This window comes from Exiguobacterium sp. SH0S1, from assembly GCF_004337165.1.
In the GTDB taxonomy this organism is placed as follows: domain Bacteria; phylum Bacillota; class Bacilli; order Exiguobacteriales; family Exiguobacteriaceae; genus Exiguobacterium; species Exiguobacterium aurantiacum_A.
The window spans coordinates 230,129-460,814 of the sequence record NZ_SJVC01000001.1; the positions used below are offsets into that span (position 1 = coordinate 230,129).

236 protein-coding genes, 1 pseudogene, 1 riboswitch and 2 other annotated features (2 of these 240 cut by a window edge) are annotated in these 230,686 nt (G+C 51.8%); of the genes and pseudogenes, 210 read left to right on the forward strand and 27 right to left on the reverse strand.

Features of this window, described 5'->3' with window-relative positions; translation table 11 throughout:
- From fabF to EVJ20_RS01140, 3 genes are all read left to right on the forward strand, one after another.
- On the forward strand, positions 1-504 hold the end of the coding sequence (gene fabF, locus EVJ20_RS01130) for a beta-ketoacyl-ACP synthase II (protein ID WP_071399481.1). Its footprint begins 729 nt before the window's first position; only the last 504 of its 1,233 coding nucleotides appear in the window; its start codon lies off the left edge, out of view; it ends in the stop codon at positions 502-504.
- A 66-nt stretch (positions 505-570) separates the two neighbouring features.
- Complete coding sequence (locus EVJ20_RS01135) at positions 571-2,103, forward strand: peptide ABC transporter substrate-binding protein (RefSeq protein WP_131506872.1); 1,533 nt, start codon at positions 571-573, stop codon at positions 2,101-2,103.
- A gap of 203 nt (positions 2,104-2,306) precedes the next feature.
- Positions 2,307-3,971, forward strand: a complete 1,665-nt coding sequence (locus EVJ20_RS01140) for a peptide ABC transporter substrate-binding protein (protein ID WP_070327641.1) — start codon at positions 2,307-2,309, stop codon at positions 3,969-3,971.
- Positions 3,972-4,069: 98 nt separating this feature from the next.
- Here the strand turns inward: EVJ20_RS01140 and trpS are convergent, their stop codons facing one another.
- Positions 4,070-5,071, reverse strand: coding sequence for a tryptophan--tRNA ligase (trpS, locus tag EVJ20_RS01145; RefSeq protein WP_131489878.1), 1,002 nt, complete (start codon positions 5,069-5,071; stop codon positions 4,070-4,072).
- Between the two features lie 47 nt (positions 5,072-5,118).
- Positions 5,119-5,326: a binding site (T-box leader), on the reverse strand.
- Between the two features lie 45 nt (positions 5,327-5,371).
- Positions 5,372-5,749 carry a DUF3899 domain-containing protein gene (locus EVJ20_RS01150; RefSeq protein ID WP_131440855.1) on the reverse strand — a complete coding sequence of 126 codons (378 nt, stop codon included), beginning with the start codon at positions 5,747-5,749 and terminating at the stop codon, positions 5,372-5,374.
- Between the two features lie 273 nt (positions 5,750-6,022).
- Between EVJ20_RS01150 and EVJ20_RS01155 the strand changes: the two genes are divergently transcribed.
- The 5 genes from EVJ20_RS01155 to EVJ20_RS01175 all read left to right on the forward strand — a co-directional run bounded on the left by EVJ20_RS01155 (position 6,023) and on the right by EVJ20_RS01175 (position 11,940).
- On the forward strand, positions 6,023-7,639 hold the full coding sequence (locus EVJ20_RS01155; protein ID WP_131465413.1) for a peptide ABC transporter substrate-binding protein: 1,617 nt from the start codon (positions 6,023-6,025) through the stop codon (positions 7,637-7,639).
- 302 nt (positions 7,640-7,941) lie between these two features.
- Entirely contained in the window at positions 7,942-8,868 is a 927-nt protein-coding gene (gene opp3b / locus EVJ20_RS01160; protein WP_131440851.1) for an oligopeptide ABC transporter permease, read from the forward strand.
- The gene (gene opp3C, locus EVJ20_RS01165) at positions 8,868-9,893 is read left to right on the forward strand and encodes an oligopeptide ABC transporter permease (RefSeq protein WP_070327636.1); all 1,026 of its coding nucleotides are present in this window, start codon (positions 8,868-8,870) and stop codon (positions 9,891-9,893) included. Before opp3b ends, opp3C begins: the two co-directional genes overlap by 1 nt.
- A 23-nt stretch (positions 9,894-9,916) precedes the next feature.
- Positions 9,917-10,990: an ABC transporter ATP-binding protein gene (locus EVJ20_RS01170; RefSeq protein ID WP_131440849.1), complete on the forward strand. Its 1,074-nt coding sequence runs from the start codon at positions 9,917-9,919 to the stop codon at positions 10,988-10,990.
- Entirely contained in the window at positions 10,990-11,940 is a 951-nt protein-coding gene (locus EVJ20_RS01175; protein WP_131465411.1) for an ABC transporter ATP-binding protein, read from the forward strand. The genes EVJ20_RS01170 and EVJ20_RS01175 overlap by 1 nt, the downstream gene beginning before the upstream one ends.
- A gap of 78 nt (positions 11,941-12,018) precedes the next feature.
- On the opposite strand, the gene EVJ20_RS01180 is transcribed toward EVJ20_RS01175, so the two are convergent.
- On the reverse strand, positions 12,019-12,549 hold the full coding sequence (locus tag EVJ20_RS01180) for an HD domain-containing protein (RefSeq protein ID WP_070327633.1): 531 nt from the start codon (positions 12,547-12,549) through the stop codon (positions 12,019-12,021).
- Between the two features lie 223 nt (positions 12,550-12,772).
- Between EVJ20_RS01180 and EVJ20_RS15190 the strand changes: the two genes are divergently transcribed.
- The 4 genes from EVJ20_RS15190 (at position 12,773) to EVJ20_RS01195 (ending at position 15,622) form a co-directional block, all read left to right on the forward strand.
- Positions 12,773-12,910 (forward strand): hypothetical protein, encoded by a 138-nt coding sequence (locus EVJ20_RS15190; protein WP_167331259.1) that lies wholly within the window; start codon positions 12,773-12,775, stop codon positions 12,908-12,910.
- A 176-nt stretch (positions 12,911-13,086) separates the two neighbouring features.
- The gene (gene spxA, locus EVJ20_RS01185; RefSeq protein ID WP_015881217.1) at positions 13,087-13,485 is read left to right on the forward strand and encodes a transcriptional regulator SpxA; all 399 of its coding nucleotides are present in this window, start codon (positions 13,087-13,089) and stop codon (positions 13,483-13,485) included.
- A 175-nt stretch (positions 13,486-13,660) separates the two neighbouring features.
- A complete protein-coding gene (gene mecA, locus EVJ20_RS01190) occupies positions 13,661-14,317 on the forward strand; it encodes an adaptor protein MecA (protein ID WP_071399493.1) in 657 nt (218 codons plus the stop codon).
- Between the two features lie 69 nt (positions 14,318-14,386).
- Positions 14,387-15,622, forward strand: coding sequence for a DUF2254 domain-containing protein (locus EVJ20_RS01195; protein ID WP_070327631.1), 1,236 nt, complete (start codon positions 14,387-14,389; stop codon positions 15,620-15,622).
- Positions 15,623-15,687: 65 nt separating this feature from the next.
- On the opposite strand, the gene EVJ20_RS01200 is transcribed toward EVJ20_RS01195, so the two are convergent.
- The gene (locus EVJ20_RS01200) at positions 15,688-16,413 is read right to left on the reverse strand and encodes an SDR family NAD(P)-dependent oxidoreductase (protein ID WP_070327630.1); all 726 of its coding nucleotides are present in this window, start codon (positions 16,411-16,413) and stop codon (positions 15,688-15,690) included.
- A gap of 83 nt (positions 16,414-16,496) precedes the next feature.
- Here EVJ20_RS01200 and cls point away from each other — a divergent pair, with 83 nt between their 5' ends.
- Genes cls through pepF form a run of 3 tightly spaced genes read left to right on the forward strand, consistent with a single transcriptional unit; the run spans position 16,497 to position 20,902 of the window.
- Positions 16,497-18,008, forward strand: coding sequence for a cardiolipin synthase (gene cls, locus EVJ20_RS01205; RefSeq protein ID WP_131506874.1), 1,512 nt, complete (start codon positions 16,497-16,499; stop codon positions 18,006-18,008).
- Positions 18,009-18,020: 12 nt separating this feature from the next.
- Positions 18,021-19,082 (forward strand): competence protein CoiA, encoded by a 1,062-nt coding sequence (locus EVJ20_RS01210; protein ID WP_131506876.1) that lies wholly within the window; start codon positions 18,021-18,023, stop codon positions 19,080-19,082.
- Between the two features lie 17 nt (positions 19,083-19,099).
- Positions 19,100-20,902, forward strand: coding sequence for an oligoendopeptidase F (gene pepF, locus EVJ20_RS01215; RefSeq protein WP_131506878.1), 1,803 nt, complete (start codon positions 19,100-19,102; stop codon positions 20,900-20,902).
- A gap of 226 nt (positions 20,903-21,128) precedes the next feature.
- Here the strand turns inward: pepF and EVJ20_RS01220 are convergent, their stop codons facing one another.
- Both EVJ20_RS01220 and EVJ20_RS01225 read right to left on the reverse strand, forming a co-directional pair.
- Entirely contained in the window at positions 21,129-21,653 is a 525-nt protein-coding gene (locus EVJ20_RS01220; RefSeq protein ID WP_236633408.1) for a DsbA family protein, read from the reverse strand.
- Between the two features lie 333 nt (positions 21,654-21,986).
- Positions 21,987-22,568, reverse strand: coding sequence for a CYTH domain-containing protein (locus tag EVJ20_RS01225; protein WP_201738984.1), 582 nt, complete (start codon positions 22,566-22,568; stop codon positions 21,987-21,989).
- 107 nt (positions 22,569-22,675) lie between these two features.
- Here EVJ20_RS01225 and EVJ20_RS01230 point away from each other — a divergent pair, with 107 nt between their 5' ends.
- Genes EVJ20_RS01230 through EVJ20_RS01240 form a run of 3 tightly spaced genes read left to right on the forward strand, consistent with a single transcriptional unit; the run spans position 22,676 to position 25,003 of the window.
- On the forward strand, positions 22,676-23,320 hold the full coding sequence (locus tag EVJ20_RS01230; RefSeq protein WP_070327625.1) for a GTP pyrophosphokinase: 645 nt from the start codon (positions 22,676-22,678) through the stop codon (positions 23,318-23,320).
- 12 nt (positions 23,321-23,332) lie between these two features.
- A complete protein-coding gene (locus tag EVJ20_RS01235; protein ID WP_070327624.1) occupies positions 23,333-24,130 on the forward strand; it encodes an NAD kinase in 798 nt (265 codons plus the stop codon).
- Positions 24,131-24,133: 3 nt separating this feature from the next.
- Positions 24,134-25,003 carry an RluA family pseudouridine synthase gene (locus EVJ20_RS01240; protein ID WP_131465403.1) on the forward strand — a complete coding sequence of 290 codons (870 nt, stop codon included), beginning with the start codon at positions 24,134-24,136 and terminating at the stop codon, positions 25,001-25,003.
- A gap of 41 nt (positions 25,004-25,044) precedes the next feature.
- On the opposite strand, the gene EVJ20_RS01245 is transcribed toward EVJ20_RS01240, so the two are convergent.
- Complete coding sequence (locus tag EVJ20_RS01245) at positions 25,045-26,211, reverse strand: FtsW/RodA/SpoVE family cell cycle protein (protein WP_071399502.1); 1,167 nt, start codon at positions 26,209-26,211, stop codon at positions 25,045-25,047.
- A 149-nt stretch (positions 26,212-26,360) separates the two neighbouring features.
- Between EVJ20_RS01245 and fabI the strand changes: the two genes are divergently transcribed.
- Both fabI and EVJ20_RS01255 read left to right on the forward strand, forming a co-directional pair.
- Positions 26,361-27,134 (forward strand): enoyl-ACP reductase FabI, encoded by a 774-nt coding sequence (fabI, locus tag EVJ20_RS01250; RefSeq protein ID WP_071399503.1) that lies wholly within the window; start codon positions 26,361-26,363, stop codon positions 27,132-27,134.
- Between the two features lie 83 nt (positions 27,135-27,217).
- Positions 27,218-27,406 (forward strand): hypothetical protein, encoded by a 189-nt coding sequence (locus tag EVJ20_RS01255; protein ID WP_016510315.1) that lies wholly within the window; start codon positions 27,218-27,220, stop codon positions 27,404-27,406.
- Between the two features lie 2 nt (positions 27,407-27,408).
- Here the strand turns inward: EVJ20_RS01255 and EVJ20_RS01260 are convergent, their stop codons facing one another.
- Entirely contained in the window at positions 27,409-27,918 is a 510-nt protein-coding gene (locus tag EVJ20_RS01260) for a YjcG family protein (protein WP_070327620.1), read from the reverse strand.
- Positions 27,919-28,092: 174 nt separating this feature from the next.
- Between EVJ20_RS01260 and EVJ20_RS01265 the strand changes: the two genes are divergently transcribed.
- Genes EVJ20_RS01265 through EVJ20_RS01280 form a run of 4 tightly spaced genes read left to right on the forward strand, consistent with a single transcriptional unit; the run spans position 28,093 to position 29,940 of the window.
- Positions 28,093-28,638 carry a phosphatidylglycerophosphatase A family protein gene (locus EVJ20_RS01265; protein ID WP_070327619.1) on the forward strand — a complete coding sequence of 182 codons (546 nt, stop codon included), beginning with the start codon at positions 28,093-28,095 and terminating at the stop codon, positions 28,636-28,638.
- Positions 28,638-29,222, forward strand: a complete 585-nt coding sequence (locus tag EVJ20_RS01270; protein ID WP_070327618.1) for a phosphatase PAP2 family protein — start codon at positions 28,638-28,640, stop codon at positions 29,220-29,222. The genes EVJ20_RS01265 and EVJ20_RS01270 overlap by 1 nt, the downstream gene beginning before the upstream one ends.
- On the forward strand, positions 29,219-29,752 hold the full coding sequence (locus EVJ20_RS01275; RefSeq protein WP_131470811.1) for a hypothetical protein: 534 nt from the start codon (positions 29,219-29,221) through the stop codon (positions 29,750-29,752). The genes EVJ20_RS01270 and EVJ20_RS01275 overlap by 4 nt, the downstream gene beginning before the upstream one ends.
- A complete protein-coding gene (locus EVJ20_RS01280) occupies positions 29,749-29,940 on the forward strand; it encodes a hypothetical protein (RefSeq protein ID WP_131465395.1) in 192 nt (63 codons plus the stop codon). The genes EVJ20_RS01275 and EVJ20_RS01280 overlap by 4 nt, the downstream gene beginning before the upstream one ends.
- 13 nt (positions 29,941-29,953) lie before the next feature.
- Here EVJ20_RS01280 and EVJ20_RS01285 read toward each other — a convergent pair whose 3' ends face one another.
- Together EVJ20_RS01285 and EVJ20_RS01290 are read right to left on the reverse strand one after the other, a co-directional pair.
- The gene (locus tag EVJ20_RS01285; RefSeq protein WP_070327615.1) at positions 29,954-30,241 is read right to left on the reverse strand and encodes a hypothetical protein; all 288 of its coding nucleotides are present in this window, start codon (positions 30,239-30,241) and stop codon (positions 29,954-29,956) included.
- A gap of 272 nt (positions 30,242-30,513) precedes the next feature.
- Positions 30,514-31,245: a hypothetical protein gene (locus EVJ20_RS01290; protein ID WP_131440409.1), complete on the reverse strand. Its 732-nt coding sequence runs from the start codon at positions 31,243-31,245 to the stop codon at positions 30,514-30,516.
- 151 nt (positions 31,246-31,396) lie between these two features.
- On the opposite strand from EVJ20_RS01290, the gene EVJ20_RS01295 reads away from it, so the two are divergent.
- The 7 genes from EVJ20_RS01295 (at position 31,397) to nadE (ending at position 36,995) form a co-directional block, all read left to right on the forward strand.
- On the forward strand, positions 31,397-31,963 hold the full coding sequence (locus tag EVJ20_RS01295) for a GNAT family N-acetyltransferase (protein WP_070327613.1): 567 nt from the start codon (positions 31,397-31,399) through the stop codon (positions 31,961-31,963).
- 2 nt (positions 31,964-31,965) lie between these two features.
- Positions 31,966-33,237 carry an alpha/beta fold hydrolase gene (locus tag EVJ20_RS01300; RefSeq protein WP_161567020.1) on the forward strand — a complete coding sequence of 424 codons (1,272 nt, stop codon included), beginning with the start codon at positions 31,966-31,968 and terminating at the stop codon, positions 33,235-33,237.
- Between the two features lie 67 nt (positions 33,238-33,304).
- Positions 33,305-33,544 carry a hypothetical protein gene (locus tag EVJ20_RS01305; RefSeq protein WP_070327611.1) on the forward strand — a complete coding sequence of 80 codons (240 nt, stop codon included), beginning with the start codon at positions 33,305-33,307 and terminating at the stop codon, positions 33,542-33,544.
- A 70-nt stretch (positions 33,545-33,614) separates the two neighbouring features.
- Entirely contained in the window at positions 33,615-34,706 is a 1,092-nt protein-coding gene (locus tag EVJ20_RS01310; RefSeq protein ID WP_201738982.1) for a virulence factor, read from the forward strand.
- A gap of 240 nt (positions 34,707-34,946) precedes the next feature.
- Positions 34,947-35,141, forward strand: coding sequence for a hypothetical protein (locus EVJ20_RS01315; protein ID WP_070327609.1), 195 nt, complete (start codon positions 34,947-34,949; stop codon positions 35,139-35,141).
- A gap of 100 nt (positions 35,142-35,241) precedes the next feature.
- Positions 35,242-36,063 carry a BsuPI-related putative proteinase inhibitor gene (locus EVJ20_RS01320; protein WP_236633407.1) on the forward strand — a complete coding sequence of 274 codons (822 nt, stop codon included), beginning with the start codon at positions 35,242-35,244 and terminating at the stop codon, positions 36,061-36,063.
- Between the two features lie 116 nt (positions 36,064-36,179).
- Positions 36,180-36,995, forward strand: coding sequence for an ammonia-dependent NAD(+) synthetase (gene nadE, locus EVJ20_RS01325; RefSeq protein WP_070327608.1), 816 nt, complete (start codon positions 36,180-36,182; stop codon positions 36,993-36,995).
- Positions 36,996-37,046: 51 nt separating this feature from the next.
- On the opposite strand, the gene EVJ20_RS01330 is transcribed toward nadE, so the two are convergent.
- Complete coding sequence (locus EVJ20_RS01330) at positions 37,047-37,436, reverse strand: disulfide bond formation protein B (protein ID WP_070327607.1); 390 nt, start codon at positions 37,434-37,436, stop codon at positions 37,047-37,049.
- Between the two features lie 110 nt (positions 37,437-37,546).
- Between EVJ20_RS01330 and EVJ20_RS01335 the strand changes: the two genes are divergently transcribed.
- From EVJ20_RS01335 to EVJ20_RS01355, 5 genes are all read left to right on the forward strand, one after another.
- Entirely contained in the window at positions 37,547-38,425 is an 879-nt protein-coding gene (locus EVJ20_RS01335; protein WP_070327606.1) for a LysR family transcriptional regulator, read from the forward strand.
- Entirely contained in the window at positions 38,422-39,543 is a 1,122-nt protein-coding gene (locus EVJ20_RS01340; protein ID WP_070327605.1) for an N-acetyldiaminopimelate deacetylase, read from the forward strand. Before EVJ20_RS01335 ends, EVJ20_RS01340 begins: the two co-directional genes overlap by 4 nt.
- Before the next feature lie 267 nt (positions 39,544-39,810).
- The gene (locus EVJ20_RS01345) at positions 39,811-41,199 is read left to right on the forward strand and encodes a cytochrome ubiquinol oxidase subunit I (RefSeq protein WP_131465385.1); all 1,389 of its coding nucleotides are present in this window, start codon (positions 39,811-39,813) and stop codon (positions 41,197-41,199) included.
- A gap of 14 nt (positions 41,200-41,213) precedes the next feature.
- Complete coding sequence (locus tag EVJ20_RS01350) at positions 41,214-42,245, forward strand: cytochrome d ubiquinol oxidase subunit II (protein WP_070327603.1); 1,032 nt, start codon at positions 41,214-41,216, stop codon at positions 42,243-42,245.
- Between the two features lie 107 nt (positions 42,246-42,352).
- Complete coding sequence (locus tag EVJ20_RS01355) at positions 42,353-43,015, forward strand: potassium channel family protein (RefSeq protein WP_071399517.1); 663 nt, start codon at positions 42,353-42,355, stop codon at positions 43,013-43,015.
- Positions 43,016-43,044: 29 nt separating this feature from the next.
- Here EVJ20_RS01355 and EVJ20_RS01360 read toward each other — a convergent pair whose 3' ends face one another.
- Positions 43,045-43,833, reverse strand: a complete 789-nt coding sequence (locus tag EVJ20_RS01360) for a Cof-type HAD-IIB family hydrolase (protein WP_201738981.1) — start codon at positions 43,831-43,833, stop codon at positions 43,045-43,047.
- 208 nt (positions 43,834-44,041) lie between these two features.
- Here EVJ20_RS01360 and rnjA point away from each other — a divergent pair, with 208 nt between their 5' ends.
- Together rnjA and EVJ20_RS01370 are read left to right on the forward strand one after the other, a co-directional pair.
- Positions 44,042-45,709 carry a ribonuclease J1 gene (gene rnjA / locus EVJ20_RS01365; RefSeq protein WP_070327600.1) on the forward strand — a complete coding sequence of 556 codons (1,668 nt, stop codon included), beginning with the start codon at positions 44,042-44,044 and terminating at the stop codon, positions 45,707-45,709.
- 61 nt (positions 45,710-45,770) lie between these two features.
- Entirely contained in the window at positions 45,771-47,228 is a 1,458-nt protein-coding gene (locus tag EVJ20_RS01370) for a phospholipase D family protein (protein WP_131506881.1), read from the forward strand.
- Between the two features lie 403 nt (positions 47,229-47,631).
- Here EVJ20_RS01370 and EVJ20_RS01375 read toward each other — a convergent pair whose 3' ends face one another.
- Positions 47,632-49,257 (reverse strand): alpha/beta hydrolase, encoded by a 1,626-nt coding sequence (locus EVJ20_RS01375; RefSeq protein WP_131465608.1) that lies wholly within the window; start codon positions 49,255-49,257, stop codon positions 47,632-47,634.
- 1 nt (position 49,258) lies between these two features.
- A complete protein-coding gene (gene def / locus EVJ20_RS01380; RefSeq protein WP_131440389.1) occupies positions 49,259-49,798 on the reverse strand; it encodes a peptide deformylase in 540 nt (179 codons plus the stop codon).
- A gap of 332 nt (positions 49,799-50,130) precedes the next feature.
- Here def (EVJ20_RS01380) and pdhA point away from each other — a divergent pair, with 332 nt between their 5' ends.
- The 4 genes from pdhA to lpdA all read left to right on the forward strand — a co-directional run bounded on the left by pdhA (position 50,131) and on the right by lpdA (position 54,983).
- Positions 50,131-51,216: a pyruvate dehydrogenase (acetyl-transferring) E1 component subunit alpha gene (gene pdhA / locus EVJ20_RS01385; protein ID WP_070327597.1), complete on the forward strand. Its 1,086-nt coding sequence runs from the start codon at positions 50,131-50,133 to the stop codon at positions 51,214-51,216.
- Between the two features lie 3 nt (positions 51,217-51,219).
- Positions 51,220-52,197, forward strand: a complete 978-nt coding sequence (locus EVJ20_RS01390; protein ID WP_070327596.1) for an alpha-ketoacid dehydrogenase subunit beta — start codon at positions 51,220-51,222, stop codon at positions 52,195-52,197.
- 76 nt (positions 52,198-52,273) lie between these two features.
- Positions 52,274-53,566 carry a dihydrolipoamide acetyltransferase family protein gene (locus EVJ20_RS01395; RefSeq protein WP_131506883.1) on the forward strand — a complete coding sequence of 431 codons (1,293 nt, stop codon included), beginning with the start codon at positions 52,274-52,276 and terminating at the stop codon, positions 53,564-53,566.
- Between the two features lie 4 nt (positions 53,567-53,570).
- Positions 53,571-54,983, forward strand: a complete 1,413-nt coding sequence (lpdA, locus tag EVJ20_RS01400; protein ID WP_070327594.1) for a dihydrolipoyl dehydrogenase — start codon at positions 53,571-53,573, stop codon at positions 54,981-54,983.
- 16 nt (positions 54,984-54,999) lie between these two features.
- Here lpdA and aac(6') read toward each other — a convergent pair whose 3' ends face one another.
- On the reverse strand, positions 55,000-55,443 hold the full coding sequence (gene aac(6'), locus EVJ20_RS01405; RefSeq protein ID WP_070327593.1) for an aminoglycoside 6'-N-acetyltransferase: 444 nt from the start codon (positions 55,441-55,443) through the stop codon (positions 55,000-55,002).
- Between the two features lie 75 nt (positions 55,444-55,518).
- Here aac(6') and EVJ20_RS01410 point away from each other — a divergent pair, with 75 nt between their 5' ends.
- Complete coding sequence (locus EVJ20_RS01410) at positions 55,519-55,839, forward strand: DUF3055 domain-containing protein (protein ID WP_070327592.1); 321 nt, start codon at positions 55,519-55,521, stop codon at positions 55,837-55,839.
- Positions 55,840-55,944: 105 nt separating this feature from the next.
- Here the strand turns inward: EVJ20_RS01410 and EVJ20_RS01415 are convergent, their stop codons facing one another.
- A complete protein-coding gene (locus EVJ20_RS01415) occupies positions 55,945-57,426 on the reverse strand; it encodes an aminotransferase class I/II-fold pyridoxal phosphate-dependent enzyme (protein ID WP_070327591.1) in 1,482 nt (493 codons plus the stop codon).
- A 184-nt stretch (positions 57,427-57,610) separates the two neighbouring features.
- On the opposite strand from EVJ20_RS01415, the gene EVJ20_RS01420 reads away from it, so the two are divergent.
- From EVJ20_RS01420 to EVJ20_RS01430, 3 genes are all read left to right on the forward strand, one after another.
- Entirely contained in the window at positions 57,611-57,877 is a 267-nt protein-coding gene (locus tag EVJ20_RS01420) for a UPF0223 family protein (protein ID WP_070327590.1), read from the forward strand.
- A 247-nt stretch (positions 57,878-58,124) separates the two neighbouring features.
- Positions 58,125-58,313, forward strand: a complete 189-nt coding sequence (locus tag EVJ20_RS01425) for a hypothetical protein (protein ID WP_015881266.1) — start codon at positions 58,125-58,127, stop codon at positions 58,311-58,313.
- Positions 58,314-58,391: 78 nt separating this feature from the next.
- Entirely contained in the window at positions 58,392-59,645 is a 1,254-nt protein-coding gene (locus tag EVJ20_RS01430) for an inositol monophosphatase family protein (protein ID WP_070327589.1), read from the forward strand.
- 35 nt (positions 59,646-59,680) lie between these two features.
- Here the strand turns inward: EVJ20_RS01430 and EVJ20_RS15195 are convergent, their stop codons facing one another.
- Entirely contained in the window at positions 59,681-59,857 is a 177-nt protein-coding gene (locus tag EVJ20_RS15195) for a DUF5325 family protein (protein ID WP_167615659.1), read from the reverse strand.
- Between the two features lie 164 nt (positions 59,858-60,021).
- Between EVJ20_RS15195 and typA the strand changes: the two genes are divergently transcribed.
- Together typA and EVJ20_RS01440 are read left to right on the forward strand one after the other, a co-directional pair.
- A complete protein-coding gene (gene typA, locus EVJ20_RS01435; protein ID WP_070327588.1) occupies positions 60,022-61,866 on the forward strand; it encodes a translational GTPase TypA in 1,845 nt (614 codons plus the stop codon).
- An 84-nt stretch (positions 61,867-61,950) separates the two neighbouring features.
- Positions 61,951-62,301 (forward strand): YlaH-like family protein, encoded by a 351-nt coding sequence (locus EVJ20_RS01440; protein WP_236633741.1) that lies wholly within the window; start codon positions 61,951-61,953, stop codon positions 62,299-62,301.
- Between the two features lie 36 nt (positions 62,302-62,337).
- Here the strand turns inward: EVJ20_RS01440 and EVJ20_RS01445 are convergent, their stop codons facing one another.
- Positions 62,338-62,538: a YlaI family protein gene (locus tag EVJ20_RS01445; RefSeq protein WP_083273976.1), complete on the reverse strand. Its 201-nt coding sequence runs from the start codon at positions 62,536-62,538 to the stop codon at positions 62,338-62,340.
- Between the two features lie 113 nt (positions 62,539-62,651).
- Here EVJ20_RS01445 and EVJ20_RS01450 point away from each other — a divergent pair, with 113 nt between their 5' ends.
- Together EVJ20_RS01450 and EVJ20_RS01455 are read left to right on the forward strand one after the other, a co-directional pair.
- Positions 62,652-63,101, forward strand: coding sequence for a hypothetical protein (locus EVJ20_RS01450; RefSeq protein ID WP_070327586.1), 450 nt, complete (start codon positions 62,652-62,654; stop codon positions 63,099-63,101).
- Positions 63,102-63,133: 32 nt separating this feature from the next.
- Positions 63,134-64,450 carry a PhoH family protein gene (locus tag EVJ20_RS01455; RefSeq protein WP_016509526.1) on the forward strand — a complete coding sequence of 439 codons (1,317 nt, stop codon included), beginning with the start codon at positions 63,134-63,136 and terminating at the stop codon, positions 64,448-64,450.
- 361 nt (positions 64,451-64,811) lie between these two features.
- On the opposite strand, the gene EVJ20_RS01460 is transcribed toward EVJ20_RS01455, so the two are convergent.
- Positions 64,812-66,011 (reverse strand): multidrug efflux MFS transporter, encoded by a 1,200-nt coding sequence (locus tag EVJ20_RS01460; RefSeq protein WP_070327957.1) that lies wholly within the window; start codon positions 66,009-66,011, stop codon positions 64,812-64,814.
- 148 nt (positions 66,012-66,159) lie between these two features.
- Positions 66,160-66,627 carry a hypothetical protein gene (locus EVJ20_RS01465; protein ID WP_070327585.1) on the reverse strand — a complete coding sequence of 156 codons (468 nt, stop codon included), beginning with the start codon at positions 66,625-66,627 and terminating at the stop codon, positions 66,160-66,162.
- Between the two features lie 172 nt (positions 66,628-66,799).
- On the opposite strand from EVJ20_RS01465, the gene EVJ20_RS01470 reads away from it, so the two are divergent.
- From EVJ20_RS01470 to EVJ20_RS01485, 4 genes are all read left to right on the forward strand, one after another.
- Complete coding sequence (locus EVJ20_RS01470) at positions 66,800-67,078, forward strand: YlaN family protein (RefSeq protein WP_070327584.1); 279 nt, start codon at positions 66,800-66,802, stop codon at positions 67,076-67,078.
- Positions 67,079-67,164: 86 nt separating this feature from the next.
- On the forward strand, positions 67,165-68,400 hold the full coding sequence (locus tag EVJ20_RS01475; RefSeq protein WP_131504778.1) for an FtsW/RodA/SpoVE family cell cycle protein: 1,236 nt from the start codon (positions 67,165-67,167) through the stop codon (positions 68,398-68,400).
- A gap of 26 nt (positions 68,401-68,426) precedes the next feature.
- Positions 68,427-71,876 carry a pyruvate carboxylase gene (locus EVJ20_RS01480; RefSeq protein WP_131465354.1) on the forward strand — a complete coding sequence of 1,150 codons (3,450 nt, stop codon included), beginning with the start codon at positions 68,427-68,429 and terminating at the stop codon, positions 71,874-71,876.
- A gap of 53 nt (positions 71,877-71,929) precedes the next feature.
- A complete protein-coding gene (locus EVJ20_RS01485) occupies positions 71,930-73,285 on the forward strand; it encodes a cryptochrome/photolyase family protein (RefSeq protein ID WP_131506885.1) in 1,356 nt (451 codons plus the stop codon).
- 66 nt (positions 73,286-73,351) lie between these two features.
- Here the strand turns inward: EVJ20_RS01485 and EVJ20_RS01490 are convergent, their stop codons facing one another.
- Positions 73,352-74,254 carry a COX15/CtaA family protein gene (locus EVJ20_RS01490; RefSeq protein WP_071399536.1) on the reverse strand — a complete coding sequence of 301 codons (903 nt, stop codon included), beginning with the start codon at positions 74,252-74,254 and terminating at the stop codon, positions 73,352-73,354.
- 333 nt (positions 74,255-74,587) lie between these two features.
- On the opposite strand from EVJ20_RS01490, the gene cyoE reads away from it, so the two are divergent.
- From cyoE to EVJ20_RS01540, 10 genes are all read left to right on the forward strand, one after another.
- Positions 74,588-75,520 (forward strand): heme o synthase, encoded by a 933-nt coding sequence (cyoE, locus tag EVJ20_RS01495; RefSeq protein WP_070327579.1) that lies wholly within the window; start codon positions 74,588-74,590, stop codon positions 75,518-75,520.
- A 110-nt stretch (positions 75,521-75,630) separates the two neighbouring features.
- Positions 75,631-76,608 carry a cytochrome c oxidase subunit II gene (gene coxB, locus EVJ20_RS01500; RefSeq protein ID WP_070327956.1) on the forward strand — a complete coding sequence of 326 codons (978 nt, stop codon included), beginning with the start codon at positions 75,631-75,633 and terminating at the stop codon, positions 76,606-76,608.
- Positions 76,609-76,646: 38 nt separating this feature from the next.
- A complete protein-coding gene (gene ctaD, locus EVJ20_RS01505; protein WP_070327578.1) occupies positions 76,647-78,515 on the forward strand; it encodes a cytochrome c oxidase subunit I in 1,869 nt (622 codons plus the stop codon).
- Positions 78,516-79,142: a cytochrome (ubi)quinol oxidase subunit III gene (locus EVJ20_RS01510; protein ID WP_070327577.1), complete on the forward strand. Its 627-nt coding sequence runs from the start codon at positions 78,516-78,518 to the stop codon at positions 79,140-79,142.
- 1 nt (position 79,143) lies between these two features.
- On the forward strand, positions 79,144-79,473 hold the full coding sequence (locus tag EVJ20_RS01515; RefSeq protein ID WP_083273975.1) for a cytochrome C oxidase subunit IV family protein: 330 nt from the start codon (positions 79,144-79,146) through the stop codon (positions 79,471-79,473).
- A gap of 136 nt (positions 79,474-79,609) precedes the next feature.
- Positions 79,610-80,533, forward strand: coding sequence for a cytochrome c oxidase assembly protein (locus EVJ20_RS01520; protein WP_070327576.1), 924 nt, complete (start codon positions 79,610-79,612; stop codon positions 80,531-80,533).
- 23 nt (positions 80,534-80,556) lie between these two features.
- On the forward strand, positions 80,557-81,018 hold the full coding sequence (locus EVJ20_RS01525) for a DUF420 domain-containing protein (protein ID WP_016509532.1): 462 nt from the start codon (positions 80,557-80,559) through the stop codon (positions 81,016-81,018).
- A gap of 20 nt (positions 81,019-81,038) precedes the next feature.
- Entirely contained in the window at positions 81,039-81,653 is a 615-nt protein-coding gene (locus tag EVJ20_RS01530) for an SCO family protein (protein ID WP_131440363.1), read from the forward strand.
- Positions 81,654-81,658: 5 nt separating this feature from the next.
- Complete coding sequence (locus tag EVJ20_RS01535; RefSeq protein WP_035386138.1) at positions 81,659-81,931, forward strand: hypothetical protein; 273 nt, start codon at positions 81,659-81,661, stop codon at positions 81,929-81,931.
- A gap of 145 nt (positions 81,932-82,076) precedes the next feature.
- Positions 82,077-82,568: a cysteine hydrolase family protein gene (locus EVJ20_RS01540; RefSeq protein WP_131465350.1), complete on the forward strand. Its 492-nt coding sequence runs from the start codon at positions 82,077-82,079 to the stop codon at positions 82,566-82,568.
- A 76-nt stretch (positions 82,569-82,644) separates the two neighbouring features.
- Here the strand turns inward: EVJ20_RS01540 and EVJ20_RS01545 are convergent, their stop codons facing one another.
- Positions 82,645-83,004 carry a YugN family protein gene (locus EVJ20_RS01545; RefSeq protein WP_070327573.1) on the reverse strand — a complete coding sequence of 120 codons (360 nt, stop codon included), beginning with the start codon at positions 83,002-83,004 and terminating at the stop codon, positions 82,645-82,647.
- A 102-nt stretch (positions 83,005-83,106) separates the two neighbouring features.
- Positions 83,107-83,862 (reverse strand): ATP-grasp domain-containing protein, encoded by a 756-nt coding sequence (locus EVJ20_RS01550; RefSeq protein WP_201738980.1) that lies wholly within the window; start codon positions 83,860-83,862, stop codon positions 83,107-83,109.
- 121 nt (positions 83,863-83,983) lie between these two features.
- Between EVJ20_RS01550 and EVJ20_RS01555 the strand changes: the two genes are divergently transcribed.
- The 5 genes from EVJ20_RS01555 to EVJ20_RS01575 are packed head-to-tail and all read left to right on the forward strand — an operon-like array spanning position 83,984 to position 86,791.
- Positions 83,984-84,436, forward strand: coding sequence for a YlbF family regulator (locus tag EVJ20_RS01555; protein WP_070327571.1), 453 nt, complete (start codon positions 83,984-83,986; stop codon positions 84,434-84,436).
- Complete coding sequence (locus EVJ20_RS01560) at positions 84,420-84,683, forward strand: YlbG family protein (protein ID WP_016508973.1); 264 nt, start codon at positions 84,420-84,422, stop codon at positions 84,681-84,683. Before EVJ20_RS01555 ends, EVJ20_RS01560 begins: the two co-directional genes overlap by 17 nt.
- Positions 84,684-84,736: 53 nt before the next feature.
- Positions 84,737-85,303, forward strand: coding sequence for a 16S rRNA (guanine(966)-N(2))-methyltransferase RsmD (gene rsmD / locus EVJ20_RS01565; protein WP_131506887.1), 567 nt, complete (start codon positions 84,737-84,739; stop codon positions 85,301-85,303).
- 4 nt (positions 85,304-85,307) lie between these two features.
- Positions 85,308-85,802, forward strand: a complete 495-nt coding sequence (coaD, locus tag EVJ20_RS01570; protein ID WP_016509015.1) for a pantetheine-phosphate adenylyltransferase — start codon at positions 85,308-85,310, stop codon at positions 85,800-85,802.
- On the forward strand, positions 85,799-86,791 hold the full coding sequence (locus EVJ20_RS01575) for a SepM family pheromone-processing serine protease (RefSeq protein ID WP_131465346.1): 993 nt from the start codon (positions 85,799-85,801) through the stop codon (positions 86,789-86,791). The genes coaD and EVJ20_RS01575 overlap by 4 nt, the downstream gene beginning before the upstream one ends.
- On the opposite strand, the gene EVJ20_RS01580 is transcribed toward EVJ20_RS01575, so the two are convergent.
- Positions 86,770-87,900 carry a tRNA(Met) cytidine acetate ligase gene (locus EVJ20_RS01580; RefSeq protein ID WP_236636145.1) on the reverse strand — a complete coding sequence of 377 codons (1,131 nt, stop codon included), beginning with the start codon at positions 87,898-87,900 and terminating at the stop codon, positions 86,770-86,772. The two genes, EVJ20_RS01575 and EVJ20_RS01580, sit on opposite strands and share 22 nt — an antisense overlap.
- A gap of 157 nt (positions 87,901-88,057) precedes the next feature.
- Here EVJ20_RS01580 and EVJ20_RS01585 point away from each other — a divergent pair, with 157 nt between their 5' ends.
- From EVJ20_RS01585 to EVJ20_RS01760, 36 genes are all read left to right on the forward strand, one after another.
- Entirely contained in the window at positions 88,058-88,585 is a 528-nt protein-coding gene (locus tag EVJ20_RS01585) for a YceD family protein (protein ID WP_070327567.1), read from the forward strand.
- Between the two features lie 22 nt (positions 88,586-88,607).
- Positions 88,608-88,781: a 50S ribosomal protein L32 gene (rpmF, locus tag EVJ20_RS01590; RefSeq protein ID WP_081338944.1), complete on the forward strand. Its 174-nt coding sequence runs from the start codon at positions 88,608-88,610 to the stop codon at positions 88,779-88,781.
- A 109-nt stretch (positions 88,782-88,890) separates the two neighbouring features.
- Positions 88,891-89,730 (forward strand): ketopantoate reductase family protein, encoded by an 840-nt coding sequence (locus tag EVJ20_RS01595; protein WP_131465342.1) that lies wholly within the window; start codon positions 88,891-88,893, stop codon positions 89,728-89,730.
- Positions 89,730-90,083 (forward strand): DUF3397 domain-containing protein, encoded by a 354-nt coding sequence (locus EVJ20_RS01600; protein ID WP_268887652.1) that lies wholly within the window; start codon positions 89,730-89,732, stop codon positions 90,081-90,083. Before EVJ20_RS01595 ends, EVJ20_RS01600 begins: the two co-directional genes overlap by 1 nt.
- A gap of 24 nt (positions 90,084-90,107) precedes the next feature.
- Complete coding sequence (bshC, locus tag EVJ20_RS01605) at positions 90,108-91,664, forward strand: bacillithiol biosynthesis cysteine-adding enzyme BshC (protein WP_236636146.1); 1,557 nt, start codon at positions 90,108-90,110, stop codon at positions 91,662-91,664.
- Between the two features lie 168 nt (positions 91,665-91,832).
- Positions 91,833-92,765 carry a 16S rRNA (cytosine(1402)-N(4))-methyltransferase RsmH gene (rsmH, locus tag EVJ20_RS01610; RefSeq protein ID WP_131465336.1) on the forward strand — a complete coding sequence of 311 codons (933 nt, stop codon included), beginning with the start codon at positions 91,833-91,835 and terminating at the stop codon, positions 92,763-92,765.
- Positions 92,766-92,788: 23 nt separating this feature from the next.
- Positions 92,789-93,151: a cell division protein FtsL gene (ftsL, locus tag EVJ20_RS01615; RefSeq protein ID WP_084813098.1), complete on the forward strand. Its 363-nt coding sequence runs from the start codon at positions 92,789-92,791 to the stop codon at positions 93,149-93,151.
- Positions 93,152-93,189: 38 nt separating this feature from the next.
- Entirely contained in the window at positions 93,190-95,298 is a 2,109-nt protein-coding gene (locus tag EVJ20_RS01620; protein ID WP_236636147.1) for a penicillin-binding transpeptidase domain-containing protein, read from the forward strand.
- Positions 95,299-95,356: 58 nt separating this feature from the next.
- Positions 95,357-96,661, forward strand: a complete 1,305-nt coding sequence (locus tag EVJ20_RS01625) for a UDP-N-acetylmuramoyl-tripeptide--D-alanyl-D-alanine ligase (protein ID WP_201740004.1) — start codon at positions 95,357-95,359, stop codon at positions 96,659-96,661.
- Positions 96,662-96,682: 21 nt separating this feature from the next.
- Positions 96,683-97,642 carry a phospho-N-acetylmuramoyl-pentapeptide-transferase gene (gene mraY, locus EVJ20_RS01630; RefSeq protein ID WP_070327561.1) on the forward strand — a complete coding sequence of 320 codons (960 nt, stop codon included), beginning with the start codon at positions 96,683-96,685 and terminating at the stop codon, positions 97,640-97,642.
- Positions 97,643-97,657: 15 nt separating this feature from the next.
- Positions 97,658-98,995 carry a UDP-N-acetylmuramoyl-L-alanine--D-glutamate ligase gene (murD, locus tag EVJ20_RS01635; RefSeq protein WP_236633992.1) on the forward strand — a complete coding sequence of 446 codons (1,338 nt, stop codon included), beginning with the start codon at positions 97,658-97,660 and terminating at the stop codon, positions 98,993-98,995.
- Entirely contained in the window at positions 98,992-100,068 is a 1,077-nt protein-coding gene (gene murG / locus EVJ20_RS01640; protein WP_070327559.1) for an undecaprenyldiphospho-muramoylpentapeptide beta-N-acetylglucosaminyltransferase, read from the forward strand. Before murD ends, murG begins: the two co-directional genes overlap by 4 nt.
- 13 nt (positions 100,069-100,081) lie before the next feature.
- Entirely contained in the window at positions 100,082-100,852 is a 771-nt protein-coding gene (locus EVJ20_RS01645; protein ID WP_131506896.1) for a cell division protein FtsQ/DivIB, read from the forward strand.
- A gap of 228 nt (positions 100,853-101,080) precedes the next feature.
- Positions 101,081-102,370 carry a cell division protein FtsA gene (gene ftsA / locus EVJ20_RS01650; protein ID WP_070327557.1) on the forward strand — a complete coding sequence of 430 codons (1,290 nt, stop codon included), beginning with the start codon at positions 101,081-101,083 and terminating at the stop codon, positions 102,368-102,370.
- A gap of 47 nt (positions 102,371-102,417) precedes the next feature.
- Positions 102,418-103,563 (forward strand): cell division protein FtsZ, encoded by a 1,146-nt coding sequence (ftsZ, locus tag EVJ20_RS01655; RefSeq protein WP_070327556.1) that lies wholly within the window; start codon positions 102,418-102,420, stop codon positions 103,561-103,563.
- 54 nt (positions 103,564-103,617) lie between these two features.
- Complete coding sequence (pgeF, locus tag EVJ20_RS01660) at positions 103,618-104,379, forward strand: peptidoglycan editing factor PgeF (RefSeq protein ID WP_131489856.1); 762 nt, start codon at positions 103,618-103,620, stop codon at positions 104,377-104,379.
- Positions 104,376-105,029 (forward strand): YggS family pyridoxal phosphate-dependent enzyme, encoded by a 654-nt coding sequence (locus tag EVJ20_RS01665; RefSeq protein ID WP_070327554.1) that lies wholly within the window; start codon positions 104,376-104,378, stop codon positions 105,027-105,029. Before pgeF ends, EVJ20_RS01665 begins: the two co-directional genes overlap by 4 nt.
- Positions 105,030-105,052: 23 nt before the next feature.
- Positions 105,053-105,520, forward strand: a complete 468-nt coding sequence (locus EVJ20_RS01670) for a cell division protein SepF (protein WP_070327553.1) — start codon at positions 105,053-105,055, stop codon at positions 105,518-105,520.
- Between the two features lie 4 nt (positions 105,521-105,524).
- On the forward strand, positions 105,525-105,797 hold the full coding sequence (locus EVJ20_RS01675) for a YggT family protein (RefSeq protein WP_070327552.1): 273 nt from the start codon (positions 105,525-105,527) through the stop codon (positions 105,795-105,797).
- Positions 105,798-106,568, forward strand: a complete 771-nt coding sequence (locus EVJ20_RS01680) for a YlmH family RNA-binding protein (protein ID WP_070327551.1) — start codon at positions 105,798-105,800, stop codon at positions 106,566-106,568.
- A gap of 18 nt (positions 106,569-106,586) precedes the next feature.
- Positions 106,587-107,132, forward strand: coding sequence for a DivIVA domain-containing protein (locus tag EVJ20_RS01685; RefSeq protein WP_016509011.1), 546 nt, complete (start codon positions 106,587-106,589; stop codon positions 107,130-107,132).
- 2 nt (positions 107,133-107,134) lie between these two features.
- Positions 107,135-107,355 (forward strand) — a binding site (T-box leader).
- Between the two features lie 49 nt (positions 107,356-107,404).
- Positions 107,405-110,131 (forward strand): isoleucine--tRNA ligase, encoded by a 2,727-nt coding sequence (gene ileS / locus EVJ20_RS01690; protein WP_131443391.1) that lies wholly within the window; start codon positions 107,405-107,407, stop codon positions 110,129-110,131.
- Between the two features lie 59 nt (positions 110,132-110,190).
- Positions 110,191-110,664 carry a signal peptidase II gene (lspA, locus tag EVJ20_RS01695; protein ID WP_131506898.1) on the forward strand — a complete coding sequence of 158 codons (474 nt, stop codon included), beginning with the start codon at positions 110,191-110,193 and terminating at the stop codon, positions 110,662-110,664.
- On the forward strand, positions 110,664-111,575 hold the full coding sequence (locus EVJ20_RS01700; RefSeq protein ID WP_070327548.1) for an RluA family pseudouridine synthase: 912 nt from the start codon (positions 110,664-110,666) through the stop codon (positions 111,573-111,575). The genes lspA and EVJ20_RS01700 overlap by 1 nt, the downstream gene beginning before the upstream one ends.
- 192 nt (positions 111,576-111,767) lie before the next feature.
- Positions 111,768-112,301, forward strand: a complete 534-nt coding sequence (gene pyrR / locus EVJ20_RS01705; protein WP_070327547.1) for a bifunctional pyr operon transcriptional regulator/uracil phosphoribosyltransferase PyrR — start codon at positions 111,768-111,770, stop codon at positions 112,299-112,301.
- A gap of 49 nt (positions 112,302-112,350) precedes the next feature.
- Positions 112,351-113,652 (forward strand): uracil-xanthine permease family protein, encoded by a 1,302-nt coding sequence (locus EVJ20_RS01710; RefSeq protein ID WP_131506900.1) that lies wholly within the window; start codon positions 112,351-112,353, stop codon positions 113,650-113,652.
- Positions 113,653-113,782: 130 nt separating this feature from the next.
- Positions 113,783-114,688 (forward strand): aspartate carbamoyltransferase catalytic subunit, encoded by a 906-nt coding sequence (locus tag EVJ20_RS01715; protein WP_131506902.1) that lies wholly within the window; start codon positions 113,783-113,785, stop codon positions 114,686-114,688.
- Positions 114,685-115,965, forward strand: coding sequence for a dihydroorotase (locus EVJ20_RS01720; RefSeq protein ID WP_131506904.1), 1,281 nt, complete (start codon positions 114,685-114,687; stop codon positions 115,963-115,965). The genes EVJ20_RS01715 and EVJ20_RS01720 overlap by 4 nt, the downstream gene beginning before the upstream one ends.
- On the forward strand, positions 115,943-117,025 hold the full coding sequence (locus tag EVJ20_RS01725; protein ID WP_071399567.1) for a carbamoyl phosphate synthase small subunit: 1,083 nt from the start codon (positions 115,943-115,945) through the stop codon (positions 117,023-117,025). Before EVJ20_RS01720 ends, EVJ20_RS01725 begins: the two co-directional genes overlap by 23 nt.
- 1 nt (position 117,026) lies before the next feature.
- Positions 117,027-120,230 (forward strand): carbamoyl-phosphate synthase large subunit, encoded by a 3,204-nt coding sequence (gene carB, locus EVJ20_RS01730; protein ID WP_131506906.1) that lies wholly within the window; start codon positions 117,027-117,029, stop codon positions 120,228-120,230.
- Complete coding sequence (locus tag EVJ20_RS01735; RefSeq protein WP_131506908.1) at positions 120,227-120,946, forward strand: dihydroorotate dehydrogenase electron transfer subunit; 720 nt, start codon at positions 120,227-120,229, stop codon at positions 120,944-120,946. Before carB ends, EVJ20_RS01735 begins: the two co-directional genes overlap by 4 nt.
- Positions 120,943-121,869 (forward strand): dihydroorotate dehydrogenase, encoded by a 927-nt coding sequence (locus EVJ20_RS01740; protein WP_131506910.1) that lies wholly within the window; start codon positions 120,943-120,945, stop codon positions 121,867-121,869. The genes EVJ20_RS01735 and EVJ20_RS01740 overlap by 4 nt, the downstream gene beginning before the upstream one ends.
- On the forward strand, positions 121,844-122,548 hold the full coding sequence (pyrF, locus tag EVJ20_RS01745; protein ID WP_070327539.1) for an orotidine-5'-phosphate decarboxylase: 705 nt from the start codon (positions 121,844-121,846) through the stop codon (positions 122,546-122,548). The genes EVJ20_RS01740 and pyrF overlap by 26 nt, the downstream gene beginning before the upstream one ends.
- The gene (pyrE, locus tag EVJ20_RS01750) at positions 122,532-123,158 is read left to right on the forward strand and encodes an orotate phosphoribosyltransferase (protein ID WP_131506912.1); all 627 of its coding nucleotides are present in this window, start codon (positions 122,532-122,534) and stop codon (positions 123,156-123,158) included. Before pyrF ends, pyrE begins: the two co-directional genes overlap by 17 nt.
- Positions 123,159-123,250: 92 nt before the next feature.
- On the forward strand, positions 123,251-124,081 hold the full coding sequence (locus EVJ20_RS01755) for a DUF4097 family beta strand repeat-containing protein (protein WP_131489847.1): 831 nt from the start codon (positions 123,251-123,253) through the stop codon (positions 124,079-124,081).
- Positions 124,078-125,013 carry an FUSC family protein gene (locus EVJ20_RS01760; protein ID WP_070327536.1) on the forward strand — a complete coding sequence of 312 codons (936 nt, stop codon included), beginning with the start codon at positions 124,078-124,080 and terminating at the stop codon, positions 125,011-125,013. The genes EVJ20_RS01755 and EVJ20_RS01760 overlap by 4 nt, the downstream gene beginning before the upstream one ends.
- Before the next feature lie 32 nt (positions 125,014-125,045).
- Here EVJ20_RS01760 and EVJ20_RS01765 read toward each other — a convergent pair whose 3' ends face one another.
- Complete coding sequence (locus EVJ20_RS01765) at positions 125,046-126,734, reverse strand: Rqc2 family fibronectin-binding protein (RefSeq protein ID WP_071399573.1); 1,689 nt, start codon at positions 126,732-126,734, stop codon at positions 125,046-125,048.
- A gap of 131 nt (positions 126,735-126,865) precedes the next feature.
- On the opposite strand from EVJ20_RS01765, the gene gmk reads away from it, so the two are divergent.
- From gmk to EVJ20_RS01830, 14 genes and pseudogenes are all read left to right on the forward strand, one after another.
- The gene (gene gmk / locus EVJ20_RS01770) at positions 126,866-127,513 is read left to right on the forward strand and encodes a guanylate kinase (protein WP_070327534.1); all 648 of its coding nucleotides are present in this window, start codon (positions 126,866-126,868) and stop codon (positions 127,511-127,513) included.
- The gene (gene rpoZ / locus EVJ20_RS01775) at positions 127,513-127,722 is read left to right on the forward strand and encodes a DNA-directed RNA polymerase subunit omega (protein WP_070327533.1); all 210 of its coding nucleotides are present in this window, start codon (positions 127,513-127,515) and stop codon (positions 127,720-127,722) included. The genes gmk and rpoZ overlap by 1 nt, the downstream gene beginning before the upstream one ends.
- Before the next feature lie 59 nt (positions 127,723-127,781).
- The gene (gene coaBC, locus EVJ20_RS01780) at positions 127,782-128,972 is read left to right on the forward strand and encodes a bifunctional phosphopantothenoylcysteine decarboxylase/phosphopantothenate--cysteine ligase CoaBC (protein ID WP_131506914.1); all 1,191 of its coding nucleotides are present in this window, start codon (positions 127,782-127,784) and stop codon (positions 128,970-128,972) included.
- Positions 128,969-131,293: a primosomal protein N' gene (gene priA / locus EVJ20_RS01785; RefSeq protein WP_131489846.1), complete on the forward strand. Its 2,325-nt coding sequence runs from the start codon at positions 128,969-128,971 to the stop codon at positions 131,291-131,293. Before coaBC ends, priA begins: the two co-directional genes overlap by 4 nt.
- An 11-nt stretch (positions 131,294-131,304) precedes the next feature.
- Positions 131,305-131,733 (forward strand): annotated as a pseudogene (gene def / locus EVJ20_RS15270) (peptide deformylase); the annotation flags it as partial.
- Complete coding sequence (gene fmt, locus EVJ20_RS01790; RefSeq protein ID WP_255417542.1) at positions 131,719-132,690, forward strand: methionyl-tRNA formyltransferase; 972 nt, start codon at positions 131,719-131,721, stop codon at positions 132,688-132,690. The pseudogene def (EVJ20_RS15270) and the gene fmt, both read left to right, overlap by 15 nt.
- Before the next feature lies 1 nt (position 132,691).
- Entirely contained in the window at positions 132,692-134,020 is a 1,329-nt protein-coding gene (rsmB, locus tag EVJ20_RS01795) for a 16S rRNA (cytosine(967)-C(5))-methyltransferase RsmB (protein ID WP_131506916.1), read from the forward strand.
- A 2-nt stretch (positions 134,021-134,022) separates the two neighbouring features.
- Positions 134,023-135,108, forward strand: coding sequence for a 23S rRNA (adenine(2503)-C(2))-methyltransferase RlmN (gene rlmN, locus EVJ20_RS01800; RefSeq protein WP_070327529.1), 1,086 nt, complete (start codon positions 134,023-134,025; stop codon positions 135,106-135,108).
- 8 nt (positions 135,109-135,116) lie between these two features.
- Positions 135,117-135,851, forward strand: coding sequence for a Stp1/IreP family PP2C-type Ser/Thr phosphatase (locus EVJ20_RS01805; protein WP_070327528.1), 735 nt, complete (start codon positions 135,117-135,119; stop codon positions 135,849-135,851).
- A 5-nt stretch (positions 135,852-135,856) separates the two neighbouring features.
- Complete coding sequence (gene pknB, locus EVJ20_RS01810) at positions 135,857-137,794, forward strand: Stk1 family PASTA domain-containing Ser/Thr kinase (protein WP_131506919.1); 1,938 nt, start codon at positions 135,857-135,859, stop codon at positions 137,792-137,794.
- 43 nt (positions 137,795-137,837) lie between these two features.
- The gene (rsgA, locus tag EVJ20_RS01815) at positions 137,838-138,722 is read left to right on the forward strand and encodes a ribosome small subunit-dependent GTPase A (protein ID WP_070327526.1); all 885 of its coding nucleotides are present in this window, start codon (positions 137,838-137,840) and stop codon (positions 138,720-138,722) included.
- A 1-nt stretch (position 138,723) separates the two neighbouring features.
- Positions 138,724-139,380 (forward strand): ribulose-phosphate 3-epimerase, encoded by a 657-nt coding sequence (rpe, locus tag EVJ20_RS01820; protein ID WP_070327525.1) that lies wholly within the window; start codon positions 138,724-138,726, stop codon positions 139,378-139,380.
- A gap of 19 nt (positions 139,381-139,399) precedes the next feature.
- Positions 139,400-139,499: riboswitch (TPP riboswitch) on the forward strand.
- A gap of 74 nt (positions 139,500-139,573) precedes the next feature.
- Positions 139,574-140,146: an energy-coupled thiamine transporter ThiT gene (gene thiT / locus EVJ20_RS01825; RefSeq protein ID WP_070327524.1), complete on the forward strand. Its 573-nt coding sequence runs from the start codon at positions 139,574-139,576 to the stop codon at positions 140,144-140,146.
- A complete protein-coding gene (locus EVJ20_RS01830) occupies positions 140,146-140,733 on the forward strand; it encodes a thiamine diphosphokinase (protein ID WP_070327523.1) in 588 nt (195 codons plus the stop codon). The genes thiT and EVJ20_RS01830 overlap by 1 nt, the downstream gene beginning before the upstream one ends.
- Before the next feature lie 57 nt (positions 140,734-140,790).
- Here the strand turns inward: EVJ20_RS01830 and rpmB are convergent, their stop codons facing one another.
- Positions 140,791-140,979: a 50S ribosomal protein L28 gene (gene rpmB / locus EVJ20_RS01835; protein ID WP_015881349.1), complete on the reverse strand. Its 189-nt coding sequence runs from the start codon at positions 140,977-140,979 to the stop codon at positions 140,791-140,793.
- Positions 140,980-141,231: 252 nt separating this feature from the next.
- Between rpmB and EVJ20_RS01840 the strand changes: the two genes are divergently transcribed.
- The 11 genes from EVJ20_RS01840 to rnc all read left to right on the forward strand — a co-directional run bounded on the left by EVJ20_RS01840 (position 141,232) and on the right by rnc (position 151,383).
- Positions 141,232-141,594 (forward strand): Asp23/Gls24 family envelope stress response protein, encoded by a 363-nt coding sequence (locus EVJ20_RS01840; protein ID WP_016509701.1) that lies wholly within the window; start codon positions 141,232-141,234, stop codon positions 141,592-141,594.
- A gap of 22 nt (positions 141,595-141,616) precedes the next feature.
- Positions 141,617-143,293, forward strand: a complete 1,677-nt coding sequence (locus tag EVJ20_RS01845) for a DAK2 domain-containing protein (RefSeq protein ID WP_199749308.1) — start codon at positions 141,617-141,619, stop codon at positions 143,291-143,293.
- Positions 143,294-143,356: 63 nt separating this feature from the next.
- A complete protein-coding gene (gene sdaAB, locus EVJ20_RS01850) occupies positions 143,357-144,019 on the forward strand; it encodes an L-serine ammonia-lyase, iron-sulfur-dependent subunit beta (protein ID WP_035386362.1) in 663 nt (220 codons plus the stop codon).
- 12 nt (positions 144,020-144,031) lie between these two features.
- Complete coding sequence (gene sdaAA, locus EVJ20_RS01855; RefSeq protein WP_070327520.1) at positions 144,032-144,919, forward strand: L-serine ammonia-lyase, iron-sulfur-dependent, subunit alpha; 888 nt, start codon at positions 144,032-144,034, stop codon at positions 144,917-144,919.
- Positions 144,906-146,936, forward strand: a complete 2,031-nt coding sequence (gene recG, locus EVJ20_RS01860) for an ATP-dependent DNA helicase RecG (protein ID WP_131489843.1) — start codon at positions 144,906-144,908, stop codon at positions 146,934-146,936. Before sdaAA ends, recG begins: the two co-directional genes overlap by 14 nt.
- An 85-nt stretch (positions 146,937-147,021) precedes the next feature.
- Positions 147,022-147,591: a transcription factor FapR gene (fapR, locus tag EVJ20_RS01865; RefSeq protein WP_016509712.1), complete on the forward strand. Its 570-nt coding sequence runs from the start codon at positions 147,022-147,024 to the stop codon at positions 147,589-147,591.
- A complete protein-coding gene (gene plsX, locus EVJ20_RS01870) occupies positions 147,588-148,577 on the forward strand; it encodes a phosphate acyltransferase PlsX (protein ID WP_070327518.1) in 990 nt (329 codons plus the stop codon). The genes fapR and plsX overlap by 4 nt, the downstream gene beginning before the upstream one ends.
- 18 nt (positions 148,578-148,595) lie before the next feature.
- Positions 148,596-149,513 carry an ACP S-malonyltransferase gene (gene fabD / locus EVJ20_RS01875; RefSeq protein ID WP_070327517.1) on the forward strand — a complete coding sequence of 306 codons (918 nt, stop codon included), beginning with the start codon at positions 148,596-148,598 and terminating at the stop codon, positions 149,511-149,513.
- Positions 149,506-150,246, forward strand: coding sequence for a 3-oxoacyl-[acyl-carrier-protein] reductase (gene fabG, locus EVJ20_RS01880; protein WP_070327516.1), 741 nt, complete (start codon positions 149,506-149,508; stop codon positions 150,244-150,246). Before fabD ends, fabG begins: the two co-directional genes overlap by 8 nt.
- Before the next feature lie 59 nt (positions 150,247-150,305).
- Positions 150,306-150,545: an acyl carrier protein gene (gene acpP / locus EVJ20_RS01885; protein WP_016509693.1), complete on the forward strand. Its 240-nt coding sequence runs from the start codon at positions 150,306-150,308 to the stop codon at positions 150,543-150,545.
- Positions 150,546-150,666: 121 nt separating this feature from the next.
- A complete protein-coding gene (gene rnc / locus EVJ20_RS01890) occupies positions 150,667-151,383 on the forward strand; it encodes a ribonuclease III (RefSeq protein ID WP_070327951.1) in 717 nt (238 codons plus the stop codon).
- A 37-nt stretch (positions 151,384-151,420) separates the two neighbouring features.
- Here rnc and EVJ20_RS01895 read toward each other — a convergent pair whose 3' ends face one another.
- Entirely contained in the window at positions 151,421-151,615 is a 195-nt protein-coding gene (locus EVJ20_RS01895) for a DUF1128 family protein (protein ID WP_016509709.1), read from the reverse strand.
- Positions 151,616-151,730: 115 nt separating this feature from the next.
- Here EVJ20_RS01895 and smc point away from each other — a divergent pair, with 115 nt between their 5' ends.
- From smc to EVJ20_RS02295, 80 genes are all read left to right on the forward strand, one after another.
- Positions 151,731-155,288 carry a chromosome segregation protein SMC gene (gene smc / locus EVJ20_RS01900; RefSeq protein WP_236636148.1) on the forward strand — a complete coding sequence of 1,186 codons (3,558 nt, stop codon included), beginning with the start codon at positions 151,731-151,733 and terminating at the stop codon, positions 155,286-155,288.
- Entirely contained in the window at positions 155,285-156,286 is a 1,002-nt protein-coding gene (gene ftsY / locus EVJ20_RS01905; RefSeq protein ID WP_131465298.1) for a signal recognition particle-docking protein FtsY, read from the forward strand. The genes smc and ftsY overlap by 4 nt, the downstream gene beginning before the upstream one ends.
- A 96-nt stretch (positions 156,287-156,382) precedes the next feature.
- Positions 156,383-156,706 carry a putative DNA-binding protein gene (locus tag EVJ20_RS01910; protein ID WP_070327513.1) on the forward strand — a complete coding sequence of 108 codons (324 nt, stop codon included), beginning with the start codon at positions 156,383-156,385 and terminating at the stop codon, positions 156,704-156,706.
- Positions 156,707-156,717: 11 nt separating this feature from the next.
- The gene (gene ffh, locus EVJ20_RS01915; protein WP_070327512.1) at positions 156,718-158,058 is read left to right on the forward strand and encodes a signal recognition particle protein; all 1,341 of its coding nucleotides are present in this window, start codon (positions 156,718-156,720) and stop codon (positions 158,056-158,058) included.
- A gap of 81 nt (positions 158,059-158,139) precedes the next feature.
- On the forward strand, positions 158,140-158,415 hold the full coding sequence (gene rpsP, locus EVJ20_RS01920) for a 30S ribosomal protein S16 (protein WP_021067098.1): 276 nt from the start codon (positions 158,140-158,142) through the stop codon (positions 158,413-158,415).
- A 53-nt stretch (positions 158,416-158,468) separates the two neighbouring features.
- Positions 158,469-158,987: a ribosome maturation factor RimM gene (gene rimM, locus EVJ20_RS01925; RefSeq protein ID WP_070327511.1), complete on the forward strand. Its 519-nt coding sequence runs from the start codon at positions 158,469-158,471 to the stop codon at positions 158,985-158,987.
- A complete protein-coding gene (gene trmD, locus EVJ20_RS01930; RefSeq protein WP_131506923.1) occupies positions 158,977-159,696 on the forward strand; it encodes a tRNA (guanosine(37)-N1)-methyltransferase TrmD in 720 nt (239 codons plus the stop codon). The genes rimM and trmD overlap by 11 nt, the downstream gene beginning before the upstream one ends.
- 110 nt (positions 159,697-159,806) lie before the next feature.
- Positions 159,807-160,160: a 50S ribosomal protein L19 gene (gene rplS, locus EVJ20_RS01935; RefSeq protein WP_070327950.1), complete on the forward strand. Its 354-nt coding sequence runs from the start codon at positions 159,807-159,809 to the stop codon at positions 160,158-160,160.
- Between the two features lie 80 nt (positions 160,161-160,240).
- The gene (gene lepB, locus EVJ20_RS01940; protein WP_016508241.1) at positions 160,241-160,783 is read left to right on the forward strand and encodes a signal peptidase I; all 543 of its coding nucleotides are present in this window, start codon (positions 160,241-160,243) and stop codon (positions 160,781-160,783) included.
- 12 nt (positions 160,784-160,795) lie between these two features.
- Positions 160,796-161,656: a ribosome biogenesis GTPase YlqF gene (gene ylqF / locus EVJ20_RS01945; protein WP_070327509.1), complete on the forward strand. Its 861-nt coding sequence runs from the start codon at positions 160,796-160,798 to the stop codon at positions 161,654-161,656.
- 41 nt (positions 161,657-161,697) lie between these two features.
- Positions 161,698-162,453: a ribonuclease HII gene (locus tag EVJ20_RS01950; RefSeq protein WP_302050620.1), complete on the forward strand. Its 756-nt coding sequence runs from the start codon at positions 161,698-161,700 to the stop codon at positions 162,451-162,453.
- Between the two features lie 13 nt (positions 162,454-162,466).
- A complete protein-coding gene (locus tag EVJ20_RS01955; RefSeq protein WP_131506925.1) occupies positions 162,467-163,312 on the forward strand; it encodes a hypothetical protein in 846 nt (281 codons plus the stop codon).
- Positions 163,312-163,578, forward strand: a complete 267-nt coding sequence (locus EVJ20_RS01960) for an EscU/YscU/HrcU family type III secretion system export apparatus switch protein (RefSeq protein ID WP_016508266.1) — start codon at positions 163,312-163,314, stop codon at positions 163,576-163,578. The genes EVJ20_RS01955 and EVJ20_RS01960 overlap by 1 nt, the downstream gene beginning before the upstream one ends.
- Positions 163,579-163,689: 111 nt before the next feature.
- On the forward strand, positions 163,690-164,850 hold the full coding sequence (gene sucC, locus EVJ20_RS01965; RefSeq protein ID WP_070327507.1) for an ADP-forming succinate--CoA ligase subunit beta: 1,161 nt from the start codon (positions 163,690-163,692) through the stop codon (positions 164,848-164,850).
- Positions 164,851-164,862: 12 nt separating this feature from the next.
- Positions 164,863-165,780: a succinate--CoA ligase subunit alpha gene (gene sucD, locus EVJ20_RS01970; RefSeq protein ID WP_070327506.1), complete on the forward strand. Its 918-nt coding sequence runs from the start codon at positions 164,863-164,865 to the stop codon at positions 165,778-165,780.
- 54 nt (positions 165,781-165,834) lie between these two features.
- On the forward strand, positions 165,835-166,629 hold the full coding sequence (gene dprA, locus EVJ20_RS01975) for a DNA-processing protein DprA (RefSeq protein WP_236633395.1): 795 nt from the start codon (positions 165,835-165,837) through the stop codon (positions 166,627-166,629).
- 65 nt (positions 166,630-166,694) lie between these two features.
- Entirely contained in the window at positions 166,695-168,791 is a 2,097-nt protein-coding gene (gene topA / locus EVJ20_RS01980) for a type I DNA topoisomerase (RefSeq protein ID WP_131506928.1), read from the forward strand.
- A complete protein-coding gene (gene trmFO / locus EVJ20_RS01985; protein ID WP_131440277.1) occupies positions 168,743-170,101 on the forward strand; it encodes an FADH(2)-oxidizing methylenetetrahydrofolate--tRNA-(uracil(54)-C(5))-methyltransferase TrmFO in 1,359 nt (452 codons plus the stop codon). The genes topA and trmFO overlap by 49 nt, the downstream gene beginning before the upstream one ends.
- Positions 170,102-170,288: 187 nt before the next feature.
- Positions 170,289-171,170 carry a tyrosine-type recombinase/integrase gene (locus EVJ20_RS01990; protein ID WP_131440275.1) on the forward strand — a complete coding sequence of 294 codons (882 nt, stop codon included), beginning with the start codon at positions 170,289-170,291 and terminating at the stop codon, positions 171,168-171,170.
- Between the two features lie 11 nt (positions 171,171-171,181).
- Positions 171,182-171,730: an ATP-dependent protease subunit HslV gene (hslV, locus tag EVJ20_RS01995; protein WP_131506930.1), complete on the forward strand. Its 549-nt coding sequence runs from the start codon at positions 171,182-171,184 to the stop codon at positions 171,728-171,730.
- Entirely contained in the window at positions 171,727-173,097 is a 1,371-nt protein-coding gene (gene hslU / locus EVJ20_RS02000; protein ID WP_070327500.1) for an ATP-dependent protease ATPase subunit HslU, read from the forward strand. The genes hslV and hslU overlap by 4 nt, the downstream gene beginning before the upstream one ends.
- Positions 173,098-173,135: 38 nt before the next feature.
- Positions 173,136-173,915, forward strand: a complete 780-nt coding sequence (codY, locus tag EVJ20_RS02005) for a GTP-sensing pleiotropic transcriptional regulator CodY (RefSeq protein ID WP_016508279.1) — start codon at positions 173,136-173,138, stop codon at positions 173,913-173,915.
- A gap of 275 nt (positions 173,916-174,190) precedes the next feature.
- Positions 174,191-174,562: a flagellar basal body rod protein FlgB gene (gene flgB / locus EVJ20_RS02010; RefSeq protein WP_131465289.1), complete on the forward strand. Its 372-nt coding sequence runs from the start codon at positions 174,191-174,193 to the stop codon at positions 174,560-174,562.
- A 2-nt stretch (positions 174,563-174,564) separates the two neighbouring features.
- Positions 174,565-174,993, forward strand: a complete 429-nt coding sequence (gene flgC, locus EVJ20_RS02015) for a flagellar basal body rod protein FlgC (protein ID WP_070327498.1) — start codon at positions 174,565-174,567, stop codon at positions 174,991-174,993.
- 13 nt (positions 174,994-175,006) lie between these two features.
- The gene (gene fliE, locus EVJ20_RS02020) at positions 175,007-175,291 is read left to right on the forward strand and encodes a flagellar hook-basal body complex protein FliE (RefSeq protein ID WP_016508240.1); all 285 of its coding nucleotides are present in this window, start codon (positions 175,007-175,009) and stop codon (positions 175,289-175,291) included.
- A 21-nt stretch (positions 175,292-175,312) separates the two neighbouring features.
- On the forward strand, positions 175,313-176,881 hold the full coding sequence (fliF, locus tag EVJ20_RS02025; RefSeq protein WP_131506931.1) for a flagellar basal-body MS-ring/collar protein FliF: 1,569 nt from the start codon (positions 175,313-175,315) through the stop codon (positions 176,879-176,881).
- 5 nt (positions 176,882-176,886) lie between these two features.
- The gene (fliG, locus tag EVJ20_RS02030; RefSeq protein WP_083273965.1) at positions 176,887-177,894 is read left to right on the forward strand and encodes a flagellar motor switch protein FliG; all 1,008 of its coding nucleotides are present in this window, start codon (positions 176,887-176,889) and stop codon (positions 177,892-177,894) included.
- A complete protein-coding gene (locus tag EVJ20_RS02035) occupies positions 177,878-178,603 on the forward strand; it encodes a FliH/SctL family protein (RefSeq protein WP_236636149.1) in 726 nt (241 codons plus the stop codon). The genes fliG and EVJ20_RS02035 overlap by 17 nt, the downstream gene beginning before the upstream one ends.
- A complete protein-coding gene (fliI, locus tag EVJ20_RS02040; protein WP_131506933.1) occupies positions 178,590-179,909 on the forward strand; it encodes a flagellar protein export ATPase FliI in 1,320 nt (439 codons plus the stop codon). Before EVJ20_RS02035 ends, fliI begins: the two co-directional genes overlap by 14 nt.
- Positions 179,906-180,340: a flagellar FliJ family protein gene (locus EVJ20_RS02045; protein WP_016508248.1), complete on the forward strand. Its 435-nt coding sequence runs from the start codon at positions 179,906-179,908 to the stop codon at positions 180,338-180,340. Before fliI ends, EVJ20_RS02045 begins: the two co-directional genes overlap by 4 nt.
- 4 nt (positions 180,341-180,344) lie before the next feature.
- Complete coding sequence (locus EVJ20_RS02050; protein ID WP_131506935.1) at positions 180,345-180,911, forward strand: MotE family protein; 567 nt, start codon at positions 180,345-180,347, stop codon at positions 180,909-180,911.
- Positions 180,912-180,933: 22 nt separating this feature from the next.
- Positions 180,934-182,040, forward strand: coding sequence for a flagellar hook-length control protein FliK (locus EVJ20_RS02055; RefSeq protein WP_236636150.1), 1,107 nt, complete (start codon positions 180,934-180,936; stop codon positions 182,038-182,040).
- Positions 182,012-182,446 (forward strand): flagellar hook capping FlgD N-terminal domain-containing protein, encoded by a 435-nt coding sequence (locus EVJ20_RS02060; RefSeq protein WP_071399604.1) that lies wholly within the window; start codon positions 182,012-182,014, stop codon positions 182,444-182,446. Before EVJ20_RS02055 ends, EVJ20_RS02060 begins: the two co-directional genes overlap by 29 nt.
- A 12-nt stretch (positions 182,447-182,458) precedes the next feature.
- Entirely contained in the window at positions 182,459-183,370 is a 912-nt protein-coding gene (flgG, locus tag EVJ20_RS02065; RefSeq protein WP_131506939.1) for a flagellar basal body rod protein FlgG, read from the forward strand.
- Positions 183,370-183,588: a flagellar FlbD family protein gene (locus EVJ20_RS02070; RefSeq protein ID WP_131506941.1), complete on the forward strand. Its 219-nt coding sequence runs from the start codon at positions 183,370-183,372 to the stop codon at positions 183,586-183,588. The genes flgG and EVJ20_RS02070 overlap by 1 nt, the downstream gene beginning before the upstream one ends.
- Entirely contained in the window at positions 183,581-184,030 is a 450-nt protein-coding gene (locus EVJ20_RS02075) for a flagellar basal body-associated FliL family protein (protein WP_071399607.1), read from the forward strand. Before EVJ20_RS02070 ends, EVJ20_RS02075 begins: the two co-directional genes overlap by 8 nt.
- A gap of 9 nt (positions 184,031-184,039) precedes the next feature.
- Positions 184,040-185,029 (forward strand): flagellar motor switch protein FliM, encoded by a 990-nt coding sequence (fliM, locus tag EVJ20_RS02080; protein ID WP_070327489.1) that lies wholly within the window; start codon positions 184,040-184,042, stop codon positions 185,027-185,029.
- Entirely contained in the window at positions 185,026-186,135 is a 1,110-nt protein-coding gene (gene fliY, locus EVJ20_RS02085) for a flagellar motor switch phosphatase FliY (RefSeq protein WP_131506943.1), read from the forward strand. Before fliM ends, fliY begins: the two co-directional genes overlap by 4 nt.
- A 12-nt stretch (positions 186,136-186,147) precedes the next feature.
- Positions 186,148-186,513 carry a response regulator gene (locus tag EVJ20_RS02090; RefSeq protein ID WP_035385909.1) on the forward strand — a complete coding sequence of 122 codons (366 nt, stop codon included), beginning with the start codon at positions 186,148-186,150 and terminating at the stop codon, positions 186,511-186,513.
- A complete protein-coding gene (locus EVJ20_RS02095) occupies positions 186,510-187,004 on the forward strand; it encodes a flagellar biosynthetic protein FliO (protein WP_070327487.1) in 495 nt (164 codons plus the stop codon). The genes EVJ20_RS02090 and EVJ20_RS02095 overlap by 4 nt, the downstream gene beginning before the upstream one ends.
- On the forward strand, positions 187,001-187,666 hold the full coding sequence (fliP, locus tag EVJ20_RS02100) for a flagellar type III secretion system pore protein FliP (RefSeq protein WP_016508219.1): 666 nt from the start codon (positions 187,001-187,003) through the stop codon (positions 187,664-187,666). The genes EVJ20_RS02095 and fliP overlap by 4 nt, the downstream gene beginning before the upstream one ends.
- An 11-nt stretch (positions 187,667-187,677) precedes the next feature.
- Positions 187,678-187,950 (forward strand): flagellar biosynthesis protein FliQ, encoded by a 273-nt coding sequence (gene fliQ / locus EVJ20_RS02105; protein WP_070327486.1) that lies wholly within the window; start codon positions 187,678-187,680, stop codon positions 187,948-187,950.
- Positions 187,947-188,717, forward strand: coding sequence for a flagellar biosynthetic protein FliR (gene fliR, locus EVJ20_RS02110; RefSeq protein ID WP_071399610.1), 771 nt, complete (start codon positions 187,947-187,949; stop codon positions 188,715-188,717). The genes fliQ and fliR overlap by 4 nt, the downstream gene beginning before the upstream one ends.
- Entirely contained in the window at positions 188,714-189,805 is a 1,092-nt protein-coding gene (gene flhB / locus EVJ20_RS02115) for a flagellar biosynthesis protein FlhB (RefSeq protein WP_131465277.1), read from the forward strand. The genes fliR and flhB overlap by 4 nt, the downstream gene beginning before the upstream one ends.
- Before the next feature lie 13 nt (positions 189,806-189,818).
- Positions 189,819-191,837, forward strand: coding sequence for a flagellar biosynthesis protein FlhA (gene flhA, locus EVJ20_RS02120; protein ID WP_070327483.1), 2,019 nt, complete (start codon positions 189,819-189,821; stop codon positions 191,835-191,837).
- Position 191,838: 1 nt separating this feature from the next.
- The gene (locus tag EVJ20_RS02125) at positions 191,839-192,915 is read left to right on the forward strand and encodes a GTP-binding protein (RefSeq protein WP_131506945.1); all 1,077 of its coding nucleotides are present in this window, start codon (positions 191,839-191,841) and stop codon (positions 192,913-192,915) included.
- Complete coding sequence (locus EVJ20_RS02130; protein ID WP_070327481.1) at positions 192,894-193,733, forward strand: MinD/ParA family protein; 840 nt, start codon at positions 192,894-192,896, stop codon at positions 193,731-193,733. Before EVJ20_RS02125 ends, EVJ20_RS02130 begins: the two co-directional genes overlap by 22 nt.
- Positions 193,734-193,752: 19 nt before the next feature.
- Positions 193,753-195,729, forward strand: a complete 1,977-nt coding sequence (locus EVJ20_RS02135) for a chemotaxis protein CheA (protein WP_131506947.1) — start codon at positions 193,753-193,755, stop codon at positions 195,727-195,729.
- Between the two features lie 12 nt (positions 195,730-195,741).
- Positions 195,742-196,173, forward strand: a complete 432-nt coding sequence (locus tag EVJ20_RS02140; protein WP_016508282.1) for a chemotaxis protein CheW — start codon at positions 195,742-195,744, stop codon at positions 196,171-196,173.
- Positions 196,163-196,762, forward strand: coding sequence for a chemotaxis protein CheC (locus EVJ20_RS02145; protein ID WP_131465271.1), 600 nt, complete (start codon positions 196,163-196,165; stop codon positions 196,760-196,762). Before EVJ20_RS02140 ends, EVJ20_RS02145 begins: the two co-directional genes overlap by 11 nt.
- Positions 196,755-197,240, forward strand: coding sequence for a chemotaxis protein CheD (locus tag EVJ20_RS02150; RefSeq protein ID WP_131440252.1), 486 nt, complete (start codon positions 196,755-196,757; stop codon positions 197,238-197,240). The genes EVJ20_RS02145 and EVJ20_RS02150 overlap by 8 nt, the downstream gene beginning before the upstream one ends.
- 12 nt (positions 197,241-197,252) lie before the next feature.
- Positions 197,253-198,023 carry a FliA/WhiG family RNA polymerase sigma factor gene (locus EVJ20_RS02155; RefSeq protein ID WP_035385905.1) on the forward strand — a complete coding sequence of 257 codons (771 nt, stop codon included), beginning with the start codon at positions 197,253-197,255 and terminating at the stop codon, positions 198,021-198,023.
- Positions 198,024-198,035: 12 nt separating this feature from the next.
- On the forward strand, positions 198,036-198,395 hold the full coding sequence (locus tag EVJ20_RS02160) for a hypothetical protein (protein ID WP_070327476.1): 360 nt from the start codon (positions 198,036-198,038) through the stop codon (positions 198,393-198,395).
- Between the two features lie 152 nt (positions 198,396-198,547).
- Entirely contained in the window at positions 198,548-199,288 is a 741-nt protein-coding gene (gene rpsB, locus EVJ20_RS02165; protein WP_021067146.1) for a 30S ribosomal protein S2, read from the forward strand.
- Between the two features lie 120 nt (positions 199,289-199,408).
- Positions 199,409-200,290 carry a translation elongation factor Ts gene (gene tsf / locus EVJ20_RS02170; RefSeq protein WP_070327475.1) on the forward strand — a complete coding sequence of 294 codons (882 nt, stop codon included), beginning with the start codon at positions 199,409-199,411 and terminating at the stop codon, positions 200,288-200,290.
- A gap of 109 nt (positions 200,291-200,399) precedes the next feature.
- A complete protein-coding gene (gene pyrH / locus EVJ20_RS02175) occupies positions 200,400-201,125 on the forward strand; it encodes a UMP kinase (RefSeq protein ID WP_071399619.1) in 726 nt (241 codons plus the stop codon).
- Entirely contained in the window at positions 201,122-201,682 is a 561-nt protein-coding gene (gene frr, locus EVJ20_RS02180) for a ribosome recycling factor (protein ID WP_035385902.1), read from the forward strand. Before pyrH ends, frr begins: the two co-directional genes overlap by 4 nt.
- A gap of 83 nt (positions 201,683-201,765) precedes the next feature.
- Positions 201,766-202,503, forward strand: coding sequence for an isoprenyl transferase (locus EVJ20_RS02185; protein ID WP_131489836.1), 738 nt, complete (start codon positions 201,766-201,768; stop codon positions 202,501-202,503).
- Between the two features lies 1 nt (position 202,504).
- Positions 202,505-203,302 carry a phosphatidate cytidylyltransferase gene (locus EVJ20_RS02190; RefSeq protein WP_070327472.1) on the forward strand — a complete coding sequence of 266 codons (798 nt, stop codon included), beginning with the start codon at positions 202,505-202,507 and terminating at the stop codon, positions 203,300-203,302.
- Positions 203,303-203,315: 13 nt separating this feature from the next.
- Entirely contained in the window at positions 203,316-204,461 is a 1,146-nt protein-coding gene (locus tag EVJ20_RS02195; protein ID WP_131440242.1) for a 1-deoxy-D-xylulose-5-phosphate reductoisomerase, read from the forward strand.
- Between the two features lie 16 nt (positions 204,462-204,477).
- Complete coding sequence (rseP, locus tag EVJ20_RS02200; RefSeq protein ID WP_131440240.1) at positions 204,478-205,728, forward strand: RIP metalloprotease RseP; 1,251 nt, start codon at positions 204,478-204,480, stop codon at positions 205,726-205,728.
- Positions 205,729-205,759: 31 nt separating this feature from the next.
- Complete coding sequence (locus EVJ20_RS02205; protein WP_131465269.1) at positions 205,760-207,460, forward strand: proline--tRNA ligase; 1,701 nt, start codon at positions 205,760-205,762, stop codon at positions 207,458-207,460.
- A 76-nt stretch (positions 207,461-207,536) separates the two neighbouring features.
- A complete protein-coding gene (locus tag EVJ20_RS02210) occupies positions 207,537-211,829 on the forward strand; it encodes a PolC-type DNA polymerase III (RefSeq protein WP_131506949.1) in 4,293 nt (1,430 codons plus the stop codon).
- A 119-nt stretch (positions 211,830-211,948) separates the two neighbouring features.
- Positions 211,949-212,419 (forward strand): ribosome maturation factor RimP, encoded by a 471-nt coding sequence (gene rimP / locus EVJ20_RS02215; protein ID WP_070327467.1) that lies wholly within the window; start codon positions 211,949-211,951, stop codon positions 212,417-212,419.
- A 12-nt stretch (positions 212,420-212,431) separates the two neighbouring features.
- On the forward strand, positions 212,432-213,598 hold the full coding sequence (gene nusA, locus EVJ20_RS02220; RefSeq protein ID WP_070327466.1) for a transcription termination factor NusA: 1,167 nt from the start codon (positions 212,432-212,434) through the stop codon (positions 213,596-213,598).
- Positions 213,595-213,873 (forward strand): RNase P modulator RnpM, encoded by a 279-nt coding sequence (gene rnpM / locus EVJ20_RS02225; RefSeq protein WP_233589595.1) that lies wholly within the window; start codon positions 213,595-213,597, stop codon positions 213,871-213,873. Before nusA ends, rnpM begins: the two co-directional genes overlap by 4 nt.
- On the forward strand, positions 213,870-214,166 hold the full coding sequence (locus EVJ20_RS02230) for a YlxQ family RNA-binding protein (RefSeq protein WP_070327464.1): 297 nt from the start codon (positions 213,870-213,872) through the stop codon (positions 214,164-214,166). Before rnpM ends, EVJ20_RS02230 begins: the two co-directional genes overlap by 4 nt.
- Before the next feature lie 21 nt (positions 214,167-214,187).
- Positions 214,188-216,407, forward strand: a complete 2,220-nt coding sequence (gene infB, locus EVJ20_RS02235; protein WP_070327463.1) for a translation initiation factor IF-2 — start codon at positions 214,188-214,190, stop codon at positions 216,405-216,407.
- Between the two features lie 18 nt (positions 216,408-216,425).
- On the forward strand, positions 216,426-216,770 hold the full coding sequence (gene rbfA, locus EVJ20_RS02240; RefSeq protein ID WP_016508272.1) for a 30S ribosome-binding factor RbfA: 345 nt from the start codon (positions 216,426-216,428) through the stop codon (positions 216,768-216,770).
- A 46-nt stretch (positions 216,771-216,816) separates the two neighbouring features.
- Entirely contained in the window at positions 216,817-217,731 is a 915-nt protein-coding gene (gene truB, locus EVJ20_RS02245) for a tRNA pseudouridine(55) synthase TruB (protein WP_201740006.1), read from the forward strand.
- A gap of 15 nt (positions 217,732-217,746) precedes the next feature.
- On the forward strand, positions 217,747-218,673 hold the full coding sequence (locus EVJ20_RS02250; protein WP_131506953.1) for a bifunctional riboflavin kinase/FAD synthetase: 927 nt from the start codon (positions 217,747-217,749) through the stop codon (positions 218,671-218,673).
- 124 nt (positions 218,674-218,797) lie between these two features.
- Entirely contained in the window at positions 218,798-219,067 is a 270-nt protein-coding gene (gene rpsO / locus EVJ20_RS02255; RefSeq protein ID WP_015881433.1) for a 30S ribosomal protein S15, read from the forward strand.
- Between the two features lie 132 nt (positions 219,068-219,199).
- Positions 219,200-221,416 (forward strand): polyribonucleotide nucleotidyltransferase, encoded by a 2,217-nt coding sequence (gene pnp, locus EVJ20_RS02260; RefSeq protein WP_131506955.1) that lies wholly within the window; start codon positions 219,200-219,202, stop codon positions 221,414-221,416.
- Between the two features lie 50 nt (positions 221,417-221,466).
- A complete protein-coding gene (locus EVJ20_RS02265; protein WP_131504759.1) occupies positions 221,467-222,684 on the forward strand; it encodes a M16 family metallopeptidase in 1,218 nt (405 codons plus the stop codon).
- Between the two features lie 66 nt (positions 222,685-222,750).
- The gene (locus EVJ20_RS02270; RefSeq protein WP_131440226.1) at positions 222,751-224,229 is read left to right on the forward strand and encodes a UDP-N-acetylmuramoyl-L-alanyl-D-glutamate--2,6-diaminopimelate ligase; all 1,479 of its coding nucleotides are present in this window, start codon (positions 222,751-222,753) and stop codon (positions 224,227-224,229) included.
- 3 nt (positions 224,230-224,232) lie between these two features.
- Complete coding sequence (locus EVJ20_RS02275; protein WP_070327458.1) at positions 224,233-225,486, forward strand: lipid II:glycine glycyltransferase FemX; 1,254 nt, start codon at positions 224,233-224,235, stop codon at positions 225,484-225,486.
- Positions 225,483-226,136 (forward strand): M15 family metallopeptidase, encoded by a 654-nt coding sequence (locus tag EVJ20_RS02280; protein ID WP_070327457.1) that lies wholly within the window; start codon positions 225,483-225,485, stop codon positions 226,134-226,136. The genes EVJ20_RS02275 and EVJ20_RS02280 overlap by 4 nt, the downstream gene beginning before the upstream one ends.
- A gap of 96 nt (positions 226,137-226,232) precedes the next feature.
- Positions 226,233-227,900, forward strand: coding sequence for a ribonuclease J (locus EVJ20_RS02285; protein ID WP_131440220.1), 1,668 nt, complete (start codon positions 226,233-226,235; stop codon positions 227,898-227,900).
- A gap of 61 nt (positions 227,901-227,961) precedes the next feature.
- On the forward strand, positions 227,962-230,151 hold the full coding sequence (locus EVJ20_RS02290) for a DNA translocase FtsK (protein ID WP_131506957.1): 2,190 nt from the start codon (positions 227,962-227,964) through the stop codon (positions 230,149-230,151).
- A gap of 404 nt (positions 230,152-230,555) precedes the next feature.
- A protein-coding gene (locus EVJ20_RS02295; protein WP_016510124.1) for a GntR family transcriptional regulator crosses the window boundary here: on the forward strand, positions 230,556-230,686 show its start. Its footprint extends 589 nt past the window's final position; only the first 131 of its 720 coding nucleotides appear in the window; the start codon lies at positions 230,556-230,558; the stop codon falls past the right edge of the window.

Genomic DNA, 230,686 nt, shown 5'->3' on the forward strand with positions numbered 1-230,686 from the left:
AAAGCGCGCGGTGCCAAAATGTATGCCGAAGTCGTCGGATACGGGATGAGCTCGGACGCCTACCATATCACGGCACCGTCACCGGAAGCGGAAGGCGGGTCGAAAGCGATGAGTGAAGCGATGCGTGACGCCGGAATCGCGCCGGAAGACGTCCAGTACATTAACGCCCACGGGACGAGCACACCACTAAACGATATGTTAGAAACGAAAGCGATCCGCAACGTGTTCGGGGAACATGCTGATCAGCTCGCCGTCAACTCGTCGAAATCGATGATCGGGCATTTGCTAGGTGCTGCGGGCGGCGTCGAAGCGGTCATCACGGCGTTGTCGATTCATGAGGGTCAGATTCATCCGACGATCAACTGTGACGAACCGGCAGAAAACTGTGACCTTGATTATGTTCGAGAAGGAAAGCGGGAACTTGATATTCAGTACGCACTGAGCAATTCACTCGGCTTCGGAGGCCATAATGCGACACTCGCATTCGCAAAAGTGACAGACTGATTGTAGAAAAATAGGTTAAAAACGGGTAGGGTATAAGGGTTGGTCTAACAGAAGGGAGAATGCCGAATGAAACGTTTTATCATCGGTGCCGCCTTGTTGGGTTCAGTCCTTATACTTTTTTTGATCATTTGGAACGGACAACGCGAGCAGGCACGTGAACTAGTACCGCAAGAAGAACAAGTCGTGACGATCCACGGGGAGACGTTACCGGAGCAACCGAACACGTTACTCGCCATCGACCCGAGTTCCCAGACGATATTGTCTCATGTCTATGAGGGATTGTATCGCTTCGGGGCGGACGGTGAAATTGAACCGGGTCTCGTCGAGAAATTGACCCGGTCAGAGGACGGTGCGACGTACACGTTCTCGCTAAAGCCGAGTCAGACGGTGGGCGGTAAGGCGGTGACCGCCGAGACGTTCGTCGACCATTTCAGAAAACTCGCGGATGACGATACGAACTCACCGTTTAGTTTCTTACTTGAAGATGTTAAAAATGGAAAAGAAATCAGTCTCGGAACAGCCGAGCCGGAGACGCTTGGTATCAAAGCGGTCGATGCGCAGACACTCGAATTGACGCTCGAACGACCGATGGAAGGGTTCGAGGAGATTTTGGCAATGCCGGCGTTTCTTCCGCAAACAGCCATCGGGGCTTGGCCAGAACTCGATGCGAACGGACCGTTTCAAATCGAATCGATCGATGCGGCCCAAGTGACGCTGACGAAAAACGAATCTTATCACGACGCTGATAATGTCACGCTCGAGCGCATCATCATGTGGGCGGACGAAGCGCTCGGGACGGAAGCAACGGGCATTCACCCGCTTCCTTATGGGACGGAAGAAAGCGTGATCGATTCACTTGAAAGTGAAATCATCGATGTACCTCGGAGCGGTGTCTTCTATTTGAAATCGAACGTCGATGAATATCCGTTCGATGACCCTGACTTCCGCCGGTCGCTCGCGATTGCGCTCGATCGCGAGTCGTTCACCGACACACTCGCCCGCGCCGAACAAACGACGGACCGGTTGCTCGTCACAGACGGCAGTGCGCAAGACGTCTCGTTTGAAGAAGATGCGTCTTCGTTGTTCGAGTCGGTCAAAGAGCGCTACGAAGAAGAAACGATTGACATCGAATTACTCAGCTTTGTCGATGAAGAAGCGAGACAAATCGCCGAGACGATTGAAACCGAACTTGAAAAACTTCCGGGGCTGTCTGTTTCTATCACGGAACTGCCGCTCGGTGACAAAGTTAGGAAAGAAGTCGCAGGTGACTATGCGCTGTCGCTGTCTGGTTGGCAACCGGATTATCCGGCGTTCAGTGCTTATTTGACTCAATTTGAAACAGGAAATTATTTGAATTCGAGTGGTTATAAAGACGAGACGTTCGATCGGCTGATGGAGGAGGCACGCTCGACTGAGGTACTCGAGGCGCGGAACGAAGCGTATCGTCAAGCCGAAAAACGCTTGTTGGAAGAGGCAGTCGTTATTCCAATCTACCAAGCTGGAAGAACTTACGCGGTCGATTCCACCTATGCGGAAATTGGATTTCCGGTCATCGGTCCTTCGTACGTCCTAACTTTTTCAAAAGTTTATAAAAAATGAGCTAAAAGCCCGTCTCCCTAGGCGGGCTTTTAGCCTATGGTAAAAATTTTTTAGAAAAATCAAAATAAATACTTTGCAAAATTATCAGAATATTGTATTATTGCATCAACGGGATTGTGGTAACAAATTTTGTAAAGTTAACTTTCAGAATTTTCTACCATCGTTCATTTCGTTAAAACGAAAATAATCAGGGGGTCATCGTAATGAATAAGAAAAAAGGTTTTGCATTAGCAACGTCGGTAACGCTTCTATCTAGCGCGTTCCTAGCAGCTTGCTCGGGTGGGGAAGAAGAAACAACGACAACAAACGGAGACGGAGGTTCAGAAGGTAGTGCAGATGAAGCGCAAGTCCTCAACTTGCTCGACAGTGCAGACATTCCTTCACTTAACCCAACTCTCGCGACTGACGCAGTATCGTTCAACGTCTTGAACAACGTTAACGAAGGTCTCTACCGTATGGACGAAGAAGACAACCCAACACCAGGGATGGCTGAGTCACACGAAGTTTCTGAAGACGGTAAAACGTACACGTTCAAAATCCGTGAAGGCGCAACTTGGTCTAACGGTGAGCCTGTAACGGCAAACGACTTCGAATACGCTTGGAAAGAAGTACTTAATCCGGACAACGGATCACAATATGCTTACGTCATGTCTGTCATCGAAGGCGCTGAAGCTTACAACACTGGCGAAGGCGAGCGTGACGCGGTCGGCGTTACAGCAACTGACGATCAGACACTTGAAGTTAAATTGACAGCACCAGCTGAATACTTCCTTGGTCTCACAAGCTTCGGCGTATTTATGCCTAAACTTGAAGCGTTCGACGCAGAACAAGGCGAGAACTTCGGTACGTCTGCAGAGACGACGCTCTACAACGGACCGTTCAAACTCGAAAGCTGGGAGCGCGAGCAAGGCTGGAAAATGGTCAAAAACGACGACTACTGGGATGCTGAAGCCGTCAAACTCGACGAAATCGACGTTAAAGTCGTTAAAGAAGTTTCAACGGGCGTCAACTTGTACGAAAACGGCGACGTTGACCGCACTGGTTTGACTTCTGAACTCGTTGCTCAATACCAAGACAGCGAAGAATTCTCGACTGTCGTTGAACCGACACTCTTCTACCTCCAGTTCAACACTGAAGTTGAAGCGTTCGACAACCAAAATATCCGTAACGCGATCGACCGTGCTTACGATAAAGCAGCAATCTCTGAAACGCTTCTCGCGAACGGTTCAGTACCTGCGAACTACCTCGTGCCGAAAGACTTCGTAACAGGCCCAGACGGTGCAGATTTCCGTGACGCTAACGGCGACATCGGTGGTTACAACGTTGAAGAAGCACAAAAACTTTGGGAAGCAGGACTTGAAGAGCTCGGGACAGATTCTGTCGAAATCGAACTCCTCAACTACGACTCAGAGTCTGCGAAGCAAATCGGTGAGTTCATCAAAGGTGAACTTGAGAAGAACCTTCCAGGCATGACGCTTACGATCAAGCAACAACCGTTCAACAACAAACTCGACCTCGAGAACAAAGGTGACTTTGAGCTTACATTCGCAGGCTGGGGACCTGACTACCAGGATCCAATGACATTTGTTGACCTCTTCGTAACTGACGGACCATACAACCGTGGTAAGTGGTCGAACGAAGAATTCGATGCACTCATCGAATCTGCGAAAGCGAACACAGATGCTGAAGCACGTTGGAAAGAGCTTCAAGATGCAGAGAAAATCGTTCTTGAAGAGAACGCGATCTCGCCAGTTTACCAACGCGGATCAGCTCGTCTCACGAAGCCGTACGTTAAAGGAATCGTTGAACACGGATTCGGCGCTGACTACTCGTACAAGTGGGCATTCATCGAAGGCAAAGAGCAATAAGCAACATTCACCAGAAAGAGACAGGGACGCCTGTTTCTTTCTTTTTTTGTGTTCTTCCATAAAGAAGCCGCCCAACGCATGCGTTGGGCGGCTCTGGCTTATTTTTTCACTTTGGCACGTTTTCGGCTTAAGCCCATCGCTTTCTCGATCTTGGCGAGGTTCTTGTTCGCGACCGCTTCGGCTTTCTCACGGCCGGCATCAAGGATCGCATCAAGCTCTGACGAGTCGACGAGTTCGTGATAGCGCGCTTGAATCGGTTCGAGCATGGCGACGACCGCTTCGGCGACGTCTTGCTTGAACGTTCCGTAGTTCGAGTCTGCGTATTGAGTCACGAGATCTGTTATCGAAGTACCCGTCGACAACGAGTAAATCTCGAGCAAGTTCGAGATGCCCGGCTTATTCTCCCGGTCGAAGCTGATGACGCCGCTCGAGTCCGTGACGGCGCTCTTGATTTTTTTACGGATGACGTTCGGTTCGTCAAGCATCGAGATGAAGCCTTTAATGTTCGCGTCCGATTTCGACATCTTCTTCTCGGGGTTCGTCAAACTCATGATCCGAGCCCCTTCTTTTTGAATGAGCGGCTCAGGAATCTTGAACGTCTCATAATAGCGTTTGTTGAACCGTTCGGCCAAGTCGCGCGTCAGTTCGATATGTTGTTTTTGATCGTCACCGACCGGCACGAGCTCTGTCCCATAAAGTAGAATATCCGCCGCCATGAGTGTCGGATAGATGAACAGCCCGGCCCCGACGTTATCGCTACCTTGCGATTTATCTTTGTACTGCGTCATCCGACCGAGTTCGCCCATCCCAGCGATACACGTCAACATCCATCCGAGTTGGGCGTGCGCTTTTACTTCTGACTGGACGAAGATCGTTGCCTTCTCAGGGTCAAGTCCGCAGGCGAGATAGAGCGCCGCCAGCTTGCGGGTGTTGTCCATCAGCTCGACGCGGTCAAGTTGGACCGTGATCGAGTGAAGATCGACGATACAATAGTACGCGTCATGTTCTTCTTGAAGATCGACGAATTGTTTCATCGCCCCTAAGTAGTTACCGAGCGTCACAACGCCGGTCGGTTTAATGCCTGAAAATATCGTTGCCATGCCTACACCTCCATAAAATATAAAAAACCGCAGTTCTCCGCCCGAAAAATCGGGACGAATAACCGCGGTGCCACCCAAATTTGCATGAAATCATGCCACTTGATCGCGTTAACGGGCGTAACCGTCTCACCGTACTACCATTCAGGTGAGCCACTCTGAAGTCCATTCGCTTGAACGCTCTCCGTCTACTCGCAGCAACGTAGACTCTCTGGGGGAGAGGGAGTTCGAGGTACTTGTCTTCTTCCTTGTGTTTCCTATGTTCTGCATTTAGTTTAGCATATTGGTGGAAAAACAAAAAGGTCAAACGAGGGTGATGACGTATGACAGGATGACACTGCCAATCCCGACGTATACCCAACGCCAAGCCGACTGTTTACGGGCGGAACGTTCTTCTTTCATCTCGTCGTCGTCTTTTTCGTCTTCTTCATAATCGGAATCGATTTCCTTTAGTTTGGCGCGGCGATTTCGTTTAAACCCGTACATGATCCCGTCGAACAATCCTGAAGCGCTCATCTGTGAGAACATCCCGTACGCGAAGACGATCATGCCGGCGACGAACAAGCCGCCACTCAAATGAAACGCGAACGATTCCGCGCGGTAATACGACACATACGACCAAACCGTATAGGCAATTGTGACAATTCCCCAAACGATTAATATACTTCTAAAATTTTTCAATGTGACAAACTCCTTTCAACGTGATGACGCCAATTTATCACGTTTGCTTATGGTTCTATGATACGCGTAGTCCCGCTATTATGGCGAGAAGGAAGTTTTTTTAAATGACAGCGGTTTATTCCATAGTTGACAGTTTGATTAAAAATTTTTTACAATAGCCCTAACGTTCTTTCGTCGGATACTTTATGTAATATTCAGAAAATTAAAGAAAAAGAGTAAGATGTTAGTCCGACGGAATGCTAAGCTTCACGAGATTAGAAAGGGGACATCGCAATGAAGAAAAAATCGATTTTGCTAATGATGACACTCATCTTAGCGCTCGGTTCAGTGCTCGCCGCTTGCTCGACTGGCGGAGACTCTGACGGCGGTTCGTCTTCGAACGGAGACAAAGTACTTCGTTTGACGGACACGTCTGACATTACTACAGCCGACCCGGCGCTCGCAACGGACGCAGTCGCGTTCAACTTGATCGCCAACACAATGGAAGGTCTTTACCGTCTTGATCAAGAAGGGCAAGCCGTTCCAGCCATCGCTGAAGGAGAGCCGGAATTGAACGAAGACGAAACCGTCTACACGTTCACGCTTCGTGACGCCGAATGGTCGAACGGTGAGCCGGTCACAGCGAATGACTTCGTTTACGCTTGGCAACGTGCCGTGGACCCAGAAACTGGTTCGCAATATGCGTATATCATGAACACTGTAAAAAATGCCGAAGCGATCAACACGGGTGACCTTCCTAAAGAAGAACTCGGTGTGAAAGCAATCGATGAGAAAACGCTAGAAGTTACACTCGAGCGTCCGGACCCATCGTTCGTCTCACTCACATCGTTCGGTACGTTCACACCGATCAATGAAGCGTTCGCAACTGAGCAAGGAGCGGACTTCGCAAAAAACACAGAGAACCTTCTCTACAACGGTCCGTTCACATGGTCAGAGTGGGATCGTGAACAAGGCTATGTCTTGACGAAAAACGATACGTACTGGGATGCCGACAACGTCGCTCTCAACAAAGTAGACGTTCGTGTTGTCAAAGATACGTCAACGGTCGTCAACTTGTATGAAGCAGGCGATGTTGATTACGCAGGCCTCGCGTCTGAGCAAGTCGCTGCTTTCCAAGAAGACGAAGACTACAACACAGGACTTCGTTCAGCGATCGGTTACTTCAAGTTCAACCATGAAGATGAAGTATTCGCTGATGTGAACGCACGTAAAGCAATCGCTCGAGCCGTTGACCCGGCCGGTATCATCGACCAACTGTTGAACAACGGTTCAATCGCAACGACTTCGTTCATCCCGAAAGAATTCATCAAGTATGAAGACGGAACGGATTACACAGAAGGCGTCCAACACTTCGAGACAAACACTGACGAAGCAGCAACGCTTTGGGAAGAAGCAACTGGTGGCGAAGCGACCACAATCGAATTGCTTTCATTCGACAGTGAAGTTTCAAAACAAATCTCAGAGTACATGAAAGGCCAAATCGAGTCGAACTTGCCGAACGTAACGGTCAACATCTCGCAACAACCGTTCAACAACAAGCTCGAACGCGAAGCGAACGGGGACTACCAGATGTCATTCGCCCTTTGGGGACCTGACTATCAAGACCCGCTCACTAACCTTGGCATCTTCACGTCAGACAACGGTCAAAACGACATCAAGTACAAGTCGGCAGCATACGACAAGTTGATCGATGAAGCTTCGGCTGAAACAGCGATCGATGCTCGTTATGACAAATTCAAAGAAGCAGAAACGCTCTTGATCGAACAAGACCAAGCAATCATGCCGATCTATCAGGCCGGTGTCGCTTACTTGATTCGTCCGAACATCGAGAACTTCAACCGTCAACTTTTCGGTGCTGATTACCAGTACAAATACGTTGATATCAACTAAATAGGAGAGGGGACATGCGCAAGCATGTCCCCACTTTTCTAAAAAAAATATCGAATTGAGAGAAAATACTATTCAAATGTTTTGTTGGTAAAGTATAATGGAGTAACAGTGAAAATTCAGAATACTTCAGAAACTGAGGGTTTTTTGATTTTCATATGCTGTGCTAAGAGCCTTGAGATGACGTTTGACCTATTCTTTCAGAAAATTCCTTTCATTTTGTGAATTCAAGAAATGGGAAATATGTCATAGTGACGCTGTTGGTGCAAGCATAGACACAATTAGAAAAACAGGGGGTTTTTATTATGGGACGTTATATTCTTCAGCGGCTGGTTTACGGCCTCATCACGTTCTTCTTGATTGCGACGTTCACATTTTTCCTGATGGACCTGCTTCCAGGTTCACCGTATCAGAACCAGGAAAAATTGACGGAAACGCAAATTCAGATCTTGAACGATCGTTACGGACTCAATGATCCGCTTCCAGTTCGTTATGCGACTTACTTAGGGAACCTTGTCCAAGGCGACCTCGGCGTATCGTTCCGTACGGCCAACCGGCCAGTGACGGAGTTGATCATGGAACGAATCGGACCATCGGCCCAGTTAGGTATTCAGGCACTAGTGCTTGGTACGCTGACAGGACTATTGCTCGGGATCGTTGCAGCGATTCGCCATAACACGTACATCGATTATGGTTCAATGTTTGTGTCGGTAATCGGGATCTCTGTCCCGTCGTTCGTCTTTGCGGCCCTCCTTCAATACTACGTTGGGGTAAAATGGGGCGTATTGCCTGTCGCGTTCTGGGACTCGCCGGCGCATACGATCCTTCCGACCATCTCGTTGTCGCTCGGGGTCACCGCGTCGATCGCCCGTTTCGTACGGACCGAGATGCTAGAAGTGACCGGACAAGACTATGTCACGCTCGCGAAAGCAAAAGGATTAACCGGGAATGCAATCGTGTGGAAACATATGGTGCGTAACGCCATGATTCCAGCGATCACAATCCTTGGACCGATGACGGCTGCGCTACTCACAGGTACGTTCGTTATCGAGAAAATCTTTGCCGTTCCGGGACTTGGTGAATTGTTTGTAACGTCGATCACGTTGAATGACTATTCGGTCATCATGGGCACGACGCTCTTCTTCTCGGCTCTGTTCATTGTAATTATTTTACTTGTTGACTTGCTCTACGGAGTCGTTGACCCACGTATTCGTCTTGGGGGGGATAACTGATGATTGAAAATAAAAAAGATTTCGAGCAGTTCGACCAAGACATGTTCCAACGTGTCGAGATGAACGAACAGCTCGGTGAACGAATTGCCGGGAAAAGTTTGAACTTCTGGCAAGATGCATGGCTTCGTCTTAAGAAAAACAAAGCGGCCATCTTCTCGCTGTCGATCATTTTAATTTTAGTGTTGCTCGCGTTGTTCGGTCCGATGCTTTCAGCCCGTGACGCCTATGAACAAAATATCTCACAAGCGAAACTACCGCCTAAAGTCACAGGACTTGAGTGGGCCGGATTTGACGGCATGGCCAACCTCGGTGGGCGTGACATCAACTTCTATGAACAGAAAAACGTCGAAGAGAACTTCTGGTTCGGTACCGATTACCTCGGGCGTGATCTTTGGTCGCGTGTTTGGGAAGGGACTCGTATCTCGCTCTTCATCGGTTTGATGGCCGCAATCATCGATACGGTCATCGGTGTCGCTTACGGCGGCGTCTCGGCTTACTTTGGTGGCCGCATTGACAACATCATGCAACGGATCGTCGAGATTTTGACTGGTGTTCCTAACTTGATCTTGATCATCTTGTTCATCTTGATCTTTGACCCAGGTGTCTTCACCATTATCTTGGCGATGGCCATCACCGGCTGGATCGGGATGAGTCGACTCGTCCGCGGTCAGATTTTGAAACTGAAAAACCAAGAGTTTGTGTTGGCTGCCCGTACGCTCGGTGCTTCAAGTAACCGTTTGATTTTCAAACACTTGATCCCGAACACGCTCGGTGCGATCATCATCACACTCATGTTCACGATTCCATCTGCCATCTTCTTCGAGGCGTTCCTCAGCTTCATCGGGATCGGACTTCAACCGCCACAAGCGTCACTTGGTACGTTGATCAACGACGGATACAAAGAGCTACGGACGTTCCCGTACTTGCTCGTCATTCCGTCAATCATCATCGTCTTGCTCATGGTCAGCTTCAACTTGCTCGCCGATGGCTTGCGTGATGCGTTCGACCCGAAAATGCGTAAATAATTTAAACAGAGGGGGACTCGTGCATGGAAACGATTTTATCTGTCCGAGACTTAGCGGTCTCGTTCCATACGTATGCCGGAACGGTACAAGCCGTCCGCAACGTATCGTTTGATTTGAAAAAAGGCGAGACGCTCGCAATCGTTGGTGAATCGGGTTCTGGTAAATCCGTCACATCGAAAGCGATCATGCGTCTCATTCCGAACCCGCCAGGTGAGATCACGAACGGAGAAATTTTGTTCGAAGGAAAAGACTTGGCGAAGTTGTCAGAAAAAGAAATGTTGAAAATCCGCGGGCGCGACATCGCGATGATCTTCCAAGATCCAATGACGTCACTCAACCCGACGATGACAATCTTCAAACAGATTGCCGAAGGATTGAAGCAACACCAAGGATTGACGGGGGAAGATGCGAAGAAGCGTACGCTCGAATTGCTCACACTCGTCGGGATTCCGAACCCAGAGGCACGTCTTAAGCAATATCCGCACCAACTTTCAGGCGGTATGCGTCAACGGATCGTCATCGCGATCGCGCTCGCATGTAACCCGAAAGTGTTGATTGCCGATGAGCCGACGACGGCACTCGACGTGACGATCCAAGCCCAAATTTTAGAATTGTTGAAAGACATTCAGCAAAAAACGGGTACGGCTATCATCTTCATCACGCACGACCTCGGTGTCGTCGCGAACATGGCTGACCGTGTCGCCGTCATGTACGCCGGTAAAATCGTCGAAAGAGGAACGGTCGATGAGATCTTCTATGAGCCGCGTCACCCGTACGCTTGGGGACTGCTCGGATCGATGCCGCGTCCGACCGATGATCCGAACGAAGCGCTCCCGGCCATCCCGGGCACGCCGCCTAACTTGCTTGACCCGCCGAAAGGTGACGCGTTCGCACCGCGTAATCCGTATGCGATGAAAATTGATTTCGAGAAAGAACCGCCGATGTTCCAAATTAGCGATACACACTATGCAGCGAGCTGGCTCTTGCACCCACAAGCACCGCAAGTGACGCCGCCGCGAGCGATCCGCGATCTCGCGCTCAAATATCGTCCTGACAGCGCGTTCGCGAAATCGATTTTGAAAGGTGGTGCTGAATAATGGAACGTGAGAAATTATTAGAAGTACGAGACCTGAAGCAGCACTTTAAAATTGGCCGAGGCCGCGTCGTCAAAGCGGTCGACGGCATCTCGTTCGATATTTACAAAGGTGAAGTGCTCGGTCTCGTTGGAGAGTCGGGTTGCGGTAAATCGACGACAGGTCGTACGATCATCGGCCTTTACGATGCAACCGACGGCGATGTTCTTTTCAAAGGTGAGAACGTCCACGGGAAAAAGAATAAGGCTGAGAAGTTAAAATTCAACCGGGCTATGCAGATGATCTTCCAAGATCCGTATGCGTCGCTCAACCCGCGGATGACGGTCGCTGATATCATCGCTGAAGGCATCGATATCCACGGCCTTGCCAAGACGAAAGAAGACCGGATGAACCGTGTGTACGACCTTCTCGAGACGGTCGGCCTCACGAAAGAGCATGCGAGCCGTTACCCGCACGAATTCTCAGGCGGACAGCGTCAGCGGATCGGGATTGCCCGTGCGCTCGCTGTTGAACCGGACTTCATCATCGCCGATGAGCCGATCTCAGCACTCGACGTGTCGATCCAAGCTCAAGTCGTCAACTTGATGAAAGAGTTGCAACGTGACCGTGATCTCACGTACTTGTTCATCGCCCACGATTTGTCGATGGTCAAGTATATCTCGGACCGGATCGGCGTTATGTACCAAGGTCACCTCGTCGAGCTTGCACCGGCAGAGCGCCTGTACGAGAACCCGATTCACGCTTATACGAAATCGCTCTTGTCTGCAATCCCGCTTCCGGATCCAGAACATGAACGGACACGTAAGCGGATCGTCTACGAATCTGGCTCACTTGGTGCTGTCGGACGGTCGGATGAAGATTCGAGCATCCCTGCGCTTCGCGAAGTCGAACCAGGTCACTATGTTTCGCTCACAGACGCAGAATATGAGGCGTATAAAGCCCAGCTCGTCTAATACGAAAAGCCCTAAAATCCAATTGGATTTTAGGGCTTTTTTGCTCAAACGAAAACACCGTGGGAGACCCGGACGGTGTTAGGCGTTTGAGATGCGCGGCAAGTTCGAGAGACGCTCGACGACGGCATCGATTAAACGGACGCGAGCGAGCGCGTCTTCAATCTCCATCGTCTCGTAGTGGTGGAGGCCGCCCGGCTGTTCGACGAACGTATCGGCGTCATGGACGAGCTGTTGGAGCGGGGTCCGTTGGATGCGGTTAGGCGGAAGGTAAGAATCCGTATGAAGCAGGATCATGACGGAAATTTCCTTGGCCCGAGCCGGATCTTCTCCGAGCCGGATCAACAGTTTATGTGCTCGTTCCGCGCCTTTGATGGCGTGGATATCGTTTTGGCGATACAAGTCGTAGTTCCACTTGCCTTCGGTGTACCATTCGTAATGACCGATGTCGTGGAGCAGTGCAGCCTTCGTTGCTAGATCGGTGTCGAGCCCTCGTCGTGTCGCCAATTCGAGAGCGCGTTCACAGACGTCAACGGCATGTTTTAATCCAGATCGTGTCAAGTATTTCTGGGTGACGTGATGCTGCATGATCGTTTCTAACGTGATTCTCATTCGTGCTCTCCTCCTTGGTGATTTCAAAGATTATTTCTATTAACTATACGGGAATGGATAAGCAAATGCAAATTTGGAACATGTGAAATCATGATTTTTTACGAGATTGTTCAACATTTTTCAATAGAATGTGCTATAATTTAACTATAGATTAGTGCAACTTTAAGATTTTCAGATACAGTAATGGTTGGTTTTTTCCTTTCGTCCATGGGGGTGAGAGACCATGAAAGAGCGTGACAAAGTACTGCAACAGAAAAAGAAACTGTTAAAAGAAGTGCTCAAGAAGAAATTGAAAGACTTGCAAGTGAAGCCAGGGAAAGAAACGGTGTCACAACCGGTTTCTCGGATTCCAGCTTCGTAGAACGGTCGATCAAGGTCGCATTCTTCTGAATGCGTCCTCTTTTCTTACCCCGATGAGAAAGAATATCATTGAAGTTTCAATAAATAAGAATTATTATAATTACGTGAACGAGATTTTGGGTATACAAGAAGAGTCACTAAAAAAATGGACGAACATTTGATCAGGGAGGAACGAAAATGGTCACACTTTATACGTCTCCGAGCTGTACATCGTGCCGAAAAGCACGGGCTTGGCTCGAAGAGCATGATATCCCATTTACAGAACGAAACATATTCTCAGAACCACTCTCACTCAATGAGATTAAACAGATTTTACGCATGACAGAAGACGGCACAGATGAGATCATCTCGACCCGCTCAAAAGTTTTCTCGAAAATCGATGTATCGGTCGACGCACTTTCGCTTCAGCAGTTGTACGATTTGATTCAAGAATATCCGGGCCTCCTTCGCCGTCCGATTTTGATTGATGAAAAACGCCTTCAAGTCGGATATAACGAAGATGAGATTCGTCGATTCTTGCCTCGCAAAGTTCGTACGTTCCAACTTCAAGAAGCGCAACGACTCGTCAACGAGTGAGGAAGCATACTGTCTAAGCAGTGTGCTTTTTATTATCTCGTTTTTCCGATAAAATAGTGGTACATACCCCATCATCAATAGATTGACAGGTCAAAAAAAGGGTACTATGATAACAAGACAATTTCCCCTCTCCTCCTTAAGAAGTAGGAGTGAGGTCAGAAGGGAGTGGACAATCGTGAAAATTGAGCGCATCAATGACAATACCGTCAAGTTTTTCATCACTTATGTCGATATCGAGAAACGCGGATTCGCCCGGGATGAAATTTGGTACAACCGAGAACGTGGTGAGCAGCTGTTCTGGCAGATGATGGACGAAGCGCACGAACGGGAAGATATCTCGTTCGATGGTCCACTATGGATACAAGTACAAGCGTTTGAAAAAGGACTTGAAGTGACCGTCACGATCGCGAAAAATGTGATCGACACAGAAGACGACGCAGAACTCGGGTCGCTCTTGCGCAACGCAATCGACGAAGCGCGTGATCAACAGTCTGTCCTCGACCAGTTGAGTGAACTCGATGAAGTCGAAGCTGAACCGGAGGCGTGGGCTCCGTTAGCTATGGATACGGATGACTTTGAGGCGATTATCGCTCTGAGCAAACGGGCCGGTGATACGCTGAGTAACGTCACCCTCAAGTTATTCCATTATGAAAACCGTTACTACTTGTGGATCGACTTCCCGGACGAGATGGAGCCGGAAGAAGAAGAGAACGTCCTCAGTCTTTTAGCCGAATACTTGTCGTTCAGTACGCAAACCCTCGCTATGCTCGAGGAGTACGGTAAACCGATTCTCGACGGCGACGTGTTCTCGAAAGTACGTCACTATTTCTAAACTCGAATCGCCTGTTCAAGCGGACAGGCGATTTTTTTACTAATCTATACATATTGAAGAGGTGACTTGATGCTCAAACGTTTACAATTGACGTTGTCAGACAGTACGTGGTTCGTCCCGTTTTTGTATGGGACAGGTGGTATCGTATTAACGTTTCTGACGCAGTATTTCGGTAGCTTTTTCCGCGAACTGTTGCCAGAAATCATTTATTTGGATCAGGATTCAGCGGCTTCCGTCCTTTCGTCGTCGTTCACGAGTCTCATGACGATGATGACGTTCAGTTTTTCGACGATTTTAGTCGTGCTGACGACGTATTCATCTCAATTCTCGCCCCGTACGATCAACAACTTTTTAACAAACTCGGCTTCGAAACATACGCTCGGTATTTTCATCATGACTACCGTGTACGGGATCACGAATTTATTTCTCATTCGGACTTCGGAAGAGGACGCCGTCCTCGCCTCAGGTGTCAGCGTCGTATTGGTCGTCAGTTCGATCTGGGCGTTCGTCAAGTTCATTCAGACGATCAGCGTCTCGATTCAAGCTGAACGCCTGTTATCGTCCTTACATCGAGAGGCATTATCCGTCATCGAAAAACAGAAGCAAGCGGTCGAAGATGGGAAGGTGAGCATCGTGCTGAAGCGATCGGTCCATACGTTCGAAGCAGGGCAGGCGGTGTACGCCTCACGGACCGGCTATGTTCAACTGTTCTCGAGCGAGAAACAAGAAGATCACGACATCAGTTTCGAATCGGTCGTCGCGGTCGGCGACTTTGTGGCGGAAGGAGATATTCTCGGATATTGGCTAGGGGATGACGCTCTCGACAAAGACGTGTTTCAAATCGGCGAGATCCGTTCATCGATTCAAGACCCGGCGTTCGTCATCGAAAAATTGAGTGAGATCGCCCTTAAAGGAGTGTCACCGGGAATTAATGACCCGAATACGGCGATTCATGCGATTCACTATATCGGGGACATTTTACGGGAATTAAGTGAACTTCCGGAAGGGGATTTCGTCTTCTCAAACGGCAAGAGTGATTGGCACATCAAACGGAAAGCGATGGAAGCGACGTTGTTCGAGGCGCTGGCGCCGATCAAGACGTACGCGAGCCATGACATTTTCGTGATGGCGTCGATTTTCGAGGCGATCCGAATCGGACGCCTGCGCGCTCATCCAACGCATCACGACACGTTTGAAGAGTTCGTCGATTACATTGAAGACGTGATCAACTGGGACGACTTACATCCGCGCGAAAAGGCGTTCTTGACGACCCAGATGATGCAAGCGAGGAAGATCAAGGCATAATATACAGCTGTTCGCACAAAAGTGAAAAGGGGGCCGTCTAATTCGTAGACGACCCCTTTTTGCGTTCAAGACAGGCTGTAGCCACCGTCGATGGTGATGGCTTGGCCGTTAATATAGCTCGACGCATCACTCAATAAGAACGTGACGACCGGTGCGACTTCTTCCGGTGAAGCGGCATTCCCACGGAAATGATGGCTCATCGCGTCTTTGAATTTTGCCTCGCCGCCGTACAGCTTATGGCTGAGCGGCGTATCGACCGGTCCGAAACAGACGGCGTTGAAACGAATCTTTCCTTTCATCCGATGGGCGAACGTCTTCGTCAACGCGATGACGGCCGCTTTCGAAGCGGCGTATGGACCAAGCATCGGCGGAAACTTGACGTGTCCGACGATCGCTGCGTTGTTGACCACGCTTGAACCGGTCGCGAGGAGCGGAATCGCGCGTTGAATGAGGCGGTTTGTCGCCAACACGTTCAGTTCGAACACTTCGTCAAAAGCAGAGGCCGGCAACCGTTCAGGCGTACCGGGACGACCGAACGTCGCGGCGTTATTGAATACTCCGTGCAGGACGACTTGATCGGCCACGAGGCGATCCATGAGCGCCTCGACCTCATCAGCTTGAGATAAATCACATTTCAGGAACGTGATCGTGTTATCCGATTCGAGTTCGAGTGCCGCACCTCTCGTCTCATCACGTCCGACGCCTAAGACGTCGTGTCCTTCTTCCGTTAACCGTAAGGCGACCGCACGACCGATGCCACTCGTCGCCCCCGTCACTAGAAAAGTCCCCATATTTTCTCCACTCCCCTCAAAAAGATATCGTTCCGATGTATAATTAATGATAATACATGACAGAAACGGGGTCAGCTTATAATATGTTGCGACGCATACAAGTACTATTATCCCTTCTTTTGCTCGCAGGGCTCATTGCCGTATTATCTTATTACTGGAGCTCGCAAGTGATTGGGCTGTTCACGATCCTCGTCTTTCTGACGACGTTTAGCATCCTGCTCGTCATCTTGCTCGAGAACCGTAATCCGCAACGAACGCTCATCTGGGCAATCGTCATGCTCGGATTTCCGGTCGTCGGTTTATTCGCATACTTCGTCTTCGGTCAAAACTATCGGCGGAGACGCATGTTCAATGAGAAGGCGATGTTGGATGAAGAAACGTATCTCGCTTATCGGCAAAAAGCGATGACACTCTCGCCATCGCTCATGTTTCCGCACGATGATTATGAGAAGTTGCTCCACTTAACGTCTTCATTGAATCAATTACCCGTCTCGTCGAACACGTATACACAAATCCTCACGAACGGAAAAGAAAAGTTTTCGAAACTATTGCCAGCCTTGAACGGGGCGACGCGTCACATTCACCTCGAGTATTACATTTTCCGGGAAGATCGTATTTCTCGGGAAATTCAACGTATTTTGATTGAAAAAGCGCGGTCAGGGGTCGAGGTCCGGTTTTTGTACGATGCAGTCGGATCGATCCATACGAGCAGTTCTTTTTTCGAAGAGATGCGACAAGCTGGTGTTCACGTCCAGGCGTTCTTTCCCGTCGTCTTACCGCTCGTCTCGAGCAAAACGAATTATCGGAACCACCGTAAGATTGTCGTCATCGACGGGACCGAAGCGTTCACGGGCGGTTTGAACGTCGGGGACGAGTATTTAGGAGAGCATACGAAGTTTGGATTTTGGCGTGACACGCATCTATACGTCAGAGGGGAAGGGGTATCGGAACTGCAGCTGATTTTCCTGCAAGACTGGTACTATATGACGGGTGAGCGCTTGTTCACACCGTTCTACCTAGAGCCGCTCGAGACGGTGCGGAGCGCGAGCGGCGGTGTTCAAATCGTCGCCAGCGGACCGGACGAGCCGTACGAGACGATGAAGTCGATTTATTTCGCGCTCATCAACGCCGCAAAAAAATCGGTATACATCTCGTCACCGTACTTAATTCCTGACGAGGATATTATGAGTGCGTTGAAGACAGCTTCTTTGTCGGGGATCGATGTCCGCATCGTCTTACCGAGCTTCCCGGACCATAAAATCGTCTTCTATGCGAGCCGATCTTATTTTGAGGATTTGCTCAGCGCTGGCGTCAAGATTTATTTGTACGAGGAAGGATTCATGCACTCGAAAGTCATCGTCATCGATGACGGCCTGGCGACGATCGGGACGGCGAACATGGACTTCCGCAGTTTTCATCTCAATTTTGAAGTGAACGCACTGCTGTACAACACGAACTCGGTTCATCAGCTCAAGCAAGACATCTACAAAGATTTTGAAGGGTCTCACGAGTTGGAGTTGAGCGCGTTCGCAGAACGATCTTATTTCATCAAACTCGTTGAATCTTTGGCACGAATGTTTTCACCATTATTATGAGGGGGAAGCGGGATGCGGTTCGCAATCGATCAGACAGGGGAGTACGTCGATGCCCATACGTTGAGTCGGAGGCAAATCGAACCGGCTGCCCCTTTTTCATGTCCGCAGTGCGGAGAACGGGTCATTGTAAAACGAGGAGCGAAACGGCGGCTCCATTTTTCTCACGTTCAAACGTGTGGGAGCGGAGAGTCGGTTGGTCACCGAACCGATAAATGGGGCGTCAGACAATGGCTGCAGGCGGGCGGATATGATGTCGAGCAAGAAGTGGATCTTAACGGGAGACGGGCTGACTTGGTCGCGTCAAAAGCGGAGGCGTCGTTCGTCGTCGAAATACAGGCCTCACCGTTAGCAGTCGATTCTTACGTAGAACGGACGAGGCACTATGAGCGAAACGGTCTTACCGTCATCTGGATCGCGAGCGGATTACGTCTTGAACCGGTGCCGTCCTTCTCACCGTGGATGAGGTGTGAGATCGCGCGGCGGCGTACGCTGATCGTTCCGGTCAAGAATGCGTTGTACAGGTTCGTCGGGTGTCCGATCTCGCTCAGACGGGCACAAGGCACATGGGTGCCGGCGACATCTTTTGACGTCTCGCCGTTTGAACCTTTTTATCGATTTGATGCGCACCGATGGATTCAACTCGTGCGGCGTAAGCGTATGACGCCGCCTTATCCGACGCCGCTCTTCAGACGGCTGATCTTGAATCGTCTCTATCCGCTCGGCATGTTACCGTCGCTATTGCCGACCGTCTGTTATTTGCCGCTCCCGGCGCTCTGGGGTGTTCATGTTCATCCGTTCGAATTTCAAACAGTCTTGTATTTAAATCGACGGGAAGCGCCTCAGGATTCGCTCGCTTTTAGCATCGAGAAGACATGCCGCCAGTTCAACGCGACCCCGACAAGCGACTTTGTTTCTTCGTTTCAGTTACAATGGAGACAACTCTTGAACGTATTCGGCTTGTCAGAGTATGTCATCGACTGGCAAGTCCCGGTCACGCTCGAAGCAGCACTTCGTGACGATATTCGTTTGTTTCAAGGGTTTCAGCGATTCATGGCGAAATCGTATATAAACTGAGAAAAGGAAGTGGACATATGTCAGAAGTACTAACACGACAACAAGTACCCGTCGAGGAGACGTGGAACTTAGAAACCATCTATGCCGACGACAAAGCGTGGGAGCAAGACTTTGAGACACTCAAAGCCCGAATCCCTGAACTCGTTGAATTTAAAGGGAAACTCGGGGAATCGGCCGAGACACTTTACGCGGCGCTGCAGCTCCGTGACGAGATCTCGCGTCAACTGCATAAGCTGTATACATACGCCCATATGCGCTATGACGAAGATACGGCCAACAGCCATTATCAGGCGCTGAACGACCGTGCCGGGTCACTCGCCGCTCAAATTTCGGCTCAACTCGCCTTCATGACACCAGAACTGCTCGCCATCGACGAAAGTGAGATCACAGCGTTCATGGGCGGCCACGAAGGGTTGACCGTTTACCGTCATGCGTTCGATGAGTTGGCGCAAGAGCGGCCCCACGTCTTGACGGAAGCGGAAGAAGCGATTCTCGCCCAAGCCGGCGACGTGCTCGGGCAATCGAGCTCGACGTTCGGCATGCTCAACAACGCCGATTTGAAATTCCCTAAAGTAAAGAATGAGCAAGGAGAAGAAGTCGAACTGACGCACGGACGTTACATTACGTTTTTAGAGTCGGCAGACCGCAGCGTGCGTGAGACGGCTTTTAAAGCGATGTATGGGACGTACAAACAATACTTGAACACGTTCGCGTCAACTCTGTCTGGGAGCGTGAAGAAGGACAACTTTTATGCGACGGTGCGCAAGTTTGAGAGTGCGCGTCAATCGGCACTCCACAACAACTCGATTCCTGAATCGGTATACGATGGACTCGTTGAAGCGGTGAATGAACGGCTCGATCTGTTGCACCGTTATGTCGCGCTTCGTAAACGAGCGCTCGGTGTAGACGAGGTGCACATGTATGACCTGTACACGCCACTCGTCAAAGACGTCGAGATGAAAGTGCCTTATGAAGAAGCGAAAGAGCTCATGGTCCAAGGTCTGGCTCCACTCGGAGACGAGTACGTCCAAATCGTCAAAGACGGTCTCGACTCACGTTGGGTCGACGTCCGGGAGACTCGCGGCAAACGTAGCGGTGCCTATTCGTCTGGCGCGTACGACACGCAACCGTTCATCTTGATGAACTGGCAAGACAACGTGAACAACTTGTTCACACTCGCCCACGAGTTCGGTCATTCGGTACACAGTCACTACACGCGTGCCACGCAACCGTACCCGTATGGGGACTATTCGATTTTCGTGGCAGAAGTCGCCTCGACGACGAATGAGGCGCTCTTGAACGACTATTTGTTGAAGACACGGACGGACAAAGCCGAGCGTCTTTACTTGCTCAACAATCAACTCGAGACGTTCCGGGGGACGCTGTTCCGTCAGACGATGTTCGCCGAGTTCGAACATAAGATCCATCAAGCGGCCCAAGACGGCATCTCGCTCACACCAGAATACTTGAACGAGACGTATCTTGAGTTGAACAAGCGTTACTTCGGCGACGACATCATCATCGACGAAGAGATCGCGTTCGAGTGGGCCCGTATCCCGCACTTCTACTACAACTACTATGTATATCAGTATGCGACAGGAATTTCGGCGTCAGCGGCGTTGTCGCAACAAATCATGGACGAAGGCGCGCCTGCCGTTAAACGTTATATCGATAAGTTCTTAAAAGCCGGGTCGAGCGATTACCCGATCGAGGTGTTGAAGGCGGCCGGCGTTGACATGACGACGAAAGCACCTGTGTTAGCGGCGCTCGATCAGTTTGAATCCGTCCTCGATGAGATGGAATCACTCCTGTTTTCGTAAGCGTGCATGCGCGTGAACATTATGTGACAATATGAACAAAGTGCTTGTCAACAGGCGAGCCTATGGTTATATTATAAGTGTGAAATCAATCACAAACCCCTTTATTGACCGTAAACTTTCTCCCGTCTTGACACCTTCCCCGGGTGTTAAGATCGGCGTCTCTTGTCCCCGCTTGAGACGTCAAAAACCCACGGCTCCCCGGCCGTGGGTTTCTTTTTGTATCCGTTTATTTTTGTGTGGCCCATGCTTGACCGCTGCAGCCGGGAACAGGGCGGCAACGTTGCTGGAGCGACAGTTTTTTCAGTTCCCGCTCGATGATCGGCTTGTCGAGCTCTAAGATGAACGCGAGCTCAGTGATTGTCGAGGCGTCGTAGTGACGTAACACTTTTTCAACGTTCCAACCGGTTTGCCGATTCGGTACGTATCCGAGCAGTTCACTCATAACGGCTTGGTACACGTCGTAAGGATAGACGCCTTCGATTTTGAGCGCCTCGTCACGGGTGACGAACGTCATGGCGGGAAGTGATTCGATTTCCCAGTCTTTTAATATTTGATGGTCGACAGCGAGGGCGCTCAAGAGTTGATTCGACTGCATATCTGCCGCCAACTCATCGATATCGAGTCCGTATCCAGCGTAAGAGCGCGCGATCTCCCACAGGTCGGCATCGTTAGAAGCATCCTTCGTAAAGGCGTCGTTAATATGAAGGTGACGCAAAAAACGCATCGCATGGCGTTTCCCTTGTAATTCCATAGCCTTGATCATCGTGAGAAGGCGAACCTCTTCCTGACATCCGCCAACACAACTAGGAACCGTCGAGACCATCCGAAAACGAATCAAGTGCCCGTATTCGAGCTCGAGTTTTTTAATGAGTGTCATCACGTGAAAACCGTCGGGATCAGAGATGTCCATGAAATAGAATAACTCTAATGGCTTATATGTTACTTGGATAGAAGATTCTTCCAGTGAACAGGATGACTCATTACATTGTTCAAGTTCCATTGTGTCGCCTCCTCTCGTAAACAAAATCAAATATATCGTATGCTCATTGTAGCAACGAAAAAAAAAGGTTGGCAACGTATCTGCTCAACCTTCACTCCGTCCCATCTTTTCTTCCATGAATCGGACGATTTTATTTTTGGCCGGACGTAACGGGATATTGTGGCTCGAGAGCAGCTTTTCAAACGCGATTCGGCCTGCCGCTTCGTCCGTCACTTCGAATTCTATTTCATAATCACAAATCTCCAAATAATGACTTTCATCGAGCACGAGCAGACCGTCTGCCGTCTCGATTTCAGCACGCTTCGTCTCGAGGCGGCCCAAATGTTCGAGCGGTCCGGTCAAATTGAACGTGGCGAGGGCTTGTTTCATCTGTTCGTCGTGGACGATGCCGTACTTGAACAAATTTTCCGCCGCTTCTTCATTGATTGGTGCATGCGTCTCAAGCAGTCCGACATCGTGCGGTTGTTTGAGCGTCAAAACTTGACCGGTCTTCTTCTCGCGGATGCGCAAGGCCGCGCCTTGGCTGCGCAGTTCAAACGTGGGCGTATCGAAATAATCGTTGGCTTGCCATTTAATTTGGTCGGATAACTGATACGATTCGAGCAACGTCTCATACTCATCTTTCGTCAGCATCGATTTAAACTCAATTTCCACTTCTTGGGTCATTCATCATCGCTCCATTCTATGAACAATTGTTGGTTTATGATACCATACAATCGGATACATACGGAAAAAGCAAGGTTTTCCGAAACGAACGAAAGTGGTGACAGCATATGCAATCAGTGGACTGGGATCAATTTTTAGTGCCGTATCAAATTGCGGTTGATGAGCTGAAAGTTAAGTTTAAAGCGATCCGTAAGCAATACAACTCGCAAAATGACCATTCTCCGATCGAGTTCGTCACCGGCAGGGTCAAGCCGGTCGGTAGCATTCTCGAGAAAGCGAAACGCAAACAGATCGCCTATGATCACTTGTCGACCGAGATGCAAGACATCGCCGGGCTTCGAATCATGTGTCAATTTGTGGACGATATCGTGCAGGTCCTCGAGCTGTTGCACCACCGGACCGACTTTAAAATCGTAGAGGAACGGAACTACATCACGAATCAAAAAGAATCGGGTTATCGGTCGTATCACATCATCATCGAATACCCGGTCCAGACGATCCACGGGGAATTCCCGACGCTCGTCGAAGTCCAAGTTCGGACGCTCGCGATGAACTTTTGGGCGACAATCGAGCACTCGTTAAACTATAAATACGATGGCGACATGCCGCAAGAAGTCCAAGAACGGCTGCGTCGGGCCGCGGAGGCGGCGTTTCTGCTCGATGCTGAGATGAGTCAGCTCCGCGTCGAAATTCAAGATGCGCAGCAAGTGTTTCGTGATAAAGAAATGAACGTCCAAACGGACCAAGACTAGGGGGGTGAGTGTATGCAGTTTGCGATTGTGTCAAGGGGAGATGCGCGTTCCGCGGAGATCGCGCGTGAGTTGACAGACAAGTTGACCGAGGCGGGACATTCCGTCTCAGAACAACCTCGGATCGTCGTTTCGGTCGGTGGGGACGGGACGATGCTACAGGCGTTCCATGAATATGTCGATCGGTTAGACGACACCCTTCTCGTCGGCATCCATACGGGCCATCTCGGTTTTTACGCCGACTGGCAACCGGACGAGCTCGATGAATTGACAGAGATGATCACGAGCGAGTCGTTTGAACCGGTATCTTATCCGCTCGTCGAAGTGTTGATCGACTATGAGGACGGGACGACGGAGCGGCAGTTGGCGATGAACGAGTGTACGATTAAAAATTACAAGCGCACGCTCGTGTGTGACTTGTCGATCCGTGATGATTACTTTGAAACGTTCCGCGGAGACGGGCTTTGCATCTCGACACCTTCCGGCTCGACCGCCTATAATAAAGCGCTCGGCGGTGCGATCGTCCATCCATCGATCGAGGCGATCCAAGTGACCGAGATGGCGTCGATCAATAATCTCGTCTACCGGACGATCGGCTCACCACTGTTGTTGCCGAAGCACCACCAAGTCAAAATCAAACCGCATACGAAAACGGAGTTTGAGCTCGCGTTCGACCATCAGGAAGCACTGTCGTGGTCGAACGTCCAGTCGATCCGTTGCGCGGTCGCGAGAGAAAAAGTGACGTTCGCCCGGTTCCGCCCGTTCCCGTTTTGGCGTCGGGTGCGCGAATCGTTCATCGAGGAAGGGAAGTAACATATGTACGGTTTTACATTACGTCGTGTCGCGGAGACGAACGTCCCGCTGCGCGATTTTTTGATGGGGGATTGTGGCATCTCACGCAAGATGTTGACGCAAGTCAAACACGGTGGCCTCATCTTAGTGAACGGGGAGCCGCGGACTGTTCGCTTTGATGTGTCGAGCGGCGATGAAGTGACGGTTCATTTTCCGCTTGAGCAGCCAGCGGAAACGATGGTCCGTTCACGGCGTCCGCTCACGGTCATCTACGAGGACGACTATTTGCTCGCCGTCGATAAGCCGGCAGGCATCGCGACGATCCCGTCTCGGCTTCATCCTGACGACACGCTTGCGAACGCTGTGCTCGGTTACTATGAACGAATTGGATTGCACTCGGCGATTCATGTGATCAATCGGCTCGACCGGGATACGTCTGGTGTCGTCTTGTTCGCTAAATATGCGTACGTGCACCATCGTTTCAGCGAACTTCAAAAGCGAGGTGGTTTGTCCCGGACGTACATCGCCCTCGTCGAAGGACTGGTCGAACGACAGACGATTGATGCGCCGATCGGTCGGGCCGAACACTCGATCATGGAACGCGTCGTCACAGACGACGGGCAACGAGCCGTCACACACGTCCGTCACGTCGAGTCGCACGGTGACTATGCGGCGTTGACGATCCAACTCGAGACCGGACGGACCCATCAGATACGCGTCCACATGCGCCATATTGGTCATCCGTTACTCGGGGATACGATGTATGGCGGACGTCCCGTGCTCGCCCGTCACGCGCTTCACAGCTCGTCTGCCGCGTTCGATCATCCGTTGACAGGGGAGAGTATCGTAATCGAAGCGGCTTACCCCGTAGACTTTCAACTCGAACACGAGTGAACAAAACATAGCCCCGCGCTCAAATGAGTGCGGGGCTATGTTTAATCGTCGTCAAACATATACGTTTTTGATTTTGAGGCGACGTTCATGACGAGCCCGATGGCAATCATGTTCATGATGATCCCGGTACCCCCGTAACTGATGAACGGCAAGGTCAAACCGGTGATCGGGAGGACACCGATTGTCATTCCGATATTTTGGAAGATCTGGAACGTGAACATGGCGATGACGGCGGTCACGATGTAACTTCCGAACGGACTGCTCGCTTCGAGCGCGATATGAATCATCCGGTACAAGAACAAGAAGAAGACGATAATCACGATTGCTGCACCGATAAAACCATAATGCTCAGCGATGACGGCGAAAATAAAATCGGTCTGCGACTCTGGTAGATAGACTAAACCTTGACCATAGCCAGTTCCGAACATTTGACCAGAACCGATGGCTTGAAGCGATTTGATCAACTGGAACGCTAAATCGTCAGAGTACTCATATGGGTAAATCCATGCTTGAAAGCGATTCAAGGCGTGGCCCGGAACGAAGCTTTGAAGCACCTCGAAATGCGAGAAAAACAAGTACATGAACCCACCGATCGTCACGGCGGCAGCGCTAAATAGACCGAGCAACCACTTCCAACCGATTCCTGACACGATGATGATGGCACCGAGCATCGTGATTAAAACAAGCCCGGTCCCTAAGTCTGGTTGCGTGACAATCAGCCCAAGAGGCGGGATAGCGAGTAATACTAGTTTCATTAACAGCCACGCATCCTGTTGAGACGAACCGTAACGTTTATTGTGGTCGTAGACGATTGTGGCCATGGAAATAAGTAAAAACAACTTCATAAATTCAGCTGGTTGAAAACTGAAACCAGGCACATTATACCATCCATACGCCCCATTAATATTTGGAACGAGTGTGGTATCCCGGAGCGGAATTAAGCCAACTAAAAGCAATAAACCAAAGGAGTAGAGATACCAATGAATTTTTCGCAACTGCTCGTATTCGATTGTCATGATGGCAAACATGGCGACGAATCCGATGATGTAACGGATTCCTTGATCGAAGGCGAAGTTAATATGTTGTAATCGTGTTGGCAACATCGGTTGTGCCGTGTAAATGGCGCCTAGGCTAATGACCATCAAGAAGAAGACGATTGTCAGAAGTGTCGTGTCTAAACTTTTTAAATAAGATTGAATGCGGTTCATGATGAAGTCGTCTCACCCTTTCTATACGTAGTTTATCTTACCGTAACTATAAAAAATCGCAATACGTTACGAGGCGGTTGACAAAACAGACACCATTCTGTAATCTGATAACAGATATTATAACCAGGTACTAAAAAGGGGAGTTCACAATGTCAATTTATCCAACGTTAACGAACAAGACGTACGTCGTCATGGGGATTGCCAATAAACGCTCGATCGCTTGGGCGATCGCGAAAACGCTCGACGCGGCAGGAGCGAAGCTCGTGCTCACTTATGCGTCTGAACGTTTCAAGTCAGGTCTCGAATCACTCGCTGCTGAATTGAGCCAAGAAGCACTGTTGCTTGAGTGTGATGTGACGAACGATGAAGCGATCGACACGACGTTCCGTTCGATCCATGAGCAAGTCGGTCTGATTCAAGGGATTGCGCATTCAATCGCTTTCGCGGATAAAGAAGCGTTGCGCGGTGAATTCTCGGAGATGACGCGCGGTCAGTTCGCACAAGCGCTCGATATTTCGGCGTACAGTTTGACGGCGGTCGTCAAGGCGGCAAAACCTTACTTCGCAGAGAACGCTTCGGTCATCACGCTCACGTATCTCGGAGGGGAACGGGTCGTACCGAACTACAACTTGATGGGTGTCGCTAAGGCCGCGCTCGATTCGAGCGTCAAATATTTGGCGAACGAATACGGCCCGCAAGGCGTACAAGTCAACGCGATCTCGGCTGGACCGATTCGGACGTTGTCGGCGAAAGGCGTCGGCGACTTTAACAGCATCTTGTCTGAGCTCGAGCAAAAGGCACCACTGCGCCGGAACGTCTCGGCTGAAGAAGTGGCCTCGACCGGTCTATTCTTGTTATCGGGCATGGGGAGCGGCATCACGGGAGAAGTCATCCACGTCGACAGCGGCTACCATATTTTATAAGTTTGGGAAAGGGCGCGTAAATGCGCTCTTTTTGTATTATAGCGTAACCGTTTGGGGTAAGGACTTGTGAGGGAGGGAAGATCATGGGTCCTTATCAGATTGATTTTACGGTCGTCCAATATGGGAATCGCCAGGTCCAACCGACAGAACGGGCGAACATCGAACCGGTCACTCGCATCCAGCGGGTCCAGCGGATTATTCCGCGTCAAGAAGAATGGTTAGAAGCTGAACAAGAAAAAAGCCCCGGTCGTTTCGTCGACCGGAGCGTATAATATTAACCTCGGAACCGGAACGTCTCATAGACGTTCCATGTTTCGTTTTCGAGCTCGTACATGACGGCCATACGGTTGATCGTCTCTTCAAAATGGACTTGTTCCATCCGCATCCGTTCGAGCACATCGAACAGCTCGGCGTCGGTCAGATCTTGTCCGATCGTGATGTGCGGGAGGAACTCGTACTTCGGAGGCTGATCGAGTGCACCTTCGTGTAAGCGAGTTTGTAGCGCTGCGAGTTCGCGCGTCGGCAACACTTTTAAGTAAAGGACGTTGTTCGTCGGCGCGAACGAGCGGGCACCGTCGATCTTCAACTGAATCGGCTTCGTCGTTTCAGCGATTTGTTGTAAATACTCGAGCACTTTTGGTAACTCGGCTTCGTCGACTTCGGTACGTTCTTTGATCGTCACGTGTGGCGAAATCAAAGCGTACTTCGTATCGTACCGTTTTCGATACGAGTTGGCGAAGTCTTGAACTTGTTTTGATGGAAATAAGACTACCCCAATCTTCATTCCAGTTCCCCCTTTATGAATGGTCTACTAGTTTATGATGACCGATTTATCGAATGAAGTCAAAGTGGGCTTAGTGTTTTTTTTTAAGTTTTCAGTATAATAGAGAATGAGTACTTCGAGACATGCTGTTCTCGAGATGAAGGGATGTGACGCGGGTAATTGCCCGCAACAATTATGAAACAAGTACCACACTCACGAGACGTAACAGAGGCTGCACGGGCCCGTTTGATTGAACGGGGCGTATCGATCGAATCGATCGCAGAGATCGTCTACCAAATGCAGGCGCCTTATTCACCGCACTTATCATTAAAAGACTGCATCGAGTCGGTTGAGGCCGTCCTTGAGAAACGCGAACTCCAACACGCGATTCTCGTCGGCTCAGAGCTCGATATGTTAGCCGAAAAAGGGCAGTTGTCAGAACCGCTCCTTTCAATCGTCGCTTCAGATGAAGGCCTATTCGGAGTCGATGAGACGATCGCGATCGGGGCCGTCAACACGTACGGATCGATTGCCGTCACGACGTTCGGTTACTTAGATAAAGCGAAGATCGGGATCATCAAGCAGCTCGATACGAAGATGGACGATGGTCAAGTTCATACGTTCATGGACGACCTTGTCGGTGCGATCGCGGCTAACGCATCGGGCCGTCTCGCGCACCGGTTGCGCGACATGAACGATTTCGGTGAAGACGAGATGCGTGAACGCAAAGGATTATATTGATGCATCGCGCAAAAACACTGACAATCGCCGGGACGCTTGGCTTCGCCATCGTCTCGGTGATTGTCATTTTAGGTGGGGCGGTTTCGCTCGACGGGTTCGTCTATCGGATTGTCGCGCCGTTGTCTGGCCCGCTGTTTGTCTATGTGACGGAACTCGGCAGTGTGAAGGTATTGATCGCCCTCTCCTTTGTCGGCATGCTTTATTGGTTATGGCGCGGGGACAAACTTGAAGCGTTCCGGTTACCGCTCGTCGTCATCGGGACGTTAGTTTTGACTCAACTATTGAAGCGCGTGTACGGGATCGATCGGCCGCTCATCGATGCCGCTCTCGATGCGACGACGTATAGTTTTCCGAGCGGGCACGCCTCGGGTTCGCTCGCCTTGTACGGTTTGCTCGCTTTTAGTTTATACCGGCGAAAGTACTCGCCCGTTTGGGTCGCGGTGCTCGTCGTGCTACTCGTAGCCGTCTCGTTCAGCCGGGTCATTTTGAACGTTCACTATTTCAGTGACGTCGTGGGCGGATGGCTCGTCGCGTTCACGGTGATTGCCGGATCAGAATGGATTATAGGGAGGAAGAATCGTTGATACTCGTGTCTGAAGTTGAAAGTTGGTTGTTTATGGGAAGGGATCAAGCGGACGCGGCGAGTTCGCCGACGATATTGGTCGAAAAAGATGCGACTGGCGCGAAGTCATTTGCGTCGATGCGGACGTTGTTTCAATTGAAGAAATGGACGGGACAACGCCGCTTCGTTCCGCTCCTATCATGTGATGAAACGGGCTATCGCGCCTACGAGGTGTTTCATGTCGACGCGAAGCCACCGTTCGCGCTGCTCGAGCACGGACGTGTTCTGTTGAAAGATAATGAGGTGGACGCGGCCTATGCAGCGGCTCTTGCGAACGAGGGAACAATGTCTGCGGATGAAGTGATCACGTTTGCTTCCGACTACATCGAAGCAGCACTCGGCGAACCGGTCGTGCTCGCAATCAATCGAGAGATTCCGTCGCATGCACACGTGCCGATGGAACTGTTCGTACCGGGCGACGCGATTCAAACGGGTGCGTACTTATTTGCCTGGGCGAACGAAGCACAGAAGGAAAGGAATGAAGCAAAATGAACGAGTGGGAACAAAAGGTCCAAGCGTTACTCGACGGCTCAATCGATGAGTTGCTCGTACCGAAAGACGACTTTTTGACAGTACGGTCACTGTTGATCGAGAAAGAGTGGTTGTTCCAAGTCGTGGGCGCCGCCAAACATGGGGGCGTCACCATCTATCGGAGGAATGAACAAAGCGCGCCCTCATGAGGACGCGCTTTTATTAAGCGTTTGAAGCCAATTTGATTTTTTGTCGTTTTAATTTGTGAAGCAGCCATGCATATAACACTTCACAAGAATGGTGAGGAAGGGTCAGTTCCACGAGTGGGCGCGACTGACCGAATATAGTGAAGCGCGAATGGTCCTCGTCGAGCATCGAGACTTGTATATCGGTCGCTTCTTGAAGCGAAATCCGCTGCTCGCCGGCAATTGCGTCTTTTAATTTCAGCATGTTTCCATTCGTCGCAAACTTGGTGAACGAAGAAATTCCCTGTACTTTCAGTTGTTCCATTTCGTAGATCTATCCATCGACAGATGAATAGATTTTCACCTCGCTTTCTCTATATTGCCTTCCGTCCCTCCAGAAGGTTATTCCTAGTATACCGTCCTATCGTTAAAAGAAAAGACTTAATTTAACGAAAAATTAAGACAATTTGTTATCAATTTTTAAAAATAACGATAAAGTCGTTAGACAAAGCGATTTGGAACGAAATAAAGACGAGCACGATAGCAAAAAAGAGCCTGAATTTTCCAGGCTCTTTTGACTTTCATACACGTATGAACTTAAAATCGTTCGATTTCCCATGCTCGGCGGCGATAGGTCAATTGCCCTTTTAAGGCGATCGATTCCTTCTTGGCGTCAAAGTCTTCTTCAAGCACAGACATGTCCTCGTATCGTCCGGCGACGTAAAACGAGATGGCGACTTGTCGATTGAACAGACTGCGTTTCGTATGGTCGAAATCGATAATCAGCCCTTGTGGGGATAAAGCCAAGATTTCATCGATGACAGGCAGTGGGATCGGGACGAAGCTGATATTACGGATGTCACGGTCGAGTTTACTTTGAAGCACGCTTTGCAGGAACTGATTGATCGTCGACCAGTCTTTTATGTAGAGGCTACTGTGACGATCGTTCGACTCGTTGAAATAAGCGATCTCATTTTGGATCGAGTTGAGGAACGGCGCTTTCAGCCCTCGTTCCATGTGGCTCAAAAACAAGATTTCCGCAATCTCATGGTCTGATAATGATTCGAGTAAATTATAGTCGGGAAAGTCGATGGCGGTGAAACTCGTCTGGTTGTTCAAGTATTTCGTCGAGAACGTTGAGAGTTCGTGTGCCTCGATATAGCGAAACCTCGTCCGGGATGATTGTCTCATCCCTTTAATGTCTGTTCGACAGATGATCATCGGTCGGGCGAGTGATAACGCTTCGACGACATCCGTCAGTGTCACCCCATGAAGGGTAAAACGTTGTAGTTCCCGGTCTTGTTTAATGTAGAACAACTGTTTTGACATATTAATCCCCTCAGTTCGAAGTCACTACAATTTGATTTTAGCAAATCCGTCTCGAGTGTGCCATGTTGGAGCGGTCGAGATGATTGAGATGATGGTTTTTGAGGAAAACTAGGTATAATTAGAGAAAAGGTAGAAGAAAGGCGGGTTCAGCATGTGGGGGTTGAAGAAGAGTTTTCCAGAGCTCGCTACAGATCGTTTTATCCTGAGAGAACTCGAGCCTAGGGACGCACGGGCACTCTACGTGATCCTCTCGACCGAGGAAGTCATGCGCTATTACGGATCTGATCCGTTGCTTGCCGTGTATGAGGCGAAGAACGTCATCGCCTATTTTAAAGATCAATTTCAACAAGGGAAAGCGATTCGATGGGCGATATGTGACCGTGTGACCGATGAGCTCGTCGGGACGATCGGCTTTCATAACTGGACGCCCCAATATTTCAGGGCTGAAATCGGATTTGAAGTCGCGCCTAGTCATTGGCGCAGAGGTGTCGCCTATGAAGCGGCGACAGCCGTCATCGGGTACGGGTTCGACGAGTTCAAGTTTCACCGGATCTCGGCGCTCGTCGCACCAGAGAACGATGGGTCAAATCGGTTGGTGCGAAAGCTCGGCTTCACCGAGGAAGGCTTGCTGCACGACTATGCTTACAGTCACGGCCGTTTTATGGACTTGACGATGTACCGTCTACTAAAAGACGAATGGTCACAGAGAGGGAGATGACGATGAGACAAGTTGTATTGCTTCACGGCCTATGTGGGTCACCGGATTATTTTGACGAGCTCGTCCCGATGCTTGAAGCGGATGTGTACGCGTTGACGCTTCCAGGACATGATGACACCGAATCGGGTCCCGAGACGATCGATCAATTCGCGGATTGGGTGATCAGAGAGATACGTTTGCGCGAGCTCGATCGTCCGGTCGTACTGGGACATTCGTTCGGCGGATACATCACGACGAACCTTGTTCGACGCTATCCGGATGAATTATCTGGCTTCGGGTTGATTCATTCGACGGCCGGCGCGGATTCGGATCAAGCGAAGGCGAAACGAAACGCCGCGATTGAGAAAGTGATCGAAGAAGGTGTCCATCCGTTCATCGACGAGATGATCCCAGGCGTGTTCGCCCCGGATTCTGATCACACACTCATCGAACGTGCTAAACGAATCGGCTTCAACATGTCGAAAGAAGGAATCATCTCAGCTCAAGAAGCGATTCGGGACCGGAATGATGAGACAGGAACGGTGCGCGAGACGAACTTGCCCGGATTGTTTATTTACGGCTCGAAAGACCCGAACATGGACGCGGAACGAGCTTTCATGGGGGCGGAGCGTCATACAAAACAGACGGTGCAAGCCAGTCATATGGGGATGATGGAGGCGCCTGAAACCGAAGCGCAACTCATTAACGCTTGGCTCGACGCGGAAGTGCGCTCGGTGCATAAGTTCAAACTGATCGCCGTATCAGGCAGTTTGCGTAAAGCATCGTTCAATACGGCGCTACTTCATTCAATCATCGAACTCGGTCGTGATCGGTTTGACGTGGAGGTCGCATCCATCGAATTGCCGCTCTATAATGACGACTTGATTGACCCGGATGAACCGGACGTCGTTGTCGCGTTCAAGCAAGTGGTCAGAGAAGCGGACGGTCTGCTCGTCGTTACCCCGGAGTACAATCACAGCATACCCGGCGTCTTAAAGAATGCGATCGACTGGCTATCGCTCGAACCGGGAACGCCACTTCGTGATAAACCGGTCATGATTGCCGGCGCCTCACCCGGCATGCTCGGGACGGTAAGGTGTCAAGTCCACCTCCGACAAGTATTTGCCACAAATCGGGCAAACGTTTTACCAGGAAACGAAATCTTTATCACGCATTGCAAAGAGAAGATTGGTGCTAAAGGACTTGAACATGAACCATCAATCCAACAAATCGATAGAGTGTTATCTGAGTATTACAATTGGATTGATTTTTGGAAGCGTAACGCAAAAAAATAACTTGAAGTCACGACCTTTGTCTGATAGAAATGAATTGTGAAAACAAACACAAAGGGAGCGACAACACATGGAAACGTATATCGAACTGTACAACGGCGGCGAGTTAGGGGACCAGGCAGTCATCAATGACGGGATGACGTTCGGCCGGGTCACGATTGTGGAATTATTTTATCAGACGAACCACATCTTCGGTTACGTGAAAGCGGACGGGGAGAAACGCTTCTTCCTAGAACCGATTGCTGGAGATGACACGTTCGACGTCGAAGGAGAGCGCTATTCCCTCCAACAGTTCATCGCCCTATTTTGATGTTCACGACGCAAGCGACTCGCTTGCGTTTTTTTGTTGTTTTCGTCACGATTGGTGTGAGGTGATGAAGATGAAACTTGTAGCAATTGAACCAACACCAAGTCCGAACAATTTAAAGATCATTGTCGAACCGGCTTTTTCTGGCCGCGGGATCACATATGACAAGGCGAGTCAGGACGTCCCGGAGACGATCCGAGACATCATCGCGTTACGAGGCGTCAAATCGGTATACGCCGTCTCTGATTTTTTAGCGGTCGAACGGCATCCGAAACACGATTGGCACGACGTCATGAACGACATTCGTCGCGCGTTCGGCGAAGACGTCGCTGAAGGAGAAGCGAGCCAGTTGACGGCAGACTATGAGCCGGTCCACGTATCGGTCCAGTTCGTATTAGACGTCCCGATGCAGTTGAAACTCGTCAAAGGCGACGAGGAGAAACGGGTCGGTTTGTCTAAACGCTTTGTCGACGCAGCGATGCAGGTACAGCAGCAAGTGAAAAACGTCATTCAAGATCGCCGCTGGGTCGAACAAGCTCCGCGTTACGGGGAACTTGAAGACGTGAGTGCTGTCGCTCAAGAAGAGCTTGAAGCGGCCTATCCAGAAGATCGCGTCGCTCGGATTGTCGCCCGTGCTTTCGGGCGTGAGGCGGATTACGAGGCCAACGTGTCGCAACTCCAGTCGGAGGACTGGAAAGCACGGATGGCATTCTTGGATGAACTGCAAATCGAACCGGAGAACATGAATTACTTCCGCCGGGCACTCGAGGACAAGGTGATGGCGATCCGTCGTCAAGCAGTCGTCATGATTGGTATGTTTGAAGAAAATCGGGAGGATTACGTCACCTATATCGAGCAGGCACTCGTCGATCCGTCACCGATCGTGAGACGGACCGCGGGGGACACCGTCTCTGATTGGGCGTTGTCAAAATCTCAGCCATCGATGATCGAGGCGCTCAAAGATAAAAGTAAGCTTGTCCGTTGGCGGGCTGCACGCTTCTTGTTCGACTGTGGTGATGAGCAGGCCGTACCGGCTTTGAAAATCGCCGAGGACGACCGTGAGTTCGAGGTTTCTCTCCAAGCACGTCTCGCCAAAGAGCGAATTACGAGCGGAGAAACGGCACTCGGAACGGTATGGCAACAAATCTCGAACCGTTCGAAATAAACCATTCGACAAGTCAGGTTTGTTCAAATTTACAGTTATAGGAAGTGAGAGGAGTTCGCTTGGCGAATTGCCTCTCTTTTTCGTTTGTCCTTACATAATTCAACCAATCGGTTAACAATCGGTGCCAGTTATTCGACAGACAAGTCGAGCTCGGAGCGGGACTGTCGAACGATAGGACGTTTTTATTTGAATAACGTTGGTACACTGAAAGTATCTTATTTGGACAAAGGAGCAACACTCATGATTCTTTTTGCAGAAACAACTGAACTCGTAGCTTACAAAGAAGTGGTCGATGGCATGATCACCGTCATTTTTGAGACGATTCATAGTGAGACGTTCTCAATCTCTGCACAAGTTCGTTCTGACATCGACGTCGCTGACTCGTTGTTCGTGACCGGTTGGCAGCAATACGTGGAAAACCTACAAGTTTCTTAAAAAAGGTAAATAATATAGGGAAATCCATTACAAACGTCTGCACGAACGTATACACTAGTGCTATAGACGTTTTTTTATTTTGTTGAGGAGAGTGGAATACGTGAAAAAAACTTGGTTGCTAGTCGTGGTCGCTGCGATGATGCTCGTGGTAGCGGCGTGTGGTAAAGAAGAAGCAACTCCGAGCGATGTGGACGGGAACTCGTCGGCAGCTCCAGCTTTATTGACGCTTGAGACGGACGCGAGCTACAATGCCGACACAAAACAATTATCGGCGACGGTTTCGATGACGAACCCGAATGAAGGACCGGTCAAGGTGACCTTCAATTCATCGCAACGTTTTCAGTTGACGGTCATGAACGGAGAAACGACCGTTTTTGATTACGGCAGCGAATATATGTTCACTGAATCAATTATCGAAGAGACGTGGGAACCGGGTGAGACGAAAGTGTTTGACGAAGTGTTCCCGCTCACACTCGAGAGCGGAGAGTATACGGTTGATTTCGTCAGTCTCGCTCAAGTCGAAGGCGCACCAGAGATGGCAGCCACCGATCAAAAAACGTTATCAGTTGAAGCGGTAGAGGCGCCGCCTGCGGAAGAACCGGCAGAAGAGCCTTCTGAAGAGCCTTCTGAAGAGCCAACGGATGAGCCGAGCGAGCAGCCGGCCCAAACGGACGGTGCGTTCAGCGATGTCTCGATTAAGAGAAACGGGAATTTGATTGAAGTGGCTGGGTACACGAACGTCGAGGAGTTCGAATGGAGCGTCTCGGACGGGCATAACGTGTTTGCGCAAGGGGCGTCGCAACCGACGGCCGGCGGCTTCACGTTCGGCGTGTTATTAGATGAGGAACCGACATCAGGACAGTCGCTCTTCCTAGAGATGACACCGATCGGCGGAGACGTCGCATCGTTCCGCGTTCAATAACCGTTAGACGGAAACTCACGTTTCCGTCTTTTTTTTGGAATCCAAACGTATTGACGACAAAACCAGATTGTCAGACAATAAGGCAAACCGACTTACAAACAAGGAGGAAACGAAAGATGCAACAACACATCATCGAATCGACTCATGTGAAATCGCACATCGATCCAGTTCAAGAAGTCCGTCGACGAATCGACTTTTTAAAAACGTACGTCAAACGTGTGGGGGCGAAAGGACTCGTCCTCGGTATTTCAGGTGGACAAGACTCGACACTCGCGGGCAAGTTATGCCAACACGCGATGGAAGAGTTGCGGGCTGAGACCGGCGGCGACTATACGTTTTATGCGGTGCGCCTCCCATACGGCGAACAACATGACGAAGACGACGCCAAGCGGGCGCTTGACTTCATCCGGCCTGACAAGACGTTCACCGTCAACATCAAGCCGGCCGTCGATGCTTCGGTCGAGGCGTTCAAACAAGCAACGACGCTCGAACTCGGCGATTTCCATAAAGGGAACACGAAAGCGCGTGAACGGATGAAAGTCCAATATGACATCGCGGCGACGTTCGGGGCGCTTGTCGTCGGGACTGACCATGCGGCAGAGTATGTGACTGGATTTTATACAAAGCACGGGGACGGGGCAGCCGATTTGACGCCACTCACGGGACTGAGCAAGCGCCAAGGAAAAGCGTTGCTCCATGAGCTCGAAGCGCACGAGAGTCTGATTTATAAAGTGCCGACGGCTGACCTCGAGGACGACAAACCGGGTCTTCCCGATGAAGTCGCACTGGGGATGACGTATGACCAACTCGACGATTATTTAGAAGGGAAAGCCGTCGACCCGGCTATCGCCGAACGGATCGAGACGATCTTTAAACGGTCGCGCCATAAGCACCATATGCCGGCGTCGCTCTATGACGAGTGGTGGCAATAAGCTAAATAAAGAGGAGACGCGGTCAATTTCGACCGTGTCTCCTCTTTCCATTCAACGAACAGTACGTTTTGGAACGAATTGAATAGCTAAAATCAGCGTGAACGCGATGAAGCTCAAGAGCGGGATCGTGACGAACCCGAAGTAGTTCACCCAACGGATGAGACAGTCGTTGCTGCAAAACGCATCCCCGTTCGGAATCCGTTCGAGCACGACGTGGTATAGGCTGATCAGCCAGCCGGCACCGGCCATCAGTCCGATAAAGAGACGGTTGACTTCACGGTTCGTTAACATGATAGTCAAGTAATAAATCGCGAGCGGGTACATGAATATGCGCTGAAACCAGCACAGCTTGCAGGGCAGATAAAGCATGACTTCGGAGAAGTACAAACTTCCAAGCGTCGCGACGGTCGCGACAATAAAGGCAAAATGATGACGTTGCATACGATTTCCTCCTGACGACTCAAAAATTGCGAATGAACATGATATGATACAGGTTAGCAACAATGAATTTAGTATACAGTCTTAGAAACGATATAGAAATAGGTGACGTCATGCAAGTATCAGAAGTGGAAGTGTTGATCGTCCTCGCCGAAGAGTTGAATATGAGAAAAGCCGCCGAGCGGTTGTTCGTCTCCCAACCGGCTTTAAGCCAACGCCTCGTCACGATCGAGCATCAGTGGGGCAAAAAGATTTTCGTCCGCTCGACGCGAGGCCTCGCCCTCACCCCGGACGGTGAGAAAATCATCGACTTCGCGAAAAAGATGTATAGCGAAGAGCAAGAACTTCGGGGAGAGTTGACGGCCAAGCAAGGCGAAGTGTATGGGACGCTCAAAATCGCGGTCGCCTCGATCATGGGACAGTATTGGTTGCCCCGCGTCTTGAAACGATTCATGGAACGGTATCCGTCCGTCCGGGTCAAACTCGTGACGGGCTGGTCGAGCGAGATGATGCGCTATATGCTCGAAGAGAGTTTCCATATCGGGATCATTCGCGGTAATCCGGACTGGCGCGGAGAAAAGATGAAACTGTTCTCAGATTCGCTTCACCTCGTTGATATGCGGATGACCGATTTAAAGCAGTTGAAAAATAACGAGCGCTCGTTCATTCAGTTTAAGAGTGACTCGACCTATTATCAAGAAATCCTTGAATGGTGGCAAGAGCGGTTCTCGAGTCCGCCGCTCACGACACTCGTCGTCGATCAGATCGAGACGTGCAAACAGATGGCGCTGCATGGGATTGGTTTTGCCATCTTGCCGGAGTCGACGATTCGCGATGTCGAGGCGATCAATAAGATCCCGCTCACGTCGTCGAACGGGACACCGCTCGTGCGTGACACGTGGATGTTGTCGACCGACTCGATGCTCGAGCTCGCGCAAGTGAAAGCGTTTTGGGAAATCGTTGAAGAAGTGACAAAGGAGAGTGTGGAATGAGTTGGGCCATAGAAGCTAGAAGACAGTTACATTTGATTCCAGAACCGGGTTACAAAGAGTTTAAAACACAAGCGACGCTTGAGGAGTTGATTCGTTCGTTTAACTCGTCACGGGTCCACATCTCGCATTGGCGCACCGGACTGTTCGTACGTGTCGACGGTCTTGTCGGCGACAAGACGATCGGGTATCGGGCCGATATGGACGGATTGCCGATCACGGAAGAGACAGGACTGGAGTTCGCCTCGGTCCATGAAGGCATGATGCATGCCTGTGGACATGACGTCCATATGGCGATCGCGCTCGGCTTGATCAAACGCGCGATCGAAGAGCCGCTCGATCATCATCTCGTCGTCTTTTTCCAACCGGCCGAAGAAGGGCCGGGCGGTGCGGAACCGATGGCGATGTCGGAGTTGTTCTATCATTTCCGTCCTGACGCGATGTTCGGTCTCCACGTGGCGCCGGAATATCCGGTCGGCACGATTGCCTCACGACCGGGCGTCTTGTTCGCGAGTGCGCGTGAGCTCCACCTCACGATTCACGGCAAGGGTGGGCACGGCGCTTTCCCGCATGCCGGGATTGACGCTGTCATCGTTCAGGCGGCATTGATCATGCAGCTGCAGACGATCATCTCTCGCAACATCGACCCGATGGGGAGCGCCGTGATCAGTATCGGTAAAGTCGCCGCCGGCACGAAAGAGAACATCATCGCCGAGACGGCCAAGCTCGATGGGACGATCCGGGCCCTGTCGGATAAAGAAATGGTCGTCCTTGAGCGCCGGATCCGTCAAGTCATCGCCGGTGTCGAGATGACGTATAACGTCCATATCGACCTCGAGTTCGGCAACCGGTACCATGAAGTAGTGAACGACGAACGGTATTTGTTCCAGTTCGAGGAAGCGGTCGAAGACGTCGGCTATTCGTATAAGACGTGCGTTCCGGCCATGACCGGTGAGGATTTCGGCTATATGTTGAAACAAGTGCCGGGGTTCATGGTGTGGCTCGGGGTGAACGACATGGGTTCAGGTCTTCATCAAGCGACGCTCAATCCAGATGAGCGGGCGATCGATGTCGCGGTCGAACTGTTCGACCATTTCTTTAGAACGGTCATTGTGAAGTGAACGAAGCGGACACGTTGCTGTCCGCTTTTTTTGTTGAAATGTGTTGAATTGTGCTTCCGATGTGAGGAAAAAGGGAAATTATTATGATTGTAAAGCGTCAATATTGTTAAGCTTGTTCAAATGTGAACATTTTGCGAACTCAAGCATTGAGACATTACAGCGCTATATAAAATCATTATGATAGGGGTATCCAAAGGAAATTATCTATGATGTTTCGTTTCACGCATCGGTGTGAAGCGCTAGAGAGAGATAGGAGGTAATCAATAGATGTTTCAAGATCCGGTCCTGATGAGTCGGGCGCTAACGGCACTCACGTTAGGTTTTCATGTGATTTTTGCCACAATCGGCGTCGGGGTTCCACTTTTAATTTTATTGGCAGAGTTTTTAGGTATTAAAAAGAAAGATCCGAAATACACCTTGATGGCTCGTCGGTGGTCGCGGGGCTATGTCGTGACCGTCGCGGTCGGTGTCGTCACCGGTACAGCCATCGGGCTGCAGTTATCACTGCTTTGGCCAAACTTGATGCGCGTCGCCGGTCAGACGATCGCGCTGCCGTTGTTCATGGAAACGTTCGCGTTCTTCTTTGAAGCGATCTTCCTCGGCATTTATTTGTACACGTGGGATCGGTTTAAAAACCCGTGGCACCATATGCTGATCGGGATTCCAGTCGCCGTTGGTGCACTGTTCTCAGGCTTCTTCATTACGACAGTCAACAGCTTTATGAACCAACCTGTCGGATTTGATATCGTCGATGGGAAACTTGCGAACGTGAGTCCGCTCGAGGCGATGTTCAGCCCGGCGATGCCGACAAAGATGGCGCACGTATTAACGTCTGCCATTTTGACATCGGCGTTCATCTTAGCGGCGATTGCGGCCGTGCAGTTATTGCGCCAACGCCGTAACCAGCTCGACAAATTGTCTATCGAGTATCACAAAAAAGGTCTTCGTTTAACGATGACCGTCGCGCTCATCTTTGCGATTGCGACTGCGCTCGTCGGAGACTTCTCAGGTAAATACTTGGCGAAGTATCAGCCAGATAAGTTGGCGGCGGCAGAGTGGCATTTTGACACCTCCTCCGAAGCCGAACTCATCTTGGGCGGATGGCTCGAAGACGATGGTGAAGGTGGTTACGAAGTACGCGGGGCCATTAAAATCCCTTATGCGTTGTCAATCTTAGCGGGCGGTGTCCCAAACTATGAAGTGACGGGTCTTAATGAATTTGCGAAAGAGGACCAACCGCCACTATTCATCCACTATCTGTTTGATGCGATGGTCGGAATCGGGATGCTTCTTGCGCTCATCTCATTCCTGTTCGTCCTCGGACGCTACATTAAGCGATTGCCTCAATTCAGCAAACCGATGCTGATTGCGATTGCGGCGGGAGGCCCTCTCGCCATGATGGCAATCGAGTTCGGGTGGTTCTTCGCCGAGTTTGGCCGTCAGCCATGGGCGCTCTATGATTTGATGCGCACGAGTGAGGCAGCGACGACGTCGGCTAACGTAGGTTGGATGCTCATCGCCTTCGCGATCCTATATGCGGTTCTTGGCGTGGTCACAGTGCTCGTCTTGACACGTCTGTTCAAGGACAACCCAGTCGGGAAAGAACTAAAACAATCGGAACATCGCGGCGAAGCGATGTTTGCGGATGAAGTGTGATCGGAGGATATGACATGCAAATTCAAGAATTAGGGATTGCCGTATTATGGACGTTTTTATACGGCTATCTCATCGTTGCATCGATTGATTTCGGTGCCGGCTTCTTCGCTTTCTATAGTAAGTACACGAAGCGAGACCAAAAAATCAATCGCCTGATTCAACGGTATTTGTCACCGACATGGGAAGTGACGAACGTCTTCTTCGTCTTCTTCTTCGTCGGAATCGTCGGGTTCTTCCCGGATACGGCTTACTATTATGGAACGGCCTTGTTAGTACCGGCCTCTGTCGTGTTGATCTTGCTCGCGATTCGCGGAAGTTTTTATGCGTTCGCGAACTACGGTTCGAAAGAGAGTACGTTTTACGTGTTCTTGTACGGGGCGACAGGTTTATTGATTCCGGCGGCGATGTCGACCGTGCTCACGGTCAGCCAAGGCGGATTCATTAACGAGACAGAGTCGGGTGTGTTCTTTGACGGATTGAAGTTGTTCACAAACTTCTACTCGTGGACAGTCGTTATCCTTGCGATCGTGTCGGTGCTCTATATTAGTGCGATGTTCCTCTTGTTCTATGCGGACAAGGCACGTGATGTCGAAGCAGTCGGCCTCGTGCGCAAATGGGCGCTCTTCTGGAGTGTTCCGACGATCCTCGCTTCGGGCCTCGTCTTCTTCGGCTTGAAATCACAGGCGGCATGGCACTATGAAAACATTTTGGCGGGTAACTGGTGGTGGTTCGCCGCGAGTTTCGTCTTCTTCATCATCGCCGTATCGTTCGTCTACTTGAAACGCAACTACGGACTCGCTTTCTTAATGGTCATGGGTCAGTTCTTCATGGCGTGGTTCGGATATGGCTATACGCATTTGCCGTATATCCTCTATCCGTATATCGACATTAACGGAAGCGTCGTCAACGAGTCGATGGCGATCGCGCTCGTCATCGTGTTCATTCTAGGATTGCTCTTACTCGTACCAGCGTTGTATTTATTGCTTCGTCTGTTCTTGTTCGACAATGACTATGTGCGTGGAAAACGTTCAAGCGGTAAAGCATAAGACCGGGATTTCCCGGTCTTTTTTGTATAGTTTTTTTAGGGCGAATCGGTTACACTGTACGAAGAATCGGGAACAGAAACCGCTGTAGGGAAAGGGATGTTTTGAATATGACAGGTGAATTTGCAGTCATCGGGTTAGGTCGGTTTGGTGGGTCGATCGTGCGGGAGTTGTCGTCGAACGGATATGACGTGCTCGCCATCGACGTGGATGAAGAACGCGTCAATGAGTTCATGGGCCTAGCCACGCACGCGGTCATCGCCGACACGACCGATGAGAACGTCTTAAAGAGTCTTGGGATTCGTAACTTCGAACATGTGATCGTGGCAATCGGAGAAAACATTCAAGCCTCGATTTTGACGACGTTGATTTTGAAAGAGCTCGGTGTCCAAATCATCACGGTGAAAGCGACGAACGACTACCACGAAAAAGTCCTGCGTCGAATCGGTGCGGATAACATCGTCCACCCGGAACGCGATATGGGCGTCCGGATCGCCAACGGATTGATGAGCCAAAGTATCTTGGACTACCTCGAACTTTCAAATGAACATTCGATCGTCGAGATCAAGGCTTCTGATAAACTATCGAATAAATCACTGATCGATTTGGACCTTCGTGCCAAATACGGAGTCAACATCGTCGCCATCCGTCGTGGTGACGACGTCTTGATTTCCCCTCAAGCCGACGAGATGATCCTGCCGGAAGATATCTTGATCATCATCGGAAAAGATACTGACCTCGACCGGCTCGAACGCTCGCTTCGGTCAAGATAAAAACGAGAGGCGCGCGCCTCTCGTTGTTTTTAGATTAGCTTCATAGTTTTTAGTCCGTACTCGATCCCGTCTTCAAGAATCGATTTCGTCACAAAGTCGGCCGCTTCTTTTGCCTCGGCTCGTCCGTTGCCCATCGCGATGCCTGTACCGACGTATCGGAGCATCGCCAAGTCGTTCAACGCGTCACCGAAGGCGTATGTGTTCTCGAGGCGATAGCCGTTCGTCTCGATGAAGTGGCGAATGCCGTCCGCCTTGCTCGCCCCGCGATTGATGACGTCCATCGCATGCGGGTGCCACCGGATAAAATCGAATTCGCTATAAGCGTCGAGATAATGATGCTCTTCTTCAGGCGTGCAGTAGAGCAACGTCTGATAGACGTCCTGTTCAATGTGGAAGTTTGGCGCGTACGTCGGGATCGGCATATCGAGTTCACCGAGCGACTGTTCGACGACGTGGTCGTTCGGCTTCGTCGCGCCGCCATGGTCTTGTCCGAGATAGACGAGTGTGTGGTCAAACGTTCCCGCATGGTCCGTCAAACGGCTGAGCGCATGAGTCGGTAGCGTGTTCCGATAGACGATTTCCCCACGGTGGACGACGATTTGGCCGTTGTAGCACACCATGCTCTCGATTCCAAGTTGCTGCGGGATGTCTGAGAGCATCGCCGGGCCTCGTCCCGTCGCGATGAACGTCTCGACTCCGTTCGCACGAAGTTGTTCGATCGCCGCAATCGTCGAAGGCGGAATATACGTCCCTTCGTGGAGAAGCGTGCCGTCAATATCAAAAAAGACTACTTTTTTATCTTCCATTCGAATCACCATGCTTTCTCTGTCTTGTTTAGGGTATTTCTATACAGAAAAGCATACCACGAAATCAAGAAACCGCCCTCAATCTGACGTCATTAGTGAAATTTTGTCACAATATGAGCTATAATGAAGAAAGAATCTTACGGAGACATAACTTTATCACGAGAATCACTTATGTATCACATAGATGAAAATCAACTAACTAGAAGTAAGGAGAGATTAAATGAAGTTTGTAAAGAACCATCAAACCGCTGTGTTCGCATTAGGCGGACTCGGAGAAATCGGGAAGAATACGTATGTCGCTCAATTTCAAGATGAGATCATTGTCATCGACGCCGGGATTATGTTCCCAGAGGATGACTTGCTTGGGATCGACTACGTCATTCCAGATTACTCATACTTGATCAAAAACAAAGAAAAAGTAAAAGGGGTGTTCATCACCCACGGTCACGAAGACCATATCGGTGGAATCCCGTTCTTGTTGAAACAAGTCAAACTGCCGATCTATGCGACAAAGCTCGCCCTCGGGTTGATCAAAGTGAAACTTGAGGAGCACGGCTTGCTTCGCGAGGCCGAATTGCATGAAATCGATGAGGATACGATCGTCAAGTTCAGAAAGACGAGTATCTCGTTCTTCCGGACGACCCACTCGATTCCGAACTCGCTCGGTGTCGTCGTCAAGACGCCACAAGGCAACATCGTCCATACCGGCGACTTCAAGTTCGACTTCACACCGGTCGGCGAGCCGGCTGATATCGCCAAAATGGCTGAAATCGGGAAAGAAGGCGTCCTTTGTCTCTTGTCAGACTCGACGAACGCAGAAATCGAAGGGTTCACGATGAGTGAAAAAGTCGTCGGCGGGACGATCAGTGAGACGTTCCGTAAAGCGGAAGGGCGCATCATCTTCGCGACGTTCGCCTCGAACATCTATCGTCTGCAACAAGTCATCGACTCTTGTGCTGAGACGGGCCGCCACTTGCTCATCTTCGGTCGCTCGATGGAAAAAGTCATGACGATCGGACAAGATCTCGGCTTTATCAACGTACCAAAAGGAATGATTATCGAGACGAACCAGATGCGCAACTTCCAACCACATGAAGTGGCGATTCTCTGTACCGGATCACAAGGTGAACCGATGGCTGCGCTCAGCCGGATTGCGAACGGGACACACCGTCAAGTTTCGATCATCCCTGGCGACACGGTCATCTTCTCATCGTCACCGATTCCTGGTAACGCCGTGTCGGTCGGTAAAACGATCAACCAACTGTACAAAGCGGGCGCTGACGTCGTCTACGGTAAACTCACGAACATCCATACGTCAGGTCACGGATCGCAACAAGAGCAGCTGCTCATGATCCGCTTGCTCAACCCGAAATTCTTCATGCCGATTCACGGAGAGTACCGCATGTTAGTGAAACATGCCGAGCTCGCGCAATCGGTCGGGATCCCGAAAGAGAACACGTTCGTAATGGACAACGGCGAAGTGCTCGCCGTCGATGCCGATTCGGCTGCCATTACAGGAAAAATTTCGGCGAACGCCGTCTATGTTGACGGAAACGGCATCGGTGACATCGGCAATATCGTCTTACGCGATCGCCGGATCTTGTCAGAAGATGGACTTGTCGTCGTCGTCATCAGCATCGACGGCAAGACGCGAAAACTCGTCTCCGGACCCGATATCATCTCGCGCGGATTCGTGTACATGCGTGAATCGGGCAGCCTAATTCGTGACGGTGAGCGCTTGCTCAAGAAGACGGTCGAACAAGGCTTATCGAACAAGCAGATGAAATGGTCAGAGATGAAGCAACTTGTCTCGGATACACTCACGCCATACTTGGCTCAAAAAACACGAAGACACCCAATGGTTCTTCCGATCATTATGGAAGTATAAACGAACGGGCTGTAGGTGACTACAGCCCGTTTTTTAGAGAATGAAAAAAGGGGCGGTGCGTATGGAACGGAAGAAGCGTAAGACAGGTTGGCTCAAGTGGGGACTTGCCGCATTTGCGATCTTATTTTTAGTCACGATGATTTATCATCAAGTAAAACCGCTGCCAGAAGGGGTGTCTCGAGCATCCGAACCGGTAAACATCTCGGATGACCAAATCGATTTTTTGTCTGATTTGACATACCAAGGAGAAGACACCGAAGTCAATGAGCAAGAGATCTTCCAAGATGTCGAGCGATCGATCCGCGACGCCCGGGAGTATATCGTCATGGACTTTTTCTTATTCAATCCATATTCAAATGAAGATCGACCGTATCCTGACATCACGGCCCGCCTGTCGTCAGCACTCATAGAACAGATGGAGCTCTATCCGGACTTGAACGTCGTCTTGATCACAGACGAGATCAACACGACGTATAACGGTCACGCGTCTGACCATTTAGACGTGCTCAAGGAAGCGGGCGCGGAGATCGTCTACACGAACCTCGACGCGTTACGTGACCCGAATATCTTGTACTCGACGTTGTATCGCATCGGATTCCAATGGTTCGGGGACAGCCAAAACGGTTGGCTCCCGAACCCGATGGCGAAATCGGCACCGGACATCACGATTCGTTCTTATTTACGGTTACTGAACGTGAAAGCGAACCATCGCAAAGTCATGGTGACGGAGAACGACGGGTTCGTCCTCTCGGCGAATCCGCATGACGCGTCCGGTTACCATTCAAATGTCGGCGTCCGACTCGACGGTCCGATCCTAGCTGACATTCTTGAAGGGGAAGAGGCGATCGCCCGGTTCTCGAAAGGGGACGCGAGCCGTTTCCCGAGTGAAGAAAAGCTCGCCGCCTTACGTGACGAGGATTCGGACGGACCGATGCAGGTTCGTTACGTCACCGAGTCGAAAATTCAAGAAGCCGTCGTGAAAGCGATGGACGAGGCGGAAGCGGGCGAGACGATTTGGATCGGCATGTTCTATTTGGCCGATCGGAACATCATCCAAGCAATCCACGATGCCGCCGAGCGCGGCGTGTTCGTCAAGCTCATCCTTGACCCGAACACGAACGCGTTCGGGCGTGATAAGTCGGGTCTCCCGAACTTGCCGGTCACGGCTGAGCTCGTCGAAGTCAATCCGGAACAGATCGAGGTCCGTTGGTACGAAGTCGGGAAAGAACAATATCATCCGAAGATGCTCTACGTCGAAGGCGAGCAGCGTGTCGTTGTGATGGGGTCAGGCAACTATACGACCCGGAATATGAACGACTATAACCTCGAGGCGGACGTTGAAGTGACGACTGCGACCGAGACTGAGTTCATGCGCGAAGTCGATAGCTATTTCAAACGGCTTTGGAACAACGAGGACGGGACGTACACCGTCGCTTATGATGAGATTCAGACCGACTTGCCGATCGGCAAGTACTTGTTCTACTGGTTACAGAAGTTGACGTGGACGATGACCTACTGACCTAAAAACAAGCCCGTCCTCGTCAGAGGGCGGGCTTCAGCTTGTTGACTAACATGATTGCTATGGCTCGTCCTTTCGGCGCCCACGCTTTCCGCAGGCAATCCCGGAGCCGCATCGCGACTCGCGTCGCTGCTGGGTCTCCGTTGGATTGCTATCCTGCAGGAGTCGCGGCGCCATCGGACGAGCAACGCACACGGTCCCATCTGGCGGCGGTCACCGCACAAAACATGAAGAAGCTGACTAGTTTATTGGCCTGGAGAGACCGTATACATACCATTTTTTCAATCTTGTGCCGGGCAGAGTGACTCGAGGTCATCGAACATAAAAAAGACGAACCAATTCGCGAAAAGCGAATTGGTTCGTCAACAGCCTAAGCCCGTCCTCATCAGAGGACGGGCTTGTTTTATTGCGTTTCGACTGGATTGAACTCATTTGAATACTCGTATAAGAACTCGCCCGTCTCACGGAGCACGTCCGTCTTCCGATGAAGTGAGAAGTGATCGTATGGGACGGTCTCGGTACCGATATTGTTCGTGTATTCCTCGAGCAAGAGCGAGCTCGACGGTTCGATCAAGTTGAACTCGCCGCCTCGTCCTGAGAACGAATACACTTGGACGGAGCGGGGCCACGTCTCAAGCTTGGCCTGGAACGACTTGAGCCCATCAGAACTCGGCGACAAGTCGCGGATGGCCGGACTGCCCGTGTTCACACCGAAGTTGCTGGCGGATAAACCGAAGTTGGCGAGGCGCGTCCCGGCGAACGGGCTATCAAACGTAACGAGCTTATCGACGATATACTCGTCTTGGTTCAAAATGTAGTTGGCTGCGGCGACACCGCCCATACTGTGACCAATTACATACATGCGGTCGAATGAACGGTTTCGTTCCGCTTTGTACTCTTCGATGGCGAGGTTCAACCATTTCGTCTGGTTGTTCAAGGACGCTTCAGCATCCTCATATTCAATCCGGACGATCGGTCGGTTCGAACTGTAATCATTGATGACGCAGTCGACCGCTCCTTTCGCTGTCACTGTACAAAGCGCACCGTCTTTGGCAAGTCCGCGCTGCTCCATGTATTGGGAGAAGCGGAGGAACGTCCGGTCGGTCCCGAGCAGGCCGTGGACGGCGAACGTCGGGATGAACTCATCGGTTTGGGCGGCTTGACGGATGGCTTCGACTTTTCGATCGTTCGTCAGCTCTTCACGTACGGTCACGATAATGATGGCTAACGCTAACAGGATGATCAACATACCGAGCACGCGCGAACGGATTGATGTCCGGTCGGGGTTTCCGACATTTTTCCTAGATCTCCGCCAAACGAAGAAAGCAGTCACACTAGCAATGAGGGCAACGACGATCGTGATGATCCACGCTTTGACGTTCGGTACGTGCGCGACAAGCATCATATTGTTTTGGCGTCCGCCGTACACTTGCCACTCGACTTGTTTCATCGAACGAGGGTCAAGGCCGGTCCCGTCCTCGACGAACACACCGGTCGGTACCGTCAAATTGAAACGGATGTCGGCTTGGCGGATGTAACGCTCGGCGAGTTCTTTCGGGGAACCGCTCAAGTTGACACCAGGCAAGTCGACGCGATCGAGACGTAAATCCAAGTTCGTCTTCAATACGTATGAATCGAACCAAATGCCGTCTTCCTTTTGAACGTCAAATTCCACGTCGGGGGGAACGAGGACACCGGCCGGTCCGGTCTTCCATTCCTGTTTAATGTTTTGCAGCTCATCGACGTTTTTGAACGTCTTCTTTAACACCATACCTTCGTAATCGTCTTCGCTCGAATAGTCTCGAGTCGCATAGCCGTTATCGTTCGCTTGTTGTTTCCACGTTTCCCAGTCGAGCCGTAAGTTTAATAGCTTCATGACCGGGTGATCGCGGAACGCATACGTCGTCTCGAGCGTGACAGACTGATCGTAGTGGACGGTGGCGTCATATTCGATCCGGACGCATCCACCGATTAAAAGAAACAAGAATGGGAATAGGAACAACAGTGTCTTTTTTTTCACGCTCGTCACCTCAGATCGGTTCACCGTATGTTTCTAGCGGATTGGTCGTATTAATGCGGTCATAAAACAGGACGCCGTCCAAGTGGTCGAGTTCGTGTTGGCAGACGATGGCTCGCATCCCGCGAAGACGTAACTTGATCGGATTGCCGTCACGGTCAAATCCTTCGAGGGTGATGCGACGGTGACGGGGTACGTTGCCTTTGACGATGCGATCGACAGATAAGCAGCCTTCACCGCCGTTCAAATACGTCTGTTCGAGCGAGTGACTCGTGATTTTCGGATTGAAGATCGACAGCTTGAACGTCTCTTCTTCCTCTTTTAGTAGGACGGTGAAGAACCGGCGATTGACACCGAGTTGTGGTGCAGCAATTCCGACACCGCCGCGAAGCTCATATTTCTCACTGATCTCAGGGTCTTGGCTGTTGACGAGGAACGTTTCCATCTCGTCGAGCAGGGCGAGGTCTTCTGCCGTAGGTGGAAGCGAGACTTCACTTGAACGGTTACGGAGCCGCTCATCTCCTTCACGAATCACGTCTTTCATTGTTAACATGGGTAAACTTCCTTTCCAATTGCGATATGTCCAATTATATCATATTTAATGAGCGAATCGCTCAGATGGTACAGAAGGTGAAATGAAAATGATACAGAGCGTAAAACATTCGAAAAATGTGTTCATGTAAGCGTTTTTATGGAGTGAGCATATTTTTTGCGTTATTGTAACAACCCGTTTTATACTGACAAGGAAACGGCAGGAGAAGTCATACTTTCCTGAATCACGTTAATACAGATTGCTTTTTTGGACAGATACACTTAAGATTTGAGGTAGTGTTTGATCACAAAAAAAGACAATTGTCTCATAGTTGAAAGGATGAGGTGAAACGAATGAACAACGTTCAGGTACTTCAAAACGTGGAAGAAAACTTCCAAACGTTCCGTATTCTCGACGAGAAGGGCGAGGTCGTCAACCAAGACGCAATGCCAGATGTAACGGACGAGCAACTTCAGGAGCTTATGCGCCGCATGGTCTATACTCGAATTTGGGATCAGCGTGCCATCTCGCTTAACCGTCAAGGACGCCTAGGTTTCTACGCGCCAGTGGCAGGGCAAGAAGCAACGATGATCGGGACGCAATACGCGCTCGACAAGCAAGACTGGATTCTTCCGGGTTACCGCGATATCCCGCAACTCGTATTCCACGGACTTCCGCTTTATCAAGCGTTCTTGTTCTCACGTGGTCACGTGGCAGGAAACCGCATCCCAGAAGACGTTAACGTCTTAATGCCACAAATCATTATCGGTGCACAAATCATTCAAACAGCGGGTGTGGCCATGGGTCTCAAACGCAACGGCAACACGAACGTCGCCATTACTTACACGGGTGACGGCGGATCGTCACAAGGTGACTTCTACGAAGGTATGAACTTCGCAGGTGCATTCAAATCACCAGCTATCTTCGTCGTTCAAAACAACCGCTTCGCAATCTCGACACCTGTTGAGAAGCAGACGGCAGCTAAAACGATCGCGCAAAAAGCTGTAGCAGCGGGCATCAACGGAATCCAAGTTGACGGTATGGACGTACTTGCTGTCTTCGCCGCAACACAACAAGCGCGTAAAGACGCACTTGATGGGACACCGACGCTCATCGAAGCACTCACATACCGTTACGGACCACATACGCTCGCTGGGGATGACCCAACACGTTACCGTACGAAAGAACTCGATTCAGAGTACCAAGAAAAAGATCCACTCGTACGTTTCCGTCTTTTCCTCGAAGGCAAAAAGCTTTGGAGCGAAGACATGGAGAACGAAGTGATCGAACAAGCGAAAGCAGACGTGAAAGAAGCGATCAGCCTCGCGGACAAAGAACCAAAACAAAAAGTTTCGGACTTCATCAACAACATGTTCGAAACACTCCCTTCAAACTTGAAAGAGCAGCTTGAAGAATATACAGCAAAGGAGTCGAAGTAAGTTATGGCTCAAATGACAATGATCCAAGCGATTACTGATGCGATGCGCGTTGAAATGAAGCGCGACGAGAAAGTACTTCTTTTCGGAGAAGACGTTGGTAAAAACGGTGGGGTCTTCCGTGCAACGGAAGGTCTCCAAGACGAGTTAGGCGAAGACCGCGTCTTCGATACGCCACTCGCTGAGTCTGGTATCGGTGGTCTCGCGATCGGTCTTGCACTCACAGGCTTCCGTCCAATCATGGAAGTTCAATTCTTCGGATTCGTATTCGAAGTATTTGACTCAGTTGCTGCCCAAATGGCACGTATGCGTTACCGTTCAGGCGGCGCTTACAGCCAGCCGGTTACAATCCGTTCACCTTTCGGTGGCGGCGTTAAAACACCAGAACTTCATGCGGACAGCCTTGAAGGATTGATGGCTCAGACACCTGGTCTTAAAGTCGTCATCCCGTCAACACCGTATGATGCAAAAGGTCTTTTGATCGCGTCAATCCGTGACAACGACCCAGTCGTATTCCTCGAGCACATGAAACTTTACCGTTCGTTCCGTGGCGAAGTACCAGAAGGCGACTACACGATCGAGCTTGGAAAAGCAGACGTGAAACGCGAAGGTACTGACGTTTCGATCATCACATACGGTGCGATGGTTCATACTTCACTCAAAGCAGCTGAAGAACTCGAAAAAGAAAACATCAACGTCGAAGTAATCGACCTCATGACAATCAGCCCGCTTGATATCGACACAATCGTCGAGTCAGTTAAAAAGACTGGCCGCGCGATCGTCGTTCAAGAGGCACAGCGTCAAGCAGGGATTGCGGCGAACGTCGTAACTGAAATTCAAGAACGCGCGATTCTTCACCTCGAAGCACCAGTGCTTCGTGTAACTGCACCAGACACGGTCTTCGCTTTCGCACAAGGTGAAGATGCATGGTTACCTGACCATAAAGATGTCGTTGCAAAAGTTAAAGAAGTTATCAACTTCTGATCGTGTTCATTTAACGATAAGGGAGAATTGTCTCCCTTGTCGTGTTTACATGATTATTCGATAGGAGGAAAAACCAGTGGCAGTATTTGAATTTAAATTACCAGACATCGGTGAAGGAATTCACGAAGGTGAGATCGTCAAGTGGTTCGTCAAAGCAGGGGATACAGTGAAAGAGGATGACATCCTCCTCGAAGTTCAAAACGACAAAGCCGTCGTTGAGATTCCTGCTCCGGTCGACGGAACAGTCAAGGAAGTTAAAGTCTCTGAAGGAACAGTTGCCATCGTCGGCGACGTCCTCATCACGTTCGATATCGAAGGTGACGCACCAGCCGGTGAAGAAGAGGCAGCTCCTGAACAGCCAAAAGCTGAAGAGAAGACAGAAGAGATTCAAGAAGACGTGAAAGAAGACGGTCCACGTGAAGTTCAACTTCACAAGTCTGAGCGTGTCATCGCCATGCCTTCGATTCGCAAGTACGCTCGTGAAAAAGGCGTCGACATCCGTGAAGTCAAAGGAACTGGCGACAACGGTCGCGTTCTTAAAGAAGACATCGACGCGTTCGCAAACGGTGAAGCACCGACAGCGGAAGCTACAACAGAGAAAACAGAATCTGTAGCGACGGCCTCGGCTGCGAAGACGGAAATCAAGCCTTACGAGTCAGCTACACCTGAACTCGAAACGCGCGAGAAAATCCGTGGTATCCGTAAAGCGATCTCGAAAGCGATGGTCAACTCGAAACATACGGCTCCGCACGTAACACTCATGGACGAAGTCGATGTCACGAAACTTGTCGCACTCCGTAAAGAGTTCAAACAAGTCGCGGCTGAACAAGGCGTGAAACTCACGTACTTGCCATTCGTCGTCAAAGCATTGACAGCGGCAGCGAAAGCTTACCCAACGATCAACGCGTCAATCGACGATGTAAACGAAGAAATCGTCTACAAAAACTACTACAACATCGGTATCGCAGCTGACACGGATAACGGCCTCGTCGTTCCTGTCGTCAAAGATGCGGACCGTAAATCAGTCTACGCACTTGCAAACAACATCAATGAGCTTGCTGGCAAAGCCCGTGAAGGCAAACTTGCTGGGGACGACATGAAAGGCGGATCGATCACAATCACGAACATCGGTTCAGCTGGTGGACAATGGTTCACACCTGTCATCAACCACCCGGAAGTTGCAATTCTCGGTATCGGCCGCATTGCTGAAAAAGCTGTCGTCAAAGACGGCGAGATTGTCGCAGCACCAGTGCTCGCACTTTCATTCAGCTTTGACCACCGTCTCATCGATGGTGCGACTGCTCAAAACGCGCTCAACATGGTCAAACGCTTGCTTCAAGATCCAGCACTTCTAATGATGGAGGGATAATAACATGGTAGTAGGAGAATTCGCACAAGAAACTGATTTACTTGTCATCGGCGCAGGTCCTGGTGGATACGTCGCAGCAATCCGCGGCGCACAACTCGGACTCAAAGTTACAATCGTTGAAAAAGGCAACTTTGGCGGTGTCTGCTTGAACGTCGGTTGTATCCCATCAAAAGCGTTGATCACGGCTGGGCACAACTTCCAGCACGCTAAAGGTCACTCGTCAATGGGAATCACATCTGACAACGTGTCAGTTGACTTCACGAAAGTCCAAGACTGGAAACAGTCGGTCGTCAACAAATTGACTGGCGGCGTCAAAGGTCTTTTGAAAGGCAACAAGATCGAGATCGTTCAAGGTGAAGCGTTCTTCGCAGCTGAAGACACAGTTCGTGTCATCACAGAAGATAGCTCAACTCCTTACAAGTTCAAGAAAGCGATCATCGCGACTGGTTCGACACCAATCGAGATCCCATCGTTCAAATGGTCAAAACGCGTTCTTTCTTCAACTGGCGCATTGGCTCTTCCAGAAGTTCCGAAAAAGCTCGTCGTCATCGGTGGCGGCTACATCGGAATGGAACTTGGGACAGCGTATGCGAACTTCGATACTGAAGTCGTAGTCGTTGAAGGCGCAAGCGACATCTTGTCTGGCTTCGAGCCACAAATGACGCAAATCGTCAAAAAGAAACTCAAACAAAAAGGCAACGTCACGATCCACACGAACGCTCTTGCAAAAGGCGTCGAGGAAACGGAAGACGGCGTTATCGTGAAGTTTGAAGTGAACGGCGAAGAACAGACTGTTGAAGCGGACTACGTCCTCGTCACAGTCGGACGCCGTCCGAACACTGGCGACATCGGCCTCGAGAATGCTGAAGTTAAAATCAGCGACCGCGGCATCATCGAGATCGACGACCAGTGCAAGACGTCGAACGAAAACATTTTTGCAATCGGCGACATCGTACCAGGACCACCGCTCGCACACAAAGCTTCTTACGAAGCAAAAGTTGCAGCGGAGGCAGCTGCAGGTAAGCCGGCTTACCTCGACTACTCAGCAATCCCAGCGGTCGTCTTCACTGACCCTGAACTTGCGACAGTTGGTTACACAGAACCGCTCGCTAAAGAAGAAGGACTCGATTTCACAGTATCGAAATTCCCATTCGCAGCGAACGGTCGTGCCCTCGCTCTCGACGAGCCAGACGGCTTCATGAAGCTCATCACGCGTAAAGAGGACGGTCTTTTGATCGGTGCTCAAATCGCGGGTACAGGCGCTTCTGATATGATTGCCGAGCTTGGTCTCGCCATCGAAGCAGGCATGACAGCTGAAGATATCGCGCTCACAATCCACGCTCACCCATCACTCGGTGAGATGGCAATGGAAGCGGCAGAAATCGCAATGGGTATGCCAATCCACGTCGTTAAGTAATACAAAAACTCTCTCGCTACTCGCGGGAGAGTTTTTTGATGTAGTGGACGGTTCGTTCGACTTCATCGAAACCGATTCGAGCATGAAAACGTTGGCTCCCCTCATTGTCAAGCTCCGTATCTGAAGCGAGTTCGTCACAGCCTTTCGACCGAGCGTATGATGCGGCAGCTTCGACGAGCCGGGTCGCCACATCCTGCCCGCGTACGGATTCGTCAACGTATATCCCTTCTAAGAACGCAGTTGGAGAAGAGACGGCGCCGGGAACATAGTCATGTCTGAAACTGAGCTGGCAAAACCCGACTGCCGTGTTGTCGGTCGCCAAAAAATAATGCATCTTGCCGGAACGCAATCCGAGACGAAGCTCGGCCGTCAACTCGATCAACGGGGCGTCGGGCCAGAGCGCTTGCATGAGCGTCAATAGTGCGGCTTCGTCGCGCGCGCTTGCTTTTCGAATGTTCATGAGTCATCCTCCCTAGGTTTCACAAGTTCAGTATAAAGGAAAATAACATATGAAGTCAGAAAGGAGGGAATGATCATGGCGTTTGATGAGGAGCTATTATATACCGTTTCCGAGACGAGCCGCGTTCGGTTTACCGGCATCGAAACCGAGACGTCTCGTTATGATTTCGGATTTGTCTATACGCACCAGTTCATGGGGAAAGTACTCGTCGTCTGCATGCAGACCGGACAGTCAGCCCTTCTCGATATGCATGCGCTCGAAGAACCGAGACAGCTTTATCCGATGCTCGGAATCAATCTGTATGACACCGATCATGTTGCTGAATTTTTGCGTCTTTGTCTCGAGGAAGGGACGAAAGATGAAAAAACTTCAGAATCACCTCTTGAAAAAATGTAAGCGTTTTCTTATAATGGGTAGTAGGGGAAGCAATTCGATCATCATAAGCATCTTTTCTTCTGATGACACAAAGCGAGCCGGTCAATTTGACCGGCTCGCTTTCGTTTAGCGGATTGCTTTCGTTTGTTGGATGACTTTAATCATTTGAAGCGACTCGTCTTCAAGACCTTGAACCGGTAAACCAGCTTCGATATTGGCCGTGATGTATTCGAGTGTCGATGCCGTGATCAATTCTCCAGGAATGATGATAGGAATCCCTGGTGGATACACCATGATGAACTCAGCCGAAATTCGTCCGACAGCGTTCTCGAGGGGAATCGTTTCCGTCTCTTCGTAGAACGCGTCTCGTGGGCTGAGCGCGAGTGGTGGGATCTCGGGGAGCATGATCGATAAAGAATCGTTCCCAGACTGCTTATACACCGATACGACATCGTGCATCGCATCGATAAGTGCTTGAATCGTCGACTCATCGTCGGCACTCGTCACGATGAAGAGGACGTTCAACAAATCGGACATCTCGACTTCGATGCGGTGATGTTCGCGCAAATATTTCTCGATTTCAAATCCGGTAATTCCAAGCTCACGAACCGATACGAGTACTTTCGTCTCATCTAAGGCGTACGTCGACTCAGAATGGAGCTCAGAGTGGCCGTAGACCGATAAATGCGGCATGTTGTTGATGGCGACGCGTGCCATTCGTGAGAGCGTGAGGGCGCGTTCGTTCATGGCCTCACCTTTTGTCGCCAATTGGCGCCGGGCTGCGTCGAGCGAGGCGAGAAGTAGGTAGGACGTCGACGTCGTCGTAATCATCGAGAGCATCGCGTGGATCCGCTCTGGAGAGACAAGACCGCGGCGTACGTTCAAAATCGAGCTACCTGTCATCGAGCCACCGAGCTTATGCACGCTCGTCGCAGCGACGTCTGCGCCCGCTTGCATCGCCGACAGAGGGAGCTCGTCGTGGAATGGCAAGTGGACACCGTGCGCTTCGTCAACGAGTACAGGGACGTCCTGAGCGTGAGCAACGGCGACGATGCGTTCGAGGTCACCAGCGACACCGAAGTACGTCGGGTTGATGACGAGGACGGCTTTCGTGTCAGGATGCAGCTCGAGCGCGCGCTCGACAGCGCTTGCCGTGATGCCGTGGGCGATCCCGTACGTCTCATCATATTCAGGATGAATGAATACAGGATGGGCTCCGGTCAAGACGAGCGCTGACATGACGGATTTATGCACGTTACGCGGGACGATAATTTTTTCGTTCGGCCCGACGACGCCCATGATCATTGCCATGATGGCGCTCGATGTACCTTGGACCGAGAAAAATGTCTCATCAGCACGGAACGCTTCAGCAGCGAGACGCTCGGCTTCAGCAATCGAAGCTTTCGGATGATGCAAGTCATCAAGTGGAGCGATGTTGATCAAATCGATTTTTAAAGCATTTTCGCCGATGAAGTCACGAAATTCGGGATCCATTCCTTTTCCGCCTTTATGACCGGGAATATGGAACGCAATCGGATTTGTATTGACGTGTTTGAGCAACGTCTCAAATAGCGGCGTGTCGAGCTGTGTAGACCCTTTAATTTTCAATAGTAAGCCCTCCTTGAAATCAGCGTTTGTATGGGATCGGTCGTTTACGTATACTAAGTTTCTTTACCCGGTGAATGATTGGTCTGCTATGCAGAAAAACGATGCAACAAAAAAACTATAGAGATTTCCAAGTCAACTTGCAATAGTTTTTTTTGTTGATACAATGGTTGTCGAGGTGAAGAATATGCAAATCAACTATCCAATCAATCCGGACTGGACGACGGAAGAACTGATCGAAGTCGTCGAGTTCTATAATCAAGTCGCACTCGCCAACGAAGGCGGCGTCGATCGGGAAGAATTTTTAGCAACGTATCGGTCGTTCAAACAAATCGTGACATCAAAATCAGAAGAGAAGCAACTGAGCGCTGTCCACGATGAGCAGACCGGATACTCTACCTATCGTACGGTCCAAGCGGCCTTGAAATCAAATACTAAGATTATCAGGTTGTAACAAATGAATTGCAGGAACCGACGAATCTGTCGGTTGCTGCTTTTTTTAGTTAATACCTTAAGAAATAGGGTACATATCACTAACGGTTATTTAAGGTTTAGGACCGGTTGAAGTGGGAATATATCCACTAAGATAAAAAATTCAAAATAGTCAGACAATTCTCTTTCTTTTTTGAATCTCATCTGATATACTCAATTCAACTTACTAAACCGTAACTTGTAGCCCAACAAAAGGAGTGTGGCATCTCATGAAACAAGTGATTGAGGCATTCAAAAGAAAAGACGCAGAAAAACGGATTCCGGTGCTGCGCCTAGAGATTGATTATGAATTGGCAACACTCTTCGATGCAATGGCGTCACAAGACGATGCCACTGTCCAGGCTAGCAAGCATCGGTTAGAGAAATACCGCCAAGAACTTTTGCGTCTCGAAGCCTGACCCACAACCGCTCATTCAACCAGTATTCCACGCGAATACTGGTTTTTGTTTGCTATAATACATAGAGAGGTGATAAATATGTTGGAATGGTTTGCGATTGATCTAATCAAACAAGCAGGGGAATATATCCGCCTTCAAATTGATGAAAGTTATCGGATCGAGCGGAAGACGGGCAAAGGGGACTTGGTCACTGAAATCGATCGAGCGGTCGAACAACTGATCGTCGACCGCATCCGAGCGGCGTATCCGGAGCATCAGATCGTCGGAGAAGAAGGCATCTCGACACAGCCTGACAAGTTGACAGGGACGGTTTGGTTTGTCGATCCGATCGACGGGACGCTCAATTTTATTCATCAAAAGCGGATGTTCGCCATCTCGATCGCGATTATGGTCGATGAGGTCGTCGAGTATGGATTTGTCTATGATGTGATGGCTGACGAGCTGTTCGTGGCACGACGTGGTTATGGGGCGACGCTCAACGGACGGAAGTTGCCGCAGCTTCATGAACATCACGTCCGTGACGCATTTTTGAGTATGAATGCGACGTGGGTGACCCCGAACCAACAGATTGCGCCGGAAGTGTTGGCACCGATCGTCCGCGACTCTGTCGGGACACGAGCGCACGGGGCCGCCTCACTCGAACTGGCTTGGGTTGCGGCCGGACGGGTCGACGGCTATATCACGATGCGCAATATGCCGTGGGATTACGCGGCCGGAAAACTTCTCGTCGAAGAAGTCGGGGGACGCGTCGTCTCCTTATACGGTGAACCCGTCAGCTATAAAGGGAAGACATCGGTCCTCGGCGGGAGCGAGACGTTCGTCAAGGACGTCATCAAGCATTACGTCATCGCCAAAAACGTGGCGCCTGAAGTGAGGCCAGACCTTGTGATTGAACCGAACAAAACGTACGATCGCGTGCGCGATTTGCTCGTCTTGGCGAATCCGAACGAGGCGATGGTGCAAGCGCAATATGAGACGGGATCGACGTTTGAGGCTTTACTCGGCGGTGAACTCGTCGGGGCGTATATGCTTGTCCGTCGCAGTGCGGAATCGGTCGAACTCGTCAACATCGCTGTCAAACCGGACCGTCAAAACCAGACGATCGGGCAACGGATGCTCCAAGACGCCATCCGTCGGGCGGCTAGCGGAAGTGCGAGCGAACTGCTCGTCTGCACGGGCAACTCAAGCATCGTCCAGTTGCGCTTCTATCAACAAGCCGGATTCCGTTTTGCTTCGGTCGAACGCGATTATTTTCCGAACCATGGCTACGAGGCGATCGAAGAAGATGGACTCGTGTTGCGAGACCGCATCTGCTTGACGCGAGAATTATAAAACAAGGCCCAAGGCGCTCGCCTTGGGCCTGTTCGTTATGGGCGTCGGTCTGCTAGGACACGGCGGCGCAAGTTGATGCCGAAGAATGTAGCGACCGCGCTCAACGCGAGACTGCCAACGATGATGGCGGTACTCGCTTCGGCGACACCGATGCCGATACCGACAAAACCGGCGACGACGGCGATTGCGATCAAGACGAACATGAGTTGCATCGAAATTCCCCCTTTTTTTCTTGGCTCTATCTCATTGTAAGCAAAATCAGCGCAATTGGAAACGGTAACAGACTATATAACGTGACAAAGGTGGTAGCACCTGTGCTATACTCTTTAAGTTGAATACAAAGTTGAAACTTTTCAAATAAGAGAGGAATAACTACATGAATTTAAGAACTAACCTCCGTAACGTAGCCATCATCGCCCACGTTGACCATGGTAAAACAACGTTAGTCGATGAACTATTGAAACAGTCTGGTACTTTCCGGACAAACGAAATGGTAGCAGAGCGCGCCATGGACTCGAACGATATCGAACGTGAGCGCGGGATCACAATCCTCGCTAAAAACACGGCAATCGATTATAAAGATACTCGCATCAACATCGTAGATACGCCAGGACACGCCGACTTCGGTGGTGAAGTTGAGCGGATCATGCGTATGGTTGACGGCGTTATTCTTGTTGTCGATGCACGTGAAGGCTGTATGCCACAAACACGCTTCGTATTGAAGAAAGCACTTGACCAAGGACTTCGCCCGATCGTTGTCGTCAACAAAATCGACAAAGCGATGGTCCGTCCGCTCGACGTCGTCGATGAAGTCGTAGACTTATTGATCGATCTCGGAGCAGATGAAGATCAACTTGAATTCCCTGTCGTCTATACGTCTGCAGTCAGCGGTTCAAGTTCGTTCGATCCTGATCCTGAGAAGCAAGAAGATACAATCACGCACGTACTCGATACGATTCTTGAGAACACACCGGCACCAATCGACAACTCGGATGAGCCGCTTCAGTTCCAAGTCACGATGCTCGACTATGATAACTACCTCGGTCGTATCGGAGTCGGTCGCGTCTTCCGTGGGAAAATCAAAGTCGGAGACCAAGTCTCACTTTGCAAAACGGACGGATCGATCAAACAACTTCGCGTCACGAAGCTATTCGGTTACTTCGGACTCAAACGTGTTGAAATCGAAGAAGCTAAAGCTGGTGACTTGATCGCCATCGCCGGGATGGAAGACATCAACGTCGGTGAAACGGTCACACCGGTCGGTAAAGAAGAGCCGCTTACGCTTCTTCGCATCGATGAGCCAACGCTTCAAATGCGTTTCATGACGAACAACTCTCCATTTGCAGGACGCGAAGGCGATTTCGTGACAGCACGTAAAATCGAAGAGCGTTTGATGAAACAACTTGAGACGGACGTTTCGCTCCGTGTCGAAAACACAGACTCGCCTGACCAATGGGTCGTATCAGGACGTGGTGAACTTCACCTCGGTATCTTGATCGAGAACATGCGTCGCGAAGGGTACGAGATCCAAGTTTCGAAACCACAAGTTATCATCCGTACAGCTGAAGACGGTACGAAAATTGAGCCTTTCGAGCGCGTCATCATCGACGTACCGGAAGAGTACACAGGTTCAGTCATGGAATCGATCGGTCTCCGTAAAGGTGAACTCGCGAACATGAACACGAACGATAACGGTCAAACTCGTATGGAATTTATCGTTCCTTCACGTGGTCTCATCGGATATCGTAACGAGTTCTTGTCGGCGACACGCGGATACGGAATCTTGAACCATACGTTCGAAGAGTATCGTCCGTTCATTCCTGCTGATATCGGCGGTCGCCGTAGCGGTGTCATGGTTTGTATCGAAGCTGGTAAGTCAACGGCTTACTCAATCGGTGCACTCGAAGACCGTGGGACGATCTTCATCGAACCAGGTACAGATGTATACGAAGGTATGATCATCGGTGAATGTAACCGTGACGTCGATCTCGCGATCAACGCCGTCAAAGGGAAACAGTTGACGAACATGCGTGCATCATCGAAAGACTCGACACAAGTCTTGAAACGTCCGCGCGTCTTCTCGCTTGAAGAGTCGCTTACGTTCTTGAACGATGACGAGTACTGCGAAATCACACCGCTCTCGATTCGACTCCGTAAAAAGGTCTTGAACAAGAACGAACGTGAAAAAGCTGACAAGCGTCGTAAACTTGGTAAAGAATAAGTAGAAAAGGGAGCGCCGAGGCGTTCCCTTTTATTTTGATTCGTGTAGAATAGACGTGTAGGAAACAAAGGGGGATTATTTGCCTTGAAAGCTTCTCAAACGATGGATATTACCCAAATCGACGTTCCGTGGATCGCCTCGCTATTAGGTGTCGGCAGTGACGCGAACGACTTTTCGGTCGGCTTTAACGCCTTGATCATCACGGTCATCTTATTGACGTTGCTCGTCTTTAAATTAGGTTTTGCCAAACAACTCGCGTGGTGGAAGGCGCTCATCGTCTACATCATTCTCGCGCTCGGAGCGGGGACGATGGCGCTCGTCTTCTTCACGTGGCCAATCCCGGAAGTATTGCTCGTCATGGCGGTCGTCCTAGCCATTTATCGGGGCCGGCTCTGGTGGAACCGCCGTCAAGACCAAGTCAATGAACCAACCTAAAAAATGGACGTCCCGTTAAAGGGACGTCCATTTTTGTTACCATCTTCGCTTTTGGCGAAACGATGGATATAGGTGGAATTGGCCTGTTGCCGCACGCTCAGCCGTTCGTTCCGTAATGCGTGCATGACATTCTTGGCACATGTACGTTTTAGCAGGTTTATTGCGAAGTCGTTTCGCTTCGAACGACCACGAATCAATCGTATCGACTTTATCACAAAGAGAGCACTTTACGCGCATGGTCTCACCTTCCTCTTCGTTGATTATAGCATGATTTCCAGATAGAAAAGCAGGGAAAGAAGTCATTAAGGGCGAATCCATTTCATATACCCGTTTAAGAAGGAGGGGAGTGCATGGCGAGTAAAGCAACGTTCGAACTTTCCCGGGCGCAACAAGAAACGTTAAACGAGATGCCGTTGACGTTTCTCGTCGCGTTTGATGAAGCGAAGCGGTGGCCGATCACCCACGCCATCAGTTGGGTGCAGGCGACCGATCAACAGACAGTCCGATTTGCCCTGACAAAAAACTCGCATCTCATCACGCTTTTGACAAGCGAAAAGACGGCGGGGCTCATCTTTTTAGAGGACGGTCTCGCTTACAGTGTGACGCTCTCGCACGTCCATGAATTTGAACCGGCTGTAAAACCGGGACTGCACCTGCGTTTTTTTAAAGGTTCGGTCGAAGAAGTCCGCAACATCTCCTTTTACGGGGCGACGTTCGGGCAACCGGACATCGTCAAGACGTACGATATCGAAGCAGCGGAAAAATTGGACCGAGAAGTGAAGGAAAGCTTGAACTCTTGATCACCAACAATTTTCGAGGGGCGGCAAAGCTTATGAAAAAAACGTATGTGCTCGATACGAACGTACTTCTACACGACCCACTCTCACTCTTTCAATTCGATGAGCATGACGTCGTCATCCCGGCCATCGTCCTAGAAGAACTCGATGGAAAAAAACGAAACATGGACGAGCTTGGCCGTAACGCCCGAGAAACGGCGCGTGTGCTTGACCAGCTCCGATCGACCGGCAAACTTCATGACGGGGTGCCGCTCGAGAATGGCGGCCATCTCTTCGTTGAGATCGGTCATGAACATACAGTCGACTTCCCGTTCGACGTCATGACGAATGACAACCGGATTTTGACGGTCGCACTCGGTTTGATGAAACAGTATGAGCATGATCACAACCGGAAAGTCGTGGTCGTCTCAAAAGATATACTGGTCCGTGTCAAAGCGGATGCGATCGGCATCGAAGCCGAAGATTATTTGACAGACCATATCGTCGACACGACGAATTTGTACGCCGGCTATCGCGAGATTGAGGTCGATCAGGCGATAATTGATGAATTCTATCAAGTTCGCCAGCTACCGACGTCGGCTTTTTCAAAAAACCAACTGTACCCGAACTCATTTGTCATCTTAAAGAGTAACGTTTCGAAAGCGAGCGCACTCGCGGTCGTCGATCCGTTACAACCGATCGTTCGACCGTTATCGCTCGACGCCGAGCACGTCTGGGGCATTCATCCGCGGAACGTCCAACAACGAATGGCGCTCGATTTACTGCTTCGCGACGATATTCCGTTCGTGACGCTCCTCGGGAAAGCCGGGACCGGGAAGACGCTCCTCGCTCTCGCGGCGGGACTTGCCCTCGTCGAGGACGAACGTCGCTTCAACAAGCTCGTCGTGGCGCGTCCGGTCGTGCCGATGGGCAACGACATCGGATACTTGCCGGGTGAGATGGAAGATAAGCTTCGTCCGTGGATGCAGCCGATCTATGACAATCTTGAATTCTTGTTTAATGCCAACTCGAAAGACGAGCTCGGAAATATCCTCGCCGGCATCAAATCGATTCAGCTCGAGGCGCTCACATATATTCGGGGGCGAAGTATGCCGGATCAGTTCATCATCATCGATGAAGCGCAGAACTTGACGAAGCACGAGATCAAGACGATTTTGACCCGGGTCGGGGAGAATTCGAAGATTGTTCTCGTCGGCGATCCGTATCAGATCGATCATCCGTATTTAGATGAATATTCGAACGGGCTCTCGTACGCCGTCGAGCGGTTCAAAGGGCAAAACGTATTCGGTCACGTCCAACTCATCAAAGGCGAACGCTCGTCGCTCGCCCGGTTGGCGGCCGATTTGCTATAGAAATAGACGCCGAGCGTAAGCTCGACGTCTCAGCTTGTTGACCAACATGAACAATATTGCTCGTCTTCCGGCGCCCACGCTTTCTGCAGGCAATCCCGGAGCCGCATCGTGACTTGTGTCGCTGCTGGGTCTCCGTCGGATTACTGTCCTGTAAGAGTCAGGGCGCCATCGGACGAGCAACGCAAACGGTCGCCATCTGGCGACCATTTGTCTTTTTCTGAGGCCTCGACAGTCGAAAGAAAAAGCCCGATTTATATCGGGCAGTTCACTTCGAGGTCTTCGGACATAAAAAAGACGAACCAGATCGCTATTAGCGACCTGGTTCGTCAACAGCCTGAGACGCCGAGCATGAGTTCGACGTCTATTTTGTGTTCGGGTGGAGCAAAACTTGCACGTTCGCTTTCTCAAGAAACGCGTTCGTCAACATGATCAAACCAGTCACGATGAAGAGCGCAGAGAATCCGAAGTGGGCGACGATTTGGGATCCGAACAACGGTCCGAGCAGGTTGCCCATGAACTGGGCCGACTGGTTGTAAGAAAAAATGCGTCCGGTCGCGTGACTCGGTGTATGTTTCCTTAGCAGTGACTGCACAGACGGCATGAGTGCCGCGGTCGCGAAACCAAGGCCGAAACGCAACATGACGAGCTGTGTCGTCGACGTCACGAACGCCTGAGGAATCAAGAACGCGGTATAAATGATGAGCGCCCAAAACAAAATCCGTTCCGGCCCGTGGCGGTCTGACAGCCGTCCGAGATGTTGTGCGGACAGGAGGGCGGCCACCCCCGGCGCTGAAGCGACGATTCCCGCGATGAATGCGAGGGAAGTCGTGTACGGGTTCAGTTCGCGGACGTACAGTGTCAACAGTGGCCCGATTGACTGCGTTGAAAACTGAATTAAAAACGTCGTTAAAAACAAGCTGAAGATGAGTTGGGGATGACGGAGCGAGGCGATGATCGACTTTGTCGAATCAAGTCGCTCGCGCGCCACCGGGACGAAATCTTCTTTCACGAACAGGAGTGTGATTAAAAACGTGACGAAGAGTGCGCTACCGGTAAAGAGAAAAACGGGTCGAAGCCCAATCCAGTCTGCGAGCAGTCCGCCGATCAATGGACCGAGGAGTCCGCCGGTGATACCACCGGTCGACAACGTGCCGAGCGCCCAGCCGCTTTTCTCTTTTGGTGTCTGTGAGATGACGAGAGTGATGCCGGCCGAGATGAATCCGGAGACGGCACCCATGATGAGTCGTAAACCGACGAGTTGATAAACGTCTTGCACGAAGCCGATCAAGAACATGACGACGGCCATTCCGAGGCTCGCCCGAATCAACATGAGCTTGCGCCCTTTCTGGTCAGCGAGTCGGCCCCAAAGCGGGGAGACAATGGCGGCCACGAGGAAAGTGGCGCCGAAAGCGACGGCGGACCAGGTGACGACGTGGTCAGGGTTGGTCACGCCGAGCTCTTCGATAAATAAGGGCAGGAACGGCAAGACGAGGCTCATCGAGGCGGCCGTCAAGAAGCTGCCGATCCAAACGATGATCAAGTTCTTTTTCCATAAAGGTATCGTAAGCGTCACGACCTTTCTGCATAGAGTATATTTCGATATCACACATGTTACACTTTGTGAAGTAAAAAGTCCAAAAAAAAAGACGAACGAGATCGCTTATAGCGACCGCGTTCGTCAACAGCCTGAGACGGCGAGCGCCTTCCCATCAGCCATCCGTTCGGACGACGATATGGTCGACTTGACGAATGATTTGGTTGTTGTAGAGTGCATAGACTGGTCCGTCAGCCAACACTTTTCCATCTTGTGAAAACTGAAGATAAATCGAACCGACTTCGGCGAGCGGGATCGTCAATACCGTCTCCCCATAAAAGCTGACATGCGTCGCCGTATTGAGCGGCTCGGCGTTTTGGAGAAATGGTGCGAACGGCATCGCGAACGAGTCACGAAGCGCAGCGTCTTTATCGGCCCGCGACATCGGCTTATTGTGGTCGACGCGCGTCCCTAGTGTCAATCCGTCGTCCCATGCCTTCCCCATTTTGGCATAGTAGGCGTCTGAATCATTCTCGACGGCCTGGTCGAGTTCGTCGACTTTGCGTTTACGTTCGTCAAAAATCCATACAGTCGGGTCAATCGTCAGCGCGTGACGGACCGCTCCATCTAACGGAAAAATCATTGATACTCCCCCTTAACTAGCGATACAATGTATATTATACAGCTCTTCCGTGCAAAAAGGAAAACTGCGAGAAACACGCTTTGAATCTAGACTGTTCATTGAATTATGATGAAATATAATGTACAGTTGAGTTATGACAAACAGTCTGTCATTGTACGGAGGAGGGGTCGTAGTGGCGACAAATTTGGCTGCAGTCCAACGGGAACAGGCGCTTCACTTGCTTGAAGCAGATGCTGAAAAAATCCGTTGCTTGATTGAGGTACAATTAGAAAACTTGAAAATGCCGAAGTGCCCGCTTTATGAAGAGGTACTTGATACACATATGTTCGGTCTGTCGCGCCAAATCGATTTTGCGGTCCGGCTTGGACTTATTTCAGATGTCGAAGGCAAGCAACTGATCGATTCATTGGAACAAAAGTTATCCGCGCTCGCGGAAGCTTCAGAATTATGAACCTTATACTCAAACTGTGCAGGCGGCGCTGTTTGAGTATTTTTTTATAACGGGTTGCGGATTGCTGTACATAAGGAAGTGAAAACATGAAAACTCGGTTTCGGTACTTTGATTTCTCACTGTTCATTGCGGTGCTCTTGCTCGTTGGGATCAGCTCGATCATGATTTACAGCGCCAGTGTTTGGAATCGTGGGGATTACGCGAACAGCGGCTTGTTTTATCGGCAACTGTTCTATGCAGGGTTCGGGATTGTCGTCTATTTGATCGCGACGATGTTCCGGTATGAAAACTTCCGCAAAAAGAACGTGTTGCGAAGCCTGTATGCGCTCTCGGTCATTCTACTGTTTGTCACTTGGGCGATGCCTCCGCTGAACGGTGCCCGGGCTTGGCTCATTATCGGCGGTTTCACGATCCAACCAATCGAGATCGCTAAGTTTGTGTTAATTTTATTGCTCGCCAACTACTACCATCAGTTATGGAATCGTGAACTGACAGGATGGCCGGGCCGAATCGGCCGTGCGGCGATCGAACGGAAAAAGCTACGCGCCCAAATCGGGGCTTTCTTCATCATCCCGGGTTTGTTCTACTTTTTCCCGTATGCCTTCGTCATAAATGGACAGCCTGACCATGGCGGATTGTTCGTCTTAGGGGTAATTATGTTCATGATGTGGTTAGCTGCCGGGGCCCCGCTTCGCATCATCATCCCGGTGATTATTGCTGGAATTGGTTTTGTTTATGCTATGTATACGTTTGTTTTCACAGATAACCAAGTTAGTCGGATTAACGTCGTCTTCAATCCATTCATGGACCCAGAAGGCTACGGACACCAACTTCTCATGTCGATCATCTCGATCGTGCATGGGGGATTGACCGGCGTCGGACTTGGGAATAGTTATCAAAAGTATGGATATTTGCCGGAGCCGGAGACGGACTATATCATGTCGATCATCGCCGAAGAACTTGGCTTTATCGGCGTCCTCGTCGTCTTGGTGTTGCTCTTTTTCATCGCGTTCCGGGCAGTAAATATCGCCAACCATACCGACAGCCATTTTGCGATGTTCGTCTCGTTCGGGATTGCCGCGCAAATCATGGTCCAAACCGGAATCAATATCGGGGCGATGTCGGGCTGGTTCCCGGGTACGGGTGTGACGCTTCCGCTCGTCAGTTACGGCGGCACGTCGCTGATCATGACGATGGGAATTCTCGGTGTGCTCAGCAGTATCTCGATGCGTAACCGTCACCGAGAGGCGACACGCCGTGCGGAAATTCGCGAAAAATCAGAAGAAAACGTTCAAAATGCATCACTACATGTAGTAAGGTAAAGATGTATATGTAAACGATTTCCAAAATGGGGGGATTTAGGTTGAAATCAATTAGCAAATTGCTTGTAGCCAACCGTGGAGAGATTGCCATTCGTGTATTTAGGGCAGCCTCAGAATTAGGAATGCGTACTGTCGCCATCTATTCGCAAGAGGATAGTGGATCGTTACATCGTTTTAAAGCCGATGAAGCGTATTTGATCGGTCTCAACAAGAAACCGATCGACGCCTATCTCGACATCGAAGACGTCATTCGAATCGCGAAGCAATCGGGGAGTGACGCGATTCACCCGGGTTACGGTTTCTTATCGGAAAACATTGAACTAGCTCGTCGTTGCCGCGAAGAAGGCATCATCTTCGTCGGACCGGACGAATCGCACCTGCACGCGTTCGGAGATAAAGTTCGGGCTCGTCAAAACGCGATCGCAGCCGGGCTACCGGTCATTCCAGGCTCGAACGGTCCATTGACTTCGTACGAAGACGCGCTCGACTTTGCGAACGTGCATGGTTTCCCGCTCATGGTCAAAGCCTCAATGGGCGGCGGCGGACGCGGTATGCGCGTCATCCGGACCGAGGCTGAGATGAAAGATTTGATTGAACGTGCCAAGTCAGAGGCGAAGCAAGCGTTCGGCTCAGACGAAGTGTACATAGAAAAATTAGTTGAACGTCCGAAGCATATCGAGGTGCAAATTCTCGGGGATGATCACGGGAACATCATCCATTTGTTTGAGCGTGACTGCTCGGTTCAACGTCGTCACCAGAAAGTCGTCGAAGTCGCACCGTGTGTGACGTTGTCGGAGGCGTCTCGTCAAGCAATCTGTGACGCGGCGGTTCAAGTGATGCGTCACGTCGGCTATGTGAACGCAGGGACGGTCGAGTTCCTCGTCACTGAGGATGAGTCGTTCTACTTCATCGAGGTCAACCCACGGATCCAAGTCGAACATACGATCACTGAGATGGTTACTGGGTTCGATATCGTCCAAACACAGCTCATGATCGCCCAAGGCGAGTCGCTTCACGGTGACGTGATTCACATGCCGAAGCAAGAAGATATCAAACTGCTCGGCTATGCGATCCAATCCCGTGTCACGTCGGAAGACCCGGCTAACAACTTCATGCCGGACACAGGGAAAATCATGGCGTATCGTTCGCCAGGCGGTTTTGGGGTTCGTCTCGACGGCGGGAACGCCTATGTCGGGTCTGAAATCTCGCCGTACTACGACTCGCTCCTCGTCAAGCTGTCGACGCATGGGATGACGTTCGAACAAGCGGCAGCGAAGATGGTCCGTAACTTGAACGAGTTCCGGATTCGCGGCATCAAGACGAACATCCCGTTTTTGATCAACGTCATGAAGCACCAAAACTTTATTAGCGGGGACTATAGTACGTCGTTCATCGATGATACACCCGAACTGTTCGTCTTCCCGAAACGGAAAGACCGAGGGACGAAACTCCTCAACTATATCGGGGACGTCACCGTCAACGGATTCCCGGGTGTCGGCTTGAAAGATAAGCCGATCAGCCGCTCGGTCCGAATCCCGCAAAACCTTCCGGCCGAAGCGAAGCCGGGGACGAAACAAATCCTGACAGAACTCGGTCCAGACGGTTTGGCTGACTGGATCAAACGTCAACCAGAGCTGCTCTTGACGGATACGACGATGCGAGACGCCCACCAGTCGCTCCTCGCGACACGGATGCGGACGCAAGACATCTTGAATATCGCCGAGCCGACGAGTAAACTCATGCCAGAACTGTTCTCGGTCGAGGCGTGGGGCGGGGCAACGTTTGACGTCGCCTACCGTTTCCTCTCGGAAGACCCGTGGGTACGTCTCATGCGCCTTCGTGAGAAAATGCCGAACGTCTTGATTCAAATGCTCCTTCGCGGTGCCAACGCCGTCGGGTATAAAAACTATGCTGACAACGTCATCGAGAAGTTCGTCCACGAGGCGGCTTATGCCGGCGTCGACATCTTCCGAATCTTCGACAGCTTGAACAACATTGAATCGATTAAACTCGCGATCGACGCGACGCTGCCGACAGGGAAAGTCGCAGAAGCGGCAATCTGTTACACCGGTGACTTGTATGACGGAAACCGTCCGAAGTATCACTTGCCGTACTACGTCGATCTCGCCAAGCAGCTCGAAGCGAGCGGAGCTCATATTCTTGCGATCAAAGATATGGCTGGCCTCTTAAAACCTGAATCGGCGTATGCGCTCGTGTCGGCACTGAAAGACGCCGTCGACTTGCCGATTCATTTGCACACGCACGACGCTTCGGGGAATGGGATCTTCACTTACGCACGGGCGACTGATGCGGGCGTCGATATCGTCGACGTCGCAGCGAGCTCGATGTCGGGTATGACGTCGCAGCCTTCAGGTGGAAGTTTGATTTACGCACTCGACCATCACGAACGCCAGCCGAAGATCGATGCGAAGCACTACGAAGTCATCAGTGACTACTGGCAAGACGTGCGTCATAACTATGAACCGTTCGAAAGTGACATGCGTGCATCGAATCCATCGGTGTATGAGCATGAGATGCCGGGCGGACAGTATTCGAACTTGCAGCAACAAGCGAAAGCGGTCGGTCTCGGTGACCGCTGGAGTGAAGTGAAGTCGATGTACGCCCGCGTCAACATGTTGTTCGGCGATATCGTCAAAGTGACCCCGTCGTCTAAAGTCGTAGGGGACATGGCACTCTTCATGGTCCAACATAACTTGAGCGAACAGGACGTCATCGAACGAGGAAATCAACTCGATTTCCCAGACTCGGTTGTCGAGATGATGCGCGGTGAGCTCGGGTCGCCTCCAGGAGGGTTCCCGAAAGACGTCCAACAAGCGATTCTCAAAGGTGAGGCGCCGCTCGAGGTCCGTCCGGGTAAACTGATCAAGCCGTACGACTTTGAAGCGGCTCAAACGAAGTTATTTGAGAAGCTCGAACGTCCGGTGACGGACTTTGAACTGCTCGCGAACGCGCTTTATCCGAAAGTGTTCGAGGACTATGTGACCCATACGAACACGTACGGTGACGTCTCGGTGCTTGACACGTTGACGTTCTTCTATGGATTGAACGTCGGCGAGACGATTCAAGTCGAAATCGAGACAGGGAAGACGCTCATCATCAAGCTCGTTCAAGTGAGCGCTGCGAACGAAGACGGAATCCGCCTCGTCTCGTATGAGATGAACGGCGTACCACGTGAAATCGAGATTAAAGACGTCAACGTGAAGTCGGCGACGACGAGCCGACCGAAAGTGGAACGCTCGAATTCGAAACAAGTCGGGGCCTCGATGCCAGGTTCGGTCTTGAAAGTACTCGTCGAACCAGGAAGCCGGGTCCATCGTGGGGAACAACTTCTCGTCACTGAGGCGATGAAGATGGAGACGACGATCCAAGCCGCACAAGACGGTGAGATTAAAGCGATCCATATTAAAGAAGGCGACACAATCCAAAGTGACGACTTGTTGATTGAATTTGTATAATCAAAAGAAGCATAGCCACGCTATGCTTCTTTTTTAGATAGGGAGTGGGAAAGATGAGACGAGTATGTTGGTTCCGGTCAGATTTTCGATTAAGTGACAATCATATGTTACACCGGGTCTTGAAAGATGCCTCAGGTGACGATGACATCGAGTTCGTCTTTTGGCTCAATCCGAAATACTGCGAGCCGTTCGAGACGAGACACGATTATTTTTTCGCGACGATGAAGCAGTTCATGCAGGAGCTCGCCGATCAAGAGATCGGGCTTCGCACCATTGTTGCCAACTCAGCGGAAGCGTTTGTCGAGCAGCTCGGACGACCCGACGCGCTTTATTTTAACGCTGAGTATGTCGAGCCGTTCAAACAACGTGACGATGCGGTCATCGAAGCGCTCGGGGGAGACGTGTTAGTCATCCGTTTACTCGACCGTCATTTATTCGCCCCGAACGCGTTCACGAAAAAAGACGGTACTCCGTATAAAGTGTATACGCCATTCAAAAAAGCGGTGTACGCTGAGACGCCGCCACAACCGTACGACGTCGACGTCGCTCGATTGAAACAACTCGCGACGAAGCAACATGAACTACCTGATGAATTGAAACAGCAGTTTGACCGGTGTGAACGTTCGTGGAAAGCGCTCGGAGAGGAAGCGGCTATGAAACGGTTACGCGATTTTGTGGAACACCGGGTGACGAGTTACGCTGAAGACCGTGACATCCCGGCGATCGCCGGGACGAGCCGGCTGTCACCGTATTTACGGACCGGTGTGTTGTCGATTCGTACGGTCGCAGCAGCCGTCCTCGAGGCGCGGCAGTCAACAGGACGTGACACGTATTACGATGAGCTATTGTGGCGCGAGTTCTACTATATGATCATGGTCCAGTTTCCGGGACTGAAAGACCGGCCGTTCAACGACAAATATAAACATCTCGACTGGGAAGACAATGACGACCAGTTTGAGAAATGGTGCCGTGGCGAGACCGGGTATCCGATCGTCGACGCGGCGATGCGTCAATTGAACGAGACCGGCTGGATGCACAACCGGCTCCGGATGATCGTCGCTTCGTTTTTGACGAAACATCTGTTGATCGACTGGCGCAAAGGCGAGCGCTACTTCGAACGGAAGTTGATCGACTACGAGGCCGCCTCGAACATCGGCGGATGGCAATGGGCCGCTTCGGTCGGAACGGACGCCGTGCCGTATTTCCGGATCTTTAATCCGACGATCCAGTCGGAGAAGTTCGACGCGGACGGGACGTTTATCCGCAAATATGTAACCGAGTTGGCCGACGTTGACAGGAAAGCGATCCATTTCCCGGACCCGTCAGAGCGGGACGGTTATATTGAACCGATCGTCGATCATAAGGCGGCGCGTGCAAGGGCGCTCGAACGGTTCAAGGACGCACAGTGACAGATAGGCATACAAAAAGGAGCGGTCGCCCGCTCCTTTTTGTGATTCGTGATTTGGTTTGATTCGTCAGACCGTTTCTTTTCGAGCTGCGTCTACCGCTCGATTGGTGCTTCGATACGCATGGTACGCCAAGTACGAGATGATCCCGAAGTAGCACGTGATCAAGAAAGCGTGCAAGAGCGGTACATATGTTGCGTGGCCGCCAAGGACGATCCATGCACCCGTGCCGACTTGAAGCATGATGAAGAATAGTGAGGCCCACATGCCCCGTTCGACGAGACGGTTCGTTTCGCGTCGGGCCAAATAAAGGACGTAGAGCGTGTAGAAGACGAGGAGTGCCGCCATGATGCGATGCCCCATTTGAACGTATGATTCGAACGTCCACACGTTTTGCTCACAGATCGGCCAACCGACACAGGCGTATGTCGCACCGAGGTGTCTGACGTAAGCTCCTGTGTAGACGACGACCATCGTGTAAATCGTCAACCCGTACAAGTGAATCTTTAGTTTTTCGGATACCGCTTTGTGTACCCGTTCACCTTCGAATAAAAGAATCGTCAGGATGAGCAGGGACGCAAACGAGACGAGCGAGATCCCGAAATGGAGCGCGAGAATCGCGTCCGACTGTTGCCAGATGACGGCTCCGGCGCCGATGATCGATTGGATCAACATGAAAATGAACGCTAGGAACGCGAACACTTTGACATCGAATCGATTTTTGACGACCGTGAACGTCCAAATCGTCAAGGCGATGATGAGGAGTCCCTCAATCCCTGACACGACGCGGTGACTGTATTCGATCATCGTCTCGACGCTCGGGTTCGTCGGGATCAGTTTCCCGTGACAGAGCGGCCAGTCCGTCCCGCAACCGTCACCTGAGTCGGTTTTCGTAACAGTACCGCCCATGATCAAGACGAGCATCATACCGAGGGTGACGAGGCTTGAGAATAGTGCGAGTTTTTTATGCATTCGTTTCCACCTGCTTTTTGAGAAAAATCACTAGAATTGTGCCTTGTATGTTTTTATTTTTTTCGCCATACTTATTATACGGCTTTAGTCCTGAAAAACGAAACGGAAAAGCTTGCAATCGCTATCAAAATCGTTATCCTAGTATTAGCACAGGAATTTTACTGTGACAATTATCACACGTTCGCCATAAAAAACTCGCTATTTTACAAGCATAAACGACGTATTCTTTTTGGAAATATGGTATCTTTGTAATGAGTTAGGTGTACTTTGTTCATATTGTGTTTTTTCTGTGAAAAGAATACGAGGATTTCGTGATTATGTGGGGGGGTCAGCATGACAAAAGTCAACCCGGGAACAGTGGCAGAAGTAGACTATACAGAATCCGCCGCCTCGTTCCGTGACTATGTTGCTTTGGCAAAAATGGGAATTGTACGCGCTAACCTTTTGTTAGTGTTCGCCGGTTTCTTTGTGGCAACAACATACCAGAGTGACACGCCAGTGCTTTATTTGTTTGAAGTTTGGCCACAGCTCTTATTAACGATGTTAGGAAGCGCGCTCGTCATTTCCGGGAGTTGTTACCTAAACAACTTCGTGGACCGTGATATCGACTACTTGATGGGACGTACAGACAATCGACCGAGTGTCACCGGTAAAATTTCAGGGGAGCGCATTTTACTTCTCGGACTTACGCAACTTGCGGTCGGGACATTGCTTTTATTGATCGTGTCGTACGTAGCAGCAGTCTTCGGTTTAATCGGGGCATTTTTTTATGTCGTTATTTATACGATGTGGCTAAAACGGACACATACGTTGAACACGGTCGTCGGCAGTATCTCCGGAGCGGTTCCACCGCTGATCGGATGGGCCGCGATTGACCCGGCGCTTCATATCGACGCCTGGCTCATGTTCCTCGTCATGTTCTTGTGGCAACCGCCACATTTCCTCGCGCTCGCGATGCGACGCGTCGAGGAATACCGGGCGGCAGGCATTCCGATGCTGCCCGTTGTAAACGGCTTCGCGATCACCAAGCGGCAAATCATTTGGTGGATTGCGACGCTCATTCCAGCATCGCTCTTGTTTATGCATTACGGTACGGTCTACGTGATCATTGCGGCCGGTCTTGGGGGCTACTGGTTATATCTCGGTTTGAAAGGGTTTAAAGCCGAAGATGAGATCAAGTGGGCTAACAAAATGTTCTTTTATTCATTAATTTATTTAGTCGTGTGGATTGTCGCACTCATGCTGACGGCACTGCCTTCGTCATGACGGCACTTTGGTAATCGCACTCACTATATAGAAACCATTGCACATCATTTTGGGAGAAAGTGGGGATTGTTGTGAAATCATTTAAGAAGCTTCTGTTTGGCATCGTCCCGATGATGATGTTCGCGCTGCTATTGTCAGGGTGCGGCGTAGAGGGATTGTCTGCATTGAAGCCGATGGGAGAAGGCGCTGAAATTCAGCTCCGGATCATTCTCATCAGTTTGGCAATCATGCTCTTTGTACTTGTCATCGTAACGGTCATTTACGTGTACGTGCTCATGAAATTCCGTCGGAAAGATGAATCGATTCCGAAGCAAGTGGAAGGTAGCAGCACGCTCGAGATGATTTGGACAGTCGTTCCAATCATCTTGCTCATCATTCTCGCTGTTCCGACAATCACAACGACTGTCGAACTCGCGAAAGCGAAAGAAGCGAAAAAAGAAGAAGAAATTAACGTTACAGCCAACCTGTACTGGTGGGAGTTCGAATATCCGAACGCTGGTGTTGTCACAGGACAAGAACTTGTCATCCCGGTCGGTAAACGGGTCGGTATCAACTTGACATCAAAAGACGTCATTCACTCGTTCTGGGTACCGGCTTTGTCTGGTAAGACGGATACGAACCCAGGGTTAGATAACGAGATGTGGTTGCATGCGAACGAAGCAGGTACGTTCTACGGTAAATGTGCCGAGCTTTGCGGACCATCGCACGCGCTCATGGACTTCAAAGTCATCGCCCTCGAGCAAGCTGATTACGATCAGTGGCTCGAAGACATGAAAGCGAAGCAAGACGAGAACACAGAAAACCTTGTCGCCGACAATCAAAACTTGACGACAGGTGAGCAAGTGTACGTCGAAAGCTGCTTGAGCTGCCACGGTGGCGGTAAAGTCGCGCCGAGCTTGACGAACTTCGGTGACCGCGAGTGGTTGGCGGGTTACCTCGAAAACAACGAAGAAAAGTTGAAAGAATGGATTCGTGATCCACAAGCATTAAAACAAGGCGCGCTCATGCCTGGCTTCAGTGAAGGCCAAATCAGTGATGAAGAGTTAGATGCACTCGTTGACTTCTTGTACGATCAGAAGATTGACTAACGGGAAAAGGGGGATTTCACGTGGCACAGACCACTGCTATGCAGCAACCGCGTAAATACAATGGCATCATGGATTGGGTTACGACGGTTGACCACAAAAAAATCGGTATTTTGTATTTGTTCTCAGGAATCTTCTTCCTCCTTCTCGGTGGAATTGAAGCGTTACTTATTCGTTGGCAACTCGTCCGTCCGATGAACGATTTCGTCAGCGGCGAAGTGTTCAACCAGTTGATCACGATGCACGGGACGACGATGATCTTCCTTGCGGCGATGCCGATGCTATTCGGTTTTATGAACGCCGTCGTGCCGCTTCAAATCGGGGCGCGCGACGTCGCGTTCCCGTTCATTAACTCGCTCGGTTTTTGGTTGTTCTTCTTCGGTGGCCTCATGTTGAACCTTAGCTGGTTCTTCGGCGCTGCACCGAACGCGGGTTGGACGGCTTACGCGCCGCTCTCGACGCAACCGGAAGCGACAGGGGTCGACTTCTACGCCCTCGGTCTTCAAATCTCAGGGTTCGGTTCACTCATGGCCGGGATTAACTTCCTCGTCACGATTTTGAACATGCGGGCACCAGGCATGAAACTCATGCGGATGCCGCTCTTCACATGGACGACGTTCGTCGCTTCGGCGTTGATCGTCTTCGCGTTCCCGCCGCTTACAGTCGGCTTGTTCATGTTGATGTTCGAGCGTCTGTTCGGAGCCGTTTACTTCAATCCGGCAATGGGCGGTAACGTCGTCATTTGGGAACACCTCTTCTGGATCTTCGGTCACCCGGAAGTTTACATCTTGATCTTACCGGCATTCGGTATTTTCTCGGAAATCATTCCGACGTTTGCCCGTAAACGCTTGTTCGGTTACACGACGATGGTATTCGCTACGATGCTCATCGGGTTCCTTGGCTTCATGGTTTGGGTTCACCACATGTTCACCGTCGGTCTCGGGCCGGTCGCGAACTCGATCTTCGCCGTCGCGACGATGGCCATCGCCGTTCCGACAGGGGTCAAAATCTTCAACTGGCTGTTCACACTTTGGGGTGGGCAGATCAAGTTCAACGTTCCGATGCTTTACTCGGTGGCGTTCATCCCATCGTTCCTCGTCGGAGGGATGACAGGGGTTATGCTCTCGGTCGCACCGGCTGACTATCAGTACCACGATAGTTACTTCGTTGTCGCCCACTTCCACTACGTAATCGTCGGTGGGGTCGTCTTCGGTCTTTTCGCAGGACTGTTCTACTGGTTCCCGCTCATGTTCGGCAAAGCGCTCTCTGAGAAGCTTGGCTACTGGCAGTTCTGGTTGTTCTTCATCGGGTTCCACTTGACGTTCTTCCCGCAACATTTCCTCGGATTGTTCGGGATGCCACGCCGCGTCTTCACATACTTGCCGAATCAAGGGTTTGAGACGATGAACTTGCTGTCGACGATCGGTGCCTTCTTCATGGGTGTGTCGACGATCATCTTGCTCATCGCCGTCGTCAAGGCGTTCTTGTCGAAAGACGTCGTCAAGCCGGACCATTGGGAAGACGGACGTACGCTCGAGTGGACACTTCCTGTGCCGACTCCAGAGTACAACTTCGCACAAACACCGCTCGTCAAAGGGTTGGACACGTTCTGGCTCGAGAAGATGGCGGGTAACAAACGGGTTTCTGTCGCTGAACCAGTGTCAGACATCCACATGCCGAATAACTCATTGATCCCGTTCTTCATGTCACTCGGGTTATTCATCGCTGGACTTGGCGCGATTTTCCAAATGGACAACCCGGTTGTCGGTTGGTCACTTATCGTCATCGGTTTACTCATCACGTTCGTGTCGATGTTCCTCCGTTCATGGATCGACGACCACGGATTCTACATTCCAAAATCACAAATCGAAGCGGATTTGAAAGCGATTCGTGAGAAAGGAGAACAATAAATGGCACATGCAGTTGAAAAACACCCAGTGACCGGTATTCCGGCCAATCCAGAGAAAGCCACGCTGGAAGGGAAAAATAAATATGTGGCCTTCTGGTTCTTCCTTGGAGGAGAGACGGTTCTCTTCGCCTCGTTGTTTGGAACGTACGTCGGGCTTCTAAATTCTGGTGCGCCAGAGGAACTTCGCTCGTACAACATCTTTGAGATGGGGCTCGTCTTCATGATGACGATGCTCCTCCTCACGAGCTCGCTCACGAGCGTGCTCGCGATGATGAACATGAAAGCGAACAATCCAGGTCGAATGAAGTTTTGGTTGATCGTGACGCTTCTTCTCGGGGCAGGGTTCTTAGGAGCTGAGATTTACGAGTTCATCCACTACTACAGTATCGGTCACACGTTCACGTCGAGTGCGTTCGGTTCTGCGTTCTATACGCTCGTCGGATTCCACGGCGCTCACGTCACGTTCGGTCTCCTTTGGATCACGACGCTGTTGATCCGCAACTGGAACCGTCCGATCGATGTCTACAACGCACCGAAGTTCTATGTGTCGAGTTTATATTGGCACTTCATCGACGTTGTTTGGGTCTTCATTTTCTCGATCGTCTATCTCTTAGGGATGGTGAGCTGACATGGAAAAAAATCCAATGAACGAAACACACAAACAGTTAGAGCTTGAAGTGAAGGCAGAGTCGAGACGCGAGTATCAACTTCAGTTGATCAGTTTCGCGATGATGATTTTGCTCACGTTTGTCGCGTTCGGCGCGGTCTACGCGGAGCTCATGCCGGTATGGGCGGCGGGTGGCTTCTTGATCATCCTCGCCATCATCCAAGTGTTCTTGCAGCTGTACATCTTCATGCATATGAACAACCGTGGCAACACGTGGATCGTCGGAATGATGTGGCTTGGTATTTTCGTCGCCATCATCACTGTCGCGGCACTTCGTTTGCTCATTTGGTAAAAATGTGACAAAGGATTGAACATCTGTGGAAACATAGATGATTCAGTCCTTTTTGCTTTACTTCAAAAATAAAGGAATAGTAATCTTGAAGTGAACGGTTTCATTGGTTTGGGAGAGAAAGAAAAGGGGTGAAGGGATGCTCTGGAATACATCAGAGCTACTCAAACAGTTCGAATGGACAACGCTTTGGAGTCCGTTGTTCGGATTGTTGATGGTAGGGTTGTACGTCCTCTATGCGTTCGTCACAGAGAGAATGGCGAAACGAGGGTACGAGTCGACCACGTTGCTACAAAAGTTCAGCATGTTGTTTGCGATCGTGCTCTATTACATCGGATTTGGTAGTCCAGTCGACGTGCTCGCGCACATCATCTTCTCGGTGCATATGTTGCAGATGGTGCTCGTCTACGTGTTAGCGCCGGCGCTCGTCATTTACGGATTGCCGTATTGGGTATTTGAAAAATTATTTAGTTATAAAGTAATCGGGCCGACGCTTAAGTTTATGACGAAACCGCTGATTGCGCTCGTGTTGTTCAACGCGTTATTTACGTTTTATCACATGCCATTCATCTTTGATTACGTGTTAACGAACTACGGGGTGCATCGCATCTTTCACGGGGCTCTCGTCGTCTTTAGTTTGACGATGTGGTATCCGGTAATCGCCCCGTTCCTCTCGGATGAAGAAGAGGGGATGTCCGATTTGAAACGGATGGTGTACATCATCGCAAACGGTGTGCTATTGACGCCTGCTTGTGCGTTCATCATCTTCAGTCAAGGAATTCTCTATGACGCCTATACGGACGTTGAGACGTTCGCGACGGTGCTCGGATACTGTATGCCGAACGGAGACGTATCCGGTCTCGACTTAAACGCCTTGATGGGTGCGACGAACAGCGCCCTCGAAGACCAGCGCTTCGGCGGGGTATTGATGAAGCTTGGACAGGAAGTCGTGTACGGTTTCTTCTTCGGCTGGACGTTCTTCGGTTGGGTACGCCGGACGAAATCGCTCGCGCTTGACGAAGGCATGTCATTCACACCGAACGAACCGAAAGAGAAAAAATGAACTAAGTCAAAGGGGAAACATCGATGAACTATCTTGCCTTAATTAGTGTGACATTCATTGTAATCAGTGCGATTTTGGTCGCCATCGGCTGGACGATTATCGCGCGCGACCGCCGCAATATTGAAAAGCATAAAAAAGTCATGACAGCAGCTGCCGTCGCGGCGACGACGTTCTTTATCCTTTACGTCTCGCGGACGATCTTTGTTGGGAATACCGCATTTGGAGGTCCGGACTCGGTGAAGCCGTACTATCTCGCTTTCATGATTTTCCACATCATCCTGGCGACGACAGGTGGTATCCTCGGATTGATCACACTCTATCTCGGCTATAAAAACAAGATCGAGAAACATCGTAAAATCGGACCGAAAGCATCAGTCGTCTGGTTTTTCACAGCCATTACAGGTGTGATGGTCTATGTTCTTCTCTATGTGGCGTTTGAACCGGGTGAGACGACGAACGTCTTCCGGGCCATCATCGGAGGATGACCGAAGAGAGGGGGATGAGCATGAAACGGAATAGTTACTTGACGGTCGGGTTGACGGTCGTCATTTTGATCGCTATCGGAGCGGCCTCGTATTTCCTCTTCTTCAAAGAAGATGATTTGCCGGTCATCCAAGAGCCGACCCCGTTCACGTTGACGAACGCGCTCGATGGCCAACCGTACGACTCAGATAACGGAAAAGTCAAAATCGTCACGTTCTTTTATACGAACTGTCCCGATATTTGTCCGCTCACGCTACGCGACTTCATGAAACTCGAGCAAGACTTGAAGGCGAACGACTTGTACGGCACTGACGTCGAACTCGTCGCCATCACGGTCGACCCGGAAGTCGATACGATCCCGGTACTTGAGAACTACGGAGCGGCGTTCCAAGCTGAGCCAACTGGATGGAAGATGTTGACCGGTGACAAAGCCGACATCGACCGGATCACCCGTCAGCTTCAGTTCTATTATTCGAAAGCGAATAGTGGACTTGTCACCCACGCGACGACGATGTATATCATCGACCGTCACCATGATGTTCGTGCAGTCGCGCAAATGGCGACGACAGGAGAAAAACCAGTCGACATCGAAACCATTATGGAGGACGTGAAAGTGCTCGTTGCAGAAAAGGAGTGAAGAAGATGAACGATACGATGGCTGTCATCGGAAACGATTATTCATACGGAGATGTGACGATTGCAGAGCGGGCGATCGAGGATTTGATTGCGTGTAGCGCGATCGAATTCGGATTGCGTGAAGTGAAAGTCGTGTCGCTCTCGAAAGAGCGGTACGATTATCTACTGATCGCACCCGTCTCGCTTAGCGAGGCAGAGCGGTTGTACCGTTACGTCCGCGACCAGTTCGATCTATTGCTCGGACAAGTCGATGTGACACTCAATGTGATTGCTACATGAGAGAAGGGAGGACCCATTGAGGGCCTCCCTTTTTGTGTATCATATTATCTGAAATGACATGTCTATATTTTCCAGAAGCAACCTCTGGTATGATGAGAGATGAGTCATACGACAGTTCGTTTCTTATTATGAAGGAGGACGTAACATGCAGAATAACGCGTTGGTCATCATTGATATTCAAAATGATATCACGAAGAATTATAAGGCGATTATCGATCACATTAACCGCTCAATCGATTGGGCGGTCGAGCAAGGGATTCCGGTCGTGTATATTCGCCATGAGAATCTGTCGCCCGGCACTAGGACGTTTAAAACGGGTACGCGCGGTGCTGAGCTGGCCCCGGAGTTGAAACGCGTGTCCGATCATGTATTCACAAAATATAAGGGCAACGCCTTGACGAGTGACGCGTTCAGCGAGTTTATTCAAGCGAATGAGATTGGCCACTTTTATATTGCCGGCGCGGATGCGATTGCCTGCGTGAAATCGACGTGCTATAACTTACGCAAATTAGACTATGCGGTCAGCGTATTAACGGACTGTATCACGAGTTATGATTTAAAGAAAATTGACGGGATGCTCGACTATTATGAGAGTAAAGGGTGTGCCATCATCCGGTCAGAGGACTTACCGGCGTAAAGGGATCCTCGGTCTGAATCCAGCCGCCCTCTACATAGATGAATCGCCGTTTCAGCCAAAAGAAAAACCCCTTCGTTTAGAGGGGTTTGACTTCCAGTGTTTCCGCAAGAGCCGCGAGACGACGCTCACAGTCGCGAACGATTTCTTCTGGGAACTCTTCGTCGTACTCGACGCCGTGCGGGTAGTAATGTTTCCCGAGAATCGGTGTCACCATTTTAACGACCGCATGACGGTCCTCGATTTGGCCTTCAATCGCATAAACCGGCAAGCGCAGGTAAAACGTCTCGCCCGTCGATTGCTTCTCGTACTTCATATCATACGTCGCACGCTCATAGTCCCAAGCGCCTTCACGGATGAAATGATGATGATCCATGATCGTCTCGAGCAAACCGAAGCGGATCTCTTTTCCCTCGATGTGGAACTGCTCAAATTTCATCATAATCCCCCTTTTCCCTAATAAACCTCATATGTCATCATATCATATTCGAAAACGTTCTTGGAATAACGTGTGTTCAAATTGTGAAAAAAAGATGAACGGTCAAGACATCGTTTCGAGATACGCCGCAATCTTGTCGATAAGTCTCACGCCGAGCGGCATCAATCCTTCTGAACCGAAGAAGACGTTGAATTCCAAGATGTAAAAATTATCCCCTGAGACGATGACGTCGAACGCGGCGTGATTGATGTGAAGCGTCTTCGCGATCGAGAGCACTTCTTCCACGACGTGACCTGGGATATCGTCATACGAGAAGTGGGCACCTTGGGCGACGTTGTTTAAAAAGGCCTCACTGACGCGCCAATAAGAACCGACGACTTCTTCGCCGATGACGATGATGCGCAGGTCACGGTCGTTCGGGATGAACTGTTGGACGTAAAACGTCTCGTGTTTGTCGACGTATTCGAGCCATTCTTGTTCATTTTTAATGAGCCAGACGCCTTGACCCATCGAGGACTTGGCGGTCTTGGCGACGAACGGGTATTCGAACTCTTCAAGGACGCGTTCGATCGTGTACGGGTTCTTCCCGTAAATTAACGTCTTCGGGATGCGATGCGGGAACGTCGCTGTGAAAGCGCGTGTCATCTCGATTTTATCGTGCCCGAGGTGGTACGTTGCCGGAGACGGGAAGATCGGTTTGTTCAATCCGTAAATGATCGAGTTGACCATCCAGTACTCTGGGAAGAGGACGAGATCGGCCGCCCGGACTTTATCGAGCTGATCATAATAATATTCTGGTTTCGCATAGTCGGTTTTCATACCGGCCGAGCGAATCATGTTAAACGAGACTTTTTTCATCGTACACCGCACGAAGCGGTGGTTCACTTCCTTTCTGCATTTACGTCACGTTCAATTATAAGTCCGATTGCTCACAGAGGGAATCAATTGTGGTAAAATCATGTCAGAAAGGGTGAAAGCCATGATTATTACTGAACAGACGATTGATTTGCTCGATCAAACAGAAGCATTGACTGCCTTGATCGAGACGAGCGAATCGTTCCAAACATATATCGCGACAAAACAAGCTCGCGCTCGCTCGAAAGAAGCCCAGGAAGTCGAACGGGAATTTTTACGAATGAAAGAAGATTATGAGTACGTGCAACGGTTCGGGAAACATCACCCAGATCACGATCGTATTAAAAAAGAGATGCATCTCGTGAAGCGTCGTCTCGACGTGCAACCGGAAGTGGCCGCCTTCAAAAAGGCGGAACGTAACTTGGATAAGTTACTCGGAGAAGTGAGTGAGCTGTTGGCGTTCTCGGTATCTCCAAAAATCAAAGTGCCTACCGGCAACCCGTTCTTCGATGAGGGTGGCTGTTCCGGTGGCGGAAGCTGTGGCGGAGGAGGCGGAAGTTGTGGATGTGCTGGCTGAATCATTCGAGTTAAAAGGTCGAATCGGACTCGTCGTTTACGTGCAGTCGCTCAAACAAGTGAAAGCGCTACGTCGCTACGCAAACTTATATTACGTCTCGAAGCGTGAGAAGTACGCCTTTTTATATACGGACTTAGAAGACCATGAGACGATCATCGAGAAAATCAGTGCCTTGCCATTCGTCGACGCGGTCGTTCGGAGCGAACGGCCTTTCATTGCCGAGACGTACGAGCCAAAGCAGAAATAAACGGGCGAGATGAAGGTGGTGACGCCTTCATCTTTTCTAATGGAGGATCAACGATGCGAGTCATTTCAGGAGAACGAAAAGGGACGCGCCTAAAGGCGGTCCCAGGGTCGACGACACGACCGACGGCAGATAAAGTAAAAGAATCATTGTTTAATATCATCGGCCCTTACTTCGCCGGGGGGGATGCCCTCGACCTTTACGCGGGGAGTGGCGGTCTCGGGATCGAGGCGTTATCACGGGGGTGCGACCGTGCCGTCTTCGTCGATCGTCATGGGAAGGCGATTCAAACGATACAGGACAATCTACGGGCGACGCGTTACGAGGCACAAGCGACGGTTCAAAGACAAGACGCGCGGGCCGTCCTCGACCAACTCGCCGAGACGGGGCGGTCGTTTAAACTCATTTTCATGGACCCGCCGTACCATGAGGAAGAACATGAATCGTTTTTACAACTCATTGAATCGAACCGACTGTTGACAGACAACGGCGTCGTCGTCTGCGAACATGGCAGCGAGACGACGTTGCCGGATCGGGTCGGTCAGCTCGAAAAAATTAAGGTTCAACGCTACTCGTCTGTCATTACGATCAGCCTTTACGAGTACGCAACGACCGAGGAGTGAACATATGAAACGGATCGCGATTTGCCCGGGGAGCTTTGACCCGATTACGAACGGACATTTAGATATTATTGAGCGGGCGGCAGCCATCTTTGACGAAGTGATCGTCGCGGTGCTCGAAAACTCGAGCAAGGCACCGTTATTCAACGTCGAAGAGCGGCTCACGCTCATTCGGGAAGTGACATCGCATTTACCGAACGTGTCAGCGGACGCGTTTGGCGGGCTGCTCGTCGAGTATGCCGCTAAACGAGAAGCAGCGACGATCGTCCGCGGTCTTCGGGCTGTCTCTGACTTCGAATACGAACTTCAGATCGCTTCGATCAACAAGAAGTTAAACGAGGACGTCGAGACGCTGTTTATGATGACGAACAGCAAATACTCGTTCCTCAGCTCGTCGATCGTGAAAGAAGTCGCCAAATACGGCGCCTCGGTCGCTGAACTCGTTCCCGAACAAGTCGAACAGGCACTTCGGAAAAAATATGAAGTGAGTCAACAGCAATGAAGTCGCTGAAGATCGGCTTCGGTATCCTCGTCGCCGTGCTCATCTTTCTGTTTGCCCCGTTACCTTATTACATCACGTATCCGGGCGAAGCGACGACCATCGAAACCTTTATGACGGTTGAAGACGGGACGAAAGATGCGGGTGAACTGATGATGGTCACGATCTCGCAACGACGGGCGACACCGCTTTGGCTCGTCGGGAGCTGGTTCACGCCGTTCACGGAAGCGAGTCCGTCTAGTCGCTATTTGTATGACGGCGAAGGGGAAGACGATTACGAGCGAAGACAGCAGCTGCTCATGTCATCGTCGCAGCAAGCGGCCATTCAATACGCGTACGGTCTAGCCGAAGAGGACGTGACCGTCACGTTTGACGGCATGTACGTCTCGGCTCCAATCACCGGGTCGCTCGCGGCGAACGTCCTTAAACCAGGTGACGTCATTACAGCGCTTGACGGCCAATCGTTCGCGTCACGTCTTGATTTCATCAACCGCGTCTCGGCGTTCGAGACGGGGGATGAAGTGACGATCACGCTCGAACGGGATGGACGGGAACGTGTCGTGAAGACACTCGTTCAACCGCTCGACCGGAGCGGGGACCGTGTCGGTCTCGGAATTTATGAACCGCTGCCGGTGCAAGATGTACGCACAGAACCGGACGTCACGTTTGAACTGACGAACGTTGGGGGGCCCTCGGCCGGGCTCATGTTCACGCTAGAGATTTATGATCAGTTGACGCCGGGTGACTTGGCGGGCGGTGAGACGATTGCCGGTACTGGCACGGTCGATGAAGAAGGAAACGTCGGTCCGATCGGTGGGGCGTGGCAAAAAATCGTCGCGGCTGACCGAGCCGGTGCCTCGGTGTTCTTCGTGCCGGCCGGTTCGAATTATGATGAAGCGCTGGAATCACTCGACCGGCTCGAGAGCGATATTGCAGTCGTTCCGGTCGAAACGGTCGAGGACGCCATCGATTATTTGGAGTCGATGAATTGAGGGGTTTGCATATGCTCGAGCAGTGACCGGTTGCCGAGAGGTAACCGGTACGCCTCGGTCACACGAGCTTCGAACGCTAAATCGGACTGGTACTTGCTGACGAGCGGTACCGTTTTTTTTATGTCTTTTAAGACGCTACGGCCAATCGCATTGAATGCGAGCGGACGGACGTACGGGACTTCGTCAAATCGTTCCGGAAGTTCGTCACGTTTCCAATGGATGAGGACCGAGACGAGAGCGCGCTGGATGGCCGTGCGTGTATAGCGTCGCGTCAACAGACCGCTCATAGCTTGTTCGAACGTCGGTGCGAGACCTGCTTCGATCAAGCGAGGGGACAACGAAGCGTCAATGCCGACGAGTTGTTCGAGTTCTGACTTTGGGATCGTCCGTAACTTGAATTGCAAGACAGGCCAATAGAGCGACCAGTGGGCCATCGACGTCTGCTGGAATAACGCCCGTGTCGCTTCTGGGACAGCCCGGACACTTCCGGTCTCGAGATAGTGGGCCCGGACGCCCGTTGCCGACATGACGTCCGAGACGCCTGTATCGTGGTAGCCGGCCCCAAGACGCTTTACGGTATGGAGTGAGATGGTGCGAGCGGCTTTCGCATAATGATAGGCGAGAATGTTGTTTGGGAGCGTCAAGTCAAAAGTTGGATAAAGTGCCGCAAACGCCTCGCTCGATGCTTTGGCGGATGACTTGCCTGCTTTTAAGGCGTGTTGGAGCGCGTCATGATAGGCGGGTGTCGCTTCGATGCCAGCGTGTGCCGCGCGCCGGATCGCATCGGCGTCGCCGCTCTCACTGCCGAACGAGAGCGTCTGGCATCCGATTTGTTCCGCGATGGCGACAGCCGCGCTCGCGAACCGGTCGGCGCGTTGGACGCCGTAACAAGTCGGCAGTTCGATCACAAGGTCGATCGCCCCTGTTTTGACTGCCGCCGCAGCCCGGCTCCACTTGTCAAAAGCAGCCGGTTCACCGCGCTGTGTGAACTGGGCACTCATGATGGCGATCATGGCGTCGGCATCCGTTTCGATTCGAGCTGTTTTTGCCTGATAGAGATGTCCGTTATGGAACGGATTGTACTCCGCGATGATGGCCGTCTTTTTCATAAATTTACTCCTTTGCATTGTCGATTGGATTGGTGTAAGATAGGTAAGTACGCTTTGGCAAAGCGCCGTCGCCAACTGATTTTAGTGTAAAGAAAAAACATTGACAAAACAAGTTGGCCTATCTATAATTCATATTGTTGCAATTGAGGTGATTCGGATGAAGTGGTCTATTGCACAGCTACTTAAGCTACGAAACCAGGATGACAGTTTTTCCATCGATGAGATGGTTGAACTCGAAGAGCTTACTCAGCTCCATCCGGATATCCGTTCGATTCGCCCGGTGCATGTGCACGGGGATGCGTCGTTCACATCTAATCAAGTTACATTCAATTTGAAGGTTCAAGGGGACCTGACGTTGCCAGATGCGCGTACGTTAGAGGATGTCGTCTTTGAATTTGATATTGAATCGCTCGAGCCTTTCTTTTTGGAGAATGGGCGTTATACGGAGCAATTCGATGATGTCAATTTGCCAGAAGGAAATACGATTGATCTGCGACCGATCGTAAAAGAGCTCATCATGTTAGAAGTCCCGATTCAAATTTTCGGGAACGAAACAGACAAAACTCAGGTTGAAGGGGAAGGCTGGTCTCTCATTGACGAACAGCCCGACGACCAACCAAAAATCGACCCGCGCCTCGCGGGCCTTGCTGACTTGTTCTCTAAAAAAGAGGACGAGAACGGCTAACTTTTCAAGGAGGTGGACAACGATGGCAGTACCATTCCGTAGAACGTCGAAAACTCGCAAACGTCTTCGTCGTACTCACTTCAAACTTAACGTACCTGGTATGAACGAGTGCCCGAACTGTGGCGACATGAAACTTTCACACCGTGTTTGCAAATCTTGCGGACATTACAACGGTAAAGAAGTAACAAGCAAATAATGCGAAAAGAAGCGGTCTCCTTGGAGATCGCTTCTTTTTTTAATTGTGTGGTCCTGGAAACAGATTGTGGTAAAATTCTTTGTGCACACTGTTTGTGGAGGGATAGCGAATGAAGCCGATCAAACGAATTGGGATTATCGGGAACGGGGCTGTCGGGATGTTGATGGCGTCGTTACTCGCGAAAGACTATAGCGTCACCTTGTACGGTCGAGGCGAAGAAACGAAAGACGTCATGATCGAACGAGCCGGTATGACGAAGGGGACCGTCGCTGTCCCGCTCAAACCGGTACATACACTCAACGAGACGGATGCGGACGTCTTTTTCGTGACGACGAAAGCGCACCAAGTGCGCGCGGCGACAGAACGGCTTACCGGGGGCGTCCCTGTGTTCATCTGCTCGAACGGGATTGCCCATCTCGAGTACGCTCGGGAACGAGGATTCCACTTAGGCGTCATCGAGCACGGGGTGACGCGAGACAAAAATCGAATTAACCATAGCGGCCTCGGCCGAGTTCGGATCGGGAGCTTGGATGCCCTACAGCCGCTCACGTTCATCGCCTCGCCGCTCCAAGTCGTGTGGGAAGCGGATATCGAACAAGTCGTCGTTGAAAAGTTGTTTGCGAACGCGATCATCAATCCGATCACCGCACTTTGTCGCGTCCCGAACGGAGCCGTCGCCGAACCGCCTTGCCGCGAAGTCGCGCAAACGATCTATGAGGAGCTGACACCGCTGTTCGATCAGTTCGTGCCTTATACATATATTGAGACGATCATCGAGAAGACAGCTCAAAACCGCTCTTCGATGCTTCGAGATATCGAGGCCGGACGTATGACCGAGGTCGATGCCATCTTGACCCCGCTCTTGAAACGGGCCGAGGACAGAGGCCGAAAACTGACGGTCATCCCACTCATGCAAAAATTGATAATAGGAGCGAGCGCATCGTGTTAGTGTATATCGTTTCATTTCCGCTTGTCATATGGTTTATGGTGTATATGATACTTAGAAAAATTATGCTGAAATCGGTCAATACGTTTAAACTTGTCTGCGATGCCGGAGTGTTCCTCTGGTTTTATGCGTGTGCGGTCCTATTAGAGACACTCGTCGGGGACGACGTCGTTTGGTTGCTCTTAGCCGTCTGCTGCGCTATTTTTCCGGCAAATGCGATTTGGCAGCGAGTCCGACACGAAGAAGTCTTATATACAAAAATGTTCGTACACGGCTGGCGATTGTTATTTTTACTACTCGTCCCGTTACACGCCGTGTTGTTCTCGCTCGGTGTCGCAAAAGAAATGATTCATTGACCGTTTGAAAGGAAGTCGTTATACGTGAGGATAGAGTCGCTAGACGCCATGTACAGTCCATCTTCCCCGATGATTCAAATCGAAGCGGGATATACGAAGTGGCTGGACTATAAAGGAATGGACGAGCTCGAAGCTCGAGCGAGCGAGCTTGAAGGACGCTCATACCCGCATCTGGAATCGTTAGCAGGGATTCTTCGGGCGCAACAGATGGTTCACGGTCCGCTCTCGGACGTGCTTGACTCAAAACTCGACGCGCTCGCGAAAGGCGAGGCGTTCACGATTGTGACCGGACAGCAAGTCGGCGTCTTCGGGGGCCCGTTGTTTGCGGTGTATAAGCTGTTAACCGTGCTCAAACGAGCGAAACAGGCGGAAGCCGTGCTCGGTAAGCCGGTCATCCCGATTTTTTGGATGGCGACCGAGGATCATGACTTCGCCGAGATCAACCATGTGTACGCCCCCCAGCCGTTGTCACGGCAACTGCGGAAAGAAGCGTTGTCGACCGTTCCGCTCGCAGGGAAAGCATCGGTCGGAGAACTCGAATTCGACCGTCTCAAAATCGAACTCGTCCAAATGTTGCAACGTCTGTTCGTGTCGGAGACAGAGACTGTCCATACGGCGACGCTTTATCATGAGCTTGTCGTCTTACTCCAAGCGAGTCACTCGTTCGCACAATTTTTTGGGAAGATGATGCGGCGTTTCGTCGGGAACGATTTTCTCCTGTTCGACCCGCATCAGCCTGACGTACGCCGGCTCGAACGTGAGGCGTTCAAACAGTTGATCGTGCAACACGACCGCTTGCACGAAGTGTTCCGCGACTCATTTGAGGACGGCATGCCGACCGTAGAACTGAACCGCGATGCGGCCCACGTGTTTTATCATGACGGGACGCGTGAATTGTTGACGAAAGAACAAGATGTCTTCACGACGAAACGCGGTCACTGCTTCACGGAGGCGGAACTGTTACAAGAAATTGATGAGCATCCCGAACGGTTCTCGAATAATGTCGTGTCACGGCCGCTCATGCAAGATTACTTGTTCCCGACGCTCGCATACGTCGCTGGTCCGGGGGAGATCGCCTATTGGCTCCAACTTCGTCCGTTGTTTCATGTATTCGGTTGGAAGATGCCGTTGTTGATCCCGAGACTTGGCGCTGTCGTCATGTCGACGAACGACGAGAAAAAACTCGCTCAAGAAGGGACCACACTCGTCGATTACTTGACGAATCCGCTCCCGGACCATTCGTTCGATGACGAATCGTTTGACCAAAGTCTGTATGCCTACCGCACGCTGTCTGAAGCAATCGGGCAAGAGGCAGGAAAGCGCGGGCATCGCTTTGAGACGAACGCGCGACATATCCTTGACCGTCTCGCTGACGAGATGCGGGCCGAGGCGAAGCGCGAGCAGTATCGTTTGAATCGACGCCGGATCCATCTGTCGACACGCTTGCTGCCGATGGACGCACCGCAAGAGCGGATCTGGTCGATGGTCCCACTGATGAATCGTCACGGAGACGATTTATTCGTTCGGTTACGCGCCGCCTATGAACAGGCGGAATGGGAGCGTTGTTTAGTCAAAATTTGATTGTGAAATCGTAAATGATCGAGGTTCTCCACTTGTTTGGAGAACCATTTTTTGTTTGTTACCTTTTTGTTTCCTATTTTCTCTAAAAACCAATGCGTAGCTTGACATTTTTATGATAAAGTAAATGTAATAAACTAGTTGAAAAATGTAGGTTGAGAGGGTTTTTGTATGTTTGAGCATGAAACGGTTTTAAAAATGGAGTCTGTTGATGGACTGAACATCAAACCGGACGGAATTTACGTCGATTGTACGTTAGGGGGAGCCGGTCATAGCGAAGAGATTGTGAAACGCCTGACGACGGGCCATCTTTACGCCTTCGACCAGGACGACGTCGCACTCACGCACGCTGCTGAGCGTTTGGCTCCATATGAGGACCGGGTTACGTTTATAAAGAGCAACTTCGTCCATCTGAAAGACGAGTTAGCGGTACGAGGTGTGACACAAGTCGATGGAGTATTATTTGACCTCGGTGTCTCTTCACCACAGTTAGATGAGGCAGAACGCGGCTTTAGCTATAATTTTGACGCTCCGCTCGATATGCGAATGGACCGGTCACGAGATTTTTCGGCGTATCACGTCGTCAACGAATGGCCGTTCGGGGACCTCGCCCGCATTTTCTTTACATACGGGGAAGAGAAGTTCTCGAAACAGATTGCGCGTAAAATCGAACAAGCCCGTGCCGTCAAGCCGATTGAGACGACGTTCGAACTCGTCGAATTGATTAAAGACGCAATTCCGGCGCCGGCGCGACGCAAAGGCGGCCATCCGGCGAAACGGACGTTCCAAGCGATCCGCATCGCTGTGAACGACGAATTGAACGTGTTCGATCGTGCCGTCCAAGACGCGATTGACATTCTCGCCATCGGTGGACGGATTTGTGTGATCACGTTCCATTCACTTGAAGACCGCATCTGTAAGCAGGTTTTCAAAGAGAAGAGCCAGTATCCACAGTTGCCAAAAGGATTGCCGATTATCCCAGAGGAGTTCGAACCGGAATTGAAGCTGATCACACGCAAGCCGATCACTGCCGGAGATAACGAACTTGAAGACAACCGCCGGGCCCGGTCGGCCAAACTTCGGATCGCTGAAAAACAAAAATAGATTGTACGTAGGAGGGATACCTGATGCCAGAAGCTGCCCGCAAGGCTCTGCAGCCTCAAATTTCACCGAATCGAAATCCGATTCCGCAAGAACGACCAATACCAGCTCCGAAACGACGTACGTTGACCTTGTTCGAATCCATCCTGTACCCGACGATGATTTTCTCGGTCGTCTTGTTCGGTGGCATCACGGTGTCGAAACATAACGAAGCGTACAATATTATGCGAGATACGGCTGTCATCAGCCAAGAGATGAACACGATCTCGAAAGAGAATGAAGAACTGAAGTATGAGATTGCCCAACTAAGCTCACCTGAGAGAATTTATGCGATTGCTGAAAAGCTCGGCATGCAGTTCAATGAAAAGAACGTTTTGGTGATCGACTGATGAATTCTCTACAACAGAGTAAAAAAAGAGTGGCGTGGGTGGCGATCGTTTGCTTCACACCGCTCTTTTTATTTTTTGTCGGCTGGTTCCTCTACTTGTCCGTCTTTCAGACGTACAAAGGGGAGAACATGCTCGCTTTCGCTGAAGAAGAGCGTTGGAAGGCTGTCAGTACACTTAAGGCGGAGCGTGGAGAGATTTTTGATCGGTTCGGGCAACCGATTGCGATCAATATCCCGTCCTACCGGATTGTCGCGGTCTTGAAGCTAGGGGGAGAGCGGGTCGAAAACAAGACGCTCTTGCCTGACGAGTTTAAGGGCGCGTCTAAAGAGCTTGCGACGGTCATTCCGATGACTGAAGCCGATATTTTGAAACGGCTCGAACAAAATGTCGATCGCGGTCAAATCGAGTTCGGGGTACCGGGCCGGGATTTGACGGTCGAACAAAAAGAAGCGATCGAAGCGTTTGAGATTCCGGGCATCACGTTCGTCGAAGAACCGAAACGCTATTACCCGAATAAAGTCTTTGCTTCATCCGTCGTCGGCTACGCCCAAAAGATTGATCAAAACGGGCGCATCGAACTCGTCGGAGAACTTGGAATCGAAAAATCGCTCAATGACGTGCTGAGTGAATCGTACGGTTTATATCGTTTCGAGAAAGATTTAGCAGGCCGACAGCTCGTGTCGAGCGATGAACAACTAAAAATCGACCCGGAAGACGGAGCGGACGTCCAGTTGACGCTCGATCATCGCATCCAACAACTGCTTGATACGAAAATGGATGAACTGTATAAAGAATATAAACCGAAAAATGCGACGGCGATCATCATGGATCCAAAGACCGGTGAGATCATCGCCTTGTCCGATCGTCCGTCTTTTGATCCGAATACCCGTGAGATCACGTCTTACAGCAACTTCTCTGTCTCATCTCGCTTTGAGCCGGGTTCGACGATGAAAATCTTCACACTCGCCGCAGCGATCAATGAAGGTGTTTACAACCCGAACGAGTTGTATAAATCCGGGTCTTACAAGTATGGCAAGACGGTGTTCAATGATTATAACGTCACCGGATGGGGTACGATTCCTATGGTGGAAGGTGTCTGGCACTCTTCGAACGTCGCCTTCTCGATTTTAGCGAATGAACGACTCGGACTCGGCCGGTACGAAGATTACTTCAAGGCGTTCAAGTTCGACCAACGAACGGGCGTCGATTTGCCGGGAGAAGTGAACAGTCAATACGACTTCGATAGTCCGATGAACGTGTTGATCACAGCATGGGGACAATCGACGGCGATGACACCGATGCAAATCCTACAAGCGACTTCAGCGATCGCGACCGACGGGACGATGAAACAACCGTACGTGATTAAAAAAGTCGTCAACCGTGAAACGGGCGAGACGATTCGGACGACCAATCCGAAAACTGTCGGTCAACCGGTCACGGAAGAAACGGCCAAGCTGACACGCGAAGCACTCGACGGTGTCGTCAATAGTGATCTCGGAACCGGTCAACTGTATGCGCTCGATAATTATCGCGTCATCGGAAAAACCGGGACGGCTCAAATTGCCGAAAATGGGAAGTACTTGAGCGGTCAGTACATCCACTCGTTCGTCGGAATGGCACCGAAAGATGATCCGGAACTCGTCATGTATATTGCGGTCGACCGACCAAACGGCGACTCGTCGACGACGGGTCCGCGCATCATGGCGCCGCTGTTCAAGGATGTCATGGACGTGGCGTTGCGCTATCGAAGCGTCGAACCGGAAAAACAAACGAAAACAATCGATGCGTCGACGAAGACGACGGAAACATACGTCGAGCTTGGTCGTGATGAGGCGGTCAAGCAGGCGAAAGCCGCTTCGTTCGAACCGATCTTACTCGGTAGCGGGGACGGTGTCGTCGCTCAAAGCCCGGTCGAAGGGCAGTCGTACGTCGTCGGGGAGCGTCTCCTGTTGAAGACGGAGGACTCGTTCACGATGCCGAACCTATCAGGCTGGTCGCTTCGTGATGCGAAACGATTGGCGACGCTCTATCAATTGAATTTAGAAATAGACGGAACGGGCTTTGTCACTTCCCAGTCAATCGGGAAAGGCAAGCCGGTCAAGAATGGGGCGACACTCAAAGTGAGGCTCCAATCACCGTCGAACTAACGCATAGGGATGAAGAGGGCCTCGGCTCTCTTTTCCTTTGTCACAGGAGGAAATAAGGATGGAACAGTTAACGATACAAACACTTGCTTCTTGGTTTGGGATGGAGACGGACGACACACGTGAGGTCCGTCATGTCGCGACCGACTCGAGGGACGGTAATGAGGACGGATTGTTCGTGCCGATCATCGGGGCTCGCGTCGATGGCCACGACTTCATCGATGCGGCCGTCCAAAAAGGCGCAATCGTGACGTTTTGGGAGCAGGGGCGTCCGCTGCCGGAAGGGATTGTGGCGATTCCTGTCGAGTCACCGCTAAAGGCGCTGCAAGAAGCGGCGGCACGATACTTGGCTGAAATCGATCCGTTCGTGGTCGCGATCACCGGTTCAAATGGCAAGACGTCGACGAAAGACATGGTTGCCGTCGTTCTCGGGGAAAAGTTCAAAACCCACAAGACGGCTGGAAACTTCAACTCGGATGTCGGTTTGCCGCTGACCGTACTGCGAATGCCTCGTGACACGGAAGTCGCGGTGCTCGAGATGGGGATGAACGGATTCGGTCAAATCGAGTTGTTATCGAAACTTGCCAAGCCTGACGTCGCGTTCGTGACGAACATCGGCGAGTCGCACGGCGAACAAGTCGGCGGTCGCTCAGGGATCGCTAAAGCGAAACTTGAGATTAAAGCCGGGCTCAAACCGGACGGGGTGCTCATCGTCGATGCCGACGAGCCGCTTTTGGCCAACGAAGGTTACCGAGTCGGTTACGACGCGACGGCGGATGGGAAACTTGAAGTCGTCGAATCGACGTTTGACGCCTCGATTTTCCGCTACAATAACGAGTTTTATGAGTTAAAAGTGCTCGGAGCCCACCAAATCCGGAATGCGGCATATGCGATCGCGTGCGGACTCAAATTAGGTCTTGATCACGAGACGATCCAACGCGGTCTGAATCGGGTTCAATTGACATCGATGCGGATGGAGAAGCAAATGTTCGGTGACGCGCATTTGATCAATGACGCCTACAATGCGAGCCCGACATCGATGATTGCCGCCATCGAGACGGTGAAAACGTTAGAAGGCTTTAGCCGTCGTGTCCTCGTCCTCGGGGATATGTACGAACTCGGGACAGATGAACAGGCTCAGCACGAGAGTGTCGGCCACGTCATCACGGCGCCTGTGACCGATTGCGTGCTGATCGGCGACAAAGCGAAATGGATCGCACAAGGAATCAATGACCCGCGCGTGAATGTGACGATGGTCCCAACGGTAGAGGAAGCGAAAGCACTCCTCAGCAGTTATCAACGGCCACAGACTGTGATATTGTTAAAAGCATCGCGAGGACTTGCGCTTGAGCGCTTAGTCCAATAAATAGAGTAGTGAGGTACGAATATGTTAATCAGTTTAATCGTCTTAATCAGTTCATTATTGACCGTATTGGTCGTCATGCCGCGGGCCATCCCGGCGCTTCGTAACTTAAAGTTTGGTCAGGAGATCCGGGACGAGGGTCCGGATTGGCATCAAAAGAAATCAGGGACACCGACGATGGGCGGGATCGTCATCCTGCTCGCACTTCTTGTCGGCTTTCTCGTTTCGATCGTGTTTGGAGAAGCGGTCGCCGGATTCGGGACGCTCTTGTTCGTCACGCTCGCGTTCGGGATCATTGGATTCCTTGACGACTACATTAAAGTCGTCAACAAACGCAACCTTGGATTGACATCGCTCCAAAAGTTGATTGGCCAAATCATTGTCTCGGTGTTGTTCGTTTGGTTCTTATCACTTGGCGGCGGGCTCGACACAACAATCAGCATTCCGTTCACATCGATCGCGTTTGATACGGGCTGGTTCTACATCGCCATCGTCATCTTCTGGCTCGTCGGTTTCTCGAACGCCGTCAACTTGACGGACGGTTTGGACGGTCTCGTTTCGTTCTCGGCCATCCCGACGTTTGCGTTCTTTGGAATTTATGCGTTAGGACAAGATGAAGTCGGCATCGCTTGGTTTGCGTTTAGTACGGTCGGAGCACTCCTTGGGTTCCTCGTCTTTAACAAATACCCGGCGAAAATTTTCATGGGTGACACGGGTTCGCTCGCTTTAGGCGGAGCGGTCGCTGGTCTCGCCCTCATGTTGAAACTTGAATTATTACTCGTCTTCGTCGGTATTATTTTTGTCATCGAGACGCTCAGTGTCATCTTGCAGGTCATCTCGTTTAAAACGACGGGGAAACGAATCTTTAAGATGAGTCCGATCCACCACCATTTCGAGATGGTCGGCTGGTCAGAATGGCGCATCGTATTGACGTTCAGTGGAATTAGCTTGATCACGGCAGTATTGTCGTTACTTCTCATGTAATGGATGGTGGAAGACATGAATCAACAGTGGAATGGTAAGCGAGTCCTCGTACTCGGGGCGGCTCGGAGCGGTATCGCAGCTGCCGCCTATTTAAAGGCGGTCGGCGCAGACGTAGTGATCAATACGGGCAGTGAGCCAACAGAAGCAGAGCGGGCAAAGATTGAAGCGCTAAACGTAAAAACTGTCTTCGGCTCGCATCCGCTTGAACTGTTAGACGAAGCTGAACTGATCGTCAAGAATCCGGGTATCCCTTATCAGATCCCGTTACTAGAAGAAGCGATTGCGCGTCACATCCCGATTTATACGGAAGTCGAGCTCGCTTATTTGGCAACAGAGGCAGATTTTGTCGCCATCACCGGGTCGAACGGTAAAACGACGACGACGACGCTCGTCCATGAGCTGTTAAAAGGTGGCGAACGTCCCGTCCACGTGGCGGGGAACATCGGGTTTCCGGCCATCGAAGTCGCGACGCAAGCCGCGCCGGGCGACCTGATCGTGATCGAACTATCGAGTTTTCAGCTGATGGGAGTGGAAGCGTTCCATCCCCGCTCGGCAGCACTGCTCAACTTATCAGAAGCCCATCTTGACTATCACGGGGACTTCGAATCATACGCTGACGCGAAAGCGAATCTGTTCCAAAACATGACGCCTTCAGACCGGGTCGTCGTCAAAGGTGAGGATCGAGAAGTCATGAAGCGAGTGCCGACTGGACTTTCAGCCCAAACGTTTGGCTATGAAGCCGGTGACGCGCATGTCGATTCAGGATGGATCACTTTGCATGGCGCACGGATCATGCCGGTGTCAGAACTTGCGCTTGGAGGCGCCCATAACGTCGAGAACGTATTGGCCGCGCTCTTGTTGATCGAGCCGTTTGACATCCCGACTGATCATATCGAGCACGTCTTGCGCACGTTCGGCGGCGTCGCCCATCGGACGGAGAGCCTCGGCCGTGTGCTTGGCCGAAGTGTCTACAACGATTCAAAAGCGACGAACAACGTCGCTGCCGAGGCGGCGCTCACTGGTTTCGAAGCACCAATCGTTTGGTTATGCGGCGGGCTCGAACGTGGAGCCGACCTGACATCACTCGTTCCGGCGATGAAACGGGTGAAAGCTGTTATCGCTTACGGCGAGACGGCTGAACGGTTCAAAACGTTAAGTGAATCAGAAAACATTCCGGCGCAAGCCGTCGCCACGCTCGACGAGGCGGTGCCGCTCGCGTTTGAACAGTCCGTTGCAGGCGACGTGATCTTGCTGTCGCCGGCCTGTGCGAGCTGGGATCAATATAAGACGTTTGAAGAACGAGGCGAACATTTCGTCAAGCTCGTGAACGCATATGAGGAGGCAAACCGATGAGAGTCATCATTTCTGGTGGAGGGACGGGTGGTCACATCTATCCGGCGCTCGCCCTGCTCGATACGTTGAAAGAGCGGCATACCGATTTAGAGGTGCTCTATATCGGGACCGAGAACGGGCTTGAAGCCGATCTCGTACCGCGAGCGGGTATCCCGTTCAAATCGATTCGAATCAGTGGCTTGAAACGGTCGCTTTCGATTGAGAACGTCAAGACGGGTTATCGGTTCGTCCAATCGGTTCTCGCATTGCGAAAAGACATGAAAACGTTCCGACCTGACGTCGTCATCGGAACGGGCGGTTTCGTGTCCGGGCCTGTCGTCTTCACCGCACAACTGCTCGGTATTCCGACGATTTTGCATGAACAAAACAGCATCCCGGGACTGACGAATAAGTTTTTGTCTAAAAAAGCGGATCGTGTGGCGCTGTCGTTCGCCGGTTCTGAACACCATTTCCCAGGGGCGAACGTGCAAGTCATCGGGAATCCACGGGGTAGTGAAGTCTTGAAGACAACGGCAGACGAGATGAAACTGCGCACCGAGTACGGGATTGACGAACGACCGATTGTTCTCATCTATGGCGGCAGCCGTGGGGCGGAAGCGATCAATCGAGCGGTCATCGAGGCGATCCCGGAACTCGCGACTGAACCTGTGAACGTCTTATATGTGACCGGAAAAGTGCATTTTGACGATGTCGTCGCCAAAGCGCCGAGCTCAGATAACGTCCAAATCTTGCCTTACGTCTACGATATGCCAGAACTCCTCGCCTGTGCGAGTCTCGTCGTCTCACGGGCCGGTGCTTCGACAATCTCGGAATTGACTGCGCTCGGTTTGCCGAGCATTTTAATCCCGAGCCCTTACGTGACAGCGGATCATCAGACGAAAAATGCGTCGGCGCTCGTCGAGAGCGGTGCCGCTGAACTGATTAAAGAGCAAGCGTTGACAGGCGCCACGCTCGTCGCGTCAATCCGTCACGTCTTGAATCACCATGACGAGATGGCCGCAGCGTCGAAACGATTAGGATTCCCGCACGCCGCGGAATCACTCGCCGATCTTGTTGAAGAAGTAAGCCGATAAAGGAGAGAAGTTAATGGAGACGCGTCAGAATACCGTTCGCAGTTTGGAAGATCGCATTCCGTATATGAAGGACCAACGGCGCAAAAAAGCGAATCGACGCTTGGCGACGATTCTACTCTTGTTTGCCGTGCTCATCGCACTCGTCGTCTATATGCAGACGTCGGTTTCTGACGTGAAGGCAGTGAATGTGTCCGGACTCGACTGGTTGACTGAAGCTTACGTCCTTGAGGGAACGGATCTCGACACGTCTTCAAAGATTGTTCGCATCTCTCCGAACGACATCGAGCAGACGATTCGCGCACTCCCGGGAGTGCGGGACGTCAAAGTCGATCGGTCTTGGTATAACATCGTCACCGTGGACGTCGAGGAAGAGAAGATGATCGCCTACTCGCGAAACGACTCAGAAGAAGTCGTCGTGCTCGCAGACGGATCACTTCACCCGACCGGACAAATCGATGATCCGAAGAAGTTGCAGGATGGTCCGCTCTTACGTGAGTTCACGGACGTCGCCGAGCTCGAGAAAGTGGCAAGTGAACTCGAGCAAGTCGATGACGCGATGCGGGCCCGGATGTCTGAAATCGTCTTTTCGAAAAAAAAGGATGAACCAGTCCGGTATGAGATTTATATGAACGATGGAAACACGTTGCTCACACCGACGTTCAAACTGAGCCAAACCGTCTCAAAATACGGGGATATCTTTGAAAACATCCCAAAAGGTCAACGCGGAACCGTCGTCATGGACGGAGGCTTTTATTTCGTCCCTTACGAAAAAACGAAAGAATAATCTGATTTTTTACAGTCCTTAGACACGTAAGGACTGTTTTTTTATGGTTTGTAATCGAATTGACACCCCAAAACCGCTTAATTTGTAGGATTCTACCTTTTCTCACTATGTTATTTGTTGTAAACTTAGACGTGAGATATCTTGCCGGACCTATCAATATTTTTGGATATCTGTAACAATGTAACGGAAATTCAGAAACAGAAATTTAAGCGCGGAGGTGTTTCCCTTTTGGAAGCGAACGGTTATGTTGCCGCATTGGATATAGGAACGTCAGAAATTAAGCTCGTCGTGGGCGAATTGCTCGGAGGAACGCTTAACATTTTGGCGGAGGGGTGCGCCCCGTCTGCAGGAGTAAAACGTGGCGCCGTCGTCGACATCGATAAAACGGTTCAAGCCATTAAGCAAGCCGTCGAACATGCCGAAGCGGCGCTCGGTGATCAAGTTCGTTCGGTATATGTTGCCATCGAAGGGGAACATATCCAAATTGCCCCGTGTCATGGGATCGCATCGGTGAAACGAGAAGACCAAGAGATCACGGACGTCGACGTCATCGAAGTCATCAATTCGGCGCAAGTGATGCGTTTGCCGGATGAGATGAGCGTCATCGATGTCATCCCGACGTCGTTCACAGTCGACCAACAGACAGGGGTCGTCGATCCCCGTGGTATGCTCGGCTACCGGTTAGAGATGCACGGAAAAATGGTAACGGGTTCAAAAACGGTCCTACATAGCATCCGTCGTTCGATTGAACGGGCAGGCCTTACGCTAGAAGGATTTGTACTCGGTAACTTGGCGCTCGGAATGAGTGCTGCTTCCGTCGATGAAATCGACCTTGGGATCGGCCTCGTCGACATCGGACACGAAAAGACGACCGTCTCTGTATTTTATCGCGGTGATCTCGTCTACTCGTATATCCTCCCAGTCGGCGGGGACCACATGACGCGAGACTTGGTATATAAACTCAACTGTAAGTACCAAGACGCAAAAGTGGCGAAAGAAGAATACGGACTCGCGCTCGAAGAAATGGCGGACGCTTCTGAAGGATTCTCATTTACGAATATTAATGGGGAAGTGGCATTCGAGCCACAAACAGAAATTAGTTACGTTTTAGAGGCGCGAATAGAGGAAATGTTCACACTCGTGTTGAATAGAGTGCAAAAGGTAGGTGTTCCACCGCTCAGCGGAGGTTATCTCCTCTGTGGCGGAGCGGCTGCCTTGCCTGGCATCCAGGAATTGGCGACGCGCGTCATGGGTCAAAAGACAAGACTCTACCAACCTTCGTCGATTGGTGTCAGACATCCGAAATACGCGACGGCTGTCGGTGTTCTCAAGTATGTGCTCATGAGCGACCATCATGTCTCGAAGTCGCAACTTGAGAAGCCAGATGAGCGCGTGACTGTTCCAACACCAACTGGCGGGACAGAACGCGACATCGATCGTGATGACGAGCCTGAAACAACAGAGCGCGAATCTAAAAATGGATTCGGGCGTTTAATGGAAAAATTATTTGGCGTGTAAGCTGATGATGTGTTAACAATTGGAAATTACGTAGGGGGATACCTGAAATGATGTACTTTGATGAGGCGATTGACGCCGTAGCAAAAATTAAAGTAATTGGAGTCGGTGGTGGTGGTTCAAACGCCGTCAACCGAATGATCGAGCACGGAGTGCAAGGTGTCGAGTTCATCGCGGTCAATACAGACGCACAAGCACTCAATATGTCGAAAGCGGACGTCAAGCTTCAGCTTGGCGCTAAATTGACACGCGGCCTTGGTGCCGGTGCGAACCCGGACATCGGTAAGAAAGCGGCTGAAGAAAGCCGTGAGCAATTGATCGAAGCACTTGACGGTGCCGATATGGTCTTCGTCACTGCCGGTATGGGTGGGGGAACAGGTACGGGCGCTGCACCAGTCATCGCTGAGATTTCAAAAGAAATCGGAGCGCTCACAGTCGGTGTCGTCACGAAACCGTTCATGTTCGAAGGACGCAAACGGATGCAGCATGCGCAACACGGAATCCAAGCGTTCAAAGAAAAAGTCGATACACTCATCGTCATCCCGAACGACAAGTTGCTTGAAATCGTCGAGCGGAACACGCCGATGATCGAAGCGTTCCGCGAAGCGGATAACGTGCTTCGCCAAGGTGTCCAAGGGATCACAGACTTGATCGCCATCCCTGGTTTGATCAACCTTGACTTCGCCGACGTGAAAACGATCATGACGGAAAAAGGATCGGCGCTCATGGGTGTCGGTGTGGCAACTGGTGAAAACCGTGCCATCGAAGCAGCGAAAAAGGCGATCTCATCTCCACTGCTCGAGTCTTCAATCGAAGGCGCGAAAGGTGTCTTGATGAACATTACAGGTGGACTCAGCCTCAGCTTGTATGAAGTAACAGAGGCTGCTCAAATCGTTCAAAGCGCCGCTGATGAAGAAGTGAACTTGATCTTTGGTTCGGTCATCAACGAAAACTTGAACGAGGAGATCATCGTCACTGTCATCGCGACTGAGTTTGCGGAAGAGTCACAAGGCACGAACCCGTTCCTTCAGCAACCGAAGAAACAAGCGGAGCCTGAGGCGAACAAAGAAGTTCAACCGAAACCGACTGAACCTGCTCAACAAGAAGAAGGGAACTTCCATAGACCAGTCTATGGTGGGGACGTCCCAGACGAGACGATCAACATCCCAGCGTTCGTAAGACAACGCCGTAACTAAACAACAGGGGGTGCCGTTCTCGGCACCCCCTTTTTCTAAAAAAAGGAGACTGGTATGCAACTCATACATACATGGGAAACCGAGGCGTATCGCTATCTGGCTTATGTGACGACTCGGACGGATGGACACAATGAAGGCAATGTCGGTTTGCACGTCGGCGATGATGCGGAACAAGTCATTGCCAACCGGGAACGTTTCTTCACCGAAGCAAACTTGTCGCTCATCGATTCGGTTTGGGCCGATCAAGTGCACGGGACGCGTGTCGCGACCGTCGACGAAGCGGACAAGGGCAAAGGCGCCTATCGATACGATGAGGCGATTCAAGCGACTGACGGACTCGTCACGACCGCTACCGATTTGCCACTCGCTCTCGTGTTCGCCGATTGCGTCCCGTTGTTCTTTTGTGCGAAAGATCACGGAATCATCGGCATGGCTCATGCCGGGTGGAAAGGGACGGTCGGAAACATCGTGTCTTCGATGGCGGACGCATTCGCTCGGCTCGGGGTTCCGGAACACGACATCGAGATGTACGTCGGACCGGCCATCACGGCCGAGCATTATGAAGTCGACCGCCGTGTCCTCGATGCCGTAAATGCCGTCTCGCCCGAAGCATATGCGGCCTCGGTGTATAACGAATCAGAACGTCATGCGAATCTGTCATTGCAACGAGTCAATGAGACACTCGCTGTCGAAAGAAACATGGACGTCAAGCAGTCGAACTTGTCGACCGCTTCCGATCGAGACTTTTTCTCTTATCGGAACGGAGACGCCAAGCGTCGATTTGCCGCCGTCCTCGTCAAGGAGAAGAAATTGTGAGCATAGCTGATAACGTCAAACAAGTGAGACAGAATATTGAGAACCTTCAATCGGAAACAGCGGTGACGCTCATCGCGGTCACGAAGTCGGTCGGTGTCGACGTCGCGAACGCGCTTTACGCAGAAGGTGTCCGTGATTTCGGTGAGAACCGTCCGGAAGGCTTGCTCGAGAAAGTCAATGCGATGCCGTCGGACGCCAAGTTCCATTTTATCGGCAGTCTACAGACGCGCAAAGTGAGACAAGTCATCGATCATGTTGCCGCAATCCATTCGCTCGACCGATTATCGCTCGCCGAAGAGATTGACAAACGGTCCGACCGTGTCATCGATTGTTTCGTCCAAGTGAACGTATCGGGCGAGACGTCAAAACATGGGCTTGAAAAAGAGGAAGTCATCCCGTTCATCGAGAACTGTAGACAGTATCGCCATATTCGGGTCATCGGACTGATGACGATGGCTCCGTTCACAGAAGATGAAGGTGTGATCCGTGAAACATTCCGTGCTTTACGCGAATTGCGCGACCGCGTCGCGGCAAATCGCTTCGAACATGCACCATGCAACGAATTGTCGATGGGTATGTCTAACGACTACGAGTTGGCAATCGAAGAAGGCGCATCGTTTGTTCGTATTGGGACCGTACTTGTGCAATAATATATTCTAAGGAGGAATCCGTTATGTCAATCAAAAACAAAATGAAAGACTTCTTTGGACTTGAGGAAGATCCGAATCACGCGTATGAAGGGGAAGAGTATGCTGTCGCAGAGACGAACACTCAACCGACGACTGATGCGCTCGTCAAAACCGAGGAGCGTCCGAAACCATCGAACAACCTCGTCGCGCTAAACACGAAGAAGAAAGAACGTTCGAAAGTCGTTCTTGCCGAACCGCGCGTCTTTGCCGAGGCACAAGATATTGGCGACCAGTTGAAAGAAAATCGTGCCGTCATCGTCAACCTTCAGCGCATGTCGAAAGAGCAGTCTCGTCAAGTTGTAAACTTCTTGTCGGGTGTCGTTTACGCCCTAGAAGGAACGATGACGTCGATTGGACATAACACGATTCTATGTGCTCCGAACAATATCGAATTGACTGGATCGATTTCGAATTTGATTTCGGAGGACGAACTAAACAGTAAAGGGTGGTAAATGAATGGAAAATGCGATCCCTGCATTAGGCAATACGATTGTTACGCTTCTTGGATATTATAGTTGGGTCTTGATTGCCTATATTTTATTATCGTGGTTCCCGAATGCGAGAGAATCAAAATTCGGACAGATTTTGACATACTTGTGTGAGCCGTTTCTTAACCCGTTCCGTCGGATCATCCCGCCAATCGGCGGTATGCTCGACATTTCTCCAATCGTCGCCCTGTTCGTGCTTCGTATGGCGCAAGCAGGAGTGCGAGCGATTTTCGGTCTGTAAATGAGCGTCTTCGATCATTATCGACCGAATGAACGCCCGTTTGTCGAGCAAGTGCTCGACTGGGTGCGACAAGTCGAGGACAACTACTTGTTTAAATTGACGGATTTTTTAGACCCACGTGAGCAACAAATCGTCAGGCAACTCGTTGGCAAACGGCTCGCCATCTACGAGGACGGCGGTTTCCCTGGAGCTGAGCGGAAACGGCTTTTATTGACGCCCGACTACTATGAGCTCGACGTGAACGACTTTGAAGTCAAGATTCTTCAAATCGATTATCCGACGAAGTTTGTCGACTTGACCCACCGCCAAGTGACAGGCACGCTTCTTAACGCGGGCCTGAAGCGGCAAAAGTTTGGCGATGTTGTCCTCGCTGACGGGATCGCTCAGTTCGCGACGACGGCTGATGCGGCTGGATTCATCGAAATGAACGTGGATCGCGTCGGCAAAGCCCGGGTGCGGCTGTCTGATGTGCCGGCCGCATCGATTTTGACCGTCCCAGAAGTCAAATGGAGCGACGAGTTTGGCATCGTCTCCTCACTCCGCTTTGATGCGGTCGTGAGCGAAGTGCTCGGTCTGTCGCGCCAGAAAGCACAGGCGCTCGTCAAACATGGTGACTGCAAAGTCAATCATAAAGCGATCACGGACGCGAGCTTTTTACTCGAACCAGACGATTTGGTTTCAATCCGGGGTTACGGTCGTGTCAAATTGACGGCAATCCTCGGCTCGACAAAGCGTGAGAAAATAAAAATCCAGTATGGCATCATACGTTGAATTTAGGAGGAAAGTCGAATGGCGTTGACACCGATTGATATTCATAACAAAGAGTTCTCGACTCGTTTTCGCGGGTACGATATCGATGAGGTCAATGAATTTTTAGATCAAATCATTAAAGAGTTTGAGCTATTGATTCGTGAAAATAGAAGGTACGAAGAACTCGTCAACGATATGCAAGCCCGTATTGACTACTTCTCCTCGATGGAAGACACGTTGAATAAATCGATTATCGTCGCACAAGAGGCAGCAGAAGAAGTCAAGACCAATGCGGCCAAAGAAGCCAGCCTCATCTTGAAGCAGGCTGAACGCGAAGCGCTCGCCCGAGAAGAGGAAGCATCGCGTAAAGAGCAGATGGCAGAGCGTGAAGTCATTCAAATGTTGAAAAAAGTCGAACTGTACCGGACCCGGTTCCGTGTTCTCGTCGACGCACAGATGGAACTTCTAAATAGTACCGAATGGGACACGATTGTCGGAGAGCCGCCTGTCCAGACGGTTCTTGACGATACGAGTGAACTTGCGTATAATGACGACGAAGTCACACCAAACAAACATCACGGATAATAAACAATACGTTGATTAGGACACGTCAATAAAGTCACACCTACGAAGCGACTTAGGGAAGGTGCAAGCCTAAGAGAAAGACTTTATTTGGTATCCCCTATGAGTGTCATGCTGAACTGAGTAAGCGTGACCGCTTGACCTCGTTATCGGTTACCGAGAGCGGTCTCAAGGTCTACTTGAGATTAGTAGGGTGGTACCGCGAGTCGATGAACTCGTCCCTATTTAGGGGCGGGTTTTTTTTGTTTTTCAAAAAAGATGCAGGAGGAGTTTCAATGAACTACAAAGACACATTATTGATGCCTGATACAGAATTCGCGATGCGTGGAAATTTGCCGAAGCGCGAGCCAGCAATGCACGAGGCTTGGGAGCAGATGGACTTATACAACCGCGTTCAAGAAAAGAATGCAGGAAAGCCGCAATACATTCTACATGACGGACCTCCGTACGCCAACGGTGACATCCATATGGGCCATGCACTCAACAAAGTGTTAAAAGACATCATCGTCCGTTTCAAGTCGTTGAACGGCTATCAATCACCGATGATCCCAGGTTGGGACACACACGGTCTTCCGATCGAGAACGCGCTTCAAAAAGCAGGCGTCAACCGTAAAGAGATGACTGTCGCCGAGTTCCGCGAAAAATGTGCCGCTTACGCGATGGAGCAAGTGAACTCACAACGTGAACAGTTCAAGCGTCTCGGACTGCTCGCTGACTTTGACAATCCATACATCACGCTCCAGCCTGAATATGAAGCGGCGCAAATCCGCCTGTTCGGCACGATGGCTGAAAAAGGATACATCTATAAAGGGAAAAAACCGGTCTATTGGTCACCGTCTTCTGAATCGGCACTCGCTGAGGCGGAAATCGAGTACTATGACAAAAAATCACCAGCCATCTATGTGGCGTTCCAAGTCGTCGATGGCAAAGGCGTCCTCGGGACGACCGACCATTTCGTCATCTGGACGACGACACCGTGGACGATTCCGGCCAACCTCGGGATCGCTGTCAGCGATGAGCTGACATACACACGGATCGAGCACGATGGCAAAGGGTATATCGTTGCCGAGACGCTCGTCGAAGAAGTGACGACAGCACTTGGCTGGGATGAATACTCAGTGAGCGGATCTTGGAACGGACGCGAGTTCGAACACATGACAGTACAGCACCCGCTTTACGACCGGACGTCACTCCTTATCCTTGGCGACCACGTCACGGCTGAAGCGACAGGCTGCGTCCATATCGCACCTGGCCACGGGGAAGACGACTACCGTGTCGGCCAAGCGTACGGACTTGACGTGTTGTGCCCGGTCGACGACCGTGGGTATATGACGGACGAAGCACCAGGCTTTGAAGGACTGTTCTATGAAGATGCGAACAAAGAGATCGGCATGAAGCTCGAAGCAAATGGCAACTTGTTGAAGCTCAAATTCATCAAGCACTCGTACCCGCACGACTGGCGTACGAAAAAGCCGGTCATCTTCCGGGCGACACCGCAATGGTTCGCTTCGATCAAAGACTTCCGCAGCGACATGTTGCGTGAAATCGAAGAAGTAAACTGGGTACCGGAATGGGGCATGACGCGCCTGTTCAACATGGTCCGTGACCGTGGCGACTGGGTCATCAGCCGTCAGCGGGCATGGGGTGTGCCGATCCCGATTTTCTACGCAGAAGACGGAACGGAAATCATCACGAACGAAACGATCGACCATATCGCCAACTTGTTCCATGAGCACGGATCAAACGTCTGGTACGAGCGCGAGGCGAAAGACTTGTTGCCATCCGGCTTCACACATCCGAACAGTCCAAACGGCGAGTTCCGTAAAGAAGTCGACATCATGGACGTCTGGTTCGATTCAGGTTCGTCACACGCAGGCGTGCTCGAACAGCGCGACAACTTGCGCCGTCCGGCCGACCTGTACCTAGAAGGTTCGGACCAATACCGTGGTTGGTTCAACTCGTCACTGTCGACTGCAGTCGCGACGACCGGCAAAGCACCGTATCGCAACGTCCTCAGTCACGGCTTCGTCCTTGACGGCGACGGCCGGAAGATGTCGAAATCGCTCGGCAACACGATTGCACCGAACGACCTCGTGAAACAGTACGGTGCTGAAATCGTACGTCTTTGGGTCGCGTCTGTGGACTATCAATCAGACGTCCGCGCCTCGCATGACAACTTTAAACAAGTGTCAGAAGTATACCGGAAGATCCGTAACACGTTACGCTTCTTGCTCGGTAACTTGAACGGGTTCGATCCGTCGATGCGCGTCGCGTTCGAAGATATGCCGGAAGCCGACCGCTTCATGGCGACGAAGCTGAAACAACTTCAGACGAAAGTCGTCAAAGCGTACGATACGTTCGACTTTATGGCTGTTTACCACATGAGCCACAACTTCTGTGTCAACGAATTGTCGTCGTTCTATCTCGACTTCACGAAAGACATCCTCTACATCGAACGTGAAAACGATGCGCGTCGCCGTGCCGTTCAGACGGTCATGTATGATGCGGTCATCACGTTGACGAAGCTGCTTGCCCCGATCCTCCCGCATACGGCGGACGAAGTCTGGCAAGAAATCCCGGCCAAGACGGCGGATAGCGTCTTCTTGTCGGACCTTGAAGAAGTGGCGCCGCTCACGGAAGCAGAGACGGAATTACTCGCGAAATGGTCGAAATTCCTCACGTTCCGCGACGACGTCTTGAAAGCGATCGAGATCGCCCGCGGCGAGAAGTTGATCGGGAAACCGCTCGAAGCAAAACTTCAAGTCGCACCGAAGGGTGAGACGAAAGCGCTGCTCGATACGATCGATAACGTTCGTCAACTCCTGCAAGTGTCACAACTCGACTACGTCGATACGGCCGACGTCGACTACGCGACGGCGAAGATCAGCGTCGCGAAAGCAGACGGTGCCGCTTGTGCCCGCTGTTGGACGTATTCGACCGAACTTGGTCAGAACGCAGATCATCCAGAACTTTGCCCGCGCTGTACAGAAGTCATCGCATGAGCCGGACCGGAGTGGCGCACAGTCCACTCCGGTTTCTTATGACTTGAAAGGAGAATTTGATGAAACGTTATTACGGATTAGCAGTCGTTCTCATTTTGCTCGACCAAGTGACGAAATGGATCGTCGTCCAGACGATGACGATCGGTCAATCGATCGAATTGATTCCAGGATGGCTCTATTTGACATCGTACCGCAACAGAGGCGCGGCCTGGGGCATGCTCGAAGGACAGATGGTGTTCTTCTTCATCGTCACCGCCGTCGTTGTCGTCGGTCTGATTTACTTCTTGCATAAAGAAGTGAACGGGTTCAAACTGCTCGGCTACAGTGTCGGTTTACTGCTCGCCGGAGCGATCGGCAACTTTATCGATCGTCTGTTCCGGGGCGAGGTCGTCGACTTCGTCGACACGTACCCGTTCGGCTACAACTTCCCAATCTTTAACGTCGCCGATATGGCACTCACGTTCGGGGTCATCTTTATGATCATCGGCGTCTTGTTCGAAGAAAAATTAAACAAAGAAAGGGGACAATCGTAATGGAAACTTACACATTTGTCGCCGAAGAAAAGGCACGGATCGATAAATGGATGAGCGAACGAAGTGACTGGTCACGTTCGCAAATCCAAGACTGGATTAAGGCAGGGGATCTGCTCGTCAACGGTCAACTCGTGAAGCCGAACTATAAACTGCAAGAAGGGGACGAAGTCGTCGTGACGGTGCCAGAAGCCGTCGAACTCCAAGTCCTCCCCGAAGATATTCCGCTCGACGTCGTGTTCGAGGACGAGGATGTCATCGTCGTCAACAAAGCACGTGGCATGGTCGTGCACCCTGCGGCTGGTCATACGTCTGGAACGCTCGTCAACGCGCTGTTATATCACTGTGACGACCTCTCAGGCATCAATGGTGTGAAGCGTCCGGGTATCGTCCATCGTATCGATAAAGATACGACGGGACTGCTCATGGTCGCGAAAAACGATATGGCGCACGAGTCACTCGCGCAACAGTTGAAAGACAGAACGATCAAACGCGAATACGTCGCACTCGTCCACGGCGAGCTCGTCCATGAGCTCGGATCGATCGAGGCGCCGATCGGACGCGACACGAACGATCGTCAGCGCATGACGGTGACAGACAAGAATGCGAAAGAAGCGGTAACACACTTCCGTCTGCTCGAGCGCTATAAAGACTTCACGCTCGTCGAATGCAAGCTCGAGACAGGACGGACGCATCAAATCCGTGTCCATATGCGCTATATCGGCCATCCGCTTGCCGGAGACCCGAAATACGGACCGCGTCGGACAATCGATTTGAACGGGCAAGCGCTCCATGCAGCCACGCTCGGCTTCCATCATCCGCGGACGAACGAATGGCTCGAGTTCGAGGCGGCACTCCCGACCGACTTCGAGGCAGAGCTCGCAAAATTGGACAAAATCGAGAAAACACGTTGACTTTCAACCGATTCAGATTTATAGTCTAGAAAGCATAACACCTTTAAACCCAGTCCAGAGAGGCTGTGAAAGGATCGTGGCCGCGGCCACAATCGTCTATCATATACGGCACTCGTTTGCCTTCGTGAAGACTTCCTTTCCAGCCGGATGAGGAAGTCTTCTTTTTTTATAGATTACGAGAGGAGGAATCATATGAAACGCTCGACCATACTAGACGAAGCCGCGATCCGACGCGCCTTGACGCGAATCGCCCATGAGATCATTGAACGCAACAAAGGAACGGACAACGTCGTCCTCGTCGGGATCAAAACGCGCGGTGAGACGCTCGGCGACCGACTCGCCCATCGCATCGAAGAAATCGAAGGAAAACCGATCGCGCTCGGTAACTTAGACATCACGCTCTACCGGGACGACCTATCGAAGAAGTCGCTCGACCCAGAAGTGAAAGCAACCGAACTCCCGCACGATATCAATGGCAAGACGGTCGTCCTCGTCGATGACGTCTTGTACACGGGACGGACGGTCCGAGCCGCCATGGACGCACTCGTCGACCACGGTCGGCCCGATTACATCCAACTCGCCGTCTTGATCGACCGGGGGCACCGCGAGTTGCCGATTCGCCCGGACTTTGTCGGGAAAAACGTCCCGACATCGAAAACAGAACAAGTCGTGGTCCGACTCAGTGAAGTCGACACGACAGACGAAGTGTACATCCAACAGCAATAAATCCAAAACCTTTAAGGTGGTCCAGAGAGGCCAGGAAGGAGAACTATTTATGAAAACCCCCATCCTCAACATCCACGAGCGTCCCGCTCACTTGCCGCAATGGCTGCTCTTCAGCTTGCAACACGTCTTCGCCATGTTCGGAGCGACGATCTTAGTCCCGATTTTGACCGGACTGAACACGTCCGTCGCCCTCGTCGCTTCCGGTGTGGCCACGCTCTCATTCCTAGTCATCACCCAATTCAAAGTCCCGACGTATCTCGGGTCAAGTTTTGCCTACATCGCACCGATCATCGCGGTCAGCCAGCAATGGGGCGTCGAAGCCGCACTGTTCGGCGGTATTATCGCCGGTTCGGTCTACGGTGTCGTGTCGCTCATCATCTTTAAGACGGGCGTCGGTTGGTTGTTACGACTGTTGCCGCCGGTCGTCGTCGGTCCGGTCATCATGGTCATCGGCTTATCGCTCGCACCGGTCGCCATCGACATGTCGATGAACCGCGACGGAGCGTATAACGGCACGTTCATCACGGTCGCCCTGCTCACGCTCGGCATCACGATCCTCGCGATGACAAAGTTAAAAGGAGTATGGGGCGCGGTTCCGATCTTGTTCGGCATCGTCGGCGGATACGCCATCGCCGCCATGTTCGGCATCATCGACTACTCGGCCATCGGTCAAGCGAGCCTGTTCCAACTGCCTGACTTCACGATGGTGTTCGTCGACTACATGCCGATGTGGCAAGTCGGGGCACTCCTCGCCATCGTCCCGGTCGCTCTCGTCACGATGACGGAGCACATCGGCGACCAAATGGTCACGTCGAAAATCATCGGACGCGAGACGATGAAAGATCCAGGCCTGCACCGGACGCTCCTCGGCGACGGCGTCGGCAAAGCCGTCGCCTCAGCGCTCGGTGGACCGCCGTGTACGACGTACGGTGAAAACAACGGGGTCATGGCGATCACGAGAGTGTACAGCGTCTACGTCATCGCGGGAGCAGCGCTCATGGCCATCAGCTTCGGCTTCCTCGGTCACGTCGAGGCGTTCATCTCGACAATCCCGAATCCGGTCAAAGGCGGTATCTCAATCCTCTTGTTCGGTGTCATCGCCTCGAACGGACTGCGGACGATGGTCGAGAGCAACGTCGACCTCGCCGAGAAACGCAACCTCATCATCGCCTCGGTCATTCTCGTCGTCGGCCTCGGCGGGGCGATGGTCCAACTCGGCAGCTTCCCGGTCCAAGGGATGGCGCTCGCGACGGTCGTCGGTATTCTTTTGAACGCGGTGTTGCCGAAAGAAGAAGTCGAACCGGCTTCGGTCGATACAACTGAAGAAACGAAACAGGCAAGTAACTTTTAATTCGATCCCGTGAGGTCGGCAAAGTGAAGGCTCGTTTATTTGGGTGCAGTCTACCCAAATGAAGGCGTCCCTTCACGTAGGTGAAGAGACGCCTTTTCTCTTTGCCTTCAAACAAAAGGAGGAGACGAACATGAATTTGATCAAACAACAACCGAACCATTTTGTCAGCTTAGATACGCTCACCCTCGAAGAGATCATGGGGATGATCGAAGAGTCGCTCCGCTACAAACAAGGGGACATGCCGCCGCTGTTTGACGGGAAGACGGTCGCGAACTTGTTCTTCGAAAATTCGACGCGGACGAAAAACTCGTTTCAAATGGCCGAGCGGCACTTGAACATCCAAGAGATCCCGTTCGACGTGGCGACGTCATCGGTGACGAAAGGCGAGACGTTATACGACACGTGCAAGACGCTTGAAGCGATCGGGGTCGACGCGCTCGTCATCCGCCATCCTGAAGCGGGATACTACCATGAGCTCGTCGAGAAGCTGACGATCCCAGTCTTAAACGGCGGGGACGGGAGCGGGGAACACCCGTCACAGTCGCTGCTCGACCTCGTCACGATTTATGAAGAGTTCAAGACGTTCGAAGGCTTGAATATCGCTATCTGCGGCGATCTCGTCCATAGCCGGGTCGCCCGCTCGAACGCAGGCGTGTTGAAACGGCTCGGGGCGAACGTCGTCGGTTGTAGCCCGGAATCGTGGTGGGATGGTTCGATGGGGCTTTCGCACCGCGACCTTGATGACATCTTACCGGACTGCGACGTCGTCATGTTGCTCCGCGTTCAGCACGAGCGCCACATTATGGGTGACATCTTTTCTAAAGAAGACTATCATGCGCGCTACGGCTTGACGGTCGAGCGGGTCGAGCGGATGAAACAAGGCGCCATCATCATGCATCCGGCCCCGGTCAACCGGGACGTCGAGATCGCCGGCAGTTTGATCGAACATCCGTCATCGCGCATCTTTCCACAGATGACGAACGGTGTTTACGCACGGATGGCCATCTTAAATCGAGCATTAGGGGGACAACAATGATTATTCAACACGCAACGTGGTATGACGGGAAGACGAAACGGACGAGCAATCTGTTGATCGAAGGCGGTACGATCCGTTCGGTCGATTACGACGGGACGACCGAAGGACACGAAGTGATTGACGCAAACGGGAAGCTGTTGATCCCAGGTCTCGTCGACGTCCACGTCCATTTGCGCGAGCCGGGTGGCGAGGCGAAAGAGACGATCAAGACCGGGACGGCTGCGGCTGCGGCCGGAGGGTTCACGACGATTTGCGCGATGCCGAACACACGGCCGGTCCCGGACGAACGGGCGACGCTCGATGACTTGCTCGCTCGGATCGAGCGGGACGCCAGCGTCCGCGTGCTCCCGTATGCGGCGATCACGAAACGGCAGCTCGGTGTCGAACAAGTCGATATGCCGTCACTTGCGGACGCGTTCGCGTTCACAGACGACGGGGTCGGCGTGCAGTCGGCGGCGATGATGCGTCAAGCGATGAGGGAAGCGAAACGGCTTGGGAAAGCGGTCGTGGCCCATTGCGAAGACAATACGCTCAAGGCCGGTTCGGTCCATGAAGGGAAGTTTAGTGAGACGCACGGCATCCAAGGCATCCCGAGTCTCGCCGAGAGCATCCATATCGCCCGTGACGTGTTGATTGCCGAAGAGACGGGCTGCCACTATCACGTCTGTCACGTGTCGTCACGTCAATCGGTCCGTGTCATCCGTGACGCCAAACGGGCCGGAATCCACGTCACGGCGGAAGTGACACCGCACCACCTCGTCTTATCGGAAGGCGACATCCCGGGGTTAGATCCGAACTTCAAGATGAATCCGCCGCTGCGGAGCCAAGACGACCGCGCGGCGCTCTTAGAAGGGCTGTTCGACGGGACGATCGATTTGATTGCGACCGATCACGCCCCGCACACGGCTGAAGAGAAAGCACAAGGGATGGAGCGCGCCCCGTTCGGCATCACCGGATTCGAGACGGCGTTCCCGCTCCTTTACACGACGTTCGTCAAGACGGGACAAATGGAAGAGGCGGCGCTCATCGACTGGATGACGAGACGACCGAGCGAGGTGTTCGGTCTGCCTTACGGCGTGATTGAAGACGGCCGGGCGGCGGACCTCGCGCTGATCGATACGGAGACGGTGCGTCCGGTCGACCCGGGGACGTTCGCGTCAAAAGGGAAGAACACACCGTTCGCTGGGAAAAGACTCACAGGTTGGCCGGTCGTGACGATCGTGGCCGGAGAAATCGTATATAAGGGGAGATTCGATGAAACGAACATTATGGCTTGAAGACGGGACAGCATTTGTAGGCAAGGCGTTCGGCGCGAACGCCGAGACGATCGGGGAAGTCGTCTTTCAAACGGGAATGACCGGCTACCAAGAGATTTTATCGGACCCGTCTTATTGTGACCAGCTCATCGTGTTGACGAATCCACTCATCGGGAATTATGGCGTCAACCGTGAAGACTTTGAGACGACCGTCCCGATGGCAAAAGCGCTCATCGTCAAAGAAGCGTGTGATCTGCCGTCGAACTTCCGCTCGACGGCGACGTTGCCGGAGACGCTCGAACGCTTCGGAATACCAGGTCTAGAAGGTGTCGATACGCGCATGTTGACGCGTCACCTTCGTTCACGCGGCGTCATGCGCGGCGTGTTGATCGACGGTGAGTCGACGTGGGCAGACGTTTCGATGCGCTTTGAAGCGAGCTTCCCGACCGATCAAGTGGCACGTGTCTCGACAAAACGGGCTTACGTCAGCACCGGGAGCGGCCGCCGGATCGCCCTCATCGATTTCGGGGCCAAACTCGGGATCATGCGCGAATTGTTGAAGCGCGACTGTGAAGTCGTCGTCTTGCCGCACGACGTGACGGCTGAAGAAGTGATGCGCTATGAGCCGGACGGGGTCATGCTCTCGAACGGACCAGGCGACCCGAAAGACGTACCGACGGCGCTCCCGCTGATCGAAGCACTCATGCCAAAACTCCCGATGTTCGGGATCTGTCTCGGCCATCAGTTGATTGCGCTCGCGAGCGGTGCCAACACGTTCAAGCTTCCGTTCGGGCATCGTGGTGCCAATCATCCTGTCCTCGAGCTTGAGACCGGTGCTGTGACGATCACGTCACAAAACCACGGCTACGCCGTCGACGAGACGTCGCTCCTTGAGACGCCGCTCATCGTGACGCATCGCGCCGTCAACGATGGGACGATCGAAGGCATCAAACATTTACATCATCCGACGTTCTCGGTGCAATATCATCCGGAAGCGGCGCCAGGACCATATGACGCCAACGACTTATTCGACCGCTTTATGACACTCGTCAACGAAAACAGACAGAAAGTAGGAATGTGACATGCCAAAACGACCAGATATTCAGAAAATCCTTGTGATCGGATCCGGCCCGATCGTCATCGGACAAGCGGCAGAATTTGACTATGCTGGTACCCAGGCGTGTCTTGCCTTAAAGGAAGAGGGCTACGAAGTCATCCTCGTCAACTCGAACCCGGCGACGATCATGACTGACCCATCGACGGCGGACCGCGTCTATATCGAACCACTCGAACCGGAGTTCGTGGAGCGGATCATCCGTCAAGAACGTCCGGACGCGCTTCTCGCGACACTCGGAGGGCAGACCGGACTGAACTTGGCGGTCGAGCTCGATAAGCGCGGCGTGCTCCGCGACTGCGGCGTCGAACTGCTCGGAACGAAACTGTCGGCGATCGAGCAGGCAGAAGACCGGGAACAGTTCCGCGATCTCATGTACAAGCTCGGTCACGGCGTCCCAGACAGCGATATCGTCCATTCACTCGACGCCGCCTGGAGCTTCGCTGACCGGATCGGCTATCCGATCATCATTCGTCCGGCTTATACGCTCGGCGGGACCGGTGGGGGAATCGCCCACGACCGGGAACAGTTCGAGCAGATCGTCGAATCGGGACTCAAGGCGAGTCCGGTGACGCAAGTGCTGCTTGAAGAGTCGATTGCCGGCATGAAAGAAGTCGAATATGAAGTGATGCGCGACTCGAGCGACCAGGCCATCATCGTCTGTGCCATGGAAAACTTCGATCCGGTCGGTGTCCATACCGGTGACTCGATCGTGTTCGCCCCGACCCAGACGTTGTCTGACCGTGATTATCAAATGCTCCGCAGCGTCTCGCTCGACATCATCCGGGCGCTCGGCATCGAAGGCGGATGTAACATCCAGTTCGCGCTCGACCCGGACAGCTTCACGTACTACGTGATCGAGGTCAACCCACGCGTCTCGCGGAGTTCGGCTCTCGCCTCAAAAGCGACGGGATACCCGATCGCCAAGCTCGCCGCGAAAGTCGCGGTCGGCTACAAGTTGTCGGAACTAAAAAATCCGGTGACGGAGACGAGTTACGCCTCGTTCGAGCCGGCGCTCGACTACGTCGTCGCTAAAATCCCGCGCTTCCCGTTCGACAAGTTCGAGACCGCGGACCGTCGTCTCGGCACACAAATGAAAGCGACGGGCGAAGTCATGGCCATCGGTCGAAATTTAGAAGAAGCGCTCTTGAAAGCCGTCCGTTCGCTCGAACTCGGTACTGAAGACTTGTACGTACCACGCCTTTCCGAATTGACGGCTGAACAACTGGAACGAGAACTGACGACACCGACCGACGAACGGTTGTGGATGCTGTACGAGGCGCTTCGCCGCGGCTACTCGACAGAACAGCTTCACGGCTTGACGAAAATCGACCGGTTCTTCTTATCAAAACTCGATCGGATTTGGCGTGAGGAAGAAGCGTTGCGCGACGAGCCGTTGACAGAGGAACGGTTGCGCGATGTGAAGCAACGTGGGTTCAGTGATCGCATGATCGCCCGCATCACGGACCAAGCCGTCGAGACGATCGCGTCGTTACGCGATGAGTGGAACGTTCGGCCGGTGTATAAGATGGTCGACACGTGTGCCGCCGAATTCGCCTCGGAGACGCCGTACTTTTACGGGACGTACGAAGTCGAGAACGAAGCGGTGAAAACGGATAAACCGTCCATCCTCGTACTCGGTTCAGGCCCGATCCGGATCGGTCAAGGCGTCGAGTTCGACTACGCGACCGTCCATTCGATCCAAACGATCCGTGACGCCGGATATGAGGCGATCATCGTCAACAACAACCCGGAGACGGTATCGACCGACTTCTCGATCTCAGACCGTCTCTACTTTGAACCGCTCACGACAGAAGACGTATTAGAAGTCGTTCGCAATGAACGACCGCTCGGGGTCATCGTCCAGTTCGGCGGGCAGACGGCAATCAATTTGGCGGCCTCGCTCGAAGCGAACGGCGTCCAAATTCTCGGGACGTCACTTGAAGACATCGACCGGGCCGAAAACCGGAAAGCGTTCGAGGCGACGCTCACGAAAGAACGGCTCGCCCAACCACCGGGCAAGACCGCGGTCACGGTCGAGGAAGCGGTCGCTTGTGCCGACATGCTCGGCTATCCCGTACTCGTCCGCCCATCGTACGTCCTCGGCGGCCGGGCGATGGAGATCGTCTATGAGCGTTCGGAGCTCGAGCGGTATATGCGCCACGCCGTCGTCGCCTCGAAAGATCGTCCCGTCCTCATCGACCGCTACTTGACCGGGATCGAAATCGAAGTCGACGCCATCTGCGACGGGACGGACGTCTACATCCCGGGCATCATGGAACATATCGAACGGGCCGGGGTCCACTCTGGCGATTCGATCGCCGTCTATCCGCCGCAACGGCTGAGCGAGGCGTTAAAACAAAAAGTCGTCGATTACACGATCAAACTCGCCAAAGCGTTCCGCATCAAAGGGTTGCTCAACATTCAGTTCGTCTATGCGGACGACTTGTACGTCATCGAAGTCAACCCACGGGCGAGCCGGACGGTGCCGTTCATCTCGAAAGTGACGGGACTGCCGGTCGCACGCATCGCGACGCAGACGATTCTCGGGACGACGTTGAAACAGCTCGGCCTCGGAACGGGCTTGCACCCAGAATCTGACGCCATCTCGGTCAAAGTGCCGGTGTTCAGTTTTGCGAAACTAAAAGAAGTCGACCCGTCACTCGGGCCAGAGATGAAATCGACGGGGGAAGTCATGGCGACGGACCGAACGCTTGAAAAAGCGCTCTATAAAGGACTCGTCGCTGCCGGGATGACGATCGCCTTGAAAGGAAACGTCTTGTTGACGGTCGCCGATCAAGACAAAGACGAAGCGCTCGACATCGCCCGTCGCTTCAACCGGCTCGGCTTCCGCCTGATGGCGACGTCAGGCACGGCGACGGCACTTACGGCAGCCGAGTTGCCGGTCCGACAAGTCGGGAAGATCCATGAAGCGGGTGAGACGATGCTGAGCGTCATCGAGCGGGGCGATGTCGACATCGTCTTGAATACGACGACACGCGACGCCTTAGCGACAAAAGACGGATTCATTATCCGCCGGGCCGCGGCCGAGCAAGGTGTGCTCTGCTTGACGTCGCTCGACACGGTGAAGGCGCTCTTGCAAGTCATCGAGAGCCTATCGTTCCAGACAACGAGCCTGCCGGCGTTCACCGAATTCGGGGTGACTGTATGAGACAACGGGCGACCATCTTATCGAACCGGGAGATCGCGAAAGCGACAATGGAAATGAAAGTGCGAATCGGTGATGCAACAATCGCACCGGGGACGTTTTTCCATGTGAAGACGTCCGAACTGTTGCGCCGGCCGCTGTCTGTCGCAAACGTCGAAGCAGACGTCGTCACGTTTCTGTACAAAGTGGTCGGGACCGGGACGGCCGAGCTCGCGACGAGACGAGCCGGGGACGAACTTGACGTCCTCGGTCCGCTCGGTAACGGGTTCCCGCTCGCAAAAGACGGCAAGCGCGTCGTTCTAGTCGGCGGGGGGATCGGGGTGCCGCCACTCTATTACACGCGACGGATGCTCGCCGCGCGCGGAATTGAAACGGTGGCGATTCTCGGGTTTGATTCAGAAGCGAGTGTATTTTATGAAGACGAGTTCCGCGAACTCGGCGAGACGATCATCACGACGGTCGACGGAACGTATGGAGAGGCGGGGTTCGTGACCGGGCCGCTCGCTAGAATCGACGCCGACGTCTTGTTCAGCTGTGGTCCGGAACCGATGTTAAAAGCGGTCGCCGCGTCGCATATTAATGAACGCTACATCTCGATCGAGAACCGGATGGGTTGCGGCATCGGGGCGTGCTTCGCCTGTGTGTGCAAAGCGCCGGACGGTTACGTGAAAGTGTGCAGTGACGGACCGGTATTTCGGGCAGAAGAGGTGACGTTATGAGATTACACATCGAACTACCCGGCTTATCGTTAAAAAATCCGATCATGCCGGCGTCCGGTTGTTTTGGATTCGGCGAAGAGTTCGCCAAGCTGTACGACTTGTCGATCCTCGGGGGCATCATGATCAAAGCGGCGACCGGGGAGGCGCGGTTCGGGAACGAGACACCGCGTGTCGCCGAGACGGCGCAAGGAATGTTGAATGCGATTGGATTACAAAATCCGGGTGTCGACGCGATTGTTGAAGACAAGTTGGCATTCCTCGCCAAGTTTGACACTGAAATTATTGCCAACGTGGCGGGTTCGACCCCAGAAGAATACATCCACGTCGCGCGGAAAATGAGCGCCGACCCGTGCGTGAAAGCACTCGAGCTGAACATCTCGTGCCCGAACGTGAAGTGTGGCGGCATGCAGTTCGGGACCGATCCTTTGATGGCGACCGAACTGACGCGCCTCGTCAAGGCGGCGTCGACGAAACCGGTATACGTCAAACTATCCCCGAACGTCACGTCAATCACGGAGATGGCACGTGCGGTCGAAGCGGCCGGCGCCGACGGCATCACGATGATCAATACGCTCGTCGGCATGAGGATTGACATTGCGACCGGTCAACCGATCTTAGCGAACCGAATCGGCGGATTATCCGGTCCGGCCATCAAGCCGGTCGCCATCCGGATGGTGTACGAAGTCGCCCAAGCGGTCAATATCCCGATTATCGGCATGGGCGGTGTGCGGACGGTCGACGACGTGCTCGAATTTATCTATGCGGGTGCATCGGCGGTCGCGGTCGGGACTGCCAATTTTGAAAACCCATACGTATGCCAGGAAATCATCGAGGCGTTGCCAGGCCGGCTCGATGAACTCGGCATCGATCATATTTTAGACGTTAGGGGGAAGGCGTATGAACAGGTTGTATCTCGCGCTTGATGTCGAAACACGTGACGAAGCGTTTTCACTCTTAAAAAAAATTGACCAACGTCCCGCCGTCAAAGTCGGCATGGAACTGTTCTACCGTGAAGGTGGACGGTTCGTCGAAGAACTCGTCGCGAGCGGCTATCCTGTCTTTCTAGACGTCAAAGTTCATGACATCCCGGAGACGGCAAGGCGGACGCTCCGCCAAATCGGCCGGCTCGGCGTCGAAATGACGAACGTTCATACGCTCGGCGGTGAGACGATGATGCGCTACGCATTGGATGGGTTGCGTGATGTGAACGACACGACCACATTGATCGGGGTGACCCAACTGACATCGACCGACGAGCGGATGCTGTCAGAACAACTCGGAATTGGCGGAAGTCTCGAGCAGGCCGTCTTGCGCCAAGCGGGACTTGCCAAACGAGCAGGACTCGACGGGGTCGTCGCGTCCGTTCACGAAGCCCGCGCGATTCGACAAGCGCTCGGTTCACAGTTTTTGACGGTGACGCCCGGCATCCGAATCAACGAAACGACAGACGATCAAGTCCGGGTCGCGACACCGCAAGCCGCTTTTGACGCCGGTGTGTCAGCTATCGTCGTCGGGCGCCCGATCACCCGGGCAGCCGACCCGAACGCAGCTTACGAATACTTTATGAAGGAATGGAGCCAAACGTATGAGACAAATCGCTGAGGCATTATTATCGATTGAAGCCGTCACTTTATCACCGAATGAACCGTACACATGGTCGAGCGGGTTAAGAAGCCCGATTTATTGTGATAACCGACTGACGCTCAGTTATCCAGAAGTGCGTTCACAGATTATCGATGCACTTGTCGACGCCGTCCGTCCACTCGACGCCGACGTCATTGCGGGAACGGCGACGGCAGGGATTCCCCATGCGACGCTCTTAGCCGACCGACTCGGTCTACCGCTCGTCTACGTCCGGTCGAGTGCGAAAGGGCATGGGAAAGGCAACCAGATTGAAGGGCGATTCGACAAAGGAGCGCGCGTCGTCGTCATCGAAGACCTGCTCTCGACTGGAAAATCGAGCATTGAAGCGGCTCAGGCGATTCGAGCGGCCGGAGGCGAAGTCGTTCTGATTCAAGCCGTTTTCTCATACGGCCTAGACAGCTTGAGCGTGAATTTGACCGATGCGAACTTGACCGCCTCGTCACTGACGACGTTCGCTGAACTGATTGAAGTTGCTCGGAACCAAGACGTGATTTCTGAGAACGAAGCAATCTCGCTCACAGCTTGGCAAGAAAGCCCAACCGTTTGGAGCAAACAAGTGACACGCTGAAGAATCCACCTCCGGGCGGATTCTTTTTCATTTGGCAACATGTGATACTGAACGTGTTAGAATAGGGAAAGCAGTCGAAAAAGGAGAGAACTATGGCGTATTCTAGAATTAAAGGACAGTCATTGAAAGCACGGTTTCAAAACATCCCTAAACATCGCAAAATCGCATTCGGTCTCGTCCTCACGGTGTTACCTTTATTATTTTTCGTGAATTTATTCGTATTCAGCCACATGTTGGCGCTAGGGGACAAGTATGAGGACCGTTATCAGATGAAAAAGCTTCGGCTTGAGACGGCGCATGGGAATGTTGAATTTATCCGGAGCACGAATGAAAAAGTTCAGATCGAAGTACTGCAGACGAATTCGAAAGAACGTCGCATTAAAGTGAAGTCGGTCGGGGACACGATTTCCGTCGTCGAACGGTATGGACCGATGAGCCAGTTCGGGAGTCGGGCAAGCGCGGAGCCGTCCCGTTATAAAATCCGGGTCGCGTTGCCAAGTTCGATGACATCGATCGAAGTGACGGCTGAGCAAGTGACCGGACAAGGCCTGGTCGCGAAAACCATCGTTCTCGATGCCAATGCGGTCAATCTGAAGAAACTTGAAAGCGACCGGCTTCGAGTCGAGACGAGAAGCGATGCCACGTTTGAGACGGTTCGTGTCGTCACGGGTGACATCCGGTCGTATCGTGACGCGACAATCCGTGACGTCGTCGTCAACCAAGCGCTGACCGTCCAGACAGAGGCCGGGGCGCTCATGTATGAGCCGCGAAACGCGACCGGACAAGTGACGGTCACGACAACAGGAAACATCGCGGCGGCTGAGCGCTTTAAAGAAATCAGCAACGGTGTGTACCATCTTTCGAACTCGAATCGTCCGAACGTGGAACTGATCTCTGAGACAGGGAAGGTCGAACTGAAATGATCAACAAACGCTACATTCCTAAAGTCGGACTGCGAACGTTTAAGACCGGGATCGCCGTCGCCATCACGATTGCCTTGTCATGGTACGTCTTCGGCATTTATTCGGGGATGGGTGCCATCGCCGCCGTCGTCGCGATGCAACCGACCGTCAAACGGTCGTCGAAAATCGTCTTTAGCCGTATATTCGGCACGATCGTCGGCCTCATGTGCGGCTTGTTGATCGTCTATGCGTTCGGGGTGAACCCGATTTCGATCGGTCTTGCCGTCATCGTCGCGCTCACGCTCAACACGACGTTCGATAAGACGCACATGTCGACGTATGCGGCGTTCGCGATTGTGCTCATGCTTGAAAACCCGACGACCGACTTTTTCCACTACGCGTGGACGCGTTCGCTATTGACGGCGGTCGGTGTGTTCGTCTCGCTCGGCGTCAACTATGCGTTCATGCCACCGCGTTATGAAGAGCGTCTGCTTGGCGAGATTCGGAAGACGTCGGCGTATATGTTCCATCATTGGCGCGAACTGATCGGCTCCCCGGCAGAACTGCTCGAGACGCGCGCCCGTATCCTCGGCCATCAAGAGCTCCATATGATGTTGCAAGAGGATATGCAAGTGACGAAGGTTAAGTTGAAGCATTTGACGATCAAGCAATATCGGTTATTGATTCATTTAGAGGATAAATTGGTCTTGCTGCTCGAGAGTCTCGCTGAGCACCGGGAAGCGTTACTCATGATGACCGAGGACGAACGCCACGCGTTCGAGTCCGAGTTTTTATTCCTGCTCGCCCACCATCACGACATTCTCTACACGTGTGACAAACCGTACTCGCTCTTCCAATTGAAGCATGAAGACTTATCTGTTTCTGAAATTTTACACGGACATCTGCTCGACTATCATGAACAGCTCGAGGCGTTCAAACATAATCCGAAATAAACAAAGGCCACGTCGCATGACGTGGCCTTCGTTCATTGTTTAAGCGATTTGACGAGCTGCTCGTCCGGAGTCACGTATACCGTCTGCTGATCGGTGTAGATGACGAATCCCGGCTTGGCGCCGCTCGGTTTTTTCACGTAACGGGCTTTCGTATAGTCGACCGGAACCCCGCTCGAGGCACGTGCCTTCGAGAAGTAGGCGGCGACGGTCGCTGCTTCGAGGAGCGTCGTCTCGTCCGGTTCGGTTGACCGGATGATGACGTGTGAACCGGGGATATCTTTCACGTGAAGCCAAACTTCGTCGCGACGCGCGAACTTGAACGTCAAGTAGTCGTTTTGCGTATTGTTTTTGCCGACGTAAAACTCGACACCGGTCGAAGATGTGTAGCCTTCGAGCGCGACTTTGGCCGTTTGTTTCTTCTTCTGACGTTTTTGTCGGATGTATCCGCCTTCGGCCAGCTCTTCGCGAATCTCGACGATATCGCGCGGCGCGGCGACGTCGAGTTGGGCAACGAGCGTCTCTAAATAGCTGATTTCGGTCTCGTTCAGTTCAATTTGCTTTTGAACCTCGATTTTGGCAACTTTTAGTTTGTTGTATTTCTTATAGTAACGTTGCGCATTCTCGTTCGGTGTTTTGAGCGGATCGAGCGGGATATCGATCATGGCGCCGTCCTCATCATAATAGTCGACGACGTGGGCGACTTTCATCCCTTTCTCGAGTTGGAACAAATACGTCGTCAACAGCTCACCGTATTTTTGGAGCTCGTCCGATCGTTCCGTCGCTTTCATATCCTCGAGCAGGCGTTTCCGTTTTAATTGGTTGCGCTCGAGCTCTGACTTGAGCAGACGCTCGACGTCATGGGCTTGCTGCTTGACCCGGTCACGGTTCGCCTTCTCATAGTAAAAGCGGTCGAGCACTTCCTGGCTCGAGTCGTAGCGTTCTTCAGAAACGATATCGCCTGACGTGAGCGCGATCGGACTGAACCGTTCCTTCCCGGAGGCGAGCTGTTGGAATACATAAGCGCCGTCAAGATCCGCCATCACGCTGTCAAACGCCGCCTCTAAGTTCGTACGGTTCGGCGTCTTGGCCCGATACATAATCTCTTGGGCGATCTGCGGGCTCATCCCGGAAAAGTGAGCGACGAGCTGCTTGTCGAGCATACCTGCGTTCCAATCGATTCGTTTCAATCCCGCTTCCCGTTCCGTCAACGGATCGGACTTTTGTTGCGCCGGCGGCAAGATGTACTCGCTGCCTGGCATGATCGTCCGATACGTGTTTTGAGACGGGGGAAGGTGTTTGATCGCGTCTAAAATCTTGCCGTCCTCGTTCGTCAAGACGACGTTCGAGTGACGTCCCATCAGTTCGACATAGACGCGTTTGTTTTCTTCATCACCGAGCTCGTTACGCGATCTGACCGAGAAGACGATGACGCGGTCGCGGCCGACTTGTTCGATCGCTGTGATAAAGCCGCCCTCGATATGCTTCCGCAGCATCATACAAAACATCGGAGGCTCTTGCGGGTTCTTGATCGGGGTGTCCGTCAATTGAAGTCGCGCATACATCGCGTTCGCTGAAACGAGCAACGAGACGCTTTGTCGGTTCGATCTGACTTGAATCATCAAGTCGAGCGCATACGGTTGATGCACTTTATTGATTCGACCGCCAACGAGCGGTTGTAGTTCTTTTACGACACGATATGTCATTAATCCATCATATGCCATTAGTCTCATCACCTTTGTCCTTTTTCTGTCTCTACGTTATCAGATTCACAGAAAATATGGTACGATGAAGTAGGAAATCCGAACTTCTTCTTGCCGTAACAATTAAAGGACTGCTATTATAATGTAATGTGATGTTAGAAGATGGAGGGCTTGCATTGAATTTTAAAGAACGAGGATTATTAATCGTCTTGTCTGGTCCAAGCGGTGTCGGCAAAGGTACTGTTTGCCGAGTGCTCCGTGAAGAGGCGGACAACAACCTTCAGTATTCGGTGTCGGCAACGACTCGAAAACCACGTGAAGGCGAAGTTGAGGGAGTGCATTACTTCTTTAAGACGAGAGAGCAATTTGAAGACATGATTGAACACGATCAACTGCTTGAGCATGCAGAATTCGTCGGCAACTATTATGGGACACCGGTCGAATGGGTGCGCGAGACGCTTGAAAGTGGCAAGGACGTCATTTTAGAGATTGAAGTCCAAGGAGCTTTCCAAGTAAAGGAACGCTTCCCAGAAGCCGTCTTTTTATTCCTCGCACCGCCGAGCCTGCAAGAACTTCGAAACCGTTTAGTCGGTCGAGGCACTGAATCGGAAGAAGTCATCAAGCAACGCTTGCTCGTCGCCCGTGAAGAAATCGAGTTGATGGATGCTTACGATTACGTCGTCACAAACGACGAAGTCGATAAAGCGATCGACCGAATCAAAGCGATCGTGACGGCCGAGCATTGTAAACGTGAACGTGTCGCGTCTCTCTATAAAAAAGCTATGATGGAGGTCATTTAATGTTATACCCTTCGATTGATGCCTTACAACGTATCATCCCGTCGAAATACACAATCGTGACGGTGGCCGCCAAGCGTGCCCGTCAGATCCAAGACGGAAAAGCACCAAAAATCGCTGCGCCAAAATCGTATAAACCGGTCGGTCAAGCGCTAGAAGAAATATTCTCGGGTGACACGACAATCATCGTGAACGAAAAGAACAACGGATGAAGTGTGACCCAAGTCGGATACGACTTGGGTCTCATTGTCTATAAAGGGGAGAAATGTGAATGGTGAACGACCGGAACATCTTGCTTTGTGTGAGCGGCGGTATCGCTGCATATAAGGCGTGCGCACTCACGTCAAAACTCGTTCAAGCAGGCGCGAACGTCCGCGTGGCGATGACAGCATCAGCTGAGCAGTTCGTCGGAAAGGCGACGTTTCAAGCACTCAGTCGCAATCCGATCTATTCGGACGTGTTCGAAGAGCACGACCCGACGAAGATCGCCCACATCGATGTCGTTGATACGAGTGATTTAATCGTCGTCGCCCCGGCGACGGCGAATATCATCGCTAAACTTGCTAACGGAATCGCCGACGACTTCATCACGACCTCGATCTTAGCAGCGAAATGTCCCGTCATCGTTTCTCCGGCGATGAACGTCAATATGCTCGAACATCCGGCGACCCGCCGAAATATCGAGACGCTCAAATCATACGGCTATCAAATCATCGAGCCGGGTGTCGGCAATCTGGCCTGCGGCTGGATTGGCGGCGGACGTCTGCCCGAACCGGAAGATCTCGTCCGCATCATCGCGAGCCAGTTCGTCCCGAAACACTTGCTTGAAAAGCACGTCTTGATCACGGCTGGTCCGACGGTCGAACGTATCGACCCGGTCCGGTTTTTATCCAACGATTCATCCGGGAAGATGGGAGTCGCCCTTGCTGAGGCGGCGCGAGATATGGGCGCGAATGTGACACTCGTCCACGGCCCGCTCCAAGTCCCGATCCCAGACGGGGTGACCGCGATCGCGGTCGAGTCGGGACAACAGATGCTCGAGACCGTGCTCGAGCGATTTGCGACGCAAGACATCGTCATCAAGTCGGCGGCGGTCGCTGACTATCGTCCGAAGACGGTCCACACCGAAAAACATAAAAAAGTCCACGGCCCGTTGACGATCGAGCTCGAGGAGACGACCGATATTTTAAAAGAGCTCGGAACGAAGAAGACGCATCAGCTCCTCGTCGGATTCGCTGCCGAGACAGAGCAGCTTGAAGACCATGCCCGGGCTAAACTCGAGCGTAAAAACGTCGACTTCTTGGTCGCGAATGACGTGTCGAAGCGAGACATCGGTTTCCGGTCTGACGACAACGAAGTCGTCTTATTCCGAGCGGATGGCTCATCTGTCCGTCTGCCACGGCAGAGCAAACAACGTCTCGCCCACGAGTTACTCGCCTACTTTAAGGAAGGTTTACGATGATTGCCCACGTCCACGTCGATGCTCCGGTCATCACGATCGACCGACCGTTTGACTATGAGGTCCCGGTCCAGTTCGAGTCGTTGATTGAGCCAGGTATGCGCGTATCGGTACCGTTCGGATCGAGACGGTTACTCGGCATCGTGACAGGGGTATCGGACGGAACACGTGAAGGGTTAAAACCGCTCGAAGCACTTCTTGACGAAGAGTCGTCTTTGACCGAAGAGTTGCTCGAACTGTCGACGCACGTGAAACAGACGACGCTTTGCTTCCGCTCATCGGCACTGCTCGCCATGTTGCCGGCGGCGCTGAAAGTCAGTTACGATAAAGCGATCAAAGGGGAGTCACTTCCTGAGGGTGTTCGGGCCGGCACACACTTGTCCGAGTACCCAAAAGAAGTCCAGTCGTTGATTTTGGCCATGGCCAAAAAAGGGGACTTGTCGCTTTCACCGGTGCTAAAAGAGAAACGAACGGTCAAAACCGACTTGTTGATCGAGTTGAAGGATGCGAGCGTCGTCCCGGCGCGTGCCAAAAAACAGCTCGAGGCGGTCCGTCTACTTGAAGACGTGCCTCGTATGTACTGGTCGTCGCTCCGTCAAATCGGATTGACGCGGCCCCAGCTGCAAAAGCTCGAGACGCTCGGTGCCGTCAAAGTGACCGAAGTGGAATTGAATCGAGACCCGTACGCTTCAATCGAACAAGTGATCGATGATGTCCAACTGAATGACAGTCAAACGGAAGCGGTGCGCGCGATTCGCGAGGCCGAAGCCGGTGAGACGTTGTTGCTCCACGGCGTGACCGGAAGCGGAAAGACCGAAGTGTATCTCGAGTCGATCGGCCAAGTCGTCGATGACGGGAAGCAAGCCGTCTTGCTCGTCCCAGAGATCAGCTTGACACCGATGATGGTCAAACGGTTCAAACGTCGTTTTGGCGACCGCGTCGCCGTACTCCATAGCGCCTTGTCGCAAGGCGAGAAGTACGATGAGTGGCGGAAAATCAAGCGACGAGAAGTCGACGTCGTCGTCGGTGCCCGATCGGCCATCTTTGCTCCGCTCGAACACATCGGCCTGCTCATCCTAGACGAAGAGCATGAGACGACGTATAAACAAGAAGAGAACCCGCGCTATCATGCGCGCGACGTCGCAATTTGGCGCGCCCGTTATCACGGCTGTCCGGTCGTGCTCGGAAGCGCGACACCGTCGCTCGAGTCATTCGCCCGCGCCCAAAAAGGCGTCTATCGCTATTTGCATTTGAGTGAACGCTACGGTGGCAAGATGCCGCCCGTCCATATTGTCGATATGCGTCGCGAACTCGCGAAAGGGAACACGACGATGTTCTCGGAAGATTTATTTCTGGCCATCAATGACCGGATTGCGAAAAAAGAACAATGTGTCATCTTGCTCAATCGCCGCGGGTTCACGACGTTCGTCATGTGCCGTGATTGTGGGGAAGGGCTGACCTGCCCGCATTGCGCCGTCAACTTGACGTATCATCAGCACGGCGACCGGCTCAAATGCCACTATTGTGGCTATGAGATCGGAATGCCGCCGAAATGCCCGACGTGCGACAGTAAAAAAATCAAACAGTTCGGCACCGGCACGCAAAAGATCGAGACCGAGCTGTTGAACCGAATCCCGGAAGCACGGATCATCCGCATGGACCAGGATACGACGTCGCGTAAAGGGTCGCACGAACAGCTGTTGAAACGGTTTGAGGACGGCGAGGCCGACATCCTGCTCGGTACCCAGATGATTGCCAAAGGGCTCGATTTTCCGAACGTCACGCTCGTCGGCGTGCTCGCGGCCGATGCGACGCTCGGCATGCCCGACTTTCGGGCGACCGAACGCACGTTCCAACTCGTCACCCAAGTCGCCGGACGAGCCGGACGTGGAAGTTTACCGGGTGAGGCGTACGTCCAGACGTACAATCCGGACCATTATGTCATCGAGACGGCGAGTGGGCATGATTATGAGTCGTTTTTCGAGCGCGAGATGAAACTCAGACAAGTCGGCAACCATCCGCCTTACTGGTACGTGACGCTCGTCACGTTCGCGGCTGAAAATCCGCTCGTCGCGCAAGCCGAGGCCGACCTGTTCGCCGCCGATTTCGCGGCAGCGCACGTCGAGCAGTCCCGGCTGAACGGACCGATGCCGGCACCGTTATCGAAACTTAAAAACTTGTATCGCTACCAGCTGTTTATCAAGACGAAACAACCGGAAGCGTTATATCCCGTTCTCGCCATGCTGCAACAAGCGCGGGCGAAAGCAATCAGCAAAAAAGAATATCAATTGAGTATAGATGTAAATCCATACGTCTTCATGTGAGGTGGAACGAAATGTATAAAGTAGTCGAAATTCCAAATGAGATTTTGCGGGTCAACTGTGACCCGGTGACAAAGTTTGACAAGAAGTTGCGCCAGACGGTCGACCGGCTGTTTGACACGATGTATGAGTATGATGGCGTCGGTGTGGCCGCGCCGCAAGTCAATTTGAACCAGCGCCTTGCCGTCGTCCATACTGACGACGAAACAGGTCCGCTCGTATTGATCAATCCAGAGATCATTTCGACCGCAGGCAAAGCCGTCGGATTAGAAGGTTGCTTGAGCATCCCGGGTGAGTTCGGATTCGTCGAACGACATGAGTCGATCGTCGTCAAGACGCAAGACATGAAAGGGCGCTTTCAAGAAGTGAAGGCAAGCGGCTTCTTCGCGCGTGCCATCCAACACGAGATCGACCATTTAGACGGCGTCCTGTTCACCGATAAACTCGCCGTTCCTAAGCCAGGAACCGACAAGCGCATCGTCTTCATGGGCACACCGGCGTTTGCCGTATCCGTACTTGAGCGCTTGCTCGAAGAAGGATACAATGTCGTAGGTGTTGTCTCGCAGCCGGACAAACCGGTCGGTCGCAAGCGCGAGCTCAAACCGACACCGGTCAAAGAGTGTGCGCTCCGTCATAACATCCCGGTATTGCAGCCGATCAAAGTCCGCACCGATTACGAGGATATTTTGGCGCTTGAACCGGATTTGATTGTGACGGCGGCTTACGGGCAAATCGTGCCGAGTGAACTGTTAGAGGCGCCGACATATGGCGCGATCAACGTGCACGCCTCGCTCCTTCCAAAATACCGGGGGGGCGCACCGATCCATCAAGCGATTTTGGACGGAGAGACAGAAACGGGCGTCACGATCATGTACATGGTCGATAAATTGGATGCAGGTGACATGATCGCGAACACGATCGTCCCGATCGAAGAGACAGACACGGTCGGTACGCTGTTCGACAAACTTGCCGTCGCAGGGTCTGATCTGTTGATCAAGACGTTGCCAGCCTTTTTAGAAGGCTGGATCGAAGCGGTACCGCAAGACGAACGTGACGTCACGTTCGCACCGAACATTAGCCGGGACCGCGAACAGCTGGACTGGTCGCAGCCGGGTGCATCGATCTTCAACCACATTCGTGGCATGAACCCGTTCCCGACGGCGTATACATTGATCGCAGGCGAGCGGGTGAAAGTGTTCGCGAGCGAGAAGACGAGCGGGAGCGGTGAGGCGGGCACAATCGTCCGGCTTGAAGAGGATGGGTTTGTGGTCGCGACTGGAAATGACGTCGCCATCAAAGTGACAGAGTTACAGCCGGCCGGAAAAAAACGGATGGACGGTGCCACGTTCATGCGCGGTGCCGGACAAAAGCTGCAAGTGGGCGACCAATTAGGAGGGTGACATGAACGTAAGACAAGCAGCGCTTGATACGCTGATCAAAATCGAACAAGGCGGAGCCTATTCGACGATCGCGGTCAACGATTTATTAAACCAAAAAAAGCTAGCTTCAAAAGACGTGGGACTTTACACAGAGCTCGTCTACGGAACGCTCGGGCGGAAGCGGACGCTTGATTATATATTGGAGAAGCGTGTCCAAAACCCGAAAAAACTGGACAGTTTCGTCTTACCGCTCCTGCGGATGAGCGTGTATCAACTGTTCTATTTAGACAAAGTGCCGGACCGGGCCGTCTTACACGAGGCGGTCGAGATCGCCAAAAAACGTGGGCACTCCGGCATCGGCAAGTTCGTCAACGGCGTGTTGCGCAACGTCACCCGTGACGGGTTCCCAGATTTGAGTGGGCTTCCTGACGCCGAACGGATCGCGATCGAGCACAGTCATCCCGACTGGCTCGTCGCGGATTGGATCAACACGTACGGGATTGAGGCGACCGAGGCGATGTGCAAGTTGAACAACGAGCCGGCCCCGGTGACAGTTCGCGTCAACCGCAAACAAATCACGGTCGAGGAGATGATCGAACGCCTCGCCGAGTCAGGCGTACAAGCGTCACGTTCTGAGCTATCGTCAGACGGTCTCGTCATCGAGTCCGGAAACGTTCATACGACGCCGTTTATCGACGCAGGACTTTTGTCGATTCAAGACGAGAGCTCGATGATCGTCGCCGACGCGCTCAGTGCCGAGAAGACCGAACGCGTGCTCGACGCGTGTGCCGCGCCAGGCGGCAAAGCGATGCACACCGCCGAACGGATGGACGGCGGGACGCTCGTGGCGCTCGACCTTCACCCTCATAAGGCAAAACTGATCGAACGACAAGTGAAGCGATTGCAAATCGATGGAGTGACCGCACTAGCCCTCGATGCAAGAGACGCCGGAGATGAGTTCGAACTTGAGAGCTTTGACCGCATCTTGCTCGATGTCCCGTGCTCGGGTCTAGGTGTCATTCGCCGCAAGCCAGATATTAAATGGACGAAGGACAAAGAATCCCTTTCTGGACTGCCGATCATCCAACGTGAAATTATTGACGCTGTCTTGCCACTACTGAAGCAAGGTGGTACGCTAGTGTACTCGACATGTACAATCGACCCGTCTGAAAATGAACGGCAGGCCGACTATATATTGTCGAACGGATTGACGTGGGATGAAACACTCCGAGATCGTCTTCCTGAAGTGTTACGCCCGATGGTGTCATCGGACCGCGCCGAACTCAAACTACTTCCGACGACGTTCGGAACTGACGGCTTCTACATCGCCGCATTTAAGAAAGAGGTATAAACATGAATCCAAAAGCAGTTGAAAAAACCCCATTAGTCGGCGCCAAGCCGTCTTTATATTCGCTCACATACCCTGAACTCGAACAATGGCTCATCGATGCAGGAGAAAAGGCGTTCCGCGCGAAACAGTTATATGACTGGATGTATGTCAAACGGGTGACGTCATTCGATGATATGACGAACTTGTCGAAACCGCTTCGTGAAAAACTCGATGCTTCGTTCCAGTTGACGACGTTAAAAGAACTCGTCCGCCAGGAATCACAAGACGGAACAATCAAGTTCTTGTTCGAGCTCCAAGACGGTTACTCGATCGAGACGGTACTCATGCGCCACGAATACGGCAACTCGGTCTGTGTCACGACACAAGTCGGCTGCCGCATCGGCTGTACGTTCTGTGCATCGACGCTCGGCGGGTTGAAACGTAACCTTGAAGCCGGAGAAATCACGGCTCAAGTATTAGATGTTCAACGGGCGCTCGACGTGAGCGGTGAACGTGTCGACTCGATCGTCGTCATGGGAATCGGCGAACCGTTTGACAACTATGACGAATTGATGCGTTTCTTGCGCACGGTCAATCACGATGACGGTTTGAACATCGGTTCACGCCACATCACCGTCTCAACGAGCGGGATCGTGCCGAAAATCTACAAGTTCGCCGACGAAGGGATGCGCATTAACTTTGCGATTTCACTTCATGCGGCGTCGACGGAAGTTCGGACACGTCTCATGCCGATCAACCGTGCCTACAACTTGGACAAGTTGATGGAAGCCGTCAACTATTACACGGAGAAGAGTGGACGTCGTATCACGTTTGAATACGGTTTGTTCGGTGGCGTCAATGATACAGAAGAAGATGCACACAAGCTTGCCGACTTGTTGAAAGGCGTCAAATGCCACGTCAACTTGATTCCAGTCAACCATGTGCTTGAGCGCGACTATGTGCGCACGCCACGTAATCAAATTTTTGCCTTTGAAAAAGTGCTCAAAGATCGAAAAGTGAACGTGACGATTCGTCGCGAACAAGGTTCGGATATCGATGCGGCTTGTGGGCAGCTTCGAGCGAAGGAGCGCGAACAAGAAACGAGGTAATCAGGAAGATGGAATTAGCATACCGAACCGACCGTGGGCAGGTGAGGGCTCAAAACGAGGATGCCGTCTTGATTTTAGGGGACGAGCATGCCGGGATCGCCCTCGTCGCCGACGGCATGGGGGGGCATGAGGCAGGAGAGGTCGCGAGCGGGCTCGTCATCGAGCAGTTTCGTCGCGCCTTTCCGACGCTTCCGGCCACACCGTTAGCGATGGAGACGTGGTTCCGTGATAACGTGGAGCTGGCAAATGAGCAAGTGCTTGAATTCGCGAAGCAGTCTAATCTCGTCATGATGGGGACGACCATCGCTGGCGTCTGTTGGCATGACGAAACGATTGTCATCGTGCACATCGGCGATAGCCGCGTCTACGCCCTTCGTGGCGGAACACTCCAACAATTGACGGAAGACCATTCTTACGTCAACGTGCTAAAACAACTTGGGGAATTGACGGAAGAAGAAATGCGGATCCACCCGAAACGAAATATTATCACCCGTGCGATCGGCTCAAAAGAGCACGTCGAACCTGATCTGCAAGTGTTTGCCGACCCCGAGTTCGACACGATTTTAATCTGTACGGATGGCTTGACGACTCACCTGACAGATGAAGCCATCAAACACGCCTTAACTCGTCCCATCTCTGCGGATGCTAAGGCGGACATGTTGATCGATCAAGCCAACCGATTGGGTGGGAGCGATAACATCACTGTGGCGCTCGTCCAATTTACAGATAGAAAGAGAGGATGAATCCGATGCGAAGTGGAGAACGAATCAACGATCGTTATCGGATCGAACAACAAATCGGTAGCGGCGGCATGGCAAATGTCTACCGGGCTCACGATGAGATTTTAAACCGAACCGTCGCCATTAAGGTGTTACGATCTGAATTCTCGCATAACGAACAATTTATACGCCGGTTCGAACGAGAAGCCCATGCGGCAACCAGTCTGAACCATCCAAACATCGTCGCCATTTATGACGTCGGAGATGAACAAGACATTTATTACATCGTCATGGAACATGTCGATGGTATGACGCTCAAACAATATTTACAGGAAGAGTACATATCAATCGAGGAAGCGTTACGGATCATGGGACAGATCTGTGATGCGATCGATCATGCCCATGCCCATCGCATCATTCATCGGGATATCAAACCGCAAAACATGATGATCGACCAAAACGGGAACGTCAAAGTGACCGATTTCGGGATTGCCGTGGCCATGTCGAACGCGACGCTGACCCATACGATGTCAGTCCTCGGGTCGGTCCACTACTTCTCTCCGGAACAAGCGCGTGGCAAGTTTGCCGATGAGAAGTCAGACATTTATTCGCTCGGTGCGGTGCTGTACGAACTTGTGACAGGACGAGTCCCGTTCATCGGTGAGACGCCGGTCGCGGTCGCGTTGCAACATTTGCAAGATGATCCGATCCGACCGCTCGACTTGAACCCTAAAATTCCGCAAGCGCTTGAGAACTGTATTATGCAGGCGCTCGCCAAATCGCCGGGGGCACGACATGCCTCGGTCGCTGCTTTTAAAAAAGACTGCTTGACGTCGCTCAGCCCAGACCGCGCGGACGAACCGAAACGGATGCCGACAGAACAAGACGAGTTTGATCAGACGCTCGTCATGGCGCCTGTCGTCCCGGAAGAACCGAAAGAAGTCGTCAAGCAGCCGGCAGCTGCAGTCGAGCCGGAATCAGCGACGCCGAAGAAACAAAAGAAAAAGAAGTGGTGGCTCTGGCTAGTGCTCGTGCTTCTATTGATTGGTGGCGGGGTTGCCGCGTATGTGGTTGCAGATGAAATGTCACGTGCCGTCGTGCCTGATGTCGTCGGTATGAGCGTCGGTGATGCGACGACTGAACTGGAAGCATCCGGATTCGTCGTTGAGACGACGGACCGAGTGAGTGACAACGTGTCTGAAGGCGACGTGATTTCGCAAAACCCGCAACCTGGACGGAAGCCGAAGCGTGGAACGGTCGTCACCATCGTCGTGTCTGCTGGGAAAGAGACGGTCGAGATGCCTGACGTCGAAGGGTTGTCTCAAACAGCAGCGGAACGAACGTTGAAAGATCTTGATTTCACAGATATTGAAATCCAATCCGAAGCGTCCGAAACGGTCGACAGCGGAGATGTGATTTCGCAATCGATCACGCCAGGTGAAGAAGTCATCGCGTCGGAAGAGACGGTCACGCTCGTCGTCTCGACCGGCAGCAATAAAATCGAGCTTGCTAATTTGACGGGCTATACGTTCGAAGAGGCGTCAACTTATGCCGAGCAAAACAACTTGAAAATCGTGAAACGCGATGAGTATTCGACGAGTATCCCAGCGAATCAAATCATTCGTCAACTGCCGACGTCAGGGACGGCGGTCGATCCGGGAACGGAACTGACGGTCATCGTCTCACAAGGAGTCGAGCCGACCGACATCTCGATCGAGCGGGAAGTGGACGTCGAAATCGAACCGCCGGCAGAGGGTGAAGAGGCGGAGCCGGTCGAAGTCGTCATTCGTACCGTCGATGCCCGTGGTGAGATCGAAGTGTTGCGTGATATGATCACAGAAACGACGACGTATTCCTATACGCTCGTCATTGCTCCGGACGAAGTCGGTACCGCGACGATTGAAGTCGAGGGTGAAGTCGTTCGGACCGATACGGTGACATACGCCCAAGCAAAAGATTCACAATGAAGAGGTGGCGTGCGCGTCACCTCTTTTCTAAGGAGGAAACAGGATGAAAGGAACGATTATTCGCTTGCAAGGTGGGTTTTATGATGTCATGACCGAAACGAAAGTTGAAATCAGATGTCGCGCCCGGGGAAACTTCCGGAACCGAAACATTTCGCCCGTCGTCGGGGACGACGTCGATATTCAAGACCAAGGGGACGGGACCGGCTACATCATGGCTGTCGATGAGCGGTCGAACCATCTCGTCCGCCCGCCGATCGCCAACATCGATCAGGCGTTTCTGCTCTTTTCCGTGAAAGAGCCGGCATTCTCGTTTCATTTGCTTGACCGCTTTCTCATTTTGATCGAATCGAAGCAAGTTCACCCGATCATCGTGTTGACGAAGATGGACTTGTTGCTAGAAGCTGAAAAGGAAAAAATTAGTGCGGCGGCAGCGCTATACCGTTCGATCGGCTATCAAGTCATTGAGACGTCGACCGAAGACGGAGCTGGGATCGAGCTCATCCGCAGCGCGTTCAAAGACAAGACGAGCGTATTCGCCGGACAGACCGGCGTCGGGAAGAGTTCGTTGCTGAACGCGGTCGCACCGGAGCTTGAACTCGCGACTGGTAAGATTTCGAAAGCGCTTGGCCGCGGGAAGCATACGACGCGTCACGTCACGCTCATCACACTCGCGGACGGGTTCGTCGCCGATACACCTGGATTCTCGAGTCTTGAGTTCCCGGAAGAACTTGAAGTCGAGGAGATGCGTTGGTGTTTCCCTGAATTCGTCTTGCGGCACGATGACTGTAAATTCCGTGGTTGCGCCCATTTGAACGAGCCAGGTTGTGCCGTCAAAGCGGCGGTCGAGGCCGGAGAAATCGCTTCCACCCGCTATGCGAACTATGTTACGTTTATGGAGGAATTAAAAGATAGACAACGGAGGTACTAACATGATTAAAATCGCACCATCGATCCTGTCGGCCGATTTTGCCAACCTTGAGGCAGAGGTCAAAGCGGTCCAAGAAGCAGGGGCCGATTACATTCATTTTGACGTCATGGACGGTCAGTTCGTGCCGAACATCTCGATTGGACTGCCGGTACTCAAAAGTTTGCGTGACAAGTCGGACATGGTATTAGACGTCCATTTGATGATCGACCAACCGGAACGGTTCGTCGAGGACTTCGTTCAAGCAGGCGCCGATATCGTCACGGTCCATGTCGAGGCGACAAACCATTTGCATCGCGTATTGCAACAAATCAAAGGAGCCGGCGCCAAGTGTGGTGTCGTCTTGAACCCACATACGCCGTTGTCATCAATCGAGCACGTGCTCGGTGATGTCGATATGGTGTTGCTCATGACCGTGAACCCTGGCTTTGGCGGCCAAGCGTTCATCGAAGCGGTCGTCCCGAAGATTGCGGCGCTCAGCGAGATGCGCCAAGCGCGTCGTCTCGACTTCGAGATCGAGATCGATGGCGGGGTAAATCCTGCGACGGCAAAACTTTGTATCGACGCAGGTGCCGACGTCCTCGTTGCCGGTTCAGCCATCTATAACGAACCGAGCTATAAAGACGCAATCGATAGCATTCGCAACGCGTCTCGTGTATAATCGTCTGTAGAACAACAAATATTGTCGCAAGGGGTGTCACATCTGTGGCTGAGAGGCATGAGCTAACCCTTTGAACCTGTTCCGTTCACACGGACGTAGGGATGTGGCGAAAATGCACGTTGCTACACGATAGCAGCATGGCGTTTACGTCATGCTGCTTTTTGTCGTTCACTCATATCAAGGAGGGAATAAGATGAAACAACGTTTAAAACTACAGGCGCTCATTGAAATCTCGCTGTTCGCCTCGCTCGGACTGATCTTTGACATGCTCATCCCATATCGGTTGCCGCAAGGCGGAGCAGTCAGCTTGGCGATGCTGCCGATTCTCGTGATGGCTTATCGGCATGGATTGAGAGGCGGACTCGCGACAGGCGCGCTCGTCGGGACGCTACAACTGTTATTTGGGGCCTATATCTTCACGCCGGTCCAGTTTTTACTCGACTACACGGTCGCCTACGGCCTCGTCGGAGTCGCCGGCATCTTCGCCGGGCAAGTCAAACAGTCGGCAAAAGACGGCGCCAAGAAAACGCTCACGTTCTATTTGATTCTCGGGGCGTTGATCGGCTCGGCGCTCCGCTACGTTGCGCACGTCGTCTCCGGCATCGTCTTCTTCGCCGAGTATGCGGAAGGACCGGTCGTCTTGTACTCGCTCGGCTATAACTTGACGTATATGTTGCCGTCGTTCCTCGTCTCGGCGGTCGTGATCGTGCTCTTGTTCACGTCGGCGCCGCGTTTCGCGACGCTCGCGACACGGGACATCAGATAATGCGTGTCTTGATTGTGGCTGCGAGCCCGGAAGCGGTCCCTGAGCTTCCTCGGAACGCCGATTACGTCATCGGCGTCGACGGCGGCTATCATACGCTGCTCGACCGTGGGATGAAGCCGGACCTGCTCGTCGGTGACTTTGATTCGTTCACAGGCACCGTGCCGGAGGAAGCTGTCCGTTATCCGTCTGAAAAAGACGTGACCGACCTTGAGATCGCTCTCGAGGCGGCACGAGGGAAAGGGGCGGACGTGATCGACGTGTACGGTGCACTCGGGGGCAGACTCGATATGACGCTCAGCAACGTCGGTCTGCTCGAGGCGTACCCCGAGATGCGGTTGTTCGCAGACGGGCAAGAAGTGCGCCTCGTCGGAAAAGGGGACTATCGTCTCCCGCGTCGTCCTGACCATTACTTGTCGCTCGTACCTTGGAAACGGGCCTCGGTCTCGATTCGTGGCGTCAAGTACCCGCTCGAGAACCATGACGTCGTCAGCCATGAGGCGCTGACGATCTCAAACGAGTGGTCGGCGGAAGAGGCGGATTTGCTCGTTCATAGCGGCAACGTCTTGATTATGTATATAAAGAAATAAACAAAAAAAATCCCATCGGCGCATGCCGCTGGGATTTATTTCGTTCGTGTATGGTAATTATACGCGTTCAACGAGACCTGATTTAAGAGCGCGAGCTGAAACCCAAACTCGTTTAGGTTTACCGTCAACGAGAATGCGAACTTTTTGTACGTTTACACCCCAAGTACGTTTTGTCTTGTTGAGTGCGTGCGAACGGTTGTTACCTGACTTAGGTGACTTACCTGTTACGTAGCATTTACGTGCCATGCGTTTCCCCTCCTTTTTTATGTGGGTTCGTCCTAATAGACACTCGTTTATATTAGCATGGGTTTTTTCACGATGCAACTAGAAAATAACCGGATGACAAGAAAAAAACTTGACATTACGGATGAGGATTTTAATAATGAATGAGGGTTGCGGTTACAATTGACCGAGTTTAGGGGCATGTCCTTTTAATAACTAGGTACTTATTGTAGAATATACTGTAGGAATCATTCCGAATAAAGGAGGCTACTCCATATGGCAATTGAAATGAAGACAACATATGGCAATATTGATATCACGAACGACGTGGTCGCGACACTCGCGGGCGGTGCGGCGATGGAATGTTTCGGCGTCGTAGGAATGGCGTCACAAGCTCAACTGAAAGACGGGATCGCAGAACTGCTCAAACGTGAGAATTATGCGCGTGGCGTTGTCGTACGTCAAGATGGAGAAGACGTACATATCGATATGCACATCATCGTGAGCTACGGGACGAAAGTGTCGGAAGTCGCGTACAACGTGCAAAGTCGTGTAAAATACACGCTCGGTGAAACTTTAGGATTAAACGTTTCGTCGGTAAATATATTCGTACAAGGCGTTCGTCTGACGAATGACTGACGAGAACGAAGGAGGATTTGGTGTGGGGTTAAAACGTTTAGATGGATTGGTGTTTGCGCAAATGGTCGCAAACGGTGCAGCCAACTTGAGCCAAAATGCAGATTACGTGGATTCGCTTAACGTCTTCCCGGTCCCAGACGGCGACACGGGAACGAACATGAATTTGACGATGACTTCAGGTGCGAAGGAAGTGGCCGCACTCGACACGGCGAACATCGCTGACGTGTCATCGAAGTTTGCCCGCGGCCTACTTATGGGGGCCCGTGGGAATTCGGGTGTTATTTTGAGCCAATTATTCCGTGGTTTCGGTAAATCGATCGAAGGAAAGACAGAATTGTCGACACTCGACTTTGCCGAGGCACTCAAACGTGGCGTCGACACGGCATACAAGGCGGTTATGAAACCGGTTGAAGGAACGATTTTGACGGTTGCTCGTGAAGCGGCCGACGAAGCGCTCCGTGCCTCTGAGTCGACGAGCGACTTCAATGAGTTCATGGAGCAAGTGATCACGGAAGCGAAAGCGTCGCTCGAGCGGACACCTGATTTGTTGCCGGTCTTAAAAGAAGTCGGTGTCGTCGACTCAGGCGGTCAAGGTCTCCTCGTCATCTATGAAGGGTTCCTCGCGAGCCTTGAAGGGAAAGAGCTCGAGAAGCCGCACGCACCGGTCATGGATGCCCTCGTTGAGGCAGAACACCATGCTGCGCAAGGTTTCATGTCGACGGAAGATATCGAATTTGGATATTGCACGGAAATCATGGTCCGTTTCCAAGACGAAAAGTTGAAACAGACTCCGTTCGATGAGGACGTGTTCCGTAACGAGCTGTCTGAACTCGGAGACTCGCTCCTTGTCGTCGCCGATGAAGAGTTGCTCAAAGTCCACGTTCACGTCGAGACGCCGGGCGACGTCATCACGAAAGGACAACGTTTTGGTGAGCTTGTCGCGGTCAAGATCGAGAACATGCGTCAACAGCATTCGACGATTCTTGAAGAAGAGCACGGTGCCAACCAGCACGGCGTTCAAGCGACTGCCGTCAAAGCAAAAGTGCCTTACGCGATCGTCACCGTCGCCATGGGTGAAGGTGTCAGTGAACTGTTCCGTTCGCTCGGTGCCGCACATGTCATCGAAGGCGGGCAGACGATGAACCCGTCGACGGAAGACATCGTCAAAGCGATTGAAGCGGCGAACGCCGAGCACGTCTTCATCTTCCCGAACAACTCGAACATCATCATGGCCGCTGAGCAAGCGGCATCGGTCGCACCTTGCGGCGTCTCGGTCATTCCGACGAAGACGGTACCACAAGGACTAGCGGCTGCCATCGCGTTCAATCCTGAAGCGGATGTCGAGACGAACGAGTCGGTCATGAAGACGGCCGCAACTACGGTCAAGTCAGGACAAGTGACATACGCTGTCCGTGACACGAGTATCGACGGTGTCGAGATTCGTAAAGATGATCATATGGCGATTGCTGAGAAGAAAATCGTCGCATCATCAAAATCGAGTCTAGAAGCGGCAAAAGCGCTCGTAGATGCACTTGTGGACGCGGATGATGAGATTGTCACGATTTTGACGGGCGAAGGTTCGTCGGCGGAAGACGTCGCAGCACTCTCGGCTTACATCGAATCGAAGAACGATGAGATTGAAATCGAAGTTCACGACGGTAAACAACCGCTCTACTCCTACATTTTTAGTGTGGAATAAGCTGTATCTCAGCCCTGCCTTCTGTATAATGAAGGTAGGGTTTTTTTGAAAGGGGGAAATGCGATGAAATATCGCAGTGTGTTTGATATTATCGGACCGGTCATGGTCGGACCATCGAGTTCGCATACGGCCGGAGCCGCACGCATCGGTCTTATGGCCGGCAAACTGTTCGGCCGAACGCCGGACCTCGCGCGGATCACATTTTACGGGTCGTTCGCCGACACGTATCGAGGTCACGGGACAGACGTCGCCATCGTCGGAGGCATCATGGGGTTCGATACGTTCGATCTTCGCATCCCGCAAGCGCTCGACATCGCGAAAGAGCGGGGAATCGAAGTCGTCTTTGAGACGAGCGACGCGCTCACGGATCATCCGAACACGGCTCGGGTTCATCTCGAGGACGCGGAGGGGACGTTTGAGATCGTTGGGATCTCGATTGGCGGTGGCACGATTGAAATCACCGAATTGAACGGATTCCCGCTCAAGCTTTCCGGCGGTGGACCGGCACTCGTCGTCTTGCATCACGATCGCTTCGGGGCGATCGCGGCCGTGACGGGCATACTCGCCAAGCACGAACTGAACATCGGGCATATGGAAGTGAGCCGTCATGAAAAAGGCAAGCAAGCCTTGATGGCGATTGAAATGGATGAACCGATGCCAAAAGACGTATTAGCGGAACTGGAACGGTTACCTCAAATCGAACGGGTAGCCATCTTTGGGGAATAAGGAGAAACGACTATGTTTAAATCAGTAGAAGAATTAGTACGGACGGCAACGGAACGAAACATCCCGATCTCTGAAGTGATGATCGAGCAAGAAGTCCACGTCAGACGCTCGACACGAGAAGAGGTCATGGCGATGATGGAACGTAACCTTGAAGTGATGGAAGAAGCGGTCGAGCGGGCGATGCAAGGCGTGACGTCTGTGACGGGGCTGACTGGGAATGACGCCGTGCTCATGCAAGACTATGTCCGGTCGGGCAAATCACTTGCCGGTGACTTGATTTTAGATGCCGTCGCCAAAGCGATCGGCACGAACGAAGTGAATGCGGCGATGGGACGGATTTGCGCGACACCGACGGCGGGGAGCGCCGGGGTCGTACCGGGGACGCTATTTGCGGTCAAGGACCGTCTCGAGATGGACCGCGATGCGATGATTCGGTATTTGTTCACCTCGGGCGCGTTCGGATTCGTCGTCGCGAACAACGCCTCGATTTCGGGTGCGGCCGGAGGCTGTCAGGCCGAAGTCGGTTCCGCGACCGGTATGGCTGCAGCAGCCATCGTCGAAGCGGCCGGCGGGACACCGGAACAGTCGGCGACGGCGTTTGCGATCGCCTTGAAAAACATGCTCGGGCTCGTCTGCGATCCGGTAGCGGGTCTTGTCGAAGTACCTTGCGTCAAACGGAACGCCATGGGTGGGGCGAACGCGGTCGTCGCGGCTGATATGGCGCTCGCCGGCATCACGTCCCGCATCCCGTGCGATGAAGTCATCTCAGCGATGTACGAGATCGGTCAAATGATGCCGACCGCCTTGAAAGAGACGGCACGGGGCGGACTCGCCAACACACCGACAGCACGTCGGATCGAACGCAATATTTTTGGAGAGAAAGAAAATGCCAAACAGTGACGCGTTGACGACGCTCCGAGGGGTCGGGCCAGAGATGGCCAAAAAATTAGAGACGATGGGTCTCGAACGAATCGAGGACGTGCTAGAGCACGTCCCGTTTCGTTATGAAAATTATAACAGCGGCACTGTGACGACGGCAGTCCACGGGGACCTCGTCAAATGGAGTGGGACCGTTCAAGCGGAACCGCTCGTCCGCTATTATAGTAAAGGCAAAAATCGACTTCAGTTCCGGCTGTTGTTAGAAGAGCGCTACGTCGTCCATGTGACGATGTTCAACCGCGCTTTCTATAAAGACAAATTGGCGCTTGGTGCGACGGTTACGGTCAAAGGGAAATGGGATATGAACCGGATGACGATCAGTGCGACCGATCTCGAGTTCGGTGAGCTCGCGGACGGGTTACAGCCGATCTATTCGCTTCGGGCCGGATTGACGCAAAAGAATTTCAGTCGAATCGTCAAACTCGCCTTCGATCAGACGACGACGTTTGAGGACCGGCTGCCGGAATCAATCCGCTTGCGTTACCGCTTGGAGGACCGGGCGTCGATGCTCAGAGGGATGCATTTCCCTGATTCGATCGAGATGTACAAACAAGCGCGCCGCAGTTATGTGTACGAAGAATGCCTGCTCTATCAATTAAAGCTTCAGGCGTTTCGAAAGATGGAGCGTTCCGGGAAAGGAAGGGCGCTCACGCTCGAAAAAACGCAACTGAACGAGTTCGTCAAGCGGCTCGCTTTCCCGTTGACGGGTGCACAGACGCGCGTCATTCGTGAGATCGTGAGTGATATCGAGAAGCCTGAACGCATGAATCGCCTGTTGCAAGGGGATGTCGGGAGCGGGAAGACAGTCGTTGCCGCGATCGCCTTGTATGCGACAGTGAACGCGGGTTATCAAGGCGCGCTCATGGTGCCGACCGAAATTTTGGCCGAGCAGCATGTCGCTTCGCTTGAACAACTGTTCGAGCCGTACGGGATCCGTGTCGCCTTATTGACGAGTTCGGTCAAAGGGAAGGCGCGCGCTACGTTGCTCGAAGCGATCAAAGCCGGTGACGTCGACATCATCGTCGGCACGCACGCCTTGATTCAAGGGCCGGTTGAGTTTTCGCGTCTGCACTTGGCGATCACGGACGAGCAACACCGGTTCGGCGTCGAGCAGCGGAAAATGTTACGAGACAAGGCCGATCTTGCGGACGTCTTGTATATGACGGCGACGCCGATTCCGCGGACGCTCGCGATCAGCGCGTTCGGGGAGATGGATGTGTCGACGATCGATGAGATGCCGGCCGGCCGGAAGCCGATCGAGACGTATTGGGCGAAAACGGATCAAATCGACCGGGTGCATACGATGGTCGAGCGCGAACTGTCACTCGGACGTCAAGCGTACGTCATCGCGCCATTGATCGAGGAATCCGATACGCTCGAAGTCGAGAGCGCAACCGAGTTGTATCATTTACTCAACGAGCGATTCCCGAACTATGCGGTCGGACTCATGCACGGAAAACTGTCGAGTGCCGAGAAAGATGAAGTGATGAAGGCGTTCGCTGACAACTCACTGCAAATTCTCGTGTCGACGACGGTCGTCGAGGTCGGGGTGAACGTGCCGAACGCCTCGCTCATCGTGATCCACGATGCGGAACGGTTCGGTTTGGCCCAGCTCCATCAGTTACGGGGGCGCGTCGGTCGAGGCGCACATCAATCTTATTGTATATTAGTAGGAGACCCGAAGTCTGATGTCGGGAAGCTCCGCTTGAAGACGATGACGGAGACGAACGACGGATTCGTGTTAGCGGAAAAAGATTTAGAACTCCGCGGCGCCGGCGACTTCTTTGGGACAGCCCAAAGCGGGTTGCCGAGTTTCCGTGTCGCCGACCCGGTCCTCGACCTCAAAGTGATGGAAGTGGCGATGCAAGACGCCGTCCGCTTGCTCGGCAGCGAGACGTTTTGGCAGGAGTCCTCGTACAGGCCGCTGCGTCAATACTTGAAGCGACTCGACTTACTTGTCGGCGAAAGGTTAGAATAACACTTGAAAATTAAAACTAAAGAATATATACTGCTATTAGTACCAGGTATTAAGTTCTTTAGGGAAGAGTTTAGGAGGGAACTGAATGCGGGTACCTAAGAAGGAGCGGCAACGCTTACTGCAAGAAACGATTGAACATAACCCGTTCATTAAAGACGATGAACTGTCGAAGCAGTTCGCCGTCAGCATTCAAACGATCCGTCTCGATCGGATGGAGCTTAAAATTCCTGAAGTCCGGGAACGGATCAAGCATGTTGCTTCAGAGCACCTCGATGAAGTGAAGTCGCTCGCAATGAGCGAGGTCATCGGTGATATGATTGACTTGAAACTCGACGAATCGGCCATCTCGGTTCTCGACATGGAAAGAGAACACGTCTTTAGCCGCAATGAGATCGCCCGTGGACACGTCTTGTTCGCTCAGGCCAACTCGTTAGCGGTGGCGCTCATCGACGACGAACTGGCGTTGACCACTAAAGCGGAAATCCGGTTTAGTCGCCAAGTTCATCTCGGAGAGCGAGTCGTTGCCAAGGCTCGTGTTGTCAAACTGCGTCGAGACGGACGGACGGACGTCTCAGTGGATAGTTATGTCGGCGAAGAGTGTGTCTTTAGCGGAGACTTCACGATTTATCGTCGCGGTGAGGAGGAACAAGTATGAAGTTAGCAATTGATGCAATGGGTGGGGATCATGCCCCAAAAGCAATCGTGGACGGCGTAAAACAATTTGCTGAAAGTTTTCCGGACGAGCAGATGGAACTGTTTCTAGTCGGTGATGGAGTGAAGCTTGCATCCTACGGGTTGACCGACCCGCGGATTACAATCGTTCCTGCGAGCGAAGTCATCACAGGCGAAGATGAACCGGTCCGGGCGGTTCGCCGGAAAAAAGACAGCTCGCTCGTCGTAGCGGCTCAGCTCGTCAAAGACGGGAAAGCAGATGGACTCGTATCGGCCGGGAACACCGGGGCGCTCATGGCGGTTTCGCTTTTTGTCATCGGTCGGATTCCTGGAATCGAACGTCCGGCACTGTCGCCAACGTTCCCTACATATACGGGTAGCGGTGTCGTCGTCTTAGATGTCGGGGCCAATCCGGACGCTAAGGCAGAACATTTGGTTGATTACGCGATCATGGGTTCGCTATACGCCGAGCACGTCCGCGGCATCAAGCGCCCACGTGTCGCACTCCTAAACATTGGGACGGAGGCTGGGAAAGGAAACGCGCTGACGAAAGAAGCGTTCCCCCTCCTCGAACAGGCTCCGGTCCACTTCGTCGGAAACGTCGAGGCCCGCGAGGCGATGTCAGGTGACGTCGATGTCATCGTGACAGAAGGATTTGCCGGAAACATTTTGTTGAAAGGTGTGGAGGGTGCTTCGTCAATGCTCATGAAAATGTTGAAAGAACAGTTCACGAGCGATATTGTCTCGAAGCTTGCCGCTCTCGTCTTAAAACCGAAACTGAAAAACTTGAAACAAACATTAGATTATCGTGAGCAAGGTGGTGCGGGCTTGTTCGGAATCAACGCCCCCGTCATCAAAGCGCACGGGTCGAGTGACGCATTAGCAATCATGAGTGCGCTCAAACAGGCGAAAATCATGGTTGACCATGATGTCGTCGCGAAGATCAAACAAGCGAAAGCAACAGACTAACGTAAAGAAGGTGAGTACATGAGAGAAGCGTGGATATTTCCCGGCCAAGGGTCACAAACAGTCGGTATGGGTCAAACGTTCTTAGACGATCCTGAACAGATGCAAGCGATCGATCGTCGACTCGGATTTGATTTGCTCGACGTCATGGCGGCCGGATCAAAAGAAGAGCTTCAACAAACGGAAGTCGCACAACCTGCCATCGTGGCGCACGCGGCGCTGCTCGCGCTCGCACACGGGAAGACCGGTGCCAAACCGGACGTCGTGATTGGCCATAGTGTCGGTGAGTATGCGGCACTCGTCGTCGCGGGCGTCATCGATCTCGAAGAAGCGTGTGTGCTCGTACGTGAGCGCGGTAAGCTCATGTCCGAGGTGAAGGATGGAACGATGGCAGCGGTCATCGGCATGACCGATGTCGCAGAAGCGTTCCACTTGACCGAGAAGATCAGTGCCAGCGGAAACCTTGTACAAATCGCCAATTACAACTGTCCGGGCCAGTTCGTCATTTCGGGTCACGTCGACGCGGTCAAACAAGCAGAGACAGACTTAAAACAGGCTGGGGCGAAACGCGTGTTGCCGCTAGACGTGTCAGGCGCGTTTCATAGCTCGTATATGATGCCTGCTGCGACACGGTTTAAAGATGTGCTCGCATCGTCACCGTTCAAAGATGCGACGATTGGGATCATTTCGAACGTCGACGCGGCGGTCCATACTGACGCCGAGAAACTAAAAGCTCTTCTCACCGAGCAACTGTACGCCTCGGTCCGGTTTGAGGACTGTGTCCGGAAAGCGATTGCTGAGGGGGTCGATACGTTTATCGAGTTCGGTTCGACGTCACCGTTGTCCGGGCTCATCAAACGAATCGATAAAAACGTGACACTTAAACAAGTGACGACGTTAGAAGAGGTTGCAGCGTTAGGGGGAGAAGTGCGTGCATGACCAAGTAGCAATCGTGACGGGTGCGTCCCGGGGTATCGGGGCCGCCATCGCGAAGCGTTTAGGGGAAGACGGCTTTCGAGTCGTCGTCAATTACTCGGGTAGTGTCGAGCAAGCAAAAGCAGTCGTTGCAGCCATTGAAGCGGCGGGCAGCGAGGCGATCGCCGTCAAAGCGGACGTCTCGAACGCTGACGATGTGAAAGCACTCGTCAAGACGGCAGTCGATACGTTCGGCCGTTTGGATTGCCTCGTCAACAACGCCGGGATCACACGAGACGGTCTGCTCATGCGCATGAAAGAGACCGACTTTGACGATGTGCTCGCGACGAACTTGAAAGGCGCGTTCTTGACGTCGCAAGCGGCGACGCGTCCGCTCCTCAAGTCGAAATCAGGGCGCATCATCAACATCGCCTCGGTCGTCGGAATCACGGGGAACGCCGGACAAGCGAACTATGCGGCAGCGAAAGCTGGACTCATCGGACTTACAAAATCGGTGGCGCGCGAGCTCGCGGCCCGTCACGTGACGGTGAACGCGGTCTGTCCAGGCTTTATCGAGACCGACATGACCGGTGCGTTGACAGACGCGCAGCGCGAAGCGACGCTCGGACAAATTCCGTTCAATCGCTTCGGCCAAGTCGAAGACGTGGCGAGCATCGTCTCGTTTCTCGCGTCAAGCGAGGCCGCTTACGTGACCGGGCAGACGATCGCCGTCGACGGCGGCATGACGATGGCGTAAAAACAGAACTTTACCAATTGTAGTACATTTAATATAATTTACTTTGGAGGGATTTTATCATGACAAAAGAACAAATCTTAGTAGACGTACAAGCAGCAGTAGCAGAGAAACTCGGGAAAGACGTTTCTGAAATCACAGCCGAAAAATCATTTAAAGACGACCTCGGTGCGGACTCGCTCGAAGTGATGGAAATGGTCATGGACCTTGAAGACAAGTTCGATATCACAATCGAAGACGAAGATGCCGAGAAGCTTGCAACTGTGGGCGACGTCGTGTCTTACATCGAAACAAAATTGTAATCAAGCCTCCCACCGCTCATAATGAGCGGTGGGCTTGTGCTTATACACGGAGGGACTTATGACAAAGGATAAGCGACGGTTCGACCGTCAAGGGTCGGCGCAAAGACGCCGACGAAATGAAGTGGAGCGAGCACGTATCGTGGAGAAGTTCACGTCACTCGAGGAACGACTTGGTGTGAAGTTTACGAACCAAGAACTGTTAATGCAGGCGTTCACCCATTCATCATATGTCAATGAACAACGCGGTTTGAAAAAAGACAATGAACGGTTAGAGTTTTTAGGAGACGCGGTGCTCGAGTTGACAGTGTCCCGGTTTTTATATGAGACGTATCCGGAGCGCTCCGAGGGGGAATTAACGAAGTTACGGGCGGCCATCGTTTGTGAGCCGTCGCTCGTGAACTTTGCCGAAGCCTACGCTTTCTCTGATTTTATCTTGCTTGGAAAAGGGGAAGAGCTGACGGGCGGACGGAAACGTCCCGCGTTACTCGCCGATGTGTTCGAATCATACATCGCCGCCCTCTACCTTGACCAAGGGATCGAACCAGTAGAACAGTTCCTCGCCGAAGCGGTTTTTCCGAAAGTCTTAGCCGGTGTGTTTGAAGAGCAGACCGATTATAAGAGTCAACTTCAAGAGAGTGTACAGCGCGAAGGGCTCGGCCCGGTCACGTATACGATCATCGAAGAACGCGGTCCGGCCCATAGCCGTGAATTCGTCTCCCACGCTCGTCTCAGTGACGATATCGTCGGCGAAGGGATCGGTCGTTCGAAGAAAGAAGCCGAGCAGATCGCGGCTAAAGAAGCGTTGATCGAATTCAATCGGCGATACGCCGGCCTATAAAAAAAGGAGTGGACCCGCGCGGGTCCACTCCTTTTGGTTACGTCAATTGGCCAAGTTCCTCGACGAGACCGTCGACTTCAGAGATCGAGAGTGATGACCGGTTCATCACGTAGTCGTAAATCTCTTTCACGGCCGATGCATCGGCTTTGTTATATTCTTCCGCCTTGATCGCACCGCGGTTGATGATGTTCATTTTATCGAGGATTTCCTCGATCATTTGTTCATTCGTCATGTGTAGTACCCCTTTCTACAGTTCTTTTTAGAATAGCATGATTCTAGCATTTTGACGAACTAGCAACTGTGGTAAAATAAACGAATGAATGCTTACTTAGGATAGGATGGTCACGATGCACTTAAAACGAATCGAACTCGCTGGCTTTAAATCGTTTGCCAAGCGGATTGAACTAGATTTCCGTCCCGGCGTGACAGCCGTGGTTGGACCGAACGGGAGCGGGAAATCAAATATATCGGACGCTGTTCGCTGGGTACTCGGCGAACAGTCGGCCAAATCGCTCCGTGGGGCGAAAATGGAAGATGTCATCTTTGCCGGTAGCGAAGGCGAGAACCACCGCAACGTCGCCGAAGTGACGCTCGTTTTAGATAATAGCGATGCGCACTTGCGCCTGCCGTATGAAGAAGTGAGCGTGACGAGACGCGTGACGCGCAGTGGCGACAGCGACTATTTCATGAATAAAAAGCCGTGCCGCCTGAAAGACGTCATCGACTTGTTCATGGATACGGGTTTGTCCCGTGACGCGTTTGCGATCATCGGGCAAGGACGGGTCGAACAAGTCATCTCGGGTAAACCGGAAGATCGTCGCGCCGTCATTGAAGAAGCGGCCGGCGTGCTGAAGTACCGCCAACGCAAAAAACAAGCGGAACGAAAGTTGCAAGACACCGAGCTGAACTTGTCGCGCGTCGACGATATCTTATATGAACTTGCCGACCGGGTCGAACCGCTTCGTGAACAAGCGGCACTCGCTCGAGAGTTCCAAGTCGCCAAGGCGCGGCATGACGACCTCGAGACCGGGATTCTCGGTGCCGAGATCACCGAGCTCAAGGCGAAAATCACTTTCGCCACAACACAACAGACGGCAGCAGAAGAACAGTTACGCAACCAAGAAGCGGCGCTGAACGCGCTCGTCACCGAACGGGCCGCGCTCGAGGAAACATTGACCGAGCATCGTGCCGTCCTCGAGACGCTCCATCAGGATGAGCGTCTTCAAGCGACTGAGCTCGAACGGCTCTCAGGAGATATTAAACTCGCCAAAGCGCGAGAAGAACACGGGGCAGAGACGAAAGAACGACTCGAGCGCCAACGCGCGGAGTTGGTCGAAGAGACAGAGCAATTGCAGTCGCGATTGTCGGTCGCTCAAACGGACAAAGCCTTGAAGTCAGAAGCGTTGCAGACCGTTGAGGTGACACGTGACGAGCTCGCGCGGAAGCTTACGGCGGCGACTCGCGATTTCAACGCGGAGATCGAACAGCTTCAAAGTGAAGCGTTCGAACTGGCAACGACACGAGCCACGCTCAGCAACCAACAAAAACGGGAACGACGTGACATCGAACAGGCAGAGGAAGCGAAAGCACGTCTCCTGCGTGAGAACAAGGACCGGCTTGATGTTCGAACCGAACAGACCGCCTCGCTCGATGCAAACCGAGATCGTCTTGAAGCGGTACGTACGGCTTGGCAGGAACTGCTGGCCGAAGAAGAGGCATTGGTCGCTAAGGAAGTCGCGCTCCGAGAAAAGTTGTCGCGAGCCGAACAATCGTATCATGACCTCGACCGGCGCCGTCAAAAGACCGAAGACCGGATCGACATGTTAGAGCGGATGAAGCAATCATACGAAGGGTATTTCCATGCCGTCAAATTCGTATTGAAAGACCGTGCGAGCGGCGTGCTCGGAGCGGTTGCAGAGCTGATTCAAGTGCTCCCATCATATGAGGCCGCCATCGAGACGGCACTCGGTCAAACGCAACAACACGTCGTCGTCGAAGATGAAGCGGTCGGCCGCCGTGAGATCGACAAGTTGCGCCGGGCTAATGCCGGGCGGGCTACGTTCGTCCCGATGACGACGGTGAAAGAGCGCTTTATCCCGAGCGAGGTCGCCCATCGTCTCGAGGCGATGGATGGCTTCGTCGGCATCGCATCCGATCTCGTGACGACGGAACCTTTGTTTGACAAATTGAAACGGTCCTTGCTCGGGGCCGTCATCGTGGCCAAGACGCTCGAGGTCGCGAACCGAATCGCTCAGACGACGGGCTATCGCTACCGGATCGTCACGCTCGACGGCGATATCGTCAACGTCGGTGGTTCGATGACGGGGGGGAGCCGGAAACAAGGCGTCGCCCTGTTCACCCAGTCAAGAGAGCTTGATGATTTGAAACAAGGATTGACGCAAGGGTTGGCCATGCTGCACGAACAGCAGCTTCGTGTGACGGAGTATGAAGCGGAGACGAGTCGTCTCAAACAGTCGCTCCACACGCTCAGAACACGGAAACGGCAAGAGGAAGAGACGCTCCGGGCGTTAGAGACCTCGTTCCGGGAATTAGAGCGGACGACCCAGGACGCGAAAGCACAACTCGAACTGTTCGATCACGAGATGAATCGCTATACGCATACGATTGAAACATCTTCGGCAGAATTGACGCGCCTCGCAAGTGAACTCGAGGCGACGGAAGTGTTGCAGACGTCGCTGCGGACAGAGCTCGAGCAGTTGCGTGCGGAGCAGGCGAAAGGCGCGGAGACGACGGGGCAATTGCAAGAGGCAATCCGTCTAAACGAGCTCGACCTGCAACGTCATACGCTTGACCTGGATCGGGTGAATACGGAAGTCGAACGGCTCGTTGCCGAAGTCGACAAACAGACGACCCGACTCGATCAAATCAAACACGAACTCGAGCGGCTCGAAAACGGACGAATCTTCTCATCCGCGGAACTTCGAATCGAGCATGACGAGGCGACGGAGCGGATGAAAGTGTTGAAAGGGCGAATTGAAGCGCAGTCGCAAACGCTGAAAACAGAGGAAGAGTCACACCGTATCCTCAGGCAGCGTGAACAGCAGGCGACGGACGTTCGCCGCCAATTCGAGGCCGACGTCCGTAAGCTTGAAACTGAGGCGAATGAACTCGAGTTGAAACAGCAGTGGAAACTAGACGCCCTCGAAGAACGTGGACTCGTCTACGACCTGCTCCCGGTATTATCGATCCCGCTCGACGAGGCGAAAGAAGAGTTCAAGTTGCTCGTCCGTCAAATCGAGGAGATCGGACCTGTCAACTTGAGTGCGATCGAAGAGTTTGAACTCGTCAATGAACGGTTCACGTTCTTGTCTGAACAGCGAGACGATCTCGTCAATGCGAAACAGGACCTGTACGACGTCATCTCCGAAATGGACCGAGAAGTGACACGGTTGTTCAACGAGACGTATGCGACCGTCCGCACGCATTTCAAACAGACGTTCAAAGAACTGTTCGGAGGCGGCGAGGCCGACCTTAAACTCGTCGATGCGACCGATTTATTAAACACAGGGATCGACATCGTCGCCAAACCGCCCGGCAAAAAGTTACAGACGTTAAGTCTGTTGTCTGGTGGCGAACGGGCACTGACCGCGATCGCGCTCTTATTTGCGATTTTAAAGACGCGCCCTGTCCCGTTCTGCGTGCTCGACGAGGTCGAAGCAGCGCTCGACGAGGCGAACGTCCACCGGTTCGGTGAATACGTCCGCACGTTGTCGATCGATACACAGTTCGTCATCATCACCCACCGTAAAGGGACGATGGAGGCGGCCGACACGCTCTATGGCGTGACGATGCAACAAAACGGTGTCTCGGAGGTACTTTCGGTCGAATTATCAGAAGCGAAACGTGTCGTCGAGACAGATGAAGAGATGGAGGAATTGACTTGAGTTTTTTTAAAAAATTAAAAGATAAATTGACGACCTCGACACAAGAGGTGTCGCAAAAGTTTACAGACGGGTTGACGAAAACACGTGACGGGTTCGCGAGCGCCGTCAACGACCTCGTCTATCGGTTCCGTGAAGTCGATGAGGACTTCTTCGATGAACTTGAAGATTTGCTCATCCAGGCGGACGTCGGCGTCACGACGACGATGGACCTCGTCGAAGATTTAAAAGAAGAAGTGAAGCGTCGCAATTTGAAAGACCCGGCCGCCGTCCGCGACGCCCTCGTCGAAGTCGTGGCGAAACGTCTACAAGAAGACGAGTCAGACCGCGAGTTGAACATGCAGGACGGGTTGACGGTCATCTTGTTCGTCGGTGTGAACGGTGTCGGCAAGACGACGACAATCGGAAAACTCGCCCATCAGTTGAAAGCAGAAGGTCGTTCGGTCATGCTTGCGGCGGGAGATACGTTCCGGGCCGGCGCGATCGACCAGCTGCAAGTATGGGGTGAACGTGCCGGTGTCCCCGTCATTCGCCAAGCGGAAGGGTCAGATCCGGCCGCGGTCGTGTTTGATGCTGTCCAAGCCGCGAAGTCACGCGGTGTCGACGTCTTGATTTGCGATACGGCAGGACGACTCCAAAACAAGGTCAACTTGATGAAAGAGCTCGAGAAAGTGAAACGGGTCATCGAACGCGAAGTGCCAAACGGTCCGCACGAAGTCTTGCTCGCGTTAGACGCGACGACGGGACAGAACGCGATGCTTCAAGCGAAGGCGTTTCAGGAAGCGACGAACGTGAGCGGGATCGTGCTTACGAAGTTAGACGGGACGGCCAAAGGCGGCATCGTCCTCGCGATCAGAAACGAGCTCGATATTCCGGTCAAATACGTCGGTCTCGGTGAAAAAATTGATGATTTACAGGCGTTCGACCCAGAGCAGTTCGTCCTCGGACTATTCGGTGACGTATTTGAAGAAAAAAACCAGACAAACGATGACCTCGCCTAACTTTCACTGTTAAGAAAAAAACTTGACAAGACGTTAGGACGGCTGTACTATTGTTAGTTGTAAAGGGATTTCACTTAACATGTGGAGGTGAGAGGTATGTCGCTCGAAAAGACGAATCGAATGAACTACTTATTCGATTTTTATCAAGCGCTTCTCACGCCGAAACAGCGCAACTACATGTCTCTTTATTACCTAGATGACTACTCGCTCGGAGAGATTGCGGAAGAGTTTGAAGTCAGCCGTCAAGCGGTCTACGATAACATAAAGCGTACCGAAGCAATGCTTGAGCAGTATGAAGAAAAGCTGGAGCTGTTCGAGAAATTCGAGCAACGGCAACTGCTTCTCCAAACGCTCAGACGTCAAGTCGAGCAAATGCCCGACGTGACGGAGACGGTTTCGGCGCTTGAGAATTTAGAGTAGGGGGCTGAAGCATGGCATTTGAAGGATTATCAGAACGGTTGCAATCGACATTGGCGAAAATGCGGGGGAAAGGTAAGATTTCCGAAGCAGACGTCAAAGAGATGATGAGAGAAGTTCGTCTCGCGCTCCTTGAGGCCGACGTTAACTTCAAAGTGGTCAAACAGTTCGTCAACGACGTGAAAGAACGGTCAATCGGCCAAGACGTCATGAAATCGTTGACACCTGGACAACAAGTCGTCAAGATCGTTCATGAAGAATTAACGACCTTGATGGGAAGTGACGTCGTCCCGATCACCTTTAGTTCAAAACCACCGACAGTCGTCATGATGGTCGGATTACAAGGTGCGGGTAAGACGACGACGACCGGAAAGCTCGCGAACTTGATTCGCAAAAAGCATAACCGGAGTCCGCTTCTCGTCGCTGCTGATATTTATCGGCCGGCGGCCATCAAACAGCTCGAGACTCTCGGCAAGCAACTCGATTTACCGGTGTTCTCACTTGGCGATCAAGTGACGCCGGAAGAAATCGTCACAAAAGCGCTCGAGCACGCCAAAGTTAATCATCACGATTTCGTGTTGATAGATACGGCCGGTCGTCTTCATATCGACGAGACGCTCATGGGCGAACTCGAAAATGTGAAAACGATCGCCAAACCGAATGAAATCTTCCTCGTCGTCGATGCGATGACGGGTCAAGATGCGGTCAACGTGGCCGATCGCTTTAATGATTTGCTCGGAATTACCGGCGTCGTGTTGACAAAACTCGACGGTGATACACGTGGTGGGGCAGCCCTTTCAATCAAGGCAGTCACGGGAGCGCCGATTAAGTTCGTCGGTCTCGGTGAAAAGTTGGATGCCCTCGAACCTTTCTATCCGGAGCGCATGGCGTCACGGATCCTTGGAATGGGTGACGTGCTCACGCTTATCGAAAAAGCGGAGTCACAAATGGACCAAGATGCCGCGAAAGAGCTTGAAAGCAAAATTCGTGATGCATCGTTCACGTTCGATGATTTTATCGAGCAATTGGGTCAAGTGAAAAACATGGGCCCAATTGATGAATTACTCTCGATGTTACCTGGTGCAGGTAAGATGAAAGGGTTGAAGAACGTCCAAATCGACGAGAAGCAACTCGATCATGTCGAGGCAATCATCCGGTCGATGACGAAGCATGAGCGCACGAATCCTGAAGTGCTCAACGCCAGTCGTCGCAAGCGGATCGCAAAAGGGAGCGGTCGTTCCATCCAGGAAGTGAACCGTCTCATCAAACAGTTCGATGACATGAAGAAGCTCATGAAGCAGATGTCAGGACAAATGAAAGGGAAGAAAAAAGGTCTCGGCCTTCCATTCTTCTAAGAAAACTTTTGTCAGTCAGGCAAAAAAGCAGTATACTATTAAAGTTGTCAATTCTTAAACACATAATGGAGGTATATTACCATGGCAGTTAAAATTCGTCTCAAGCGCATGGGCGCAAATAAATCACCTTTTTACCGGATCGTTGTAGCAGATTCACGTTCACCACGTGATGGCCGTTTCATCGAACAACTCGGTCACTACAACCCGGTTGCAAAACCAGAAGCAGAAGTTCGCATCAACGAAGAACTCGCGCTCAAATGGTTGGCAGACGGCGCGAAGCCATCTGACACAGTCCGCAACTTGTTCTCTAAAGCAGGGATCATGGAGAAATTCCACAACGCGAAAAACGCGAAGTAACCCTGTGGCCGACCTTTTATGAGGTCGGCCTATTTTTTTGAGGAGGTTTTATGATGGATTGGTTAAACGTAGGCAAAATCGCCAACACGCACGGTTTAAAAGGGGAATTGAAGTTGCTCGCCGCGACTGATTTTCCAGAAGAACGCTTTAAAATTGGTGAAACGCTCTACCTTGACGTCGACGGGAAGAAGATGCCGCTCGAAGTGACGACGTATCGTCCGCACAAACAGTTCCATCTCGTCACGTTCAAAGGGCTAGACAACATCAATCTCGTCGAGAAGTACAAAGGGATGTCGCTCTACGTCCATGCCGGAAACGTCCACGAGCTTCCGGAGCATGAATTTTACTACCACGAGATCATCGGATGCGAGGCCGTCGTCGACGGAGAAGTGATCGGTGTCGTCGAGGACATCTTTGAGACCAATGGCGCGAACGACGTCTGGGTCATCAAGCGCCCCGGCAAGACGGATGCGCTCATCCCGTACATTGAGTCGGTCGTCAAAGACATCGACGTCGAAGCGAAACGTGTCATCATCACGCCGATCCCTGGAATGATCGACGATGAAAATTGATGTCTTGACCTTGTTCCCGGAAATGTTCGCCCCGCTCGATCATTCGATCGTCGGGCGTGCCCGGACACTCGGCCAAGTCGAAGTGAAGTTCACGAACTTCCGTGACTTCTCGACGAACAAACATCATAAAGTCGATGATGCTCCGTATGGAGGCGGCGCCGGGATGCTACTCACGCCGCAGCCGCTATTTGATGCGTTCGATTCGCTCGCAAAATCGAAGCCGCGCGTCATCGTGACGACGCCGACGGGGCGACCGTTCACTCAACGTGTCGCCGAAGAGTGGGCGAACGAAGAGCACTTGATTTTCTTATGCGGCCATTACGAAGGATTCGACCAACGGATCCACGACGAACTCGCGACAGACGAAGTGTCGATCGGAGACTTCGTGATGACGGGTGGGGAACTCGCGGCGATGGTCATGATCGACGCGACGGTCCGCCTCATCCCGGAAGTGCTCGGCGATCAAGCGAGCCACGAGGACGACTCGTTTTCGACCGGGCTGCTCGAGTATCCGCATTATACGAGACCGGCTGACTTCCGCGGCCTCAAAGTTCCGGACGTCCTGTTGTCGGGCAATCACGCCAAAATCGAGTCGTGGCGCCGCGAGCGTTCGCTCGAACGAACGTTCAGGCGTCGACCGGAACTGTTAGACCAAATCGATCTGTCGCCGGCCGATAAAAACTTCATCGAATCGTTGCGCGATTCATAAAATTATGCTATGTTTGAGCATGTGGGTTAGCCCCACCGATTACCGATGTTCCGCTATTGGATGCCGAGGCAAACGAAGATATGAACATTGAAGAAAAAGGAGATCAATTCATGAACGCACAAAAACTGTTCCGTGAAATCACAGAAGAACAATTCAAATCGGACGTCCCTGCTTTCCGTCCTGGTGACACAGTCCGTGTCCACGTTAAAGTCGTAGAGGGAACGCGTGAGCGTATCCAGATTTTCGAAGGCGTAGTCATCAAGCGTAAAGGTGGCGGCATCAGCGAAACATTCACAGTCCGTAAGATTTCTTACGGCGTAGGTGTTGAGCGTGCATTCCCGCTTCACTCACCGCGTGTCGCGCAAATCGAAGTCGTTCGTTACGGTAAAGTTCGCCGTGCGAAACTTTACTACCTCCGCAACCTTCGCGGTAAAGCAGCACGTATTAAAGAAATCCGTCGTTAAGATGGGGAAAGCTTGTCGCTTGCGACAAGCTTCTTTTTTTCTAGTACAATAAGTTCAAACGGACAGAGGAGTGAGGCAATTTGAAAGAAGTGTTCAGTTGGCTTAAAGCAATCGTAGTGGCGCTCGTCATCGCGTTCGTGATCCGGACGTTCATCTTTGTACCTGTCATCGTCGAAGGTGAGTCGATGATGCCGACGCTCCAAAACGCCGATCGAATGATCGTCAGCAAAATCTCTAACTACGTCGGTGAACTCGACCGGGGCGATATTATCGTCTTTCATGCGACTGAATCAAAGGACTATATTAAACGCGTCATCGCCATTCCTGGCGATACGCTTGAATATCGGGACGATACGCTCTACTTGAACGGAGAAGCAGTCGAAGAACCGTATTTAGAGGATTTTCAAGCCCAAATGAACGGCTTTCCTCTAACCGAGAACTTTACGCTCGAACAAGTGACAGGTGAAGCGGTCGTACCGGAAGGCTCATACTTCGTTATGGGAGATAACCGACAAAACTCGAAAGACAGCCGTGAAATCGGCTTTGTCTCGAAAGAAAGCGTCGTCGGCAAAACGAACTTTGTGTTCTGGCCGATGGGTGACTTCGGGACGGTAGAAGAATAGGGTGGTGTTTTTTTGGCAATTCAATGGTTCCCTGGCCACATGGCCAAGGCGCGAAGACAAGTAACAGAAAAGTTAAAACTGATTGACGTCGTCATCGAACTCGTCGATGCACGTGTTCCGCAATCGAGCCGAAATCCGATGGTCGATGAGATCACGGCGGGTAAACCGCGGCTGATCGTGTTGAACAAGGCTGACATGGCCGATCAAGCCGTCACCGACGCCTGGATGCGCGCCCTGAAGCGTGACGACATCGAAGTCGTCGCCGTCGATGCGAAGCATAGCAAAGGCTTAAAGCAGCTCATGACGGGCGCAGAGAAGCTCATGAAAGACAAGCACGACCGCATGCGTGAGAAAGGCCGTAATCCTGGCCCGATCCGTGCCCTCATCATCGGCATCCCGAACGTCGGGAAGTCGACACTGATCAACCGGCTCGCCGGACGCAACATCGCCATCACCGGGGACCGTCCTGGTGTGACGAAACGGCAGCAATGGATCAAGATGAAAGGAGGCGAGATGGAACTGCTCGACACGCCTGGTATTCTGTGGCCGAAGTTCGAGGACCAGATGGTCGGATATCGCTTAGCTGCTACGGGTGCGATCAAGGACGACATTTTAAACCTTGATGACATCGCGATGTATGCAGCGCGTGAACTGCGCGCCCGTTACCCGGAACAGTTGAAAGAGCGGTTTAAACTCGACGACTTGCCGGAAGACGCGGTCGAACTGCTCGAGTTGATCGGGAAAAAACGTGGCCTTCTCAGCGGCGGCTATGTCGATTTCGAAAAAGCGAGCGAACTATTATTGAATGAGCTTCGTCATGAGAAGATCGGACGTGTCTCGCTTGAGACGCCGGCAGATCATAATATGGCGTGAAGTCCTGTGAAAACAGGGCTTTTTTGGATAGGAGGCAGATCGTGACGATTCAAGAGATTAAACAACGGCTAAAAACCGTCCGATATGAAGAGTGGGACGATGTCCGGGCCGAACTGAAGGATGACCCGCGCGCGGGCGTCCAGGCGCTCCTGGAGCAACGTCAGAGACGGTTTGACGCAGAGCGGGACGAGCGGGACGATTATACACGCCGCCTGCAGTATGAGGCCGAGCTGAAACAGCAAGGCTTCAAGTTGGTCGCTGGCATCGACGAGGTCGGGCGGGGACCGCTCGCGGGTCCTGTCGTCGCGGCGGCCGTCGTCTTGCCGGACGATTTTTACAGCCCGGGACTGAACGATTCAAAGAAGATGACGAAAGCGGCACGGGAACGAGCATATGCAACGATTCTCGACGAGGCATTCGTCGGGGTCGGAATCGTCGACGCGGAAGTGATCGATCAAATCAATATTTATGAAGCGACGAAGCTCGCGATGACCGAGGCGGTCCGACAGCTTGACGGGGCCGACGCGCTCTTGATTGACGCGATGACACTCGAGCTCGATTTGCCGCAGACGTCGCTCATCAAAGGGGACGAGTTGAGCGTCTCGATCGCGGCGGCGAGCGTCGTCGCCAAAGTCGTCCGCGACAAGATGATGGAAGAGTTCGCCGCGACGTATCCGGGATACGGTTTCGAACGCAACGCCGGCTACGGGACGGAACTTCATTTGAACGCGTTGAACGAGCGCGGCATCACACCGATTCATCGCAAGTCGTTCGCACCGATTAAACATATGATATGAAAGGGGGAGCCCGATGCGGATCGATCACCAAGGCGTCCTGCCGTTCAAAGTCACTGAACAGACGTCGCGTCAGCTGCTCGTCGGCAACACGGTCGTCGGCAGGGTACTCCAGCTCTTGCCCGGGAACGAAGCGGTCATGCAACTGCCGCAAGGACTGTTCCGGGTCGGGGTGAACGCAGACGTTAAAGAGAACGTCACGTACAAGATGGTCGTCACCGAGCTCGAGCCGAAACTCGTCCTGAAAGTGATGCCGCCTACGGCGGAACCGGCCCAGGCCGGGAAGACACCGGTGACGTTACTCTTAGAACAACTCGGCCGCTTCTCAAAAGAGGCCATCCAGACACCGGAATCCGTCAAAGCGATGGGACGGCAACTGCTCGAGAGCGGGGCCGGAAGTGACGTCAAACAGCTCGTCGGGGAACTGTTCAAGGCGAAAGGCGACCCGAAGTTTGAACAGTTCGTGCGGGCCCAAGAGACGTTCAACGCGGTCCAGACGCCGCCGTTCGTCGTCCAAGCATTTCACATACCGCAATTAGGACCGTTCGAACAAGTCAGGTTCCGGCTTGAAGCCCCGAAAAGCGAGATGATCGACGCAGACCATGCCCGTATCGTCTTATTTCTAGAAACGCCTCGCTTCGGCGAGACGGGCATCGACCTGCTCGTTCAAAAGCGGCACGTCACCGTGAAAGTATTCAACGAACAACACGACTTGTCCCCGTTCATCAAAGCGTACGAGCTGCTGCTCGGCAGTGCGCTCAAAGCGAACGGCTATGAACTGTCCCGATTCTCGTTCGAAGTGAGACAAGAATCGCTCCCCGAGACGTTCGCCCCGTTAGGAAAGGTGGATTTTCATGTATGATGGACCGTAAAAAAGCAATCGCCTTGTCTTACGAACAATCGATGGAATCTCCGCGCGTCGTCGCGAAGGGCGGCGGTCTCGTAGCCGAACGGATGCTCGCTCTCGCACAAGAGAACGGTATCCCGATCCATGAAGACCCGGCGCTGTTGTCACTCCTGTCGGCGTTACAGATCGAAGAGCATATTCCGGACGACCTGTATCAAGTGATCGCCGAGCTTTTTGTGTTTCTCTATCAGATGGAACAAGGTAAAATCGAAAATGTCTAGGGGTAGATGTGAAAAAAAGATGAAAACTTAAAGCAAGAACGATAGACAGCGCTTTCAGTTTTTCGTTACAATAGATATGCCGATATTAAAGGGGACTAAGGGGGAAACTAAATGAATATCCATGAGTATCAGGCGAAAGAATTGCTTAGAACGTTTGGAGTGGCCGTACCTACGGGCTATCCGGCTTTCACGGTAGAAGAAGCAGTTGCAGCAGCCGCCAAGCTAGACGGTGAATTGAAAGTAGTCAAAGCACAGATCCACGCAGGTGGCCGCGGGAAAGCCGGTGGCGTCAAACTTGCCAGAACGGATGAAGAAGTAAAGCAGTACGCGACAGAGATTCTCGGTAAGACGCTCGTCACGCACCAGACTGGACCTGAAGGAAAAGTCGTGCAGCGCCTCTATATCGAAGAAGGTTCTGCCATCGATCAAGAATTTTACTTAGGACTTGTGCTTGACCGTTCGATCGGCCGAATTGTCATCATGGGTTCATCTGAAGGCGGTATGGACATCGAAGAAGTCGCTGAACATACTCCTGAAAAGATTCATAAAGAAATCGTCGACCCGGTCGTCGGACTCCGTCCGTTCCAGGCGCGCCGTCTTGCTTTCAAGATGGAAGTGCCGACTAAACTCGTCAACAAGTTTAGCGACATGGTCATGAAGCTTTATAAAGTGTACGTCGAGACGGACTGCACGATTGCGGAGATCAACCCGCTCGTCACGACGAAAGACGGTAACGTCGTCGCGCTCGATGCGAAATTGAACTTTGACAGCAACGCGCTTTATCGTCATACCGACATCGTCGATCTTCGTGACACGACGGAAGAAGATCCGCGTGAAGTCGAGGCGTCGAAACACGACCTTAGCTATATCGCCCTTGACGGCAATATCGGCTGTCTCGTAAACGGTGCCGGCCTCGCCATGGCGACGATGGATATCATCAAGCACTACGGCGCCGAACCCGCTAACTTCCTCGATGTAGGCGGCGGTGCGACAAAAGAAAAAGTCACAGAAGCGTTCAAATTGATTTTGTCGGATGACCAAGTCAAAGGAATCTTCGTCAACATCTTCGGTGGCATCATGAAGTGTGACATCATCGCCGAAGGAATCGTCGCGGCGACAAAAGAAATCGGACTCGACTTGCCACTCGTCGTCCGCTTAGAAGGAACAAACGTGGATGCGGGAAGACGCATTCTCGATGAATCTGGACTTGCGATCACTTCTGCGACCTCGATGGATGATGGGGCAGAAAAAATCGCGGCACTCGTTCGATAAGGGGGAAACGACATGAGTATTTGGGTGAATCAAGATACAAAAGTGATCATTCAAGGGATCACGGGGAAACAAGGTATGTTCCACGGCGAACAGATGCTAGCGTATAACACGAAACTGGTCGGCGGGGTCACACCTGGTAAAGGTGGTACGACCGTACTCGACAACGTACCTGTGTTTAACACTGTCTCTGACGCGGTCGAGGCGACCGGTGCGAACGCATCGATTATCTACGTGCCACCAGCTTTCGCGGCCGACTCGATCATGGAAGCGGCTGATAGCGGCATTGAACTCATCATCTGCATCACGGAAGGGATTCCTGTCATCGACATGATCCAAGTGAGCCGCTATCTCGAAGACAAACCGGCCCGTTTGATCGGACCGAACTGCCCAGGGATCATCACGCCGGGTGAGGCGAAACTTGGTATCATGCCAGGCTACATCCACACGAAAGGCCATGTCGGCATCGTCTCACGTTCAGGGACGCTCACGTATGAAGCGGTCCATCAGTTGACGACGGCCGGAATCGGCCAATCGACTGCGGTCGGGATCGGTGGGGACCCGGTCAACGGGACGAACTTCATCGACACGCTCCAAGCGTTCAACGAAGATGAAGACACGCTTGCGGTCATCATGATCGGCGAGATCGGTGGGACGGCTGAAGAAGAAGCCGCTGAATGGGTCAAGGCGAACATGACGAAACCGGTCATCGGTTTCATCGGTGGTCAGACGGCTCCTGAAGGCAAACGGATGGGCCACGCTGGAGCGATCATCTCAGGCGGAAAAGGAACGGCCGCTGAAAAAATCAAGACGTTAAACGCAAACGGGATCGAAGTCGCCGAGACACCTGCTGTCATCGGTGAGACACTCATCCGTGTGCTTAAAAATGAAGGTCTGTATGATGCTTGTGTCACGGGACAACCGACGACGTAAGACCAATCGGAATGAGGGGTGCGCGCATCCCTCATTTTTTTAAAGGAGATTGTGATGAATCAAACAATAGCTCGTTTTGCGGCAGAACGTTTGCCGGTCGAGTTCGTCCATCATTACTTATCAAATCCGGGGCTGACGGAACGGAATTCGTTCCATCCGAACGTATGGAAAAAAGCGAATCGGGCGTTCCGTTCAACGGTCACGTATGACCGTTTTTTGACGTGGGAGGACGAATTGTTCCCACGAATGCTATTACATATCCCCAACCCTCCGTACTGTTTGTTTTATCAGGGCGATTTAGAGGTACTACAAGAACAAACGACCGCTTTGGTCGGGAGTCGTGAATTGAATCGGATCAGTCGACCGCTCGTTGAATATTTACACCCTTTAATAGAAGAAACTGTATCGATTTCAGGCGGTGCGCTCGGTATTGACGGACTCGTTCATGAGTTGGCAGTCAGGCGGAACCGACCGACGATTGCGGTCCTCGGTTCCGGCTTTTCGCACATGTATCCACATGTTCATCACCAACTGTTCGACCAGATCTCGAAACAAGGATTGCTCCTCAGTGAATATACTCCGGAAACACCTGTCAAAAAATTTCAATTTTTAGAACGAAATCGAATTGTCAGTGGATTAGGCGACCGGCTCGTCGTCGTCCAAGCGAGACGAAAGAGCGGGACGATGAATACGGTGAGTCATGCGCTCGAGCAAGGCAAGACGGTGTTTGCGGTGCCGGGAAGTCCGCTCGATCCGTTAGCGGAAGGACCGAATAAATTGATTGAAGAAGGAGCGATTCCTTTGACGAATCCCGACCAAATTTTGAATGGTGCGATGATTGCACGTTGACAAACGGTCGGTAACATGAATATTATGGTAGGGATTTAAATGACCTCCAAAAGGGGAGCAGATGTATGGCAAAATATTTGGTGATCGTCGAATCACCTGCGAAAGCAAAGACAATTAAACGTTATTTAGGATCAAACTACACGGTCAAAGCGTCCATGGGTCACGTCATCGATTTACCGAAAAGTCAACTCGGTGTCGACGTTGAACATGACTTTGAACCGAAGTACATCACGATCCGTGGAAAAGGCCCAGTGTTAAAAGAACTGAAGACGGCCGCTAAAAAAGCGACGAAAATTTTTCTCGCGGCTGACCCGGATCGCGAAGGGGAAGCAATCGCCTGGCACTTAGCCCGTGCCCTCGGCGTCGATGAAACGACAGAATGTCGTGTCGTCTTCAACGAGATCACAAAAGATGCGATTAAAGAATCATTTAAACATCCACGCAAGATCAATCACGATCTCGTCGACGCCCAACAGGCGCGACGGATTCTCGACCGTCTTGTCGGATACGGGATGAGCCCGTTGCTATGGAAGAAAGTCAAAAAAGGTTTGTCAGCCGGTCGTGTTCAATCCGTCGCTGTCAAAATGATCATCGACCGCGAACGTGAAATCAACGCCTTTGACCCTGAAGAGTACTGGACGATTAAACTGATGCTCAACCATGAGGGTGAGACGTTTGAGACATCGTTCTACGGAAAAGACGGGAAAAAGATGGAGTTGAAGACGGAAGCGGATGCCGACGCCGTCCTCAAGACGATCGATGAGTCATTCAAAGTCATCGATGTCACGAAGAAAGAGCGGAAGCGTAACGCATCATTACCGTTCACGACAAGTTCACTCCAACAAGATGCGGCCCGGAAACTGAACTTCCGCGCCAAGAAGACGATGATGCTCGCCCAGCAGCTTTACGAAGGAATCGACCTTGGTAAGAAGGAAGGGACTGTCGGGTTGATCACGTATATGCGTACCGACTCGACACGAATTTCTGACTTGGCGAAAGACGAAGCGAAATCGTATATCGAATCGACGTTTGGTCCAGAGTACGTCGCCTCTCAAAAGCAGAAAGAGAAAAAAGCGGCGAACGCACAGGATGCCCACGAGGCAATCCGGCCGACGTCGGCGTTACGTGACCCGGCTTCGATGAAGGCGTACTTGTCACGGGATCAACTCCGATTGTATAAACTCATCTGGGAACGGTTGGTCGCGAGTCAAATGGCGCCAGCAATTCTTGATACGGTGAAAATCGACGTCGAATCGAACGGCATGATTTTCCGTGCCAACGGATCGACCGTCAAATTCCCAGGTTTCATGAAAGTGTATATCGAGTCAAAAGACGATGATATCGAAGACACGAACTTAGAGCGGGAAGGATTGCTTCCGCCGCTTGAAGTCGACGACATGGTCGCATTCGAGACGGTCGAGCCGAAGCAACACTTCACCCAGCCACCACCGCGTTACAGTGAAGCGAGACTCGTCCGAGCGATGGAAGAGCTCGGCATCGGTCGTCCGTCGACTTACGCGCCGACACTCGACACGATCCAAAAGCGCGGTTACGTCGTGCTTGAAGAGAAAAAATTCATTCCGACCGAGCTCGGAGAACTTGTCATCGAGATGATCGATGAGTACTTTAACGACTTCATCACGGTACAGTTCACAGCCGACATGGAGACGCTTCTTGATTCGATCGCCAATGAAGAAGTCGAGTGGACGGAAGTCGTTGCCCCGATTTACCGGTCATTCGAGAAACGTTTGAAACGGGCCGAATCCGAAATTGAGAAGATCGAAGTGAAAGACGAGCCAGCCGGTATCGATTGTGAGATCTGCGGTTCGCCGATGGTCATCAAGATGGGACGGTACGGTAAGTTCATGGCTTGTTCTGGATTCCCGAACTGTACGAACACGAAGCCGGTTCAAGTCGAAATCGGCGTCCCGTGCCCGAACTGTAAAGACGGACAAGTCGTCGAGCGCCGCAGTAAGAAAGGTCGCCTGTTCTATGGCTGCTCGAACTATCCAGACTGTGAGTTCGTCTCATGGGACAAACCGGTCGCGAAACCGTGTCCTGAATGCGGTAAGTTGATGGTTGAGAAAAAGATTAAAGATGGCGTCAAATATCAATGCACGAACTGTACCCATACCGAGGTACATCAGTTAGAGGAGGATTAACCTTGCAGCAACGTGTAACTGTGATCGGAGCGGGCCTCGCCGGCTCCGAGGCGGCTTGGCAACTCGCAAAACGCGGGATTCAAGTCGATTTGTATGAAATGAGACCAGTCCGACAGACGCCGGCGCACCATACGGATCAGTTTGCTGAACTGGTCTGCTCGAACTCGCTTCGGGCGAACGGACTTCAAAATGCGGTCGGTGTGTTAAAAGAAGAGATGCGCACACTCGACTCGCTCATCTTGAAAGCGGCGGATACGGCAAGCGTTCCGGCCGGTGGCGCTCTCGCCGTCGACCGTCACGACTTCGCCGGCTTCGTCACCGACACGCTCAAGAATCATCCGCTCGTGACGGTACACAACGAAGAGATTAAACAGATTCCGGACGGGATCGTCATCATGGCGACGGGACCGCTCACGTCTCCTGACTTGTCTGCTTCATTGAAAGCTTTCACCGGTGAAGATTATTTATACTTCTACGATGCGGCCGCTCCGATATTAGACGGAGAGACGATCGACCGAGAGAAGGTCTACTTGAAGTCACGTTATGACAAAGGCGAGGCGGCTTATCTCAACTGTCCGATGACGGAAGAAGAGTTTAATCTGTTTTACGAAGAACTCGTCAAAGCCGAAGTCGTACCGCTCAAAGAGTTTGAGAAAGAGATTTACTTCGAAGGCTGCATGCCGTTTGAAGTGATCGCTCAACGCGGGAAGAAGACGCTCTTGTTCGGACCGATGAAACCGGTCGGACTCGAAGACCCGAAAACGGGTAAACGTCCGTTTGCGGTCGTCCAACTCCGCCAAGACAATTCGGCCGGAACGCTCTATAACTTGGTCGGGTTCCAAACCCACCTCAAGTGGGGCGAGCAAAAACGGATCATTCAATTGATCCCAGGTCTCGAGAATGCGGAGATCGTCCGTTACGGTGTCATGCACCGGAACACGTTCATCAATTCACCGAGCTTGTTGAAACCGACGTATCAGGCCCGTACTCGCGATACGCTATTTTTCGCCGGTCAGATGACCGGTGTCGAAGGCTACGTCGAGTCAGCCGCGTCAGGACTACTCGCCGGAATCAACGCGGCGAAGATGGTTGCCGGTGAAGAGCTGCTCGTCCTCCCGCGCGAGACGATGCTCGGTTCGATGGCGCATTACATCACGACGACAGACGGGAAGCACTTCCAACCGATGAATGCAAACTTCGGTCTCGTGCCGTCGCTCGAAGATGCGCCGAAGAAGATGAAAAAGCAAGAACGCTATGAGCGCTATGCGAATCGTGCCCTTGAGACGATTCAGCAATATAAAGAGATTTAAGGGAAAGGAGCCAATTTTTGGTTCCTTTTTTTGTGAATTTAAATTTCAATTGTGTAATTTGTGCAATACTTTGAAAATTTTCAGATTATTGAAGGGGTTTCTATTGTCACCTCTGATTCTGTATGCTATGCTAATTTCGATTTGACGGGAACATGCGTTTTTAAGCTGAAAGCAAGGGGGCGAGAGGATGGGATTCGCTGAGGATCAACAATCATTTTTACGTTATTGCCAAGTCGAACGAAGACTGTCGCCTCATACGAAACGCTCTTACGAACAAACACTCGAACAGTACGCCGCTTATTGCCAATCGACACATCAAGAGCCATTTGATGTGCAGTCGGCGCGGCGTTATTTATATGTCCTTTACGAGAATGAAGCGGCGACGACGACCGTTTCCCAAAAAATCTCCTGCCTCAAACAGTTCGGGAAATTTGTGGCTCGAGAAACCGGGAGTGAACCGCTGTTTCATGACTTGACGTCGCCGAAACGTCGCAAGACGCTGCCGACGTTTGCCGTACCGAGCGAGGTCGAACACCTGCTCATGACGGCAAACGGCCAAGACGACCCGTTCTTGCGGGCACGTGATGTCGCGCTTGTCGAAGTGTTGTACGGGACCGGGATGCGTGTCGCCGAACTTTGTGGCATGGACATATCGTCATATGATGCGGCGCTCTCATTCGTTCATGTCATCGGGAAAGGCAAGAAAGAACGTTACATCCCGCTCGGGCAATTTGCCGTCGAAGCGTTGGAGCATTACCTTGAGGTAAGGCAAAACTGCGCCGCGGCACACGAAACGGCATTATTCGTTAGTCAAAAAGGGAATCGAGTGACAACAGACCAAATTCGTTACGTGATGAAGCGACTCCGGAAACTCGGTGGACTTCAAAAACCGTTAACACCTCATTCGTTACGTCATAGTTTTGCGACCGACCTGCTCGAACGCGGGGCCGATTTACGTGCCGTCCAAGAGTTGCTCGGACATGAGTCACTATCGACGACCGGTCGTTACACACACGTATCGACTGAACGCCTGCGAGCGGTCTATCAAGCCACACATCCGAGAAAGTAGGGGGTCATTCTATGTTTCATGCAACAACTATTTTCGCAGTCCGGCACGACGGAAAATGTGCGATGAGCGGAGATGGGCAAGTCACGTTTGGCAACGCCGTCATCATGAAAAACAAGGCTAAAAAAGTGAGACGGTTATACGGCGGGAAAGTCGTGGCCGGTTTTGCCGGTAGCGTGGCCGATGCGTTCACGTTATTTGAAAAGTTTGAATCAAAACTCGAGATGTATAACGGGAACTTACCGCGAGCGGCAGTCGAACTCGCCAAAGAGTGGCGCGGCGACAAGATGCTTCGTCAGCTCGAGGCGCTTCTCATCGTCATGGACGCAGGACATCTCTTACTCGTGTCCGGGAGCGGCGAAGTGATCGAACCGGACGATGGCATCCTTGCGATCGGTTCAGGTGGGAATTATGCGCTAGCAGCGGGACGCGCTCTCGTACGTCACTCACCGGAGAAAACAGCCGAACAGATTGCTCGCGCCGCCCTAGAGATTGCCGGTGAATTATGCGTCTATACGAACGACCAAGTTATCGTAGAAACGATCGGAGGCGATACAGAATGAAACGTGAATTGACACCACGTCAAATCGTAGCTGAGCTAGACCGGTTCGTCATCGGGCAAAAAGATGCCAAACGTGCGGTCGCGATTGCACTGCGCAACCGTTACCGTCGCCAGAAGCTAAGTGCTGACTTACGCGACGAAGTCACACCGAAGAACATTTTAATGATCGGTCCGACCGGTGTCGGGAAGACGGAGATCGCGAGACGTCTTGCCAAGCTCGTCGGTGCCCCGTTCGTGAAAGTCGAAGCGACAAAATTCACTGAAGTCGGATACGTCGGACGGGACGTCGAATCGATGGTCCGAGACCTTGTTGAAGACTCGGTGCGCCTCGTGAAGGAAGAAAAGAAAGAAGACGTGAAGGAACCAGCGGAAGCCGCTGCGACCGAACGTATTCTCGATGCACTGCAAGGTAAGGCTAAAGTTGAGCCGACAGCCGCAAACCCGTTCGAAGCGCTGTTTGGCGGTCAAGGACAGAAGACGCAAGAACCGACGGACGATCAATCGACTGATCGGTCTCAATTACGTAAGTTGCTTGAACTCGGCGAACTCGAAGAGCGATTGATCGAAGTCAACCTTGAAGAGAAACAGACAGTTGATTTGTTTCAAGGACAAGGGATGGAAGGCTTATCGAATCTTCAAGACATGCTCGGCCAAATCGTCCCGAAAAAGCGGAAGAAGCGGAAGCTCCCGGTTCGAGAGGCTCGCCCGCTCATCGTTGCCGAAGAGGCGGAAAGTTTGCTCGACATGAATGAAGTACATGACGAGGCGGTACGACGCAGCGAACAGATGGGCATCATCTTCGTCGATGAGATCGATAAAATCGCGACGAAGTCACAAGACCATGCTGGCGTCTCTCGTGAAGGTGTGCAGCGAGACATCTTGCCGATTGTCGAAGGCTCGACCGTCGTCACAAAATATGGTCCCGTCAAAACGGATCACGTGTTATTCATCGCGGCAGGTGCTTTCCATATGGCGAAGCCGTCAGATCTGATTCCTGAACTGCAAGGTCGTTTCCCGATCCGTGTCGAGTTGAGTAGCCTGACCGAGGAAGATTTCGTCAAAATTCTGACGGAGCCGTCACAAGCGCTCATCAAGCAGTACAAGGCCCTTCTCGAGTCAGAGGAGATCAGCGTCGAATTTACCCACTCGGCCATTGAAGAGATCGCTAAGATCGCAACGCACGTCAACCGAGAAACTGATGATATCGGAGCGCGCCGTCTCTATACGATCATGGAGCGCGTGCTCGAGGACTTATCGTTTGAGGCGGCCGACATGCCACAAACACACGTCGAGATCACACCGGCGTATGTGAAAGAAAAAGTCGGCTCGATCGCGGAAGATCGAGACCTTAGTCAATTTATTTTATAAGAATTCTGTATGCACATACAGGGAGGAAAATTAGAATTATGAACTTACTAGATAAAACACGTCAATTGAACACGATGCTTCAGCAAGAGGCGAGCGCGCACGTCGACTTTAAAGAGATGGCAGATAAGATGCGTGAAGTACTCGAAGCGAACACGTTCATCGTGAGCCGTCGCGGTCGCTTGCTCGGTTTCGCCATTAAACAACAGATTGAGAACGAGCGGATGAAGGCGTTCCTAGTCGATCGTCAGTTCCCTGAACCGTACGCATCGAACTTGTTCAACGTGAAAGAGACGACGGAAAATATCGGCATCGATAGCGAGTATACGGCGTTCCCGGTCGAGAACCGTGAGCTGTTCCTTGATTCAATGACGACGATCGTCCCGATCATCGGTGGCGGGGAACGACTCGGTACACTCGTTCTCGGCAGACTGAACAACGAGTTCACTGAAGACGACCTCGTCCTCGCAGAATATAGCGCGACAGTGGTCGGAATGGAGATCCTCCGTGAGAAAGCAGCGGAAGCAGAGGCGTCGGCGCGCAAGAAAGCCGTTGTCCAAATGGCGATCAATTCGTTGTCTTATTCAGAGCTTGAAGCGATCGAGCATATATTTGAAGAACTTGGGGGTAATGAAGGCCTGTTAGTTGCTTCCAAAATTGCCGATAGAGTGGGAATTACTCGCTCTGTGATCGTCAACGCGTTGCGCAAGCTTGAAAGCGCTGGCGTCATCGAGTCACGTTCGCTCGGAATGAAAGGAACGTATATCAAGATATTAAATGATAACTTCTTGTTTGAATTGCAGAAGCTGAAATCAAATTAAAATCGAGCGAATATCCGTTAGATTATAGCTAAAAGTCCTATCAATTAGGACTTTAGTTGCAAAAAGGCGTCCCTTTGTGAAAAAGGGCGTCTTTTTTTAGTGCAAAAGTAATTATTTTCAGAATATGTCGTGAATTCGACAAAAACAGACGATACCATTTACCTGTTTTAATAAAAATATCTTTCAGAACTGTTACAGATTTGTTTCAATGAAGTAGTAGAATTTCCAAATAAGGTATATACATGCATTCTTTTAAGTGAAAGTGAGTGAGACGCATGAATTGGATCGGCACAGATTATCAATTAATGAAGCAAGCGATCAATCATTCGGTCATGAATCAAAAAGTGATCAGTCATAACTTGTCGAACATCGATACGCCGAACTTTAAAGCGAAACAGGCTGTGTTCGAACAGACGTTAAGCAACGAGATGCGCCTAAAGTTAGCCGGTGGCCGTCCGAGTGACCGCGGTGGTGCAACGAAAATCGTTGACCGGGCCGGAGGGGCGATGCGAAGTGACGGGAACAGTGTCGATCTCGATTATGAGATGAGTGAACTGGCCCGTAACCAACTGCAGTATGAGGCGATGATGGAACAATTGAACCGTCGACTCGGTGGACTTAAAACCGTTATTAGAGGAGGACGTTAATTATGGGTATGTTCGACAGTTTTCACATATCCGCTTCGGCACTCATGTCTCAGCGCCTTCGGATGGATACGGTGTCGGCGAACATCGCGAACGCCCAGACAACTCGCGGCAAACTTGTCGATGGGGAATGGCAGCCGTATACACGGAAAATGACGGTGCTCCAAGAAGCGCCGTTTCGTCAACAGCTGTCGGCGGTGAGCGGAGGCGTCAAAGTTTCAGGCATCGTCGAAGACGAAAGTCCTTACAAACTCACATATGACCCGAGTCACCCGGATGCGGATGAACGGGGATACGTTCAGATGCCAAACGTCGACCTGTTAAAAGAAATGGTTGATTTGACAGGTGCGACAAGATCATATGAAGCGAACATTGCAGCGATGAATGCGTCAAAAGCGATGCTCGTCAAAGCGCTCGAAATCGGTAAAGGATAAGGAGTGACAGACTATGCAAATTAACCCGATTCAATTAATCGGTAACCAGACCGCGGCTCTGCCGACAGTAAAAGAGACACCGTCTCAGTTTGGGTCATATTTGAATGAAGCGATGCAGTCGCTCAATGAAGTTCAACAGGCAACGAGTACGGCACGGAAAGACCTCGCCGTCGGTAAAGCCGATCTTCACCAAGTCATGATCCAAAGCGAAGAGTCGTCGATTGCGATGCAACTCGCCATTGAGGTGCGAAATAAAGCGGTTGAGGCCTATCAAGAAATGATGCGAATGCAAGTTTAATGAAGAGGATGACGAGTTGCGATGAATGATAAGTTAAAAGAACAATTCAGCTCACTGGCCGGCCCACTGAAGGCGATGCAAACAAAACGTAAAATCATTTGGGGCATCGTCATCGTCGGCATACTTGTCGTCGCGGTGCTCTTGACGGTTTGGCTCTCGCGCCCGAACATGGCTCCTCTCTACACGAACCTCTCGGCCCAAGAGGCCGGAGAAGTGACAGAAAAGCTGACGGCTGATGGGGTGAAGTCAGAAATCAAAGCGACATCGAACGGTGTCAGCGTCTACGTGCCGAGCGAGCAAGTCGACCAATTGAAAGTTAACTTGGCAGCCGCCGGGATTCCAAAGTCAGGCGCGATCGATTACAGCTTCTTCAGTGAAAACGCCGGATTTGGAACGACGGATCGAGAAATGGCAGTCATCGAACGAAGCGCGATGCAAACCGAACTCGAACGTTTGATTACACAAATCGAAGGTATCAACCAAGCAAAAGTCATTATCTCGCTTCCGGAGAAATCGGTGTTCTTGGCCGAAGACCAAGGGGAGCCGACGGCTTCAATCGTCCTGAATTTAGGAGCAGGTACGAATCTTGAGCCGGCGACGGTTAAAGGACTTTATCATTTGATCAGTAAGAGTGTCCCGAACTTAAAACCGGAGAACATCTCGATCATGGACCAATATTTCACGTATTACGATTTGGATCAATCGACGATGGCCGGTGGAGCTTCGACCGACCCGTTAGCATTGAAGCGCCAAGTCGAGAAAGACGTACGTCAACAAATTCAACAAATGCTCTCGGTCTTACTCGGAGAACGCAGCGTGCTCGTCTCGGTCACGGCCGACATCGACACGACCCAATCGGCGGAAGAGCAAAACCTGGTAACCCCGGTCAACGAGGATACGATGGAAGGGATTGTGACGTCTGCTGAACGGATCGCCGAAGCGTACACAGGTGGTACGGGAGCAGCGGCAGCAGCAGGAGCTGGTGAAAATGATACCGTCAACTTCCCAGCCGCTACGGGAACCGGGGAAGAAGAAAGCGAAAAGAACCATGAAATCATCAACTATGAGGTCAATCGCATCACGAAACAAATTCAGAACGCCCCCTACACAATCCGTGACCTCGGTGTTCAATTGATCGTCGAGCCGCCAGACGGCGCTCAAGCGATCGACCCGCAACTTGAGGGCGACCTTGAGACGATGATGTATTCAATCATCCGGACGTCGCTCGCTAAAACGGGCGAGGCGTTGACAGAAGCGGAACTCGAACAGAAAGTCGTCGTCGTGTCACGACCGTTCGCTGAAACGGAAGAAACGGTAGTGGCAGAACAGCCGACAGCGTGGTGGATGTATGCAGCCGCAGCTGGCGCTGTCGTCTTGCTCGCACTTCTATTCTTCGCCATGCGAAAACGGAATCAGCAACCGGTTCCGGAAACGAATGAATGGGAAGTACCGTATGAAGACGAAGTACCTGATCTCGACTTGGAAGAGCGAGGCGAAGGTGCCGTCAAGAAGAAACAGTTGGAGAAATTGGCAGAGAGTAATCCAGAAGAGTTCGCCAAGCTTCTTCGTACTTGGATGTCTGAGGAGTGAGTACTGTGAACTACGCAAAACAACCGAACCGAGAAAAAGCGGCCATGCTCATGATCTCGCTTGGACCTGAAGTGGCGGCAAGTGTATATAAACACCTGTCCGAAGAAGAGATGGAGCAGTTGACGCTACAAATATCGGCACTCCGAAAAGTGTCGTCTGAACAAAAGGAAGCCATTTTAGGAGAATTTCATGACCTGGCGATGGCACAGAGTTATATCACCCAAGGTGGCATCGGGTTTGCGAAAACGGTTTTAGAGAAAGCGGTCGGAGAAGAGAAGGCGATGGCGTTGATTCATCGTCTCACTTCGACGCTGCAAGTCCGGCCGTTTGAATTTGCCCGAAAAGCCGATCCGAAGCAGTTGCTCAACTTTATTCAAAACGAGCACCCGCAGACGATCGCCTTAATCTTGGCTCATCTTGAACCGGTCAAGTCCGGGCAAATCTTGTCGGAACTTCCGCCAGAGATTCAGTCGGAGGTCGCGAAACGAATCGCGACGATGGATCGCCTCAACCCGGACGTCATTCATGAGATCGAACAGATTCTTGAAAAGAACTTATCACAAACCGATATGCAAGATTACGCCCAATCCGGTGGGATCGAGGCAGTCGTCGAAGTGCTTAACGGTGTCGACCGGACGACGGAGCGGACGATTCTTGACGCGCTCGAGATCGAAGACCCGGAACTCGCGGAAGAAATCAAAAAGCGGATGTTCGTCTTCGAAGATATCGTCACGCTCGACTCGCGTGCGATTCAACGGATTATTCGCGAAGTCGCCAACGACGACCTTCTGCTCGCGCTCAAAGTATCTTCCGAAGAGGTCAAACAGATCATCTTCAAAAACATGTCGCAACGAATGGTCGATACGTTCAAGGAAGATATGGAGTTCATGGGACCGGTCAGACTGCGTGACGTCGAAGAAGCACAAAGCCGCATCGTCGGAATCATCCGCCGCCTAGAAGATGTCGGAGAAATCGTGATTAGCCGTGGTGGAGGAGATGACATCGTTGTCTAACGTAATCAAACGTCAACGAGCGATGAAGCTCGAACCACAACGAATCGATTCGCGGCCATTCCTTGAACCGGTTTCAGAGGTTATGGTCGGACGTAATCATGAACAAGAGTTAGAAGCGAGGTATGCTTCCCTCCGCCAAGAGGAAGAAGCGATCAAGTTACACCGTGAAACAGTGGAACATGGGCTTGAACAGTTACGAGAACAAACGCTTGAGGCTGCTTATCAGGAAGGGTACGGGTCAGGTTTTGACCTAGGACGTCAAGAAGGAAAGTCAGAGTTCGATGAGCTGACGGCCCGATTGAACATGGTCAGCGCCGAACTTGAGAACTTGTTTGAACAGAAATGGCGAGATGCCGAAACGAAGTTAGTTGATTTGGCCGTCGAGGTCAGTGCACGTGTCACGACCGAGCTCGTCCGAAACGAGGAGGCGTTGTTCGCCGACATGATCCGCGAACAACTGCTTCGCCAGATCGATGCCGAAGCGTTGACCGTCTTCGTCCACCCGACGCGACTTGCGTCAATCCAACGTTTCGAGTCGATGTGGCAATCCGAACAGATGCCGCCGTTGAAATATCGGGCCGATGTCTCGTTGACAGAGACGAGCGTGCGGATCGAGACGCCACATCATGGCAACGAGCTCGACGTATCGTACAGTTTTGAACGAATCCGTTCCAAGATTGAGGAGGTTCTATCCGATGGCGCTTATTGACCGCGTATTCGACACAATCACCGCTGCTCCAGAAGATGAGTATGTGCGTAAAGTCGGTCGTGTCTGCCGCGTCGTCGGGCTGATGATCGAATCGAACGGTCCGAGCGCGTTTATCGGTGAGCGCTGCCTGATCGAGTTACCGTCCGGCCAAACGGTTGAAACCGAGGTCGTCGGCTTCAATGAAGAGCGCGTCTTGCTCATGCCTTACGGAGAAACGACACAGATCGCCCCAGGTTGTATCGTCAAAGGGACGGGGCACATGCTCCAAGTACCGGTCGGGTTCGAACTGATCGGTCAAGTGCTTGACGGGCTCGGGCGCCCTTTATCGGGTGAAGCGATGCCGACTGGGAAACGCTACGATGTTCTTCGGAAACCGCCGAACCCGTTAGAACGTCCACGCATTTTAGACGTTTTGTCGACCGGGGTCCGGATCATCGACGGGTTATTGACGGTCGGGAAAGGCCAACGTGTCGGTTTGTTTGCGGGATCAGGCGTCGGGAAATCGACATTGCTTGGCATGATCGCTAAACGCTCATCGGCAGATATAAACGTGATCGCATTGATCGGCGAACGGGGACGAGAAGTAAAAGAGTTCATCGAAAAAGAACTTGGTCCTGAAGGCATGGCTCGATCGGTCGTCATCGTAGCGACGAGCGATCAACCCCCGCTCGTGCGTTTGAAGGGCGCTTACACGGCGACGGCGATCGCAGAGTACTTCCGGGACCAAGGCAAAGAGGTCGTCCTTATGATGGACTCAGTGACCCGATTCGCGATGGCCCAACGAGAGATCGGGCTAGCGACCGGAGAACCACCGACATCGAAAGGATATACGCCTTCCGTGTTCGCGATGCTTCCGCAACTGCTAGAGCGGAGCGGGACGTCCGTCACCGGTTCGATCACGGCGTTTTATACCGTCCTCGTTGACGGGGACGATATGAACGAACCAATCGCGGATGCCGTCCGTGGGATTTTAGACGGTCACTTCGTGATGGACCGTTCGCTCGCCAACCGAGGGCAGTTTCCGGCGATCCATGTCTTAAAATCGATCAGTCGGGTCATGAACCAGATTGCTTCACCTGTACATCGCGATGCCGCGCAGACGTTTCGGAGTTGGCTCGCCACTTATCTAGACGCGGAAGACTTGATTAACATCGGAGCATATAAAAAGGGCACGAATCCTGCGATCGATACAGCAATCGATGAATATCCGGGACTGCTCACATTTTTAAAACAGTCGATTGAAGAAGAGGCATCGCTCGAGCAGACGCTCGATCGTCTTGTCGGAATTGCGAGAGGTGAATCATGAACAAGCTGTTGTTAGAACGCATCATGCCGATTGCCGAGCATGCAAAAGAAGAATCGGCGACAGAGATGAGAGGTCATAAGGCGCGATTCGAAGCTGAGATGGAGACGCTGTATCGATTAGTCGTGACGTATGAGACGCTCATGAAGAGTCAAGATGAACAATCTGGTGTGATTGATCTGCTCATGTTCCAATATCGTGAAAAGGCGAGGGAACAGTTAAAGCGTCAAATTGAGACGCAACAACTCGTCGTGCAACAGTCGCGGAACCGTTACAATCTGGCTCAAGAGCGTTTGCTCGGAAAAGTTGTCGAAGAGAAAAAATATGTAACGTTGCATGAGAAGGTCAGTCAAAATGAAGTGGCCGTCTCGAAACTCACCGAACAACATTTTATCGATGAGTTGGCAGTGATTCATCACGGGAAAGGGAAGTAAGCGGATGGAAAAAGAGAACAATAAGCGAGGCATACAGCTCTTGGTCGCTCTTGTCCTCGTCCCGGCAATCTTTTTACTCGTCGGCGGAATCGTCGTCATGAACTATGCGATGGACCGGCCGCTATTATCGGTGCCATTTATAGAAACAAGCGAACAGGCAGACAAAGATGAGACGGTTGAAACAAAAGTCAATGTTACCGGCATTGACGCGGACACGACGAATCGTTTAAAAGTCGCGAACGCTGAGATTGAAAAACTTCGCACGGAAAACGTCGAATTGACGAATGAAGTAAAAGCGAGACAAAAAGAAGTATCGGACTTGATCAAAGAGCGGGACCGCCTCGTGTCTGAACTCGGAGCCACTACGGAAGCGGAAGTTGAAGAAGACACGTCGAACGTGTCTCGCGTCTATGAAGAAATGTCCGCCAAACAAGCGGCCGCAATCATGAACGAACTCGAAAGCCCGCAAGTAGCGACGATTTTAAAAGAACTGTCGCCGAAACAACAGGCTGACATATTAGGACGAATGGACGCACAGCAGGCAGCCGTCGTCACGCAATTGCTCCAATGAAACGTGAAAGGAGGAAGAGATGATGAATATCGCCTTACTCGCTCAAGCGGTCCAAGGAACGACGTCAAAGGGAGGGGAGACAGGATCTACCCCGACCGGACAGTTTTTGGAGCTGCTATCATCGATGCTCGGTGCCTCGACGGAAACGTTGGCTGAGTTAGAAGCTGCTCCGACGACACTCGCACCGAACGCGGGAACGACACTCGCACCGAATTCGCCCCTTGTGGCAAATAGCGCCCTTCCGCTCGAGAAGTTGTCGAGCCAGCTTGAACAATGGTTGCAACAACCCGATAGCTTACAGTGGTTAAAGTCTTTGCCACAAGACGCCTATCGTAAGTTCATGGACGCCTATATCGGCATCATCGCCCAAGCAGGTGCAGCCACAGGAACGACAGAAGAAACGGTCTCGTCAGACGTTATGACCACGTTAGCTGCCGCCCAAACGATTTTACCGGGCGCGATGATGTTAGGAAAGACGGAACGCGAGGCGTTGGGTGGAAAGCAAAGCCAGCCAACCGTAAACGAGAACGTCCAAGTCATCCAGCAAATCGTTTCGCAATTTAAAGGGAGTTTAACCCAGACCACAAAACATATTCCCCTCCCTTATCAAAATGAAACGCCGGCGAATGTATTACCGCAAGCTGGAAAAGAAAGCGTCGACTGGTTGCCGAAAGGCATGACGTGGTCACGACCACAGATCGACTCGGAAACGGTCATGTACGCGTCTAAAGGGTCGCTTCCGGAGAACCTCCAAGCCCGGATCGAGGCTGCTCTTCAAAGAGCACCGTTCCGAAGCGGGGCCGATGGATCGAAAGTGTTCACCGTTCGCCTATATCCGGAACAGCTAGGTGAACTCGTCGTCAAACTCGAGCGCCATAACGGTGAACTCGTCGTCAAGCTGTTCGCGAGCAACCAAGAAGCAAAACAGTTGCTCCAGTCGCAAATGCAACAACTGCAACAGACGCTCCAACCGCTGTCGCAGCATATCCGGGTCGAAGTGAGTTTGACGCAACAAGCGCTCGAAGCAAAATCATCGACGTTTAGCGGGTCAGACCAATCTGAACCAGAACAACAGGAACAACCGAAAGGGGAACCCGACGATGACGACCATCCAACCGAAGACGAATGATTATACGTTACCCGATCAATCGCTGCCTAAAGCGACGAACCAATACGATAAGGACATGTTCTTAAAGCTATTGATGGCCCAGCTCGGCAACCAAGATCCGATGTCACCGATGGAAGACCGCGAGTTCATCTCACAAATGGCTCAATTTTCATCACTCGAACAAATGCAGACGATTTCGAAGCAACTTGATTCAGTACTCGTCGATCGCCACATGGCCTCGATCTCCGAGTTCAGCAATATGATCGGCAAGACGGTCGACCATAAAACGGAGACGGAGACGGAGACGATCAAAGGATCGGGACGTGTCGTCTCGATTTCAAGAACGGATGAGTCAGGATACATGGCCGATCTCGAAGACGGCAGCTCGGTAAGCGTCTACAATATTACGTCCATCAAACAAGCATAAGGGGGATTCATCATGTTAAGAGCAATGTACTCAGGAATCAGCGGATTAAAGAACTTCCAGTCAAAGCTTGATGTCGTCGGTAACAACATCGCCAACGTCAACACGTTCGGGTATAAAAAAGGCCGCGTCACGTTCAAAGACCTCGTCAGCCAGCAAGTCGGTAGTGCTTCTGCAGGGAATGCAACGACTGGTGGGATTAACCCGAAAGAAGTCGGTCTCGGGGGTACGATGGCGACGGTCGACAACGTCTATAACCAAGGCGCGATGCAAAACTCAGGCCGGGCGCTCGACGTCGGAATCTCGGGTGAAGGGTTTTATGCGACGATGGTAAATGGGCAACTCCAATACACACGCGCCGGTAACTTTTATACGGACAACCAAGGAAATTTAGTAACCGGGGACGGGACATATCTTATTGGTTCTCAAACAAATGACCTTCCACCTTCTGGGACTCCTGGAGTTGCTGCAACACCAACTGCTTTACAAATGGCAAGTGATCTTGACGTCCCATATTTACAAACTGCAGTTGGAGCACAAACAGATAAATACGGACGTATTAAAATCCCGACAGACGCCCGTTCGCTCTCAATAGGAAAAGATGGTCAAGTTAGTTTCGTAGGAGCAGATGGAGAATTACGAGTTGCGGGTTATATCGTGACATCAAACTTCTCGAACAACGCAGGTCTATCAAAAGTCGGTGCCAACAATTTCGTTCAATCTCAAAACTCAGGAGCACCTCAATTTGGAGTTCCAGGTTCGGGAGGCCGTGGTGAACTTGTCTCGGGCGCCCTCGAGATGTCGAACGTTGACTTATCAGAAGAGTTCACGGAAATGATCGTCGCCCAGCGTGGATTCCAGGCGAACACACGAATCATCACAACGTCAGACGAGATTTTACAAGAACTCGTCAACTTGAAACGCTGATGATACGCGTCACGACATTGCGGGGTGAGGAATTTGTCTTGAACGCCTTGTTCATCGAGACGGTCAAGGCCGAACCTGACACGATCATTCATTTGTATAACGGCAAAACTTATATCGTCACAGAGACGAAAGATCAAATCATCGAGCGGACGACGGCATTTTACGGCTCGATCGGGTTGATGGGAACGACAGTCACAAGAGGTGAAGAAGATGAGTGAAGAAAAACAAAAAGGAGGCGCCATGAAAATGGTGCTCATCCTGCTCGTCGTCCTGCTCGTCATGGGGGGCGCTGGGTTTATGACTTATAAATATGTATTCGGCGACAACGTGACGGCTAAAACGAAACCTGTGACGGCAGAAGAACTCGCCGAGCGCAGCTTCACGACCGAGGATATGACGACGAACATTCAAGACGAACGGTTCATCAACGTCCAATTCACGATTGTGACCGATGCGGCTGAGACGAAAGAAGATCTTGAACTTCGTAAGTTCCAAGTCCATAACGTCATCCTTGGTGATTTGGCCGGGATGACGAAGGCACAGCTCACGACGAAGGAAGATATGCAGAAGTTCGAGCAATCCCTTCGCGAGCAATTAAACGGACTGCTGGAAAAAGGTGAGGTCCAGCGCGTCTATATGACGAAGAAAATTATACAGTGAGGTGGCATCATGGGAGAAGTACTGTCTCAACAAGAAATTGATGCCCTGTTATCAGCGCTAAGCAGTGGAGATGTCGAAGCCGATTCCTTTTTGAATCAAGAAGAAGAACGAAAAGTACGGCAGTATGACTTCAAACGGGCCGTCCGTTTCTCTAAAGATCAAATTCGTAGCTTGACCCGGATTCATGAACACTTCACACGGATGCTGACGACATTTTTCTCGGCCCAACTTCGGACGTATGTCCAGTTCACGGTCAATTCAGTCGAACAGCTTCCATACGATGAGTTCATTCATTCGATTCCGAGTATGACGATGATCAACTTGATCGAGGCGCCCCCGCTTAACGGCCGGTTCATTATCGAAGTCAATCCGAACATCTCTTACGCGATGTTGGATCGACTGCTCGGGGGACCTGGCGTCGAGATTGAAAAAGTCGAAAGCTTCACTGAAATCGAGATGCGAATCTTGACCCAGCTATATAAACGAGCTTTTGCCGGTTACGGGGAAGCGTGGGAGTCGATTGCCGAAATCAAGTCCGAAATGACGGCCGTTGAAGTGAACCCACAGTTCCTTCAACTCGTGTCACCAAACGAGACGGTCGTGCTCATTTCGATCGGGGTCACTATCGGAGAAGTGAGCGGGACGATTAACGTCTGCTTGCCGTTCGTGACGATCGAGCCGGTGCTATCGAAACTATCGAGTCATTACTGGATGCAGGAGGCGAACCGCCGCAATGCGAGCGGGAACAGTCAAGAACCGCTCAAAGCCCAATTGATGAACTCGACGGTAGAAGTCGTGTCCCTGCTCGGGGAGACGACAATCACGTTCGGTGACTTGTTGCATTTAGAAATCGGTGACTGTTTGACGCTCGATCAACTAGTGAAAGACCCGCTATCCGTCCTAGTAGGGGAAAATAAAGTGTTCAGAGGGCAAGTCGGTGTGAGTGGGAAGCGGATGGCGGTCCAAGTGCTTCACCGGGTGAAGGAGGAAGAGCAATGAGTGAGATGTTGTCACAAGATGAAATTGACGCGTTATTACGAGGAACGAACGACAGTTCGCCAAAGCCGGTAGACGAGAGCGAAGAACATCTCGACTCGATGGAAAGCGACGCCCTCGGAGAGATTGGAAATATCTCGTTCGGAAATTCCGCGACGGCGCTGTCGACGTTACTGCAACAAAAAGTAGAAATCACGACCCCGGTCGTCAGTGAAGTGACGATCGATGAGCTCAGAGAGCGTTATCCGACACCTCACGTGGCGCTTCGGGTCGGTTACACCGAAGGGTTGAAAGGGGAGAACGTCCTCGTCTTGACCCGCGAAGACGCGGCCATCATTTCTGATTTGATGCTCGGTGGGACCGGGATCGGCGTCGATCCGGACGGGCTCGATGAGATTCGGTTATCGGCCGTTCAAGAAGCGATGAACCAAATGATGGGGGCTGCGGCCACATCGCTCTCGACCGTGTTCTCTAAAAAGATTGATATTTCGCCGCCGCTCGTCGAAGTGTTCGATGCGACGAAAAATCAAACGATCATTGACCGGCTTGAGCTTTGGGAAACGATGGTGCTGATCGAGTTCAATTTGAAAGTCGGCACGTTGATTGATTCAAAAATTGTCCAAATTGCCCCGATTCAATTCGGGAAGCAACTCGTCAACGAACTGATTGCAGCTACGACGTCAGCCCCGGCCGCGCCTAAACAAGAGCAGCCGAAAGTTCAAGCGGCGGTCACACCAGCGAAAGCTTCGGCACCTGCTCCGGTACGCACTGAAAAAACGTCAGCCCCAGAAGTGGCGGTCAGCCAAGCCGAGTTCATGCCACTCCACGCCCCGACGTCAAACGATTCGGTGCCGGCAAACCTAGGCTTGCTGTATGATGTGCCGCTCAACGTGACGGTCGAACTCGGCCGGACGAAACGGTCAGTGCGAGAAGTGCTCGAACTGTCGCAAGGGTCGATCATTGAACTTGATAAATTGGCGGGGGAACCTGTCGATATTTATGTGAACCAACAACGCATTGCCCGCGGCGAAGTCGTCGTCATCGAAGAGAACTTCGGGGTACGTGTGACAGAAATCATCCAACCGCATGAGCGGATTGGAATCGTTTAAGGAGGAAGAATAATGAGTGCAAAAATTTTGGTGGTAGATGATGCGGCGTTCATGCGCATGATGATTAAAGACATTTTAACGAAGAACGGGTTTGAAGTGGTCGGCGAGGCAGAGAACGGTATTGACGCGGTCGCAAAATACCGTGAACTCACGCCAGATCTCGTCACTCTCGACATCACGATGCCAGAAATGGACGGCCTGGCGGCATTGAAAGAAATTCGCGGGTTCGATTCGAACGCCAAAGTCATCATGTGTTCGGCGATGGGACAACAGGCGATGGTCATCGATGCGATCCAAGCGGGAGCGAAAGACTTCATCGTGAAACCGTTCAACGCGGAACGTGTCGTCGAGGCAGTTTCGAAAACGGTCGCACAATGAACAAGTGGTGGTTGATTTTCCTGCTCGTGGTCGGGCTGTCTGTGCCGGCCACGGTCGAGGCCGCCACCGTGGATAAACAGTTCGAACAACAGCAGCCTGAAGCCAAAGATCAATCTGTCCCTACGACCGTCTCGACGGTCGGGACGTTGGTCAAGGTCGTTTTGAGTTTAGTTGTCGTAATTGGAGGATTCCTCGTCTTGATGCGTTGGTTAAACGCACGGACGCAAGGTGTGAAGACGGCGCAACATATGAAACATCTCGGCGGGGTACCGCTTGGGAAGGACCGCTCGGTGCAGCTCGTCAAGTTAGGGGAGCAAGTATACGTGCTCGGTGTCGGTGAATCGATTCAATTGATTGATCGAATCGACGCGGAATCGATTGATGAAGCAGCGTATGACGCGCCTTCACTGAACACTTCGAACACATCAACGTTCTTAGATACGTTCAAACAGCAACTGTCACAGATTGAAGAAGTGAGGAAGAAGCAATGACGACGATTGAACAACTGATCAATTTAGAAACGCCGGACAGCACGTCGACTTCGATTAAATTATTGGTCGTATTGACACTGCTCACGCTGGCGCCGTCATTCTTGATTTTGATGACTTGTTTTACACGTGTCGTCGTCGTTCTTTCATTCATTCGGCCAGCCTTAGGGACACAACAGACCCCACCGAACCAATTGATCATCGGGCTCGCCTTGTTCATCACGCTGTTCGTCATGTCTCCGGTCTTATCTGATTTAAACGACAAGGCGTTGTCTCCATATATGGACGACGAGATCAGTCAAGATGAGGCGTTCGAGGAAGCCGGTAACACGATGAAACGATTCATGGCAAAGTATACGCGACAGGAAGATTTGCAACTGTTTATCAAATACGGGAATTATGAGCAACCGGAGTCGGTCGAAGACGTTCCTTTGCTCGCGATGGTACCAGCTTACGCCATCAGTGAGCTCAAGACGGCGTTTCAAATCGGCTTTATGATTTTCTTGCCTTTTTTGATCATTGATATGGTCGTGGCGAGTGTGCTCATGTCGATGGGGATGATGATGCTTCCACCGGTCATGATCGCTCTGCCGTTCAAATTGTTGTTGTTTGTATTAGTGGATGGATGGCACTTAATCGTGGAATCATTGCTTAGAAGTATGTAGGAGGAACGATTATGACGCATGAAATGGTCATCTATTTGGCGACAGAGAGTGTATGGACATTATTAAAAATTTCGATGCCACTTCTTTTGATCGCCCTCGTCGTCGGACTCGTCATCTCGATTTTACAGGCGACGACTCAAATTCAAGAACAGACGCTATCGTTCGTTCCAAAGCTAGTCGCGGTCTTTATCGGGCTCGTCGTTTTCGCGCCGTGGATGCTGCAACAGATGGAAGGATTTACGCGGATGATCTTTGAACTGATGGTCGAGGTCGCCTCGAAATGAATGCGGTCGATTTCATTAGTTTATATGGATTGACGTTTGCTCGTCTATCCGGATTTTTCGTAAGTGTGCCTTTATTTTCTTCAAGGCAGCTCCCGGTCATGCACCGTGTCGCGTTTAGTGCTTTTTTAGCTTATTATGCGATGTTCACGGTAACAGAGCCGCTCGAACTTGGGCAAGCCTTCATCGTTCAAGTGCTGTACGAAGTGCTGATTGGACTTCTGCTCGGCATTTTGATCAATATCTTATTTTTTGCCCCGCAGATTGCCGGGGGAATCATCGATTTGCAGCTCGGTCTGGCGATGGCGTCAGCGTATGACCCGATGTTTGGCGGACAGTCGCCGTTGATCGGACGATTTTATTACATCTTTACGCTGTTCATCATGCTATCAAGTAATTTGCACTTACTGTTGATCGACGGTATCTATTACAGCTTTCAAATTTATCCGCCTGGTCAGCCGATGATCAACTTTAGCGAAGGATCGCTCATGATGGCCGTGAAGGTCGTCACGATGACGATGATGGTCGCATTGCAACTCGCGTTCCCGCTCATGGCATCGCTGCTTCTCGTCGACTTGGCGCTTGGCTTCTTAGCAAAATCGGCCCCGCAGTTCAACATTTTTGCCATCGGGTTCTCGTTCAAATTGATCGCCGGGTTTTCCGTGATGGTAATGATGATGGGATTGACGCTGAATGGGATCAGCCAATTCATCCCGGTGTTGCAAGAGATATTACGTGATTTTATGACGTTGTTAGGAGACGCTCAATGAAGCCTCTATACTCTTTATCGGTCGATCTTCAGTTTTTTGCAGGAGAAAAAACGGAAAAAGCAACACCTCGAAAACGAGAAGACTCGCGTAAAAAAGGACAAGTTGCGAAATCAGCCGATCTGACCGGAGCGTTCGCCTTGTTCGCGATGTTCCTCATGTTATCTTTTCTCGGACCTTTTGTCGGTCAGCAGTTGTTTGGCCTGACGAAAGAGCTACTTGGTCCAACATATTTGCTGTACGACTTATCAGAAGGCATGTCCGGGATGATGATTGATTTGGTCATTCGCGCCGGGATCATTTTAGCACCGTTCTTGATCGTTGCGGTCGTGTTCGGTATTTTAATCAACTATTTCCAAATCGGTTCACTGTTCTCAACAGAGGCGATTCAACCAAAGTTAGAGCGGATTGACCCGCTCAAAGGGGTCAAGCGCATCATCAGCATGAAAGCAGTCGTCGAATTTTTAAAGTCCTTATTCAAATTATTGATTATCCTGACGACTGCGGTCGCTATACTTTGGCAAAACCAAAAAGAATTGTCACGCATGGCCGTCGAACATGTTCGTGAATCGGTCGTCGCACTCGCTGCGATCACGATCGAACTCGGGCTGTGGGTCAGTGTCGCATTGCTCGCGCTCGCATTGCTCGACTTCTTTTATCAACGGTTCGATTTTGAAAAATCGATCCGCATGTCGAAACAAGACATTAAAGACGAGTATAAGAACAGTGAAGGCGACCCGCTCATCAAGTCGAAAATCAAACAACAACAACGGGAGATGGCGATGCGGCGTATGATGCAAGAGATTCCGAACGCGGACGTCGTTATCACCAACCCGACCCATTTCGCTGTCGTCATCCGTTATGACGATACGAAAGACTTTGCGCCGCTCGTCGTCGCCAAAGGGGTCGACCAAGTCGCTTTCAATATTCGTGACGTCGCAAAAGAGCACGATATCCCGATCGTGGAAAATAAACCACTGGCCCGTGCGCTCTATGCGCAGCTAGACATCGGAGAAGTCGTCGACGAGTCGTTTTATCAGGCGATCGCCGAAGTGCTGGCGTTCGTCTATCAACTGAAACAACCGTCTTGAGGAGGAGTATGCGTTGGCTGTAAAAGCTAAAGATTTCGCAGTATTGATTGGCGTTCTTATGATCGTCGTCATGCTGGTCATCCCGTTACCGGGGTTCTTACTAGATTTTCTTATCATTATAAATATATTGATCGCCCTCATGATTTTACTCGTGGCGATGAACGCCCGGGAAGCGCTTGATTTCTCTGTCTTCCCATCTCTCTTGCTGATCGTCACGCTGTTCCGTCTCGGGCTGAACGTGTCGACGACCCGCTCGATCCTCTCGACCGGATATGGTGGGGAAGTCATTGCGACGTTCGGGAACTTCGTCATCGGCGGAAACGTTCTCGTCGGATTTGTCGTATTCCTCATTCTCGTCATCATCCAATTCGTCGTCATCACGAAAGGTGCCGAACGAGTATCGGAAGTCTCGGCTCGATTCACACTCGACGCGATGCCAGGGAAACAAATGGCAATCGATGCCGATCTGAACTCTGGGTTGATCGATGACAAAGACGCCCAAATCCGCCGTAAAAAGATTCAAAGCGAGGCTGATTTTTATGGTTCGATGGACGGGGCCTCGAAATTCGTAAAAGGTGACGCCATTGCCGGAATCATTATCGTCGTCATCAACTTGATTTTCGGTATCATCATCGGCGTTGTCCAAATGGGATTACCTGTCGGTGAGTCGTTTACGACGTTCTCGCTTATGACAATCGGGGATGGGCTCGTCAGTCAGATTCCGGCCCTCCTCATTTCGACGGCGACCGGGATCATCGTCACCCGTGCCGTCTCGGACGGCAATCTCGGGGAAGACGTGGTCGACCAGCTCGGTCAAAATCCGACGTTGCTCTATATCGCGGGCACGGTCATCTTCTTGCTCGGTTTCGTGTCACCAAGTTTACTTCCGGTGACGACGCTGATCGCGGGTGCGACATTCTTCGGGGCGTACTCGATGCGCCGCAGCCTGAAGCAAGCGATTGCTGAACCGCTACCGGATGAGGAACCAGCGGCACCGACCGAGACCGTCGTCTCGCTCCTGCAAATCGATGCGATCGAGTTCGAGTTCGGCTACGGGCTGATCCCGCTCGCGGATGAATCGCAAGGCGGCGACCTGCTCGACCGTGTCGTCATGATCCGCCGTCAACTCGCACTCGAACTCGGGTTCATCTTACCGACGGTCCGGATCCGTGACCACCTGCAACTGTCACCGAACGCTTACCGGATCAAAGTGAAAGGCAATGTCGTCGCAGAAGGTGAGTTATTACTCGATCACTACTTGGCGATGAGCCCTGGAATTGAAGACCCTGAAGTGTACGGGATCGAAACGACGGAACCGGCTTTCGGATTGCCCGCTCTCTGGATCGATGAAGAGACGCGGACGCGGGCCGAGATGAGCGGTTACACCGTCGTCGACCCACCTTCAGTCGTCGCCACGCATTTAACGGAGACGCTCAAGAAACATGCGTCCGACCTACTCGGACGGGAAGAGACGAAGCAACTCGTCGAGCATTTGAAAGAGACACACCCGGTGCTCGTCGAAGATGTGACCCCATCCGTGCTCTCGATTGGAGATATCCAAAAAGTACTTCGTCATCTATTGAAAGAGCACGTCTCGATTCGCAACTTGCCGCTCTTGTTTGAGACGATGGCCGATTATGGAAAAGTGACGAAAGACGCTGATATATTAGGCGAATACTGTCGTCAAGGACTCGCCCGCCAGTTGACTGACCAAGTCAGCCCGCCGGACGGTCCACTCTACGTCGTCACACTCGGTGGACAGACCGAGCAACTTATTCAAGACGCTGTCCAAAAAACCGAGTTCGGCAACTATTTGGCGCTCGATCCGGAGCAAGCGCGCGAAATCATCGAGCGCTCTGGCGAACAACTGTCGATGTTTGAACGCTACGGGGCTTCGGCCGTCATTCTTTGCTCGCCGACGATTCGGATATTCGTGAGACAGCTGCTCGAACGGTACTATCCTGACGTTCCGGTCCTTGCGTATAACGAATTGCTCAGCTCGCTCGAAGTGAAAAGTATTGGGGTGATTTAATATGCAAATTAAAAAATATACAGGCAAGACGATGTCCGAAGTGATGGCGAAAGTGAAACAAGATCTCGGCGACGAGGCTGTCATCTTAAATTCTCGCCAAGTCAAGAAAGGATGGTTCGGGTTGTTCGCTTCACAAGAAGTTGAAGTGATTGCCGCACTCGAGAAAGCGCCGCTAACGGTCAAGCCTCGAACCGAGCCGAAACTGCAGCCGAAACAAGCAAAGGCGAAGCCGATTCCTGCACCTGCACCTACACCCACTCCACAACCGGTGACGCCTGTTCCTGAAAAGAGGCGTTTGCCAGCGGGTCTGACCCATATCGAGTCGCTCTTAGCGTCTGAGTCGTTCACAAATGAATCGTGGGAAGAGCGAATCAACGAACTGTACTATACGACTAAATCGCTAGAGGTCGTCGAGCAATACGTCTATGACCAGATCCGCAGTTCCTTTTTAACGGTCCCGGATGCGTTGCGCTACGTCATGCTCGTCGGTCCGACCGGTGTCGGCAAGACGACGACGCTCGCGAAGCTTGCCGCCCACTATAAGCTCGACCAAGGGATGTCGGTCGGTTTGATTACGACCGACACGTACCGGATCGCGGCGATCGAACAGCTGAAGACGTACGCCGAGATTTTAAATATCCCCGTCGAGGTCGCCTATGACTTTGACGACTTTAAACGGGCGAAACAACTGTTTGCAAGAAAAGATATCGTCTTGATCGATACGGCCGGACGCAATTTCCGCGATGAGGCGTACGTCGAACAGTTTCATAACCATCACGACTTCTCGGAGACGAGCTTGTCACTTGTGCTCAGTCTGACGTCGAAAATGAAAGACATGGATTTGATTTACCGACAGTTTGAAAAATTGCCGCTCCGGTCGCTCATCTTCACGAAAGCGGATGAGACGAGTGATATCCACGCGATGTATCGGATGGTGCGCGAGAGCGGACTCCCCGTCGCTTGGCTGACAGACGGCCAGGAAGTGCCGGACGATATGGTCGCCGGCGACCCAGACATCTTGACGCAAAAGATGCTTGAGAAGGAAGGGTGGACACGATGGACCAAGCAAGGCGTTTAAGAGCGAAGACGGATGTCGCACCAACGACAATCGCGTTCGCGAGCGGAAAAGGCGGCGTCGGCAAGACGAACGTCTGCGTGAACACCGCAATCGGGCTCGTCGAACTCGGAAAGCGTGTCTTGATCGTCGATCTCGACATCGGGATGGCGAACGTGCACATTCTTTTGAATGCGGCGCAGTCTAAAACGATGGTCGATTCTGTGAAAACTCGGACTCCGCTTGCGTCTTCGGTTCAGAAAGACGTGCACGGTGTCGATATATTACATGGAGGAAGTGGACTTGACACATTAGTTCAATTCTCAGAAGCAGACATGCAATTTTTAATGCGTGAACTTGAAGTGCTGACGACTTATGATTACGTACTGTTTGACATGGGAGCAGGAGCAACGGACACATCGTTACGATTCATTGAAGGATGTGACGAGATGTTTCTCATCCTGACCCCAGAACCGACATCGCTGATGGATGGTTACGCGTATACGAAACTCGTGCATCGTCAAAGTCCGGATTTACCGATCGGGGTCATTGTCAATCGGGCGCAGTCGGGGGAAGAAGCACTTCAGTGTTACGAACGGATGGAAGTCGCATGCCGACAGTTTTTGAATAAACCGATTCGGTTCCTTGGTTTTTTACCAGATGACGCTTCTGTAAGGAAAGCGGTCATCGCCCAAGTCCCGTTTTACCAATTTGACCGAAAGAGTGATATTAGCTGGCGACTCGAGCGTATTTTGACAACGCTTACCGGAACACCACCGAAGCCACGGCACTTCATGGATCGGTTGATTGGGAATTTGCGGCAACAGTGGAAGCGAGTCTAACGACAGGGAGGTAATATAGATGGACGTGAACGAATACTTAGGGTTGTTTTTGGATGAGTCACAAGAGCATATCCAATCGGTCAACACACAGTTAATGAAATTTGAGCAGACGGCTAGCGCTGAAGCGGTTCAAGAGATTTTCCGTTCGGCCCACACGCTCAAAGGGATGTCGGCGACGATGGGTTACGAAAGCGTGGCCAATTTGACACACGAGATGGAGAGTGCCCTTGACCTTGTCCGGTCAGGCAAAAAAGAGAGCAACCAATTGTTGCTTGATACGATGTTTATCGCGATGGAACAGATTGAAGCGATGATTGCCGACATCGAGACGGGTGGAACCGGTACGAACGTCGACGTCAAAGCGACGGTTTCGGCATTCCAGTCGTTTATCGGAGGTAAGGAACAAAAAATCGCTACGGCGGAAGAGTCGTCGGTGTTTACTGTCGACTTGTATGCGGATTCGGTCATTGAACAAGCGAAACAGACCGGTTTTGAGGCGTTCCAACTTCATGTTAAGTTATCGGATGCCGTCGTCTTAAAAGCAGCCCGGGCTTACATGGTGTTTGATCGGCTCCAAGAGCTCGGTGAAGTCGTCCGGACCCACCCTGAGACGGAAGCGATTGAGCAAGAACAGTTCGACTTGTCGTTTGATGTCTTGTTCTTGTCACAAGAGACGGCTGCAGTCATCGAACACGCCGTCTCGCAAGTGTCAGAAGTTGAAACAGTCCACGTCTCGGTATTTACGAGCGTGAGCGAGAGCGAGCCGGAAATTGCTGTGAGTGCAGAAGCGGTAGCGGTGCAAGAAATAAAACCGAAAGCGCAAGAAGCAGAAGAACCGAAAGAACAAGCTGTCGCTCAAGCGAAGACGATTCGTGTCAATTTAGAACGGATCGATCGTCTCATGAACTTGTTTGAAGAATTCATCATCGACCGCGGTCGACTCGAACGCCTTGCCGACGAGGTCGGACAACCCGAACTAAACGAGACGGTCGAGAAAATCAAACGTGGCACGAACGAACTGCAATCACTCGTGTTGACGCTACGGATGATGCCAATCGAGCAAGTGTTCAACCGGTTCCCACGGATGGTCCGCTCGGTCGCGAAAGACATTCATAAAAAAGTTCAACTCGATATCTCAGGAGCTGACACGGAACTCGACCGGACCGTAATCGATGAGATCGGTGATCCGCTCGTCCACTTGATTCGCAACGCGATCGATCATGGCATCGAGCTTCCTGACAAACGCGTCCAAGCCGGAAAACCGCAACAAGGGCGACTCGCCCTCCGTGCTTACCATGGCGGTAACCGTGTCTTCATCGAGATCGAAGATGATGGAGCGGGAATCAATGTCGATAAAGTCCGGTCGAAAGCGCTCGAACGTGGTGTCATCACGACTGAAGAAGCGGCGACGATGACAGACAACGAGCTCGCGATGCTCATCTTTGCACCGGGCTTCTCAACGGCAGACGTTGTCACAGACTTGTCAGGTCGTGGCGTCGGACTCGACGTCGTCAAAAATAAAATCGAGTCGCTCGGTGGCGTGGTCACGCTCGAGACCGTGGTCGGACAAGGGACCAAGTTCCAAGTCAGTCTACCGCTCACGTTATCAATCATCTCGGCGATGCTCGTCCAAGCGGGTGACGAGACGTATGCCATCCCATTGTCATCGATTCTCGAGACGACATTGCTCGATGAAGCCAACATCCTGACGGCCCATCGCGAACGTGTCTTCGATTTCCGCGGACAACTCGTCCCGCTCGTTTATTTAAAAGAAATTTTCGGAATCGATTCGGAAACAAAATCACAGTTCCCGGTCGTCGTCGTGCGTAAAGGCAATAAACTCGTCGGAGTCGTCGTAAACGACTTGATTGGTCAACAAGAGATTGTCATGAAGCCGCTCGGGACGTATCTCGAAGGCATTCCGGCTATTTCGGGGGCAACGATTCTCGGAGATGGACGGGTCGCTCTCATCGTAGACAGCAACGATCTCTTTTAAGGAGGAAGAAAGATGGAACAAAAATGGGTAGTGTTTTCACTCGCATCGAACACGTACGGAATCGATGTCCAATCAGTCCGTTCGATTGAACGGTTACAACCTGTCACCCGGGTGCCGAACGCACCAACACACGTGAAGGGTGTCATCAACCTCCGTGGTGTGGTCACACCGGTCATCGACCTCAGGCTTCGCCTCGGTTATGAAGAAATCGCACCGACAGACGAGACACGGATTTTGATCGCTTCTTTGAATCAAGGCGATGCTGGTTTTATCGTCGATCGTGCCAACGAAGTCGTCGAGAGCGATGAAGTCCGGATCGAACCGATTCCGGATTCGAGCCACGAGATGCACTCGGCACACTTGACGGCGATCGCTAAAGGTGAGGACAAGCTGTTCTCGCTTCTCGATGCGAACGCGTTGTTCGAGGACCAACATGCTGAGTGAATTTGAACAAGATTTGTTAAAAGAACTTGGGAACATCGGTTCTGGACATGCGGCGACCGCGCTCTCGACACTGCTCGCCAAGCCGGTCAACATCACGGTATCGTCTGCTGAAATGGAACCGATCACATATTTACCGGACCGCGTCGGTGGTCCCGAGCGCCATGTGGCCTCTGTCCTGTTAGAGCTTGGGGGCGAGATCAGTGGCATGATCCTGATCATGTTCCCGGTGGATGATGCGGAGAGTATGGTGGCTTCGCTGATCGGCTCACCGTTCACGTTCCAATCGAACAACGAGCTCGGTAAATCGGCGTGGGAAGAGATCGGTAACATTATGAGCGGGGCTTACGCGCGAGCGTTAGGCGACTGGCTCAATACGCCGATTATGATTCAAGTGCCGGCGACCGCGATTGATATGGCCGGATCGATCGTCGAGTTTGTCGTCACGTCCGTTCAACCGGAAGAAGATGCCGCGCTCTATATCGACACGACGTTCATGATTGACGAGAAGGTGAGTGCCGGGCATGTGCTCTTCTTACCGACGCACGGCTCGCTAGATCGGATTCAACGAAGGTTGCTTGGCCATGGCTGAAGTTCTTAAAATCGGAATTGCCGAGTGGAAGCAAACGACAGCACCGAACCGGCTCCGCACGGCGGGACTCGGCTCATGCGTCGGTGTCATCTTGTATGATGCCCGGATGCAAGTGGCGGCGATGGCACACGTCATGCTTCCAGATTCGGCGATCGCAAGGAAACACCAGACGATCGAAGTCGGGAAATATGCGGATACGGCCATCGATGCTCTTGTCGAGTCACTCAAACGGGCCGGGGCAGGACGCCTGCAAGCCAAGATGGCCGGTGGGGCCCAAATGTTTCAATTCAAATATGAGAACGCGGCGATGCGAATCGGGGAACGAAATGCCGAAGCAATCCGCATCGCTTTAAAAGCACATCACATCCCGCTAATCGCCGAGGATTGTGGTGGGCATAACGGACGAACGATTGAATTTGACGTGGCAACATGCGTCTTATCGATTCGGACAGTGAGTATCGGAACAAAAGAACTATAAGGGGGGATCGACATGACGACTCAGCTTACCCAGTTGTGGGATCGTTGGAATACTGACCGCGATATGGATACGGCAAATGAATTATTATCACATTATGAATTTCTGATCCATTATCACGTGCAACGAATGATCGTGACGCTCCCAAAGAGCGTCGAACGCGACGAATTGAAAAGTTTGGGTTACATGGGATTGTACGATGCCCTCATGAAATATGATCCGGAACATAATAATAAATTCGATACGTATGCAGCTTTTCGGATTCGGGGTGCCATTATCGACGGACTTCGAAAAATCGATTGGCTGCCGCGCTCGGTACGAGAGCGCGTGAAGAAGATTGACCATGTCGCCGAACAACTCGAGCAAAAGCTGCACCGTGCCCCGACGAAAGAAGAATTGGCCGACGCGTGCGCGCTTCCGATCGCTGATATCGAAAAGGCGATGGCGGAAGGGTATTTCGCGAACATGTTGTCGATTGACGAGGCGGTGACGCTCCAAGAAGAAGGAAAAGTCATGTCGGTCACGTACTTTGACCCCGATTCGGAAAAACCGGAAGACACGTTGTTGCAACGCGAGTTAGTCGACGTGCTGACGACCGAGATTGATCATCTGTCTGAAAAAGAACGTCTTGTCGTCTCGTTATTTTATTTTGACGAGTTGACATTGACGGAGATTGGGGAAGTGTTAGAATTATCGACTTCCCGCATCTCACAGATTCATTCGAAGGCGTTAAAGACACTCAAACAGGCGCTAGGCCGCTCGTATCTAGAAGAGAAGACATCGTGAGGAGGTGAAGGGATGACTTTTGTGTTGATGATCGCGGGGATCGTGATTGCCTATGGTCTATTGATCGGGTTCCGGCAGATCCAAACATTGAACGAACGCGTCAATCGGCTCGAAAGCGAGAAACGCGAGACAGAGGCGTTGCTCTTGTCATTCATGGAATCGATGAGCGATGTTGTGAAAAACGACGCGCCTGAATCGTCAAAACCGACCTCGGTCGAAATCGCCGAGACAGAAACTGAAACGTCTGAAGACGGCGCGGTTAACCCGAGCGTCGAAGAGGTGTTGCTCCGTCATTCAGTCCGCGACACGGCACGTCTCCTCGGAAAAGGGGAAGGCGAAGTGGCGCTTTATGCGAAACTTCGACAAAAGTGAGAGTTGCCGGATTCGGCGACATGTGCTATAGTAATTTTCGGTGTTAAACACATCACACACGTCTCGGGATGGTATTCCTCGGTGCCGAAAGGTCGGAGTACAACGATGAACGAGGCGGAGGACTTTTTTAAACCACAAGGAGGAAATTTATCATGGCAGTAATCTCAATGAAGCAATTGCTCGAAGCTGGTGTACACTTCGGTCACCAGACACGTCGTTGGAACCCAAAAATGGCGAAATACATCTTCACGGAGCGTAACGGAATCTACATCATCGACCTTCAAAAGACGGTTAAAAAAGTAGACGAAGCTTACAACTTCGTTCGTGAACTCGCGGCAGAAGGCGGAAACGTCCTCTTCGTAGGTACGAAAAAACAAGCTCAAGATACAATCAAAGAAGAAGCACTCCGTTCAGGTATGTACTTCATCAATGAGCGTTGGTTGGGTGGAACACTCACAAACTTCTCAACAATCAAAAAGCGTATTAACCGCTTGAAGCAACTTGAGAAAATGGAAGCTGACGGCACGTTCGAAGTACTTCCTAAAAAAGAAGTCATCATCTTGAAAAAAGAAATGACACGTCTTGAGAAGTTCCTCGGCGGAATCAAAGATATGCCAGGCGTTCCTGACGCTCTCTTCATCGTTGACCCACGCAAAGAGCGGATCGCGATTGCAGAAGCTCACAAATTGAACATCCCAATCGTTGCGATTGTCGATACAAACTGTGACCCAGATGAAATCGACTACGTTATCCCAGCGAACGACGATGCAATTCGTGCGGTTAAATTGCTCACTTCTAAGATGGCTGATGCGATCATCGAAGCGAAGCAAGGCGAAGAAGAAGTTGCTGAAGAAGCTGTAGCTCCAGAAGCTGAAGCTACAGAAGCTGAGTAATCAGTTAGACAACAGGTGATAAAGGGAAAGCCTTTTATCACCTTTTTTTAGGAAATAGTCTATTCGAAGCCTAGTGCTTTTATTTTAAAAAAATGTAAGTTTTACAAGGAGGAATTTCCGATGGCAGTTACAGCAGCAATGGTAAAAGAACTTCGTGAAAAAACAGGAGCAGGTATGCTCGATTGCAAAAAAGCACTCGTGGAAACAGACGGTGACATGCAAGCGGCAATCGACTTCCTTCGTGAAAAAGGGATTGCTAAAGCAGCAGCTAAAGGCGATCGTATCGCAGCTGAAGGCTTGACAGCAGTAGCGGTTGAAGGCAACAAAGCTGCTCTCGTCGAAGTCAACTCAGAGACGGACTTCGTTTCTAAAAACGAGAAGTTCCAAACACTCGTAAGCGATGTGGCGAAAGCGGTTCTCGCTTCAGGTGCGACAACAGTTGAAGCAGCACTTTCTGCTGAATTCGTGGCTGGTAAAACGCTTGAGATTCACATTCAAGAAGAAGCATCGACAATCGGAGAGAAAATCTCGCTCCGTCGCATCGCTGTTCTTGAAAAAGCGGACGACGCTGTATTCGGCACTTACCTTCACATGGGCGGACGCATCGGTTCGGTCGTCGTCATCGACGGCACGACAGATGAGTCAGTAGCGAAAGATGTAGCTATGCACGTAGCAGCAGCTAACCCACTTTACGCGACACGTGACGAAGTCTCGGCTGAAGAAGCAGAGCGCGAGAAGAAAGTCTTGACTGAACAAGCAATCAACGAAGGCAAACCTGCTAACATCGTCGAGAAGATGATCGCGGGACGCATGAACAAGTACTTCGAAGAAATCTGCCTCGTCGACCAAACGTTCGTCAAAGACGCTGACTTCAAAGTTGGAAAATACGTAGAGTCTAAAGGCGGCCGTATCAACTCGTTCGTACGTTTCGAAGTTGGAGAAGGTATGGAAAAACGCGAAGAAAACTTTGCTGAAGAAGTAATGAACCAACTTAAAAAATAATCTGCGTCATGTATGATGATGCAATTAAAATTGGGAACACGTCTGTATAACCTTGAGTTAGTTCGTTAAGGGAGCGTGTTCCCTTTTTTCAAGCATGAGGAGGCAAAGTATGGAACCGAAATATAAGAGAATTGTGTTAAAATTGAGTGGAGAAGCGCTCGCAGGAGATCAAGGATACGGAATCGATCCGGCAATCGTCAACTCGATTTCTGGACAGATTAAAGAGTTAGTCGCCATGGGCGTCGAAGTAGCGGTCGTCGTAGGTGCCGGAAATATCTGGCGCGGAAAGACGGGAAGCGAACTCGGTATGGACCGGGCCAATGCCGATTACATGGGCATGCTCGCAACTGTACTTAACTCGCTTGCACTTCAAGACAGCCTCGAAACACACGGTGTCCAAACCCGCGTCCAAACATCAATCGAAATGCGTCAAGTTGCTGAGCCGTATATCCGCCGCCGGGCGATGCGCCACCTTGAAAAAGGCCGGGTCGTCATCTTTGCAGCAGGGACGGGTAACCCGTACTTCTCGACAGATACGACAGCAGCGCTCCGGGCAGCCGAGATTGAAGCTGACGTCATCTTAATGGGGAAAAACAACGTTGACGGCGTTTACTCGGCAGACCCGAAACTTGTCCCGGATGCGGTCAAATACGAGTCACTCACATACTTGGACGTCTTAAAAGACGGTCTCCAAGTCATGGACTCGACAGCGACGTCACTATGCATGGACAACCATATTCCGCTGATTGTATTCTCATTGCTTGAAGAAGGAAATATCAAACGTGTCGTTCTCGGGGAACATATCGGGACGGTAGTGGGAGGAATCAATTCATGAGTGCAAACGAAGTTATGAAAACGGCTGAAGAAAAGATGGTTAAAGCCCATACATCATTAAAACGTGATTTTGGGACGCTCCGCACCGGACGCGCCAGTGCATCGATTTTGGACCCGGTCCAAGTCGACTACTACGGTGTGCCAACGCCGCTCAACCAAGTAGCGAACATCAACACGCCGGAAGCTCGTCTTTTGTTGATCCAACCTTGGGACAAGTCGCTCGTAACGGAAGTCGAGAAAGCGATTCAAAGAGCGGATCTCGGTCTGTCGCCATCTTCGGACGGGACAGTCATCCGTTTAGCAATCCCTGCCTTGACGGAAGAGCGCCGGAAAGAACTCGTTAAAATCACGAAGAAGTATGCGGAAGAAGCGAAAGTTGCGGTTCGTAACGTTCGTCGTGACGCGAACGAGAACTTGAAGAAGCTTGAAAAAGATGGTGATTTGACAGAAGACGACCTCCGCGGTTACGCGGACGACGTTCAAACGTTAACGGATTCTTACATCAAAAAGATTGATGAGTCTGCAGCGGTCAAAGAAAAAGAGATCATGGAAGTATAATCACGGAAGTGGTATACCAAAAAGCTGTGTGGGGACCCTTTTACTGAAAGGGTCCCTCTTTCATATAATCAGGAGGATAGACTATGTTTAAATGGGTGAATCCTAAAACGAAGACTGAGGCGGAATTGAGCATCCCCGAACATGTCGCCATCATCATGGACGGAAACGGCCGTTGGGCGAAGAAACGCGGGCTCCCGCGCATCATGGGTCACCGGGAAGGGATGAAATCGGTCCGTGAATCAGTCCGGACGGCTCAAGAGCTCGGCATCAAGTCGCTGACGCTTTACGCGTTCTCGACTGAAAACTGGACGCGTCCAGAAGAAGAAGTCAATTTTTTGATGAAGTTGCCGAAGCAATTTTTAGAGACCGACTTAAAAGAACTCGACGAACAAAACGTCAGAGTGCTCGTTGCCGGTGACGTGTCGAAACTACCGCGTGGAACACGCGAGGCGGTCGAGGAAGCGCGCACGCGTACCGCGACGAACACGGGGTTAGACCTCGTCTTCGCGTTGAACTATGGCGGCCGTGACGAACTCATCCAAGCAATGCGTGACATTGCGCGCGACGTGTCGGCCGGACAAATCAATCCAGATGAGATCGACGAGTCGATGATCGGAGAGCGGCTCATGACGAATATGCAAGATGTCGATTTGATCATTCGGACGAGCGGTGAACAACGGTTATCGAACTTCCTGCTCTGGCAAGGGGCGTATGCCGAACTCCACTTCACAGACGTATTGTGGCCCGAGTTCAAACGTGAGCACTTCGTCGAAGCAATCGAAGCGTACAATACACGTACGCGTCGGTTTGGTGGAGTGTAATATGAAAACACGAATTATTACCGGACTTTGGGCCGGCGCCATCTTTGTCAGCTTGATCGCCCTTGGCGGCAGCCCGTTCGTCATCTTGATGGGCGTGCTCGCTTTGATCGGTTTGAGCGAGTTTACGATGATGCGTGAACATAAGCTGACAGCGTTCCCGTTCCTCGTGACATCGTTGCTCGTAGCGTTCCCGTTCGTCATGATGCTCTTAGAACGGCAGTTGTTGACGAGTGAACTTCCGATTTCGACGAGTCAATGGATGGTGCTCGGGTTAATGCTGCTTCTCTTTTGGACGGTCGTCACGAAAAACCGTTTCACATATGAAGATGCGAGTTTTTATTTCGTCTCGGCTGTTTATCTCGTCATCGGGTTTTCAAGCTTTGCCCTCGTCCGTCTGTCTGAAGACGGGCTGGCGAAAGTATTGCTCGTCTTATTTATCATTTGGGCGACCGACTCGGGTGCGTATTTCACGGGGAAAGCAATCGGCAAGACGAAACTGTGGCCCTCGATCAGCCCGAACAAGACGATCGAAGGAGCTGTCGGCGGTATTGTTTCAGCTGTGGTCGTCGGTGTCGTCTATGTCTTGATTGAACCGGTCCTACCGCTCGTCGAAGTGCTCGTCTTAGCGGTTGTCGTTTCTGTCGTCGGCCAGCTCGGTGATTTGGTACAATCAGCGTACAAACGTCAGTTTGGCGTAAAAGATTCTGGACATCTATTACCGGGACATGGTGGCATTTTAGACCGATTTGATAGTATGATCGCGGTATTCACCGTCATTTGGATTTTCAATTTGTTGTAAAAGGAGTGTCAAGATGAAGCGAATCAGCTTAATCGGGGCGACTGGTTCGATCGGCGTACAGACGTGCGACGTGATCGAGCAGCACCCCGACTTGTTTGAACTTGAGGCGTACGCGTTCGGAACGAACGTCGAGGTAGCCGAGGAATGGATCAATCGCCTTCGCCCGAAATACGTATCAGCCAAAACGATCGAGGTACTCGAACAGCTCAAGCCACGCCTTACATACGAACCACTCTTTTTTATCGGACTCGAAGGGTTGATCGAATGTGCGACCGCTGAGCGGGCCGATGTGGTCGTCACGGCCGTCGTCGGGGCAGTCGGCTTAGAGCCGACGCTTGCCGCCATTAAAGCCGGTAAAGATATCGCCTTGGCGAACAAAGAAACGCTCGTCACAGCCGGACATCTCGTCATGGCCGCCGTCAAAGAGCACGGCGTCAGTTTGCTTCCGGTCGACAGTGAACACTCGGCCATCTATCAATGCCTGAACGGAGAACGTCGCGAGGACGTTTCAAAAATCATTTTGACGGCCTCGGGCGGAAGTTTCCGTGATCAGACACGCGCTGAATTAGCGAGCGTGACCGTCGAAGAAGCGCTCAATCATCCGAACTGGTCGATGGGTGCAAAAATCACAATCGATTCGGCGACGATGTTCAACAAAGGGCTCGAAGTCATCGAAGCGCACTGGTTGTTCGATATCGATTATAATGATATTGAAGTGGTGCTCCATCGGGAGTCGATCATTCACTCGATGGTCGAGTTTAAAGACGCCGCAGTCATGGCGCAACTCGGAAACCCCGATATGCGGGGACCGATCCTCTATGCGCTCTCTACCCCGAAACGGCTTGAAATCGAAGGGAACAAGCGGTTAAACTTGAGAGAAATCGGGACGCTCCATTTTGCGGAAGCCGATTTAGATCGCTATCCGGCTCTTCGACTAGCGTATGAAGCAGGTCGTCAAGGTGGTTCAATGCCGACCGTGTTGAATGCGGCTAACGAAACGGCTGTCGATTTGTTCTTGAACGGAAAGATTGCGTTCGTCGAGATTGAATCGATCGTCGCGCAAGCGATGGATGCACATACAGTCATTGTAGAACCGACGCTTGAGCAGATCCTTCAAGTCGATCAATCGGTTCGTGAACAAATTCAGCAACGAAAGTGAAGGTGGGAAATAGATCATGCAAACTTTTATCGCCATCGTTTTGATGTTTGGGGTGCTCATTTCAGTTCATGAATGGGGACACCTCGTCATGGCGAAACGGGCAGGGATTCTCTGTCATGAATTTGCAATCGGGTTTGGGCCGAAAATCTTTTCGTTCAGAAAGAATGAGACGCTCTATACGATTCGCTTATTGCCGATCGGTGGTTACGTCAAGATGGCGGGTGAGGATTTCGAGCCGATCGAAGTGAAGGCCGGTCAACAAGTCGGGCTCCGGTTAACGAGCGCTGGCACAGTCGACCGCGTCTATTTCCAACCGGACCAAGCGACGGATGTACACGTCGTCGGCACGGTCGACAAGTTCGATTCAATCCGTGAATTGAAGATTCAATTGCTCGTCGACGAAGAAGTGCGGGTGTACACACTCGAGCGCGACACACTTCTCGTCGATCAAGGTATGGAGATTCAAATCGCACCGTACGACCGCACATTCGGAGCGCAATCAGTTTGGAAGCGAGTGCTCGCGATCGCAGCCGGCCCGGCCATGAACTTCGTCCTTGCTTTCGTCTTGCTCGTCATTGTCGGTCTCGTGCAAGGCACACCGACAGACGACGGTCAAATCGGGACGGTACAACCGGATTCAGCGGCTGATCAAGCCGGGCTCGTCACCGGAGACGAAATCGTCTCGATCGAGGGTGAGACGATTGATAACTGGCTCGACCTGAGAACGGTTTTGGCCGATCGTGCCGATACACCGACCGAGGTGACCTATATTCGGGCGGGTGAGGAACAAACGGTAACGCTCACACCTCAAGCAGTCGAACAAAATGGTGAGACGGTCGGTATCCTTGGCGTGACAAATGCGCTCGAGCGATCACCGACAAAAGCGTTCACAACAGGAGCTGAGACGACGTGGACGATGTCGACATTGATTTTCTCTGCGGTCGGTGATTTAGTGACCGGCCAAGTCGGAGTCGATCAACTCGCAGGTCCGGTCGGGATTGTCCGCATGACCGACGAAGTGGCGGCGAGCGGTTTCATCATGTTGCTCAACTGGACGGCACTTTTATCCGTCAACTTGGCGATCTTCAACTTGTTGCCGCTTCCGGCGCTTGACGGGGGACGACTCATCTTCTTGTTGTTCGAGGCAGTGCGTGGTCGACCGATCGATCCAAAAAAAGAAGGGTTCGTCCACTTTATCGGATTTGCCCTGCTTATGCTGCTCATGCTCATCGTCACTTGGAACGATATCCAATCATTTTTCAAATAGACTGTGTTAGAGAAGGGAAACGTTGATATTTATGAAACAATCGAGATTGCTTATGCCTACTTTGAGAGAGGTTCCTGCTGACGCTGAAGCTGTCAGCCATCAACTTCTCGTGCGCGGTGGATTTATTCGACAAAATGCAGCGGGGATCTACTCTTATTTACCACTCGGTCATCGTGTGTTACAAAATATTCAAACGATCATCCGTGAAGAGATGAACCGGGCCGGGGCGCAAGAACTGCTCATGCCGGCGATCCAACCAGCGGAGCTATGGGAAGAGACGGGACGTTGGGACATCTACGGACCTGAACTGATGCGTTTGACGGACCGTCATGACCGCCGTTTCGCACTTGGAGCGACTCACGAAGAGTTGATCACGTCGATCGTCCGTGACGAGTTGAACTCGTATAAGAAGTTACCGGTCAACTTGTACCAGATTCAGACGAAGTATCGCGATGAGCGTCGTCCGCGGTTCGGATTATTACGCGGACGTGAGTTTTTGATGAAAGATGCCTACTCGTTCCACGCCACACAGGCTGATTTGGACGAAGAGTACGACAACATGTATAACGCTTATTCGCGCATCTTTGACCGCACCGGTTTGAAGTATCGTCCGGTCGTGGCCGATTCAGGCGCGATTGGCGGGAAAGACACGCACGAATTCCAGGCGCTCGCCGAAATCGGTGAGGATACGATCGTCTATACGGATTCGTCGTCATACGCGGCGAACATCGAGATGGCGGAAACGCTTGACCGTTACGACATGCAAGCCGGTGTTGTGCTCGAGCTCGATAAAGTCGATACGAAAGAGCATAAGACGATCGAAGACGTGGCGCGTTTCTTGGGCGTGGAGACGAACACGACGATCAAGTCGGTGTTGTTCAACGTCGACGGCGAGACGGTCATGGCGATCGTTCGCGGCGATCACGAAGCGAACGATGTCAAAGTGAAGAACGCCCTTGGCGGACTCGATATCCAAATGGAAGACGAGTCGAAGATCATTGAATTGTTCGGCTGTGAACCAGGGACGCTCGGACCGATCAACGCACCGGTCAAAGTCGTCGCCGATTACGCCGTTAAATATTTAGTCGATGCGGTATGTGGCGCCAACGTTGCGAACACGCACTTCATGCACGTCAATGCAGAACGCGACTTGTCGCACTTGACGTATCATGACCTCCGCTTCGTCGTCGAAGGCGACTTGGCACCAGACGAATCTGGTCCAGTCCGGTTCGCACGTGGGATCGAGGTCGGTCAAGTGTTCAAACTCGGCACGCGTTACTCAGAAGCGATGGGCGCGACGTTCTTGAACGAAGAAGGCCGGGCGGAACCACTCATCATGGGTTGTTACGGCATCGGTGTCTCGCGGACGCTTTCGGCGATCGTCGAACAGCACCACGACGACCGCGGCATCGTTTGGCCGAAGAGTGTCGCACCGTTTGATCTGCACTTGATCGCGATCAACGCGAAAGACGAGACGCAACTCGAACTTTCGAATCGACTTTACGATGAACTATCGTCGAAGTATGATGTATTGTACGACGACCGCAAAGAACGGGCCGGCGTTAAATTTGCCGACGCTGACTTGATCGGCTTGCCGATTCGTATCAACGTCGGGAAGAAAGCCGGTGAAGGCATCGTCGAAGTGAAAGTCCGTGCTACGGGCGAAGTGATTGAAACGACGGTAGAAGAGTTGCCGCAAGTAATTGTCGCGCAGCTCAACGAGACGCATTGATCGATGAAGGTGACGGTTTCTTGCCGTCACCTTCATTTTTCGACATTGTCATATAAAAGGGGGGGACGACTTACCCGTGGAAGCAAATCAAAAGATGCAATTACTGTTGACGGATCTCGGGATTACGACAGAGAGTGATCAGTTCGACGGAGCGGAACTATCGCGTCTTGTCGTCAATAAGCAACGACGGACGTGGACGTTTTACTTCAAGATCCGCCAAGTGTTACCATATGAGGTTTATCAATTGTTCATGAGTCGGGTCGAGAATCGGTACGCGACGTTTGCCGATGAAGTGTACGCTCGTTTTACGACAGAGACGGGTGGAAGCGAGCAGGATTATATCGACTACTGGCCGCGCATCGTCAGTGAGCTCAGTCAAGTGTCGGGGGCGATGCGAAGCTATTTCGCAACTGTCAAACCGCGCTTCGAGCAAAACAAGTTGCTCATTCCCGTCCGCTCCGCACCTGAGGCGAGCTATGTCGATAAAGAGCTGTGCCAAGAAGTTCAAGCGCTCTACAGTGCTTACGGGTTTATGAAAAAGCCGTGCCAAGCGAGTTTCTCAGAAGACGCGGAAGCGAATCAGGCGTTGCGTGAACAAGTCGTCCAAGAAGATATCGAACAGGCGAAACTCGCACTCGCGGCCCAGTTCGCCAAAGCGACTGAGACGAACGATGAGCCGATCACGGAAGTGCGGATGGGCGCCTTGATCAAAGACGAGATCGTCCCGATCAAGACGATCATCGAAGAAGAACGCCGTGTCGCCATCCGTGGACTCGTGTTTTCAGCCGAACGGAAAGAGTTGAAGAGCGGGAAGAAGCTATTCACGATCAAGATGACCGATTATACCGATTCGCTCATCGTCAAAGTGTTCGCACGTGACGATGATGACGACCGTATGCTCAGTGCCGTCAAAAAAGGCATGTGGATCCAAGCGGCCGGACGGGTCGAAGACGATAGCTTCATGCGCGAACTGTGCATGATGGCGTCGCAGCTCCAAGAAGTGAAAGTCGAACCGAAGCGTGACGAATGGGCCGGGGAGAAACGTGTCGAACTGCACGCCCATACGCAGATGAGCCAAATGGATGCGGTCACGAACGTGTCGGCGCTCGTCGCCCGGGCTGCCAAGTGGGGTCATCGCGCCATCGCCATCACCGACCATGCCGGTGTGCAATCGTTCCCGGAAGCCTATTATGCCGGGAAAAAGAACGACATTAAAATCTTGTACGGTGTCGAGGCGAACGTCGTCAATGACGGCGTGCCTGTCGCGTATCATCCGACCGACGTCTCGCTCGACGAGGCGACGTACGTCGTGTTCGACGTCGAGACGACCGGTCTGTCGGCCGTCTACAACAAAATCATCGAACTCGCCGGCGTCAAGATTAAAGATGGTGAGATCATCGACCGGTTCGAAGCGTTCGCCGACCCGAAGCATCAACTCTCGGCGACGACGATTGAACTGACCGGGATCACCGATGACATGGTCCACGGACAGCCCGACCCGGAAGTGATCGCGAAACAGTTCGTCGACTGGTGCGGCGACGGGATTCTCGTCGCTCATAACGCCTCGTTCGATATGGGCTTTCTCGAGGCGACGCTCCGAAGCGGAGGACATGAGCCGGACGATTATCCGGTCATCGATACGCTTGAACTGGCCCGGACGATTTTACCGACGCTCAAAAACCACCGTCTCAACACGCTCGCCAAGCGGTTTGATATCGAATTGACGCAGCATCACCGGGCTATCTATGATGCCGAGGCGACGGCGTACCTGCTCATGAAGTTGCTCGATTTGGCGAAACAGATGTTCGAGATGCAGACGCATCGGTCACTGAACGCGAAAGTCGGCAGTGACGTCTCGAAAATCCGTCCGTTTCATGCGACGGTTTACGCGAAGACGAAAAAGCCAGGATTGCGCCACTTGTATGAGTTGATCTCGTTGTCGCACATCGACTATTTGTTCCGGATGGCTCGAATGCCGCGCTCAGAGATCGAGAAGCGCCGAGAAGGGCTGCTCATCGGCTCGGCGTGCGACAACGGCGAGATCTTTGACGCCGCCTTGAACAAGTCGGACGAAGAGCTCGAGAAGATGATGGCATTTTATGACTTCATCGAGATTCATCCGCCGGCACTTTATATGCATCTGATCGATAAAGAGATCGTCGCGAACGAGCTTGAACTTCGTGATATTATCAAACGGATCATTCGCGTGGCAGGTCAAGCGGGACTTCCGGTCTGTGCGACCGGGAACGTCCATTACTTGGACCGGACGGATCGGTCGTATCGCGAAATCCTGATCCGGACGCAAGGTGGGGCCAACTTCATTAACACGAGAAAAGAGTTGCCTCATGCCCATTTCCGGACGACGAAAGAAATGATGGAAGAGTTTAAATTTTTAGGTGACGAGCTCGCACGGGAGATTGTCATCACGAATCCGAACGCAATCGCCGATCAGATTGAAGCGATTCAAATTATCCCGGATGAACTGTATACGCCGAAAATCGAAGGGGCGGATGACGAGGTCCGCAATATGAGTTATGACATGGCCCGCTCGATTTACGGGGACGAGCTTCCGGAGATCGTCGAGGCCCGGCTCGAGAAGGAACTGAAATCAATCATCGGCCACGGTTTCGCCGTCATTTATTTGATCTCACATAAACTCGTCAAGAAGTCACTCGACGACGGTTACCTCGTCGGTTCACGGGGATCGGTCGGGTCGAGTCTCGTCGCGACGATGACCGAGATCACCGAGGTCAATCCACTACCACCGCATTATGTCTGTCCGAAGTGTCAACACTCTCACTTCTTTAATGACGGGTCGATCGGTTCCGGTTACGATCTTCCGGACAAGCAATGTCCGGAGTGTGGGACGTGGTATACGAAAGATGGACACGATATCCCGTTCGAGACGTTCCTTGGCTTTAAAGGGGACAAAGTACCAGATATCGATTTGAACTTCTCGGGTGAGTACCAGCCTCACGCTCACGCGTACACGAAAGTGTTGTTCGGAGAAGAGTACGTCTATCGTGCCGGGACGATCGGGACGATTGCCGACAAGACGGCGTACGGATATGTGAAAGGCTATGCGACCGAAAACGACAAGATTTACCGGAACGCCGAAGTCGATCGTCTCGTCTCGGGTGTCACCGGTGTCAAACGGACGACCGGGCAGCATCCAGGTGGGATTATCGTCGTCCCGGACTACATGGACATCTCCGAAATCTCGCCGATCCAGTATCCAGCCGACGATCGAACGTCCGAGTGGAAGACGACACACTTCGACTTCCATTCGATTCACGACAACTTGCTCAAACTCGACATTCTCGGACACGATGATCCGACCGTCATCCGGATGCTCCAAGACTTATCAGGCATCGACCCGTTGACGATTCCGACGGATGATCCGACCGTCATGAAAATCTTTTCGTCACCGGAAGTGCTCGGTGTCACACCTGAGCAAATCGAGTCAAAAACAGGGACGCTCGGTATTCCTGAGTTTGGGACGAAGTTCGTCCGCCAAATGCTTGAAGAGACGAAACCGTCCACGTTCTCAGAGCTCGTCCAAATTTCAGGTCTGTCTCACGGGACGGACGTTTGGATCGGGAATGCGAACGAGTTGATCTATAACGGGACGTGTGAACTGAAAGACGTCATCGGGTGTCGTGACGACATTATGGTCTACTTGATCTACGCCGGACTTGAGCCATCGTTCGCCTTTAAGATCATGGAGTCGGTCCGTAAAGGGAAAGGTTTGTCTGACGACATGGAGTCAGAGATGCGGGAGAACAGCGTCCCGGAATGGTATATCTCTTCTTGTAAGAAGATCAAATACATGTTCCCGAAAGCACACGCGACCGCGTACGTGCTCATGGCCGTCCGGATCGCTTACTTCAAAGTGCACCACCCGATTCTGTATTACGCGACATACTTTACGGTCCGCGCCGGCGATTTTGATTTGTCGGCGATGATCAAAGGGTCTCAGGCCGTCCGCAAGGCGATGTCTGATATCCGGGAGAAAGGCTTCGACGCCACGGCGAAAGATAAAGGGCTTCACACCGTGCTCGAACTCGCACTTGAGATGCTCGAACGCGGCATGAAATTCCAAAACATCGATCTTTACCGTTCGAATGCGACCGAGTTCTTGATTGAAGGCAACACGCTCATTCCACCGTTCAACGCTGTCGATGGACTCGGGACGAACGCGGCGAAAGCGATTGTCGAGGCGCGTGCCGAAGGTCAGTTCTTGTCAAAAGAGGATCTCCGGAAACGGGCGAAATTGTCGAAGACGATTATCGAGACGCTCGATACGATGAAATGTCTCGAAGGCCTGCCTGACGAGAACCAACTTTCGTTCTTTGATTTTGGGGTGTAAGTTGCGAAAAAGCGGGAAAATATGATATATTGGTATCGAACAATGTTGGATACTACGACGGAAAGGAGTAGGGAACCCTACTCCTTTCTTGTATGTAAAAGCCAGAAGGAGGGATGAGAGTGTCCAAAATAACAGAAGTCGTCGAAACAATCGCGTTGCCGATTGTCGAGCAAGCGAACATGGAATTGGTCGATGTTGAATTCGTGAAAGAAGGGCCAGACTGGTTCTTGCGCGTCTATATCGATAAACCGGGGGGCGTCGATTTAGATGATTGCGTCAACATCAACGAGCAACTCTCGGAGAAATTAAACGCTACCGACCCAATCGAACAAGCCTATTATCTTGACGTCTCGAGTCCCGGTGCCGAACGACCACTTAAAAAGCCGACTGACTTTGAGCGGGCGATTGGGAAAAACGTCTACATTAAAACGTTTGCCCCGATTGAAGGTGCCAAAGAGTTCGAGGGCATTTTGACGGAGTACGACGGCGAGACCGCAGTTGTCGAAACGCGCATCAAGACTAGAAAAAAAGCGATATCGCTACCGGTTGATAAAATTGCACAAGCCCGCCTAGCGGTCACGTTTAGTTAAGGAGAGGTAAAGATGGGGCCACAATTACTCACAACAATCGAACAGATTGCACAAGAAAAAGGGATCGAGAAAGAAATCATCATCGACGCGCTTGAACAGGCGCTCATTTCGGCATATCGCCGAAACGTCGCCAACCCGAACGAGCACGTCAAAGTTGAGTTTGACCAAGTGACAGGTGACATTCGCGTGTTCGCGCTTCTCGAAGTCGTTGAACGCCTGACGCATCCGGACCAACAGCTTTCGCTTGAAGAAGCGCACGAAATCGACCCGAACTTTGAGTTAGGGGACTTCCATAAAGAAGAAGTGACACCGAGCGACTTCGGTCGTGTCGCAGCGATGACGGCCAAACAAGTCGTCACGCAAAAGATGCGTGAAGCCGAGCGCGAACGCATCTACAACCACTTCGTCGATAAAGAAGACGAGATCATGACAGGGATCGTCGAGCGGTTTGACCCGCGCAACTTGTACATCGGTTTAGAGAACAACATCGAGGCAGTGTTGACGCCGAACGAACAGATGCCGAACGAGTCGTATAAGATTCATGAACGCATCAAAGTATACGTGACGAAAGTTGACTCGACGACGAAAGGTTCTGGCGCGGCGATTCAAGTGTCGCGGACACATCCTGGCCTACTTCGTCGTTTGTTCGAACTCGAAGTTCCAGAAATCGCGAGCGGGACGGTCGACGTCATGTCGGTGTCGCGTGAAGCGGGAGACCGTTCGAAAATCGCGGTCCATTCAGACATCGTCGATCCGGTCGGCGCATGTGTCGGTCCAAAAGGGCAACGTGTCCAGACGATCGTCGATGAATTGAACGGTGAGAAGATCGACATCGTCCGTTGGTCGAACGATCCAAAAGAGTTCGTTAAAAACGCACTCAGCCCGGCTCAAGTCGTTGACGTATATGTCAATGAACCGAACAAGTCGACGACAGTCGTCGTGCCGGACTATCAATTGTCGCTCGCGATCGGGAAACGCGGTCAAAACGCGCGCCTCGCCGCCAAGTTGACAGGTTGGAAAATTGATATTAAGAGTGAGACGGATGCAGAGAGCATGAACTTGTTCGATACGTATGCCGAAAAAGTTGAATCAACGCCAGAAATTGTTCACAATGAAGTTGAACAGACTGACTCGGTTGATGTGACGCTCGAACCAACCGCGGTAAAAGAAGAGGAATGACCATGAAGCAAAAGAAACTTCCTTTGCGTAAATGTGTGATCACTCAAGAGATGTTACCAAAGAACGATTTGATTCGTGTCGTACGGACGCCGGAAGGCGACGTCGTCATCGACACGACCGGCAAACTGAACGGTCGTGGCGCGTATTTGTCAAGAGATGTCGATGTGATTCGTTTAGCAGAGAAAAAACGAACGCTTGATCATCATCTGAAAGTAAAGACGAGCGAGACACTTTATGAACAGCTAGAACAAGCTGTCACAGGTGCCGAATCATGAGTCAGTGGGAATCATTGTTAGGCCTCGCCTCACGTGCGAGGAAGGTAACGATGGGAGAAGAGTTTGTCTTGAAGGATGTACGGGCTGGCCGAGCCAAGCTCGTCATTCTTGCCGGAGACGCGGGAGCGTCGACGAGAAAACGGATTACCGACAAATGTACATCGTATGGTGTTCCATTAATCGAAGTGAGCGACCGACATACAATCGGAGCTGCTTTAGGTAAAGACATGCGAGTCGTCGTGTCTGTGACAGAATCCGGATTTGCGAACAAGCTTAAGCAACTTCTCTCTTAACTATTAACGGAGGTGGATGCTTTGGGAAAACGCGTCTATGAATTTGCAAAAGAACAGAATGTAACAAGTAAACAAGTCATTACTCAGCTCGAGAAGATGAACAAGTCAGTGAAAAATCACATGGCTGTATTGGATGATGAGTCGGTCAAGCAACTCGACCGTGTCTTCAACCCTGAGAAATATCGTTCGGCTGAGAAGCAAGAAAAACCTGCTGAGTCGAAGCCGGCTGAAGCGAAGCCTGCTGCGAAACAAGAAGCAGAGAAAAAAGAAGCACCGAAAGCCCGTCCACAAACTTCTAGCGCCCCGAGCAATCAAGCGGGCAACCGTGGTGGCAACCGTTTCGGCAACAACCGTAACGATAACCGCAACAAAAAGCGCGGCGGTAAATTTAAAGGGAAGCCTGCAAAAGCGGCAATCCCGTTAGAAGCAGATCCTAATTCGAAAACGAGCCAGCGTAAAGCATCTCGTTTAGCGCAAGAGTCTGAAATGGGCAACGTCATCAAGTACGAGGATGTCCTCAGCGTATCGGATCTCGCGGCGAAGATGGATAAAAAGCCAAACGAGATCATCATGAAATTGATGGGTCTTGGCGTCATGGCGACGATCAACCAAACACTCGATGACGAGACGATCGAATTGCTCGCAACTGAATTCGGTTTCGAAGTCGAAAAAGAAGTCATCATCGATGAGACGGACTTCGAAGAAGTAGAAATCGACTTCTCTGAGTACGACCTCATTGAGCGTCCTGCCGTCGTCACGATCATGGGTCACGTCGACCATGGTAAAACGACGTTGCTTGACTCGATCCGGAACACGAAAGTCGTCGCTGGCGAAGCTGGTGGGATCACGCAGCATATCGGTGCGTACCAAGTTGATATCAACGGTAAAAAAATCACATTCCTCGACACACCAGGTCACGCCGCCTTTACGACGATGCGTGCCCGTGGAGCTGAAGTGACGGATATCGCGATTATCGTTGTCGCAGCAGATGATGGTGTCATGCCACAGACAGAAGAAGCGATTTCTCACGCGAAGGCGGCAAACGTCCCAATCATCGTTGCCGTCAACAAAATGGACAAAGAAGGGGCTAACCCTGACCGCGTCAAACAAGAGTTGACTGAATTCGGACTCGTACCGGAAGAGTGGGGCGGCGAAACAATTTTCGTACCGATCTCTGCTTTGAAAGATGAGGGAATCGATGAGTTGCTCGAGATGATCTTGCTCGTTTCAGAAGTCGAAGAGTACAAGTCGACGCCTGAAATGCCAGCTCGCGGTTCGGTCATCGAAGCGAAGCTCGATAAAGGTCGCGGTCCTGTCGCCACGCTTCTCGTCCAACACGGGACACTTCGTATCGGTGACTCGATCGTCGTCGGCAGCACGTTCGGACGCGTCCGGGCCATGGTCAACGATATCGGTCGTCGTGTGAAAGAAGTTGGCCCATCGACGCCAATCGAAATTACAGGATTGAACGATGTCCCACAAGCTGGTGACCAGTTCATCGTCTTCGAAGACGAGAAAAAGGCACGTGCAATCGGAGAGAAACGTTACCAACGTTACCTCGAGTCGCAGCGCCGTGAATCGGCTAAAGTCAGTCTTGAAGACTTGTTCAGCCGGATTCAAGAAGGCGAAGTCAAAGACTTGAACGTCATCATCAAAGCAGACGTTCAAGGATCGGCTGAAGCGCTCGCTGGATCACTCCGCAAAATCGACGTCGCAGGCGTCAAGATCAACATCGTGCATCAAGGTGTCGGTGCGATCACAGAAGGTGACGTCATCCTCGCTTCAGCAGCGAACGCGATCATCATCGGATTCAACGTCCGTCCAGACGGTAACGCCCGATCAATGGCCGAACAAGAACACGTTGAAATGCGTCTGCACCGGATCATCTATAACGCGATCGATGAAATCGAAAGCGCGATGAAAGGGATGCTTGACCCTGAGTTCGTTGAAGAAGTGATCGGACAAGTCGAAGTCCGTGACGTCTTCAAAGTTTCAAAAGTCGGTGCGATTGCCGGCTGTTACGTCACTGAAGGTAAAATCTCACGTGATGCCGGCGTACGCGTCATCCGTAACGGGATCGTCGTGTACGAAGGTAAACTCGATACGCTCCGCCGCTTCAAAGACGATGTCAAAGAAGTTGCGACAGGCTACGAGTGTGGGATCAAAGTAGAGAAGTACGACGACATCAAAGTGGAGGACGTCATCGAAGCGTTCGTCATGAAAGAAGTCGAACGTAAATAAAGTGAGGAGGGAACACGTATGAACATTCGTGCCCAACGTGTTGCTGAACAGATGCGTAAAGAGATCACAGATATCCTTTTACGCGAAGTCAACGACCCACGTACAAAGAACGCGACCATCACGAGTGTAGACGTGACGGGAGATTTGCAACAAGCGACGGCCTATTACACGGTGCTCGGAGACGACGCCGACGTGAAGGCTGAGACGCAGGCAGGTCTTGATAAGGCGAGCGCCTTCATCCGCCGTGAAATCGGTAGCCGGATCCGTCTCCGCAAGACGCCGGAATTGTCGTTCGAATACGATTCTTCGGTCGCATATGGTAGCCATATCGATTCGTTGATCCGTGATTTGAATAAAGACTAATAAATTGAAGGGGGGACTTGTGTCTCCCCTTTTTTGATATGGAGGAATGAACGTGGAACCGACAGGGATTTTAATACTAGACAAAGACAGCGGGATGACGAGCCACGATTGCGTCTTCAAGCTGCGCAAACTGTTTCAAACGAAAAAAGTTGGCCATACCGGCACGCTCGACCCGGAAGTGACCGGCGTGTTGCCAATCTGTTTCGGCCGTGCGACGAAACTGTCTCGGTTTTTGACCGATGAGGGCAAGCGCTACGTCGCCGAAGTCACGATCGGGACGGCGACGATGACGGAAGACGCACACGGCGAAGTCGTCGCGCAAACAGATGTCGCGCCGGATGCGTTCACGGGTGAAGACGTCGACCGCGTTCTCGGCACGTTGACCGGAAGCATCGAGCAGGTGCCTCCTTACTTCTCGGCCGTCAAAGTGAACGGGAAGAAGCTATACGAATACGCCCGCAAAGGACAGACGGTCGAACGGCCGCGCCGCATCGTCGAGATTCACCGGTTAGAACGGACGAACGAACCTGTCTTCGAGGACGGCGTCTGCCGGTTTCGCATTGATGTCGAGTGCGGAAAAGGCACGTTTATTCGGACACTTGCCGTCCAAATCGGGGAAGGGCTCGGTTACCCGGCCCATATGAGCGACCTGCGTCGCACACGGTCAGGCACGTTCGATGAAAGGGACGCCGTGACGCTCGCGGAGCTCGCGGCGTTAGAGACGGTCGAGGAACGCGCTGAACGGCTCATCCCGCTCGAGGACGTGATCAAACGTTGGCCTTCCATCACCATTCCAGCCAACCGGGAACGGTATATTCGCAACGGTGGGCGCTTAAACGACGTCTCACTCGAATTTGAACTGTTTACTGTCTATAATGAAGAAGGAATTCCGCTCGCCCTCTATAGACGGCTTGACGGAACGACAGACGCAACAGTCGAGGTCATGTTGACAATCGACTAAGGGGGAATTTGAAGTATGGAAACGATACATCTCACACATCCCGAGACGCCAGAGTTTGTCCCTTCGGTCATGGTACTCGGATTCTTCGACGGCGTTCACATCGGCCATCAAGCCGTGATCGAGCACGCCAAACAGCGCGCGGAGCAGCTTGACGTGCCCGTGACCGTCGTCACGTTCGATCCGCACCCGAAACAAGTGCTGTCGAACAATGCGGATGCTGTCCGTTATATCACGCCGCTCAAACGAAAATTACAGCGGATCGCCGCGCTCGGTGTCGAACGTTGTCTCGTCTTGACGTTCACAAAGCAATTGGCATCACTGTCACCGCAACAGTTCGTCGACGATTATTTGATCGGCGCGGGCGCCGTGCACGTGACGGCCGGATTTGACTATTCGTACGGGAAGTTCGGGGAAGGGACGATGGAGACGATGCCCTACCACGCCCGAGGACGCTTCACGACGTCCGTCGTCGCCGAACAGACGAGTGACGGTGACAAAGTCTCTTCGACCCGGATCCGCAAACTTCTTGGCGCAGGCAGTGTCGACCTGGCGAGTGAGCTGTTAGGTGCGCCTTACGTCATCTGTGGCGAAGTCATCCATGGTGACGCCAGAGGGCGGACGATCGGCTATCCGACCGCGAACATGGTGATGGATGCGTCTTATGTCATGCCACGGCTCGGCGTTTATGCGACCCGCGTCCGCCTAGAAGACGGCCGGACGTTTGATGCGATGACGAACGTCGGTCGTCGGCCGACGTTTTATGACACCGGAGACGTCTCGATTGAAAGTCATTTATTTGATTTTACGGAGGACTTGTACGGACAGTTGCTCGAAATCGAATGGGTTCACTATTTGCGCGATGAACGGGCGTTCGACGGACTCGATTCGCTGATCGCGCAGTTGAAACGAGACGAGACGGCGGCTCGGGCAATCCTATCTTGACTTTGGAGCAGGGGTCATGTATTCTAATTTGGTACGCAAAGTACACCGCTTCGCTTGGCTGGACGATTCACCAACGACGGCTCGGCAACGCGGCAATTTTCTATTAAATGGAGGTGGAGAGGCAATGGCACTCTCAAAAGAACGTAAAAACGAAATCATCGCGGAATACGCGACAAAACAAGGTGACACTGGTTCACCGGAAGTTCAAGTTGCTGTTTTGACTGAACAAATCAACACTTTGAACGATCATCTTCGCACACATAAGAAAGACCACCACTCACGTCGCGGTCTTTTGAAAATGGTTGGACGTCGCCGTAACTTGCTCACGTACCTTCGTAACAAGGACGTAACACGTTACCGTGAATTGATTCAACGCCTTGGTCTCCGTCGTTAATCCGAACGGGCCAAATGACGGACTGGGACATTCGTTCCTAGTCCGTTTCTTCTTTTTTTGGAGGAAAATCATTAGACAAACATATGAATGAGTTACATAATAAACTAGATAAGGTTTGAGAGGAGAATGTACATGTTAGGTACGAAACAAGTTTTTTCTACAGAATGGGGCGGTCGTCCGCTGTCTGTAGAAGTAGGTCAACTCGCGAAGCAAGCGAACGGTTCTGCACTCGTCCGGTACGGGGACACGGTCGTGCTCGCCGCGGTCACAGCTTCAAAAGGACCAAAGGATTTAGATTTCTTCCCGCTTACGGTCAACTATGAAGAAAAATTATACTCGGTCGGTAAAATCCCAGGAGGTTTCCTACGTCGGGAAGGTCGTCCTGGTGAGAATGCGATTTTAACGTCACGTCTCATCGACCGTCCAATCCGTCCATTATTCCCAGACGGATTCCGTCACGACATCCAAGTCATGATTTACGTCATGTCGAACGATCCGGACTGCTCGGCTGAGATGGCCGGTATGCTCGGAACGTCGATCGCCTTGTCGATCTCGGACATCCCATTTGACGGACCGATCGCTGGAGCGACGGTCGGACGTGTGGACGGACAGTTCGTCGTCAACCCGACAGTCGCACAACTCGAGAAGACAGATCTTGAACTTCAAGTCGCCGGAACGGCAACTGCGATCAACATGGTCGAAGCAGGCGCGAACGAAGTACCGGAAGACGTCATGCTCGAGTCGATCTTGTTCGGTCATGAAGAAATCAAAAAGCTCGTCGCGTTCCAAACGGAAATCGTCGAAGCGGTCGGGAAACCGAAGTTTGAATACACGGTCTCTAAATTTGACGACGCGTTGTCACAAGAGCTTGAAGCGGCTCGTCCAGAAATTAACGCTGCCGTCCAAGTCGAAGAGAAACACGCGCGTGACGAAGCGATCAACGAAGTCATCGCGAAGTATGTCGCGTCGTACGAAGCGCGTCTCGCTGACGAGCCGGCCAAGTTGAAAGAAGTATCTGGTATTTTGAACAAGTTCGTCAAAGACGAGGTCCGCCGTTTAATCACGGTCGATAAAGTACGTCCAGACGGCCGTCGCCCGGAAGTCATCCGTCCACTCGCGTCAGAAGTCGGCGTGTTACCGCGTGCGCACGGTGTCGGTTTGTTCACACGGGGGCAGACGCAAGTCATGTCAATCGCGACACTCGGCGTCATCGGTGACGCTCAAATCATCGACGGCATCGGCTTAGAAGAGAATAAACGTTTCATGCACCATTACAACTTCCCGCCGTTCTCGGTCGGTGAAGCTCGTCCGGTTCGCGCGCCAGGCCGCCGCGAGATCGGTCACGGTGCGCTCGGTGAACGTGCGCTTCTCCCGGTCATCCCGAAAGAAGCAGACTTCCCGTATACGATCCGTCTCGTCTCAGAAGTGCTCGAGTCGAACGGTTCGAGTTCACAGGCTTCAATCTGTGGCTCGACACTCGCCCTCATGGACGCCGGAGTTCCGATCAAGGCACCAGTCGCGGGAATCGCGATGGGTCTCATCATGGAAGGCGAACACTATACAGTACTCACTGACATCCAAGGTCTCGAAGATCATCTCGGCGACATGGACTTCAAAGTCGCTGGAACGAAAGACGGGATCACAGCATTGCAGATGGACATTAAAATCGCCGGCATCACGCGTGAGATTTTGGAAGAAGCGCTCGAACAAGCTCGTTCAGGCCGCCTCCACATTCTCAACCATATGCTCGAAACGCTTGACTCATCGCGTCCACAGTTGTCGAAGTATGCGCCGAAGATCGTCACGATGAAAATCAATCCAGATAAGATTCGCGACGTCATCGGGCCTGGTGGTAAGATGATCAACAGCATCATCGACCAAACCGGTGTCAAGGTTGATATCGAGCAAGACGGTACGGTGTTCATCGCCTCGACCGATCAAGATGGCATCGATATGGCGATGGCACTCATCAGTGATATCGTCCGTGAAGTCGAAGTCGGCGAAGTGTTCGACGCGACAGTGCGTCGGATCGAGAAGTTCGGCGCGTTCGTCGAGTTGTTCAAAGGCAAAGACGCGCTCGTCCACGTCTCTGAGTTCAGCCTCGACCGCGTCGCCAACGTGGAAGACGTCGTCAAGCTCGGTGACACGATCAAAGTCAAAGTCACAGAAATTGACGACAAAGGCCGCGTCAACGCCTCGCATAAAACGTTGATCGTCGAAGGGCTTTCTCCGGAAGAGCGAGAAGCGTATGAAGCGAAACGTAAAGCACAACGCGAGAGCCGTCCGCCACGTGACAGCCGTCCTCCGCGTCGTGACGGAGACCGTCGTCCGTCAAGACCAACAAACTAATTATTTTGGCCATCGTCTGGTGCGATGGCCTTTTTCATAGGAGTGATAAAATGGAATGGATTACCTTAAAGAATGGCGTCCGCATCGTGGTCGAACCGATGGCAGACGTCCGCAGTACATCGACCGGTGTATTCATCAAAGCCGGGACACGGACCGAGGAAGACAATGAGATCGGGATCAGCCACTTGATCGAACATATGTTGTTCAAGGGCACAACAACAAAAACGGCGAAAGAAATCGCTTCATTTTTTGATGAGCTTGGCGGCAGTGTGAACGCCTTCACTTCAAAAGACCATACATGCTACTACGTTAAGACGCTCGATGAACATGCTGTCATCGCCTTCGACGCACTGGCCGACATGTTGTTCCATTCAGTCTTTGATGAGACTGAGCTTGAAAAAGAGAAACGGGTCGTGTTAGAAGAGATTAAAATGTACGAAGACACGCCGGAAGACCTCGTGCATGAGTTGCTCGCCTATGCCGTCTACCGTGACGATATATTAGCGAAGCCGATTCTCGGGACGGAAGCTAGCGTGCTCAGCTTCTCTCGCGATCAATTGCTGCGTTATGTCGAATCAATGTATACAGGCAACCGTGTCGTCGTCTCAATCGCCGGTCACGTGACCGACGAGCTGGTCGAAGCGGTCACGTCGAGGTTTGCGGAACTCCCATCAGGGGAATCACCGAAAGAATCGACGATTCCGGTTCTATACAGCGATGTGTTGAAAAAGCATAAAGAGACGGAGCAGGCGCACCTTTGTTGGAATTTCGAGGCGATTTCGGCAACGAACGACCGGCTCCCGCACCTCGCGCTGGCAAACAACGCGATCGGTGCGACGATGTCGTCGCGGCTGTTTCAATCGATTCGTGAAGAGCAAGGGTTAGCTTACTCGATCTATTCGTACTATACGACGTTCGTTGACCATGGCACGTTCACGATTTATATCGGGACGTCACCGGAAACACTCACTCAAGTCGAGACGATCATGGAGCGTGAACTTGAAGCGCTCAAAGCGCAGGGGTTAACGGAAGAAGAAGTCGCTAAAGGCAAACGCCAGTTGAAAGGTTCACTCGTCCTCGGCAACGAGAGCACGAGCGCCCGAATGAACCGGAACGGGCGTAACCTCGTCTTACTCGACGAAGTCGAGGATTTGGACGAAGTCCTCAATAAAATCGACCGCATCGAAACCGATGAAGTCAACGCCTTGATTCGGGAGCTGCTCGGGCACGTCCCGGCAAAATCATATGTTCTTCCGTCCGAAGACTGACTTGAAACCAGATTGTAAGTTCTCTACACTGATTAAGAGGTATTCTTTACATTGGACAGGATACAGGTGAAAGAAGGGAAAGACTTGAACTTAACGGATTTAGTAACCAAGATACAATTGATTAATCAACCAACTATAGAGGGCATTAACGTGACCCATGTCACGACCGATTCACGGGAAGTCGTACCCGGAACGCTGTTTGTCGCGATTAAAGGCTACACCGTCGACGGTCACGACTATGCTGATTTAGCGGTGAGTAAAGGAGCGGTCGCGGTCGTCAGTGAGCGTCCGCTCGACATCAGCGTCCCAAACCTGCTCGTGCGCGATAGTTCGCGTACGGTCGGCTTATTAGCGTCGGCATTTTATAACTATCCGTCTGAACAGATGCGTCTGTTCGGCATCACGGGGACGAACGGAAAAACGACGACGACGACGATTTTACGTGACGTTTTATCAAAGCTTGGACATAGCACCGGATTGATCGGTACGGTCGAGGTCCGGATTAACGATACGGTCGTCCCGAGCAAGAACACGACGCCGCAAAGTTCTGAGCTTCAGCAGCTGCTCGCTCGCATGCGCGGTGAAGGGGTGACCGATGTGATGATGGAAGTGTCATCACACGGACTTGAACTAGGTCGTGTCATCGGAACGGACTTCGACATCGTCGGTTTCACGAACTTGACGCACGACCATCTCGATTTTCACGGGACGTTTGAAAACTATGCGCGGGCCAAAGGTTTGCTGTTCGCCCAACTCGGACAGATGGCGTCGCGCGACAAAGTTGCCGTCTTGAATGCGGACGATCCGTACAGCAAGCTTTACGAGACGATGACGGGTGCTCGTGTCATCACATACGCCATCGACGAAATGGCGGATGTGACAGCGTCAGACATCGTTCAGACACTGTCAGACACGAGTTTCCGTCTCAACTATCAAGGAGTCAGTCTGCCGGTGACGGTCCAGTTCATCGGACGTTTCAACGTATACAACCTGTTGCTTGCGACGGGTTGCCTGCTCGCGGCTGGGTACAGTTTACCTGAGATCATCCAAGCGCTCGAATCGATTCATCCGGCCAAGGGACGGATGCAACGACTCGACGTGCCTGGGTATAACGTCTATGCGGACTATGCCCATACACCGGACGGGATTGAGCAATGCTTGAAGTCGCTTGTCGGTGTCCCTAAAGAGAACATCGTCTTCTTGATTGGAACAGGCGGGAATCGCGATGTGACGAAACGCCCGACAATGGGCGAGATGGCCTCAAAATATGCCGGTACCGTCATCATCACGACGGATGATCCACGTTTTGAGGCGTATGATTCGATCACGAGCGGCATTGCCGCCGGGATGACCCATGACAACTTTGTTGAAATCGGCGACCGTGAAGAAGCGGTGTCTTACGCCGCACGTCTAGCCAAAGCGGATAATATCGTCGTGTTGGCCGGTAAAGGACATGAGAAGTACCAAATCATCGGTAACGAGAAAATCCCGCTCGATGAGGAAGCGATCGTCCGGGCGACAATTTTAAATACGGAGGAATCTTGATTTATGGCAGTACAACCGATTACCTTGACAGAGACAGAGCATGACGATTTCGTCAAAGCACACGACCGCGGCGACTTGCTCCAACTTTCGAGTTGGGCAGACGTCAAAAAACAAAATGGTTGGTCCGCTGAGCGGATTGCCGTCGCTACAAATAGTGAGACGACAGGAGTGGCGCTTCTTTTATTCAAACAAGTGCCAAAGCTACCGTTCACGCTTTGTTACGCACCGCGCGGTTTCGTCGTCGATTACGATGACGTGGCATCATTGCGTGCCTTGACCGAGGAAGCGAAACGCGTCGCCAAACTGAAAAAGGCGATCGTCATCAAAATCGATCCGAACATCGACCGGGACGAAGTACCGGGCTTACTTACGGAAATGTCTAGCCTCGGTTTTACACATAAAGGGTACGGCGGCGGCTTTGACTATGCCCAACCCCGTTTCACGATGGAGACGGACCTCCGTCCGAGCGAGAAAGATATTTTCGCCAAGTTCCATCATAAGTTTCGCTATAACGTCCGTCTTGCCGAGCGTAAAGGGATTGTCTGTACTGAAGTCGGTCGGGACGGCTTGAAAACGTTCGCCGAACTGATGAAAGTCACGGGTGAGCGTGACGGCTTCGCCATTCGCGGGCTCGATTACTTCGAGAACTTATACGATTGCCTGCAGCCGAATGACGCTCGTTTATTTTTGACGAAACTTGAACCGAAACTCGCGCTCGATCAACAAATGGCGACGCTCGACAAAGCAAAACGGGATCTTGACAAGATCGAACGGTCTTTGGAAAAAGAAACGGTCGAGAAAAAACGGATCAGTTTGTCGAATCGTCAGAAACAGACGCGCGATCAACTCGTGAAAGCTGAAGCGGCCTTGCCGGAACTCGAACAGCTTCATGCCAGCTATCCGGACGGTCTCGTGTTATCGGGCGGCTTGTTGACGCTCGCCGGCCGCCGCTCGTATTACTTATACGGTGCTTCCTCGAACGAGTTTCGGGAGTTCATGCCGAACCACCTGATGCAATGGACGATGATGCAATCTGCCAAGGCAAGTGGTGCCGAGCGCTATGATTTCGGTGGTGTATCGGGCAGTACGGAGCCGGACGATGAATATGCGGGCCTGTATGCGTTTAAATCGGGCTGGGGCAGCGATCAAATCGAGAAAGTCGGCGAGTTCGACCTCGTCTTGAACCGCCCGCTCTACTTTGCCCTCGAGACAGGATTACCGCTCGTCAAAGGACTCCGTAAACGGTTAAGAAGATGAAATGGTCAGGCGTTTTGACGTTTGCGATGACGGCGTTTTTGATTGGGATCTTCTTGGCGTATACGTTCTCGCGGCCCGGACCAATGCCTTGGGTCGATGAACCGACGTTCGAAGCCGGGATGTGCGAACGGAGCCCGCGCTCGGAACAGACGATTGTCGACCGTAGTGACAAGGCGTTTGCCAACTTGCATCCTCATGTGCGAGATCGTGGCGAATCGTTCGTAAGACTGGCGTATTCATGTCTCGGGCTTGAAGTCCGCTTGACGTCAGGCTATCGTTCGGCCGATGAACAGAATGCGCTCTACGCGCAAGGACGCTCAAAACCAGGGCAAGTCGTGACGAACGCCAAGGCGGGACAAAGTTATCATAACTATGGACTCGCGGTCGATTTTGTCATCATCCACGATAACCGGGCCGACTACGATTTGAAAGCAGATCACAATAAGTCGGGGGAACCCGATTGGCAAGAACTCGGTGAACTCGGAAAAGCACTCGGCTTCGAATGGGGTGGGGATTGGAGAAGTTTTCCGGACTATCCTCACTTGCAGATGGACTTCGGCTTATCGGTTCGACAGCTCGCAGCTGGCAAGCGGCCGGACACTAAAGCGACGATGCCGCTCGCGGATGTGATGAAACCTCTAGTCGATTGAACGGAAATGGTGGCATATAAGCGTTTTTTCCGATACAATATTCAGTAGCGATAAGTGGACGAAACAGAATATGAATCATCTAGGAGGTTTTTGTTAGTGTCAAAGAAGAAGACTGAGAACGTTAGCGTCTTTGCGCTTGGTGGCGTAGGCGAAATCGGGAAGAACATGTACGTCGTGGAACTAGACGACGACATCTTCGTCATCGATGCCGGCCTTATGTTTCCAGGCGATGAGATGCTCGGGATTGATATCGTCATCCCGGACATTACGTATTTAAAAGAAAACAAAGATCGGGTACGCGCTATTTTCATCACCCATGGTCACGAAGACCATATCGGTGGACTCAGCTACGTACTCCGTGACTTGAAGCATGTCCCGGTCTACGGGACGAAATTGACGCTCGGTTTAATCGAGCTCAAGTTAAAAGAGGCGGGCTTACTGAAAGAAGTCGACCTTAGATTGATTGACGCTAAAACGAAATTGACTATCGCTGATCATTTCATCACTTTCTTCCGCGTCAACCATTCAATCCCTGACTGTGTCGGTGTCTGCATTCAAACGTCACAAGGCGCGATCGTTCATACCGGCGACTTTAAATTCGACTACACGCCGGTCGATGGGAAGCAGTCTGACTTTAACAAGTTAGCAGCCATCGGTCAGCGCGGTGTGCTCTGTTTATTGTCAGATTCAACAAACGCGGAACGACCAGGCCAAACAGGGTCTGAATCGTTAGTCGGTGCTGAATTAAACGATGTGATCTATCAAGCCGAGGGGCGTGTGATCGTCGCGTCGTTCGCTTCGAACGTCCATCGTTTGCAACAAGTATTTGCTGCAGCCGAGGCGAACGACCGTAAAGTCGCAGTCGTTGGACGCAGCATGGTCAACATCGTCGAAGTCGCGCAAAAATTGAACTACCTTCGTTTCAAGCCGAAGACGCTCGTCGAGCTCTCGCAAGTGAACCGTTTGCCGGACGATAAAGTCGTCATCTTGACGACCGGTTCACAAGGTGAGCCGATGGCGGCTTTGACGCGCATGGCGCGTAACGCCCACAAACAAGTGAATATTCGCTTGAATGATACCGTGGTGATCGCGGCGACGCCAATTCCGGGTAACGAAAAATCGGTCTCGAAAACGATCGATCTCTTATTCCGTTCTGGTGCGAACGTCATCTATAACCAACGTAAAGTGCACGTATCCGGTCACGGTTCGGCTGAAGAGCTCAAGCTCATGCTCAACCTCGTCAAGCCGAAATACTTCCTCCCGATTCACGGGGAGTACCGGATGCAGATGGCCCACTCGAAACTCGCCCAACAGGTCGGGATCAATTCAAGTAACATCTTTATCGTCGAGAAAGGTGACGTCGTCGAGTTCACGGGCCGTAAAGCCCGGATGAGCCGTAAAGTTCCTGCCGGCAACGTCTTGATCGATGGAATCGGTGTCGGGGACGTCGGGAATATCGTTCTCCGCGACCGTCGCCTCTTGTCGCAAGACGGTGTCGTCCTCTGTGTCGTCACGTTGAACCGTAAACAGAAGAAGTTGATTTCAGGCCCTGAACTCATCTCGCGTGGATTTGTCTATATGCGCGAATCAGAAGTGATGATCTCAGAAGCGAACCGGATTGTCACGAAACAGATTGAGAAGAGTCTCGAAGCTGGAAGTGATTGGACCGAATTGAAATCAAATATCCGCGAGCGGCTCAGCGTCTTCTTGTTTGAACAGACGAAACGTCGTCCGATGATCTTGCCGATCATCATGGAAATTTAAAGAATTGAGATCGAGGCAAAAGTCATCTGACTTTTGCCTCTTTTTTTAGGAGGAATAGAAGTTGGCACAAAAAACGAGAAAGACCCCGGTGAAGCGTAAGCCGCGACCGACGACGAGGAATCGTAAGCGGAAACAGCCAATCCCACTTCGTACATATGGTTGGGCCAGCTTTATCTTGTCGATGATCGCGTTCATCTTTTCGTTGTTCGAGTTCGGCTGGGTCGGGACTCAGACAGCGACGTTTGCGACGACGCTGTTTGGGGGCTGGGGTGCACTCACATATTTGATCGTCGCATTCATTTTGCTCGTATTCTTGAACGATTTCCGTCCGATCCAACGAGCCGGTATCTTCCTGCTGTTCGTGTCCTTCCTATTGTTCGGGGACATGGTGTGGGGAACGGAACGGGGAGTGGTGAACGGGGCGCTCTACGGATTGAACCAATACTTGCTATCGGACTTCGGGATTATCTTCCTTGGCATCATCAGCGTCGTCGTCGGTGTCTCGCTTCTGTCTCCGGCGATTTGGCGGACAATCGGGAACCGGTTGCTCGAAAGTTTCGTTGCGATTAAACAAGAATGGCGTGACCGAGAACGTACACCCGCCAAACCGAAACCGACTGAGAAGAAGCGGGTCGACGCACGCGCGTCCGAATCAACACCCAAGCCTCAAGAAGTGGAGGCCGAGGCGGACGCCGTCGTCATGCATGATATTCCGATTGTCGGGTTTAGTGAGACCATCGACGCCGAGAAGCGTCAGAAAGTGTCTGACGAGACCGTGAAGAGCGAGGTCGTATCAGATATCCCGACCGAGGACATGATGATGACAGCGGCTCAGGACGTGTCTGCGACATACGAATTGCCGAAGTTCACGATTTTAAGTGAACCGGTCGTGACCGACTTGTCAGGAGAGAACGCACGATTGAAGGCGAACGCAACGAAACTCGTCCAAACGCTCAAGTCGTTCGGCGTCGGGGTGAAAGTGCTCAAAATCCATCTCGGTCCGACTGTCACGAAGTACGAGCTGCAACCGGACATCGGCGTCAAAGTGAGCCGGATCACCTCATTGAGTGATGATCTCGCACTCGCACTTGCCGCCAAAGACATTCGTATCGAAGCACCGATCCCAGGGAAGGCGGCCATCGGCATCGAAGTCCCGAACCAAGAAGTCGCGCCGGTCTGTCTGCGTGAGGTGTTAGAAGCGGAGCCTGTCAAACGCGATGAGGCACCGCTCCTCGTCGCGCTCGGTCGCAGTATTAGCGGTGAGACGGTCACGATCGCGTTGAACAAGATGCCTCATCTACTCGTCGCAGGGTCGACCGGCTCCGGGAAGTCGGTCTGTATCAATGGGATGATCGTGTCTATTTTGATGCGGACGCGGCCAGATCAAGTCCGCCTCATGATGATCGACCCGAAGATGGTCGAGTTGAACGTCTACAACGGCGTCCCGCATTTATTGACGCCGGTCGTGACGGATCCGAAAAAAGCGGCTCAAGCGCTCAAGCAAGTCGTTGCCGAGATGGAGCGCCGCTACGAGCTGTTTAGCCGCTACGGTGTCCGTAACATCGAGGGCTACAACGACCTCGTCGACAAGTCAGAGGACGAAGACGCTAAACGGCTCCCGTTCATCGTCGTCATCGTGGATGAGTTGGCCGACTTGATGATGGTCGCCTCAAACGACGTCGAGGACGCGATTATGCGGCTCGCCCAGATGGCACGAGCGGCCGGTATCCATATGGTGCTCGCCACGCAACGTCCATCCGTCGACGTCATCACGGGTGTCATTAAAGCGAACATCCCATCACGGATCGCGTTCGCGGTCTCGTCAGCGACCGATTCAAGAACGATCCTCGACGGCGGGGGGGCTGAGAAGCTGCTCGGTCGAGGTGATATGCTCATGCTTGCGAACGGAATGAACAAGCCGGTACGCGTCCAAGGGGCGTTCGTATCCGATCAGGAAGTCGAGACGGTCGTCAACCATGTCATCGCCCAGCAGCGGGCCCAGTACGTCGAGGCGATGATGCCAAAAGAAGAAGAAGTGACGACGATCGACTCGGACGACTCGTTATTCGAAGAAGTCGTCCAATTCATCTTGACGCAAGAAACGGCGTCGACTTCGATGATTCAACGAAGATTCCGAATCGGTTATAACCGGGCGGCCCGCTTGATTGATTCGCTCGAACAAGCAGGGTACGTCGGTCCTTCGGAAGGATCGAAGCCACGGAAAGTACTCATTAACCAACAAGATGCATAATACGAAAAACGAACTATAAGGACGGATGCGTTCGAAATAGTTCGTTTTTTGTTTATTTTTAAAAGTATCGTCAATTCAGTTACCTCGCGTCGGATAAACATGTACAGTAGAAGTTATATAGCACATCTGGACTATATGACCTATTGAGACATACTACTGAAAACGTTGAAACGCTTTCATTTTTTAATACCGTTTTCATTTTACGATTTCTTTTCAAACACTCGTAGAACAGGTAATATAGACTAAGTGGTATACATAATCCCTTGGCTTTAAAACATTTCCTTGATTCCGAACAAAAAAGTATTGCGTTCTTTTTACGGAATCCCTATACTTAGAATTGGCAAGGACATTCATACGTCAGATGTCTGAGCACTGGTAAGAAATAGGTAAAGGTGGTGAGGCCCATGTCGATCAAGCTCGATCATCGCTTGCTCTATCTTCGCGTGATTGAGAAAATCAAGCAGGATATCGACGATGGTGTCTATCGTGAAGGAGAGAAACTTCCTTCAGAATTCGAGTTGTCGAAGCAACTAGG

Bases quoted from the DNA above. Each gene is read 5' to 3' on its own strand.
- EVJ20_RS01135 (WP_131506872.1), top strand. From the start codon at position 571: ATGAAACGTTTTATCATCGGTGCCGCCTTGTTGGGTTCAGTCCTTATA.
- EVJ20_RS01140 (WP_070327641.1), top strand. From the start codon at position 2,307: ATGAATAAGAAAAAAGGTTTTGCATTAGCAACGTCGGTAACGCTTCTA.
- trpS (WP_131489878.1), bottom strand. From the start codon at position 5,071: ATGGCAACGATATTTTCAGGCATTAAACCGACCGGCGTTGTGACGCTC.
- EVJ20_RS01155 (WP_131465413.1), top strand. From the start codon at position 6,023: ATGAAGAAAAAATCGATTTTGCTAATGATGACACTCATCTTAGCGCTC.
- opp3b (WP_131440851.1), top strand. From the start codon at position 7,942: ATGGGACGTTATATTCTTCAGCGGCTGGTTTACGGCCTCATCACGTTC.
- opp3C (WP_070327636.1), top strand. From the start codon at position 8,868: ATGATTGAAAATAAAAAAGATTTCGAGCAGTTCGACCAAGACATGTTC.
- EVJ20_RS01170 (WP_131440849.1), top strand. From the start codon at position 9,917: ATGGAAACGATTTTATCTGTCCGAGACTTAGCGGTCTCGTTCCATACG.
- EVJ20_RS01175 (WP_131465411.1), top strand. From the start codon at position 10,990: ATGGAACGTGAGAAATTATTAGAAGTACGAGACCTGAAGCAGCACTTT.
- EVJ20_RS01180 (WP_070327633.1), bottom strand. From the start codon at position 12,549: ATGAGAATCACGTTAGAAACGATCATGCAGCATCACGTCACCCAGAAA.
- EVJ20_RS15190 (WP_167331259.1), top strand. From the start codon at position 12,773: ATGAAAGAGCGTGACAAAGTACTGCAACAGAAAAAGAAACTGTTAAAA.
- spxA (WP_015881217.1), top strand. From the start codon at position 13,087: ATGGTCACACTTTATACGTCTCCGAGCTGTACATCGTGCCGAAAAGCA.
- EVJ20_RS01195 (WP_070327631.1), top strand. From the start codon at position 14,387: ATGCTCAAACGTTTACAATTGACGTTGTCAGACAGTACGTGGTTCGTC.
- EVJ20_RS01200 (WP_070327630.1), bottom strand. From the start codon at position 16,413: ATGGGGACTTTTCTAGTGACGGGGGCGACGAGTGGCATCGGTCGTGCG.
- cls (WP_131506874.1), top strand. From the start codon at position 16,497: ATGTTGCGACGCATACAAGTACTATTATCCCTTCTTTTGCTCGCAGGG.
- EVJ20_RS01210 (WP_131506876.1), top strand. From the start codon at position 18,021: ATGCGGTTCGCAATCGATCAGACAGGGGAGTACGTCGATGCCCATACG.
- pepF (WP_131506878.1), top strand. From the start codon at position 19,100: ATGTCAGAAGTACTAACACGACAACAAGTACCCGTCGAGGAGACGTGG.
- EVJ20_RS01220 (WP_236633408.1), bottom strand. From the start codon at position 21,653: ATGGAATTACAAGGGAAACGCCATGCGATGCGTTTTTTGCGTCACCTT.
- EVJ20_RS01225 (WP_201738984.1), bottom strand. From the start codon at position 22,568: ATGACCCAAGAAGTGGAAATTGAGTTTAAATCGATGCTGACGAAAGAT.
- EVJ20_RS01230 (WP_070327625.1), top strand. From the start codon at position 22,676: ATGCAATCAGTGGACTGGGATCAATTTTTAGTGCCGTATCAAATTGCG.
- EVJ20_RS01235 (WP_070327624.1), top strand. From the start codon at position 23,333: ATGCAGTTTGCGATTGTGTCAAGGGGAGATGCGCGTTCCGCGGAGATC.
- EVJ20_RS01240 (WP_131465403.1), top strand. From the start codon at position 24,134: ATGTACGGTTTTACATTACGTCGTGTCGCGGAGACGAACGTCCCGCTG.
- EVJ20_RS01245 (WP_071399502.1), bottom strand. From the start codon at position 26,211: ATGAACCGCATTCAATCTTATTTAAAAAGTTTAGACACGACACTTCTG.
- fabI (WP_071399503.1), top strand. From the start codon at position 26,361: ATGTCAATTTATCCAACGTTAACGAACAAGACGTACGTCGTCATGGGG.
- EVJ20_RS01255 (WP_016510315.1), top strand. From the start codon at position 27,218: ATGGGTCCTTATCAGATTGATTTTACGGTCGTCCAATATGGGAATCGC.
- EVJ20_RS01260 (WP_070327620.1), bottom strand. From the start codon at position 27,918: ATGAAGATTGGGGTAGTCTTATTTCCATCAAAACAAGTTCAAGACTTC.
- EVJ20_RS01265 (WP_070327619.1), top strand. From the start codon at position 28,093: ATGAAACAAGTACCACACTCACGAGACGTAACAGAGGCTGCACGGGCC.
- EVJ20_RS01270 (WP_070327618.1), top strand. From the start codon at position 28,638: ATGCATCGCGCAAAAACACTGACAATCGCCGGGACGCTTGGCTTCGCC.
- EVJ20_RS01280 (WP_131465395.1), top strand. From the start codon at position 29,749: ATGAACGAGTGGGAACAAAAGGTCCAAGCGTTACTCGACGGCTCAATC.
- EVJ20_RS01285 (WP_070327615.1), bottom strand. From the start codon at position 30,241: ATGGAACAACTGAAAGTACAGGGAATTTCTTCGTTCACCAAGTTTGCG.
- EVJ20_RS01290 (WP_131440409.1), bottom strand. From the start codon at position 31,245: ATGTCAAAACAGTTGTTCTACATTAAACAAGACCGGGAACTACAACGT.
- EVJ20_RS01295 (WP_070327613.1), top strand. From the start codon at position 31,397: ATGTGGGGGTTGAAGAAGAGTTTTCCAGAGCTCGCTACAGATCGTTTT.
- EVJ20_RS01300 (WP_161567020.1), top strand. From the start codon at position 31,966: ATGAGACAAGTTGTATTGCTTCACGGCCTATGTGGGTCACCGGATTAT.
- EVJ20_RS01305 (WP_070327611.1), top strand. From the start codon at position 33,305: ATGGAAACGTATATCGAACTGTACAACGGCGGCGAGTTAGGGGACCAG.
- EVJ20_RS01310 (WP_201738982.1), top strand. From the start codon at position 33,615: ATGAAACTTGTAGCAATTGAACCAACACCAAGTCCGAACAATTTAAAG.
- EVJ20_RS01315 (WP_070327609.1), top strand. From the start codon at position 34,947: ATGATTCTTTTTGCAGAAACAACTGAACTCGTAGCTTACAAAGAAGTG.
- nadE (WP_070327608.1), top strand. From the start codon at position 36,180: ATGCAACAACACATCATCGAATCGACTCATGTGAAATCGCACATCGAT.
- EVJ20_RS01330 (WP_070327607.1), bottom strand. From the start codon at position 37,436: ATGCAACGTCATCATTTTGCCTTTATTGTCGCGACCGTCGCGACGCTT.
- EVJ20_RS01335 (WP_070327606.1), top strand. From the start codon at position 37,547: ATGCAAGTATCAGAAGTGGAAGTGTTGATCGTCCTCGCCGAAGAGTTG.
- EVJ20_RS01340 (WP_070327605.1), top strand. From the start codon at position 38,422: ATGAGTTGGGCCATAGAAGCTAGAAGACAGTTACATTTGATTCCAGAA.
- EVJ20_RS01345 (WP_131465385.1), top strand. From the start codon at position 39,811: ATGTTTCAAGATCCGGTCCTGATGAGTCGGGCGCTAACGGCACTCACG.
- EVJ20_RS01350 (WP_070327603.1), top strand. From the start codon at position 41,214: ATGCAAATTCAAGAATTAGGGATTGCCGTATTATGGACGTTTTTATAC.
- EVJ20_RS01355 (WP_071399517.1), top strand. From the start codon at position 42,353: ATGACAGGTGAATTTGCAGTCATCGGGTTAGGTCGGTTTGGTGGGTCG.
- EVJ20_RS01360 (WP_201738981.1), bottom strand. From the start codon at position 43,833: ATGGTGATTCGAATGGAAGATAAAAAAGTAGTCTTTTTTGATATTGAC.
- rnjA (WP_070327600.1), top strand. From the start codon at position 44,042: ATGAAGTTTGTAAAGAACCATCAAACCGCTGTGTTCGCATTAGGCGGA.
- EVJ20_RS01370 (WP_131506881.1), top strand. From the start codon at position 45,771: ATGGAACGGAAGAAGCGTAAGACAGGTTGGCTCAAGTGGGGACTTGCC.
- def (WP_131440389.1), bottom strand. From the start codon at position 49,798: ATGTTAACAATGAAAGACGTGATTCGTGAAGGAGATGAGCGGCTCCGT.
- pdhA (WP_070327597.1), top strand. From the start codon at position 50,131: ATGAACAACGTTCAGGTACTTCAAAACGTGGAAGAAAACTTCCAAACG.
- EVJ20_RS01390 (WP_070327596.1), top strand. From the start codon at position 51,220: ATGGCTCAAATGACAATGATCCAAGCGATTACTGATGCGATGCGCGTT.
- lpdA (WP_070327594.1), top strand. From the start codon at position 53,571: ATGGTAGTAGGAGAATTCGCACAAGAAACTGATTTACTTGTCATCGGC.
- EVJ20_RS01410 (WP_070327592.1), top strand. From the start codon at position 55,519: ATGGCGTTTGATGAGGAGCTATTATATACCGTTTCCGAGACGAGCCGC.
- EVJ20_RS01420 (WP_070327590.1), top strand. From the start codon at position 57,611: ATGCAAATCAACTATCCAATCAATCCGGACTGGACGACGGAAGAACTG.
- EVJ20_RS01425 (WP_015881266.1), top strand. From the start codon at position 58,125: ATGAAACAAGTGATTGAGGCATTCAAAAGAAAAGACGCAGAAAAACGG.
- EVJ20_RS01430 (WP_070327589.1), top strand. From the start codon at position 58,392: ATGTTGGAATGGTTTGCGATTGATCTAATCAAACAAGCAGGGGAATAT.
- EVJ20_RS15195 (WP_167615659.1), bottom strand. From the start codon at position 59,857: ATGCAACTCATGTTCGTCTTGATCGCAATCGCCGTCGTCGCCGGTTTT.
- typA (WP_070327588.1), top strand. From the start codon at position 60,022: ATGAATTTAAGAACTAACCTCCGTAACGTAGCCATCATCGCCCACGTT.
- EVJ20_RS01445 (WP_083273976.1), bottom strand. From the start codon at position 62,538: ATGCGCGTAAAGTGCTCTCTTTGTGATAAAGTCGATACGATTGATTCG.
- EVJ20_RS01450 (WP_070327586.1), top strand. From the start codon at position 62,652: ATGGCGAGTAAAGCAACGTTCGAACTTTCCCGGGCGCAACAAGAAACG.
- EVJ20_RS01455 (WP_016509526.1), top strand. From the start codon at position 63,134: ATGAAAAAAACGTATGTGCTCGATACGAACGTACTTCTACACGACCCA.
- EVJ20_RS01465 (WP_070327585.1), bottom strand. From the start codon at position 66,627: ATGATTTTTCCGTTAGATGGAGCGGTCCGTCACGCGCTGACGATTGAC.
- EVJ20_RS01475 (WP_131504778.1), top strand. From the start codon at position 67,165: ATGAAAACTCGGTTTCGGTACTTTGATTTCTCACTGTTCATTGCGGTG.
- EVJ20_RS01480 (WP_131465354.1), top strand. From the start codon at position 68,427: ATGGGGGGATTTAGGTTGAAATCAATTAGCAAATTGCTTGTAGCCAAC.
- EVJ20_RS01485 (WP_131506885.1), top strand. From the start codon at position 71,930: ATGAGACGAGTATGTTGGTTCCGGTCAGATTTTCGATTAAGTGACAAT.
- EVJ20_RS01490 (WP_071399536.1), bottom strand. From the start codon at position 74,254: ATGCATAAAAAACTCGCACTATTCTCAAGCCTCGTCACCCTCGGTATG.
- cyoE (WP_070327579.1), top strand. From the start codon at position 74,588: ATGACAAAAGTCAACCCGGGAACAGTGGCAGAAGTAGACTATACAGAA.
- coxB (WP_070327956.1), top strand. From the start codon at position 75,631: ATGATGATGTTCGCGCTGCTATTGTCAGGGTGCGGCGTAGAGGGATTG.
- ctaD (WP_070327578.1), top strand. From the start codon at position 76,647: ATGCAGCAACCGCGTAAATACAATGGCATCATGGATTGGGTTACGACG.
- EVJ20_RS01510 (WP_070327577.1), top strand. From the start codon at position 78,516: ATGGCACATGCAGTTGAAAAACACCCAGTGACCGGTATTCCGGCCAAT.
- EVJ20_RS01515 (WP_083273975.1), top strand. From the start codon at position 79,144: ATGGAAAAAAATCCAATGAACGAAACACACAAACAGTTAGAGCTTGAA.
- EVJ20_RS01520 (WP_070327576.1), top strand. From the start codon at position 79,610: ATGCTCTGGAATACATCAGAGCTACTCAAACAGTTCGAATGGACAACG.
- EVJ20_RS01525 (WP_016509532.1), top strand. From the start codon at position 80,557: ATGAACTATCTTGCCTTAATTAGTGTGACATTCATTGTAATCAGTGCG.
- EVJ20_RS01530 (WP_131440363.1), top strand. From the start codon at position 81,039: ATGAAACGGAATAGTTACTTGACGGTCGGGTTGACGGTCGTCATTTTG.
- EVJ20_RS01535 (WP_035386138.1), top strand. From the start codon at position 81,659: ATGAACGATACGATGGCTGTCATCGGAAACGATTATTCATACGGAGAT.
- EVJ20_RS01540 (WP_131465350.1), top strand. From the start codon at position 82,077: ATGCAGAATAACGCGTTGGTCATCATTGATATTCAAAATGATATCACG.
- EVJ20_RS01545 (WP_070327573.1), bottom strand. From the start codon at position 83,004: ATGAAATTTGAGCAGTTCCACATCGAGGGAAAAGAGATCCGCTTCGGT.
- EVJ20_RS01550 (WP_201738980.1), bottom strand. From the start codon at position 83,862: ATGAAAAAAGTCTCGTTTAACATGATTCGCTCGGCCGGTATGAAAACC.
- EVJ20_RS01555 (WP_070327571.1), top strand. From the start codon at position 83,984: ATGATTATTACTGAACAGACGATTGATTTGCTCGATCAAACAGAAGCA.
- rsmD (WP_131506887.1), top strand. From the start codon at position 84,737: ATGCGAGTCATTTCAGGAGAACGAAAAGGGACGCGCCTAAAGGCGGTC.
- coaD (WP_016509015.1), top strand. From the start codon at position 85,308: ATGAAACGGATCGCGATTTGCCCGGGGAGCTTTGACCCGATTACGAAC.
- EVJ20_RS01575 (WP_131465346.1), top strand. From the start codon at position 85,799: ATGAAGTCGCTGAAGATCGGCTTCGGTATCCTCGTCGCCGTGCTCATC.
- EVJ20_RS01580 (WP_236636145.1), bottom strand. From the start codon at position 87,900: ATGAAAAAGACGGCCATCATCGCGGAGTACAATCCGTTCCATAACGGA.
- EVJ20_RS01585 (WP_070327567.1), top strand. From the start codon at position 88,058: ATGAAGTGGTCTATTGCACAGCTACTTAAGCTACGAAACCAGGATGAC.
- rpmF (WP_081338944.1), top strand. From the start codon at position 88,608: ATGGCAGTACCATTCCGTAGAACGTCGAAAACTCGCAAACGTCTTCGT.
- EVJ20_RS01595 (WP_131465342.1), top strand. From the start codon at position 88,891: ATGAAGCCGATCAAACGAATTGGGATTATCGGGAACGGGGCTGTCGGG.
- rsmH (WP_131465336.1), top strand. From the start codon at position 91,833: ATGTTTGAGCATGAAACGGTTTTAAAAATGGAGTCTGTTGATGGACTG.
- ftsL (WP_084813098.1), top strand. From the start codon at position 92,789: ATGCCAGAAGCTGCCCGCAAGGCTCTGCAGCCTCAAATTTCACCGAAT.
- EVJ20_RS01625 (WP_201740004.1), top strand. From the start codon at position 95,357: ATGGAACAGTTAACGATACAAACACTTGCTTCTTGGTTTGGGATGGAG.
- mraY (WP_070327561.1), top strand. From the start codon at position 96,683: ATGTTAATCAGTTTAATCGTCTTAATCAGTTCATTATTGACCGTATTG.
- murD (WP_236633992.1), top strand. From the start codon at position 97,658: ATGAATCAACAGTGGAATGGTAAGCGAGTCCTCGTACTCGGGGCGGCT.
- murG (WP_070327559.1), top strand. From the start codon at position 98,992: ATGAGAGTCATCATTTCTGGTGGAGGGACGGGTGGTCACATCTATCCG.
- EVJ20_RS01645 (WP_131506896.1), top strand. From the start codon at position 100,082: ATGGAGACGCGTCAGAATACCGTTCGCAGTTTGGAAGATCGCATTCCG.
- ftsZ (WP_070327556.1), top strand. From the start codon at position 102,418: ATGATGTACTTTGATGAGGCGATTGACGCCGTAGCAAAAATTAAAGTA.
- pgeF (WP_131489856.1), top strand. From the start codon at position 103,618: ATGCAACTCATACATACATGGGAAACCGAGGCGTATCGCTATCTGGCT.
- EVJ20_RS01670 (WP_070327553.1), top strand. From the start codon at position 105,053: ATGTCAATCAAAAACAAAATGAAAGACTTCTTTGGACTTGAGGAAGAT.
- EVJ20_RS01675 (WP_070327552.1), top strand. From the start codon at position 105,525: ATGGAAAATGCGATCCCTGCATTAGGCAATACGATTGTTACGCTTCTT.
- EVJ20_RS01680 (WP_070327551.1), top strand. From the start codon at position 105,798: ATGAGCGTCTTCGATCATTATCGACCGAATGAACGCCCGTTTGTCGAG.
- EVJ20_RS01685 (WP_016509011.1), top strand. From the start codon at position 106,587: ATGGCGTTGACACCGATTGATATTCATAACAAAGAGTTCTCGACTCGT.
- ileS (WP_131443391.1), top strand. From the start codon at position 107,405: ATGAACTACAAAGACACATTATTGATGCCTGATACAGAATTCGCGATG.
- lspA (WP_131506898.1), top strand. From the start codon at position 110,191: ATGAAACGTTATTACGGATTAGCAGTCGTTCTCATTTTGCTCGACCAA.
- EVJ20_RS01700 (WP_070327548.1), top strand. From the start codon at position 110,664: ATGGAAACTTACACATTTGTCGCCGAAGAAAAGGCACGGATCGATAAA.
- pyrR (WP_070327547.1), top strand. From the start codon at position 111,768: ATGAAACGCTCGACCATACTAGACGAAGCCGCGATCCGACGCGCCTTG.
- EVJ20_RS01710 (WP_131506900.1), top strand. From the start codon at position 112,351: ATGAAAACCCCCATCCTCAACATCCACGAGCGTCCCGCTCACTTGCCG.
- EVJ20_RS01715 (WP_131506902.1), top strand. From the start codon at position 113,783: ATGAATTTGATCAAACAACAACCGAACCATTTTGTCAGCTTAGATACG.
- EVJ20_RS01720 (WP_131506904.1), top strand. From the start codon at position 114,685: ATGATTATTCAACACGCAACGTGGTATGACGGGAAGACGAAACGGACG.
- EVJ20_RS01725 (WP_071399567.1), top strand. From the start codon at position 115,943: ATGAAACGAACATTATGGCTTGAAGACGGGACAGCATTTGTAGGCAAG.
- carB (WP_131506906.1), top strand. From the start codon at position 117,027: ATGCCAAAACGACCAGATATTCAGAAAATCCTTGTGATCGGATCCGGC.
- EVJ20_RS01735 (WP_131506908.1), top strand. From the start codon at position 120,227: ATGAGACAACGGGCGACCATCTTATCGAACCGGGAGATCGCGAAAGCG.
- EVJ20_RS01740 (WP_131506910.1), top strand. From the start codon at position 120,943: ATGAGATTACACATCGAACTACCCGGCTTATCGTTAAAAAATCCGATC.
- pyrF (WP_070327539.1), top strand. From the start codon at position 121,844: ATGAACAGGTTGTATCTCGCGCTTGATGTCGAAACACGTGACGAAGCG.
- pyrE (WP_131506912.1), top strand. From the start codon at position 122,532: ATGAGACAAATCGCTGAGGCATTATTATCGATTGAAGCCGTCACTTTA.
- EVJ20_RS01755 (WP_131489847.1), top strand. From the start codon at position 123,251: ATGGCGTATTCTAGAATTAAAGGACAGTCATTGAAAGCACGGTTTCAA.
- EVJ20_RS01760 (WP_070327536.1), top strand. From the start codon at position 124,078: ATGATCAACAAACGCTACATTCCTAAAGTCGGACTGCGAACGTTTAAG.
- EVJ20_RS01765 (WP_071399573.1), bottom strand. From the start codon at position 126,734: ATGGCATATGATGGATTAATGACATATCGTGTCGTAAAAGAACTACAA.
- gmk (WP_070327534.1), top strand. From the start codon at position 126,866: ATGTTAGAAGATGGAGGGCTTGCATTGAATTTTAAAGAACGAGGATTA.
- rpoZ (WP_070327533.1), top strand. From the start codon at position 127,513: ATGTTATACCCTTCGATTGATGCCTTACAACGTATCATCCCGTCGAAA.
- coaBC (WP_131506914.1), top strand. From the start codon at position 127,782: ATGGTGAACGACCGGAACATCTTGCTTTGTGTGAGCGGCGGTATCGCT.
- priA (WP_131489846.1), top strand. From the start codon at position 128,969: ATGATTGCCCACGTCCACGTCGATGCTCCGGTCATCACGATCGACCGA.
- rsmB (WP_131506916.1), top strand. From the start codon at position 132,692: ATGAACGTAAGACAAGCAGCGCTTGATACGCTGATCAAAATCGAACAA.
- rlmN (WP_070327529.1), top strand. From the start codon at position 134,023: ATGAATCCAAAAGCAGTTGAAAAAACCCCATTAGTCGGCGCCAAGCCG.
- EVJ20_RS01805 (WP_070327528.1), top strand. From the start codon at position 135,117: ATGGAATTAGCATACCGAACCGACCGTGGGCAGGTGAGGGCTCAAAAC.
- pknB (WP_131506919.1), top strand. From the start codon at position 135,857: ATGCGAAGTGGAGAACGAATCAACGATCGTTATCGGATCGAACAACAA.
- rsgA (WP_070327526.1), top strand. From the start codon at position 137,838: ATGAAAGGAACGATTATTCGCTTGCAAGGTGGGTTTTATGATGTCATG.
- rpe (WP_070327525.1), top strand. From the start codon at position 138,724: ATGATTAAAATCGCACCATCGATCCTGTCGGCCGATTTTGCCAACCTT.
- thiT (WP_070327524.1), top strand. From the start codon at position 139,574: ATGAAACAACGTTTAAAACTACAGGCGCTCATTGAAATCTCGCTGTTC.
- EVJ20_RS01830 (WP_070327523.1), top strand. From the start codon at position 140,146: ATGCGTGTCTTGATTGTGGCTGCGAGCCCGGAAGCGGTCCCTGAGCTT.
- rpmB (WP_015881349.1), bottom strand. From the start codon at position 140,979: ATGGCACGTAAATGCTACGTAACAGGTAAGTCACCTAAGTCAGGTAAC.
- EVJ20_RS01840 (WP_016509701.1), top strand. From the start codon at position 141,232: ATGGCAATTGAAATGAAGACAACATATGGCAATATTGATATCACGAAC.
- sdaAB (WP_035386362.1), top strand. From the start codon at position 143,357: ATGAAATATCGCAGTGTGTTTGATATTATCGGACCGGTCATGGTCGGA.
- sdaAA (WP_070327520.1), top strand. From the start codon at position 144,032: ATGTTTAAATCAGTAGAAGAATTAGTACGGACGGCAACGGAACGAAAC.
- recG (WP_131489843.1), top strand. From the start codon at position 144,906: ATGCCAAACAGTGACGCGTTGACGACGCTCCGAGGGGTCGGGCCAGAG.
- fapR (WP_016509712.1), top strand. From the start codon at position 147,022: ATGCGGGTACCTAAGAAGGAGCGGCAACGCTTACTGCAAGAAACGATT.
- plsX (WP_070327518.1), top strand. From the start codon at position 147,588: ATGAAGTTAGCAATTGATGCAATGGGTGGGGATCATGCCCCAAAAGCA.
- fabD (WP_070327517.1), top strand. From the start codon at position 148,596: ATGAGAGAAGCGTGGATATTTCCCGGCCAAGGGTCACAAACAGTCGGT.
- acpP (WP_016509693.1), top strand. From the start codon at position 150,306: ATGACAAAAGAACAAATCTTAGTAGACGTACAAGCAGCAGTAGCAGAG.
- EVJ20_RS01895 (WP_016509709.1), bottom strand. From the start codon at position 151,615: ATGACGAATGAACAAATGATCGAGGAAATCCTCGATAAAATGAACATC.
- smc (WP_236636148.1), top strand. From the start codon at position 151,731: ATGCACTTAAAACGAATCGAACTCGCTGGCTTTAAATCGTTTGCCAAG.
- EVJ20_RS01910 (WP_070327513.1), top strand. From the start codon at position 156,383: ATGTCGCTCGAAAAGACGAATCGAATGAACTACTTATTCGATTTTTAT.
- ffh (WP_070327512.1), top strand. From the start codon at position 156,718: ATGGCATTTGAAGGATTATCAGAACGGTTGCAATCGACATTGGCGAAA.
- rpsP (WP_021067098.1), top strand. From the start codon at position 158,140: ATGGCAGTTAAAATTCGTCTCAAGCGCATGGGCGCAAATAAATCACCT.
- rimM (WP_070327511.1), top strand. From the start codon at position 158,469: ATGGATTGGTTAAACGTAGGCAAAATCGCCAACACGCACGGTTTAAAA.
- trmD (WP_131506923.1), top strand. From the start codon at position 158,977: ATGAAAATTGATGTCTTGACCTTGTTCCCGGAAATGTTCGCCCCGCTC.
- rplS (WP_070327950.1), top strand. From the start codon at position 159,807: ATGAACGCACAAAAACTGTTCCGTGAAATCACAGAAGAACAATTCAAA.
- EVJ20_RS01955 (WP_131506925.1), top strand. From the start codon at position 162,467: ATGCGGATCGATCACCAAGGCGTCCTGCCGTTCAAAGTCACTGAACAG.
- EVJ20_RS01960 (WP_016508266.1), top strand. From the start codon at position 163,312: ATGGACCGTAAAAAAGCAATCGCCTTGTCTTACGAACAATCGATGGAA.
- sucC (WP_070327507.1), top strand. From the start codon at position 163,690: ATGAATATCCATGAGTATCAGGCGAAAGAATTGCTTAGAACGTTTGGA.
- sucD (WP_070327506.1), top strand. From the start codon at position 164,863: ATGAGTATTTGGGTGAATCAAGATACAAAAGTGATCATTCAAGGGATC.
- dprA (WP_236633395.1), top strand. From the start codon at position 165,835: ATGAATCAAACAATAGCTCGTTTTGCGGCAGAACGTTTGCCGGTCGAG.
- topA (WP_131506928.1), top strand. From the start codon at position 166,695: ATGGCAAAATATTTGGTGATCGTCGAATCACCTGCGAAAGCAAAGACA.
- trmFO (WP_131440277.1), top strand. From the start codon at position 168,743: ATGCACGAACTGTACCCATACCGAGGTACATCAGTTAGAGGAGGATTA.
- EVJ20_RS01990 (WP_131440275.1), top strand. From the start codon at position 170,289: ATGGGATTCGCTGAGGATCAACAATCATTTTTACGTTATTGCCAAGTC.
- hslV (WP_131506930.1), top strand. From the start codon at position 171,182: ATGTTTCATGCAACAACTATTTTCGCAGTCCGGCACGACGGAAAATGT.
- hslU (WP_070327500.1), top strand. From the start codon at position 171,727: ATGAAACGTGAATTGACACCACGTCAAATCGTAGCTGAGCTAGACCGG.
- codY (WP_016508279.1), top strand. From the start codon at position 173,136: ATGAACTTACTAGATAAAACACGTCAATTGAACACGATGCTTCAGCAA.
- flgB (WP_131465289.1), top strand. From the start codon at position 174,191: ATGAATTGGATCGGCACAGATTATCAATTAATGAAGCAAGCGATCAAT.
- flgC (WP_070327498.1), top strand. From the start codon at position 174,565: ATGGGTATGTTCGACAGTTTTCACATATCCGCTTCGGCACTCATGTCT.
- fliE (WP_016508240.1), top strand. From the start codon at position 175,007: ATGCAAATTAACCCGATTCAATTAATCGGTAACCAGACCGCGGCTCTG.
- fliF (WP_131506931.1), top strand. From the start codon at position 175,313: ATGAATGATAAGTTAAAAGAACAATTCAGCTCACTGGCCGGCCCACTG.
- EVJ20_RS02035 (WP_236636149.1), top strand. From the start codon at position 177,878: ATGACATCGTTGTCTAACGTAATCAAACGTCAACGAGCGATGAAGCTC.
- fliI (WP_131506933.1), top strand. From the start codon at position 178,590: ATGGCGCTTATTGACCGCGTATTCGACACAATCACCGCTGCTCCAGAA.
- EVJ20_RS02045 (WP_016508248.1), top strand. From the start codon at position 179,906: ATGAACAAGCTGTTGTTAGAACGCATCATGCCGATTGCCGAGCATGCA.
- EVJ20_RS02050 (WP_131506935.1), top strand. From the start codon at position 180,345: ATGGAAAAAGAGAACAATAAGCGAGGCATACAGCTCTTGGTCGCTCTT.
- EVJ20_RS02055 (WP_236636150.1), top strand. From the start codon at position 180,934: ATGAATATCGCCTTACTCGCTCAAGCGGTCCAAGGAACGACGTCAAAG.
- EVJ20_RS02060 (WP_071399604.1), top strand. From the start codon at position 182,012: ATGACGACCATCCAACCGAAGACGAATGATTATACGTTACCCGATCAA.
- flgG (WP_131506939.1), top strand. From the start codon at position 182,459: ATGTTAAGAGCAATGTACTCAGGAATCAGCGGATTAAAGAACTTCCAG.
- EVJ20_RS02070 (WP_131506941.1), top strand. From the start codon at position 183,370: ATGATACGCGTCACGACATTGCGGGGTGAGGAATTTGTCTTGAACGCC.
- EVJ20_RS02075 (WP_071399607.1), top strand. From the start codon at position 183,581: ATGAGTGAAGAAAAACAAAAAGGAGGCGCCATGAAAATGGTGCTCATC.
- fliM (WP_070327489.1), top strand. From the start codon at position 184,040: ATGGGAGAAGTACTGTCTCAACAAGAAATTGATGCCCTGTTATCAGCG.
- fliY (WP_131506943.1), top strand. From the start codon at position 185,026: ATGAGTGAGATGTTGTCACAAGATGAAATTGACGCGTTATTACGAGGA.
- EVJ20_RS02090 (WP_035385909.1), top strand. From the start codon at position 186,148: ATGAGTGCAAAAATTTTGGTGGTAGATGATGCGGCGTTCATGCGCATG.
- EVJ20_RS02095 (WP_070327487.1), top strand. From the start codon at position 186,510: ATGAACAAGTGGTGGTTGATTTTCCTGCTCGTGGTCGGGCTGTCTGTG.
- fliP (WP_016508219.1), top strand. From the start codon at position 187,001: ATGACGACGATTGAACAACTGATCAATTTAGAAACGCCGGACAGCACG.
- fliQ (WP_070327486.1), top strand. From the start codon at position 187,678: ATGACGCATGAAATGGTCATCTATTTGGCGACAGAGAGTGTATGGACA.
- fliR (WP_071399610.1), top strand. From the start codon at position 187,947: ATGAATGCGGTCGATTTCATTAGTTTATATGGATTGACGTTTGCTCGT.
- flhB (WP_131465277.1), top strand. From the start codon at position 188,714: ATGAAGCCTCTATACTCTTTATCGGTCGATCTTCAGTTTTTTGCAGGA.
- EVJ20_RS02125 (WP_131506945.1), top strand. From the start codon at position 191,839: ATGCAAATTAAAAAATATACAGGCAAGACGATGTCCGAAGTGATGGCG.
- EVJ20_RS02130 (WP_070327481.1), top strand. From the start codon at position 192,894: ATGGACCAAGCAAGGCGTTTAAGAGCGAAGACGGATGTCGCACCAACG.
- EVJ20_RS02135 (WP_131506947.1), top strand. From the start codon at position 193,753: ATGGACGTGAACGAATACTTAGGGTTGTTTTTGGATGAGTCACAAGAG.
- EVJ20_RS02140 (WP_016508282.1), top strand. From the start codon at position 195,742: ATGGAACAAAAATGGGTAGTGTTTTCACTCGCATCGAACACGTACGGA.
- EVJ20_RS02145 (WP_131465271.1), top strand. From the start codon at position 196,163: ATGCTGAGTGAATTTGAACAAGATTTGTTAAAAGAACTTGGGAACATC.
- EVJ20_RS02150 (WP_131440252.1), top strand. From the start codon at position 196,755: ATGGCTGAAGTTCTTAAAATCGGAATTGCCGAGTGGAAGCAAACGACA.
- EVJ20_RS02155 (WP_035385905.1), top strand. From the start codon at position 197,253: ATGACGACTCAGCTTACCCAGTTGTGGGATCGTTGGAATACTGACCGC.
- EVJ20_RS02160 (WP_070327476.1), top strand. From the start codon at position 198,036: ATGACTTTTGTGTTGATGATCGCGGGGATCGTGATTGCCTATGGTCTA.
- rpsB (WP_021067146.1), top strand. From the start codon at position 198,548: ATGGCAGTAATCTCAATGAAGCAATTGCTCGAAGCTGGTGTACACTTC.
- tsf (WP_070327475.1), top strand. From the start codon at position 199,409: ATGGCAGTTACAGCAGCAATGGTAAAAGAACTTCGTGAAAAAACAGGA.
- pyrH (WP_071399619.1), top strand. From the start codon at position 200,400: ATGGAACCGAAATATAAGAGAATTGTGTTAAAATTGAGTGGAGAAGCG.
- frr (WP_035385902.1), top strand. From the start codon at position 201,122: ATGAGTGCAAACGAAGTTATGAAAACGGCTGAAGAAAAGATGGTTAAA.
- EVJ20_RS02185 (WP_131489836.1), top strand. From the start codon at position 201,766: ATGTTTAAATGGGTGAATCCTAAAACGAAGACTGAGGCGGAATTGAGC.
- EVJ20_RS02190 (WP_070327472.1), top strand. From the start codon at position 202,505: ATGAAAACACGAATTATTACCGGACTTTGGGCCGGCGCCATCTTTGTC.
- EVJ20_RS02195 (WP_131440242.1), top strand. From the start codon at position 203,316: ATGAAGCGAATCAGCTTAATCGGGGCGACTGGTTCGATCGGCGTACAG.
- rseP (WP_131440240.1), top strand. From the start codon at position 204,478: ATGCAAACTTTTATCGCCATCGTTTTGATGTTTGGGGTGCTCATTTCA.
- EVJ20_RS02205 (WP_131465269.1), top strand. From the start codon at position 205,760: ATGAAACAATCGAGATTGCTTATGCCTACTTTGAGAGAGGTTCCTGCT.
- nusA (WP_070327466.1), top strand. From the start codon at position 212,432: ATGGGGCCACAATTACTCACAACAATCGAACAGATTGCACAAGAAAAA.
- rnpM (WP_233589595.1), top strand. From the start codon at position 213,595: ATGACCATGAAGCAAAAGAAACTTCCTTTGCGTAAATGTGTGATCACT.
- EVJ20_RS02230 (WP_070327464.1), top strand. From the start codon at position 213,870: ATGAGTCAGTGGGAATCATTGTTAGGCCTCGCCTCACGTGCGAGGAAG.
- rbfA (WP_016508272.1), top strand. From the start codon at position 216,426: ATGAACATTCGTGCCCAACGTGTTGCTGAACAGATGCGTAAAGAGATC.
- truB (WP_201740006.1), top strand. From the start codon at position 216,817: ATGAACGTGGAACCGACAGGGATTTTAATACTAGACAAAGACAGCGGG.
- EVJ20_RS02250 (WP_131506953.1), top strand. From the start codon at position 217,747: ATGGAAACGATACATCTCACACATCCCGAGACGCCAGAGTTTGTCCCT.
- rpsO (WP_015881433.1), top strand. From the start codon at position 218,798: ATGGCACTCTCAAAAGAACGTAAAAACGAAATCATCGCGGAATACGCG.
- pnp (WP_131506955.1), top strand. From the start codon at position 219,200: ATGTTAGGTACGAAACAAGTTTTTTCTACAGAATGGGGCGGTCGTCCG.
- EVJ20_RS02265 (WP_131504759.1), top strand. From the start codon at position 221,467: ATGGAATGGATTACCTTAAAGAATGGCGTCCGCATCGTGGTCGAACCG.
- EVJ20_RS02275 (WP_070327458.1), top strand. From the start codon at position 224,233: ATGGCAGTACAACCGATTACCTTGACAGAGACAGAGCATGACGATTTC.
- EVJ20_RS02280 (WP_070327457.1), top strand. From the start codon at position 225,483: ATGAAATGGTCAGGCGTTTTGACGTTTGCGATGACGGCGTTTTTGATT.